At 56.2% G+C, this 185,111-nt stretch carries 183 protein-coding genes, 2 tRNA genes, 1 other RNA gene, 1 pseudogene and 1 other annotated feature; of the genes and pseudogenes, 89 read left to right on the top strand and 98 right to left on the bottom strand.

The genetic code is table 11. The features are described 5' to 3' along the window. The 4 genes and pseudogenes from FHC52_RS09920 to chbG form a co-directional block, all read left to right on the top strand. On the top strand, positions 1 to 100 hold a 100-nt coding region (locus FHC52_RS09920), incomplete at its 5' end, for an IS1 family transposase (RefSeq protein WP_000641146.1). A 14-nt stretch (positions 101 to 114) separates the two neighbouring features. Next, a pseudogene (locus FHC52_RS09915) lies at positions 115 to 288 on the top strand (helix-turn-helix domain-containing protein); the annotation flags it as partial. Positions 289 to 397: 109 nt separating this feature from the next. Then, complete coding sequence (locus FHC52_RS09910) at positions 398 to 1,753, top strand: 6-phospho-beta-glucosidase (RefSeq protein WP_032674588.1); 1,356 nt, start codon at positions 398 to 400, stop codon at positions 1,751 to 1,753. An 11-nt stretch (positions 1,754 to 1,764) separates the two neighbouring features. Further along, on the top strand, positions 1,765 to 2,514 hold the full coding sequence (chbG, locus tag FHC52_RS09905) for a chitin disaccharide deacetylase (protein WP_032651539.1): 750 nt from the start codon (positions 1,765 to 1,767) through the stop codon (positions 2,512 to 2,514). A gap of 93 nt (positions 2,515 to 2,607) precedes the next feature. Here the strand turns inward: chbG and katE are convergent, their stop codons facing one another. Next, positions 2,608 to 4,857, bottom strand: coding sequence for a catalase HPII (gene katE, locus FHC52_RS09900; protein WP_220420056.1), 2,250 nt, complete (start codon positions 4,855 to 4,857; stop codon positions 2,608 to 2,610). A gap of 167 nt (positions 4,858 to 5,024) precedes the next feature. Here katE and cedA point away from each other — a divergent pair, with 167 nt between their 5' ends. Then, the gene (gene cedA / locus FHC52_RS09895) at positions 5,025 to 5,300 is read left to right on the top strand and encodes a cell division activator CedA (RefSeq protein WP_259280423.1); all 276 of its coding nucleotides are present in this window, start codon (positions 5,025 to 5,027) and stop codon (positions 5,298 to 5,300) included. A gap of 48 nt (positions 5,301 to 5,348) precedes the next feature. Here the strand turns inward: cedA and tcyP are convergent, their stop codons facing one another. The 3 genes from tcyP to hxpB all read right to left on the bottom strand — a co-directional run bounded on the left by tcyP (position 5,349) and on the right by hxpB (position 8,231). Next, complete coding sequence (gene tcyP, locus FHC52_RS09890) at positions 5,349 to 6,740, bottom strand: cystine/sulfocysteine:cation symporter (RefSeq protein ID WP_008500667.1); 1,392 nt, start codon at positions 6,738 to 6,740, stop codon at positions 5,349 to 5,351. Between the two features lie 127 nt (positions 6,741 to 6,867). Further along, positions 6,868 to 7,458: a metal-dependent hydrolase gene (locus FHC52_RS09885; RefSeq protein WP_032644865.1), complete on the bottom strand. Its 591-nt coding sequence runs from the start codon at positions 7,456 to 7,458 to the stop codon at positions 6,868 to 6,870. A gap of 101 nt (positions 7,459 to 7,559) precedes the next feature. Further along, positions 7,560 to 8,231, bottom strand: coding sequence for a hexitol phosphatase HxpB (gene hxpB, locus FHC52_RS09880; protein WP_126288021.1), 672 nt, complete (start codon positions 8,229 to 8,231; stop codon positions 7,560 to 7,562). A gap of 148 nt (positions 8,232 to 8,379) precedes the next feature. On the opposite strand from hxpB, the gene FHC52_RS09875 reads away from it, so the two are divergent. Then, positions 8,380 to 8,916, top strand: coding sequence for a YniB family protein (locus tag FHC52_RS09875; protein ID WP_008500663.1), 537 nt, complete (start codon positions 8,380 to 8,382; stop codon positions 8,914 to 8,916). A 36-nt stretch (positions 8,917 to 8,952) separates the two neighbouring features. On the opposite strand, the gene FHC52_RS09870 is transcribed toward FHC52_RS09875, so the two are convergent. The 3 genes from FHC52_RS09870 to pfkB form a co-directional block, all read right to left on the bottom strand. Beyond that, complete coding sequence (locus FHC52_RS09870) at positions 8,953 to 9,813, bottom strand: fructosamine kinase family protein (RefSeq protein WP_008500662.1); 861 nt, start codon at positions 9,811 to 9,813, stop codon at positions 8,953 to 8,955. 105 nt (positions 9,814 to 9,918) lie between these two features. Beyond that, positions 9,919 to 10,209, bottom strand: coding sequence for a type V toxin-antitoxin system endoribonuclease antitoxin GhoS (gene ghoS, locus FHC52_RS09865; RefSeq protein ID WP_021241079.1), 291 nt, complete (start codon positions 10,207 to 10,209; stop codon positions 9,919 to 9,921). 106 nt (positions 10,210 to 10,315) lie between these two features. After that, positions 10,316 to 11,248 (bottom strand): 6-phosphofructokinase II, encoded by a 933-nt coding sequence (gene pfkB, locus FHC52_RS09860; RefSeq protein WP_008500660.1) that lies wholly within the window; start codon positions 11,246 to 11,248, stop codon positions 10,316 to 10,318. Positions 11,249 to 11,543: 295 nt separating this feature from the next. On the opposite strand from pfkB, the gene FHC52_RS09855 reads away from it, so the two are divergent. Continuing rightward, a complete protein-coding gene (locus FHC52_RS09855) occupies positions 11,544 to 12,302 on the top strand; it encodes a YdiY family protein (RefSeq protein WP_021241081.1) in 759 nt (252 codons plus the stop codon). A gap of 80 nt (positions 12,303 to 12,382) precedes the next feature. On the opposite strand, the gene yniD is transcribed toward FHC52_RS09855, so the two are convergent. After that, positions 12,383 to 12,490 carry a small membrane protein YniD gene (gene yniD, locus FHC52_RS09850; protein WP_008500658.1) on the bottom strand — a complete coding sequence of 36 codons (108 nt, stop codon included), beginning with the start codon at positions 12,488 to 12,490 and terminating at the stop codon, positions 12,383 to 12,385. 98 nt (positions 12,491 to 12,588) lie between these two features. Beyond that, the gene (gene yncL / locus FHC52_RS09845; RefSeq protein WP_021241082.1) at positions 12,589 to 12,681 is read right to left on the bottom strand and encodes a stress response membrane protein YncL; all 93 of its coding nucleotides are present in this window, start codon (positions 12,679 to 12,681) and stop codon (positions 12,589 to 12,591) included. A gap of 324 nt (positions 12,682 to 13,005) precedes the next feature. Between yncL and thrS the strand changes: the two genes are divergently transcribed. From thrS to selO, 14 genes are all read left to right on the top strand, one after another. Continuing rightward, entirely contained in the window at positions 13,006 to 14,934 is a 1,929-nt protein-coding gene (gene thrS / locus FHC52_RS09840; RefSeq protein WP_008500657.1) for a threonine--tRNA ligase, read from the top strand. Between the two features lie 3 nt (positions 14,935 to 14,937). After that, a complete protein-coding gene (gene infC / locus FHC52_RS09835; protein WP_023616141.1) occupies positions 14,938 to 15,480 on the top strand; it encodes a translation initiation factor IF-3 in 543 nt (180 codons plus the stop codon). Positions 15,481 to 15,577: 97 nt separating this feature from the next. After that, positions 15,578 to 15,775, top strand: a complete 198-nt coding sequence (gene rpmI, locus FHC52_RS09830; RefSeq protein ID WP_001124225.1) for a 50S ribosomal protein L35 — start codon at positions 15,578 to 15,580, stop codon at positions 15,773 to 15,775. A 49-nt stretch (positions 15,776 to 15,824) separates the two neighbouring features. Beyond that, on the top strand, positions 15,825 to 16,181 hold the full coding sequence (rplT, locus tag FHC52_RS09825; protein ID WP_000124850.1) for a 50S ribosomal protein L20: 357 nt from the start codon (positions 15,825 to 15,827) through the stop codon (positions 16,179 to 16,181). A gap of 117 nt (positions 16,182 to 16,298) precedes the next feature. Beyond that, positions 16,299 to 16,423: a sequence feature (Phe leader region), on the top strand. After that, positions 16,304 to 16,348: a pheST operon leader peptide PheM gene (gene pheM, locus FHC52_RS09820; protein WP_001386830.1), complete on the top strand. Its 45-nt coding sequence runs from the start codon at positions 16,304 to 16,306 to the stop codon at positions 16,346 to 16,348. Its footprint overlaps the feature before it by 45 nt. Positions 16,424 to 16,485: 62 nt before the next feature. Further along, positions 16,486 to 17,469 carry a phenylalanine--tRNA ligase subunit alpha gene (gene pheS, locus FHC52_RS09815; RefSeq protein ID WP_021241084.1) on the top strand — a complete coding sequence of 328 codons (984 nt, stop codon included), beginning with the start codon at positions 16,486 to 16,488 and terminating at the stop codon, positions 17,467 to 17,469. Between the two features lie 15 nt (positions 17,470 to 17,484). Next, positions 17,485 to 19,872, top strand: coding sequence for a phenylalanine--tRNA ligase subunit beta (gene pheT / locus FHC52_RS09810; protein WP_008500654.1), 2,388 nt, complete (start codon positions 17,485 to 17,487; stop codon positions 19,870 to 19,872). A gap of 4 nt (positions 19,873 to 19,876) precedes the next feature. Next, on the top strand, positions 19,877 to 20,176 hold the full coding sequence (ihfA, locus tag FHC52_RS09805; RefSeq protein ID WP_003857805.1) for an integration host factor subunit alpha: 300 nt from the start codon (positions 19,877 to 19,879) through the stop codon (positions 20,174 to 20,176). Between the two features lie 103 nt (positions 20,177 to 20,279). Continuing rightward, positions 20,280 to 21,260, top strand: a complete 981-nt coding sequence (gene btuC / locus FHC52_RS09800) for a vitamin B12 ABC transporter permease BtuC (RefSeq protein ID WP_023327171.1) — start codon at positions 20,280 to 20,282, stop codon at positions 21,258 to 21,260. 22 nt (positions 21,261 to 21,282) lie between these two features. After that, positions 21,283 to 21,834: a glutathione peroxidase gene (locus tag FHC52_RS09795; protein WP_021241087.1), complete on the top strand. Its 552-nt coding sequence runs from the start codon at positions 21,283 to 21,285 to the stop codon at positions 21,832 to 21,834. After that, on the top strand, positions 21,834 to 22,589 hold the full coding sequence (btuD, locus tag FHC52_RS09790; RefSeq protein ID WP_008500651.1) for a vitamin B12 ABC transporter ATP-binding protein BtuD: 756 nt from the start codon (positions 21,834 to 21,836) through the stop codon (positions 22,587 to 22,589). Before FHC52_RS09795 ends, btuD begins: the two co-directional genes overlap by 1 nt. Positions 22,590 to 22,663: 74 nt before the next feature. Further along, positions 22,664 to 23,128: an NlpC/P60 family protein gene (locus FHC52_RS09785; RefSeq protein ID WP_008500650.1), complete on the top strand. Its 465-nt coding sequence runs from the start codon at positions 22,664 to 22,666 to the stop codon at positions 23,126 to 23,128. 293 nt (positions 23,129 to 23,421) lie between these two features. After that, a complete protein-coding gene (locus tag FHC52_RS09780; RefSeq protein WP_008500649.1) occupies positions 23,422 to 24,138 on the top strand; it encodes an EAL domain-containing protein in 717 nt (238 codons plus the stop codon). A 61-nt stretch (positions 24,139 to 24,199) separates the two neighbouring features. After that, complete coding sequence (selO, locus tag FHC52_RS09775; RefSeq protein WP_032674594.1) at positions 24,200 to 25,642, top strand: protein adenylyltransferase SelO; 1,443 nt, start codon at positions 24,200 to 24,202, stop codon at positions 25,640 to 25,642. A gap of 38 nt (positions 25,643 to 25,680) precedes the next feature. Here the strand turns inward: selO and FHC52_RS09770 are convergent, their stop codons facing one another. The 8 genes from FHC52_RS09770 to ppsR all read right to left on the bottom strand — a co-directional run bounded on the left by FHC52_RS09770 (position 25,681) and on the right by ppsR (position 33,793). After that, positions 25,681 to 26,460 (bottom strand): heme ABC transporter ATP-binding protein, encoded by a 780-nt coding sequence (locus FHC52_RS09770; RefSeq protein WP_126288023.1) that lies wholly within the window; start codon positions 26,458 to 26,460, stop codon positions 25,681 to 25,683. Then, positions 26,453 to 27,445: an iron ABC transporter permease gene (locus FHC52_RS09765; protein ID WP_126288026.1), complete on the bottom strand. Its 993-nt coding sequence runs from the start codon at positions 27,443 to 27,445 to the stop codon at positions 26,453 to 26,455. The genes FHC52_RS09770 and FHC52_RS09765 overlap by 8 nt, the downstream gene beginning before the upstream one ends. Then, positions 27,445 to 28,266, bottom strand: coding sequence for a hemin ABC transporter substrate-binding protein (locus tag FHC52_RS09760; protein ID WP_126288028.1), 822 nt, complete (start codon positions 28,264 to 28,266; stop codon positions 27,445 to 27,447). The genes FHC52_RS09765 and FHC52_RS09760 overlap by 1 nt, the downstream gene beginning before the upstream one ends. Next, positions 28,263 to 29,291: a hematinate-forming heme oxygenase ChuS gene (gene chuS, locus FHC52_RS09755; RefSeq protein WP_126288030.1), complete on the bottom strand. Its 1,029-nt coding sequence runs from the start codon at positions 29,289 to 29,291 to the stop codon at positions 28,263 to 28,265. Before chuS ends, FHC52_RS09760 begins: the two co-directional genes overlap by 4 nt. Before the next feature lie 35 nt (positions 29,292 to 29,326). Continuing rightward, positions 29,327 to 31,309 carry a TonB-dependent hemoglobin/transferrin/lactoferrin family receptor gene (locus FHC52_RS09750; RefSeq protein ID WP_126288032.1) on the bottom strand — a complete coding sequence of 661 codons (1,983 nt, stop codon included), beginning with the start codon at positions 31,307 to 31,309 and terminating at the stop codon, positions 29,327 to 29,329. A 72-nt stretch (positions 31,310 to 31,381) separates the two neighbouring features. Beyond that, the gene (gene hemP / locus FHC52_RS09745; protein ID WP_021241095.1) at positions 31,382 to 31,564 is read right to left on the bottom strand and encodes a hemin uptake protein HemP; all 183 of its coding nucleotides are present in this window, start codon (positions 31,562 to 31,564) and stop codon (positions 31,382 to 31,384) included. Positions 31,565 to 31,760: 196 nt separating this feature from the next. Then, entirely contained in the window at positions 31,761 to 32,807 is a 1,047-nt protein-coding gene (gene aroH / locus FHC52_RS09740) for a 3-deoxy-7-phosphoheptulonate synthase AroH (protein WP_095442468.1), read from the bottom strand. Between the two features lie 152 nt (positions 32,808 to 32,959). After that, positions 32,960 to 33,793: a posphoenolpyruvate synthetase regulatory kinase/phosphorylase PpsR gene (gene ppsR, locus FHC52_RS09735; protein ID WP_008500644.1), complete on the bottom strand. Its 834-nt coding sequence runs from the start codon at positions 33,791 to 33,793 to the stop codon at positions 32,960 to 32,962. Between the two features lie 335 nt (positions 33,794 to 34,128). Here ppsR and ppsA point away from each other — a divergent pair, with 335 nt between their 5' ends. The 3 genes from ppsA to FHC52_RS09720 all read left to right on the top strand — a co-directional run bounded on the left by ppsA (position 34,129) and on the right by FHC52_RS09720 (position 40,520). Continuing rightward, positions 34,129 to 36,507, top strand: a complete 2,379-nt coding sequence (gene ppsA, locus FHC52_RS09730; RefSeq protein WP_023292664.1) for a phosphoenolpyruvate synthase — start codon at positions 34,129 to 34,131, stop codon at positions 36,505 to 36,507. Positions 36,508 to 36,740: 233 nt separating this feature from the next. After that, entirely contained in the window at positions 36,741 to 38,141 is a 1,401-nt protein-coding gene (locus FHC52_RS09725) for an MFS transporter (RefSeq protein WP_023292663.1), read from the top strand. A 3-nt stretch (positions 38,142 to 38,144) separates the two neighbouring features. Next, on the top strand, positions 38,145 to 40,520 hold the full coding sequence (locus FHC52_RS09720) for a glycoside hydrolase family 3 N-terminal domain-containing protein (protein ID WP_126288036.1): 2,376 nt from the start codon (positions 38,145 to 38,147) through the stop codon (positions 40,518 to 40,520). 5 nt (positions 40,521 to 40,525) lie between these two features. Here FHC52_RS09720 and rprA read toward each other — a convergent pair. Both rprA and ydiK read right to left on the bottom strand, forming a co-directional pair. After that, positions 40,526 to 40,633, bottom strand: an RNA gene (rprA, locus tag FHC52_RS09715) — antisense sRNA RprA. Positions 40,634 to 40,840: 207 nt separating this feature from the next. Beyond that, positions 40,841 to 41,956, bottom strand: a complete 1,116-nt coding sequence (ydiK, locus tag FHC52_RS09710) for an AI-2E family transporter YdiK (RefSeq protein WP_021241100.1) — start codon at positions 41,954 to 41,956, stop codon at positions 40,841 to 40,843. 200 nt (positions 41,957 to 42,156) lie between these two features. Between ydiK and FHC52_RS09705 the strand changes: the two genes are divergently transcribed. From FHC52_RS09705 to FHC52_RS09695, 3 genes are all read left to right on the top strand, one after another. Next, the gene (locus tag FHC52_RS09705) at positions 42,157 to 45,213 is read left to right on the top strand and encodes an FAD-binding and (Fe-S)-binding domain-containing protein (protein WP_220420054.1); all 3,057 of its coding nucleotides are present in this window, start codon (positions 42,157 to 42,159) and stop codon (positions 45,211 to 45,213) included. Next, on the top strand, positions 45,210 to 45,620 hold the full coding sequence (menI, locus tag FHC52_RS09700) for a 1,4-dihydroxy-2-naphthoyl-CoA hydrolase (protein ID WP_021241102.1): 411 nt from the start codon (positions 45,210 to 45,212) through the stop codon (positions 45,618 to 45,620). Before FHC52_RS09705 ends, menI begins: the two co-directional genes overlap by 4 nt. Positions 45,621 to 45,705: 85 nt before the next feature. Continuing rightward, positions 45,706 to 45,900, top strand: coding sequence for a YdiH family protein (locus FHC52_RS09695; RefSeq protein ID WP_003857766.1), 195 nt, complete (start codon positions 45,706 to 45,708; stop codon positions 45,898 to 45,900). Positions 45,901 to 45,950: 50 nt separating this feature from the next. Here the strand turns inward: FHC52_RS09695 and FHC52_RS09690 are convergent, their stop codons facing one another. Both FHC52_RS09690 and FHC52_RS09685 read right to left on the bottom strand, forming a co-directional pair. After that, a complete protein-coding gene (locus tag FHC52_RS09690; protein ID WP_065102177.1) occupies positions 45,951 to 46,592 on the bottom strand; it encodes a winged helix-turn-helix transcriptional regulator in 642 nt (213 codons plus the stop codon). A gap of 84 nt (positions 46,593 to 46,676) precedes the next feature. Further along, positions 46,677 to 47,336, bottom strand: a complete 660-nt coding sequence (locus FHC52_RS09685; RefSeq protein WP_032651561.1) for a winged helix-turn-helix transcriptional regulator — start codon at positions 47,334 to 47,336, stop codon at positions 46,677 to 46,679. A 504-nt stretch (positions 47,337 to 47,840) separates the two neighbouring features. Here FHC52_RS09685 and FHC52_RS09680 point away from each other — a divergent pair. From FHC52_RS09680 to FHC52_RS09645, 8 genes are all read left to right on the top strand, one after another. Beyond that, positions 47,841 to 48,359 carry a fimbrial protein gene (locus FHC52_RS09680; protein WP_220420053.1) on the top strand — a complete coding sequence of 173 codons (519 nt, stop codon included), beginning with the start codon at positions 47,841 to 47,843 and terminating at the stop codon, positions 48,357 to 48,359. Between the two features lie 61 nt (positions 48,360 to 48,420). Next, on the top strand, positions 48,421 to 49,098 hold the full coding sequence (locus tag FHC52_RS09675; protein ID WP_126288041.1) for a molecular chaperone: 678 nt from the start codon (positions 48,421 to 48,423) through the stop codon (positions 49,096 to 49,098). A 40-nt stretch (positions 49,099 to 49,138) separates the two neighbouring features. Continuing rightward, positions 49,139 to 51,679, top strand: coding sequence for a fimbria/pilus outer membrane usher protein (locus FHC52_RS09670; protein WP_259280421.1), 2,541 nt, complete (start codon positions 49,139 to 49,141; stop codon positions 51,677 to 51,679). An 8-nt stretch (positions 51,680 to 51,687) separates the two neighbouring features. After that, positions 51,688 to 52,611, top strand: coding sequence for a fimbrial protein (locus FHC52_RS09665; protein WP_032674606.1), 924 nt, complete (start codon positions 51,688 to 51,690; stop codon positions 52,609 to 52,611). 10 nt (positions 52,612 to 52,621) lie between these two features. Next, positions 52,622 to 53,131 (top strand): fimbrial protein, encoded by a 510-nt coding sequence (locus FHC52_RS09660; RefSeq protein WP_032674607.1) that lies wholly within the window; start codon positions 52,622 to 52,624, stop codon positions 53,129 to 53,131. Between the two features lie 12 nt (positions 53,132 to 53,143). Continuing rightward, positions 53,144 to 53,653 carry a fimbrial protein gene (locus FHC52_RS09655; RefSeq protein ID WP_032674608.1) on the top strand — a complete coding sequence of 170 codons (510 nt, stop codon included), beginning with the start codon at positions 53,144 to 53,146 and terminating at the stop codon, positions 53,651 to 53,653. A gap of 42 nt (positions 53,654 to 53,695) precedes the next feature. Then, positions 53,696 to 54,382 (top strand): EAL domain-containing protein, encoded by a 687-nt coding sequence (locus FHC52_RS09650; protein WP_071993444.1) that lies wholly within the window; start codon positions 53,696 to 53,698, stop codon positions 54,380 to 54,382. A gap of 3 nt (positions 54,383 to 54,385) precedes the next feature. Beyond that, the gene (locus FHC52_RS09645; protein WP_032651576.1) at positions 54,386 to 55,027 is read left to right on the top strand and encodes a LuxR C-terminal-related transcriptional regulator; all 642 of its coding nucleotides are present in this window, start codon (positions 54,386 to 54,388) and stop codon (positions 55,025 to 55,027) included. Between the two features lie 67 nt (positions 55,028 to 55,094). Here the strand turns inward: FHC52_RS09645 and fdhF are convergent, their stop codons facing one another. The 4 genes from fdhF to ycgZ all read right to left on the bottom strand — a co-directional run bounded on the left by fdhF (position 55,095) and on the right by ycgZ (position 58,308). After that, the gene (gene fdhF / locus FHC52_RS09640) at positions 55,095 to 57,245 is read right to left on the bottom strand and encodes a formate dehydrogenase subunit alpha (RefSeq protein ID WP_008500636.1); all 2,151 of its coding nucleotides are present in this window, start codon (positions 57,243 to 57,245) and stop codon (positions 55,095 to 55,097) included. A gap of 190 nt (positions 57,246 to 57,435) precedes the next feature. Continuing rightward, positions 57,436 to 57,714, bottom strand: coding sequence for a biofilm/acid-resistance regulator YmgB/AriR (locus tag FHC52_RS09635; RefSeq protein WP_008500635.1), 279 nt, complete (start codon positions 57,712 to 57,714; stop codon positions 57,436 to 57,438). A 29-nt stretch (positions 57,715 to 57,743) separates the two neighbouring features. After that, positions 57,744 to 58,064 (bottom strand): hypothetical protein, encoded by a 321-nt coding sequence (locus tag FHC52_RS09630; protein ID WP_045372917.1) that lies wholly within the window; start codon positions 58,062 to 58,064, stop codon positions 57,744 to 57,746. A 4-nt stretch (positions 58,065 to 58,068) separates the two neighbouring features. Further along, positions 58,069 to 58,308, bottom strand: a complete 240-nt coding sequence (ycgZ, locus tag FHC52_RS09625) for a regulatory protein YcgZ (protein WP_008500634.1) — start codon at positions 58,306 to 58,308, stop codon at positions 58,069 to 58,071. Between the two features lie 340 nt (positions 58,309 to 58,648). On the opposite strand from ycgZ, the gene FHC52_RS09620 reads away from it, so the two are divergent. From FHC52_RS09620 to FHC52_RS09580, 9 genes are all read left to right on the top strand, one after another. Continuing rightward, on the top strand, positions 58,649 to 59,869 hold the full coding sequence (locus FHC52_RS09620) for a diguanylate phosphodiesterase (RefSeq protein WP_025911631.1): 1,221 nt from the start codon (positions 58,649 to 58,651) through the stop codon (positions 59,867 to 59,869). A gap of 188 nt (positions 59,870 to 60,057) precedes the next feature. Continuing rightward, a complete protein-coding gene (locus FHC52_RS09615) occupies positions 60,058 to 60,786 on the top strand; it encodes a MerR family transcriptional regulator (RefSeq protein ID WP_008500632.1) in 729 nt (242 codons plus the stop codon). Between the two features lie 313 nt (positions 60,787 to 61,099). Further along, entirely contained in the window at positions 61,100 to 61,468 is a 369-nt protein-coding gene (gene sufA, locus FHC52_RS09610) for a Fe-S cluster assembly scaffold SufA (protein ID WP_047742110.1), read from the top strand. An 8-nt stretch (positions 61,469 to 61,476) separates the two neighbouring features. After that, the gene (sufB, locus tag FHC52_RS09605; RefSeq protein ID WP_126288043.1) at positions 61,477 to 62,967 is read left to right on the top strand and encodes a Fe-S cluster assembly protein SufB; all 1,491 of its coding nucleotides are present in this window, start codon (positions 61,477 to 61,479) and stop codon (positions 62,965 to 62,967) included. A 9-nt stretch (positions 62,968 to 62,976) separates the two neighbouring features. Next, positions 62,977 to 63,723 carry a Fe-S cluster assembly ATPase SufC gene (gene sufC / locus FHC52_RS09600; RefSeq protein WP_008500629.1) on the top strand — a complete coding sequence of 249 codons (747 nt, stop codon included), beginning with the start codon at positions 62,977 to 62,979 and terminating at the stop codon, positions 63,721 to 63,723. Beyond that, entirely contained in the window at positions 63,698 to 64,969 is a 1,272-nt protein-coding gene (gene sufD, locus FHC52_RS09595; RefSeq protein ID WP_126288045.1) for a Fe-S cluster assembly protein SufD, read from the top strand. Before sufC ends, sufD begins: the two co-directional genes overlap by 26 nt. Then, a complete protein-coding gene (sufS, locus tag FHC52_RS09590) occupies positions 64,966 to 66,186 on the top strand; it encodes a cysteine desulfurase SufS (RefSeq protein WP_046091737.1) in 1,221 nt (406 codons plus the stop codon). Before sufD ends, sufS begins: the two co-directional genes overlap by 4 nt. 14 nt (positions 66,187 to 66,200) lie before the next feature. Beyond that, positions 66,201 to 66,617, top strand: coding sequence for a cysteine desulfuration protein SufE (gene sufE / locus FHC52_RS09585; protein ID WP_032651586.1), 417 nt, complete (start codon positions 66,201 to 66,203; stop codon positions 66,615 to 66,617). A gap of 97 nt (positions 66,618 to 66,714) precedes the next feature. After that, a complete protein-coding gene (locus tag FHC52_RS09580) occupies positions 66,715 to 67,728 on the top strand; it encodes a L,D-transpeptidase family protein (RefSeq protein ID WP_220420052.1) in 1,014 nt (337 codons plus the stop codon). 60 nt (positions 67,729 to 67,788) lie between these two features. On the opposite strand, the gene lpp is transcribed toward FHC52_RS09580, so the two are convergent. The 4 genes from lpp to FHC52_RS09560 form a co-directional block, all read right to left on the bottom strand. Further along, entirely contained in the window at positions 67,789 to 68,025 is a 237-nt protein-coding gene (gene lpp / locus FHC52_RS09575; protein WP_001082307.1) for a murein lipoprotein Lpp, read from the bottom strand. A 309-nt stretch (positions 68,026 to 68,334) separates the two neighbouring features. Continuing rightward, a complete protein-coding gene (pykF, locus tag FHC52_RS09570; RefSeq protein WP_008500621.1) occupies positions 68,335 to 69,747 on the bottom strand; it encodes a pyruvate kinase PykF in 1,413 nt (470 codons plus the stop codon). A 377-nt stretch (positions 69,748 to 70,124) separates the two neighbouring features. Then, complete coding sequence (locus FHC52_RS09565; protein WP_032674616.1) at positions 70,125 to 71,270, bottom strand: PLP-dependent aspartate aminotransferase family protein; 1,146 nt, start codon at positions 71,268 to 71,270, stop codon at positions 70,125 to 70,127. 11 nt (positions 71,271 to 71,281) lie between these two features. Next, positions 71,282 to 72,652: a cystathionine beta-synthase gene (locus FHC52_RS09560; RefSeq protein WP_087450767.1), complete on the bottom strand. Its 1,371-nt coding sequence runs from the start codon at positions 72,650 to 72,652 to the stop codon at positions 71,282 to 71,284. A 400-nt stretch (positions 72,653 to 73,052) separates the two neighbouring features. On the opposite strand from FHC52_RS09560, the gene FHC52_RS09555 reads away from it, so the two are divergent. From FHC52_RS09555 to fumD, 4 genes are all read left to right on the top strand, one after another. Then, positions 73,053 to 74,075: a methionine ABC transporter ATP-binding protein gene (locus FHC52_RS09555; protein ID WP_049121389.1), complete on the top strand. Its 1,023-nt coding sequence runs from the start codon at positions 73,053 to 73,055 to the stop codon at positions 74,073 to 74,075. Then, a complete protein-coding gene (locus FHC52_RS09550; RefSeq protein WP_008500617.1) occupies positions 74,068 to 74,736 on the top strand; it encodes a methionine ABC transporter permease in 669 nt (222 codons plus the stop codon). Before FHC52_RS09555 ends, FHC52_RS09550 begins: the two co-directional genes overlap by 8 nt. Positions 74,737 to 74,759: 23 nt before the next feature. Then, on the top strand, positions 74,760 to 75,572 hold the full coding sequence (locus FHC52_RS09545) for a MetQ/NlpA family ABC transporter substrate-binding protein (protein ID WP_008500616.1): 813 nt from the start codon (positions 74,760 to 74,762) through the stop codon (positions 75,570 to 75,572). A gap of 110 nt (positions 75,573 to 75,682) precedes the next feature. Continuing rightward, positions 75,683 to 75,892 carry a fumarate hydratase FumD gene (fumD, locus tag FHC52_RS09540; protein WP_023343959.1) on the top strand — a complete coding sequence of 70 codons (210 nt, stop codon included), beginning with the start codon at positions 75,683 to 75,685 and terminating at the stop codon, positions 75,890 to 75,892. Here fumD and FHC52_RS09535 read toward each other — a convergent pair. The 4 genes from FHC52_RS09535 to FHC52_RS09520 are packed head-to-tail and all read right to left on the bottom strand — an operon-like array spanning position 75,873 to position 78,966. Then, positions 75,873 to 76,559: an amino acid ABC transporter permease gene (locus FHC52_RS09535; RefSeq protein ID WP_039266187.1), complete on the bottom strand. Its 687-nt coding sequence runs from the start codon at positions 76,557 to 76,559 to the stop codon at positions 75,873 to 75,875. The two genes, fumD and FHC52_RS09535, sit on opposite strands and share 20 nt — an antisense overlap. Further along, positions 76,543 to 77,319 carry an amino acid ABC transporter permease gene (locus FHC52_RS09530; protein ID WP_023292644.1) on the bottom strand — a complete coding sequence of 259 codons (777 nt, stop codon included), beginning with the start codon at positions 77,317 to 77,319 and terminating at the stop codon, positions 76,543 to 76,545. Before FHC52_RS09530 ends, FHC52_RS09535 begins: the two co-directional genes overlap by 17 nt. After that, entirely contained in the window at positions 77,319 to 78,134 is an 816-nt protein-coding gene (locus FHC52_RS09525; RefSeq protein ID WP_045353762.1) for an amino acid ABC transporter ATP-binding protein, read from the bottom strand. Before FHC52_RS09525 ends, FHC52_RS09530 begins: the two co-directional genes overlap by 1 nt. 1 nt (position 78,135) lies before the next feature. Next, a complete protein-coding gene (locus tag FHC52_RS09520; protein WP_021241119.1) occupies positions 78,136 to 78,966 on the bottom strand; it encodes an ABC transporter substrate-binding protein in 831 nt (276 codons plus the stop codon). Positions 78,967 to 79,211: 245 nt separating this feature from the next. On the opposite strand from FHC52_RS09520, the gene FHC52_RS09515 reads away from it, so the two are divergent. Together FHC52_RS09515 and FHC52_RS09510 are read left to right on the top strand one after the other, a co-directional pair. Then, a complete protein-coding gene (locus FHC52_RS09515) occupies positions 79,212 to 79,379 on the top strand; it encodes a hypothetical protein (RefSeq protein ID WP_008500610.1) in 168 nt (55 codons plus the stop codon). Positions 79,380 to 79,523: 144 nt separating this feature from the next. Further along, the gene (locus FHC52_RS09510; RefSeq protein ID WP_021241120.1) at positions 79,524 to 80,930 is read left to right on the top strand and encodes a DUF1996 domain-containing protein; all 1,407 of its coding nucleotides are present in this window, start codon (positions 79,524 to 79,526) and stop codon (positions 80,928 to 80,930) included. Between the two features lie 45 nt (positions 80,931 to 80,975). On the opposite strand, the gene FHC52_RS09505 is transcribed toward FHC52_RS09510, so the two are convergent. After that, positions 80,976 to 81,116 (bottom strand): hypothetical protein, encoded by a 141-nt coding sequence (locus FHC52_RS09505; RefSeq protein ID WP_008500607.1) that lies wholly within the window; start codon positions 81,114 to 81,116, stop codon positions 80,976 to 80,978. A 126-nt stretch (positions 81,117 to 81,242) separates the two neighbouring features. On the opposite strand from FHC52_RS09505, the gene FHC52_RS09500 reads away from it, so the two are divergent. After that, positions 81,243 to 82,025, top strand: a complete 783-nt coding sequence (locus FHC52_RS09500; RefSeq protein WP_126288051.1) for an MBL fold metallo-hydrolase — start codon at positions 81,243 to 81,245, stop codon at positions 82,023 to 82,025. Positions 82,026 to 82,097: 72 nt separating this feature from the next. Beyond that, positions 82,098 to 82,733, top strand: a complete 636-nt coding sequence (locus FHC52_RS09495; protein ID WP_023292639.1) for a carbonic anhydrase — start codon at positions 82,098 to 82,100, stop codon at positions 82,731 to 82,733. A gap of 28 nt (positions 82,734 to 82,761) precedes the next feature. On the opposite strand, the gene FHC52_RS09490 is transcribed toward FHC52_RS09495, so the two are convergent. The 4 genes from FHC52_RS09490 to mdtK form a co-directional block, all read right to left on the bottom strand. Next, positions 82,762 to 84,357 (bottom strand): FAD-NAD(P)-binding protein, encoded by a 1,596-nt coding sequence (locus tag FHC52_RS09490; RefSeq protein WP_126288053.1) that lies wholly within the window; start codon positions 84,355 to 84,357, stop codon positions 82,762 to 82,764. A gap of 119 nt (positions 84,358 to 84,476) precedes the next feature. Next, positions 84,477 to 84,553, bottom strand: a tRNA-Val gene (locus tag FHC52_RS09485). A 4-nt stretch (positions 84,554 to 84,557) separates the two neighbouring features. Continuing rightward, a tRNA-Val gene (locus tag FHC52_RS09480) sits at positions 84,558 to 84,634 on the bottom strand. Positions 84,635 to 84,787: 153 nt separating this feature from the next. Beyond that, complete coding sequence (gene mdtK / locus FHC52_RS09475; protein ID WP_021241123.1) at positions 84,788 to 86,161, bottom strand: MdtK family multidrug efflux MATE transporter; 1,374 nt, start codon at positions 86,159 to 86,161, stop codon at positions 84,788 to 84,790. 225 nt (positions 86,162 to 86,386) lie between these two features. Here mdtK and FHC52_RS09470 point away from each other — a divergent pair, with 225 nt between their 5' ends. Next, a complete protein-coding gene (locus FHC52_RS09470) occupies positions 86,387 to 87,028 on the top strand; it encodes a riboflavin synthase (RefSeq protein WP_008500602.1) in 642 nt (213 codons plus the stop codon). 31 nt (positions 87,029 to 87,059) lie between these two features. Here the strand turns inward: FHC52_RS09470 and cfa are convergent, their stop codons facing one another. Then, a complete protein-coding gene (gene cfa / locus FHC52_RS09465) occupies positions 87,060 to 88,208 on the bottom strand; it encodes a cyclopropane fatty acyl phospholipid synthase (protein WP_126288056.1) in 1,149 nt (382 codons plus the stop codon). A 298-nt stretch (positions 88,209 to 88,506) separates the two neighbouring features. Next, complete coding sequence (punC, locus tag FHC52_RS09460) at positions 88,507 to 89,706, bottom strand: purine nucleoside transporter PunC (RefSeq protein ID WP_220420051.1); 1,200 nt, start codon at positions 89,704 to 89,706, stop codon at positions 88,507 to 88,509. Positions 89,707 to 89,820: 114 nt separating this feature from the next. Here punC and punR point away from each other — a divergent pair, with 114 nt between their 5' ends. Continuing rightward, positions 89,821 to 90,732, top strand: coding sequence for a DNA-binding transcriptional activator PunR (gene punR / locus FHC52_RS09455; protein WP_008500598.1), 912 nt, complete (start codon positions 89,821 to 89,823; stop codon positions 90,730 to 90,732). A gap of 17 nt (positions 90,733 to 90,749) precedes the next feature. Here the strand turns inward: punR and purR are convergent, their stop codons facing one another. Further along, positions 90,750 to 91,775 (bottom strand): HTH-type transcriptional repressor PurR, encoded by a 1,026-nt coding sequence (gene purR / locus FHC52_RS09450; RefSeq protein ID WP_014883552.1) that lies wholly within the window; start codon positions 91,773 to 91,775, stop codon positions 90,750 to 90,752. 297 nt (positions 91,776 to 92,072) lie between these two features. On the opposite strand from purR, the gene FHC52_RS09445 reads away from it, so the two are divergent. Then, positions 92,073 to 92,162: a YnhF family membrane protein gene (locus FHC52_RS09445; RefSeq protein WP_008500596.1), complete on the top strand. Its 90-nt coding sequence runs from the start codon at positions 92,073 to 92,075 to the stop codon at positions 92,160 to 92,162. 163 nt (positions 92,163 to 92,325) lie between these two features. Continuing rightward, positions 92,326 to 93,492, top strand: a complete 1,167-nt coding sequence (locus FHC52_RS09440; protein ID WP_063618002.1) for an MFS transporter — start codon at positions 92,326 to 92,328, stop codon at positions 93,490 to 93,492. A 38-nt stretch (positions 93,493 to 93,530) separates the two neighbouring features. On the opposite strand, the gene sodB is transcribed toward FHC52_RS09440, so the two are convergent. Together sodB and FHC52_RS09430 are read right to left on the bottom strand one after the other, a co-directional pair. Further along, positions 93,531 to 94,112 carry a superoxide dismutase [Fe] gene (gene sodB / locus FHC52_RS09435; RefSeq protein ID WP_063436416.1) on the bottom strand — a complete coding sequence of 194 codons (582 nt, stop codon included), beginning with the start codon at positions 94,110 to 94,112 and terminating at the stop codon, positions 93,531 to 93,533. A 122-nt stretch (positions 94,113 to 94,234) separates the two neighbouring features. Next, on the bottom strand, positions 94,235 to 95,008 hold the full coding sequence (locus FHC52_RS09430; protein ID WP_023343969.1) for a C40 family peptidase: 774 nt from the start codon (positions 95,006 to 95,008) through the stop codon (positions 94,235 to 94,237). A gap of 338 nt (positions 95,009 to 95,346) precedes the next feature. On the opposite strand from FHC52_RS09430, the gene grxD reads away from it, so the two are divergent. Further along, on the top strand, positions 95,347 to 95,694 hold the full coding sequence (grxD, locus tag FHC52_RS09425) for a monothiol glutaredoxin 4 (RefSeq protein WP_003832760.1): 348 nt from the start codon (positions 95,347 to 95,349) through the stop codon (positions 95,692 to 95,694). A gap of 75 nt (positions 95,695 to 95,769) precedes the next feature. On the opposite strand, the gene rnt is transcribed toward grxD, so the two are convergent. The 5 genes from rnt to eptA form a co-directional block, all read right to left on the bottom strand. Continuing rightward, complete coding sequence (gene rnt / locus FHC52_RS09420; RefSeq protein WP_126288058.1) at positions 95,770 to 96,429, bottom strand: ribonuclease T; 660 nt, start codon at positions 96,427 to 96,429, stop codon at positions 95,770 to 95,772. 95 nt (positions 96,430 to 96,524) lie between these two features. Beyond that, positions 96,525 to 96,932 (bottom strand): lactoylglutathione lyase, encoded by a 408-nt coding sequence (gloA, locus tag FHC52_RS09415; protein WP_008500591.1) that lies wholly within the window; start codon positions 96,930 to 96,932, stop codon positions 96,525 to 96,527. A gap of 100 nt (positions 96,933 to 97,032) precedes the next feature. Further along, entirely contained in the window at positions 97,033 to 98,130 is a 1,098-nt protein-coding gene (locus tag FHC52_RS09410; protein WP_008500590.1) for an alkene reductase, read from the bottom strand. Positions 98,131 to 98,184: 54 nt separating this feature from the next. Next, positions 98,185 to 98,784: a TetR/AcrR family transcriptional regulator gene (locus tag FHC52_RS09405; RefSeq protein WP_021241130.1), complete on the bottom strand. Its 600-nt coding sequence runs from the start codon at positions 98,782 to 98,784 to the stop codon at positions 98,185 to 98,187. Positions 98,785 to 98,825: 41 nt separating this feature from the next. Further along, the gene (gene eptA, locus FHC52_RS09400) at positions 98,826 to 100,451 is read right to left on the bottom strand and encodes a phosphoethanolamine transferase EptA (protein WP_039266197.1); all 1,626 of its coding nucleotides are present in this window, start codon (positions 100,449 to 100,451) and stop codon (positions 98,826 to 98,828) included. A gap of 149 nt (positions 100,452 to 100,600) precedes the next feature. On the opposite strand from eptA, the gene FHC52_RS09395 reads away from it, so the two are divergent. From FHC52_RS09395 to sodC, 3 genes are all read left to right on the top strand, one after another. Continuing rightward, positions 100,601 to 100,840 (top strand): DUF1289 domain-containing protein, encoded by a 240-nt coding sequence (locus FHC52_RS09395; protein WP_008500587.1) that lies wholly within the window; start codon positions 100,601 to 100,603, stop codon positions 100,838 to 100,840. A gap of 48 nt (positions 100,841 to 100,888) precedes the next feature. After that, the gene (locus FHC52_RS09390; protein WP_039266198.1) at positions 100,889 to 101,785 is read left to right on the top strand and encodes an aldo/keto reductase family oxidoreductase; all 897 of its coding nucleotides are present in this window, start codon (positions 100,889 to 100,891) and stop codon (positions 101,783 to 101,785) included. A gap of 80 nt (positions 101,786 to 101,865) precedes the next feature. Continuing rightward, positions 101,866 to 102,384 carry a superoxide dismutase [Cu-Zn] SodC gene (gene sodC, locus FHC52_RS09385; protein ID WP_008500584.1) on the top strand — a complete coding sequence of 173 codons (519 nt, stop codon included), beginning with the start codon at positions 101,866 to 101,868 and terminating at the stop codon, positions 102,382 to 102,384. Here the strand turns inward: sodC and FHC52_RS09380 are convergent. From FHC52_RS09380 to FHC52_RS09370, 3 genes are read right to left on the bottom strand one after another with little or no spacing between them, the layout of a single operon-like run. Beyond that, positions 102,363 to 104,396 carry an FUSC family protein gene (locus FHC52_RS09380; RefSeq protein WP_023343973.1) on the bottom strand — a complete coding sequence of 678 codons (2,034 nt, stop codon included), beginning with the start codon at positions 104,394 to 104,396 and terminating at the stop codon, positions 102,363 to 102,365. The genes sodC and FHC52_RS09380 overlap by 22 nt on opposite strands. After that, entirely contained in the window at positions 104,396 to 105,256 is an 861-nt protein-coding gene (locus FHC52_RS09375) for an HlyD family secretion protein (RefSeq protein WP_046091750.1), read from the bottom strand. The genes FHC52_RS09380 and FHC52_RS09375 overlap by 1 nt, the downstream gene beginning before the upstream one ends. Positions 105,257 to 105,258: 2 nt before the next feature. Beyond that, a complete protein-coding gene (locus FHC52_RS09370) occupies positions 105,259 to 105,495 on the bottom strand; it encodes a DUF1656 domain-containing protein (RefSeq protein ID WP_046091751.1) in 237 nt (78 codons plus the stop codon). Between the two features lie 186 nt (positions 105,496 to 105,681). Between FHC52_RS09370 and slyA the strand changes: the two genes are divergently transcribed. Further along, entirely contained in the window at positions 105,682 to 106,122 is a 441-nt protein-coding gene (gene slyA / locus FHC52_RS09365; protein ID WP_021241135.1) for a transcriptional regulator SlyA, read from the top strand. Between the two features lie 36 nt (positions 106,123 to 106,158). On the opposite strand, the gene FHC52_RS09360 is transcribed toward slyA, so the two are convergent. Together FHC52_RS09360 and slyB are read right to left on the bottom strand one after the other, a co-directional pair. Continuing rightward, a complete protein-coding gene (locus tag FHC52_RS09360) occupies positions 106,159 to 107,520 on the bottom strand; it encodes a GGDEF domain-containing protein (RefSeq protein ID WP_220420050.1) in 1,362 nt (453 codons plus the stop codon). 199 nt (positions 107,521 to 107,719) lie between these two features. After that, complete coding sequence (slyB, locus tag FHC52_RS09355) at positions 107,720 to 108,187, bottom strand: outer membrane lipoprotein SlyB (RefSeq protein WP_008500578.1); 468 nt, start codon at positions 108,185 to 108,187, stop codon at positions 107,720 to 107,722. Between the two features lie 255 nt (positions 108,188 to 108,442). Here slyB and anmK point away from each other — a divergent pair, with 255 nt between their 5' ends. The 5 genes from anmK to pdxY all read left to right on the top strand — a co-directional run bounded on the left by anmK (position 108,443) and on the right by pdxY (position 113,025). Beyond that, entirely contained in the window at positions 108,443 to 109,567 is a 1,125-nt protein-coding gene (anmK, locus tag FHC52_RS09350; RefSeq protein ID WP_126288060.1) for an anhydro-N-acetylmuramic acid kinase, read from the top strand. A gap of 87 nt (positions 109,568 to 109,654) precedes the next feature. Continuing rightward, positions 109,655 to 109,984 carry a C-type lysozyme inhibitor gene (mliC, locus tag FHC52_RS09345; RefSeq protein WP_220420049.1) on the top strand — a complete coding sequence of 110 codons (330 nt, stop codon included), beginning with the start codon at positions 109,655 to 109,657 and terminating at the stop codon, positions 109,982 to 109,984. A 57-nt stretch (positions 109,985 to 110,041) separates the two neighbouring features. Then, positions 110,042 to 110,698 carry a pyridoxamine 5'-phosphate oxidase gene (pdxH, locus tag FHC52_RS09340; protein ID WP_008500575.1) on the top strand — a complete coding sequence of 219 codons (657 nt, stop codon included), beginning with the start codon at positions 110,042 to 110,044 and terminating at the stop codon, positions 110,696 to 110,698. A gap of 125 nt (positions 110,699 to 110,823) precedes the next feature. Further along, positions 110,824 to 112,098, top strand: coding sequence for a tyrosine--tRNA ligase (gene tyrS, locus FHC52_RS09335; RefSeq protein WP_008500574.1), 1,275 nt, complete (start codon positions 110,824 to 110,826; stop codon positions 112,096 to 112,098). A gap of 66 nt (positions 112,099 to 112,164) precedes the next feature. After that, positions 112,165 to 113,025, top strand: a complete 861-nt coding sequence (gene pdxY, locus FHC52_RS09330; RefSeq protein WP_045406233.1) for a pyridoxal kinase PdxY — start codon at positions 112,165 to 112,167, stop codon at positions 113,023 to 113,025. Between the two features lie 90 nt (positions 113,026 to 113,115). On the opposite strand, the gene gstA is transcribed toward pdxY, so the two are convergent. From gstA to blr, 12 genes are all read right to left on the bottom strand, one after another. Beyond that, entirely contained in the window at positions 113,116 to 113,721 is a 606-nt protein-coding gene (gene gstA / locus FHC52_RS09325) for a glutathione transferase GstA (RefSeq protein ID WP_008500572.1), read from the bottom strand. A gap of 105 nt (positions 113,722 to 113,826) precedes the next feature. Beyond that, entirely contained in the window at positions 113,827 to 115,335 is a 1,509-nt protein-coding gene (gene dtpA / locus FHC52_RS09320; RefSeq protein ID WP_008500571.1) for a dipeptide/tripeptide permease DtpA, read from the bottom strand. Positions 115,336 to 115,927: 592 nt separating this feature from the next. Beyond that, positions 115,928 to 116,563, bottom strand: a complete 636-nt coding sequence (gene nth / locus FHC52_RS09315) for an endonuclease III (protein ID WP_008500570.1) — start codon at positions 116,561 to 116,563, stop codon at positions 115,928 to 115,930. Beyond that, a complete protein-coding gene (locus tag FHC52_RS09310; RefSeq protein WP_008500569.1) occupies positions 116,560 to 117,246 on the bottom strand; it encodes an electron transport complex subunit E in 687 nt (228 codons plus the stop codon). The genes nth and FHC52_RS09310 overlap by 4 nt, the downstream gene beginning before the upstream one ends. Positions 117,247 to 117,248: 2 nt before the next feature. Beyond that, entirely contained in the window at positions 117,249 to 117,869 is a 621-nt protein-coding gene (gene rsxG, locus FHC52_RS09305; RefSeq protein WP_008500568.1) for an electron transport complex subunit RsxG, read from the bottom strand. A gap of 10 nt (positions 117,870 to 117,879) precedes the next feature. Further along, complete coding sequence (rsxD, locus tag FHC52_RS09300) at positions 117,880 to 118,932, bottom strand: electron transport complex subunit RsxD (protein WP_008500567.1); 1,053 nt, start codon at positions 118,930 to 118,932, stop codon at positions 117,880 to 117,882. Beyond that, the gene (gene rsxC / locus FHC52_RS09295; RefSeq protein WP_220420048.1) at positions 118,933 to 120,954 is read right to left on the bottom strand and encodes an electron transport complex subunit RsxC; all 2,022 of its coding nucleotides are present in this window, start codon (positions 120,952 to 120,954) and stop codon (positions 118,933 to 118,935) included. It abuts the gene before it with no gap. After that, complete coding sequence (gene rsxB / locus FHC52_RS09290; RefSeq protein ID WP_008500565.1) at positions 120,947 to 121,525, bottom strand: electron transport complex subunit RsxB; 579 nt, start codon at positions 121,523 to 121,525, stop codon at positions 120,947 to 120,949. The genes rsxC and rsxB overlap by 8 nt, the downstream gene beginning before the upstream one ends. Further along, positions 121,525 to 122,106, bottom strand: coding sequence for an electron transport complex subunit RsxA (gene rsxA / locus FHC52_RS09285; protein ID WP_008500564.1), 582 nt, complete (start codon positions 122,104 to 122,106; stop codon positions 121,525 to 121,527). Before rsxA ends, rsxB begins: the two co-directional genes overlap by 1 nt. Before the next feature lie 76 nt (positions 122,107 to 122,182). After that, complete coding sequence (locus FHC52_RS09280) at positions 122,183 to 122,623, bottom strand: DUF2569 domain-containing protein (protein WP_126288064.1); 441 nt, start codon at positions 122,621 to 122,623, stop codon at positions 122,183 to 122,185. Between the two features lie 86 nt (positions 122,624 to 122,709). Then, a complete protein-coding gene (ydgT, locus tag FHC52_RS09275; RefSeq protein WP_006174966.1) occupies positions 122,710 to 122,925 on the bottom strand; it encodes a transcription modulator YdgT in 216 nt (71 codons plus the stop codon). 231 nt (positions 122,926 to 123,156) lie between these two features. After that, complete coding sequence (blr, locus tag FHC52_RS09270) at positions 123,157 to 123,282, bottom strand: division septum protein Blr (protein WP_168112406.1); 126 nt, start codon at positions 123,280 to 123,282, stop codon at positions 123,157 to 123,159. 243 nt (positions 123,283 to 123,525) lie between these two features. On the opposite strand from blr, the gene FHC52_RS09265 reads away from it, so the two are divergent. Further along, a complete protein-coding gene (locus tag FHC52_RS09265) occupies positions 123,526 to 124,566 on the top strand; it encodes an oxidoreductase (protein WP_220420047.1) in 1,041 nt (346 codons plus the stop codon). A 55-nt stretch (positions 124,567 to 124,621) separates the two neighbouring features. Here the strand turns inward: FHC52_RS09265 and add are convergent, their stop codons facing one another. From add to malX, 3 genes are all read right to left on the bottom strand, one after another. After that, the gene (add, locus tag FHC52_RS09260) at positions 124,622 to 125,623 is read right to left on the bottom strand and encodes an adenosine deaminase (RefSeq protein WP_220420046.1); all 1,002 of its coding nucleotides are present in this window, start codon (positions 125,621 to 125,623) and stop codon (positions 124,622 to 124,624) included. A gap of 96 nt (positions 125,624 to 125,719) precedes the next feature. Beyond that, positions 125,720 to 126,892: a MalY/PatB family protein gene (locus FHC52_RS09255; RefSeq protein WP_126288066.1), complete on the bottom strand. Its 1,173-nt coding sequence runs from the start codon at positions 126,890 to 126,892 to the stop codon at positions 125,720 to 125,722. 48 nt (positions 126,893 to 126,940) lie between these two features. Then, complete coding sequence (gene malX / locus FHC52_RS09250; RefSeq protein WP_126288068.1) at positions 126,941 to 128,533, bottom strand: maltose/glucose-specific PTS transporter subunit IIBC; 1,593 nt, start codon at positions 128,531 to 128,533, stop codon at positions 126,941 to 126,943. Between the two features lie 179 nt (positions 128,534 to 128,712). Here malX and FHC52_RS09245 point away from each other — a divergent pair, with 179 nt between their 5' ends. Further along, the gene (locus tag FHC52_RS09245; protein ID WP_220420045.1) at positions 128,713 to 129,741 is read left to right on the top strand and encodes a Mal regulon transcriptional regulator MalI; all 1,029 of its coding nucleotides are present in this window, start codon (positions 128,713 to 128,715) and stop codon (positions 129,739 to 129,741) included. 114 nt (positions 129,742 to 129,855) lie between these two features. Here the strand turns inward: FHC52_RS09245 and FHC52_RS09240 are convergent, their stop codons facing one another. Both FHC52_RS09240 and manA read right to left on the bottom strand, forming a co-directional pair. After that, complete coding sequence (locus FHC52_RS09240) at positions 129,856 to 131,388, bottom strand: YdgA family protein (RefSeq protein ID WP_023327289.1); 1,533 nt, start codon at positions 131,386 to 131,388, stop codon at positions 129,856 to 129,858. Between the two features lie 99 nt (positions 131,389 to 131,487). Then, entirely contained in the window at positions 131,488 to 132,663 is a 1,176-nt protein-coding gene (gene manA, locus FHC52_RS09235) for a mannose-6-phosphate isomerase (RefSeq protein ID WP_045353801.1), read from the bottom strand. 199 nt (positions 132,664 to 132,862) lie between these two features. Between manA and fumA the strand changes: the two genes are divergently transcribed. Beyond that, entirely contained in the window at positions 132,863 to 134,509 is a 1,647-nt protein-coding gene (gene fumA, locus FHC52_RS09230) for a class I fumarate hydratase FumA (protein ID WP_044596731.1), read from the top strand. Between the two features lie 183 nt (positions 134,510 to 134,692). Beyond that, positions 134,693 to 136,087, top strand: coding sequence for a class II fumarate hydratase (fumC, locus tag FHC52_RS09225; protein ID WP_220420044.1), 1,395 nt, complete (start codon positions 134,693 to 134,695; stop codon positions 136,085 to 136,087). Here the strand turns inward: fumC and tus are convergent, their stop codons facing one another. The 4 genes from tus to rstA form a co-directional block, all read right to left on the bottom strand. Next, the gene (gene tus, locus FHC52_RS09220; protein WP_126288075.1) at positions 136,088 to 137,017 is read right to left on the bottom strand and encodes a DNA replication terminus site-binding protein; all 930 of its coding nucleotides are present in this window, start codon (positions 137,015 to 137,017) and stop codon (positions 136,088 to 136,090) included. Positions 137,018 to 137,090: 73 nt separating this feature from the next. Further along, positions 137,091 to 138,389 (bottom strand): two-component system sensor histidine kinase RstB, encoded by a 1,299-nt coding sequence (rstB, locus tag FHC52_RS09215; RefSeq protein WP_047748289.1) that lies wholly within the window; start codon positions 138,387 to 138,389, stop codon positions 137,091 to 137,093. 75 nt (positions 138,390 to 138,464) lie between these two features. Further along, positions 138,465 to 138,725, bottom strand: a complete 261-nt coding sequence (locus FHC52_RS09210) for a hypothetical protein (RefSeq protein ID WP_008500551.1) — start codon at positions 138,723 to 138,725, stop codon at positions 138,465 to 138,467. Between the two features lie 244 nt (positions 138,726 to 138,969). Further along, positions 138,970 to 139,686 carry a two-component system response regulator RstA gene (rstA, locus tag FHC52_RS09205; protein ID WP_021241154.1) on the bottom strand — a complete coding sequence of 239 codons (717 nt, stop codon included), beginning with the start codon at positions 139,684 to 139,686 and terminating at the stop codon, positions 138,970 to 138,972. A 128-nt stretch (positions 139,687 to 139,814) separates the two neighbouring features. Here rstA and FHC52_RS09200 point away from each other — a divergent pair, with 128 nt between their 5' ends. Then, positions 139,815 to 140,150, top strand: coding sequence for a GlpM family protein (locus FHC52_RS09200; RefSeq protein WP_021241155.1), 336 nt, complete (start codon positions 139,815 to 139,817; stop codon positions 140,148 to 140,150). On the opposite strand, the gene folM is transcribed toward FHC52_RS09200, so the two are convergent. The 3 genes from folM to ydgH all read right to left on the bottom strand — a co-directional run bounded on the left by folM (position 140,147) and on the right by ydgH (position 143,420). Then, positions 140,147 to 140,869, bottom strand: a complete 723-nt coding sequence (gene folM, locus FHC52_RS09195; protein ID WP_008500548.1) for a dihydromonapterin reductase — start codon at positions 140,867 to 140,869, stop codon at positions 140,147 to 140,149. The two genes, FHC52_RS09200 and folM, sit on opposite strands and share 4 nt — an antisense overlap. 39 nt (positions 140,870 to 140,908) lie before the next feature. After that, positions 140,909 to 142,291 carry an amino acid permease gene (locus tag FHC52_RS09190; protein WP_023292612.1) on the bottom strand — a complete coding sequence of 461 codons (1,383 nt, stop codon included), beginning with the start codon at positions 142,289 to 142,291 and terminating at the stop codon, positions 140,909 to 140,911. A 184-nt stretch (positions 142,292 to 142,475) separates the two neighbouring features. Continuing rightward, entirely contained in the window at positions 142,476 to 143,420 is a 945-nt protein-coding gene (ydgH, locus tag FHC52_RS09185) for a DUF1471 family protein YdgH (RefSeq protein ID WP_008500545.1), read from the bottom strand. A 535-nt stretch (positions 143,421 to 143,955) separates the two neighbouring features. On the opposite strand from ydgH, the gene pntA reads away from it, so the two are divergent. Together pntA and pntB are read left to right on the top strand one after the other, a co-directional pair. Beyond that, positions 143,956 to 145,485 carry a Re/Si-specific NAD(P)(+) transhydrogenase subunit alpha gene (gene pntA / locus FHC52_RS09180; protein WP_008500544.1) on the top strand — a complete coding sequence of 510 codons (1,530 nt, stop codon included), beginning with the start codon at positions 143,956 to 143,958 and terminating at the stop codon, positions 145,483 to 145,485. A 10-nt stretch (positions 145,486 to 145,495) separates the two neighbouring features. Continuing rightward, complete coding sequence (pntB, locus tag FHC52_RS09175; RefSeq protein ID WP_021241158.1) at positions 145,496 to 146,884, top strand: Re/Si-specific NAD(P)(+) transhydrogenase subunit beta; 1,389 nt, start codon at positions 145,496 to 145,498, stop codon at positions 146,882 to 146,884. Positions 146,885 to 147,007: 123 nt separating this feature from the next. Here the strand turns inward: pntB and uspE are convergent, their stop codons facing one another. From uspE to FHC52_RS09140, 7 genes are all read right to left on the bottom strand, one after another. Then, entirely contained in the window at positions 147,008 to 147,958 is a 951-nt protein-coding gene (uspE, locus tag FHC52_RS09170; RefSeq protein WP_008500542.1) for a universal stress protein UspE, read from the bottom strand. A gap of 109 nt (positions 147,959 to 148,067) precedes the next feature. Then, on the bottom strand, positions 148,068 to 148,250 hold the full coding sequence (locus tag FHC52_RS09165) for a hypothetical protein (RefSeq protein WP_014883604.1): 183 nt from the start codon (positions 148,248 to 148,250) through the stop codon (positions 148,068 to 148,070). A gap of 147 nt (positions 148,251 to 148,397) precedes the next feature. After that, positions 148,398 to 149,150 carry a fumarate/nitrate reduction transcriptional regulator Fnr gene (fnr, locus tag FHC52_RS09160; protein ID WP_006174991.1) on the bottom strand — a complete coding sequence of 251 codons (753 nt, stop codon included), beginning with the start codon at positions 149,148 to 149,150 and terminating at the stop codon, positions 148,398 to 148,400. Between the two features lie 183 nt (positions 149,151 to 149,333). Beyond that, complete coding sequence (ogt, locus tag FHC52_RS09155) at positions 149,334 to 149,849, bottom strand: methylated-DNA--[protein]-cysteine S-methyltransferase (protein WP_021241159.1); 516 nt, start codon at positions 149,847 to 149,849, stop codon at positions 149,334 to 149,336. A 10-nt stretch (positions 149,850 to 149,859) separates the two neighbouring features. Continuing rightward, on the bottom strand, positions 149,860 to 151,386 hold the full coding sequence (gene abgT, locus FHC52_RS09150; RefSeq protein ID WP_126288077.1) for a p-aminobenzoyl-glutamate transporter: 1,527 nt from the start codon (positions 151,384 to 151,386) through the stop codon (positions 149,860 to 149,862). Between the two features lie 41 nt (positions 151,387 to 151,427). After that, positions 151,428 to 152,873, bottom strand: a complete 1,446-nt coding sequence (locus tag FHC52_RS09145; protein ID WP_128299287.1) for a M20 family metallopeptidase — start codon at positions 152,871 to 152,873, stop codon at positions 151,428 to 151,430. Then, a complete protein-coding gene (locus FHC52_RS09140) occupies positions 152,873 to 154,183 on the bottom strand; it encodes a M20 family metallo-hydrolase (protein WP_032651635.1) in 1,311 nt (436 codons plus the stop codon). The genes FHC52_RS09145 and FHC52_RS09140 overlap by 1 nt, the downstream gene beginning before the upstream one ends. 175 nt (positions 154,184 to 154,358) lie before the next feature. On the opposite strand from FHC52_RS09140, the gene FHC52_RS09135 reads away from it, so the two are divergent. Beyond that, positions 154,359 to 155,270 carry a LysR family transcriptional regulator gene (locus FHC52_RS09135; RefSeq protein ID WP_023292606.1) on the top strand — a complete coding sequence of 304 codons (912 nt, stop codon included), beginning with the start codon at positions 154,359 to 154,361 and terminating at the stop codon, positions 155,268 to 155,270. Positions 155,271 to 155,627: 357 nt separating this feature from the next. Next, positions 155,628 to 156,191, top strand: a complete 564-nt coding sequence (gene smrA / locus FHC52_RS09130) for a DNA endonuclease SmrA (protein ID WP_126288082.1) — start codon at positions 155,628 to 155,630, stop codon at positions 156,189 to 156,191. A 27-nt stretch (positions 156,192 to 156,218) separates the two neighbouring features. On the opposite strand, the gene FHC52_RS09125 is transcribed toward smrA, so the two are convergent. Further along, positions 156,219 to 157,880, bottom strand: a complete 1,662-nt coding sequence (locus FHC52_RS09125; protein ID WP_025911512.1) for a methyl-accepting chemotaxis citrate transducer — start codon at positions 157,878 to 157,880, stop codon at positions 156,219 to 156,221. A gap of 143 nt (positions 157,881 to 158,023) precedes the next feature. Between FHC52_RS09125 and FHC52_RS09120 the strand changes: the two genes are divergently transcribed. From FHC52_RS09120 to umuC, 3 genes are all read left to right on the top strand, one after another. Next, positions 158,024 to 158,890, top strand: a complete 867-nt coding sequence (locus tag FHC52_RS09120) for an aldo/keto reductase family oxidoreductase (RefSeq protein WP_126288084.1) — start codon at positions 158,024 to 158,026, stop codon at positions 158,888 to 158,890. Between the two features lie 159 nt (positions 158,891 to 159,049). Then, positions 159,050 to 159,484: a translesion error-prone DNA polymerase V autoproteolytic subunit gene (gene umuD, locus FHC52_RS09115; RefSeq protein WP_063621480.1), complete on the top strand. Its 435-nt coding sequence runs from the start codon at positions 159,050 to 159,052 to the stop codon at positions 159,482 to 159,484. Further along, positions 159,468 to 160,730, top strand: coding sequence for a translesion error-prone DNA polymerase V subunit UmuC (umuC, locus tag FHC52_RS09110; protein WP_008500531.1), 1,263 nt, complete (start codon positions 159,468 to 159,470; stop codon positions 160,728 to 160,730). The genes umuD and umuC overlap by 17 nt, the downstream gene beginning before the upstream one ends. Positions 160,731 to 160,737: 7 nt before the next feature. On the opposite strand, the gene FHC52_RS09105 is transcribed toward umuC, so the two are convergent. Next, a complete protein-coding gene (locus tag FHC52_RS09105; protein ID WP_023327299.1) occupies positions 160,738 to 161,634 on the bottom strand; it encodes a LysR family transcriptional regulator in 897 nt (298 codons plus the stop codon). A 97-nt stretch (positions 161,635 to 161,731) separates the two neighbouring features. On the opposite strand from FHC52_RS09105, the gene FHC52_RS09100 reads away from it, so the two are divergent. Together FHC52_RS09100 and FHC52_RS09095 are read left to right on the top strand one after the other, a co-directional pair. After that, on the top strand, positions 161,732 to 162,787 hold the full coding sequence (locus FHC52_RS09100; RefSeq protein ID WP_213802799.1) for an SDR family oxidoreductase: 1,056 nt from the start codon (positions 161,732 to 161,734) through the stop codon (positions 162,785 to 162,787). A 75-nt stretch (positions 162,788 to 162,862) separates the two neighbouring features. Continuing rightward, a complete protein-coding gene (locus FHC52_RS09095) occupies positions 162,863 to 163,309 on the top strand; it encodes a hypothetical protein (RefSeq protein WP_220420043.1) in 447 nt (148 codons plus the stop codon). A 66-nt stretch (positions 163,310 to 163,375) separates the two neighbouring features. On the opposite strand, the gene FHC52_RS09090 is transcribed toward FHC52_RS09095, so the two are convergent. After that, entirely contained in the window at positions 163,376 to 164,356 is a 981-nt protein-coding gene (locus FHC52_RS09090; RefSeq protein ID WP_069598190.1) for a nitronate monooxygenase family protein, read from the bottom strand. 134 nt (positions 164,357 to 164,490) lie between these two features. Between FHC52_RS09090 and FHC52_RS09085 the strand changes: the two genes are divergently transcribed. Next, positions 164,491 to 165,375 (top strand): LysR family transcriptional regulator, encoded by an 885-nt coding sequence (locus FHC52_RS09085; RefSeq protein WP_008500526.1) that lies wholly within the window; start codon positions 164,491 to 164,493, stop codon positions 165,373 to 165,375. Here the strand turns inward: FHC52_RS09085 and FHC52_RS09080 are convergent. Beyond that, positions 165,347 to 166,792 carry a PLP-dependent aminotransferase family protein gene (locus tag FHC52_RS09080; protein WP_032651648.1) on the bottom strand — a complete coding sequence of 482 codons (1,446 nt, stop codon included), beginning with the start codon at positions 166,790 to 166,792 and terminating at the stop codon, positions 165,347 to 165,349. The genes FHC52_RS09085 and FHC52_RS09080 overlap by 29 nt on opposite strands. Positions 166,793 to 166,888: 96 nt before the next feature. Here FHC52_RS09080 and FHC52_RS09075 point away from each other — a divergent pair, with 96 nt between their 5' ends. Then, positions 166,889 to 167,656 carry an arylamine N-acetyltransferase gene (locus FHC52_RS09075; RefSeq protein ID WP_220420042.1) on the top strand — a complete coding sequence of 256 codons (768 nt, stop codon included), beginning with the start codon at positions 166,889 to 166,891 and terminating at the stop codon, positions 167,654 to 167,656. A gap of 18 nt (positions 167,657 to 167,674) precedes the next feature. Here FHC52_RS09075 and FHC52_RS09070 read toward each other — a convergent pair whose 3' ends face one another. The 4 genes from FHC52_RS09070 to FHC52_RS09055 all read right to left on the bottom strand — a co-directional run bounded on the left by FHC52_RS09070 (position 167,675) and on the right by FHC52_RS09055 (position 173,864). Further along, positions 167,675 to 170,752 carry an efflux RND transporter permease subunit gene (locus tag FHC52_RS09070; RefSeq protein WP_128301934.1) on the bottom strand — a complete coding sequence of 1,026 codons (3,078 nt, stop codon included), beginning with the start codon at positions 170,750 to 170,752 and terminating at the stop codon, positions 167,675 to 167,677. Then, the gene (locus tag FHC52_RS09065; protein ID WP_220420041.1) at positions 170,749 to 171,897 is read right to left on the bottom strand and encodes an efflux RND transporter periplasmic adaptor subunit; all 1,149 of its coding nucleotides are present in this window, start codon (positions 171,895 to 171,897) and stop codon (positions 170,749 to 170,751) included. Before FHC52_RS09065 ends, FHC52_RS09070 begins: the two co-directional genes overlap by 4 nt. A 78-nt stretch (positions 171,898 to 171,975) precedes the next feature. After that, entirely contained in the window at positions 171,976 to 173,172 is a 1,197-nt protein-coding gene (locus tag FHC52_RS09060) for a cell wall metabolism sensor histidine kinase WalK (protein WP_220420040.1), read from the bottom strand. Next, positions 173,169 to 173,864: a response regulator gene (locus tag FHC52_RS09055; RefSeq protein ID WP_220420039.1), complete on the bottom strand. Its 696-nt coding sequence runs from the start codon at positions 173,862 to 173,864 to the stop codon at positions 173,169 to 173,171. Before FHC52_RS09055 ends, FHC52_RS09060 begins: the two co-directional genes overlap by 4 nt. Before the next feature lie 124 nt (positions 173,865 to 173,988). On the opposite strand from FHC52_RS09055, the gene FHC52_RS09050 reads away from it, so the two are divergent. Continuing rightward, positions 173,989 to 174,774: a MipA/OmpV family protein gene (locus FHC52_RS09050; protein WP_220420038.1), complete on the top strand. Its 786-nt coding sequence runs from the start codon at positions 173,989 to 173,991 to the stop codon at positions 174,772 to 174,774. A gap of 37 nt (positions 174,775 to 174,811) precedes the next feature. On the opposite strand, the gene yajD is transcribed toward FHC52_RS09050, so the two are convergent. Continuing rightward, positions 174,812 to 175,159 carry an HNH nuclease YajD gene (gene yajD / locus FHC52_RS09045; protein WP_003857471.1) on the bottom strand — a complete coding sequence of 116 codons (348 nt, stop codon included), beginning with the start codon at positions 175,157 to 175,159 and terminating at the stop codon, positions 174,812 to 174,814. A gap of 178 nt (positions 175,160 to 175,337) precedes the next feature. Here yajD and FHC52_RS09040 point away from each other — a divergent pair, with 178 nt between their 5' ends. Together FHC52_RS09040 and FHC52_RS09035 are read left to right on the top strand one after the other, a co-directional pair. Next, complete coding sequence (locus FHC52_RS09040) at positions 175,338 to 176,363, top strand: LLM class flavin-dependent oxidoreductase (RefSeq protein ID WP_025911482.1); 1,026 nt, start codon at positions 175,338 to 175,340, stop codon at positions 176,361 to 176,363. A gap of 25 nt (positions 176,364 to 176,388) precedes the next feature. Beyond that, positions 176,389 to 177,336: a zinc-dependent alcohol dehydrogenase family protein gene (locus FHC52_RS09035; RefSeq protein WP_126288106.1), complete on the top strand. Its 948-nt coding sequence runs from the start codon at positions 176,389 to 176,391 to the stop codon at positions 177,334 to 177,336. Positions 177,337 to 177,339: 3 nt separating this feature from the next. Here the strand turns inward: FHC52_RS09035 and FHC52_RS09030 are convergent, their stop codons facing one another. Then, complete coding sequence (locus FHC52_RS09030) at positions 177,340 to 178,374, bottom strand: AI-2E family transporter (RefSeq protein ID WP_032674659.1); 1,035 nt, start codon at positions 178,372 to 178,374, stop codon at positions 177,340 to 177,342. Between the two features lie 421 nt (positions 178,375 to 178,795). On the opposite strand from FHC52_RS09030, the gene mdtJ reads away from it, so the two are divergent. The 3 genes from mdtJ to FHC52_RS09015 all read left to right on the top strand — a co-directional run bounded on the left by mdtJ (position 178,796) and on the right by FHC52_RS09015 (position 180,581). Further along, positions 178,796 to 179,158: a multidrug/spermidine efflux SMR transporter subunit MdtJ gene (gene mdtJ / locus FHC52_RS09025; RefSeq protein ID WP_008502463.1), complete on the top strand. Its 363-nt coding sequence runs from the start codon at positions 178,796 to 178,798 to the stop codon at positions 179,156 to 179,158. Next, positions 179,145 to 179,474: a multidrug/spermidine efflux SMR transporter subunit MdtI gene (mdtI, locus tag FHC52_RS09020; RefSeq protein WP_008502462.1), complete on the top strand. Its 330-nt coding sequence runs from the start codon at positions 179,145 to 179,147 to the stop codon at positions 179,472 to 179,474. Before mdtJ ends, mdtI begins: the two co-directional genes overlap by 14 nt. 84 nt (positions 179,475 to 179,558) lie before the next feature. Then, positions 179,559 to 180,581 (top strand): EAL domain-containing protein, encoded by a 1,023-nt coding sequence (locus FHC52_RS09015; RefSeq protein WP_126288108.1) that lies wholly within the window; start codon positions 179,559 to 179,561, stop codon positions 180,579 to 180,581. 1 nt (position 180,582) lies between these two features. Here the strand turns inward: FHC52_RS09015 and FHC52_RS09010 are convergent, their stop codons facing one another. The 4 genes from FHC52_RS09010 to FHC52_RS08995 form a co-directional block, all read right to left on the bottom strand. After that, positions 180,583 to 181,404, bottom strand: coding sequence for a serine protease (locus FHC52_RS09010; protein ID WP_008502460.1), 822 nt, complete (start codon positions 181,402 to 181,404; stop codon positions 180,583 to 180,585). A 279-nt stretch (positions 181,405 to 181,683) separates the two neighbouring features. Then, on the bottom strand, positions 181,684 to 182,058 hold the full coding sequence (asr, locus tag FHC52_RS09005) for an acid resistance repetitive basic protein Asr (protein WP_021241183.1): 375 nt from the start codon (positions 182,056 to 182,058) through the stop codon (positions 181,684 to 181,686). A gap of 174 nt (positions 182,059 to 182,232) precedes the next feature. Beyond that, positions 182,233 to 182,772 carry a thioredoxin fold domain-containing protein gene (locus tag FHC52_RS09000; RefSeq protein WP_008502459.1) on the bottom strand — a complete coding sequence of 180 codons (540 nt, stop codon included), beginning with the start codon at positions 182,770 to 182,772 and terminating at the stop codon, positions 182,233 to 182,235. A gap of 156 nt (positions 182,773 to 182,928) precedes the next feature. After that, a complete protein-coding gene (locus FHC52_RS08995) occupies positions 182,929 to 184,416 on the bottom strand; it encodes a carboxypeptidase M32 (protein ID WP_032674660.1) in 1,488 nt (495 codons plus the stop codon). A gap of 42 nt (positions 184,417 to 184,458) precedes the next feature. On the opposite strand from FHC52_RS08995, the gene FHC52_RS08990 reads away from it, so the two are divergent. Next, positions 184,459 to 185,109 carry a hypothetical protein gene (locus tag FHC52_RS08990; RefSeq protein ID WP_220420037.1) on the top strand — a complete coding sequence of 217 codons (651 nt, stop codon included), beginning with the start codon at positions 184,459 to 184,461 and terminating at the stop codon, positions 185,107 to 185,109. Positions 185,110 to 185,111 lie beyond the last annotated feature (2 nt).

The following is a 185,111-nucleotide window of genomic DNA, read 5'->3' as shown; positions in this document are numbered from 1 at the left end:
TCTGGCAAGGCTGGGCAGGAAGTCACTGTCGTTCTCAAAATCGGTGGAGCTGCATGACAAAGTCATCGGGCATTATCTGAACATAAAACACTATCAGTAAGTTGGAGTCATTACCATGAAATCCGCATTAATTTTGCTAAAAAACAGCTGGAAATTACTAACTATTCTGTCACCGATATTGCATACGAGTCAGGATACAGCAGCCCCAGCCTGTTTATTAAAACCTTTAAGAAATTGACGTCATTCACACCGAACAGTTACCGGAAAAATTTGACGGTAATTAATTAACTGTCGGCGGATTACCCGCCACGAATATTGCTTTAATGGCTTGCCCAAATAGCGGGAAGAGCACGCTATACCTTGCAGGCGATTAACCTGATACGCTAAGGGAGATATTATGCAAAAGAAATTAAAAGTCGTAACCATTGGTGGCGGCAGCAGCTATACCCCGGAATTACTCGAAGGTTTCCTGAAACGTTATCATGAATTACCGGTCAGCGAATTATGGCTGGTGGACGTTGAGGAAGGTCAGGAGAAGCTGAATATTATTTTCGACCTGTGCAAGCGCATGGTGGAAAAAGCGGGCGTGCCTCTGACCGTGCATAAAACCCTCGATCGTCGTCTGGCGCTGAAAGATGCGGATTTTGTCACCACCCAGCTGCGCGTCGGCCAGCTGAAGGCGCGTGAGCTGGACGAGCGTATTCCCCTGAGCCACGGGTATCTGGGGCAGGAGACCAACGGCGCGGGCGGCCTGTTTAAAGGCCTGCGCACCATCCCGGTCATTTTCGACATCGTCAACGACGTGCAGGAGATCTGCCCGAACGCGTGGGTCATTAACTTCACCAACCCGGCCGGTATGGTGACCGAGGCGGTCTATCGTCATACGAACTTCAAACGCTTTATCGGCGTCTGTAATATTCCGATCGGCATGAAGATGTTCATCCGCGACGTGCTGGCGCTGACCGACAACGACGATCTCTCTATCGATCTGTTCGGCCTGAACCACATGGTGTTTATTAAAGATGTCATCGTGAACGGGGAATCGCGCTTTGCCGAGCTCCTCGACGGCGTAGCCTCCGGTCGTCTGACGGCGGCATCGGTGAAAAACATCTTTGACCTGCCGTTCAGCGAAGGGCTGATCCGCTCGCTGAATCTGCTGCCTTGCTCGTACCTGCTTTACTACTTCAAGCAGAAAGAGATGCTGGCCATCGAAATGGGCGAGTATTATAAGGGCGGCGCGCGCGCGCAGATCGTTCAGAAGGTCGAAAAGCAGCTGTTCGATTTGTATAAAGACCCGAACCTGAACGTCAAACCGAAAGAGCTGGAGCAGCGCGGCGGGGCCTACTACTCCGATGCGGCGTGCGAAGTGATCAACGCCATCTACAACGACAAGCAGGCTGAGCACTATGTTAACGTCCCGCATCACGGCCATGTCGACAATATTCCGGCTGACTGGGCCGTCGAAATGACCTGCATCCTGGGGCGCGAGGGGGCTAAACCGCATCCCCGTATCACCCACTTCGATGACAAGATCATGGGGCTGATTCATACCATCAAAGGCTTTGAAGTGGCAGCAAGCAACGCGGCGCTGAGCGGTGAGCTCAATGACGTGCTGCTGGCCCTGAACCTCAGCCCGCTGGTGCATTCTGACCGTGACGCGGAGCAGCTGGCCAGCGAGATGATTCTGGCGCATGAAAAATGGCTGCCGAACTTTGCCGCCACGATCGAGAAGCTGAAGTTCAAACAGCAATAAGAGGGCGCACAATGGAAAACCTGCTGATCGTTAATGCTGATGATTTTGGTCTCTCGAAAGGTCAGAACTACGGCATTATTGAAGCCTGCCGCCGGGGGGTTGTGACCTCTACAACGGCCCTGGTTAACGCTGAGGCGGTTGAACACGCGGCGCAGCTGAGCCGCGAGGTGCCAGAGCTGGGCGTCGGCATGCATTTTGTGCTGACGCTCGGGATGCCGCTTTCGCCAATGCCGGGCCTGACGCGCGACGGCCAGCTGGGTAAATGGATTTGGGAACGGGCGGAGCAGGGTGCTCTGCCGCTCGAAGAGATTGCCCGCGAGCTGGAGTGCCAGTTCAACCGCTTCGTTGATGTGTTTGGTCAGGCGCCGACGCACATCGACAGCCATCACCACGTGCATATGATCCCGGCGATTTTCCCGCTTGTCGCCGGGTTTGCACAGCGCAAAGGCGTGGCGATGCGCGTGGATCGCGAGGTGCACGGATTGCCGGACTGCACTGTTACATCCACTGAGGGGTTCAGCAGCGCGTTTTACGGAGAAGAGATCAGCGAAGCGCTGTTCCTGAAGGTGCTGGATGATTCCGCTGCCCGTGGAGAAACCTCGGTGGAAGTGATGGCGCATCCTGCCTTTGTCGATAACACCGTGCGTAAAAGTGCCTACTGCTGGCCGCGGCTGGCGGAGCTGGACGTGCTGACGTCGGCCTCGCTGAAATATGCGATTGCCGAGCGCGGGTATCGGTTGGGGACGTTCAGGGAGCTGTAAGAGTTGCCGGGTGGCGGCTTCGCCTTACCCGGCCTACGAACGACCTGCTAACTCTTGTAGGCCCGGTAAGGCGAAGCCGCCACCGGGCTTTTTTTACGCCGGAATCTGATCGACCTTGCTGCTTCGCGACCAGACGCGGTGCGCGGCGAGCAAATCAAACAGCTTCGTCATGAAGGCATCGTCAATGTTATCTCCCTCGACAATCCCGTCCTCACCCTGATCGGCCACCTTCAGCTGCGCTTTGAACTGTCGCGCGTCGCCGGACAGCGCGATCGGCTTCAGGTGCTTATAGGCTTCCAGCAGATAATAGACGGCGTCGCCGTTGGTCAGCAGGCTGGCAATATCCCCGCACGGCACAATCACCGCATCGACGGTCAGCGATGGCGCACCGGCAAAGGTCGCCGCGACCGGCAGCACAGAACCATCGTCGGCCGTCACTTCACCCATGCGGGAATAGAGCAGTTTGGCATGTACGCCCTGGGTTTTCAGCGCCTGCATAATCCCCAGCACGTCGCTCGCGCGGGTTTTGTCGTTCAGCAGAATGGCGACCACGCGGCCTTTAATCGCGCCGCCCGGCACCGCATACAGGCTCAGCGACGGATCTTTCTTCACGCCGTTAACCTCTTTCGGCGGAGCAAGGTTACGTTGCTCATCGGTCAGCGTAATGCCCAGGTTATCCGCGACGCTCTGGGCAAGCTGAATATCAATATGCGCCAGCTGATCGACCACGCGCTCGCGGATGTAGGTGCGCACCACTTTACTCAGCTCGAAGCTGAAACCGCCGATGATGTGCTGTTGCTCAATCGGCGTCTGGCTGTTCCAGAACAGGCGAGGGTGGGCGTAATACTCACCGAACGAGGGGCTGCGCTCGCGAATTTTATTGCCATCGATACGCTCCTGATGCGATTCGAATCCACCGCGTTTCGGTCCGGGAGGCGTTTCACGCGGCCAGTTATCGTTGATGGAGTTCGGCTCATAGTTTGCCGGGTTGGTATCAATATCCTGACGGTGCATCCCGTCGCGCTGGAAGTTGTGATACGGGCAGGTTGGGCGGTTAATCGGAATTTCGTGGAAGTTCGGCCCGCCGAGTCGGCTAATCTGCGTATCGGTATAGGAGAAAAGGCGTCCCTGCAGGAGCGGATCGTTGGTGAAGTCCAGCCCCGGCACGATATGCCCCGGGTGGAACGCGGCCTGCTCGTTTTCGGCAAAGAAGTTATCCGGGTTGCGGTTGAGCACCATTTTACCCACCAGCTGCACCGGTACCAGCTCTTCCGGGATCAGCTTCGTCGGGTCCAGAAGGTCGAAATCGAACTTAAATTCGTCCTCTTCCGGGATGAGCTGCAGGCCCAGCTCGTATTCCGGGAAGTCGCCCGCTTCAATGGATTCCCAGAGCTCGCGGCGATGGAAGTCCGGATCGCGCCCGGTCAGCTTCTGCGCCTCGTCCCACACCAGCGAGGCTTTACCCGCCACCGGCTTCCAGTGGAAACGGACAAACGTGGCTTTCCCCTCGGCGTTGATCATTCGGAAGGTATGGATGCCGAACCCCTCCATGGTGCGGTAGCTGCGGGGGATCCCGCGGTCTGACATCGCCCACATCACGTTGTGTAAGGTTTCAGGCTGCAGGGAGACATAGTCCCAGAAGGTGTCGTGCGCACTTTGTCCCTGCGGTATGGCCCAGTGGGGCTCCGGTTTTACCGCATGGACAAAGTCAGGAAATTTATGCGCGTCCTGAATGAAAAACACCGGCGTGTTATTGCCGACCAGATCGAAAATACCCTCTTCGGTATAAAACTTGGTGGCAAAGCCGCGGATATCCCGGACGGTGTCTGCCGAACCTGCGCCGCCCTGCACGGTGGAGAAACGCACAAAGACCGGCGTGATTTTATCCGGGTCGGAGAGGAAGTCCGCTTTGGTGATCGCCTTCAGGCTCTTGTAGGGCTGAAAGTAGCCGTGCGCAGCGGAACCGCGTGCGTGGACGATGCGTTCCGGTATCCGCTCGTGGTCAAAATGGGTGATTTTTTCCCGCAGAATGAAGTCTTCCAGCAGGGTTGGCCCGCGCGCGCCTGCGCGAAGTGAGTTCTGATCGTCAGCAATGCGCACGCCCTGATTGGTGGTGAGCGCAAAACCTTCGCCGCCTTTACGGTGTGGCTCAAGCGATTTCAGCTTATCGTTTCCCGTATCCGGGGATTTCATGCTTCCCGGTGCGGTAGGCTGTTCGCCTGGTGCGGAAGGGCCCGGGGAGGGGCGGTGAGAGCCGTCAGAAGGGGCGAGAGAGTCCATGCCCGGTTGAGATTCTTCAGTGCCATGAATCGGTGATTGATGTGTTTTATCTTTGTTCGACATTGCACGCTTCTCCTTTATCCATTGCTAAAAACCCTATTAAGGATAGAACAATGTCGTGAAATGGCTCGCGAACTAAGAGTTTTCACATGCCATCATTAACGAAAGGAGCCATCTCACCCACTCGGAGCGCGACGGAAGGCAGCAGGATCGGCTATCATAGAATTTTCCTGCTTCAAGAATTTGCTTTAGTGAATCCGTTGCTTATGAAACCTCTTCGTCAACAAAACCGCCAGGTTATTAGCTATGTGCCCCGCGTTGAGCCCGCGCCGCCAGACCATGCCCTGAAAGTGGAGGGTTTTCGCGATGTGTGGCAGTTACGGGGGAAATACGTGGCCTTTGTGCTGATCGGCGAACATTTCCGTCGCTCTCTCACCTTTACGGTGCCGGAGTCCGCACAGCGGTGGGCGATGCAGATCCGCCAGGATGAAGAGGTTGAAGAATAACAGCCATAAAAAAACCGCCTGTTGGCGGTTTTTTTATATCTACAGCGATTAACGATGCGCCAGTTCGGCGTCGTCTTCACTTTCCAGAATCGCTTTGTCGGTCTGCTTCAGCCACTGGCTGGTCAGCGTACCGGCGGTCATGGAGCCGCTGACGTTCAGCGCGGTACGGCCCATGTCGATCAACGGCTCAACGGAGATCAGCAGGGCAACCAGCGTCACGGGCAGGCCCAGCGCAGGCAGCACAATCAGCGCGGCGAAGGTAGCACCGCCGCCAACGCCCGCAACGCCTGCGGAGCTTACGGTGACAATCCCGACCAGCGTGGCGATCCAGACCGGATCCAGCGGGTTGATGCCGACTGTAGGAGCAACCATTACCGCCAGCATCGCCGGGTACAGACCCGCACAGCCGTTCTGACCAATGGTGGCACCAAAGGAGGCAGAGAAGCTGGCGATGGATTCAGGCACGCCCAGACGACGAGTCTGTGCTTCAACGTTCAGCGGAATAGACGCGGCGCTGGAACGGCTGGTGAAGGCAAAGGTCAGTACCGGCCAGACCTTACGGAAGTATTTCAGCGGGCTGACGCCGTTCACGCCCAGCAGGATGCCGTGCACCACGAACATAATGCCAAGGCCCAGGTAAGAGGCGACAACGAAGCTGCCCAGCTTAATTATGTCCTGCAGGTTAGAGCCGGCAACCACTTTGGTCATCAGCGCCAGCACGCCGTAAGGGGTGAGCTGCATGACCAGACGAACCAGCTTCATCACCCAGCTTTGCAGGGTATCAATCGCGGTCAGCACGCGTTCGCCTTTTGGCGCATCGTCTTTCAGCAGCTTCAGCGCCGCCACGCCCAGGAACGCGGCGAAAATAACCACGCTGATGATGGAGGTTGGGCTCGCACCGGTCAGGTCAGCAAACGGGTTCTTCGGAATGAAGGAGAGCACCATCTGCGGCACGGTCAGGTCAGCCACTTTACCGACGTAGTTGGTCTGAATCGCAGTCAGACGCGCCGTTTCAGCGGTCCCCTGAACCAGACCTTCTGCGGTCAGGCCAAACAGGTTAGTGACCAGCACACCCACCAGCGCGGCAATCAGCGTGGTGAACAGTAGCGTACCAATGGTCAGGAAACTGATTTTTCCCAACTGGGTCGCGTTATGCAGACGGGCAACGGCGCTCAGAATAGAGGCGAACACCAGCGGCATAACGATCATCTGCAGCAGCTGAACATAGCCGTTACCGACAATGTTGAACCACTGAATGGAATCTTTCAGTACTGGATTATCGGAGCCATAAATAGCCTGTAATGCCAGACCAAATACGACACCCATGGCCAGACCAACCAGCACCTTTTTCGCCAGGCTCCACTGTTTATGGCGCGCCTGCGCGAGAAGCAATAGCAATACAACGAACACAACGACGTTCGCGATGAGTGGAAAATTCATCCCCGTTCTCCTGATTTATTATCGGGTCGGTTTTTACCGATCCTGTTGGCGGAAGGTTAGCAGAAGTGTGATGTCGCGCTTATATCCAAATGGAATGGGTTATGACAAATGGGATAGTTTTGTTGGTTTACTGTTCAATCTGGTGATGAATAAAGCGATTGAACTGAAATTGTAGCGAATTAATCATCTGGGAAGACCAGCGGACTGCACTGTTTTCGGGCAACGTTTGCGGCATCCAGACGGCGTAAGCAAACAGCGCCATGCACAAGACGCGCTCCAGCTGGTTCCCTTTCTGCGGTGCGAGGATGGGAAAACGGAAGCGCCAGCGGCAGGGCCACAGCAGCGGTACGCCCGCGGGCGTCAGCATATCGGCCAGAATATGGCTCAGATAGCCCAGCACCATCCCCTGGATGGCATCACCGGGGACGATCCAGCTTTCGGGCACTTTTAAATAGAAAAGCGTCAGCAGGCCAAACACGGCCAGCAGGCTGTGCGTAAACCCCCGGTGGCCGAACGCGCGGGCGATGGGTTTTGACACCCACTTCAGGCGCTGACCGAGGAAGGACTTGGGATGGTCAATATCGGGCAGCAGACAGGTCAAAACGGCGGAAGGGACGATATGCCACCAGTCCCCCTGTGCCAGCACGGGGGTGAGTTCAGCGTTTTTGGCAAATACTGCGCACGCGATAGAAAAAAGCAGGTGGCCTTCCGCCGTCATGATAAAACCCATAAAACTGTCAATTCATACAGTATAGGGTTTTTATACAGTAGGCGGAAGAGGTGACGGTGTAACTGTTTGTCACAAACTGCAGGAGGGTCTTAACCGCCCCGGAGGTGATGCGCCGTGAGTTCTGCCAGTGACATCAGCTTCACATCGGCAAGGGCAAACCGGGGATCGTGGCGGCCTTCTTCCGCAGGCACCACAATGGAGCGCATCCGCGCGGCTTTAGACGCTATCATGCCGTTAACGGAATCTTCCAGCGCAACGCAGTTGAGGGGATCCACGCCGAGCTTAGCGGCACAGTCGAGATAGACCTGCGGGTGCGGCTTGCTGTAAGGCAATTTCTCAGCGGACGCCAGCGCGTCGAAACTGTCGCGCAGTTCAAACATGATGAGCACTTTTTCCAGCATATGCAGCGGTGACGCCGAGGCCAGGCCGACCTTGAGCCCCTGGGCTTTACACAGCGCGACGGCCTCACGTACGCCGGGCAGCAGCGGCTTGCTCTCTTCTACCAGCGAAATGGCGCGGCTGATAATGCGCGCGGTCACTTCATCACGACCCGGTCCAGCCCACGGCTGTTGGGCAAACCACAGGTCAACCACCATATCGATGCGCAGGCCCAGCGTATCGGGAAGTTCATTACGGCGGCTGATGTCCACGCCCAGGCTGGCCATGACCTCCAGTTCGGCGCGATCCCACAACGGTTCGGAATCGATCAGTAATCCATCCATGTCAAAAATTGCGGCAAGAATTTGGCGCGGTGTCGACATCACAACGTCTCCTTATCCAGGGTGTTCGACAGACGATAAGTGCTAAGCACACTCTGCAATTTAGCATATTGCTTTTAAAGAGCGGGCGAAATTGATGACCAGCAGGTAGACTTAGGCACAAATAACGCGTCTTTATGAAGAGGAACTGATGACGTATCAACAAGCTGGACGCATTGCGGTCTTAAAACGTATTGCTGGCTGGGTGATTTTTATTCCTGCCGTCATTTCTACGCTGATTTCTGTACTCAAATTTATGTACGATCACAGCGAAAAACAGCCGGGTATCAATGCGGTTATGCTTGATTTTGCGCATGTGATGATTGAGATGATGCGTTTTAATACGCCATTCTTGAATGTCTTCTGGTTTAACTCACCGACCCCGGATTTTCAGCATCAGCTGAATATCGGCTTTTGGGTGATCTACGCCCTGATCTTTGTTGCGCTGGCGCTGCAGGCCTCTGGTGCGCGAATGAGCCGTCAGACGCGCTTCTTACGCGAGGGCGTCGAGGACCAGCTCATTCTGGAGCAGGCCAAAGGCCCGGAAGGCATGAGCCGGGAGCAGATTGAATCCCGCATTGTTGTGCCGCGCCACACCATTTTCCTGCAAATCTTCCCGCTCTATATCCTTCCCGTGATTATCATTGTGGCAGGATACTTCTTCTTCTCACTGCTCGGTTTTCTGTAACCGATACGGGTGGCGGCAAAGCCACCCGTTCGCGTCTCAGGCGGCAAGCATGCGCTCAAGCGCCCGCTGGGCGTTAACCAGGTGTTCCCCACCAAAAAGTATGGCGCGGTTCATCAGCGTATAAAGCTGATACACCGGTTGACGATCGAGGAAGCCGGGCGGCAGGGGGGAAACCGACTGATACCCGTCGTATATCTGCGGCGGTTGTTCTGGGTGCAGCGGCAGCATGGCAAGATCGCACTCACGGTCGCCCCAGTAGCAGGCCGGGTCGAAGATATAGGGGCCGTTGGGCCCCAGCGCGCAGTTATCGGACCACAAATCACCGTGGAGCAGAGACGCCTGAGGCTGGTGGGAGGCCAGACGCTGCTGCACGTGTTCGACGATGGCATCAATATTGCCAAACTCCAGCCCTTTCTCGGCGGCAAGCTCTAACTGCCAGCCAATGCGCTGCTCGGCAAAAAACGTCGACCAGCGACGCTGCCAGGCATTGGGCTGCGGCGTGGTGGAGAGATCGTTGTCAAAATCAAGGCCAAACTGCGGCTGGTCGCTCCACTGATGGAGGCGCGCTAGCTGCTGGCCAAGAATGAAAGCGTTATGGGCATCCAGCGGACGGGCGGGGAGATATTCCATGACCAGAAAACTGTAATCGCGGTCGCTACCGACGGCCAGAACCTGCGGGACCGTCACCGTTTTACTGCGCGACAACAGCTCCAGCTGATCGGCTTCGGCGGTAAATATCGGAAGCAACTCGCGTTCATCGCATTTTACGAAGAGATCGCGCCCTGCGTAGCGTAAATGCCACGCGGCGTGGATCTCTCCGCCTGGCAGTTCGTTACGCAGTTCAATTTCACCTTCACCCAGCTGCTCACTTAAAAGATGACTGATAGCCTGCCACATGTTGACTCTCCCATGTTGTCTGCCAGATCATAAAGTTAGCGCATTATTGCGGTAAAAAAATACGAACTAACGCACACCTGAGCGGTTTAATTTCATACAGGGCACTTATTGTTCTTTTTTCTGCCAGCTTTCCCAGGTGTCGACGTCAATTTCGGCTGGCTTGTCGGTCACACTTTCCACCAGGCTGGCGGCCAGCGCATGGACCTCTTCTTTATTAAGCGCGCCGATCAGGCCAAATGTCAGAGTGCCTAAATCATGAATATTGCCTTCGTCATCCGTCAGGGTGAGGAGAAAATTAGCCCGGGTGAAGGCATTGTTGAGTTCATTTAGCTCGGTAAGCGATGCCTCATGAAGGTTGACGGTTACGACATAACGAGTGATGTCACCACTGCTCATAATTCACCTCATTGTTATCATGGAAGTTTTCTTAGCATAGTCGATAGTTTGCGTTTGGCGACTCGGGGATGACGTTCCCCTTCATGCAGATGAAGGGGAACAGACGTTAATTTCGGGACAGGTAATCGACGATTTTTTGCGTATCGGCCAGCGAACAGAGGCGCGTGCCCTGGTTGATGGTGGCGGCGCTACCCGCCGCCACGCCGTAGCGCGTCATCTCCAGCAGTGACGCACCCTGCGCAAGCTTAAGCGTCATCGCACCCACCATGCTGTCACCCGCGCCAACCGTGCTCTGGCTCTTCATCGGCGGTGGAACAACCTGAACGGACGACGTTTCATCGACGGCCAGTGCCCCCTGCGGACCGAGGGAAACCACCACGCGTCGCGCTTTGCCGCTGCGTACCAGCTCCTGCGCGGCGGTGCGCACATCGTCAGGCTGCGTCAAGTCTCGGTTGACCAGCGCGCTTAACTCTTTCTGGTTGGGTTTGACCAGTTCAAGATTGCCCGGCACTAAGGCCGCCTGCAGGGCCTCGCCGCTGCTGTCGACGATGCAGCGGATACCGCGTTGCTGCGCCGCCTGAATCAGCGCGGTTAATTTTTCCGTGCTGACGCCGGGCGGCAGGCTGCCGCTGACCACCAGCAGCGCGCCGCTTTCTATCGTCAGCACTTTCTCTTCAAGCTGACGAAACTCGTCATCGGTGAGTTTCGCGCCCGGCATGACAAATCGGTACTGCTCGCCGCTGGATTCCACGTGAACATGCAGGTTTTGCCGCGTCCAGTCTTTCGCCTCGACGGTCTCTACGGCCACCTGTTCATCTGCCAGCAGGGAGACCAGGTGTTCACCGGTAGCACCGCCTGCGGGGAAAATGGCCGTGGCTTTGCCGCCGAGGTGGGTAATGGCGCGCGCCACGTTGATACCGCCACCGCCGGGCTCAAAGACCGGGGCGCTACAGCGCAATTTACCTTCCGGATAAATCTGCGGCGTCAGGGTGGCGGAATCAAGGGAAGGGGAGAGCGTCAGGGTGTAGATAGGAACCATCATTACCTCCTTTTAGCATGGGTTCCTTTTAGTCTGGCACCATTTGTCAGGAAGGCAATGTAAATAACAGTATGATTTTAAATATGAATAGTGAATAAAAGTGAGGCCGGAGGCATATAAAATAAAACGCTTTTTGGGATCGTTCTTATTCAAAAAATGAAATAAGAAAACATTGCTATGTTATTTGCGGCTTTTTATAATTTGTTACCTTTCTCTGGACGCCTTGTCATTGATCCTCAAGAAAGATTCCGGGACCGTGTGGTCTCTTTTTTTGTTGTACGGACTCCTTAATAAAATGAAGCTTTTAAAGACAGTGCCCGCTGCACTGATGCTGGCGGGTGGCGTGTTTGCGGCTATGAACGCGACCGCCGATGATTCCGTTTTTACTGTCATGGACGATCCCTCCACCGCGAAAAAACCGTTTGAAGGTAACCTGAACGCGGGGTACCTGGCACAATCCGGTAACACCAAAAGCTCTTCTCTGACGGCGGACAGTACGCTCACCTGGTACGGTAATACCACCGCCTGGTCTCTGTGGGGTAATGCCAGCAATACGTCCGCTAATGACGAACGCTCTTCCGAGAAATATGCGGTAGGCGGACGTAGCCGTTACAACATGACCGACTATGACTACCTGTTTGGTCAGGCAAGCTGGTTAACCGACCGTTACAACGGTTATCGCCAGCGTGACGTGTTCACCGCGGGTTATGGTCGTCAGTTCCTGAACGGTCCGGTACACAGCCTCCGTTTTGAATTCGGTCCAGGTGTGCGTTATGACGAGTACACCAATGGCGATACCAAAACCCAACCGCTCGGTTACGCTTCTGGTACTTATGCCTGGCAGATGACTGATAACACCAAATTTACACAGGGTGTTTCTGTATTTGGTGCCGACGACACGACGCTGAACTCTGAGACGGCGCTCAACGTGGCCATCAACGAACACTTTGGTCTGAAAGTCGCCTACAACGTGACCTGGAACTCTTCACCACCAGAGTCTGCACCGGATCATACCGACCGCAGAACCACGGTTTCACTGGGTTATAGAATGTAATGAAGACGGGCCGATGATAATGTCGGCCCGTTTATTCTCTCTGATCTTGTGACGTCCCTTCTGATGAGCTGTACTCGCCCCTAACCCCAAATCATCGCCGCCCAACGGAGTAACAGCATTGCGCCGCAGATGGCAATCAGCACCAGCACCATTTTCCAGTGTTTTACGGCAAATCGTTTTGTTGGCATAACCTAATCCTTGTTCGTTGATATCCACAGTCTACCAAACAGGGCCTGAATATGCCCCTTCGCAGGAACGATTGGGTTATGCCAGCGTAGGGGGCGGTTCAGAACCAGTGGAATCGTTCGGCGAGAATCAACAATAAACCTGTGGCGGAAAGGATGTTCAATATCACAACCGTTCTACTGGATACGTTCATGGTATGCACCTTTGGGTTTAAAGACCTGTTCAAGAGTAGCCCTGCATTTCTAAATTGCGAGCGCCGGGAATATGCAACCTGCAAATTCATGCGAAAGTGCCAGCACATCAATCTGCCAGCAGAGGGTGCAATCTCCCTTTTGTTAGTGTTAACATTGCAAGGCTTGCCGTATATCCGGCGTTGTCTGATTTTCCGGCAGGTGAATGATGACGAACCAATTTGACGATTGTTGGTCAGATGGTGTCGTAATCTATTGTCAAATCACGATTATTTTCTTTGTATATGCTCTTATGTGTGGGGCATCACTGCAAATAAGGATATAAAATGCCTGTAATTACTCTTCCTGATGGCAGCCAACGCCATTTCGACCGCGCTGTTAGCCCAATGGATGTTGCCCTGGACATCGGTCCTGGTCTCGCGAAAGCGACCATCGCCGGCCGTGTCAACGGTGAGCTGGTGGATGCCTCCGATCTGATCGAAAACGATGCGACACTGGCCATCATCACCGCAAAAGATGAAGAAGGTCTGGAGATCATTCGTCACTCCTGCGCGCACCTGTTGGGCCATGCCATCAAACAGCTGTGGCCAAACACCAAAATGGCGATCGGTCCGGTTATCGATAATGGTTTCTACTACGACGTTGACCTTGACCATACCCTGACTCAGGAAGATATCGACGCGCTCGAAAAACGTATGCACGAGCTCGCCGAAACGAACTATGACGTCATCAAGAAGAAAGTCAGCTGGCACGAAGCGCGTGAAACCTTCGTGAAGCGCGGCGAGAGCTATAAGGTCTCGATTCTTGACGAAAACATTTCGCATGATGACAAGCCTGGCTTGTACCATCACGAAGAATACGTCGACATGTGCCGTGGACCGCACGTGCCGAACATGCGCTTCTGTCATCACTTTAAGCTGATGAAGATCGCAGGCGCCTACTGGCGCGGCGACAGCAACAACAAGATGTTGCAGCGTATCTATGGTACCGCATGGGCCGATAAAAAAGCCCTGAACGCGTACCTGCTGCGCCTGGAAGAGGCCGCGAAGCGTGACCACCGTAAAATCGGCAAGCAGCTTGACCTGTACCACATGCAGGAAGAAGCGCCGGGTATGGTGTTCTGGCATAACGACGGCTGGACCATCTTCCGTGAACTGGAAACCTTCGTACGCTCCAAGCTGAAAGAGTACCAGTATCAGGAAGTGAAAGGCCCGTTCATGATGGACCGTGTGCTGTGGGAAAAAACCGGCCACTGGGACAACTACAAGGATGCGATGTTCACCACCTCCTCTGAGAACCGTGAATACTGCATCAAGCCAATGAACTGCCCGGGCCACGTTCAGATCTTCAATCAGGGTCTGAAATCCTACCGCGACCTGCCGCTGCGTATGGCGGAGTTCGGTAGCTGCCACCGTAACGAGCCATCAGGTGCGCTGCACGGTCTGATGCGCGTGCGTGGCTTTACGCAGGATGATGCGCATATCTTCTGTACCGAAGATCAGGTCCGTGATGAAGTTAACGCCTGTATTCGTATGGTCTACGATATGTACAGCACCTTTGGCTTCGAGAAGATCGTGGTCAAACTCTCAACGCGTCCGGAAAAACGTATCGGTAGCGATGAGACCTGGGATCGCGCAGAAGCGGATCTCGCCGTGGCGCTGGAAGAGAACGGCATTCCGTTCGAATACCAGCTGGGCGAGGGCGCATTCTACGGTCCGAAAATTGAATTTACCCTGTATGACTGCCTCGATCGCGCATGGCAGTGCGGTACTGTACAGCTGGACTTCTCCCTGCCGCAGCGTTTAAGCGCCTCTTATGTTGGCGAAGACAACGAGCGTCAGGTGCCGGTAATGATTCACCGCGCCATTCTCGGTTCTCTGGAGCGCTTCATCGGCATCCTGACCGAAGAGTTCGCCGGCTTCTTCCCAACCTGGCTTGCGCCGGTGCAGGTGGTGGTGATGAACATTACCGATTCTCAGGCAGATTACGTTAAAGAATTGACGCAGAAACTACAAAATGCGGGCATTCGCGTAAAAGCAGACTTGAGAAATGAGAAGATTGGCTTTAAAATCCGCGAGCACACTTTACGTCGTGTCCCGTATATGTTGGTCTGTGGTGATAAAGAGGTGGAAGCAGGCAAAGTTGCCGTTCGCACCCGCCGTGGTAAAGACCTGGGCAGCCTGGACGTAAGTGAAGTGATTGAGAAGCTGCAACAAGAGATTCGCAGCCGCAGTCTTCAACAACTGGAGGAATAAGGTATTAAAGGCGGAAAACGAGTTCAAACGGCACGTCCGAATCGTATCAATGGCGAGATTCGCGCCCAGGAAGTTCGCTTAACAGGTCTGGAAGGCGAGCAGCTGGGGATTGTGAGTCTGAGAGAAGCAATCGAAAAGGCTGAAGAAGCTGGAGTAGATTTAGTTGAAATCAGCCCTAACGCCGAACCGCCAGTTTGTCGTATCATGGACTACGGCAAGTTCCTTTATGAAAAGAGTAAGTCTTCTAAGGAACAGAAGAAGAAGCAAAAAGTTATCCAGGTTAAGGAAATCAAATTCCGTCCTGGTACCGACGATGGCGATTATCAGGTAAAACTCCGCAGCCTGATTCGCTTTCTGGAAGATGGCGATAAGGCCAAGATCACACTGCGTTTCCGCGGTCGTGAGATGGCCCACCAACAGATCGGTATGGAAGTGCTTAACCGCGTCCGTGACGATCTGAGTGAACTGGCAGTAGTCGAATCCTTCCCTACGAAGATCGAAGGCCGCCAGATGATCATGGTGCTCGCTCCTAAGAAGAAACAGTAAGGCCTTCAAGCAGCAAAATCTGTGAAGCCTTCGGGTTTCATAGGTTTTGTTCGCCTATGTTTCGTTTATTTAACAATGCGAAGTGGAAGTTATTAAAATGCCAAAAATTAAGACCGTACGCGGTGCTGCTAAGCGCTTCAAAAAAACCGGTAAAGGTGGTTTTAAGCACAAGCACGCTAACCTGCGTCACATTCTGACTAAGAAAGCTACCAAGCGTAAACGTCACCTGCGTCCAAAAGCCATGGTTTCTAAAGGCGATCTGGGCCTGGTCATCGCGTGCCTGCCGTACGCATAAGTCGTTTCGTTTAACTTTTTTAACTTAGAATAGATACAGGAGAGCACACATGGCTCGCGTAAAACGTGGTGTAATTGCACGTGCACGTCACAAGAAAATTTTGAAACAAGCTAAAGGCTACTACGGTGCGCGTTCACGCGTATACCGCGTTGCCTTCCAGGCTGTTATCAAAGCAGGTCAGTACGCTTACCGTGACCGTCGTCAGCGTAAGCGTCAGTTCCGTCAACTGTGGATTGCGCGTATCAACGCAGCAGCACGTCAGAACGGTATTTCTTACAGCAAATTCATCAACGGCCTGAAAAAAGCCTCTGTTGAAATCGACCGTAAGATCCTGGCTGACATCGCAGTATTCGACAAAGTAGCGTTCACCGCTCTGGTCGAAAAAGCGAAAGCAGCACTGGCATAAGCCAGTTGAGAGAGGGGGCCTGGCTCCCTCTTTTCATATAACCCTGTAAGAAGATTGACATTTACCCGTGCAGGCTTTTCAATAAGGTCTCAACGGTTTTTACCCAACAAGGTAACGCAAGCATGAATGCTGCTATTTTCCGCTTCTTCTTTTACTTTAGCACCTGACTTCAGGAGGCTAGCGCGTGAAAGATGAAACGAAAAACAGCGCCAGATAAGCCTCCCGATGGAGGCTTTTTTTGTGCCTGAATTTGAGAGAATAACTCCACCAAATCGGTGTCTGCACCGACATAATGAGGAAAATCATGTCACATCTCGCAGAGCTGGTTGCCAGTGCAACAGCCGCCATTAATCAGGCCTCAGATGTTGCCGCGTTAGACAATGTCCGCGTCGAATATCTTGGGAAGAAAGGGCACCTGACCCTTCAAATGACAACCCTGCGTGAGCTGCCGCCAGAAGAGCGCCCGGCAGCGGGGGCGGTGATTAACGAAGCCAAAGAGCAGGTACAGCAGGCGCTGAACGCACGCAAAGCCGAGCTGGAAAGCGCGGTGCTGAATGCGCGTCTGGCCGCAGAGACGATCGACGTTTCTCTGCCGGGTCGCCGCATCGAGAACGGCGGTCTGCACCCGGTTACACGCACCATCGATCGCATTGAAAGTTTCTTCGGTGAGCTCGGCTTTACCGTGGCGACTGGCCCGGAAATTGAAGATGATTACCACAACTTCGATGCTCTGAACATTCCTGGCCATCATCCGGCACGCGCTGACCACGACACTTTCTGGTTCGACGCGACGCGTCTGCTGCGTACCCAGACCTCCGGCGTTCAGATCCGTACCATGAAGGATCAGGCGCCGCCAATCCGTATTATCGCGCCGGGCCGCGTCTATCGTAACGACTACGATCAGACCCACACCCCAATGTTCCACCAGATGGAAGGTCTGATTGTTGATAAAAACATCAGCTTCACCAACCTGAAAGGCACGCTGCACGATTTCCTGAACAACTTCTTTGAGGAAGATCTGCAGGTTCGTTTCCGTCCGTCCTACTTCCCGTTCACCGAACCGTCTGCGGAAGTTGACGTGATGGGCAAAAACGGCAAATGGCTGGAAGTGCTGGGCTGCGGCATGGTGCATCCAAACGTCCTGCGCAACGTGGGTATCGATCCGGAAGTTTACTCCGGCTTCGCCTTCGGTATGGGCATGGAGCGTCTGACCATGCTGCGCTATGGCGTCACCGACTTACGTGCATTCTTCGAAAACGATCTGCGTTTCCTCAAACAGTTTAAATAAGGGCAGGACAGAACAATGAAATTCAGTGAACTGTGGTTACGCGAGTGGGTGAACACCACGCTGGACAGCGACGCGCTTTCTAACCAGATCACCATGGCAGGTCTGGAAGTGGACGGCGTTGAGCCGGTTTCAGGGGCATTCAACGGCGTGGTCGTCGGCGAAGTGGTAGAGTGCGGCCAGCACCCTAACGCGGACAAACTGCGCGTAACAAAAGTAAACGTAGGCGGCGACCGTCTGCTGGATATCGTCTGCGGTGCGCCAAACTGCCGCCAGGGGCTGAAAGTGGCCGTGGCGACCGTCGGTGCGGTACTGCCGGGCGATTTCAAAATCAAAGCGGCTAAGCTGCGCGGCGAGCCGTCTGAAGGCATGCTGTGTTCCTTCTCCGAGCTGGGTATTTCCGACGATCACAACGGCATCATTGAGCTGCCGCTGGATGCGCCAATCGGCACTGACATCCGCGAATACCTGAAGCTTGATGACAACACCATAGAAATCAGCGTCACGCCAAACCGCGCTGACTGCTTAGGGATCATCGGCGTGGCGCGCGACGTTGCCGTGCTGAACCAGACCGAGCTGAACGCGCCGGAGATCGCCCCGGTTGAAGCGACCATCAGTGACGTGCTGCCTATCCAGGTTGACGCTGCGGATGCCTGCCCGCGCTACCTCGGTCGCGTGGTGAAAGGCATCAATGTGAAAGCGCCAACCCCGCTGTGGATGAAAGAGAAGCTGCGCCGCTGCGGTATCCGCTCTATCGATGCCGTGGTTGACGTGACTAACTACGTTCTGCTGGAACTGGGCCAGCCAATGCACGCCTTCGATAAAGATCGTATCGAAGGCGGTATTGTGGTGCGCATGGCGAAAGAGGGCGAAACCCTGGTTCTTCTGGACGGCACCGAAGCGAAACTGAACGCCGACACCCTGGTGATTGCTGACCACAGCAAAGCGCTGGCAATGGGCGGTATCTTCGGAGGCGAGCATTCAGGCGTCAACGACGAAACGCAAAACGTCCTGCTGGAGTGCGCGTTCTTCAGCCCGCTTTCCATCACTGGTCGCGCACGCCGTCACGGACTGCACACCGATGCGTCCCACCGCTACGAGCGCGGCGTGGATCCTGCGCTGCAATACAAAGCGATGGAGCGTGCGACTCGCCTGCTGATCGACATCTGCGGCGGCGAAGCGGGCCCGGTTATCGACGTCACCAACGAAGCCACGCTGCCGAAGCGTGCGACCATCACCCTGCGTCGCAGTAAGCTGGATCGCCTGATTGGGCACCACGTTGCCGACGCGCAGGTGACCGATATTCTGAAGCGTCTGGGTTGCGACGTAACCGAAGGTCAGGACGAGTGGAAAGCCGTTGCGCCGTCATGGCGTTTCGACATGGAAATTGAAGAAGATCTGGTGGAAGAAGTGGCCCGTGTTTATGGCTACAACAACATCCCTGACGAGCCTGTGCAGGCAGGTCTGGTGATGGGCACCCACCGTGAAGCCGACCTGTCCCTGAAGCGTGTAAAAACCATGCTGAACGACAAAGGCTATCAGGAAGTGATCACCTACAGCTTTGTTGATCCAAAGCTGCAGCAGCTGATCCACCCGGGTCAGGAAGCGCTGATCCTGCCAAGCCCAATTTCCAGCGAAATGTCCGCGATGCGTCTGTCCCTGTGGACGGGCCTGCTGGGCACTATCGTTTACAACCAGAACCGCCAGCAAAACCGCGTGCGAATTTTCGAAAGCGGTTTGCGCTTTGTACCGGATAATCAGGCAAATTTAGGCATCCGTCAGGATCTCATGCTGGCTGGCGCCATCAGCGGTAACCGTTATGAAGAGCACTGGGACCTGGCAAAAGGCACGGTTGATTTCTACGATATGAAGGGCGATCTGGAAGCGATTCTGGATCTGACCGGTAAATTATCTGAAATTGAATTCCGCGCAGAAGCCATTCCGGCCCTGCATCCAGGCCAGAGCGCCGCCCTCTATTTAGACGGCAAACGCATTGGTTTTATTGGGGTTGTTCACCCTGAGCTGGAGCGCAAGCTGGACCTGAATGGCCGTACCATCGTGTTTGAGCTGGAATGGAACCTGGTGGCAGACCGCGTGATTCCTCAGGCTCAGGACGTCTCCCGCTTCCCGGCAAACCGCCGTGATATCGCGGTTGTGGTCGCGGAAAATGTGCCCGCAGCAGATATTTTGGCCGAATGTAAGAAAGTTGGCGTAAATCAGGTAGTTGGCGTAAACTTATTTGACGTGTACCGCGGCAAGGGCGTAGCAGAGGGCTTTAAGAGCCTGGCTATCAGCCTGATCCTTCAGGATACCAGCCGTACACTCGAAGAAGAGGAGATTGCCGCTACCGTCGCCAAATGTGTAGAGGCATTAAAAGAGCGATTCCAGGCATCATTGAGGGATTGAACCTATGGCGCTTACAAAAGCTGAAATGTCAGAATATCTGTTTGATAAGCTTGGGCTTAGCAAACGGGATGCCAAAGAGCTGGTAGAGCTGTTTTTCGAAGAGATCCGTCGTGCTCTGGAAAATGGTGAGCAGGTAAAACTCTCCGGCTTTGGCAATTTTGATTTGCGAGACAAAAACCAACGTCCGGGCCGCAACCCGAAGACGGGGGAAGATATTCCCATTACAGCCCGCCGCGTGGTGACCTTCAGACCCGGCCAGAAGTTAAAAAGCCGTGTCGAAAACGCAACGCCCAAAGCAGAGTAATATGAACTAACTAAAAAGGCCGCCCACGCGGCCTTTTTTCTTTGCGCTCTCAGGCAAACCCGCCGTAAAATCAATTACATCTCTCGCTACGAAAACCGTAAACATGCTTGATTATGTCCATCTCCAGCACCGTTCCGATCGGCGTCACCTGCTTATTCTGGTGCTGCTGCTCATTGTCGCCGCAGGCGTTAGCCTCTGCGCCGGTGACCGGTGGATAGGGCCCGAAAGCTGGTGGGGACCTGACGGACAGCTCTTCGTCTGGCAAATTCGTCTGCCGCGTACCGTCGCGGTGATGCTGGTGGGGGCCGCGCTGGCGCTGTGCGGCACCATTATGCAGGCGTTGTTTGAGAATCCTCTGGCGGAGCCCGGGCTGCTCGGCGTGTCTAACGGTGCGGGCGTGGGGCTGATTGCAGCGGTGATGCTGGGCGGAGGAGAACTCTCCGGCTGGAGCATTAGCCTAAGCGCGATCCTCGGCGCATTACTGATAACGCTCATCCTTCTTCGTTTTGCCAGACGGCACTTATCGACCAGCCGTCTGCTGCTTGCCGGCGTGGCGCTGGGGATCATCTGTAGCGCGCTGATGACCTGGGCGGTCTACTTCTCGACCTCTTTTGACCTTCGGCAGCTCATGTACTGGATGATGGGCGGCTTTGGCGGCGTCGACTGGCAGCAGGGCTGGCTGATGGCGCTGCTGGTGCCGGTCATCGTGTGGGCTGCCCTGCAGGCGCAGCCGTTGAATATGCTCGCGCTGGGTGAAACCTCAGCCCGCCAGCTGGGCATGCCGATTGGGTTCTGGCGTAATGTGCTGGTCATCGCCATTGGCTGGCTGGTCGGCGTCAGCGTGGCTCTGGCGGGCGCGATTGGCTTTATCGGTCTGGTGATTCCGCATATGCTCCGACTGTGCGGAATCACGGACCATCGAACCTTGCTTCCGGCCTCGGCGGTTGCCGGGGCCGTCACGCTGCTGGTGGCCGACATCATCGCCAGGCTTGCCCTGACGGCCGCAGAGCTGCCCATTGGCGTGGTGACCGCCACGCTGGGCGCGCCGGTCTTTATCTGGCTACTATTAAAAGCTGGACGTTAAATCGACAACCTGAGGAAATGCTATGCAGTCAGATATCCTGAATACTGAAGTGACCACCATTGATGGCGATAAAACCACGCTGGAAGGCTACAAAGGCAATGTGTTGCTGATCGTCAACGTGGCATCCAAATGCGGCCTGACGCCGCAGTACGAGCAGCTGGAAAACATTCAGAAGGCCTGGGAGAAAGACGGTTTTACCGTGCTGGGCTTCCCCTGCAACCAGTTCCTGGGGCAGGAGCCGGGCAGCGAAGAGGAGATTAAAACCTTCTGCAGCACTACCTACGGCGTAACGTTCCCGTTGTTCAGCAAAATCGATGTCAACGGTGAAGACCGCCACCCGCTGTATGCGAAGCTGATCGCTGCCGCACCGAAAGCCGTCGCGCCGGAAGGCAGCGGTTTTTATGAACGCATGGCCAGCAAAGGCCGCGCGCCGCTTTATCCGGACGATATTCTGTGGAACTTTGAAAAATTCCTGATAGGTCGCGACGGTCAGGTCGTACAGCGTTTTTCACCGGATATGACCCCTGAAGATCCGATCGTCATGGAATCGATCAAGCTGGCGCTGGCGAAATAATGTCGCTGCTGATGCAGCTCACGGACGTTGCCGAGAAGGGACGTCTGGAGCCGATAACCGGCGCCGTCAATGCGGGAGAAATCCTGCATCTTGTCGGGCCAAACGGCGCAGGAAAGAGCACGCTGCTGGCACGGATGGCAGGCATGACTGCCGGAGAAGGGCAGATAATGTTGCTGGAGCATACGCTGGCCGAGTGGTCGCCGGTCTCGCTGGCGCATCGGCGCAGCTATCTCGTGCAGCAGCAGGTGCCCCCCTTTGCGATGCCGGTCTGGCACTATCTGATGCTGCATTTGCACGACAAACATTCTACGGCACTGCTGACGGACGTGGCCGCGGCGCTGGGGCTGGAGGATAAACTCTCCCGGCATGTCAGCCAGCTATCCGGCGGCGAATGGCAGCGGGTGCGTCTGGCGGCTGTCATTGTTCAGATCCACCCGGCCGGTAATCCTCATGGGCGGATGCTGCTTCTCGATGAACCGATGAGCGGTCTGGATGTGGCGCAGCAGGCGGCCCTGGATACCCTGCTAAGTGCGCTCAGTAGAAAAGGCATCGCCGTGGTGATGAGCAGTCATGACCTCAACCACACCTTGCGTCATGCCCACCGGGTGTGGCTGCTGTCGCAGGGGAAGATGATCGCCAGCGGTACGCGGGATCAGGTTCTTACGCCGCCCAATCTTGCCCGCGCGTACAACATGTCGTTCCGCAGGCTGGATATTGAGGGCCATAAGATGCTGATTTCGACCGGGCAGGAGTAAGCGTTTCTTGCCTGTGAGCACAATTGCACGCTAAATTACGAAAAGAACAAAAAAAGCAGAGGATTCGTCTGAAAATGCGATTCTGGTTTCTCCTGATGGCCGCACTTTTTCTTGCGGGATGCAGTAGCCATCGTGCACCGCCGCCTAACCCACGGCTTTCAGATTCGATCACCGTCATTGCCAGCCTCAACGATCAGCTGAGCAACTGGCGCGGCACGCCTTATCGCTACGGCGGTATGAGCCGTGGCGGTGTAGATTGCTCCGGCTTCGTTCTGATGACGTTTCGCGACAAGTTTGATTTACAGCTGCCGCGTGAAACGCGTAAACAGGCAGAAATCGGCACGGAAATTGATAAAGACGACCTCCTGCCCGGGGACTTGGTTTTCTTCAAAACCGGATCGGGGGAAAGCGGACTTCATGTGGGCATTTATGATACTGACAACCAGTTCATTCACGCCTCGACGAGCCGCGGCGTGATGCGCTCTTCTCTTGATAATGTTTACTGGCGTAAAAATTTCTGGCAGGCACGACGTATATAATCTTCGTCGTATACCTCTCTTATGACGGCATGGCAGCGAATAAACATGCCGTTTTTTCTCAAATAAGATGATTAAAGTTAAATTTACCTAAAATTAGCGAATCCCTCATGTATCTGTTTTATCTAAAACTGGCTATTATTTTGCAACCAGGATAAGATTATTTTAGATTCAGGGAAAAATCTGAAAATTAATACGGAACTAATGAAATTAATCTTATTAAAATCAAGGCAGTGGAATTGTGTCGGCAATTGCTCCAGGATGTCCTCTCTCATCTTTAATGCGGGGCGAGTGCAATGATAATTACGCTAGATAATGCTTACCAGTCTGAACTGCTGCTTTTGCCTGCCCGTAATAGCGCAGGGGAGCTTAAAGGTTTAGAAATTCTGGTTAACTTTACTGGCGTCGACAGCGATGTGCGGATCCCCACTGAGCTTGTTATCCCACGACTTTCAGCGGCTGAAGAGTTAGCGCTGTTTAACGAAAAACTGCAATTGCTTGATACCTGCAAACTGTTTTTTATTCAGCATCAGTTAATTGCATGGATCAATATTACACCTGCAATAGTTGAATTTTTATTAAGTAATGGAAACGCTGTTTCAATTCTTGAGCGTTATCCGTTTCTTGAGTTTACTGTTAATGAGAATTATCCAGGTTTAAATAACGGAAAGGACGATCTTCAGCTGGCGAGAATGGCAATCCATTTCCCATTGGTGCTGGCAAACTTTGGTGCAGGCGCTGCATCGCTCAAGGCGGTCTACGATGGATTATTTAAACGGGTTATTCTCGATAAAGGCTTCATTCAGCAGCGTGCTTCAGAGCTCTCTTTTGAGCCATTTATGCGCGCCATCCTCTGGCAAATCACGCCGCACTGCCAGTCTGTGATTGTCTCGGGCATTGACGACCACGGTCTGTTGCAGCGCGTGTTGTCCTTTAATTTTGGCGCCATGCAGGGAACGCTCTGGCCTGCCGTCTCGGCGGAACACGTCACTACGCTGGTTCAGCAGCGATAACCCTTGCTTTCGCCCGTGTTTAAGTCCGGGTAAACCCTCTACACTGAAAGCAGGAGGACTTATGACCCTGTCTTTTACTGCTCACTGGCATGACGAGTTGCCGGGATTTTATACCGCACTCAAACCCACACCGTTACAAAATTCACGCCTTATCTGGCATAACGATCGGCTGGCAGAAGAGCTGGCCATTCCGCCTGAGCTGTTTCAGCGTTCAGGGAGCGCTGGCGTCTGGGGAGGCGAAACGCTGCTCGCCGGTATGCAACCCCTTGCTCAGGTCTATAGCGGGCATCAGTTTGGCGTCTGGGCTGGGCAACTGGGCGACGGCAGGGGGATCCTGCTCGGAGAACAACAGCTTCCCAACGGGGAGACGGTTGACTGGCACCTGAAAGGTGCGGGCCTGACGCCCTATTCGCGGATGGGCGACGGGCGTGCGGTTCTGCGTTCAACGATTCGCGAATGCCTGGGCTCCGAAGCGATGCATGCCCTCGGTATCCCCACCACCCGTGCGCTGTCGATCGTGACCAGCGACACGCCGGTTGCGCGCGAAACCGTGGAAAAGGGCGCAATGCTGATGCGCATTGCGCAAAGCCATCTGCGCTTCGGTCATTTTGAGCACTTTTACTATCGCCGCGAGCCGGACAAGGTGCGCCAGCTGGCTGACTTTGCCATTCGTCACCACTGGGCGCATTTGCAGGACGACGCGGATCAATACGTTCTCTGGTTCAGGGACGTGGTGGCCCGTACCGCAGCCCTGATTGCCCGCTGGCAAACGGTAGGTTTTGCCCATGGCGTCATGAATACGGACAACATGTCGCTTCTTGGGTTGACCTTTGACTACGGCCCGTTTGGTTTCCTGGATGATTATCAGCCAGGGTACATCTGTAACCACTCCGACTATCAGGGGCGCTACAGTTTTGACAATCAGCCCGCGGTGGGCCTGTGGAACCTGCAGCGACTTGCGCAAACCCTGTCGCCGTTCATCGACGTTGATGCCCTCAATGATGCGCTCGACAGCTATCAGGCGATCTTACTGCGAGAGTATGGCTCGCTGATGCGCAACAAGCTGGGGCTAGTCACGCAGGAGAAGGGCGATAACGACATCCTCAATGGCCTGTTTGCCCTGATGGCGCGCGAGGGCAGCGATTACACGCGCACCTTCCGGATGCTGGGCCAGACGGAGCAGCACAGTGCCGCCTCGCCGCTGCGCGATGAGTTTATTGACAGACAGGCGTTTGACGACTGGTTTGCATCGTACCGCGCGCGGCTGCAGCAGGAGCAGGTGGATGATGCGACCCGCCAGGCGCAGATGAACGCTACGAACCCTGCGATGGTGTTGCGCAACTGGCTGGCGCAGCGGGCGATTGAGCAGGCCGAGCAGGGCGAGTACGACGAGTTACACCGTCTGCACGTGGCGTTGCGCACGCCGTTTGCCGACCGGGATGATGATTACGTCAGCCGCCCGCCTGAGTGGGGCAAGCGGCTGGAGGTCAGTTGCTCAAGCTAGTGTCTGGCCGGAGTCGGCGTCGTCAGAATCCGGACCGGTCAGGGGGCGAGAAACACCTGCGGCACGGGGTGAGCCGGATGCCTGCCGACGTGAACCTGTGCGCCGTACCAGCGCGCCAGCGCATCGGGCTGCAACACGGTTTCCGGCTCTCCCTGGGACACGATCCTGCCGCTGTGCAGGAGCAGGATGCGATCCGCCCACAGCGCTGCCAGGTTGAGGTCGTGCAGCACCGCGCACACGTGCAGATGTCCCCGGCTGGTCAGGGATTTCAGCAGGCGCAGCAGATGCTGCTGGTGATAGAGATCCAGCGCGGACGTCGGTTCATCAAGAAACAGCCAGCCGCGCGGCGCACCGTCGCACCAGAGCTGAGCCAGCGCGCGGGCGAGCTGAACGCGCTGCTGCTCGCCGCCTGAGAGCGCGGCAAACTGCCTGCCCGCCAGCGGTAAACAGCTGGTGATGGCCATCACCTCCTCGATCACCGACGCTTCTGGCGTGCGGGTCCAGGGCGCACGCCCCATACCGACCACCGCCTCAACCGGCCAGTCAAATCCGAGCTGCGTGCTCTGGCGCATCACCGCCCGGTAGCGGGAGAGCCTTTCCGGCTGCCAGGCCGCAAGCGGTGTGCCCGCCAGGCTGCACCGTCCCCCAGCAGGTTTAAGATAGCCGGTAAGCAGTCGCAACAGCGTCGATTTCCCGGCGCCGTTGGGGCCAATCAACGCCACCAGCTCGCCCTGAGATAAGGTCAGCGACACGTCGTTAATCAGCGTGCGTTGCCCGGCGCGAAAAACAAGGTTTTCTGCACAATAGCGTTCAGCCATGCGCACCTCCACGACGAAAGATCAGCCACAGGAACCACGGCGCGCCGAGAAGGCTGGTCAATAAGCCAACCGACATTTCCGCCGGAGCGACCACGCTGCGCGCCAGCGTGTCGGCCACCAGCAGGAGCAGCGCACCGGCCAGCACCGAGCCGGGGAGCGTGGCCCGGTGGTCGGCTCCCAGCCACATGCGCACCAGGTGCGGCACCACCAGGCCAACAAAACCGATCACGCCGCTGATCGCAACGGCGGCAGCCACCAGCAGGGCGCTGCACAGCAGCAGGATCCGCTGCACGGCGGCCACCTCCACGCCGAGATAGTGCGCCTCTTCGTCGCCCAGCTGCAGCAGGTTGAGGGGCCCTGCCAGACGCCAGATAACCAGCACGGTGGGGATCATCAGCGACGCGACGGCCAGCAGCGTCGACCACTGCGCCTGGCCGAGGCTGCCCATTCCCCAGAGCGAAAGCTGGCGAAGCTGGGCATCATTGCTGAGCCATGACAGCACGCCGACGGCCGCACCGCACAGGGCGTTGATGGCAATGCCCACCAGCAGCAGGCGCGACAGGGAAGCGTCACGCTGACGGCTGAGCAGGAAAATCACGAAGGTGGCGGCCAGCGCGCCGAGAAACGCCGCCAGCATCGGGGCATACAGCATCACCAGTGCAGGCAGCGAGAGCGGAAGCACCACCCACAGCGCGACGGCAAGTGCCGCGCCGCTGCTGATGCCGAGCAGGCCCGGGTCCGCCAGCGGGTTGCGGAACAGCCCCTGCATCACGCAGCCCGCGAGCGCCAGCGAACCGCCGATCGCCAGCGCCAGCAGCACGCGTGGCAGGCGGATCGTCAGCCAGATCTGACGCAGGGCCTCGTCGGTGCCATTCCACAGCAGGTTGATCGGCAGGCGCAGCGCGCCAATACCGCTGGCCGTCAGCGTCGTGACGACCAGCAGCGCGGCCAGCATCCACAATGACAGGGCGACTCGCCGGGACATCAGGGCAGTTGCTCCGCTTTGGCCCGCAGCTGCCGGATGGCTTCCGGCGTTCGCACGCTAAAGCCCAGCAGCGCCATATCATCCATCGCCAGCACCTGCTTATTACGTCCTGCCGGGGTTTGCGCCAGCCCGGGCAGCGTCCACAGATTCGCTTCCCCGCCCAGGGCGTTGATGCCGTCCTGCGAAATCACCACCAGATCGGGCCGGCTGGCAATCACCCCTTCCTGAGACAGCGGCTGATAGCGGGTGAACCCCTGCATCGCATTCTGCAGCCCCGCCGCGCGAATGGCCGCGTCCGCGCCGGTCTGTTGTCCGGCAGCCATCGCGGTCATCCCGCCGTGGTTGAGAATAAACAGCACCCGCTTGTTGAGCTGCGATGTGGGCAGGGTTGACAGCGCCTGACGCAGCTTGCCGCGCAGGGCTTCCCCCTCGGCCTCGCGATGCGTCGCTTCCGCCACGATCCGCACTTTTTCGTCGATGACGCTCAAATCGTTAGCGGCTGGAACCGCGATAACCCGGACGTGGCTTTGCTCAACCTGCTTTAGCGCCAGAGAGGGCTGCGCCTGGGCGCTGGCCAGCACCAGCGTGGGGCGCATGGACAAGATCCCTTCGGCGTTGAGCTGACGCAGATAGCCCACGTCCGGCAGCACGTTCGCCGCCTGCGGCCACTGGCTGGTGCTGTCGCGGGCCACCAGGGAAGACGCCGCGCCGAGGGCGTAGACAATCTCGGTGACGTCGCCGCCGAGCGTGACGATTTTCTCCTGCGGCGCAGCAAACGCCAGCAGGGGCAGGGCGCTGAACAGGACAAGCCACCGTTTCATGCGGCCAGCCCTTTCGCCGTCAGGGCGTCTATCTGGCTGCGCCACTGGCTTTGCTCCGGCTCGCCTTCGGTGCGCTGGCCGTACAGCTGGGCGATTTGCGTCCCGTCGGCGGCAAACAGCTCCAGGCTGGTGACGTGCCCGTCAGCGGTTGGTTTGCGCGTGACCCACGTCTCCGCAATGGCGTCTTCAAGCAGGTGCAGGGTAAAGGTTGAGTTGAAGATGTTCAGCCAGCCTTTCATCGGCGCCAGCTTTTCCACCACGCCGGTGAAAATCTGTACGCAGCCGCGGTTGCCGACGAAGACCATGATTTCATTGCCGTCCCGGCGCGCCGTCTCCAGCAGCTGCGCCAGCGCGCTGTTCTCTACCCGACAGGCCAGATCGTCCCCCACCAGGCGAAACGCCTGCTGGCGGCTGAGGTTATGGCGTTTGAGGAGGCTGAAGAACTGGTGCACGTCGGTCATGGCGCGCCACTCTTTGTCCACGAGGTCGGCTTGCGCATTTTCCGCGTGAGCAGGCGCGTCGGGCGCCTTCAACGCCAGCGGTGGATTATCGGCAAAGATAAAACGAGTCAGCACGTCGCCCCAGGCGGAAACGTCGGTGTTATCCGTGGCGTAGACCTTCAGCAGGGCATCGCCCTGGTGGTCGAAGTACTGAATGCTCTGCCGCTCGCCGCGGGCGGTGGCTTCACTGATGTGAAACGCGCTTGCCCACTGGTTGAGGAACAGGCGCAGATCCAGCGCGCGCGGGTTCAGCACCAGCCCGGCATGGCCGTTCAGGTGCTGGTTGGTGAAGCTTCCGACCTGCTCGTGAACGGCGTAGTCGTTGCGGCAGATGCACCTGGTTTCGCCCACCGCCTCCAGCGCGCCCAGGATCTCGCGGATCTCACCGCGCAGTCGCCAGGCGTCGTGACCCACGCGGGCAAAGGTCAGCTCTGCTTCGCTGATATTCATTAACCCTGCGATGTCGCGCGCGTACTTACCCGGATTGTCTTCTTTCAGCTCAAGCCAGCGCGTGTAGTGATTCATTTTCTTATCCTTCTGAAGAGTTGCCCCGACGGGAATTACCACTGATAGCTTACGAAAATCTTGCCGTTACGGCCGTCCTGCGGAATGCCCTGAGGTGACCAGTATTCTTTGTCAAAGGCGTTGCCGAGCACCAGCGTCGTGGTCACGCCTTTGAGCTGCTCCTGACCCTTATAGCTGACGTAGAAGTCATTGACCGCGTAGCCCGGCTGCTTGCTGTAGCTGCTGCTGATATGCGTTGAGCGATCGACAAAGGTGCCAATCCAGCCGACGGAAAAACCGCTCTGCGCCACCGGAATGTCCAGCTTGCTGGTGACGGTATCCGGGTTGATGCTGGAGATGTACTCGCCCGTATCGGTGTCTTTCCCGCGCGTGCGGTTATAGGCCAGGTCGAGGTTGAAGAGGTCGGCAGAATATTTTGCCATCATGTCCCAGCCCCAGATTTTGGCGTTCGGGACGTTATAAGACATGGTGGTCGCGGCGGCAAAATTGACGGTGGTGGAGATATAGTCTTTAGCTTTGGTATCGAAATAGCTGGCTTTAAACTCCAGCGCATCGTTGGCAAGCAGCAGATCGTCAAAGCGCAGACCGAACCCAAACTCCTGCGTTTCGTTGGTTTCCGGGCGCAGGTTCGGGTTTGGCACCCAGTAGTTGGTATAGAAGCGGCCAATAGAGAAGTGTTTGGCGTCGTTGTACATCTCGCCCATAGTGGGCGCGCGGAACGCCTGCGCGTATGAGCCAAACAGCATCAGCCAGTCGGTCGGGCTGACGGTCAACCCGGCGCGGGAGGACCATTTATCGGCATCCACGTCGTCGTAGCCATTGCTGCTGCCGCGGTAGTTGTCATAGCGCGTACCGCCCAGCAGGGTGACCGGCAGATCGCGCAGGGTGATTTCGTCCTGCAGCCAGCCGGAGCTGAAGTCGATTTTCGCCTCCGGGAAGCCGGTGGTCGCGCCGCCCGGATGCTGCTCCTGACGGTAGTATTCCCCACCGTAGGTCAGCAGATGTGCTGCTAAAGTGTCGCTGAACAGGCGGGTGCGGTTTTCCACCTTGCCGCCTTTGGTGGTCTGCTTGCGGAACTCACCGCTGTTGTCGATATTCTGGGCATTAATGCGCGCTTCGGACCAGTAGACCTTCGCGTCGGCGTTCAGCCAGTCGTTACCTTCCGGGGCGATGCGGTAGCCCACCTGCGCGTCACGCTGGATGGTGGAGCGATCGGTCATCGGGTTACTGCTGTCCGCCCCGGTGGTTTGCGGGTTTTTTGGTTCCTGAGCATCGTTGTTGTAGTAGCGCAGGGCGCCGCTCAGGGTCTGGGCCGGGTCGATTTTCCAGCTGCCTTTCGCCAGCATGTTATTGATAGACTCGTCGTTAGGGGCGGTTGCTCCGTCGCTCTGGCGGATATCACCGCGATCCCGGCTGGACCAGGCTACCAGACCGTCCAGCGTGTCGGTGCGGCCATAGGCGCTGGCCCCCATCCCAAGACTGTGATCGCCTGTCGCCCCCGTACCAAACACACGATAACCGCTGTTTTTACCCGTTTCCAGCAGGTCTTTTGCATCGACGGTGTCATAGGAAATCACGCCGCCCAGCGCGCCGCTGCCGTACAGCAGGGCCGACGGGCCGCGAACCACTTCGATACGTTTAATCAGCGCCGGATCGAGGAACGTGCTGTTCAGGTGGCCGGTGTCGGTGCCCTGACGCACGCCGTCAACCAGCACCAGCACGCCGCGACGATCGTAGCCGCGCAGGTTCACGTCCTGCCCGTTGGTGCGCCCGGTGCCGTCCAGCATCAGGCCGGGAACGTTACGCAGCAGGTCGGCCGCCGAGCTGGCGGTTTGTTTCTCCGGCGCGCTGGCGTCAATCACGCTCACCATCATGGGGGCTTCAAAGGCGCTGCGGGCGTTGCCCGTGGCGGTGACGGTCATTTCATCTGCGGCAGCAAACGCGACGCCCGGCAGGGGGCTGACAATCGCCAGCGCCAGAAGTGACGGGCGTAAAGACGCGGAAGGCAGGTGTGGCATAGCAACTCTCCATAAAGAATCGAAAGCGCTGGCTGCCTGGGGATTACCTGGGTGGCTGGCGAAGTTTTTGGTTTATTTTGTGAGGATCAGTTTTCCGGCATGGGTCTGGCGCAGCAGATAGCGCTGGCCGTCATGCTCGATAATGACCCGCCCCGCATCGCCGAGCAGGGTTTTGCTGTCAATCCGACGCTCGGTAGGGGCTGGTGCTGTGTCTGTTTTTGCTGGCGTTGCCGCGCTGTTATCCGTACGTGACATAATGTTTATAAATAACAATCAATGTAACAATGATAATCATTATCAATAAACTGCAAATTTACGGCAAGCGTTTTTGTGAAAAAAGGGTGAGAGGATCAATATTGTGCAATCAAAAGCCCGGTGGCGGCTTCGCATTACCGGGCCTACAACGGCAAGAATCGTAGGCCGGGTAAGCGCAGCGCCACCCGGCAGGATGTTAAAAGCGCGTGTCCACGGCTGCAGCCAGCTTCTCCAGCAGCAGCTCGCTGTCTTCCCAGCTCAGGCACGGGTCGGTGATCGACTGGCCGTACACCATCTGCTGGCCAGCAACGATTTTCTGCGCGCCTTCTTTGATAAAGCTCTCCGCCATAATCCCTGCAACGGCGGTTGAACCACTGCGGATCTGCTGGCAGATCTCATCGCAGACGTCCAGCTGGCGGCGATGCTGCTTCTGGCAGTTGCCGTGGCTGAAGTCCACCACCAGATGTTCCGGCAGGTCGAATTCCGCCAGCGTTTCACAGGCCGCCGCAATATCTTGTGCATGATAATTGGGCTTCTTCCCGCCGCGCATAATGATATGCCCGTACGGGTTACCGCTGGTCTGGTAGATGGTCATGTGACCGCTCTTGTCCGGCGACAGGAACATGTGGCTGGCACGGGCCGCGCGGATGGCATCAACCGCAATACGCGTATTGCCATCGGTCCCGTTTTTAAAGCCGACCGGACAGGAGAGGGCGGAGGCCATCTCGCGGTGGATTTGGCTCTCGGTGGTGCGTGCGCCAATCGCGCCCCAGCTGATCAGATCGGCGATAAACTGCCCGGTCACCATATCAAGGAACTCGGTGGCGGTCGGCACGCCCAGCTCGTTGACCTGCAAAAGCAGCTTCCGCGCCAGCTCGATGCCGTGGTTCACGCGATAGCTGCCGTTGAGGTCAGGGTCGGAAATCAGTCCTTTCCAGCCCACCACGGTACGCGGTTTTTCAAAGTAGGTTCGCATCACAATCTCAAGGCGATGCTGGTACTTATCCCGCAGGCCCTGAAGCCGTTTTGCATAATCCATCGCGGCATCCAGATCGTGGATGGAGCAGGGACCAATCACCACCAGAAGACGCTTGTCTTCACCATTGAGGATTTTTTCAATGCGGCGGCGGGAGGCCGTCACGTGTTCCGCAACGGCCGCGGAAACAGGATGCCGCTGGGCCAGTTCAGCCGGCGTGACCAGGCTGTCAATGCGCGCAGTGCGGAGTTCATCGGTTTTATTCATGGAATGTCTCAGAAAATTTTTGCTTCATCGGCAGACTACCGGGAAGTGATGGGCATCACCTTAAACCAATCCCTGCTGATTTCAAGTTCGGGGCGACGTAGCCCCGTGGTTGCCGATGATGATACCTGATTCTGAGCTAATGTACTAGCATATTAGTACATGCGGCGATTAAGCCCCATGATGTCGAGAATTTTGGTGGCAATTTCTTCCACAGAGTAGTTGGTGCTGTTCAGCCACGGGATCTGATTTTTGCGGTACAGGGCTTCCACTTCGGAGACCTCCATCCGGCACTGGCGCATGGAGGCGTAGCGGCTGTTCTCGCGGCGCTCTTCGCGGATGGCGGCAAGGCGCTCCGGATTAATGGTCAGCCCGAACAGCTTGTGCTGCAGCGGCTTCAGGGCGGCGGGCAGCACCAGGTTATCCATATCGTCAGCGATGAACGGGTAGTTGGCGGCGCGAATGCCGAACTGCATCGCCAGGTAAAGGCTGGTCGGCGTTTTGCCGCAGCGCGACACGCCAAGCAGGATCACCTGCGCCTGGTCGAGATTACGCAGCGAGATGCCGTCGTCGTGCGCGAGGGTATAGTCAATGGCGGCGATACGGGCATCGTACTTGGTCAGGTTGCCGGGGTTCAGCCCGTGGGTACGGTGGGCGATAGGCGTTGGGTCGAGCTTCAGCTCGCTTTGCAGCGGAGCCACCAGCGCCTGCACGATATCCTGGCAGAAGCCTTCACTCTGCAGAATGATGGCGCGGATCTCGGGGATCACGATGGAGTAGAACACCAGCGGGCGGACGCCGGTCTGCTGGTAAATGGCGTCGATCTGGTCCTTCACCGCTTTGGCGCGGCTCTCATTTTCGACAAACGGCAGCGTAATGCTGTTGATCGATACGGGAAACTGCGACATCACCGCGTGGCCCAGCACCTCGGCGGTGATCGCCGTACCATCAGAAATATAAAAAACGTGACGATCGACAGCACTATCCATTTTACCCACCCTGAATATCAGACGTAATTGTCTGAAAGCATAAATTAAAAAAGTAATTTACACAGCAAAGAACTTATCCTAATTATGAATGAAACGCTGTTTTTGATTTTCCTGAAAAGTGGATTTCATTTTTCAAATAGCGACTTTATTTTTGGGGTTTCTGGCTGAATATAGAGGAATCATCGGGTTAATCGTTGATGGGAAAGTATCCGAAAAGTTGAAAATTTAAATTGCTTACACGATTCACCGTTTTTTTAGCGGAAATAATTATGCCAGTATAAATACGTAGTCAGGTGTTTCTTACTCCGATCAAATATCACAAAAGGATTGTTTCGATGTCCAACAATGGCTCGTCACCGCTGGTGCTTTGGTATAACCAACTCGGCATGAATGATGTAGACAGAGTTGGGGGCAAAAATGCCTCCCTGGGTGAAATGATTACAAACCTGTCGGGTATGGGTGTCTCCGTACCGAACGGGTTTGCCACCACCGCCGATGCCTTTAACCTGTTTTTAGACCAGAGCGGTGTTAACCAGCGCATTTACGACCTGCTGGATAAAACGGATATTGATGACGTGACCGAGCTTGCCAAAGCCGGGGCGCAGATCCGCCAGTGGATCATCGACACACCTTTCCAGCCGGAACTGGAAAAAGCCATTCACGACGCGTACAACCAGCTTTCCGCTGACGACGCGCAGGCCTCCTTTGCCGTGCGCTCTTCAGCCACCGCAGAAGACATGCCGGACGCCTCGTTTGCCGGGCAGCAGGAAACCTTCCTGAACGTCCAGGGTTACGATGCGGTGCTGGTGGCGGTGAAGCACGTGTTTGCTTCCCTGTTCAACGACCGCGCCATCTCCTATCGCGTGCACCAGGGCTACGACCATCGCGGCGTGGCGCTCTCCGCTGGCGTGCAGCGCATGGTGCGCTCGGACGTGGGCTCATCCGGCGTGATGTTCTCCATTGATACCGAATCCGGCTTCGACCAGGTGGTGTTCATCACCTCCGCGTGGGGTCTGGGTGAGATGGTTGTGCAGGGTGCGGTAAACCCTGACGAATTCTACGTCCACAAGCCTACGCTGGCCGCTGGCCGTCCGGCGGTGGTGCGCCGCACCATGGGCTCGAAAAAAATCCGCATGATCTATGCCCCGACCCAGGAGCATGGCAAGCAGGTTAAAATTGAAGACGTACCGCAGGAGCAGCGCGACCGCTTCTCCCTGACCGACGCCGAAGTGCAGGAGCTGGCGAAGCAGGCGGTGCAGATTGAAAAACACTACGGCCGTCCGATGGATATCGAATGGGCGAAAGACGGGAACACCGGCAAGCTGTTTATCGTGCAGGCGCGTCCGGAAACCGTTCGCTCACGCGGTCAGGTGATGGAGCGTTACACGCTGCACGCCCAGGGCAAAATCGTGGCGGAAGGCCGTGCTATCGGTCACCGCATCGGTGCCGGTCCGGTGAAGGTGATCCACGACATCAGCGAGATGAACCGCATTGAGCCGGGCGACGTGCTGGTGACCGACATGACCGACCCGGACTGGGAACCGATCATGAAGAAAGCGGCGGCTATCGTTACCAACCGCGGCGGCCGTACCTGTCACGCGGCGATCATCGCCCGCGAGCTGGGGATTCCGGCGGTTGTCGGCTGCGGTGATGCTACCGAGCGCATGAAGGACGGACAGAACGTGACCGTCTCCTGTGCCGAAGGCGATACCGGCTACGTGTATGCCGATATTCTCGACTTCAGCGTGAAGAGCTCCAGCGTGGATACCATGCCGGACCTGCCGCTGAAGATCATGATGAACGTCGGGAACCCGGACCGAGCGTTCGACTTCGCCTGCCTGCCGAACGAAGGCGTAGGCCTGGCGCGTCTGGAATTTATCATCAACCGTATGATCGGCGTTCACCCGCGTGCGCTGCTGGAGTTTGACGACCAGGAGCCGAAGCTGCAGAACGAAATCCGCGAGATGATGAAAGGCTACGACTCGCCGAAAGAGTTCTACGTCGGCCGTCTGACCGAAGGGATCGCCACGCTGGGCGCAGCGTTCTACCCGAAACGCGTGATCGTGCGTCTGTCTGACTTCAAGTCAAACGAATACGCCAACCTGGTGGGCGGCGAGCGCTACGAGCCGGAAGAAGAGAACCCAATGCTGGGCTTCCGCGGGGCCGGACGCTACGTGTCCGACAGCTTCCGCGACTGCTTCGCGCTGGAATGTGATGCGGTGAAGCGCGTGCGCAACGACATGGGGCTGACCAACGTCGAAATCATGATCCCGTTTGTGCGTACCGTGGATCAGGCGAAAGCGGTTGTTGACGAACTGGCGCGTCAGGGTCTGAAGCGCGGCGAGAACGGGCTGAAGATCATCATGATGTGCGAAATCCCGTCCAACGCCCTGCTGGCCGAGCAGTTCCTGGAGCACTTCGACGGCTTCTCTATCGGCTCGAATGACATGACGCAGCTGACGCTGGGTCTGGACCGCGACTCCGGCGTGGTCTCCGAGCTGTTCGACGAGCGCAACGAGGCGGTCAAAGCATTGCTCTCCCTGTCCATCCGCGCGGCGAAGAAGCAGGGCAAATACGTCGGGATTTGTGGTCAGGGGCCATCCGACCATGAAGACTTTGCCGCCTGGCTCATGGAGGAGGGGATCGATAGCCTGTCCCTGAACCCGGACACCGTGGTGCAAACCTGGCTGAGCCTGGCGGAACTGAACAAGTAACGCCACGCTGACCCGAAAAGGCGAGGATATTATTCCTCGCCTTTTTTATTTCCGCCCGAATATGCTCCCCATCACAAATAAAGTAAAAAACTAAATATCATAATTTGCCTGTCAATTTAGACAATTGTTAGCGCGCAAACCGTTGCTAATACTTGAGCCTTACTGCGCATTTCCCTTCAGATGATGCGCAACTGGTTGAAATACGTTTTAACCTGATAAAAAGGCAAATAACAATGACACTCTCCTCTGTATTGCGTACCAAAGATAAAATAGGTTATGGCTTAGGTGATATGGCCAGCGCGCTGGTCTGGCAAACGGCAACGTTATTTCTCGCCTATTTCTATACGGACGTTTTTGGACTGCCCGCCGCAATCATGGGCACCATGTTTTTAGTGGTGCGCGTGGTCGATGCGTTTGTCGACCCGTGCATTGGCGCGCTGGTGGATCGCACTCAAACGCGCCACGGCCGTTTCCGTCCCTGGCTGCTGTGGTTCGCCATTCCGTTTGGCGTAAGCTGCCTCATCACCTTCTATGTACCGGACGTGGGGCCGACGGCGAAAATCGTTTATGCCTGCCTGACCTACGCGATCTTAAGCCTGATTTACTCCGCCATTAACGTGCCTTATTGCGCCATGCCCGGCGCGCTGACGCTGGATCCGCGCGAGCGTCACTCCCTGCAGTCGTGGCGCTTTGGCCTGTCGTTTATCGGCGGGTTGATTGTGACGGTGATTGCCCTGCCGCTGGTCTCACTGTTAGGCCAGGGCAACGTGCAGAAAGGCTATTTCTACGCCATGAGCCTGATGGGGCTGCTGGGCATTGTGCTGTTTTTCTGCTGTTTCCTGATGACCCGCGAGCGTTATTCTCCGCGCAGTGATACTTCCGGCTCGATGCTCACCGATTTAAAACTGCTGGCCGGAAACAGCCAGTGGCGCATTGTGTTCCTGTTTAATATTTTGCTGTTAACGGCGGTGGTAACGCGCGGTTCCGCCACCATGTATTACGTGAACTACGTGCTGTTGCGTCCGGAGCTGGTTTTTGCCTTTATTGTTTCCGGAATGGTCGCCTCCTTAAGCGGCGCACTATTATCTGAACGGCTGCTGGGGAAATTTGACCGCGTCCGCGCCTATCAGTGGACCATTATTTCCTTCGTCATTTTCGGGGCGCTGATTTTCTTCCTGCCGCCTTCGCAGGTGTGGCTGATTTTTGGCCTCAACATTGTCTTTAGCTTTGTGCAAAACCTCACCACGCCGCTGCAGTGGACCATGTTCTCCGATGTGGTCGACTACGAAGAGCATCGCAGCGGCCGCCGCCTGGACGGGCTGGTTTTCTCTACCGCGCTGTTTGCCATCAAATTTGGGCTGGCGCTGGGTGGGGCTGTCGTCGGCTGGGTGCTTGGCATGGTGGATTACGCCCCGGGACAGGCAGCCCAGGCGCCGCACGTGCTCTCTACGATCAACGCCCTGTTCACCCTTATCCCTTGCGCGCTGTTCCTCTGCATGGTCGCGCTGCTTTCAATCTACAAGCTTAACAGCCGGCTGGTGGATTCCATCGCCCGGGAGCTGGCCAGCAAGCGTGAGGTGAGACCCGAAGCAGGGCCGCTCAGCCCGGCAACCCCTTCCGCACTACAGGAGTAAAACATGACAGCTATCTATAAGGACGCGGGACGTCCCGTGCACGAGCGCGTCGCCGATTTACTGGCGCGTATGACCCCGGAAGAGAAGTTCGCCCAGATGCATGCGTACTGGCTGATCCTCGATGAAAACGGCAACCACCGCGAGCGCAGCGATCTGAGCGACGAATTCGCTGGCGTGAGCGAGCAGGCTGCACTGAGCGAACGGCTGAAGCTGGGCGTCGGGCAGATCACCCGTCCGCTGGGTACCCATATCGTTGACGCGAAAACCGGCGTGCGCGCCGCTAACCGCCTGCAGCGCATGATGATGGAGGAGACGCGACTCGGCATTCCGGCACTGTTCCATGAAGAGTGCCTGGTGGGGCTGCTGTGCAAAGACGCCACGCTGTTCCCGTCGTCGCTGAACTACGGTTCGACCTGGGATCCGGAGCTGGTGCAGCGCGCGGCACAGCAGATTGGCAAAGAGGCGCGATCCGTCGGCTGCCAGCAGGGGCTGGCGCCGGTGCTGGACGTTTCCCGCGACGTGCGCTGGGGGCGAACCGAAGAGACCTTCGGGGAAGATCCCTGGCTGGTGGGCGTGATGGCGACCGCCTACGTGAAAGGCTTACAGGGCGATAAGCGCGATCTGCTGGCGACGCTCAAGCATTACGTGGGCCACTCGTTCAGCGAAGGGGCGCGCAACCACGCCCCGGTGCATCTGGGCTTTAGCGAGCTGAACGACACCTTCCTGCTGCCGTTTGAAATGGCGGTTAAGCTGGCAAACGCCGGTTCGGTCATGCCCGCCTACCACGACATCGATAACCAGCCGGGGCACAGCGACAGCTTCCTGCTGACCACCGTCCTGCGCGAACAGTGGGGCTTCGACGGCATTATTGTGGCGGACTACGGCGGCGTCAGCCTGCTGCACCAGCATCACGGCATTTCCCACGATGCGGCCGAATCCGCCGCGCTGGCCTTCAACGCCGGGCTGGACGTTGAGCTGCCGAAAGATGACTGCGCGCGGCATCTGTCAGACGCCGTTGAGCGCGGACTGATCTCTATGGCGAAAGTGGATGAGATTGTGGGCCGTGTGCTGACCGAAAAATTCCGTCTCGGCCTGTTTGAGAACCCGTATGCCGATGAAAACGGCATCGATCTGCAAAATGAGACGACCCGCCAGGTGGCGCGGGAGGTGGCGACCAAATCGGTCACGCTGCTGGAAAACAACGGCATTCTGCCGCTGAATGGTAAACCCCGCGTGGCGCTTGTGGGACCGACGGCAGACGATCCGCTGGCGTTGCTCAGCGGCTACAGCTTTCCGGTGCATCTGATCATCAGCGATATGGTGGAGGAGACCTCGCAGGTGACGACCCCGCGCGCGGCGCTGGAACACTACCTCGGCGCGTCTCAGGTCCGTTACGCCAAAGGGTGTCACATCATTGAAAAACGGATGGCGGGTGCGCCGGTCTTCCCGGGCGACAGCGGCGGTAAGCCGATGCAGCAGTCGCCGGTCTCGCAAAGCACCGCTCTTATCCCCGAGGCGGTCAACGCCGCGCAGGAGAGTGACGTGGTGGTGGCCTGCGTGGGCGATCTCGCCGGGCTGTTCCAGAGCGGTACCGTGGGGGAAGGTTCCGACACCGATTCCCTGAATCTGCCAGGTGTTCAGCAGCAGCTGCTGGAGGCGCTGGTGGCGACGGGCAAACCGGTGATTGTCGTGATGACCGGCGGGCGTCCTTACACTCTTCAGGGCCTGGAGGACAAGGTGGCCGCGCTGATCGTGGCGTGGGCACCGGGGCAGGAAGGGGGCTGGGCGATCGCGGACGTGCTAACGGGACGGGCAGAGCCGCAGGGGCGTCTGGTGGTGAGCGTGCCGAAAAGCGCCGGGGCCATGCCGTATTACTACAATCACAAGCTCAAAAGCGGGGGCACGCCGTTTGCGTTCCACTTCGGTTCACGTTATCCGTTTGGCTTCGGCCTCGGCTGGACGACGTTTCGCTGGAATGCTGCCCGCGTCGCTGCAAGCAGCGTGCCGGTCGACGGCGAGGTGACGCTGAGCGTGGATATCACCAATACCGGGGAACGCAGCGGCAGCGAGGTGGTGCAGGTTTACGTCAGGGATAAGGTCGCCACCCAGGTTCGGCCGCTTCAGGAGCTGAAGGCCTTCCAGCGCGTCACGCTCTCGCCAGGCGAAACCGCCACGCTCAGCTTTACGCTGCCGGTGGAGATGTTCAACTTCACCCGTCGCGACGGGAAACGCATCGTTGAGCCGGGCGAGTTTGAACTGCAGGTTGGCGCATCGTCGGCGGATATCCGCCAGGTGGTGACGGTCAATGTGACCGGGGAAACGCGGGTGCTGCCTGCCGAGTGGCGGATGCTCAGTACCTGTGAGGTTACGCGCGCGTAGTCAGGATAAAAAAAAGCCCATCGTGGGAGATGGGCAAAGACTACACACAGCAATTCGTTGTTTCACTCAGGGGATTTCCATGCTTATAAATCAAGGTGTTGATTTATAACCGTGTGCTAATAGTAGGCATGTCCGCTTTTAGCGTCGATCGGATTCGTCTCAATAGTTAAAGAGATATAAAGATTTCTTGAGGTTATGAGCAGATTGAGTGCAGAAATTGCGGGTCTGACCAGTGTGCAACGAATAAATACTTTAGCAGCGTTAAAGTATTGGGTGGGGGGATGTAGGCCGGGTAAGCTTTAGCGCCACCCGGCAAAAACTTAATGCGTGTTCTTCTCTTCCAGCTCTTCCAGTTCGCTCAAAATCACGTCCGGGTCGGTTCCCGGCGGCGGAATTTCATGCACCCAGGCGGAGAACAGACGCCAGGTAACGGCGAGCAGCACCGGGCCGATAAACAGGCCAATCATGCCGAAGGCAATCAAGCCGCCAATCACCCCGGAGAGGATCAGGATCAGCGGCAGGTCTGCGCCCATGCGGATGAGAATCGGGCGAATGACGTTATCCATGGTGCCGACCACGCAGCTCCAGACCAGCAGCACCGTTCCCCATGTGGTATCTCCCGTCCAGTAGAGCCAGATAATGCAGGGCACCAGCACCAGCAGCGGCCCCAGTTGTGCAAGACAGGTCATCAGCATGACAACGGTGAATATCGTGGCATACGGTACGCCGGAAATCGCCAGACCAATACCGCCCAGCACCGCCTGCACCAGCGCGGTGACCACCACGCCCAGCGCCACCGCGCGTACGGCCTGCGCCGCCAGCAGTACCGCAGCGTCACCGCGTTTGCCCGCCAGGCGGGTGGCAAAGTGACGAACGCCCAAAGCCACCTGCTCACCGCGCCAGTAAAGCAGGGCGCTGAAGAGCAGCATCAGGGTACAGTGCATCATAAAGCGGCCAATATGCGCCGCCTGACCCACAAACCAGGTGGTGGTGGTGCCAATATACGGGCGCACTTTTGCCATCAGCGCGCTGCCGCCCATCTCCAGCAGGCTGTGCCAGCCGCTGTAGAGCTTGGCGCCCACGACCGGAATGCTGTTCAGCCAGGCGAGATCCGGCAGCGTGAGATCGCCGCTGGTCACGGCGCGGATCACCGGGCCGCTGGAGTCGACGAGACTGTTTACCAGCAGCGCAATGGGAATAATAAACAGCAGGAACAGCAGCAGCGTCATGACCAGCACCGCTAACCCGCGGCGGCCGAACAGCAGCTTCTGCAAGCGCAGCAGCAGAGGCCACGTGGCAACGACAACGGTCGCGGCCCAGGCGAAGCCAAGAATAAAGGGTTGAACAATCCACAGACACGCAATGATCATGAGGGCCAGGAACAGCACCGACAGCAAAATTTGCGCAACATCCCTGGGCTGGCGAAGATTGACCATAAATGAAACTTTCCTTAAAAGAACGCCAGCGCGGCTGGCGGGAACGGAAAACCGCATCTCTTTAATCATTAATGATCTCAGCGGTTTTTGACAGGCGGATTTTGCCCGTAATTCTACGAAGCACATAAGAAAAAAATGTGATAAAACTTTCCGGACACAACGCAAACGATTTCACATTACTCTAATTAGGGTCGACAGTCATGATCCCACAGATTTCTCAGGCACCCGGCGTCGTTCAGCTGGTGCTTAATTTTTTGCAGGCACTGGAGCAACAGGGTTTTACAGGTGATACCGCCACGAACTATGCCGACAGGCTGACGATGGCAACCGATAACAGTATTTACCAGCTTCTTCCCGATGCCGTCGTTTTCCCTCGTTCTACGGCCGACGTGGCGCTGATTGCCCGACTCGCCACGCAGGAACGCTTTGCCTCGCTGGTCTTTACGCCGCGCGGCGGCGGCACCGGGACCAACGGTCAGGCGCTGAACCAGGGCATTATTGTTGATATGTCGCGCTATATGAACCGCATCATTGAGATCAACCCGGAAGAGGGGTGGGTGCGGGTCGAAGCGGGCGTTATCAAAGATCAGCTTAACCAGTACCTCAAGCCTTACGGCTACTTTTTTGCCCCGGAGCTTTCCACCAGTAACCGCGCGACCCTCGGCGGGATGATCAACACGGATGCTTCCGGTCAGGGCTCGCTGGTCTACGGCAAAACCTCCGATCACGTGCTGGGCGTGCGTGCCGTTCTGCTGGGCGGCGATATTCTCGATACGCAGCCGATGCCGGTCGAACTGGCGGAAACGCTGGGCAAAGATAACACGGCCAGCGGACGCATCTATCGTACCGTGCTGGAGCGCTGCCGCGACAACCGCCAGCTTATTCTCGATAAGTTCCCCAAACTGAACCGCTTCCTGACCGGGTACGACCTGCGTCACGTCTTTAACGACGACCTGACCCAGTTTGATTTAACCCGCGTGCTCACCGGCTCCGAAGGGACGCTGGCGTTTATCACCGAGGCGCGGCTGGATATCACCCGCTTGCCGAAGGTGCGTCGGCTGGTGAACGTCAAATATGACTCCTTCGATTCCGCGCTGCGCAATGCGCCGTTTATGGTGGAAGCGAAAGCGCTGTCGGTGGAAACGGTTGACTCCAAAGTGCTTAACCTGGCCCGGGAAGATATTGTCTGGCACTCCGTCAGCGATCTCATTACCGACGTGCCGGATAAAGAGATGCTCGGCCTCAATATCGTGGAGTTCGCCGGCGACGATGCGGCGCTGATTGAGAGCCAGGTCACCACGCTGTGCCAGCGGCTGGATGAGCTGATTGCGCAGGGCGAAGGCGGCGTGATCGGCTGGCAACTCTGTAACGATCTGGCCGGGATTGAGCGTATCTATGCGATGCGTAAAAAAGCCGTGGGCCTGCTCGGCAATGCGAAAGGGGCGGCGAAGCCGATTCCCTTTGCCGAAGATACCTGCGTGCCGCCTGAGCATCTGGCGGATTATATCGTCGAGTTTCGCGCCCTGCTGGACAGCCACGGCCTGAGCTACGGCATGTTCGGCCACGTCGATGCCGGGGTACTGCACGTGCGTCCGGCGCTGGATATGTGCGACCCGCAGCAGGAGATTCTGATGAAGCAGATCTCCGACGATGTGGTGGCCTTAACCGCCAAATATGGCGGTCTGCTCTGGGGAGAGCACGGGAAAGGATTCCGCGCGGAATACAGCCCCGCATTCTTCGGCGAACAGCTCTATGCGGAGCTGCGCAAGGTGAAGGCGGCTTTCGACCCGCATAACCGCCTCAACCCGGGCAAAATCTGCCCGCCTGAAGGCGTGGACGCGCCAATGATGCAGGTGGATGCCGTCAAGCGCGGCACATACGACAGACAGATCCCGATTGCGGTGCGCTCCTCCTGGCGCGGCGCGATGGAGTGTAACGGCAACGGCCTGTGCTTTAACTTTGATGTGAAAAGCCCGATGTGTCCGTCAATGAAAATCACCAGCAACCGTATCCACTCGCCAAAGGGGCGGGCGACGCTGGTGCGTGAATGGCTGCGTCTGCTGGCCGATCGCGGGGTTGACCCGCTCAGGCTGGAGCAGCAGCTTCCGGAAAAACGGGCCAGCCTGCGCTCGCTGATTGAACGCACCCGCAACAGCTGGCATGCCAACAAGGGCGAGTATGATTTCTCCCATGAGGTGAAAGAGGCGATGTCCGGCTGTCTGGCCTGTAAAGCCTGCTCAACCCAATGCCCGATTAAAATCGATGTGCCGGAATTCCGCTCGCGCTTCCTGCAGCTGTATCACACCCGCTACCTCCGCCCGGTTCGCGACCATCTGGTGGCGACGGTGGAAAGCTACGCGCCGCTGATGGCGCGCGCGCCGAAGACCTTCAACTTCTTTATCAACCAGCCGCTGGTGCGCAAGCTCTCCGAAAAACATATCGGCATGGTCGATCTGCCGCTGCTGTCGGTGCCGTCTCTGCAGCGCCAGCTCGTCGGGCATCGTTCGGCGAACATGACCCTGGAGCAGCTTGAGGCGCTCACGCCTGAGCAAAAAGCGAAGGTGGTGCTGGTGGTGCAGGATCCGTTTACCAGCTACTACGATGCCCAGGTGGTTGCGGACTTTATCCGCCTGTCGGAAAAGCTGGGCTACCAGCCGGTTGTGCTGCCGTTCTCGCCCAACGGCAAGGCGCAGCACATTAAAGGCTTCCTGACGCGCTTTGCCAAGACCGCGCAGAAAACATCTGACTTCTTAAACCGCGTGGCGCAACTCGGGATACCGATGGTCGGCGTCGACCCGGCGCTGGTGCTGTGCTACCGCGATGAATACAGGCAGACGCTGGGCGATAAGCGCGGTGATTTCCACGTCATGCTGGTGCACGAGTGGCTGCCGACGGCCCTGGAAGACAAAGCGGTTCAGGACGTCAGCGGTGAGCCGTGGTATCTGTTCGGACACTGCACGGAAGTCACCGCGCTGCCTGGCGCCCCCGCGCAGTGGGCGTCCGTCTTTGCCCGCTTCGGCGCGAAGCTGGAGAGCGTTAGCGTGGGCTGCTGCGGTATGGCCGGCACGTACGGACACGAAGTGAAAAACCACGCCAACTCGCTCGGCATTTATGAGCTGTCCTGGCATCAGGCGATGCAGCGCTTGCCGCGAAACCGCTGTCTGGCGACGGGATACTCCTGCCGCAGCCAGGTGAAACGGGTAGAGGGTAACGGCGTACGCCACCCATTGCAGGCTTTACTGGAGATAATTGGATGATCTGGAAACGTGCCGTGACGCTGCAGGCGCTGAACGCCATGGGCGAGGGGAATATGGTGGGGCTGCTGGATATCCAGTTCACCCGTATTGGCGACGATGACATTGAGGCCACCATGCCTGTCGATCGTCGCACCCACCAGCCGTTTGGTTTATTGCACGGCGGGGCGTCCGTCGTGCTGGCCGAAACCCTGGGCTCGGTGGCGGGGTATCTCTGTACCGAAGGGGAGCAGAAGGTGGTCGGACTCGAGGTGAATGCTAATCATATCCGCTCGGTACGCAGCGGGCGCGTGCGCGGCGTGTGCCGCGCGCTGCACGCCGGTAGTCGCCACCAGGTGTGGCAGATTGACATTCTCGACGAGCAGGATCGCCTGTGCTGCTCTTCAAGGTTGACGACAGCGGTCGTGTAAAGTTTTCGGATGTTTTGCCTTTGGTCAAAAACTAGCCAGCGGGTTGTGATATACTGGTCAGGTTTTGTACATAAGCGAGGACATCATGGATACTGAAATAACCCCAACACAGCTGGCAATTGAATATTTACGTCGCGATAAGAGCAATCTGTCCCCGGCGCAGTACCTGAAAAAGCTGAAACAGCTTGAGCTGGAATTTACAGATTTGCTGGCGCTCTCTTCGAATGAGCTGAAAGAAGAGATCTACTTTGCCTGGCGGTTGGGCGTTCACGTCCATTGAGAGAGTAATGTTGAAAAGGCCGCAACTGCGGCCTTTTTTGTGCCTGAGATTCAGTATTTAGCGGGGAGCTTGTTGATTTTGATAAGCCTGCCTTCTTCCATTTCGATAAATCCGCCGGTTTTCAAATCCGCCAGAATGCGCATCACGCCGCTGCGGGAGAGGTGGGTTTTATCGCGGATATAGCGTTCAGCGGTTATCGATTTGCGAAAAGTGTCTTCTTCGCGCATCAAATCGATTAACTGTCCACGAATAATCTCATAGGCAGAGGGCGCAATTCGATGAAGCATGTTTTTATAGAGGCGATTGGTAACATGCATAATATGTTGAGATAGAATGTTCCAGAGATTGTGGGTCTCCACAACTTCCCGCGCTTTTTCTACCGAGATAACACCCGTCAGCCCTGGTGTAATGACTTTACAATACTCATCAAAAAAGACGTCCGTCACATTGCCTATTCCAAACAAAGCGGGGGCCTGCACGGTGAACAACAGGGTCTCATCATCCCGGCGGTAGGAGGCCACGCTTCCCTCCAGTATGAGGTAGCACATGGCCTTACCATGAATTGTATGCTCTAAACGTTCTCCGACGACTGTCGTATGAAAGACAGCAAAGGGACGCAGATGTGCAATTAGTTCACTCGCGAAAGGTGATGAGCGATAACGATCATCTGCGATGTCCTCAAAATCTGGCATAGATAACGACCTTACTGTTTCATTGTATTATCGAAACATTATAGCGCCGACAGGGCCTTCAGGCTCTAACTCAGCAAGGTGTTATCAATACTTTAACGGTAAATGATTTATCTCCTGTAGAACCCCACGCTGCATCGTAATGTATCCGCCTGTTCTGAGTTCGGAGAGGATCCGCATGATGCCGCTACGTGAAAGCCATGTACGGCTCTTAATGTAATTTGCCGCAGTAGTATGTTCCCGAATGGACTCGGGTTCCTGCATAAGCTCCACGAGCTGAGTGCAGATAATATCGTACGCGGACAGCTGCGATATCATCGCGCAATGCTCGTACACCCGGGAAGCCGAATACATTAGCAGCCTGGCGAAGTGTTCCCACAAATTGTCATTCGCAATGATCTGATTGAAGCTGGCGAGCGCCAGCATACCAATCTCAGATGTTTCTAACGCCCTGACGTACATATGGCCGTTGGTATGCTGGTTACTGACGCCCAGAACAAAGGGAGCCGACTCAGAGTTAAGAATGATGCCATCCCCTCGACGGTGCAGGGCAACGCTGCCGCTTAACAATAAAAAGCAATAGCGTGCTTCGTCGCGATAATAGTGCATAACCTCACCTTTCTCGATTACCATCCGCTCTGAGAATGGCACCATGTGATTAATGAGTAATTCAATTGCGGAGAAAGGTTTTGTCGCTAAGGCGGAGATCCGCGCCTGAGGGGATAACGTCTCTAGCCTGGTATTCATAGTTAACCTCTGTTTTAACCGGTGCAGTTGAGCATGCGCACATAGCCGCATTATCTAAAACGTTAAGCACCAGGGAAATATACCCGACCGGTCTAAATGTAGACCGTTAAAGTAATAGTTATTATAAGTGCTTGATTTATTTATTAGCGAGTGGCTGGTCTATGTTTGGACTGGTTTTTTATTTGAATGTAAGAATTTTCTTGGGCTTTGATTCTTTATGTGAAGTTATTAAAAGGTTAATGTTTTCTTTATAGAGTTAAGGTCTACAGTTGGACTGAAAATTAAATTGTCTTTTATCGGACATTTTAATAAATTTCGTTTCAGCCAGTGAACAGCATTGAAGCTCCTGTCTTGTTTGCAGACGTTGTCTGTTATTTAAAGGGAGAGGGTTCAACGTTATGCTTACGGCACTTTTAAAACCGGCACATATAAATGGTCGAATAAACCATAGGGATGATGTTGCCGAAATGATAGTTATAAATAAAGTTACTAAGGATATAAATCATGAAAAAGACGATTATTGCTGCTGCTTTCGCTGCGACTGCTGCTCTGACCATGTCTAATGCATTCGCTTCTGCTGGTACCGTTAATTTTACCGGCGAAATCATCGATGCAGCGTGCACCGTTGATGCGGGTTCTGTAAACCAGACCGTTGGTCTGGGCCGTTACAGCAAATCTGAATTTACCGCTGCTGGCGATAAAACCGCTGCGACTAAATTCTCAATCGTTCTGACCAACTGCCCGGCAACCGTAACTGGCGCAACCATCAAGTTTGACGGTTCTGCCGATCCAGCAAACTCTAACCTGCTGGCTGTAACCGGTGGCGCAACGGGTGTTGCTATTAACCTGATGACGGCTGATAGCCAGGATCTGCCGCTGGCGGGCGTTAACAGCCACGTATACAGCCTGGCTGAAACTGTACCAAACACACTGGACTTCTTTGCTCAGTACGAAGCAACGTCTGCAACTGTTGGCGTAGGTCCAGCAAACGGTGTAGCTAACTTCTCCGTTAGCTACCAGTAATCTTCCTGACCGGAAAAATATATGAGGGCCGGTATACGGCCCTTTTTTATCGAGGTGTAAAATGAATTTTCTTAGCAAAACTTTAATTGCCTGCGCAGTGATTTCAGCAAGCGTGTCCGTCGCCAATGCGGGTGTTATTATTGGCGGAACGCGTGTCGTCTATGATGGCAATAAAAAAGAAGCTTCCATTGATGTTAACAACCCGGATAAGACGCCGTACCTTATTCAGTCATGGGTTGAGACATTAAATGGTGGCGCTGAGAAAGCTCCTTTTATTATTACCCCTCCGTTGTATCGACTCGATGGCGGTCAGCAAAACATTGAGCGTGTCGTGGTGATCGGCAATTTGCCACAGGATAAGGAAAGTCTCTACTGGCTGAATATTAAAGCGATACCGTCAGCGCCCAAAAAAGATAATACGCTGCAAATTGCAATTAAAACGCGCATTAAGCTGATATACCGTCCGGCAGGCTTAAAGTCTCAGCAGCCGCAGGAGTTGAGTCATCAGTTAACCTGGCGTCGGAATGGAAATCAACTTCAGGTTACCAACCCAACCAGCTATGTCATTAACTTTAATGAAATCAGTCTGGGCGGTAAAAAAATTGAAAATGTTTCGTATGTACTTCCTGGGGAATCAATGAATTTCACGCTGCCTGCTGGCGCTAACTCAACCTCTGTTAATTATAAAGTCATTAATGATTATGGAGCGGTGAGTGACGTGCAAAGCGCAAGCTTGTGAAAATAATTGGTTTTGGAATGTCGTTTCCAAGGTGACGTGAATGATGATAGTAAGGGAATATAATAATTTTAAACCTGCGCGATTGGCTTTACTGATTGCATTTGCCCTTGCTGGCTCAGTGCAGAATGCCATGGCGCGTGATTACTTCAACCCGGACCTGGTTGAACTCGATAATCCGCAAAATGGAGGTAAAGCCGATCTCGCTGCGTTTGAAGCGGGCTCGCAGGCGCCGGGAACCTATCACGTCGATGTGATGCTGGATAACGAACTTGTTGATACGCGTGATATCGAATTCAAAACCTCTGGTGCTCCCAATGATGAGGGGAAATTAGAACCTTGTCTGACCGTGGAGCAGCTTAAAGAGTGGGGCGTAAAAACCGAGCTATTCCCGGCGCTGGCGGTGGACAACGAGCGTTGTGCGAACCTGCACGCGATACCATCCGGATCCACTGAATTCCAGTTTGGCGCACAGCGTCTGCTCATCAGCATCCCGCAGGCGGCCATTTCTCGTCAGGCGCGTGGATACGTTCCACCAGAACAGTGGGATGACGGTATCACGGCTGCGCTGCTCAACTACAGCCTGAGTGGCGCCAACAACCGCTCGCGCAACGGGAGCAGTGATACCAGCAACACGCAGTACGCTAATTTGCGTCCGGGAATCAACATCGGGCCATGGCGTCTGCGCAACTACACGACCTGGTCACGGGATGAAGATGGCAAGGACAAATGGGACAGCGTTTACACCTACGCCCAGCGCGCGATCGTTCCGCTAAAAGCGCAGATGACCCTTGGCGATAGCACTGCGCCCGCTGATGTCTTCGACAGCATGCCGTTCCGCGGTGCGCAGCTGGCCTCCGATGATGATATGCAACCCGACTCCCTCAAAGGGTATGCACCCGTTGTCCGCGGTATCGCGCGTACCAATGCGCAGGTCATTGTCCGTCAGAATGGGTATGAGATTTACCAGACCTACGTTGCGCCTGGTGCCTTCGAGATTACGGATATGTATCCGACAGGGGGAGCAGGCGATCTGCAGGTCACGATAAAAGAGGCTGACGGTAGCATTCAACAATTCACCGTTCCCTTTGCGTCATTGCCTGTACTGCAGCGAGAAGGGCGATTTAAGTACGCCGTCACGGGTGGGCAATATCGTTCCTACAACAGTAGTGTAGATAAGACGCCGTTTGCGCAAATTACGGGCATCTATGGCTTACCGTATGGCTTAACGGCATACGGCGGTGGTCAAACGTCCAGCCGCTACCAGTCGGTCGCTGCCGGTATGGGTAAGAACATGGGAGATCTCGGCGCAGTTTCTGTCGACGTCATTCAGGCATGGTCCACCCCACAAAATCTGCCGAGCGATAGCGGCCAGTCCTGGCGAGCACGCTACAGTAAGAACTTTGTCAACACCGGCACTAACTTTGCTATTGCAGGCTACCGCTATTCGACCAAAGGCTTTTACGGTATGCAGGAAGTGCTTGATTCTTATGGCGATAACGGTGTGATGCAAAACAGACGTCGTAACCGTATGGAGCTGACGATGAACCAGTCTCTGGGCGGTTCATTAGGCTCGATCATGGTGAGCGCTGCCCGTGAAGATTACTGGAATTCCGGGCGCGCGATGGAGTCCTGGAGTCTGGGGTATAACAATTTCTGGAACGGCATCAGCTACGGTTTGACGTATACCTCAACGCGTAACGGGACGCCTGGTACCTACGGTAACCCGACGAGCTATGACAAAGACCGGATGGTGGCGTTTAACATCAGCGTGCCGCTGGATAAATTCCTGCCGCAGACGTGGGCAAACTACAGCGTCAATAACAGTAAAAATAGCGGAACGACCCATACGGTTGGCATCAACGGCACCGCGCTGGAAAACAATGCCCTGAACTGGAACGTTCAGCAGGGATATGGCAGCAATAATGTCGGATACAGCGGCAACGTGAACGGTGATTACAAGGGGACCTATGCTGAGGTGACGGCCGGATACAGCTACGACCAGAACAATGAGCGTCTGAACTACGGTATCCAGGGCGGGGTCATTGCGCATGCTGACGGCGTGACGTTATCGCAACCGCTGGGCGAAACGAACGTTCTGGTAAAAGTGCCGGGAGCGAAAGGTCTGACGGTGCGAAACCAAACGGGCGCGAAAACGGACTATCGGGGATATACCACGGTAAATAACGTCAACGTCTACCGTAAAAACGATATCGTAATCGACCCAGAAAGTATGTCCGATGATGTAGAACTGGATCTCACGACCCGAACCGTTGTGCCGACTCGCGGAGCTATTGTTCGCGCTGAATATACAGCCAACGTTGGTCAGCGTGCATTGTTTACGTTATTGCGCGGTAACGGGCAGCCCATTCCCTTTGGGGCGATTGTCAGCGTGGGTGGTATTAAAAACAGCGGCTTTATTGTCGGCGATAATGGACAGGTTTATCTCACAGGCCTAGGCGAGAATGTCGACCTTATCGCGCAATGGGGTGAGGGTAGTGATAAGCAGTGTAAAGCCTCATACGTTTTAAAACCTACCGATGTTAAAAATAACATTGCGGTTGTCAGTACTGTCTGTCGATAGGAAAGAAAATGAATGCATTTAAATATTTTTTGCTGTTGCTTTTGACGTTAATATCCGTAGAAAGCTTTGCAGGCTGTACGAACAATATCGCTACGCAAAACTTTAATTTAAATTTTAATACAATTACTGCGCAGCGGGACGTGGCGCCAGGAACGGTTGTCGCTGCACAGTCGGGTATTTACAATGTGAATTTCTCATGTACTGATTCCTCGAATACCTATCAGGAAGCGATGAACGGTACCTCTCTGGGAAATAACCTTTATGATATAGGCGTAAGTGGGTACGGCATACGTGTGTCAGAAAATGATTCAGGCGGCGGGTTCCACCACTACTTTCCTATGGCATTTGCTCTTGGTACTTATAGCGCGTCATATATGTATAAAGTTGAGTTGGTCAGGACATCTGATCCTGCTGCATCCGGATCGCTACGCAGCGGTCAAATTGCTAACGTATCTATTTCAAACCAATTTTTCATTGCGACATGGAACATCACTGGCGGAAGCATTACGACACTTGCCTGTAGTCTTTCTTCTGGATCGCTGAGTTTTCCGATAGGTAATATCCCTGCGACAAGCTTTGGCTCAACAGTGGGTACAACGCCAGTTAATACTCAGGTTTCGCAGACTCTCGGCTTAACCTGCAATCCTGGCGCAAATATCAACATTTCTTTGAGTGGACAGCAAAACCCTGATGTGGCCAATACCAGCGTTTTAGCGTTATCGGGTCAGGGTGGCCCGGGGGTAGCGCAGGGAGTAGGTGTACAAATATTATATGGTGGTACACCTCTTAATCTTAATAATACCGTTTTCCTGCAGCAATCTGGCGGTGGGTTGGCGTCATTCCCAATCGTGGCCCGTTATTATCAGACTAAATCTGTTGTTTTACCTGGGACAGCGAACACAACAGCAACGTTGAACATTACCTATCAATAAGGGGGAAGATATGAATATTAAATGTTTAGTCCTGAGCTTGTCAGCAATGATACCGTTTTTGTCTTATTCAGCAGATACGGTAAATATTAACGTGACAGGTAATATCGTGGCATCACCCTGTATTGTCAACGGAGGAGCAAGCAGCCTTAATGTTGATTTAGGTAATATTCAGGCAACAGCACTGGCAGCTCCTGACTCATCATCTACTGCGGTACCGTTTACACTGACAGTCACAAATTGCCCAACAGGCACCAGTACTGTCCGAGCTGATATAGGGGGTTCTGCATCACATGATGCGCCTAATCTTTATGAGAATTCAGGTACGGCAGGGAATGTTTATGTTGTTTTGTATAATGGCGTGACGGGTGATTCTTTAGGTCCTGGTTCTACAGTATTTTTACCAGTGCAGAGCGACCGTACAGCATCGATGGCACTTAAAGCTGGCGCATATTCTCTTTATGGCAATACGACACCTGGTACGATTAATTCGGTTATAATTGTTACAATGAGTTATCAGTGAAAGTAAAATTATATGAATACTAAACTCTTTTTATCTGCCTTCCTCTTGAGTTCAGCCCCGTTAATTACCTGCGCTGATACCAATATCAACGTTACAGGCCAGGTTATTGCCAGCCCGTGTGTCGTTGACACGGGCACCGTTTCGAAAGTGGTCAATCTGGGGGAAGATACAAAGCAGAATCTCATTAATGCCGGTGATGGGGGCGTCTGGTCTGATTTTGATCTGCTGGTGCAAAGTTGCCCAGCTGGCACCAGCAGCGTAACGGCCAAATTTACCGGTAATGCCGATACGCAAGATCCCACGGCGTGGAAAAACAGCGGGACCAGCAACAATGTGGCATTACGTATTGCCAGCAGGGATCATGCGACAACATATAGCGTGAACAGCACAATGCAGGTGAATGTCGACAGCAGCACGCGCAGTTCGACATTCCCGCTGTCAGCGAGAATGTTTACGCCGCAGGGAAATTCCACTGCCGGAACGTTCCAGTCAGTAATGAACGTTGATTTTACCTATCAATAACGGCTGAAATATCTTTTTCAAAATAATAAGTTTGAGACCTCCATGTTGATTAATTCCTTGCTTGGGCATGCTATATGTGGTGTTCGGTTCCAGCCTATCTATTCTTCACAGGAAAACAAGATAAAGGCATGGGAGATGCTAAGTACCTTACGTCAGGGAATTGACTGCGAAACGTTTTTTGAAAAGATGTCTTTAAATGCAAGCTCTCGTTTGCTGCGCTGGCAGTTGCGTATAATTTCTCTGTGTGAAGAGGCCGGTGACTATTTTATTAACGTCCCCGCAAGGTTATTATGCCAATCCGAATTGGTCAGTGAAATATTGCCCAGCCTGCGTTCTGGTATCGTTATTGAGGTGCAAGATCCATGCAATTTCATTTTGCTAACAAATGAAGAGCGAGACAGTTTTAATACATTGCATCAGAAGATAAAAAAAACAGGTGCAAAGATATGGTTAGATGATGTTAAAAGCGAGCATTTAGCGCTGCTGGGTGAACGTATTAGCGTATTTGATGGCGTTAAAGTAGATAAAAAAAGCTTATGGGAAAATAGATGTACCCCCTGGGTCTTACAATCAATGATAGCTTACTGCTCAGTAATGGTAGAGCAAGTACTTATTGAAGGCATCGAAGATAACGAGCTCTTTGCTTTGGCTCAGGGTTCAGGGTGCAATTTAATGCAGGGATTTCTTTGGCCTGAAAAAAGGTTGAATATTGATTATGTCTCGGTCTAATAAATGATAAATGTTTTAATTAAAGAAGATGACTTTTTATATCACCATAGCCTCAGGTCATTTGTTGAAGATTTTTTTAACAATGAATATGCAAAAAACGTCAATTTTCTCAAAGGCTATGAGGTGGAGAATATTGCTCGGGCGGAAATAATCGTTTATGCGTTCAGCAAAGGTGAGCATTATACCTGTTTCCCAGAATTAAAGTGTGCGCCTAAATGCGCCATCATTGGTATTATAGAAGCGGAAGAACCGTCATCATCGTTTTTACCGTTCTGCATTCAGCAGACTTTCTTTGTGTCACGCTCAGCGCCACTCTATCTGTTGAAAAGGGTATTCCGTCAGGCATGGGGTGCATACAGTGCTTCCGCTCTCCCTTTCTTTTCAAAAGCCTGCGAAAGCTGTAAGCATAAAACGTTATCACAGCGCGAATTAAATATAATGGCCGGGATTTACAAGGGGGAATCCGTCAAAAACATAGCCAGGGAGATGATGCTCACGCCAAAGACGGTCTATGCCCATAAGTATGCTGTTATGCATAAGTACAACCTGAGCAATGAGCACGAGTTGCTTGAACTCCTGAACAGCTTACTGGAAAAACGCTGTAACCCGAATTTGTTTCGCGAAGCATTAGATCAATTTCGTTAGGGAATTACCCGGCCAAAAAGATGATCATCCCAGTGCCGGGTAAAACTTTTGCTAATTCCTGTTTTCCTCAGACGTTCGCCGCACTTATCAGCCGCGACTTCATGGACTGATACGCCGATGCGGCATAGTCCTCTGCCCAGCGCTGGTCCTCAATGGCCTCCAGCTGCACCGCGCAGTACTTCGTTTCCGGGGTTTTGGAGATGGGATCGAGGTTATCCTGGGTTAGCTCGTTGCAGGCGCCAATCCACCACTGATAGGTCATATAAACGGCCCCGGCGTTGATGCGCTCGCTGATGCTTGCGCGGGAAATTACTTTCCCCCGGCGGGAGCGCACCCAGACCAGCTGTCCGTCGGTAATGCCCAGCTTGTCCGCATCGGCAGGGTTCATTTGCACCCGACCCGGCTCGTCGGCCAGGCTTTGCAGCGCGGCACAGTTCCCGGTCATGGAGCGGCAGGAGTAGTGGCCCACCTCGCGGACCGTACAGAGCACCAGCGGGAAATCCGCATCCGGAGTTTCCGCCGGCGCGCGCCACGGTGCGGCAAAGAGCTGCCCTTTACCGCTCGGGGTATCGAACTGATTATCTTTGTACAGGTACGGCGTACCGGGATGATCCAGCGTCGGGCACGGCCATTGAACGTGACCCATCTCGCCCATTTTTTCATACGTCACGCCGTAGAAGAGCGGGCACAGCTCGCGCATCTCGTCCCAGATCTGCTGGTTGGAGTCATAATGCATCGGGTAGCCCATCTCGGTGGCGAGCAGGCTGATGATCTCCCAGTCGCGCTTCACGTTGCCGCTGGCTTCAATGGCTTTGCCAAAACGCTGGAAGCCGCGATCGGCACAGGTAAAGACGCCGCCATGTTCACCCCATGAGGTAGCCGGAAGCAGAACGTCCGCCACCTCTGCCGTTTTGGTCATAAAGATGTCCTGAACCACGACAAAATCGAGCGCTTCAAAACCGCTGCGCACCAGGCCGAGATCGGCTTCCGTCTGGAGCGGATCTTCTCCCATGATGTAATAGGCTTTGACCTTGCCTTCCAGCGCAAGATGCGGCACTTCGGTAATGCGCGTCCCGACGCGATCGTCCATTTTATTGACATCAATTCCCCAGGCATCGGCGAACTTCTGCCGGACCGCCGGGTCGGTCACATCCTGATAGCCGGGGAACATATTCGGCAGGACGCCCATATCGCAGGCACCCTGGACGTTGTTCTGACCGCGCACCGGCCCGACGCCGACGGCGGGGCGACCGAGATTCCCGGTCAGCAGCGCCAGGCTGGAAAGCCCTTTGACCACATCAACGGCCTGACCAAACTGGGTCACACCCATTCCCCACATCACGGTAGCGGAAGGAGCCGCCGCAAAGGTGCGCATCGCCTGGCGAACATCACGGGCGGGGATGCCGGTAAGATGTTCGACCTTCTCAGGCGCATAGTCTTTTACCGTTTGCCGGTAGGCCTCAAGCCCCTCCGTAAAACGCGCCACGTAGCTTTTGTCGTACAGCTCCTCTTCCAGCAGCACATAGCCAAAGGCGTTCACCAGCGCCATGTTGCTGCCGTTTTTCAGCTGAAGATGTTGGTCGGCAATACGCGCCGTTTCAATACGGCGCGGATCGCAGACAATAATTTTTGCGCCGTTTTCACGCGCTTTCAGCACGCGGCGGGCAACGATAGGGTGGGAGTCCGCGCAGTTATAGCCAAACACCAGCAGGCATTTTGAGTTTTCAATATCGTTAATGGAGTTGCTCATCGCGCCGTTGCCGAGCGTTTCCTGTAAACCCGCCACGGACGGACCATGACAGACGCGCGCGCAGCAGTCCACGTTGTTGGTGTTCAGCACCGCGCGGGCAAACTTTTGCATCACGTAGTTGGTTTCATTGCCGGTGCCGCGAGAGGAGCCGGTGGTCATGATCGACCGCGGCCCGTGCTGCGCTTTAATGCTGCTGAGCCTGTGGGCGGTGTAGCGGATCGCCTCTTCCCAGGTAACGGGGGTGAAGGCTTCGCCTTTGCGGTAGCGGATCATGGGCTGGGTAAGGCGGGGGGTGAGAAGACGGGTGTCGTTGAGGAAGTCCCAGCCGTAAAACCCTTTCAGACATAAGGTGCCCTGGTTTGTGACCCCCTCTGCCGCTTCGGCACGGATGATACGGTTATTTTCAACGACAAGGTTCAATTTACAGCCTGCACCGCAGTACGGGCAGACGCTGGCGATCTTTTTCATCAATAACAGACCTGTTAAGAAATGAAGCAAAGTTGACTGGAAAAACCAGTCCCGTATGCGGAGATAAGCAGAAAGCGTGCCAGGTTGGCTTTGCGTGAATTACAGGGTGTTATGGGGGAGGGCGCGTGTCATCGTCAGGCCGATCGTCAGTTTTGACGATGACACGTTAGGGGGCGCGGCGAGCAGGAATTCAGAGATCGTCCATGGTGTAACCCACCACGATTTCCAGCGTCTTACGAATCACATCCGCCTGAACCACGTCGTTGGTGGATTCCAGCGTCTGAATGAGCCAGAGGATGATCGCTTTATTGGAAAGATGACCTTCGGAGGCCAGAACACAGCGTACTGCAGTAGAAAAAATAGCGGACTCTTCAGCAAAACGATCGCCTGCATGGCGGAAATACTCCGCCAGCGCACTGTCTAAAAAAGCAGAGTGATATTCGGGTTGAAGCTGAATATTTTGTCTCATTTGTTCTCACCGTAGCTGTTAAATTGCAGTCAATGTATTTTTTTGGGATCGGACGGTTTTCCACTTCCAAATAACGGCACTACATTGTCTCGGTTATCGTTGAGAGATCCCTCTCTTTTTGATCGTCCTTGCGCGGTTCTGCGACGTGTAAAGGCGATGCTGTTTGAGCCGATCTCGGCAATCACCATCGCAAGTGTCTCCCGCCGCTGGGGATCCTTTTCATGTTCTTTCATGACCCGCAGACGCTGTAGCAAGCCTTCTGTTGTCACCGGCCCCCGCTCTTTCAGAAGAGAGAGAACGGCTTCACCGATAAGCTGGTCTATCAGTCGGTCTGCGTTACTGCGATTCATATCCTTACCGTTCGAAGAGCAGACCAAGCAGCATGTGGTAATGCTCTTCCTCTTCCGGGCCGTCGGCCTTTTCGAGGCGACTCAGCAATTTTGTACAAAGCGATTTGCGATTAAGGTTTCGCCCGTCGCTGAGAATTTCAACAACCACCTGGCCCAGCGTTTCCTGTTGGGTCGGAAGCGCGGCTTTTTCGAAGTACTGTGCGATTGCTGCTGCGGAATCTGCGACGTAACCTTTCTGCTGCATGTTTCGCTCCTGTAAAATTTTGTAATCAGTAACGTTACATTTAAGGTATACACAATTTCCAAATCTGTACATCTAAAATGTACAGATTTTTAGATTTTTTTCGATATATCTTATAAATCATTTATTTTTCATTGCGTTGGGTTGGCGTTGTGATGGGGGTAGAGTGCAGGATATTTTGTACAAAAAGCGCATGTGCTGGTAAGTTGTACAGCCGAGTCAAACGGTCTCATTAACTGCCGTAAATGGTTGAGATGTAAATTATTTGTCAGGCAATTAATGTGCTATAAATAAACATTCCCCACGTCTTTTGTGGCCAAAACCCTAACCCCCTAGGAATAGCATGCTCACAACCATCATTTACCGCAGTCATATCTGCGAGGACGTTCCAGTGAAAGCGCTGGAAGCAATGGTCGCTGCTGCAAATCGTAAAAATCGGCAATCCAATGTCACGGGGATCCTGCTGTTTAACGGCACACATTTTTTTCAACTGCTTGAAGGGCCGGTGGAGCACGTTTCGGCTATCTATGAGCAGATCTGCAACGACCCGCGCCACCATAACGTGGTCGAGTTAATGCGCGATCACGGCCCTGTCCGGCGTTTTGGCAACGTGGGTATGGAGCTTTTTGATTTGCGCCACTTCGACCGGGACGAGGTGCTGCAGCAGATACTTAATAAGGGGACGACACGCTACCAGCTGGCCTATAACGATCGCCCTCTGCAGTTTTTCCGCACCTTTGTCGAGGCCACGGAAAAAGCGAACTATTTTGAACTGCCGCCTGCGGATACATGGGATTTCGTACGCGAAGAGACGCGTTTGTCCGCACAGCCTGAGGTGGTCGCGAAAGGGGCGGATTGCAGCTTCGCGTTCCAGCCGATAGTCGATCCGTTTATGCAGCAGGTTGTCTCCTGGGAGGCGCTTCTCCGCACCCCGTCCGGCGACTCGCCGGGGGCCTATTTCGCCAGCCTTCCGCAGGAGGAAGTGTACACCTCTGATTTGCAGAGCAAGCAGGTGGCTCTGTCTATGGCCAGCGCGCTGGGGTTACAGGACCAGACGTTATCCCTGAACCTGCTGCCTATGACGCTGGTTAACATTCCCAACGCCGTGGATTTTCTGCTCACCGCGATTGAAGCAAACGGGTTTGTACCTGAGCAAATCGTGGTGGAGTTCACCGAGAGCGAAGCCATTTCCCGTTTTGATGAATTCACGGATTCGGTCAGGCAATTAAAAAGCGCGGGTATCAGCGTGACGATCGATCACTTTGGTGCCGGTTTTGCCGGGCTGCAGCTGCTGGCCCACTTCCAGCCTGACAGAATTAAGATTAATCGCGATCTGGTCGCGAACGTGCATAAAAGTGGCCCCCGACAGGCCATCATTCAGGCGATCATCAAATGCTGTTCCTCGCTTGAAATCCAGTTCTGCGCGGTGGGGGTAGAGAAGGCAGAAGAGTGGATGTGGCTGGAATCTGCGGGAATTTCCCAGTTCCAGGGGCATCTTTTTGCCAGCCCCCGGCACGGCGGTATTCCAGCCATTGCCTGGCCGGAGAAAAAGTTCGAATTGTGATAAAGCTGTACACAATCTGGCAGTCGTTACTGTACGAACGGTAAATTTTATACAACAATGTATTAACAGGTGGATGGGGTGGTAAGCCATTCACCCGTTCAAAATGCGGTCTTAGTTATACAAATGGTTTGTACAATCTGATAAGGTTGGTGCAGTTAGGTATGGAAGTTCTGAGCGTGAGGGAGTTAATGGCCTATTACAGTATCGGCGAAGTGGCCGAACGATGCGGTATCAACCCCGTTACGCTGCGTGCCTGGCAGCGCCGTTATGGATTGTTGAAGCCGCAGCGCAGCGAAGGGGGCCATCGTCAGTTTGACGATGAAGATATCCTGCGTATAGAAGAGATCAAACGCCTGATGAAGAGCGGCGTTTCGGTCGGGAAAGTAAAAGCCTTGCTGGAAAACAAGGAAGTGTTGACTCAGGGCAACTGGGTCTCGTTCCAGGAAGAGATGATGACCGTTCTGCGCTACGCCAGCCCGGCAAAGCTGCGCGCCAAAATTGGCGAGTTCCGCCGCGATCACCCGATAGATTCCCTGATTGACAATATCATTTCTCCCGTCCGTCAGCGGATGAACCAGGACCAAAATACCGTGCGTCACATGGCGAGCCTGTTAGACGGTGTCCTGATTGAATTCGCGATTGCAAGCCTGGCGGAGTCCCGTAAGAAAGCCGGTAAAGACGCTCTCCTGATCGGCTGGGAGTGCGATGACCGCACCCATCTGTGGCTCGAAGCCGCGCGCTTAGCGCAGAAGGGCTGGCACATCGACGTCCTGGCAGAACCGATTGATTCGCCGCGTCCTGAACTGTTCCCGGGACAAAAAATCTTCGTCTGGACGGGGAAATCGCCAACGCCTCGACAGCAGGAACAGCTCGACCACTGGCGTGAACAGGGGTTTGCTGTCTCATTTCATCATTAAGTGTAAGAGGCCTTGAGGGCCTTTTTTTATTTTTGTCACTTTCCATGCAAAAGCTATCTCAAAAATAGGCATTTCCAATGCATATTTTACGTTTCTCCTCTCCTACCCATATGCCACGACAAAATGCATTATTAATCAATGTATTGAACAATTAAATCCATCCTGCCTGCATCTTGTCACAGGGTCTATGCTTAATAAAAGTAGGCAAAAAGGGCGGTTTAGCCGAATGCCCCTGCTGACAGAGGGTTGAAGTGATAATCGTTATCACTAACATGGTGTTATGCCCTGATGGCTTATCAGATGAGGTGGACCTATGGAACTGCATTCAGAAACCTTTAATCCTGCCGATTTTGCCTGGCGCGGGTTAACGCTCACGCCAGCGGCGGCGGCACATATTCACGAGCTGGTGGCGAAAAAGCCCGAGATCCTCGGCGTGCGTTTAGGTGTCAAACAGACCGGCTGCGCAGGTTTCGGTTACGTGCTTGATACCGTCACCGAACCCGAGAAAGATGACCTGGTGTTCGAGACCGACGGCGCAAAACTGTACGTCGCGCTGCAGGCCATGCCCTTTATCGACGGCACCGAAGTGGACTACATCCGCGAAGGCTTAAACCAGTTATTCAAATTTCATAACCCAAAAGCCCAGAACGAATGCGGCTGCGGCGAAAGCTTTGGGGTATAGGCGGAACTATGTCTCGTAATACTGAAGCAACGAGTGAAGTAAATACCTGGAGCGGCGGGCACCTCAACTATAAAGAGGGGTTCTTCACCCAGCTGCAGACCGATGAGCTGGCAAAAGGCATCAACGAGGATGTCGTGCGGGCGATCTCGGCGAAACGTAACGAGCCCGAGTGGATGCTGGAGTTTCGCCTGAGCGCCTACCGCGCCTGGCTGGAGATGGAAGAGCCGCACTGGCTGAAAGCCCACTACGATAAGCTTAATTATCAGGATTACAGCTACTACTCCGCGCCCTCCTGCGGCAGCTGCGATGACACCTGCGCCTCGCAGCCCGGCGCGGTGCAGCAAACCGGCGCGGAGAACAGTTTCCTCAGCAAAGAGGTAGAAGAGGCGTTTAACCAGCTGGGCGTACCGGTGCGCGAAGGGAAAGAGGTGGCGGTGGACGCTATCTTTGACTCGGTCTCGGTGGCCACCACCTACCGCGAGAAGCTGGCAGAGAAGGGGATCATTTTCTGCTCCTTCGGCGAAGCGATTCACGATCATCCTGAACTGGTGAAAAAGTACATCGGAACCGTGGTGCCCTCTAACGACAACTTCTTTGCGGCGCTTAACGCGGCGGTGGCCTCGGACGGCACCTTTATTTACGTGCCGAAAGGCGTGCGCTGTCCGATGGAGCTTTCCACCTATTTCCGCATTAATGCCGAAAAAACCGGCCAGTTCGAACGTACCATTCTGGTCGCGGATGAAGGCAGCTACGTCAGCTACATCGAAGGGTGTTCCGCACCTGTGCGCGATAGCTATCAGCTGCACGCGGCGGTGGTGGAGGTCATCATCCATAAAGACGCCGAGGTGAAATACTCGACGGTGCAAAACTGGTTCCCGGGCGACGGCAATACCGGCGGCATCCTGAACTTCGTGACCAAGCGTGCGCTGTGCGAAGGGGAAAACAGCAAAATGTCGTGGACCCAGTCCGAAACCGGCTCGGCCATCACCTGGAAATACCCGAGCTGCATCCTGCGCGGGGATAACTCCATCGGCGAGTTTTACTCGGTGGCGCTTACCAGCGGCCATCAGCAGGCGGACACCGGCACCAAGATGATCCACATTGGTAAAAACACCAGATCGACCATCATCTCGAAAGGGATTTCCGCCGGACACAGTCAGAACAGCTATCGCGGGCTGGTGAAAATCATGCCGACGGCGACCAATGCGCGAAACTTCACCCAGTGTGACTCGATGCTGATTGGCGCTGACTGCGGGGCGCATACCTTCCCATACGTCGAATGCCGTAATAACACGGCCCAGCTGGAGCACGAGGCGACCACGTCACGGATTGGGGAAGATCAGCTCTTCTACTGCCTGCAGCGCGGGATCAGCGAAGAGGATGCCATCTCGATGATCGTCAACGGCTTCTGTAAGGACGTGTTCTCTGAACTGCCGCTGGAATTTGCCGTTGAAGCCCAGAAACTCCTCGCCATCAGTCTTGAACACAGCGTCGGTTAAGGAAAGCACATGTTAAGCATTAAAGATTTACAGGTCAGCGTAGAAGATAAAGCCATCCTGCGTGGCCTCAATTTTGACGTCAAGCCGGGCGAAGTCCACGCCATCATGGGGCCGAACGGTTCCGGGAAAAGTACGCTTTCTGCGACGCTGGCGGGACGCGAAGATTATGAGGTGACTCACGGCTCGGTCGAATTTAACGGCAAAGATCTGCTGGAGATGTCGCCGGAAGACCGCGCGGGCGAGGGCATCTTTATGGCCTTCCAGTATCCGGTAGAAATCCCCGGCGTCAGCAACCAGTTCTTCCTGCAAACCGCGCTCAACGCGGTGCGGAAATACCGGGGGCTGGAGGCGCTCGACCGCTTCGACTTCCAGGATTTAATGGAAGAGAAAATCAAGCTGCTGAAAATGCCGGAAGATTTGCTCACCCGCTCGGTGAACGTCGGTTTTTCCGGCGGTGAGAAAAAGCGTAACGACATTCTGCAGATGGCGGTGCTGGAGCCCGAGCTGTGCATTCTGGATGAGACCGATTCCGGTCTGGATATCGATGCCCTGAAGATTGTCGCCGACGGGGTGAACGCCCTGCGCGACGGCAAGCGCTCGTTTATTATCGTCACCCACTACCAGCGCATTCTGGACTACATCAAGCCGGATTACGTCCACGTGCTTTACCAGGGACGCATTGTGAAATCCGGTGATTTCACGCTGGTTAAACAACTGGAGGAGCAGGGTTATGGCTGGCTTACCGAACAGCAGTAATGCGCTCCAGCAGTGGCACCGGCTGTTTGAAGCCCAGGGCGGCACGCGCTCTGAGCAGGCGCAACAGCATCTGCAGCAGATGCTGCGTCTTGGCCTGCCGACGCGCAAGCATGAGAACTGGAAATATACCCCGCTCGATGGCCTGCTGAACGCCGAGTTTGTGACCCGTCTGGCGGATCTCAACCCAGCGCAGCGCGACGCGTTGGCCTTGCGTGTCGATGCCGTGCGCCTGGTGTTTGTCGACGGACAGTTCCGCCCTGAGCTGAGCGACACGCTCCAGGAGAGCGGCTTTGAGATTGAGATAAACGACGATCGCCAGCGCCTGAGCGCCCCGGTTCAGCCTGAGGTCTTTCTGCACCTGACCGAAAGCCTGGCCCGCAGCGTGACGCATATCGGCGTGAAGCGTAACCAGCGTCCGGCCAAACCGCTGCTGCTGATGCACATCACTCAGGGTCTGGACGGCGCCGAAATCAATACCGCGCACTATCGCCACCATCTTGAGCTGGCGGAGGGGGCGGAGGCCACGGTCATCGAACACTACGTCAGCCTCAATGAGACACGTCACTTTACCGGGTCGCGACTGACGATGAACGTGGCGGCGAATGCCCAGCTACACCACATCAAGCTGGCGTTTGAGAATGCGCAGAGCCACCACTTTGCCCATAACGACATTGTCCTGGGACAGGATGCCGCCGCGTACAGCCACAGCTTCCTGCTTGGCGGGGCGGTGCTGCGCCACAACACCAGCACGCAGCTTAACGGTGAAAACACCACGCTGCGCATCAACAGCCTGGCGATGCCGGTTAAATCAGAAGTGTGTGACACGCGCACGTGGCTGGAGCACAACAAAGGCTACTGCAACAGCCGCCAGCTGCACAAAACCATCGTGAGTGATAAAGGGCGCGCGGTGTTTAACGGCCTGATTAACGTGGCGCAGCACGCCATTAAAACCGACGGGCAGATGACCAACAACAATCTGCTGTTAGGTCGCCTTGCAGAGGTGGACACCAAGCCGCAGCTGGAGATCTACGCCGACGACGTGAAATGCAGCCACGGTGCGACGGTCGGGCGAATCGACGACGAGCAGATGTTCTACCTGCGCTCTCGCGGCATCGACCAGCAGGCGGCGCAGAAAATGATTATCTACGCGTTTGCCGCCGAACTGACGGAAGCGCTGCACGATGGTCAGTTAAAACTGCAGGTGCTGGATCGGATCGGTCAGCGCCTGCCTGGAGGCGAAGCATGAGTTTTCCCGTCGAAAAAGTACGGGCAGATTTCCCGGTTCTGACCCGTGAAGTAAACGGTCTGCCGCTGGCCTACCTGGACAGCGCGGCCAGCGCGCAGAAGCCGAATCAGGTGGTGGATGCCGAAGCTGAGTTCTATCGCCACGGCTATGCTGCCGTGCATCGCGGTATTCACACCCTGAGCGCCGAGGCGACCCAGCGGATGGAAAACGTGCGCACGCAGCTTGCTGCCTTCCTTAACGCCCGCTCGCCGGAAGAACTGGTCTTTGTTCGCGGGACCACCGAAGGGATCAACCTTGTTGCTAACAGCTGGGGCAACGCGCAGGTCCACGCGGGGGATAACATCATCATCACCCAGATGGAGCACCACGCCAATATCGTGCCGTGGCAGATGCTCTGCGAGCGCGTAGGGGCGCAGCTGCGGGTGATCCCGCTAAACGCTGACGGGACGCTTCAGCTTGAGCAGCTTGACCTCTTGCTGGACGACCGCACGCGGCTGGTGGCGGTTACCCAGGTCTCCAACGTGCTGGGGACAGAAAACCCGGTGGCAGAGATCGTCGACAAGGCCCATCAGGCGGGCGCAAAGGTCCTGATTGACGGCGCGCAGGCGGTGATGCACCACGCGGTTGACGTCCAGGCGCTGGAGTGTGATTTCTACGTCTTTTCAGGCCACAAGCTCTATGGGCCGACCGGGATTGGCGTGCTGTATGTGAAAGAAGAGATCCTGCAGGCGATGCCGCCGTGGGAAGGGGGCGGGTCGATGATCGCCACCGTTAGCCTGACGGAAGGCACAACCTACGCGCGCGCCCCGTGGCGTTTTGAGGCGGGCACGCCCAACACCGGGGGCATTATCGGGCTGGGGGCGGCGGTCTCTTACGTCTCTGCCATCGGTCTTGATGCCATTCAGGAGTATGAACAGCTGCTGATGCACTACGCGCTTGCAGAGCTTGCCAGCGTGCCGGATTTGACCCTCTACGGGCCTGCCAACCGGCAAGGGGTAATCGCGTTTAATCTTGGGAAACACCACGCCTATGACGTGGGCAGTTTCCTCGATAACTACGGCGTGGCGGTCCGCACCGGGCACCACTGCGCCATGCCGCTGATGGCGTTTTACCAGGTACCGGCAATGTGCCGCGCATCGCTGGTGATGTACAACACGACGGAAGAGGTCGACAGGCTGGTGGCGGGGCTGAAGCGCATTCATCAGCTGCTGGGCTAACGGAGAGGCGAAAGATGGCAGAGCTGCCGGACAAAGATAAATTACTGCGCAACTTCTCGCGTTGCGCAAACTGGGAAGAGAAGTATCTCTATATCATCGAGCTGGGACAGCGTTTGCCGCCGCTCGGTGAAGAGGCGCACAGCCCGGAGAACAGTATTCAGGGCTGCCAGAGCCAGGTGTGGATTGTGATGGCGCAGTCGGATGACGGCACGATCGAATTGCGCGGCGACAGCGATGCCGCCATTGTAAAAGGGCTTATTGCGGTCGTCTTTAGCCTTTACCAGCAGATGTCGGCGCAGGATATCCTCGCGTTCGATGTCCGTCCGTGGTTTGAAAAAATGGCCTTAACCCAACACCTCACCCCGTCCCGTTCACAGGGACTGGAAGCGATGATTCGCGCCATTCGCGCCAAAGCTGCAATCCTTAGCTAGACTTACAGAACAGCATTCATTCTGTTTCGCGAGGTGGTTCCCGCCTCGCTGGTTTTTCAGCTTTCTGGCGTTCTGTCAGTGAATAAGGAATCTCAGCATGAAGCGCGCGTCTCTCATTACTCTATTACTCCTCAGTTCGCTCGGAGCCCTTCATTCGGCCCGCGCGATGGACTATCCGTTGCCGCCCGCAGGCAGTCGTCTGATTGGGCAAAATCAAACCTACACGATACAGGAAGGGGATAATAAGCTGCAGACCATCGCCCGCCGGTTTAATACGGCGGCGCAGGTGCTCCTGGAAACCAACAATACCATTGCGCCGGTAAACCCGGCGCCGGGAACCGTGATAACCATTCCGTCGCAAATGCTGCTGCCGGAAACGCCCCGCGAGGGGATTGTGGTGAATCTTGCTGAGCTTCGGCTCTACTACTTCCCGCCGGGGCAAAATATTGTTCAGGTTTATCCTCTGGGTATTGGGCAACTGGGGCTGGAAACGCCGGTGACGACCACGCGGGTGAGCCAGAAGATCCCGAATCCCACCTGGACACCCACGCCGGGCATACGAGCACGTTCTCTGGAGCAGGGCATTAAACTGCCTCCGGTGGTCCCTGCCGGGCCAAATAACCCGCTAGGACGCTTCGCACTGCGTTTAGGCGTGGGGAATGGGGAATATCTCATTCATGGCACCAGCGCGCCGGACAGCGTTGGCCTGCGTGTCAGCTCTGGCTGTATGCGGATGAACGCCCCGGACATTAAGGCGCTGTTCGAACAGGTGCGGGTGGGCACGCGGGTGCAGATTATCAATGAACCCGTGAAGTACTCCGTGGAGCCGGATGGTAAACGCTATATTGAGGTCCACCGTCCGCTGGCGCAGGTAGAAGGGGAAAATCCGCAGGTCTCGCCCATTACCCATTCCGCCGACTTTGCGGCTTTTGTTTCTCAGGCAGGAAGCGATAAGGCGCTGATTGATAAAGCGCTGTCACGTCGTGCCGGGATCCCGGTTATCGTGTCGTCCGGTAGCGGCCCGTCAGCCAGCAATAGCGTGTTGTCGGTGCAGAACAGCCGGGTGTCTGCTGCGGTGGCGGAAGATGAAGGGGAGAGGGTGACGCAGTAGGCGTTTGACGCAGGCAAAAAAAATGGCGCACAATGTGCGCCATTTTATTAACAGGTACTATTACTTACGGTATTTAGTAGCCTGGTTGTCCAGACGCTGGTTAGCGCGAGCTGCGTCGTCTTTAGCAGCCTGAACGTCGGAACGCATTGCGTTCACGTCGTTGCTCAGCTGGTCAACTTTAGCGTTCAGAGTCTGAACGTCAGAAGACAGCTGATCGATTTTAGCGTTGCTGGAGCAACCAGCCAGCAGAGTAGAACCCAGGATTACCGCGCCCAGTACCAGTTTAGTACGATTCATTATTAATACCCTCTAGATTGAGTTAATCTCCATGTAGCGTTACAAGTATTACACAAAGTTTTTTGGGTTGAGAATATTTTTTTGATGGGAATACACCTATTTTTGATCGTTCGCTCAAAGAAGCACCGAATCAGCCCTTTTCGGGCAAAAATCTAAGGAAAAAAAGGCATTTATCATCGGATTCATCTTAGATAATTCGCAATTAAATAGAAAAACCCGATTTGCATTTTGAATGCGTTTGGCTAATGCCGGGAATAAAAAAAGCGCCCAATGGGCGCTTTTTATCCAAATTAATTCGTTCGGGAATTATTACAGCACGTGAACAGATGCGGTATTGGTGGTGCCGCTTGGTACCAGGGCGCCAGAAACCATTACCACAACGTCGCCTTTCTGTGCCAGACCGCTTTCCAGAGCCAGTGCTTTACCCTGAATGTAGAAATCGTCAGTAGAGGCGATCTCTTTAACCAGGTGCGCAACGACGCCTTTGCTCAGCACCAGCTGACGAGCAGTGGTTTCGTTGGTGGTCAGGGCCAGGATGGTCGCATCCGGGAAGTATTTACGCACGGCGCGCGCAGATTTACCGCCCTGAGTAGCAACCACAATCAGTGGTGCTTCCAGTTTCTCAGCAGTTTCTACCGCACCGCGGCATACTGCTTCGGTGATACGCAGCTTGCGGCTGTCGTTGTTGAAGTCCAGACGGCTGGTCATCACGCGGTCAGTACGTTCACAGATGGTCGCCATGATGCCGACCGCTTCCAGTGGATATTTACCTTTCGCGGATTCACCGGACAGCATTACTGCGTCAGTACCGTCGAGAATGGCGTTTGCCACGTCGCCTGCTTCAGCGCGGGTTGGGCGTGGGTTTTTGATCATGGAGTCCAGCATCTGCGTGGCGGTGATAACCACTTTACGCGCGCGCACACACTTCTCGATCATCATCTTCTGCGCGAAGATCACTTCTTCAACCGGGATTTCAACGCCCAGGTCACCACGTGCAACCATGATGCCGTCAGACGCTTCGAGGATTTCGTCGAAGTTGTTCAGGCCTTCCTGGTTTTCGATTTTGGAGATGATCTGGATCTTCTCGCCGCCGTGTGCTTTCAGGTGCTCACGGATTTCAACCACGTCGGAACGCTTACGGATGAAGGAGGCCGCGACGAAGTCAACGCCTTGCTCGCAGCCGAAGATCAGGTCCTGTTTGTCTTTTTCAGCCAGGGCTGGCAGCGCGATGGAGACGCCCGGCAGGTTAACGCCTTTGTTTTCGCCCAGGTCGCCGTTGTTCAGCACTTTACAGATAACTTTGTTGCCTTCGATAGCGGTGACTTCCATACCGATCAGACCATCGTCGACCAGCACGGTGTTACCAACGGACAGATCGCTGGTGAAGCCTTCGTAGGTCACTGCAACGATTTCGCTGTTGCCGATAACGGATTTGTCGGTGGTGAAGGTGAAGGTCTGGCCCGCTTTCAGAGAGACGTCGTTACCGCCTTCCAGCTTGATGGTACGGATTTCTGGACCTTTGGTATCCAGCAGGATGGCCGCTTTTTTACCGGTCTTGCTCATCACGTTGCGCAAGTTCTGGATGCGCTGGCCGTGTTCTGCGTAGTCGCCGTGGGAGAAGTTCAGACGCATCACGTTCATGCCGGCATCCAGCATTTTGCTTAGCATCTCTTCAGATTCGGTTTTCGGGCCGATAGTACAAACAATTTTCGTCTTTTTCATGACAGTCTTAGTCTTTAAGTTGGGAAGGATATGGAAATCTCGCTCCGGGGGCGCACCGCCGCGGAGTCAAACCTGTGTTGCAAAAGAGTATATGACACGCACTAAGGATAGGAGACATCAAATGAGCGTGCAGAAGAAAGTGTGCCTGAGTGACAGCCCAACGAAGGAGAGGAGAAGTTGTACGTTGTTTTTTGTATTCCAAGCGCTGAAACCATTCACCAGGGGTTAGGCGCGCATTATACGCTGATTTTAAGATAAAAGGAAAATGGAAACGGTGTTTCAGAAATAATCTGTGCTGTTTCACATAATATTGTTATCAAGGCGTTAAGCCATGATGACAACTTATCGCGGCAGGTGAGGGACCTGCCGCACTTTGCTTATTTTTGCAGCGCCTGGCTGAGGTCGGCAATCAGGTCTTTAGGATCTTCAATCCCCACCGACAGGCGGATCAGCTGCGGCACAATGCCGTTTGCGAGGCGTTGCTCCAGCGGAATCGAGGCGTGGGTCATGCTGTAAGGCTGGCTCACCAGACTTTCCACGCCGCCCAGGCTTTCCGCAAGGGTGAACAACTTCAGGTTGCGAATCACCTCGGTGGCGCGTTGCGCATCGCCTTTTACCACGACGGAAATCATGCCACCGGGCAGCGCCATCTGCATGCGGGCAAGCTGGTACTGCGGATGCGATTCCAGTCCTGGATAGTACACGTTTTCGACCAGCGGATGCTGCTCCAGCCATTGCGCAATCGCCAGCGCGTTGGTGCTGTGCTTTTCGACCCTCAGCGCGAGCGTGCGAATACCGCGCAGCGTCAGGAAGCTGCTGAACGGATCCAGAACGCCGCCCACCGCGTTTTGCAGATAGCCCAGCTTATCCGCCAGTTCCTTGTTGTCCCCGACAATCGCCAGCCCGGCCACCACGTCAGAGTGGCCGTTAAGGTATTTGGTGGCAGAGTGCACCACGATATCGAAACCGGACTCCAGCGGACGGTGGATCACCGGCGACGCGAAGGTGTTATCCGCCACGCTGATGACGTTATGGCGACGGGCTATCGCCGCAATCGCCGCCAGATCCGCCAGCTTCAGCAGCGGGTTGGTTGGCGTTTCGACCCAGACCATACGCGTTTCCGGGCGAATGGCGGCCTCGAGCCCGGCCAGGTCGTCCGGTTTGACCCAGCTGACCTGCAGCCCGGTGCTGCGCTTGCGCACGTTTTCAATCAGGCGGTACGTCCCGCCGTAAACGTCATCAATGGCGACAATATGGCTGTCTTTATCCAGCAGTTCGAGCACCGTGGAGATGGCCGCCAGACCGGAAGCGAAGGCGTAGCCGCGCGTGCCGCCTTCCAGTTCGGCGATGGCGGTTTCCAGCGCATGGCGGGTGGGGTTGCCGCTGCGGGAGTACTCATAGCCGGTATGCTCCCCGGGCGCGGGTTGCGCAAACGTCGAGGTGGCGTAAATTGGCGGCATAACGGCGCCGTGCTGGTCGTTAAATTCGCCGCTGTGAACGCTGAGGGTGGCCAGATTTTTCATCATTGATTCCTTTATTGCTGTAGACGGTTGCGCCAGGCGGTCAGAACGTCGCTGCGCGTAATCAGACCGAGAAAACGGTCGTTGTCATTAATGACGGCCACCAGGCCGCGGTCGAAGATGGCGTGCAGGGCGCTTTCCGGCGCGTGCTTGTCAAGGAACTCGACCTGACGCGTCATGGCTGCCGTCACCGGCAGCGCGAAGCGATCGCCGTCGCCGCCGATATGCCGCAGGAGATCCCACTCGTCGATAATGCCCACCACCTTGCCGTTCTCCAGCACCGGCAGCTGGGAGATGTCATACAGACGCATGCGCGCCAGGACGGTGGAAAGCGTGTCGTCCGGGGCCGCGGTGACGGTGGCACCTTCGTCGTGGCGCAGGGCGATGTAGTCGGAGAGATCGCCGGCCTGAGGACGCGTGATGAGCCCCTGCTGTCGCATCCAGTCGTCGTTAAACATCTTCGAGAGATATTTATTGCCGCTGTCGCAGGCGAAGGTCACCACCCGCTTCGGCGTGGTCTGCGCCTGGCAATACTTCAGCGCGGCCGCCAGCAGCGTGCCGCTGGAGGAGCCCGCCAGAATGCCCTCCGTTTTCAGCAGCTCGCGCGCGGTGGTGAACGCTTCGCGGTCGGTGATGCGCCAGGCGCGATTCACCCCTTCAATGTGGGCCAGCGGAGGAATAAAGTCTTCGCCAATTCCCTCAACCAGCCAGGAGCCCGCGTCGTGGTAGCGTCCGGTTTCCACCTGGTCGGCGAGAACGGATCCGGCCGGGTCAGCCAGGACAAATTCCGTGTGCGGAGAGTGCTCGGCGAACCACGCCTGCAGGCCGCCCAGCGTGCCGCCTGAGCCGACACCCACGACGATGGCGTCGATCCTGCCGTCAAGCTGTTCATACAGCTCAGGCGCCGTGGTGGTGCGGTGCGCCAGCGGGTTGGCTTCGTTGTTGAACTGATCGATGTAAAACGCGCCCGGCAGTTCGTTCGCCAGACGCTGGGCGTAATCCTGGTAATAGGCAGGATGGCCTTTGTTGACGTCGGAGCGGGTCAGCACCACCTGGGCACCCAGCGCGCGCAGGTGGAAAATCTTCTCGCGGCTCATTTTGTCCGGCACCACCAGGATCAGCGAGTAGCCTTTCTGGGCGGCGATCAGGGCCAGGCCGAGACCGGTATTGCCCGCCGTGGCCTCAATAATCGTGCCGCCAGGCTGCAGCTTACCGGTACGTTCCGCTTCGTTAATCATCGACAGCGCAACGCGATCCTTAATCGACCCGCCTGGATTTTGGTTTTCCAGCTTCAGAAAGAGCGAGCAGGGACCGGTATCAAGCTTATGCAGCTGGATCAGCGGGGTACGACCAATCAGTTCGGTGACGGAGTGATAAATCGTCATGATGTTTTCCTTTCTGGATGTCATGACGGGATGATAGGGCGGTGAAATTTTCTCAATAAAGAACCATTCACTGCTTTTTAGAACAGAAAGGAATATAAATGATGTTTTTGGATGTCAGGACAGCAAGACGTAAAGTTGTCTGGATGTGAGGATGGCTATATCCGCATAAAATGCTGCAAAAATGAGCGTTTTTGCAGGGTGTCAGCCAGCAGATATACATCAGGCAGATAATCATTGCTGAAATTCATCTAAATGCTGCCCACCCGGTAAATCCGCTATTTATTCCCCAAAGTTATAACACATTCTTTTTTGTTCATTTAAAAGCTGATAACGCCTGTTTACTATCGTTTGGACATCCATACTGCTAAACCGCCGCGGGCGGCACGGATAACGAATAAGAATGATAGTTCTCAGCAATATTTCGAAGGTTTTTGACAACGGAAAGGTGGCGCTCACGGCCGTTGATAATGTCAATTTGACGATAGCACAGGGACAGATATACGGGATCATCGGTTACAGCGGCGCAGGTAAAAGTACGCTTATTCGCTTGCTGAATGGTCTGGAAAAACCGAGCAGCGGCAGCGTAACCATCAACGGGCAGAACATTTCTGCCGCAAAAGGTGAAGCCCTGCGCCAGGCGCGTCTGAAGATCAGCATGGTGTTTCAGCACTTCAACCTGCTGTGGTCGCGCACGGTCAGCGAGAATATTGCGTTCTCGATGCAAATTGCCGGCGTACCGAAAGCCGACATTAAGGCCCGCGTGGCCGAGCTTATTGAACTCGTTGGCCTGAAAGGTCGCGAGCATGCCTATCCGTCACAGCTGAGCGGTGGGCAAAAGCAGCGCGTGGGCATTGCGCGTGCGCTGGCTAATCGCCCGGATGTGCTGCTCTGCGATGAAGCCACCTCCGCGCTTGACCCGCAGACCACCGATCAGATCCTCGATCTGCTGCTGGATATTAACCGCCGCTTCAGGCTGACCATCGTGCTGATCACGCACGAGATGCACGTGGTGCGCAAAATCTGCGACCGCGTGGCGGTGATGGAGAACGGTAAAGTGGTGGAAGAGGGAGACGTGCTGAGCGTCTTTACCCATCCGCAGCAGCCGATTACGCAGCAGTTTGTCCGTCAGGTGAGCCAGTACGCTGAAGAAGAAACCTTCAATACCGAACTGGCAAACGAACTGGAAGGGACGGTCATCAGGCTGACCTTTACCGGGCACAGCACGCATAAACCGATTGTGGGTGAGCTCACGCTGCGCTACGGCCTGCCGTTTAACATCCTGCACGGAAAAATGACCCAAACCGCTCACGGCGTGTTTGGTCAGCTCTGGGTGCACGTCGTGGCATCTGATGAACAACTGAACAATATCCTCGCCGACCTGCAGCACAGCGATATTGAAGGCGAGGTGATTAAACATGGCTGAGAATCTCTTTCCGCATCTCAAGTGGGATCAGCTCTGGGCGGCGACGCTGGAGACGCTGTACATGACCGCGCTGTCCGGCGTGGCAACTTTCGTCCTGGGCATCGTGCTGGGCCTGGCGCTGTTTTTAACCGCGCGCGGCGGACTGTTCCACAACCGCACGGTATATAGCGTCATTTCGATTGTGGTGAACGTGTTCCGCTCGATTCCGTTCATCATTTTGATTGTGCTGCTGATCCCGTTCACCAAGACCGTTGTCGGCACCATTCTTGGCGCCAACGCGGCGCTGCCGGCGCTGATTGTGGGTGCCGCACCGTTCTACGCACGCCTGGTGGAGATCGCCCTGCGTGAAGTGGATAAAGGCGTCATCGAAGCCACACGCTCGATGGGCGCACGACTGAGCACGCTCGTGTTTCGGGTTTTACTGCCGGAATCATCACCCGCACTGGTCTCGGGTATTACGGTGACGCTGATTGCGCTGGTGAGCTACAGCGCCATGGCGGGGGTGATTGGCGCCGGTGGTTTGGGAAATCTGGCTTATCTGGAAGGATTCCAGCGCAACCATGGTGACGTCACGCTGGTGGCAACGGTGACCATTCTGATCATCGTTTTCATTATCCAGTTCTGCGGCGATGTCATTACTTCACTGTTAGATAAACGCTAATAAATACACACAGGAACCACATCATGAAAAAGACACTGACACTGATCGCCGCTGCAACCCTGAGCGCCCTGAGCTTCGCCTCCTGGGCCGACACCCTGACCGTGGGCGCGTCCAACACGCCGCATGCGGAAATTCTGGAGCAGGCAAAGCCGATTCTGGCGAAGCAGGGTATCGACCTGGAGATTAAACCGTTCCAGGACTACATTCTGCCGAACACCGCGCTGGCGGGTCATGACATCGACGCGAACTATTTCCAGCACATTCCTTACCTGAACAGCGTGCTGAAAGATCATGCGGGCGATAAAGACTACGATTTTGTCAGTGCGGGCGCGATCCACATTGAGCCAATCGGCATCTACTCCAAAAAATACAAGTCGCTGAAAGACCTGCCGGAAGGTGGCAAGATCATCATGCGTGACGCGGTTTCGGAAGAGGGCCGTATTCTTTCCATCTTCGAGAAAGAGGGCGTGATCAAGCTGAAGCCGGGCATCGATAAAGTCACCGCGCGCATCAGCGACATCGTCGAGAACCCGAAAAAACTGAAGTTTACGCCTAACGTGGAAGCGTCTCTGCTGCCGCAGATGTACAACAATAACGAAGGCGACGCGGTGGTGATTAACGCCAACTACGCGATTGACGCGGGTCTGGATCCGGTTCACGACCCGATTGCGGTTGAGAGCGGTGAAAACAACCCGTATGCCAACATAATCACCGTGCATCGCGGTGACGAGAAGAAGAAGGACATCGTCGCGCTGGTGAACGTGCTGCACTCGAAAGAGATTCAGGACTGGATCCGCACCAAGTACAAAGGCGCGGTCATTCCAGTAAACAACTAATTGACTGATTTTACAGATGAAGCCCGGCGAGTCTCTCGCCGGGCTTCTTTTTTGTATCCGGCAGGAGAATCATTTAAGCTCAACGTTTAACAGGCAATGGAGTGATGACGATGGGTAACGTGACCAAAGATGAAGCGCTGTACCAGGAGATGTGCCGGGTGGTCGGAAAGGTGGTGCTTGAGATGCGTGATTTAGGGCAGGAGCCAAAGCATATTGTCATTGCCGGTGTTCTGCGTACCGCGCTGGCGAACCAGCGCGTGAAACGCAGTGCATTGACAACCGAAGCGATGGAAACGGTGGTTAAAGCGCTGGCCGGGTAAGGCGCCAGCGCTTCGCAATCTGCTCAAGCGAGCAGCAGAGCAGGTAATAGACCACGCCCGTAAAGATAAAAATGGCCGCCGGGTAGATTTGCACCCGGTTGTTGACCTGTCCCGCCACCGTGGTCAGCTCCGGGACGTTCACGATAAACGCCAGCGACGTATCCTTCAGCAGGCTGATAAAAATCCCCACCAGCGACGGCAAAATATTCCCCAGCGCCTGCGGCAGCAGCACGCGCCACAGGGTTTGCTGCGTGCTGAATCCCTGTGACAGCGCGGCTTCGTACTGCCCGGTCGGCAGCGCGCTCAGCCCGGCCAGCACCGAGTGCATCACGGTGGCCGCCGTAAACCAGGCCAGCGCCAGCGTGACGGTCAGCGCTCCCGGCAGATCGCCCCCGGTGATGAGCGGCAGGAGATACCACATCCAGAAAATCACGAAGATGAGCGGGATCCCGCGAATCAGCTCTGCCCATAAAAAGAGGGCTTTGCGCACGAGCCCGGTAAAGCGCCAGGCCAGGCACGCGAGCGCAATCCCCGCGGGCAGGGCGATAACGGCTGCTCCAGTCGCCATCATCAGCGAGAGCAACACGCCTCCCGGTTCACCGGCTGCCGCGCGTCCCCACAGCAGATAATCGAGGTTATCGGTGATGACATTAAGTCCGGCAATCATGTTTTTCACTCCCTGCGGTGACGACGATCGGACGTTTACGTTTCGCCTGCGGCCCAAGGCGAACCAGCACCATTCCCATGACCAGACCGGTCAGGAGATAGAGTGCAGTACCGAGGGTAAATGCCTCCAGCGCGTGCGCGTTATAGCTTTCGATCTGCCTGACCTGGTAGGTGAGCTCGGCGAAGCCAATCCCGCTGGCGAGCGAGGAGAGCTTCATCAGGTTGAGATACTGGCCCACAACGGGCTGCCAGGCGTTAGCCAGCCCCTGCGGCAGCAGGATGTAGCGAAACACGCGCCACGTGGAGAAACCCTGGGCGAGCGCCGCCTCCCGTTGCCCGGCTGGCACAGACCGCAAGCCTGATTCCACTTCTTCGATTAAAAACGCCGAGGTAAATACGCCCAGCCCCCAGGCAGAACATAAAAATTCGGGCGTAAACCACCAGACGTCGCCGGGCAGAATGGACCAGCTGTGATCGGCGTTGACCGCGTCGCGAAACGCCTGCGGCAGGCCGTTCCAGGCGGCAAAATACCAGAACAGCAGCTGCACCAGCAGCGGGGTATTGCGAAACAGCGATACCCAGCCGCTGACGATCGCTTTCCCGACGCGTCCACCGGACAGGCGCAGGAGCATAAAGAGCAGTGCGAGCAGGCTGGCCAGCGCGATCCCCGCCAGCGTCACCCACAGGGTGGTGAGAAATCCGGAAAGTATCCACTGCAGAGGCTGTCCGGTCAGTACTCCCTGCCAGTCGAGCGCGGGCATTACAGATGCTCCTGATGCAGCGGGTCCAGCACCTTTTGCAGGAACCGCTGCGCGCGCGGATGCGCTGGCTGGCTGAAAAACTGCGCTGGCGGCGCGGTTTCCAGAATGTGCCCGCCGTCGATAAAGACAATCCGGTCGGCGATTTCCCGGGCAAACTGCATCTCGTGGGTCACCACGATCATCGTGATCCCGCTGTGGGCGAGGGCTTTCATCACAAACAGCACCTCACCAATCATCTCGGGATCGAGTGCCGACGTCGGCTCGTCAAAGAGAATGATTTGCGGTGACGAGGCCAGGGCGCGGGCAATCGCCACCCGCTGCTGCTGTCCACCGGAAAGCTCAGCCGGGTAATGGTGGGCTTTTTCCAGCATCCCGACTTTCTCCAGCAGGGCTAGCGCGCGCGCCTGAGCGGGGAGCGGCTTCCAGCCGTGGACGTGCTCAAGCGCCAGGGTGATGTTCTGGCTGGCGGTGAGGTGGGCATAAAGATTGAACTGCTGAAACACAAACCCCACGCGGCTTCGCAGCTGGCGCAGCCCGCTACCGGAGAGCTTTCCGGTAGGCTTGTTGTCGACCAGGATCTCCCCGCCGCTCAGGGGTTCAAGCTGGTTGATAAGACGAATCAGGGTGGATTTACCGGAACCCGACGGGCCAAGGATGGCCACCACTTCACCGGGCGTAATAGTGAGGTTAATGTCGTTTAAAACCTGATGGTCACCGTAGCGTTTGTCCACGTGGCGAAACTCGACGCTGGCCTGTTCCAGATGTGAAAAATCCGCGGCACCGGCCGCGGAGTGGGAAAATAAACCTGAGAGCATATTACTTAGCTTCTATTTTAAAGGCGCGAGGCTGTGGGGCTGGGGTGCCTGGACCAAACCAGACGTCGTAGATTTTAGCCGCCTGGCCGTTCTTCTCGAGATTGACCAGCTCATCGTTGACGGCTTTCAGCAGCGCCGTTTCACCTTTTTTCACCCCGACGCCAATCTCTTCTTTGCTCAGCAGGTCGGGCAGGATTTTGAAGTTCGCTTTATCCGGCGCCTGCGCCAGCAGACCGGCCAGAATGGTGCTGTCCTGAGTGATGGCCTGCACGTTGCCGTTGCGCAGTGCGGTCAGCGCCAGGGGAATGTCGTCATAAGAGAGGACGCGGGACTGCGGGAAGCGCTGGTGCAGCGCCTGCTCGCCCGTCGTGCCTTTGACTGCGCCAATGCGCGCCCGGCTGTAGTCATCGAGCTTGTCCGGGGATTTCGCCGGAACGAGGAACTGCTGGCCGGTAACGAAGTAAGGCGTCGAGAAATCAATCACCTGCGCGCGTTCTGGGGTGATGGTGATATCCGCCACGATCAGGTCCGCCTTCCCGGACTGCAGCAGCGGAATGCGGTTGGCCGGATTGGTGGCAACCAGTTCAAGCTTCACGCCGAGCGAGGTTGCCAGCGCTTTGGCGAAGTCCACGTCGTAACCCACGATCTCATGCGTTTTGGCATCAATCGAGCCAAACGGCGGGTTGGCATCAAACGTGGCGACTTTCACCACCCCTGCTGCCTTGATATCCGCCAGCTGATCGGCCTGCGCCTGCGCTGAAAACAGGCCCCAGGCTGCCACTACGCCCAGAACCAGCGTCCGTTTTTTAAACCCTTTCATTTTTGCTGCCATAGTCATACGCCATCCCGTTGTTTTTGTTTTACCCCGTTACGCTCCCATAAGGGAAAGCTATCGCCAAATAAGAAATCGTTCTTTGCTATGAGCAAAAAAGCATTAGTGAACAAGGTGTTAATGAAGCGTGAAAAGGACGGGGCGCTATTTGCAGATCCTGCACATCGACAGTGGATTTTGGTATTTCCCCTGCACGGGAGTGGGGTGCTTAACTGAAGGCAGATACGGCGAGAGAGGGTAAGACGATGAAAAAATGGATCAGCACGTTACGGCGGTTTTTTGCGACCCGACCAGCGAATGCGGAGAACAGCGCGCAACGTGTTCTTGAGTCGATACTGCCTGTCGCCAGCCTGTATGGCGTAGACGTTGCCAACATTGACCCGGAGTGGTTCCATGATAAAACGCCACGCTGAACTGCGCCGCACGCGCGAAACGTACTGGAATGAGGTGTGCGTGACGTCTGTAAAGCCTCAAAAGACGGAAAAGTACGCTCTGAATCATTCGGTTAATTAGCCCGCTTTTGTTACCAATGTGTCCTTTCAGTCATGGAGAAAATGATGAAACGGACCACGTTAACACGCGCGCTTTCTGTCCCTGCGCTACTTTTCACAATTCATGCGGCACACGCCGCACCGCAGGCGCATGTTGTTTGCGGCTATTCCCATACCCTTGGCGATGACGCCATTATGATGTACGGCATGCCCAACGAGGCCATGCTGCACGACTTCTTCGGCAACGTGCAAACGGATGCTGACTCCAGCCGTGAATCCCTGCGCCGGGATGAAAAGACCACCTGCGATAACAAAGCCGACAGCTCTGCCTACTGGGCACCTTCGCTTCGCCTGCCTGACGGCACGGTCGTCAAACCGGCGTATCAAAAAACCTATTATCAGGCATCGAACGTGGACGCCTGGCCGCTACACCCTTTCCCGGCGGGGCTGTCGCTGCTGGCGGGCGACCATCACGGTAGTGCGCCGAATCCACATATCACCTTTTTATGTGCCAACGGCAAGGGTTACACCACCAAAACCGGTGAGGTCTGCGGCTTGCGCAAGGCGAACGATGCCGTGCAGTTTAATATCGGCATTCAGTTTCCTAACTGCTGGGATGGAGTGAACCTGAAGCCTGCCCATGGTCTGATTAACGCCACCTACGACGTCAAGGGGCAGTGCCCGTCCACCTTCCCGGTGAAAATTCCCACCGTGAACATGAACATTGCTTACGTACTCCCGACGATTAGCTCGCTTGATACCAGCAAAGTGCAGCTCTCCATGGACCCCATCATGCACGGCGATGAGCGAGAAGAGCGGTGGGGTAGCCTGTATACGGCGCATGCAGATTTTATGAACGGCTGGACGGAAGACGCCGCGCGCTTTATGACTGACCTGTGCATGAACCGCGGGTTAGATTGTGGCACCACCGTCCCGTATGGTTATTCCAGAGCGAAGGCCAACGTCTGGCTCAGCAGCCTGGAGCCAGACCTCTCCCAGCCCGAACCGCAGGTTTTACTGGTGCAGGATAACTGGCAGAACGGGGGACGCACGAAAAACAGCGAAACGCTGTCGCTGGTGAAGTTCCACATTCCCCCTCTGCCTGCCGGGCAGGATCCTTCGCAGTTTACATACCGCGTGCGGATTTATGGCGGCAAAGTGGAAACTAACGGTGCCGATCAGATCTTCTTCTATCCGGCCAGCAATGACTGGGATCCTGCTACCGTAAGATGGGCCTCGCGTCCGGCCTGTAACTATCGCTCCGACGCAGTGCTCTATCTGAACCATTCTCGTGAATACCGGATGGTGAACGTGGACAAAGCCGTGCGCAAGGCGCTGGCGGAAGGAAAAACCGAAATCTCGTGGTATATCGGCGGTGACCGCCAGGGGAATCATTACCAGTTCGAACCGGCGTCTTCATCAGAAAGCCTGGTTCTGATGCTAACGGGGTTTAAAAAGACGCCTGAGCTGTAATCTTCCCCGCATTGAAAAAAGCACCGGTTTTCCGGTGCTTTTTTATCAGATCTTGCAGGCGTCGCCGCAGTCGTCGTCGGCAATAATCGCCTGCGCTTTTTTATCCGCATCGTCCAGACGTTCTGCGTTACGCTCTTCCGCTTCATCCAGACCGTTAAAAACTAAGTTATCGAGATCAATTTCCATCTTGCACCTGCTCTATTCGGTTTTTTGATACTGGCACAGTATAGGGTAAAAAACGCCAGCAATGTACCTCGCAGCACATAAGGATAATCCCTGCCATACTCAGTGCTTTATCACTGAGGAGCGCTCATGATTACACTCTGTAGAACCTGCGGTACTTCTTATGAGGGAACGCCGGAGAGATGTGCTATTTGCGAGGATGAACGTCAGTATGTTCCGGCCAGCGGCCAGGCGTGGATCGATTACGCGACGGTAACGGCGACACACGCCAACAAATGGCAGCAGCTGGAGCCGCAGTTATTCAGTATCAAGACGGTACCCGCTTTTGCCATTAACCAGCGGGCACTCCTCCTGCGTACCCCCTACGGTAACATTCTCTGGGACTGCATCGCCAACCTTGATCCTGCAACCCAAACGCTCATCGCCGCACTCGGCGGCCTTCGCGCGATTGCGATTTCGCATCCGCACTATTACACCACGATGCAGGAGTGGGCCGCGGCTTTCGACGCGCCGGTCTATCTGCACGTAAGCGATAGCGAGTGGGTGATGCGCGACAGCCCTGCGATTCATTTCTGGGAGGGCGATGCGCTGGAGATAGTACCGTCGGTTACGCTGCTGCGTCTCGGCGGGCATTTTGCGGGCGGAACGGTACTGCACTGGCAGGAGGGCGAGGGCGTTTTACTGGCGGGAGACATTTTGCAGGTGACCCCAGGGAAAGAGGCCGTGTCGTTCATGTGGAGCTACCCGAATATGCTTCCGCTGCCTGCCCGTACGGTTGAGGACGTTACCCGGCGCCTGTCGGGAAAATCGTTCGCCCGTCTTTACGGCGCGTTCGAAGGGCAGAACATTCCGGCAAACGCCGATGACATCGTGCAGCGGTCGGGCCAGAAATATATTGCTTGTCTCAAGTGAAGCACGGTGGGTAAACTTTGCGAGTGTGATCTCGATCATGCCTAAACGAAAACAGATAAAAGAGAAATTGCTATGCAACATATCATTGAAGGTTTTCTCAGCTTTCAAAAAGAGATTTTCCCGCAACGTAAAGAGCTCTTTCGCAGTTTAGCGTCCAGCCAGAATCCCAAAGCGCTGTTTATCTCCTGCTCCGACAGCCGTCTGGTCCCTGAACTGGTCACCCAGCAAGAGCCGGGACAACTCTTTGTTATTCGTAATGCTGGCAACATTGTTCCACCGTTCGGGCCGGAGCCAGGCGGCGTCTCTGCCACTATCGAGTACGCGGTAGTGGCGCTGGGCGTGACCGACATCGTGATCTGCGGTCACTCCAACTGCGGCGCGATGAAGGCGATTGCCGATAACGCGAACCTGGAGCCGATGCCTGCTGTATCGCACTGGCTGCGCTATTCCGACGCGGCAAAAGCCGTGGTAGAGAAGAAAAGCTGGGATAAGCCGATCGATAAAGTGAATGCGATGGTGCAGGAAAACGTCTTTGCGCAGCTCAGCAACATCAAGACCCACCCGTCCGTCGCGGTGGGCCTGCGTAATAACTCGCTTCGCCTGCACGGCTGGGTATACGACATTGAAAGCGGCAAAATTCTCGCCCTGGATAAAGCGACGAAAACCTTCGTCTCGCTGTCTGAAAACCCGGAAGTGTTCTTCGAATAATCTCGCGTTGCAGGGCATGGAAGCCCTGTCAGTTCTCCACGTACGGCAACCGACGCCGTATACCTGAGGCCGGTTTTTCAGCCGCCTTCGCCATCGCTTCTGCAATCTCCGCACACTCTGCCAGCCCCTGAACGAAGGGACGATCGTGCATCAGCCACGGTATTGCGCCGAAGGCGATGCGCCCACGAACCGTTTCTGGCGCTTGTAACGTGTAATCCTCGCCGATGTCGGGGATCTCATCGCCCGTCTCCTCAAGCTGTCCGCGCAGCGATGGGAAAGGCAGATCGTTTGTTTTAAGCGGCTTTTGCCCGCGCGCATCAATAAAGACGTCGAAACGATAAACGGTCTCTTGTGTGGTGATGACTGTCCGATTGCTGCCGGCATCAAGCGTGTAATCATCGCCGAGCGCCGCCACGCTAATGATGCCGGCCTCGCGAAGCGCAAGCAGCCTGCGGATAGACTGCGGCGGGATGGCGGCATAGTTGTCGATAAACACGCGGGCGAGGCCCTGCTTAAAGCGCTCTCTGTCCTCTTCGTTGAGGTGGGGCACAATCTCCTGAACCACCTCATGCAGTCGAAGGACGGTATAGCGCCAGGCCACGGTGCGCCGTTCGCGTTTATTGCGTTCAACCTCGTTGAGATTCTCTTCCGCCCAGGTAAAGGGCCCGTGGCGCTTACGATCCTCAAACCAGGCCTCACGAATGGTGTCCGCATTCAGCGTATGCAGAGACATTTTCTCGCACCACGCCGGGTCGGCGAGTTCAAGCTCTTTCACCATCAGGGCAAAGACTCGGTCAAGCAGGCCATCCGGTCCTTTGGCTATCTCGCTTTCCACTACGAATTCGGTCAATACCGACAGCGGTTCATAAGGGATGGGGCAGTAAAAATCGGCTTCCGGGAGAATGCCCGTCCGTGACATCAGCGTAATGTTTAACCCTTCGCTGCCGCTGTCGAGGATGAATTTACCGTCACGAAACTCGCCGTGCTGCATCACCACCGCCATAGCCGCGTCCAGACCGCTCAATGAGGTGCCCATAATGCCCACGCGGCAAGGGGGAATGCGGGCGTCCATCAGGCCGGACCACGGGCTTGGGAAGAACGTGCGCGTGGCTTCATCCTCCTCTGGCCAGACGTGGCCGGTGGCAATAACCGCCAGGTCGAATTTATCCGCTAATGTGCGGTCATTGAGCGAAATCGTCACGCCGGTTGTCGAAGGGTTGATGTCGGTGACCTTCGCAGATTCATGGACCTCAACCTGGAACCCCAGCTTTTTCGCCTCTTTTACGATTGAACGAAAGCTGTCGCGAAAATACTCTCCCAACAGGAGCCTGGGCAGGAACTGCCGATCGTGCAGGCTGGCTTTATCAACTTTAAAGCGCGCCAGATGGTCGTCGCTTTGCTCCTTAAGCCAGTCGAGGTAGGTCATAAAAATGGGCGGGATTTCAATGCTCGCAATGTTCGCCAGCATCAGCCGGGAATTATCATCATCGTTATAGGGCATGCCCACGCCAGCTTCATCGGCCTGTTCAAAGACGGAAACGGAGAGTGGGGTATTGTTATTAAGCAGATGATAAAAGGTGTAAATTCCCGTGGGGCCGGAGCCGATAATCGCGATCTTCTTCATCAACACGTTTCCTGTGTTTCTTTCCATAGGAAAAGCGTAGCAGGAGAATAATGATGAAAATAAGGGATTAAGAAAATTCAGGGTAACTGAGGAGAATTTGCACCATTTCAGGACTGAAATGGTGCGTCCGAGTGGACTCGAACCACCGACCCCCACCATGTCAAGGTGGTGCTCTAACCAACTGAGCTACGGACGCAGAATGGTGCGTTCAATTGGACTCGAACCAACGACCCCCACCATGTCAAGGTGGTGCTCTAACCAACTGAGCTATGAACGCAACGTGTTGTCGGTGACAACGGGGACGAATATTAGCGGCACAGCACCGAGGTGGCAAGAGGGAAAATGCAATTTTCTCTCTGATTTCACGCGATTGCTGTATTACCGCGCAAAGTGAAGAGAAAGTAGCCGCCGGGCGGCGGCTACTGCGTATTTAACGTGCAGCGCGTTGCAAAATGATCGTTGATGGCTGGCGCTGCAGGAAGCGCATGCGCAACATCATCATAATTGCCGCCGACGTCAGGCCGATGATAAAGCCCATCCAGAACCCCGCCGGTCCCATGCGGTCAACCACCAGGTCGGTCAGGGCCAGAATATACCCACACGGCAGACCCAGCACCCAGTAGGCGATGAAGGTGATAAAGAAAATGGAACGCGTGTCTTTATAGCCGCGCAGCACCCCGCTGCCAATCACCTGGATGGAGTCCGAAATCTGGTAAATCGCGGCTAGGAGCATCAGGTGCGAGGCCAGCGCGACGACTTCCGGATTGTCGTTGTAGAGCAGGGCAATCTGCTCGCGCAGCGCCACGGTAAAAAGCGCCGTGCAAATGGCCATGCAGACGCCGACGCCCAGTCCGGTGCGCGCGGCGGTTTGCGCATCGAGCGTCGAGCCTTGCCCCAGGCGGAAGCCCACGCGAATCGTCACTGCTGCGGCCAGCGACATCGGCAGGACAAACATCAGGGAGCTGAAGTTGAGCGCAATCTGATGCCCGGCGACGTTCACAATGCCCAGCGGGGAGACCAGCAGGGCGACCACGGCAAACAGGGTCACCTCAAAGAACAGCGCAAGGGCAATCGGCAACCCTAACTGCACCAGGCGCGTCATGATGTTCCAGTCCGGCGTGCTGAATCTGTTCTCGTTACGAATATCACGCATGGAGCGGGCGCGCTTCACGAAGGTAAGCATTGAGAAGAACATGACCCAGTAAACGGCGGCCGTCGCCACGCCGCAGCCGACACCGCCCAGCTCCGGCATCCCGAAATGACCGTAAATAAAAACATAGTTAACGGGAATGTTGACCAGCAACCCGATAAAGCCCATCACCATGCCGGGCTTGGTTTTCGCCAGACCTTCACACTGGTTACGCGCCACCTGGAAGAAGAGATATCCAGGCGCCCCCCAGAGCAGGGCGCGCAGATAGCCCACGGCTTTGTCCGCCAGGGCCGGGTCAATGTTATGCATAGCGCGAATGATATGGCCCGCGTTCCAGAGCACGACCATGATCAGCACAGAGACAAACCCGGCCAGCCAGAAACCCTGGCGGACCTGATGGGCAATGCGCTCGCGGCGCCCCGAGCCATTGAGCTGAGCGATAACAGGCGTGAGCGCGAGCAGCAGACCGTGGCCGAACAGGATGGCCGGAAGCCAGATTGACGTGCCGATAGCAACGGCCGCCATGTCGGTGGCGCTGTAGCCACCTGCCATTACCGTATCCACAAATCCCATTGCGGTCTGGGCCACCTGCGCGACGATCACGGGTATAGCCAGTGCCAATAGCTGGCGCGCTTCATTCATGTACTTCTGCACGTGAACACCTTTATTTTGTAGTTATATGAGAGACTAAAAAAGCCGCCGAAACGGGCAGCAAGAAGAAAATGCAGGGGGGTGCCAGCTATTGTAGCGGGCTTTAGCTATTTATCTAGTGAAAAAATCGCCAGAAAATGCGCTCCGCTGGCAACCTGTTTTTCCAACTGTTATTGTGGAGGGATTAAACGGTGTCATCACCGTTCGGAAAAAACAGGAGTTGTAAGCATGTTTACTGGTATTGTGCAGGGCACTGCCAAAGTGGTGTCCATTGATGAAAAACCTAATTTCCGTACTCATGTTGTTGAGCTGCCGGAATATATGCTTGAGGGCATCGAAACCGGCGCCTCGATTGCCCATAACGGCTGCTGCCTGACCGTGACCGAAATTAACGGCAACCAGATTAGCTTTGATTTAATGAAAGAGACGCTGCGGATCACTAACCTGGGCGAGCTGGTGGTAGGCGATACCGTCAACGTTGAGCGCGCGGCGAAGTTCAGCGATGAGATTGGCGGCCATTTGATGTCCGGGCACATCATGACCACTGCCGAAGTGGCGAAAATCGTGACCTCGGAAAATAACCGTCAAATCTGGTTTAAAATGCAGGACCCGTCATTAATGAAATACATCCTCTATAAAGGATTTATTGGCATTGACGGGATTAGCCTGACGGTGGGAGAAGTGACGCCAACGCGTTTTTGCGTGCATTTAATTCCTGAAACGCTGCAGCGCACCACGCTGGGCGCGAAAAAATTGGGGCATCGCGTGAATATCGAAATCGATCCGCAAACCCAGGCTGTGGTTGATACGGTGGAGCGCGTGCTGGCAGCAAAAGAAGCCGCAATAATAAAGACCGCAGAAGAAGAATAAAAAATAACCCCGGCTATCCGGGGTTATTTTTTTAGCGTGCGACACGCAGTCCGTGTTCAATCCCCCGGCTGAATACCACCTGCCAGAGCTGAATATCCCGTGCGCGAAACGCCCCCGCGCAGGCATTCAGATAATAGCTAAACATCCGTTTAAATCGTTCTGAATAGTTGTCCGCAATCTCGGGCCAGGCTTTCTGGAAACGTTCATGCCATGCCATTAAGGTGGTGTCGTAGTCCGCGCCAAAGTTATGCCAGTCTTCCATCACGAAATGGGATTCACTGGCGTTGGCAATCTGGCGAACGGACGGTAAACAACCATTCGGAAAGATGTATTTATTGATCCACGGGTCAACGTTGTTGTCGGTCCGCTTAGAGCCGATGGTGTGCAGCAGGAAGAGGCCGTCCGGTTTCAAATTACGATCCACCACCTCAAAGTAGGTGTCGTAGTTTTTTGGCCCCACGTGCTCGAACATGCCGACGGAAACGATCCGGTCGAACTGCTCGTTCAGGTCACGGTAGTCCTGCAGCCGGATATCCACGTCAAGCCCCTGACAGCGCTCCCGCGCCATTTTTTGCTGTTCCGCTGAGATCGTCACGCCGACCACGCTGACGCCGTAGTGCTTCGCCATAAAATACGCCAGCCCGCCCCAGCCGCAGCCGATATCCAGCACGCGCATGCCGGGCTGTAGCTGCAGCTTCTCGCTGATCAGGCGCAGCTTGGACTGCTGTGCTTCTTCAAGCGTCGACGCGTCTTTCCAGTAGGCGCAGGAATATTGCATGAAAGGGTCCAGCATGCGGCTGAACAGGTCGTTGCCGAGATCGTAATGTTCTTTGCCGACGATCCAGGCGCGTTTTTTACTTTGCAAGTTAAACAGTCGGGCAGAGGCGACACGCAGGGTGTCTTTCAGATTGCGGGGGAGTTGATTTTCCAGACCGGCGCGCAACACGCTGGCAAAAAAGATATCCAGACGTTCGCACTCCCACCAGCCGTCCATATAACTTTCTCCCAGGCCTAACGATCCTTCCCGCAACACGCGTTTAAAAAAGTCGGGATGTTTTACCTGGGGATCGGATGGCGAAGATCCGTTGATAGTGATGCCTGCTCGACCTAACAGTTCACTGACGATCCGGGACCAGTTGTCGTCCGGAACGCTGACTTCTTCTATACACGATGAACTCATAGCTTCTCCATCACCCTGATGTGATCAGAACCTTCAAACAGCGTAGACGCTTTTTTTGGTTTGTGAGAAATCTCACGGTAAATACCGCGAGGCTAGTATCCGACGTAGAACAGAGGAAGGGAGATAACCCTTGCCGAAATGCCTTCCATGGTAAAACGGGAGCACTCCGGCTCCCGTTAACACTTAATATTTATCGTATTTAATCGAACCAAATTTAGTATAGGCCTCAAAATTTGGTGATTCAATAGAAAATTGTTAGCAACCTAATCACTGAAATGTAACATGATTTCTGGCGCAATCAGGCATGCGAAGTTTCCACCTGCGCGCCGTTATCCTGCTCGCGCTGCGCGGACGCCTGCATGCGGTAACCCAATACCGCCAGCGCTACGGTGAACAGCATCACGCTGGTGGTGGTCAACAGCGGCGTGGCAATCAGTGCTGAGACCACCAGACTTGCGAGGAAGCACAGACCCAGCTGCAGGGTATTTTGCAGCGCGGCGGCGCGGCCTGTCGCCTGCGGGAATGGACGTAATGCCTGTGCCACCACGATCGGGTAGATCGCTCCGTTTGCCACGGCCATCACGCAGAAGGGGACCAAAATTTCAGCCAGACCCGCGCCCGGAATAAACCCGACGGCCCAGGTACCGATGACGCTCAGCGCATAGAGCACCAGCAGCCATGGCAGCATCTGCTGACCTTCCCATTTTTGCAGCGCCGCGCGGCAGCCGTACCCGCCCACCAGGAACGCGATGGTCTGCGGAACATAGCTCAGACCGATGGCCGCCGGGCTGTAGCCCATATCGTGCAGAATAAACGGCGAGCCGGTGAGCCACGCGAAGAAGCTGGCCGAACAGGCGGCATAAATCAGGACATTCCCGCGATACGCTTTGGCGCTCAGCAGGGAGGTGAAGGTAATCGGCGTCGCGTCGGCATGCGCCTCTTTTTTATGCGCGGGCTTAAGGACAAACGCCGGCAGCATCAGCACCAGCGTGATGGCAAACAGCGTGGCAAAAATGGCCTGCCAGTCAAAGTGCGCGAGGATCCAGCTGCCCAGCAGCGGAGCCAGGGCAGGGGAGAGGCCCACCAGCGGCATAATGGTGGCGAAAATACGGTTTGTGCGGTTAGCCGGGAAGTAGTCGGTCACCAGCGCCTGCCAGGTCACCGCCGCGGCACAGACGCCCACGGCCTGAACGAAGCGCAGCACCAGCAGCCAGGTGGCATCGCGCACCCACAGCATCCCCAGGCAGCCCACGGCAAAAATGGCCAGACCCAGCAGCAGTACCGGTTTACGGCCGAAGCGATCCGAGAGCGGTCCCCAGAGCAGCTGGGCGAAAGCAAAACCGGCAAGGAACAGGCTCAGGCTGGCGCTGATGGCCGCGGCAGGGGTTTGCAGGTCTTCCTGCATCGCGGCAAACGCGGGCAGGTACATGTCGGTGGCCAAAAAGCCCAGCACGCTTAAGCCGCCGAGCCAGACTAAAAATCCTTTCCTGGGTTGCATTCTTTTATTCTCCTGAGGAGGCAGGTGTACGTTGGCGCAGAGTGTAGGGAGTGCAAAGCGGCTTGTGAAACGCTAATATTTGGCGGGTGCATTCAAATTTTTTGCAGGCAGAAAATGTGGTCAGATTATTCTCTTGAAGTGGTCGATGCTGTTGCGCGTAACGGCAGCTTTAGCGGTGCAGCGCAGGAGCTGCACCGCGTCCCTTCGGCCATCAGCTACACGGTGCGTCAGCTTGAGGAGTGGCTGGCGGTTCCGCTGTTTGAACGGCGGCATCGCGACGTGGAATTAACGCCCGCCGGAGCATGGTTTTTGAAAGAAGGGCGTTCTGTTATCAAAAAAATGCAGATCACCCGCGAACAGTGTCAGCAGATCGCCAACGGCTGGCGGGGGCATCTCGCCATCGCGGTAGATAACATCGTGAAGCCGGAACGCACGCGACAAATGATCGTGGATTTCTATCGTCATTTCTCTGACGTCGAGCTACGGGTCTCGCAGGAGGTGTTCAACGGCGTCTGGGATGCGCTGGCGGACGGCAGGGCGGAGATGGCGATTGGCGCGACGCAGGCGATCCCGGTCGGGGGACGTTACGCCTTTCGCGACATGGGTATGCTGAGCTGGAAATGCGTGGTGGCCAGCGATCATCCTCTGGCAGCGATGGAAGGTCCGCTGAGCGACGATACGCTGCGCAACTGGCCGTCGCTGGTGCTGGAGGATACGTCCCGTTCATTGCCCAAGCGTATCACCTGGCTTCTGGACAACCAGCGGCGGGTGGTGGCTCCTGACTGGGAATCATCGGCGACGTGCCTCAGCGCCGGGCTGTGCGTCGCGATGGTGCCCGCTCATTTTGCGCGTCCGCGCATCGATACCGGAGAATGGGTTGAACTGACGCTGGAGAATCCGTTCCCGGACGCGGCCTGCTGCCTGACCTGGCAACAAAATGATGTCTCGCCCGCCATGGCCTGGCTGCTGGATTATCTGGGGGACAGCGAAACCCTAAACCGGGAATGGTTACGGGAGCCAGCGTAGCTGGCCCCGTCAAGGGATTAACGACGGTAGTCGCGGAACGGACCGTCCGCAACGGAACGGCGTTCAATCAGGCGCGGGTGAACTTCAATGGACTGCGACTCTTCGCGCTTGTTGACGATCCTGTCCAGCAGCATATTGAAGGCCGTTTCGCCCAGCGAATCTTTTGGCTGGTGAATGGTTGTCAGCGCCGGGGTAAAGAAGCGCGCGTTACGCACGTTGTCATACCCGATCACGGAAATATCCTGCGGTACGCGCAGACCCAGCTCATCGGCGGCGCAGAGTGCGCCCATGGCCATGATGTCACCGCCACAGAAAACGGCGGTCGGGCGGTGCTGCTGGGAAACGATCTGCTGCATCGCGCGGTAGCCTGATTCCGGCTCAAAGTCGCCCTGCACGATCCAGTTTTCCGGCACGGTGATGAGCGCTTCTTCCATCGCTTTCATAAAACCGGCCAGACGGCCCGCGCCGGTGTTACGCTCCAGCGGACCGGGGATCACGCCAATCTCGCGGTGACCGCGTTCGATCAGGTAACGACCCGCCATGTAACCGCCTTCGAAGGCGTTGTCGATAACGGAGTCGGTGAAGTCCGCGCGCGCTTCACCCCAGTCCATGACCACCATGGGGATATGGCGATACTCTTCCAGCATCGACAGCACGGATTCCGGGTACTCGGAACACATGACCAGCAGGCCATCGACGCGCTTTTGCGCCATCATCGACAGGTAGGCGCGCTGTTTTTCTATGCTGTTCCACGCGTTGCCCAGAATCAGGGTATAGCCTTTCTGGAAGCAGTTCTTCTCTACCGCTTCAATGATCTCGGCAAAATAGGCCGCTTCACTGCTGGTCGCCAGCAATCCAATGGATTTGGTGTGATTAACCTTGAGGCTGCGCGCAACCGCACTTGGCGAATAGTGCAGCTCTTTGATCGCTGCCCAGACGGCGTTGCGCGTCTCTTCCGCCACAAAGCGGGTTTTGTTAATTACATGTGATACGGTTGTAGTGGAAACGTTTGCGCGTTTTGCTACGTCTTTAATTGTTGCCATTAAATGTCACTCCAGACCATATCCTAAACTCCTGAAAAACTTGAAGGTAAACGTTTGCCTTCTCTCACCCTTATCACGCAATCTTGAATTGCGGCACGCCGGGAAAACGACACGGGACGTCAGGAGGGGGTCAATGGCCGGTACGCTAATAAATTTAGCGTGGAATTTTGTCCTATCTTGATGAAAAGGGGAAGAGGTAAAGTGTTTATCAGCCTAAATCCAGGAAGATTTTTGACGTAAATTATGCAAAAATGAGCAGGCTCACTTTTCGTGGGGGGATTAAAAGGAGAAAAATTGATGAGTTCCGATCTGAAGTTTTCGCTGTTCACCACCGTGGTTGTGCTGGCTCTGATTGTCGCTGCGGGTCTGACGGCCGCGCTGCACTGATTTACGCGGAGGGAGAGCCTTCTCCCTCCCGCTCACCTCGATTGTTACTCCTAAGGCAAAAATCTTTTGCCATTTTGTTAACTTCTCATTTTTTGTGATTGATGTCATGCTTTCCGCTTCTTTGTTCTGTGTCACCACATGACACGGCATCCGGAGTTGACGCATGAAAATAAATTTTCCCCTGCTGGCCCTGGCGATTGGCGCTTTTGGGATTGGCACCACTGAATTTTCCCCGATGGGGTTACTGCCCGTTATCGCCCGCGGCGTGGACGTCTCGATCCCTGCGGCCGGCATGTTAATCAGCGCCTACGCCATTGGCGTGATGGTGGGGGCGCCGCTGATGACGCTTCTCCTTTCACACCGCGCGCGCCGCAATGCGCTGATTTTCCTGATGGCGATTTTCACCCTCGGCAACGTGCTTTCGGCCATTTCGCCGGACTACACCACGTTGATGCTTTCGCGTATTCTGACCAGCCTTAACCACGGCGCGTTCTTTGGGCTGGGGTCGGTTGTGGCGGCAAGCGTGGTGCCGAAACACAAGCAGGCCAGCGCCGTAGCCACCATGTTTATGGGCCTGACCATCGCTAACATCGGCGGCGTTCCTGCGGCAACCTGGCTGGGCGAGGTCATTGGCTGGCGGATGTCCTTCCTGGCGACGGCTGGACTGGGCGTGGTCGCGATGGTGGCCTTGTTCTTCTCCCTGCCAAAGGGCAGCGCCGGAGAACGTCCGGAAGTGCGTAAGGAGCTGGCGGTGCTGATGCGCCCGCAGGTGCTCTCCGCGCTGCTGACCACCGTGCTGGGGGCAGGGGCGATGTTTACCCTCTATACCTATATTTCACCGGTGCTGCATGACATCACCCACGCAACGCCACTCTTCGTTACCGCGATGCTGGTGCTGATTGGCGTGGGCTTCTCGATTGGCAACTATCTCGGCGGGAAATTTGCCGACCGTTCCGTGAGCGGAACGCTGAAGGGCTTCTTAACCCTGCTGATTGTTATCATGATCGCCATTCCGTGGCTGGCGCGCAACGAGTTTGGTGCCGCGATCGCAATGGTCGTCTGGGGGGCTGCAACGTTCGCGGTGGTGCCACCGCTGCAGATGCGCGTGATGCGCGTCGCGCATGAAGCGCCGGGCCTCTCATCCTCGGTCAATATTGGTGCTTTCAACCTGGGCAATGCGCTCGGTGCGGCGGCCGGTGGGGCCGTGATTTCCGGTGGGCTGGGGTACAGTTTTGTGCCGGTGATGGGGGCGATTGTTGCCGCGCTCGGTCTGCTGCTGGTGATGATGTCGGGTCGTAAACAGCCAGAAGCAGCCTGCGCTGCGGAATAAACCAAAAACGCAGAAGGGCGAACCCTTCTGCGTGTCTCTTACGCGGTGAAGTTCTTCGCCACAAAGTCCCAGTTAACCAGTGCCCAGAAGTGCTCCAGGTAGTTAGGGCGCGCGTTACGGTAATCGATGTAGTAAGCGTGTTCCCATACGTCCACGGTCATCAGCGGCTTCGCGCTGGTGGTCAGCGGGGTGCCTGCGTTAGAGGTAGACACGATAGCCAGTTTGCCATCCGCCTCTTTGACCAGCCACGTCCAGCCTGAACCGAAGTTCTTGATGGCGGCATCGGTGAATTTCGCTTTGAATTCCGCGAAGCTGCCAAAGGCGGCGTTGATGGCGGTAGCCAGTTCACCGACAGGTTCGCCACCGGCGTTTGGCGCCAGGCAGTGCCAGTAGAAGGTGTGGTTCCACACCTGAGCGGCGTTGTTGAATACGCCACCCTCAGAACTGCGGACGATCTCTTCCAGCGTTTTGCCTTCAAAATCGGTGCCCTTGATCAGGTTATTGAGGTTGGTGACGTACGTCTGGTGATGCTTGCCGTAGTGATATTCCAGGGTTTCCGCAGAAATGTGCGGGGCCAGGGCGTCTTTTGCATACGGTAGTGCAGGTAATTCGAACGACATTGCTTCTCTCCTTATTGTATTTTGCGTTGCCAATAACCACACAGACAACAAGGACAGGATAGCAAATTGAAAGGGTATGCAAAAGAGGAACTTACCCTGCCACGGGTGTGGCAGGGTAGGGGTTAGCGAATGGTTTTCGGCGTCATCACGCGACGCGCGCCGACGTAATGGCGTACCCAGTAGTCTTCACTGAGCGAGGTGATCTGAATATCCTGGCCGCTACGCGGTGACTGGATGAATTTTCCGTTGCCGACATAGACGCCAACGTGGTCAGCCGTCCCGCGGCCCTGCGTGCGGAAGAAGACCAGATCGCCGTTCTCCAACTCTCCACGGTTGACCGGGGACGCGTCGCGCAGGTGGTACATCTCGTTGGCGGTGCGCGGAATGCGGAACTTGACCAGATCTTTATAGGCGTAATAGACGAGGCCGCTGCAGTCAAAACCGGTACGTGGCGAAGTCCCGCCCCAGTGATAAGGTTTGCCAATCTGCCCCATCAGCTTGTTCATTGCAGTTTTTTGCGCTTTCTGGACGCGCACTTTATGCACTTCCGCTATTTTGGTGACCTTGGTGCATTTCGCCTTATGGCCTTTACGCGCGATGCATTTTTCAGTCACGAGGTTAGCGGCGGTTTGCGAAGCTTTACTTTTGGCGGTGTGGGCTGTGCGGGAAGAGGTGGTTTTCGTCTTGCTGGAAGCGGTTTTTTTAGTCTGTGTGGTTGTCTTTTTCTTGTCGTTCTTAGCGGTGGTTTTTTTCTTACGTTCTGTGGCTTTCACCAGATGGTTTTTTTGTACAGCAGAATGCCGCGCCTGCTGAGAGGCGTTTGCCACTGGCGTGAAGGTGAGTGAAGTAAACAGTAAAGCACAGAGCGTGATCGAGATTTTAGTTATCCGCGCCACTGGGCAGTCCCCTGATAAATGCAGGTCATCAATAATACCCGCGTGTGATTTACAAAGCCCGTCGATTCTAATCCATAAAAAGCCAGAAAGTTAATAGCATTTTTCAATCTACGATCCTGTTTCGTTAGCAAGTGCAAAAAAATTCATCGTTCTGTCGTACATTTGCCCATTCCCTAAGCAAAACCCTGACTGACGCAGGGGTAAACACCATTTGCAATGCAACTTTTCATCACTCGGAGTAGAATGTCTATACGTGACAAAAATGTTATTTTCCGATGCCAGTCTGAACCGCTACAATGTCAGACGAATGCCGTAACAGAAGTTAAAGGAAGCAAGACATGAGCACCACTATTGAAAAAATCCAGCGCCAGATCGCTGAAAACCCGATTCTGCTGTATATGAAAGGTTCTCCAAAGCTGCCAAGCTGCGGCTTCTCCGCGCAAGCGGTTCAGGCGCTGTCTGCCTGTGGTGAGCGTTTTGCTTACGTTGATATCCTGCAGAACCCGGACATCCGCGCTGAGCTGCCTAAGTACGCGAACTGGCCGACCTTCCCACAGCTGTGGGTAGACGGTGAACTGGTTGGCGGCTGCGATATCCTGATTGAAATGTATCAGCGCGGCGAACTGCAGCAGCTGATCAAAGAAACCGCGGCGAAGTACAAAACGGAAGAGCCGGACGCAGAGTAACTTTCTGCGGAAATAAAAAAGCGACCTGCTATGTGGTCGCTTTTTTTTTGTCGGGTGGCGCTGCGCTTACCCGACCTACGATTGGCGCTCGGCCTCATCATCCATCGGCAGCGGCCAGCCGCCCAGACGCTTCCAGCGGTTGACGATCTCACAGAACAGCTCTGCGGTACGCTCCGTGTCATACAGCGCGGAGTGCGCCTGCGTGCCATCGAACGGAATGCCAGCCGTAATACAGGCCTTTGATAACACCGTTTGTCCCAGCGCCAGGCCGCTCAGCGCGGCGGTATCGAAGGTCACAAACGGGTGGAAGGGGTTGCGCTTGAGCGTGGCCCGCTCGGCGGCGGCCATGGTAAAGCTGTGATCGAAGGTGGCGTTATGAGCCACCATAATGGCGCGGCTGCAGTTGCTCTCCTTCATGCCTTTGCGCACCATTTTAAAAATGGCGTGCAGCGCATCATATTCACTGACGGCACCGCGCAACGGGTTATGCGGATCGATACCGTTAAACGCCAGCGCTTCCGGCTGTAAGTTTGCCCCTTCGAAAGGTTCAACGTGGAAATGCAGCGTGGTGTCCGGTGTAAGCCAGCCCTGTTCATCCATCTTCAGCGTGATGGCGGCAATTTCGAGCAGCGCATCGGTTTTAGCGTTAAATCCGGCTGTTTCTACATCAATGACAACGGGATAAAAACCACGAAAACGGTCGCACAGACCGCTAAATTGAGCGTTATCGGACATCAGGGTCTCTTACATGGGGAAAAAGCAGAGCGCATTATGGCAAATTTTGCGGGGTGATGCAGTAAAACTACGGGCGCACGTTGCGCCCTGAGGGATCAATTGCCCAGACCGCGACCGGCGTCTTTGGCTTCAATCAACTCGATTTTGTAACCGTCCGGATCTTCCACAAACGCAATCACGGTGGTGCCGCCTTTTACCGGGCCCGCTTCGCGCGTAACGTTACCGCCATTTTTGCGAATGCGTTCGCACGCGTCGGCTGCGTTGTCCACTTCCAGCGCGATATGGCCGTAGGCCGTGCCCAGCTCATAGCTGTCAACGCCCCAGTTGTAGGTCAGCTCGATCACCGCTTCATCCGTTTCCGGGCCGTAACCCACGAATGCCAGCGAGTATTTGTATTCCGGGTTTTCGCTGGTGCGCAGCAGCTTCATGCCCAGGACGTTAGTGTAGAAATCGATTGAACGTTGCAGGTCGCCAACGCGCAGCATGGTGTGAAGTAGGCGCATAATTTCCTCATTAACCAATGGAATAAAAAAGCTTTTTGAACAGAAACGATGTTTTAGTATAGCGGCGAAGTGTCGCCGCTATCAATGAACAATGGCGAGATTACAGAGAAGGGTAGTCGGTGTAGCCTTCCGCGCCGCCGCCGTAAAAGCTTTCCGGACGCTGCGGGTTCAGCGCCGCTTTTTTCTGCAGACGGGCAACCAGATCCGGGTTGGCGATGTAGTCGCGGCCAAACGCGACGGCATCAATCAGCCCTTTGCCGATCAGGTCTTCGGCTTTCTCTGGGGTATAGGCGCCTGCACCGATGATCACGCCGTGGAAGCGCTCGCGCACTTTCTGGCGGAAGGCTTCAGTGTAAGGCTTACCGCCAGCCCAGTCAGGCTCGGACATGTGCAGATAGGCAATACCGCGTTTGGCCAGCTCTTCAATCAGATAGAGCGCGTCCGCTTCCTCGTTCGGGCCGTTGTCTACGTTCTGGAAAGACCCGATTGGGGAGACGCGGATCCCGATACGGTCCGGGCTCCACTCCTTGCATACCGCATCCACCACTTCCAGCACCAGACGGGCGCGGTTTTCGACGCTGCCGCCGTACTGATCGGTGCGATGGTTTGACGACGGTGACAGGAACTGGTGCAGCAGATAGCCATGCGCGGAGTGCAGCTCAATCAGGTCAAAACCGGCTTCACGGGCGTTGGCCACGGCCTGACGGAAGTCGTTAACAATCCCCGGAATTTCGTCCAGCTCCAGCGCGCGCGGCATAGAGGTATCCACGCGGATCGCATTGCCGTTTTCATCGCGCAGGGACGTACGGGTATTGGCGCTCAGGGCCGACGCGGAGACCGGTGCCTGACCGCCAGGCTGGATGCTGCTGTGTGAGATACGACCGGTGTGCCACAGCTGAACTGCAATACGACCCTCTTCAGCGTGAACGCCCGCGGTGATTTTCTGCCATGCCGCGATCTGTTCCGGGCTGTGAAGGCCCGGCGCACCGGCGTAACCCTTCGCCTGAGCAGAGATCTGCGTGGCTTCCGTGATGATGAGGCCAGAGCTTGCGCGTTGACGGTAGTATTCGCCCATCAGCGGGGTTGGGATGTCACCCGGCTCAATGCTGCGCAGACGGGTCAGCGGAGCCATGAACACGCGGTTTGGCGCCGTGACGGCACCCACTTTCAATGGGGTAAACAGTTTTTCAGCTGACATAAAGACTCCTGAGTAGACCAGTCGACTAGTAATAAGATAAATAAAAAGCGCCCGTTATACGCCAGGCGCAGTAATGCTGTTTTTCACATGTGCCAGCGCGCTTTCCAGCGGCAAGGCACTGCGCGAAATTTTTGCCTGCAGGTTGGCCCCTAACCACAGGGAATAGAGCACCTGAGACTGCATTAAGGGGTCGCCGGTAAAGGCCAGCGTTTTTTCGTCGCGGCCTTTTTCCAGCGCCTGGGCCAGCAGGGCGATCACGCCGCGGGCACCCTTATCCATCGCCGAGCGCATATCTTCGGAAAGATCGCACACCTCGGCAGACAGCTTGACCGTCAGGCATCCGCTGATAATGCCCTGCTGACAGAACTGGTTCAGCGTTTCCTGATAGTAGTTCAGAACACGATCCCGATAGTTTCCTTCACCCGACGCAAAGTGGGTCGCCAGACGCTGGTGGTAGCCCGCGTAATGACGCTCCAGCATTGCCACGCCAAAGGCTTCTTTGGACCGGAAGTAGTGATAAAACGACCCCTTCGGTACCTCAGCGGTTTTTAATAACTCGCTCAACCCCATACCGGTAAACCCGCGATGCATGCAAAGACGCTCGCCGGTTGCCAGGAGATGTTCGCGGGTATCGTGTTCAGTATTTCTGCTCATGGCCGCACTCTAATAGACCGTTCGGTCTAATGCAAGCGAGTTTATTGCCGACATGCGTTCAGAATATCCAGCTGCTGTTGATAAACCGTTGATTTCACGTCCATCATACCCAGTACGGTCGAGAACAAATTGTCCTGGGAAACCGCATTTTTTGCAGCGTGGTCGCGTAAACACTGTTCATTGATGCCAAAGTTTTTCGCGTAGTCCGGTGACAGCCAGAACATAAACGGAATGTGCGTTTGCTGCTCCGGTGCCAGCATGTACGGCGTACCGTGCAGATAAATGCCGCTTTCACCCAGTGACTCACCGTGATCCGAGAGATAAATCAGGGCGGTGTTCATGCTTGCCTGGCGCGCTTTCAGCGCATCAATGGTTTTGCTGACCATGCTGTCGGTATACAGGATGGTGTTGTCATAGGTATTCATCAGCGCCTGATGGTCGCAATCCTGAATTTCATTGGTGTCACAGGTTGGGGTGAATTTCCGGAAATTGTCCGGGTAACGGCGATAGTATGCCGGACCGTGGCTCCCCATCAGGTGGATAACCAGCACCGTGTCCTGCTTCAGACCATCCAGCACGTTGTCCAGACGGTAGAAATTCACATCATCAATACAGGATTTGTCTTTGCAGAACTGATCCAGATTCCACTGCGTCATATCGGTATGCGGTACGCGATCGCAGGCGCCTTTACAGCCGCCGTCGTTGTCGCGCCACAGCAGGTTGATCCCCGCATGCTTCAGCACATCGAGCAGACCTTCCTGATGGTGAGCCAGGTCGGCATCGTATTTGCTGCGCGTCATGCCCGAGAACATGCACGGAACGGAAACGGCGGTTTCGGTGCCGCAAGAGGAGGCCTGCGGGAAGTTAATCACATCCTGCTTTTTCAGCTCCGGGTTCGTTTCACGATCGTAACCATTCAGGGAGTAGTTCGCCGCGCGAGAGGCTTCCCCAACGACCAGCACCAGAACGGTTTTCTTTTGCTGGCCGGTAATCAACGGTCCTTTATGGGCATCTTCGCCAATCCGCACCAGCGTTTGATCGCCGGCAAACCAGCGCATTTTGCTGTACTTCACCACGGCGCTGACATAGTTGGCCGGGGTCACCATTTTGACGATGCTTTTGTTGTTGCGAAACAGCGACGCGTAATCTTTATAAAACAGCGCCGCAATCAGGATAATCACCAGCAGGGCACCGAGCATCGCGGCGACGCGCGTCAGCAGGGCATACCACCATTTCCCGGTACGAATGCGGGTCAACGCCAGCACCACGGAGGGAACGAGGCCTGCGATAACAATCCACAGAATCATCTGCGGGGTCACCAGGGCTGTCGCTTCCTGAGAGTTGGTTTCGAACACGTTCACAATCATATTCTGATCGATCACCGCGCCGTAGGTGTACATAAAGTAGGTGGCCGCGGCGCATCCGACCGTTAAGACGATCAGCAGCGGCTTACGGATATAGGGGATATTCAGCAGGCTAAAGACAATCACCCAGCCGCAAAACAGCACCAGCGGTACGGACGCGGCAAAGAGGATGTCGTGCAGGTGCGCAGGGGCAATAATGGCCCAGCTGCGCTGGATAAACAGCCCATTAATCAACGTAAAAAAGAGTGCACAGCCCAGAGTAAATTTAATGTCGTTACATTGTAACTTTTTGATTAACCACATCGATCGGTAAACCTGTCATTGTCATGATGGGCCGAGTATAAAGAAGGAAGATTAGTGAAACCTTAATGCCACAAATCTGTGGTATGGGCCTTGCACGTGGCGCGTTTAGCGTCTTCACTGTAGGTGAGAGTGGTTATCCGGAGGTGAGTGTGGCAGAGCAGCTGGAGTTTTTCCCCATCCAGAGCCCGTGCCGGGGGATTTGTCAGGTAGATGAACGCGGATATTGCCGCGGGTGCATGCGTACCCGCGACGAGCGTTTTAACTGGCAAAACTTTAGCGACACGCAAAAGCAGGAGGTGTTACGCCTCTGCCGTCAGCGTCTTCTGCGCAAAATACGCGCAAACAAAGCCGGTGAGACCGAAGAACCCCAGCAACCTTCACTTTTTTAACACGGTAATTGCGTATACTCATGACATCACGTCCTTGAGGAAAATGTTATGGTTCAGCGAATTACCCTTGCCCCCCAGGGGCCAGAATTCTCCCGTTTTGTGATGGGCTACTGGCGCCTGATGGACTGGAATATGTCCCCCCTCCAGCTGGCGAGCTTTATTGAAGAGCATATCGATCTGGGCGTTACCACGGTCGACCATGCGGATATTTACGGTGGCTATCAGTGTGAAGCCGCATTCGGCGAGGCGCTCAAGCTGGTTCCGGCACTCCGCGACCGCATGGAGATCGTCACGAAGTGCGGGATTGCCACCACGGCAAAACCGGAACACGCCCTTGGGCATTACATCACCGACAGCGCGCATATCATCAAGAGCGCTGAGCAGTCGCTGGTCAATCTGGCGACCGACCGTATCGACCTGCTGTTAATCCATCGTCCGGACCCGCTCATGGATGCCGATGAGGTGGCAGAAGCCTTCCTGAACCTGCATCAGAGCGGCAAAGTGCGTCACTTTGGCGTTTCCAACTTTACCCCGGCGCAGTTTGCGCTGCTTCAGTCTCGTCTGCCGTTTACCCTGGCCACCAACCAGGTGGAGATCTCCCCGGTACACCAGCCGCTGCTGCTGGACGGTACGCTTGACCAGCTGCAGCAGCTGCGCATTCGCCCGATGGCCTGGTCATGCCTGGGAGGCGGACGCCTGCTCAATGATGATGAATTCCAGCCGCTGCGTAACGAGCTGGACACCATCGCCCGCGAGCTGAACGCGGAGAGCATCGAACAGGTGGTTTACGCCTGGATCCTGCGTCTGCCGTCAAAACCGCTGCCGATTATTGGTTCTGGCAAAATTGAACGCGTGCGTTCTGCACTGGCCGCTGAAGAGCTGCAGATGACCCGCCAGCAGTGGTTCCGCATCCGCAAGGCTGCGCTGGGTTACGACGTGCCATAAACCGCCAGAAGATGACTTTCCGGTGAAATCTTTGCCCCTGGTATACACTTAAGGGGCAAAAAATAACCAGCGGAGGTCATATGAAGCGTTTTGCTCTGGCAATGGTCGCGCTGGTTGTTTGCGCAGGGGCGCAGGCAGCCAGCGACGAAGTGGAAATGAATCTCGTCACCTCTCAGGGTGTGGGTCAGTCCATCGGTACGGTGAAAATCACGGAAACCGATAAAGGACTGGAGTTCGCCCCGAATCTTAAAGCACTCCCTCCCGGTGAGCATGGTTTTCATGTTCACGCCAAAGGAAGCTGTCAGCCCGCGTTAAAAGAGGGGAAACCGTCGGCTGCGGAAGCGGCAGGCGGTCACCTTGACCCGCAGCACTCCGGCAAGCATGAGGGCCCCGAAGGCATGGGACATCTGGGCGATCTGCCCGTGCTGGTGGTCAATAACGACGGTAAAGCCACCGATCCCGTTGTCGCGCCGCGTCTGAAAAAGCTGGATGAGGTGAAAGGCAAAGCGCTGATGATCCACGTCGGCGGCGACAATATGTCCGATCAGCCTAAACCGCTTGGCGGCGGCGGGGCGCGTTATGCCTGCGGCGTGATCTGATCCCCAATCGTACCCGGCGGTGGTGCCTGTTCCAGCTGCGACAGCGAGCAGTGCAGCCGCCAGATTATCGAGGCCAAATCGCGGGCGGCGGGGAGATGATGTCGTGCAAGCGTATCGCAGATCCGCTGCAGTTCATTCAGCGTGGCTTCCAGCGGCCGCTGCTGGACCCCGCGTTCGCTCATGACATCGCGCAGCAGGGAGATGCAAACGTCACGCACTTGCGACAGCGGGTCGGAACGCGTTTCCCACCCGCGAAGCTGCCAGACCACGTGCGAGCAGTTCAGCAGCACCACGCCCCAGCGCAGCAGCCAGCGCCGGGAAAGCGCGTCCTGGCTGTTATTGAGCTGGCTGACGTGATGATAAACCAGCGATTCATATTCACTCTCACGAAGATGCGGTTTGCGGCTGAGCTGATCGACAAACCCCCGGCGTAACTCCCGGATATGCCTGCGGCTTTTGCGGGCATCGGAGCCGGGACGCAGCACCGCGAAGGCCAGCCACGCCAGCCCCACGCCAAGGATCTTTGCGAGGTTGTCATTGAGAAAATCGGCGTAATCGTACACCGGTGGATTCGTCACGGAGATAAACGAGCCCATAAAGACAATCAGCTGTCCCCAAAGGCCCGCCAGCTTCGGCATCTGCAGCTTGAGTAGCTGCATGGTGGTCAACAGCGGAAAGAGGAACAGCAGGAACTGCCAGAGATCGCTTATCTGCACCATCAGGCCAAACTTCACCACGAAACTGAACAGCGACAGCAGCACCAGGGTGCGCAGCAGGAGCGTCAGCGAGTTAAACGGCGAGGCCGCGACGGAGTAAAGCACGCAGCTGATGGCGGCGAGCGTCAGGGCCGCCGTACCGGACTCCCACTGCGTGGTGATACTCCACGCGCCTACCAGCATCAGCGCGCAAAAGGTGCGAAAACCGCTCCACAGCGCCTCCAGGTAGTCAGTATGGCGGGCGAGAGCCGGGCTCCCGGGAACGTTGAACTCCGTAACCGGGGTGGCGTTCTCTACCGCGTTAATCCAGCGGCTGCTGCGCAGGTAGAGGCGGCAAAAGTAATTCAACCGCTGCCAGAAGGCGCGATGGCGATAATCATATTCATCCACCGGGGCGAGCGGGGCGATTATTCGCGCGACCGTGTAGATGTCTGCATCCGGGCGCGCAAGGGTCGCGAGCAGCGTTTCAATCACCGCGCGCGTGTTTTCCGGCGGCGTCGGCCAGTTGAGCAGCATCCGGCGCAGGCTGGAAATGGCGCTGGTCATGCGCAGCTGCTGGTGCAGTAAATAATTAAGCAGGGTGTTCTGACGGCGAAAGCGGTAGTGGCTCCAGAACGCCTGAATACGCAGCAGATTCATTGTCAGGATCTGTCCTATCACCTTTTCATGGGCGAGACGGATCTCATCGCTGGTATCCGGTTGCCACAGCAGGCTCGCGTGTTCAAGCAACCGGGTGTGCATGGTTTTAAGGGCGGTGATGAGTGCGCTGCCGTCGGAAGTGCTGGGGAGGATCATCATCATAAATCCGCCGCAGAGGATCCCGACAATCACTTCGCAGACGCGCGCCTGTGCAATATCCCACAGCTCGGTGGTATCGAGCACATTCACCACCGGGAAGGCAATAATGGCGGCGGTATAGCCCGCCAGCTGGAAAGCGTAGGCGACGTTGTTGGTGAAATGGGCGCAGGCCCAGGTACAGCATCCCAGCCATGCCGCCATGCTCAGCAGGAACAGCCATGGGTCGTTCAGAGTGTGGCCGGCGATAATTAACGCCGCCGTGGCACCCAGCAGGCTGCCGGCGATACGTCCAAGGCTTTTACTGATCACCCCACCAACGGTGGGAAAACTCACCACTGCGGCAGAGGTCATCGCCCAGTACGGCTCATCCAGGTTCAGGTAATAGGCGACGGTCAGCGCCAGACACATGGCAATGCCGTTACGCAGCGCGTAGCGCCACTGAGGACGCGTCGCTTTCATCCACGGCGAGTTTTGCCAGGAGAGCGCCTGCAGCTTCATTAAGGGGTTCCGATGGAGACAGTGCAGGTGGTGCCGGATACCAGCGTGATGCCCTGCGGTAAATGGTCAAACTCCACGCGAACAGGCACGCGTTGAGCGAGGCGCACCCAGGGGACGTTCGGCTTGATATCCGGCACCAGGCCGGAATCTGTTTCAACGCTTTGATCGTAAATGGCGCGACCAATGCTGGAGACATGACCCTGTAACCTTTGCGAGCCGCTGTACAGCGTAATCGCTGCTGGCGATCCCTCGCGAATATGTCGAAGCTTGGTCTCTTCGAAGTAGCCCACTACGTAGAAGGAGTGGCTGTCGACCAGGGCGAAAACGGGCTGTCCCGTGGTGGCATAGTTACCCACGCGGGCGGAAAGGTTGGTCACCCATCCATCGACAGGGGCGGTAATCACGGTTTGGGTCAGCTCCCACTGCGCCTGCTTCAGCGTCGCCTCAGCCACGTTGACGCTCGCCTGCATCGCCTTAACGTTGAGGTTGGCGGTGTCTAAATCTTCCGCGGAGATGTAGTTTTGCGACAGGTGACGGCGGCGGTTGGCCTCGTTGTTGGCCTTTGCCAGATCAGACTGGGCTTTTGCCAGCTGCGCCTGGGCATTCAGAAGCGCGATATGGTACGGCGTGTCGTCGATTCGGAATAAAACCTCTCCCTTTTTAACGTACTGGTTATCCTTAACCAGCAGCGACGTAATGCTTCCCGATACCTGCGGGGTAATGCTGACCTGCTCAGCGCGAATCTTACCGTCACGCGTCCAGGGAGACTGCATGTAATAATTCCAGAGCCACCATCCGGCGACCAGCGCAAGGACCAGAACAAACAGGGTGGAAAAGTACTTCAGCGTTTTCAGGGGCATAGTCACCACACGATCAGAACAGCAAGGCCCAGGCATACACAGAGGGCAAACAGGGAAAGATCCATCAGCATGGGATGCCAGATTTCGCCGGAATACATCCAGTCGCGAAGCAGGCGATGCGCGATGAGCCAGAGAATAAAGCCCACCAGCACGGCCTTAAACAGAGGGGGAAAGTAGACTGACGCACCGAAGATCAGGTCCTGGAGGGGTAAATCCTCTGAGCGATGAAAAAAGGTCACGAGCAGAGATCCTTTGCAGTGAACAGAATGCCGTGTTGGCTTGTCTGAGTATGAAGAAGCATCACAATTCAGTGTAAGTCATACTTTTGAGTTAGATGAATGCAGTATTGCATTTGTTTTGCCATTACAAATGCTGCACACTATTCTAAAATCAGTATAATAACTTAGCAAGCTAATTATAAGGAGATGAAATTGGAATCGCCATTAGGTTCTGATCTGGCAAGGTTGGTACGCGTCTGGCGTGCTCTGATTGACCATCGCCTGAAACCTCTGGAATTGACGCAGACGCATTGGGTCACGCTGCACAACATTCATCAGCTGCCGCCCGACCAGTCGCAAATTCAACTGGCAAAAGCGATAGGCATTGAGCAACCGTCACTGGTGCGCACGCTTGACCAGCTGGAAGAGAAGGGGCTGATCTCCCGACAAACCTGCGCCAGCGATCGTCGCGCCAAGCGGATAAAACTCACTGAGAAAGCGGCGCCTATCATTACTGAAATGGAAGCTGTGATTACCAAAACGCGCGGTGAAATCCTTTCAGGCGTTTCACCGGCGGAGCTGGAAATGCTCATTAGCCTCATTGCTCGCCTTGAGCAAAACATCCATGAGCTACAGTCTCGCGACTGATAAAACACTAAGGCCTTGCAGCAGCAAGGCCTTTTTTTACTTAAAGACCACCACTCGATTACGGCCTGTCTCCTTCGCTTCATACATCGCCTTGTCGGCACTCTCCACGCACGCTTCTGCGGTCACGGACGATGACGTCGCCGTAAATACTCCCATGCTGATGGTAATCGGCTCAGGTAGCTGCCCTCCGCTGCTGGTTTTATCAAAGCTGCTTAGCTTCAACCGAATACGTTCCGCCACCTGGTGGGCTGCATCTGAAGAGGTGTTGGCCAGCATCAGCACAAACTCCTCACCGCCGATTCGAGCCGCGATGTCCTGCGGGCGTACGGAATCCATCAGCAGATTGGCGACAAACTGTAAGACTTTGTCTCCCTGAAGGTGGCCATAGTTATCATTGATACGCTTGAAGCGGTCGAGATCGCTGACGATAACCGAAACTGGGCGGCTGGGTTTCGCCATGTCCAGCGCCTGGTTTAACGATTCATAAAAATAGCTACGGTTATACAGGCGCGTAAGCGGATCGCGAATCGAATTTTGATATGACTGCTGATATTTTAAATGGGAATCACGGTACAGCATGAAGACGTCGTAGAGCAGTACAAAAATAATCATCAGCGTAGCGACGGTTTCAAATAGCCGGGCGCGATACCACGATATATCTTCAGCATGTCCGCCTACTAACAGCATGGCGAGCGTGACGATATAGCAAACGCACAGGAAATTTCCGCCTACCCAGAATAAATTGCGCACGCGCGTGACAAACATCAGCGTTACTAATGAAACCACCCAGAAGACAATTAAAGAAATATTTATGCATTGGCTCCAGAGCACCATAAACTGACGGGTTTCGTTATCAACCAGGTCAATGGATAACAAGGGCGAGTGACTGGAATATATCCAGGCCAGTTCCACAACGCAGGCGGTAAAGAGAAACGCCCCGCTCACAATTGAGAGATGCGCCAACCGTGAAAAGGGGTAATCGCGCGTAGGATAGAGTACTGCCGCAACGATGAACAACACCGCCATTAAAAAGTGGCGGAACATAAAGTAGATCATCGCATCGTTGTAGTTCACGACGTTGAACTGATAGAGGTTCAGCCACGCTGGAAAGCTGGACAGCGTTCCGACCATCAACAGTGCCGAACCGGCAAAGGCAAAGGCGATCGCAATCAGATAGAGCCGCCGCTTATCACACCAGTATTTCATTGCCATAAAGCAGGCAATAAACAGGTGAAACACGAGTAAAAAAATGGTGAGCGTAGGGAACAAAAGAGGCGAGAAGGAGGGAACCCATTCAACCATTTTTGAAAAGAGAGCTTGTAATATTCCGATGACGACAAGGCAACCGAAACAGAACGAGATATAACGACCTTTTAGACAACGACTATTCGCAAGCATATAAGTTTTTACAAAATGAGAAATACATCATGAAGAGGTAATTGCGAAGAGTCTAAACAAGTAATGCAATAAATACTTTGCGCGGAGACAATATACGATGAGATTAAATATTTGTGTGGTGAATATATTTTGTAAAAATATTCGTATAAGTGATGTATATTGTAAATGGATGTGGCCCAATGGCCACATCCATTTTTAATTAACGTGGAGAAACGGTCACCTGGCTTCCGTTGCTTGCCAGCACAACGCGCTGACCTGCGGAGAAGCGGGTGCTGCCTTGTTTCTGAACAACCATAATGGTGCTGCCGTCGTCTTTACGAATTTCCAGCTCGACGCCCTGGGTTTTATTCATCGCACCCTGAACACCCTGGCCTGCTACACCACCGGCCACTGCGCCTGCGGCTGTTGCCAGAGAACGGCCCGTACCGCCGCCGACGGTATTACCCAGGAAACCACCCAGAACGGCACCGCCGATGGCGCCCATCACGTTGTTTTCATCACCACCCTGAATCTGTACAGGGCGTGCGTTAACAACGGTACCGTAAGTCACGTTCTGAACCTGTTTCGCTTCAGAAGCGCTATAAACGTCGCCAGAAAGTGAACTGTCATTCACACAGCCAGCCAGAGTTAAACCAATCAGCGAAACGCCCAGTACACGTAAAATCATTTGAATCTCCTGTTCACCAAAAACGCCCGATGGGGGGCATCCGTTATGGCTAAATTATATGGCATAAGGGGCCATCGTTCATATCTTTGCACTAACAATAGGAAAATTGTACTTGAATTTGACTTAACGAGACATAAACAGGATCCGCCCACGCTACCCGTCTGACATTGTTAAAAAATATTATTGCCGGATGGCAAAGCGACGCCGTTTATGGTTGAGTGGATATCCTTAGCCCACGCAACGTAAGGAAAGCGCATGAAATCGGGTCGCTACATTGGTGTGATGTCAGGCACCAGTCTGGATGGGGTAGATGTCGTTCTGGCTGCCATTGATGAGAACATGGTGGCGCAGCAGGCGAGCCTGACCTGGCCAATCCCCCTTTCACTGAAAGAGGATATTCTCAGTATCTGTCAGGGGCAGCAGCTGACCCTTTCGCAGCTTGGACAGCTGGATGTCCGCCTGGGGGCGCTGTTTGCGGATGCGGTGCAGGCTTTGATGCAAAAAGAACATCTTCGTCCGCAGGATGTGGTGGCCATCGGGTGTCACGGACAAACGGTCTGGCATGAACCCATCGGCGATGCCCCGCACACCCTGCAAATCGGCGATAACAACCAGATTGTGGTGAAAACGGGCGTCACGGTGGTCGGCGATTTCCGTCGTCGCGATATTGCCCTTGGCGGACAGGGCGCACCGCTGGTGCCCGCGTTTCATCAGGCGCTGCTGGCACACCCTTCAGAACGGCGCATGGTGCTCAACATTGGTGGGATCGCCAATCTGTCGATGCTTATTCCGGGGCAGCCGGTCCGGGGCTACGATACCGGCCCGGGCAATATGTTAATGGATGCCTGGATCTGGCGTCATTGCGGTCAACCGTATGATAAAAACGCGGAGTGGGCGAGTGAGGGTAAGGTGATTCTCCCGCTGCTGCAGTCCATGCTGAGCGATCCTTATTTTGCCTTACCGGCACCGAAAAGCACGGGGCGTGAATACTTCAACTTTGGCTGGCTTGAGCGCCAGCTGGCGTCATTGCCGGCGCTCGCGCCGCAGGATGTTCAGGCGACGCTTGCCGAGCTTACGGCCGTGTCGATTTCTGAACAGGTGCTGCTTAGCGGCGGATGTGAACGCCTGCTGGTGTGCGGCGGGGGAAGCCGTAACCCGCTGGTGATGGCGCGTCTTGCCGGGCTGCTGCCGGGTACCGAAGTGTCGACGACCGATGAGGCCGGCATCAGCGGTGATGATATGGAGGCGCTGGCCTTCGCCTGGCTTGCCTGGCGCACCGTTGCCGGGCTGCCGGGCAATTTACCGTCGGTAACCGGCGCGCGCGAGGCGAGCGTGCTAGGGGCGATTTTCCCGGCAAATCCGCGTCATAATCAGAGTTAACTGAAATTCAGCGCGGCGCGTCGTCGTTAGAATGGAACGAAACAGGGGGGCAGCCATGCCCTCCAGGACCAGGATAGTCTTCGGAATATGCCCATGAAAAAACTTCTTCTTATTGCCGCCCCTTTGCTGCTGTCAGGATGCAGCGTCTACAACCAGCTCGTTGAGCGCATGCAGACCGATACCCTGGAGTATCGCTGCGACGAAAAACCGCTGACCGTGAAGCTGAACAATCCGCGCCGGGAAGCCAGTTTTGTTTACGACAATAAATTGCTGACGCTGAAGCAGGGCATTTCGGCCTCGGGCGCACGCTACACCGACGGTATCTATGTCTTCTGGTCGAAAGGCGACAGCGCCACGGTCTACAAACGCGACCGTATTGTGCTGAACAATTGCCAGCTCGAAAATCCGAAGCGTTGAGATTTTTACAGGGGCGGCGCACAATAGCGCCACCCACTCTCAATGTCAGCTAACGCCATGTCAGATAACGACGAACTGCAGCAAATTGCGCATCTGCGCCGTGAATACACCAAAGGCGGCCTGCGTCGCCAGGATCTTCCCGCTGAACCCCTCGTGCTTTTTGAACGCTGGCTGAAACAGGCCTGCGAAGCGAAACTTGCCGACCCAACGGCGATGGTTGTCGCAACGGTAGATGAAAACGGTCAACCGTATCAGCGTATCGTATTGCTCAAGCATTATGACGAGAAAGGGCTGGTGTTCTATACCAACCTTGGCAGCCGCAAAGCGCATCATCTGGAAAACAATCCGCGTATCAGCCTGCTGTTCCCGTGGCACATGCTGGAACGTCAGGTCATGGTGACCGGCAAAGCGGAACGTCTCTCGACGCTGGAAGTGGTGAAGTATTTCCACAGTCGTCCGCGTGACAGCCAGATTGGCGCCTGGGTATCAAAACAGTCCAGCCGCATTTCCGCCCGCGGCGTGCTGGAAAGTAAATTTCTCGAGCTGAAGCAGAAGTTCCAGCAGGGTGAAATCCCGCTGCCGAGCTTCTGGGGTGGTTTCCGCATCCCGATTGAGCAAATCGAATTCTGGCAGGGGGGCGAACATCGCCTGCACGACCGCTTTTTATACCAGCGCGAGAATGGCGGCTGGAAAATCGACAGACTGGCGCCGTAATCCCCGAAATTTGTTGATTTAAGCGCTAGCGCACACCGCGCTTGCGCTTTATTCTATGGTCCTTTCGCATCAGGCGAAAAGTCGTGTACCGGCAAAGGTGCAGTCGTTTATACATGGAGAATTTGATGGCAAGCAGTAACTTGATTAAACAATTGCAAGAGCGGGGCCTCGTGGCCCAGGTGACGGACGAGGAAGCGTTAGCAGAGCGACTGGCGCAAGGCCCGATCGCGCTCTATTGCGGCTTCGATCCCACCGCTGACAGCTTGCATTTGGGGCATCTTGTTCCATTGTTATGCCTGAAACGCTTCCAGATGGCGGGCCATAAGCCTGTTGCCCTGGTGGGCGGCGCGACCGGTCTGATTGGTGACCCAAGCTTCAAAGCCGCTGAGCGTAAACTGAACACCGAAGATACCGTGCAGGAGTGGGTCGATAAGATCCGCAAACAGGTTGCACCGTTCCTCGACTTCAACTGTGGCGATAACGCCGCGATTGCCGCGAACAACTACGACTGGTTTGGCAGCATGAACGTGCTGACCTTCCTGCGCGACATCGGCAAGCACTTCTCTGTTAACCAGATGATTAACAAAGAGGCCGTGAAGCAGCGTCTGAACCGTGACGACCAGGGTATCTCCTTTACCGAGTTCTCCTACAACCTGCTGCAGGGGTATGACTTTGCCTGCCTGAACAAACTGCACGGTGTTTCCCTGCAGATTGGCGGTTCTGACCAGTGGGGTAATATCACCTCCGGTATCGACCTGACCCGTCGCCTGCACCAGAATCAGGTCTTTGGTCTGACCGTTCCGCTGATTACCAAAGCTGACGGTACCAAATTTGGTAAAACCGAAGGCGGCGCGGTATGGCTCGATCCGAAGAAAACCAGCCCGTACAAATTCTACCAGTTCTGGATCAACACGGCGGATGCCGATGTTTATCGCTTCCTGAAGTTCTTCACCTTTATGGATATTGAAGACATCAACGCGCTGGAAGAAGAAGACAAGAACAGCGGTAAAGCGCCACGCGCGCAGTACGTGCTGGCAGATGAAGTGACCAAACTGGTTCACGGTGAAGAAGGTCTGGCCGCGGCAAAACGCATTACTGCAAGCCTGTTCAACGGTACCCTGAGCGATCTGAGCGAAGCGGACTTCGAACAGCTGGCGCAGGACGGCGTGCCAATGGTTGAGATGGAGAAAGGGGCTGACCTGATGCAGGCGCTGGTGGATTCTGAGCTGCAGCCTTCCCGCGGTCAGGCGCGTAAAACCATCGCCTCAAACGCGATCACCATCAACGGTGAAAAGCAGGCTGACCCGGAATACACCTTTGTTGATGGCGACCGTCTGTATGGCCGCTACACCCTGCTGCGTCGCGGTAAGAAAAACTACTGCCTTGTCTGCTGGAAATAATTAACAGTCTCGAGGGGCGTGGGAAACCACGCCCCTTTTGTTTTTTCAGGGTTTGGTAAGCATAAAATGAAGAACATCCTCGCCATTCAGTCCCACGTTGTTTTTGGACATGCTGGCAACAGCGCTGCGGAATTCCCGATGCGCCGCCTCGGCGTCAACGTCTGGCCCCTCAATACCGTTCAGTTCTCTAACCACACGCAGTATGGAAAATGGACCGGCTGCGTGATGCCGCCTTCGCACCTCACCGAGGTTGTGCAGGGCATTGCCGATATCGACCAGCTCAAGCGCTGTGACGCCGTATTGAGCGGTTATCTTGGTTCAGCGGAGCAGGGGGAACATATCCTCGGCATCGTGCGTCAGGTAAAGGCTGCCAACCCGTCGGCAAAATACTTCTGCGACCCCGTTATGGGCCATCCGGAAAAAGGCTGTATCGTGGCGCCAGGCGTGGCAGAATTCCACGTCCGGCACGCGCTGCCCGCCAGCGATATCATTGCGCCAAACCTGGTCGAACTGGAAATTCTCTGCGAGCATCCGGTTAACAGCGTAGAAGAGGCCGTAAGCGCGTCACGCGAGCTGATCGCGCAGGGGCCTGAGGTTGTGCTGGTAAAACACCTCGCGCGCGCAGGGCTAAGCCAGGATCGCTTTGAGATGCTGCTGGTGACGAAAGAGGATGCCTGGCATATCAGCCGCCCGCTGGTGGATTTTGGCACGCGTCAGCCGGTGGGCGTGGGCGATGTGACCAGCGGACTGCTGCTGGTGAAACTGCTTCAGGGTGCAACGGTGAGGGACGCGCTGGAGCACGTTACGGCAGCGGTGTACGAAATTATGATTGCGACGAAAGAGATGCAGGAATATGAACTGCAGGTGGTCGCGGCACAGGATCGTATCGCGAAGCCGGAGCACTATTTCAGCGCAACCCAGCTTTAAACGATGCCAGGTGGCGCTGCGTTGGCACGGGTCTACGGAATTCGTAGGCCGGGTAAGCGTCAGCGCCACCCGGCAACACAGTCTGCTCGGTTAATTCAACCCTTCCGCTTTCAGCGCCGCAGCCACCGCAGGACGTTCAGCCACGCGTTTCATATACGATGCAATGTGGTCTAACCCTTCCAGATTCAGCTTAACCGCACGTGCCCAGCGCAGCACGGTGAACAGGTACGCATCAGCGATCGTGAAGCGTGAGCCGCCAATCCACTGTTCGTCTTTCAGCGATTCGTTAACGTACTGCAGCTTTTTCTCCAGCAGGGCGCGCAGGGTCGGCTTAAACTCTTCCGGCGTATCCGGGCGGAACAGCGGCGTAAAGCCTTTGTGCAGCTCGGTGGCAATGTAGTTCAGCCATTCCAGCGTTTTATAGCGAGAAATCGTACTGACCGGGGCCAGCAGCTGGCGATCGGGCACGCTATCGGCCAGGAACTGCATAATCGCCACGCCTTCGGTCAGCAGGGTACCGTCATCCAGCAGGAGCGCCGGAACCTGTCCTTTCGGGTTAATGGCAAGAAAGTCATCGCCGTTTTCCAGACGTTTTTTCATCAGATCAACGCCATCCAGCGTGAAATCTTTGCCGCTCTCGCGCAGGGTGATATGGGAAGCAAGAGAGCACGCGCCCGGTTTGTAGAACAGTTTCATCGGTAACTCCTTTTCGCTGAGGTTTCAGCTATGTTAGTGCGCAAACGGATAAAAAAAAAGCCGCTAATCAATTAGCGGCTTCTGGTCAGTCGTTTCTCACGGATTTCACGCAGTAGCGGTTTTGGTCGCCTTAGCGGTCTTGTCGTCGTCCTGAGTCATGCGATTCAGTTTCGGTGCGGTCAGCAGCATCAGAGCGGCAATAACGGCAGTCGCGATACCAATCTGCATGAACACGGTACCGTAGACGTTCAGGGAAACCAGTGGGTCAGTGACGTTTTCCGGCACGGCCATCAGGTTCGCAATCTTACCGGCGATAATTGCTGCACCGGCAGTGGTCAGGAACCAGCTACCCATAATGAAGCCCATCAGACGCTGCGGAACCAGCTGTGCAACCATTGCCAGACCCAGACCAGAGATCATCAGTTCGCCGATAGACTGCAGCGCGTAGCTCAGGATCAGCCAGTTAACGGATACGATACCGGCGTCGGTAGCAAATTTGGTACCCAGCGGCAGCACCAGGAACGCGCCGGAGCACAGCACCATACCGATAGCAAACTTGTGCGGCATTGGCAGACGGTCGCCCATCTTGTTATAGATCGCGGCCAGAATCGGGCTACCAATCATGATCCAGAACGGGTTCAGTGCCTGATACTGCTCCGGTTCGAACGCGATGCCCAGAATAGAGTGCTCAACGTTACGAATGGCGAAGAAGTTCAGAGAGGTTGGCATCTGGCTGTACAGCACGAAGAAGATAATCGCTTCCAGCATCAGAATGAAGGCCACGATCATCTTACGACGGGCAGCACCCTGCATAGCGAATGCTTCTTTCGCGAAGATAACCACGATACCCAGCGCCACAACGCCCAGAACGGCACGTGCGATACCCTGGTTGTGCAGCAGCCAGGTAGCGATGGCCGCCAGGACCACAACGCCTACGATGGTCGCCAGCAGTTTGCCCATATGCACAGGCTCGAAGTCTGGTTTTGAACCGTAGTTTTTAACCCAGCTGCGGCAGAACAGGAAGTTCACCACGGTGATCAGCATACCGACGAAGCTCAGTGCAAACGCCACGCTCCAGCCGAATTTCGCTGCGAGCCATGGGGTTGCCAGCATCGAGAAGAACGAACCGATGTTGATGGACATGTAGTACATGGTAAATGCACCGTCCAGACGCGGGTCATCTTTGCTGTAGCAGGTAGAGAGCAGGGAAGACGGGTTCGCTTTGAACAGACCGTTACCCACGGCGATCGTGGCCATGCCCATATACACGACAGCGGCATCATGCCCTGACCATGCTACCAGTCCATAGCCAATCGCCAGAACAATGGCGCCCAGCATAATGACGCGCTTAGTACCCAGAACTTTATCACCCAGCCAGCCGCCGATAGCAACCAGACCGTACACCAGGGCACTGAAGGAGGAGAACAGCGTGATGGAATCGGCTTCGGACATACCCAGCTGTTTCACCAGGTAAACCGCCATGATCCCTTGCAGGCCGTAGTAACCAAAACGCTCCCATAACTCGATAGAGAAGATGAGATAGAACGCTTTAGGTTGTTTAAAAGCGTTCAGACTCACGCTTTCATCTGTTGGTTTATTGTTTGCAGTCGACACATATACCTCTTTTTTTACATCCCATATTAACGGGGGTGTTCATAGCGTGATGGCCGTAGTCCATACGCCTTATAGTTATATTGGGAGGAGAAACGGCGGGTAATGTTCACTATCCTGCCCCATCTGGCAATACGTTTGTAATAATCTGTTACATATATCCTGAGTGGTATAATCGTCGGTTCATGCAAATGTTATTCAGCGTTAAATTTCATACGCTGAGTAAAGGTAGTTTTTTCGACTGGTAATAACCGGTCAGTACGGACTGTTGGCGATATGTTCTGCTATTTGCCGCTTGTGGTAGTGATATAGCCCATATTCTGAAAAATAGCTGGTCTTATCGTCGGCAAAAAAAGAGGAGTGTCTTGTCAGATAAAAGGTTTAGGTCGATTTTGACAACAAAAATACAACATGAAGTTATCAGGGTGATCGCGATCACAGATGTATAGAAATTTTCGGCTATGAAAAAACTATTAACCTGTTTCAGCGTTAAAGAGCCGAATAAGTGACAGGTGAGGCGAAACGAAAGGCGAACAAATAACGGTCAAAAGAAGAGCGTTTGAAAGCCCTTCTTTAATCAGGGGATTGAGATGCCTCAGGGATATACTTTTTCTTTGTATTCGCAGAGATCTTCAATAATGCAGGAGCCGCAGCGAGGCTTACGGGCAATACACGTGTAACGACCGTGCAGAATCAGCCAGTGATGGCAGTCAACCTTAAATTCCGCCGGAACCACTTTCAGCAGCTTCTCTTCGACCTGCTCGACATTTTTCCCCGGCGCGAAGTTGGTCCGGTTAGACACGCGAAAGATATGCGTATCGACGGCGATAGTGGGCCAGCCAAACGCGGTATTGAGCACCACGTTCGCCGTTTTACGCCCCACGCCCGGTAAGGCTTCCAGCGCGGCACGGTCTTCCGGCACTTCGCCTCCGTGCTGCTCCAGCAGGATCCGGCAGGTCTTGATGACGTTCTCGGCTTTGCTGTTAAACAGGCCGATGGTTTTGATATAGGACTTCACGCCTTCCACGCCCAGCTCCAGCATGGCCTTCGGCGTATTGGCGACCGGATAGAGCAGGGCGGTGGCTTTATTGACGCTCACGTCGGTAGCCTGCGCAGAGAGCAACACGGCGATCAGCAGCTCAAACGGGGAGGTAAAATTCAGCTCCGTCGTCGGGTGCGGGTTCTCGTCCCGCAGACGGGTCAGGATCGCAATGCGCTTTTCTTTATTCATGAGGCCTTCTCGGGTGTCCCTTCCAGAACGCTGCGCTCAGCCGCGCGGCGCTTACGTTTCTCGTCAATCAGGTATTTTATCGCCAGCATCATGCCAAGACCAATAAACGCGCCAGGCGGCAGCATCGCCAGCAGGAATGGCGTATCGGTGTGGAACACTTCAATGCGCAGCGCTTTGGCCCAGCCGCCCAGCAGCGCATCTGCGCCGTCAAACAGCGTACCGTTGCCGAGGATTTCACGCAGGGATCCCAGCACGAACATGGCGCACGTGGCGCCCATGCCAATGGAAAAACCATCCAGCGCCGACATGGCCGGACTGTTTTTCACCGCAAAGGCTTCCGCACGCCCGACCACGATACAGTTGGTGACGATAAGGGGAATGAAGATCCCGAGCGACTGGTACAGACCAAACGCGTAGGCGTTAATCAGCATCTGAACAATACTGACCACCGACGCAATGATCATGACGTAAATAGGAATACGAATTTCCGACGGCGTCCAGCGGCGCAGGGCAGAGATGGAGAGGTTGGTCAGGGTCAATACGAGCGTGGTTGCCAGACCCAGACCGAGCGCGTTGGTGGCGGTGGATGTCACCGCCAGCAGTGGGCACATCCCCAGAAGCTGTACCAGCGCGGAGTTGTTTTTCCACAACCCCTGGACAATAACCTCTTTAACCTGGCTCATGATTACTCCTCACAGGCCGGAAGATTGTTGATTTGCGCGGGCAGCGTTTCAGCGTACAGCCCGGCTCGTTTTACGGCATTCACCACCGCACGTGGGGTGATGGTCGCCCCGGTGAACTGGTCGAACTCGCCGCCATCTTTCTTCACCGCAAACGCGGTGTCATCTTCACCATGGATCACTTTACCGGCAAAGTGCAAAATCCAGTCGCTCAGACGGGTTTCAATTTTATCGCCAAGACCCGGCGTTTCATGGTGTTCCGTCACGCGGGTGCCCAGTATGGTGCCGGAGAAATCACTGCCCACGAGGAGCTGAATGGCACCGGAATAGCCGTCAGGCGCCGTCGCTTCCATCACCGCGCCAACCGGTTTATCCCCTTTGCGGGCAATAAAGAGGCGGTGCGGGCCTTTCCCAAGCTGCGGCGCGTCTACCACAAAGCAGCTTTTTTGCAGGTCGTTATCGTAGAATTCCGCCGGGATCACCTGATCGAACAGCGCCTTTTGCTGCTTCGAGGCCTGCTCTTCGATGGTCGTTTTGGTCAGCGCATTTACCAGCGCCGTCAGCCCTGTCAGGACCGCGGCGAAGACAGCCAGCGTGACGCCGTGTTTTTGCATCGTTTTGAACATGGCGAGACCCTTAGCGATGGCCGTACACGCGCGGACGCGTGTAATAGTCGATGAGCGGAACGGTAATGTTGGCAAGCAGGACGGCAAAAGCCACGCCGTCCGGGTACCCGCCAAAGCTGCGGATGAGCCAGACCAGCAGGCCTGCCAGCGCGCCGAAGATCAGGCGCCCGCGGTTAGTCGTTGAGGCCGTCACCGGATCCGTCAGGATAAAGAAGGCACCCAGCATGGTCGCCCCGGAGAGCAGGTGCAGCTGCGGGCTGGCCAGTGATTCAGGAGAGAATACCCAGCCCAGCGTGGCGCAGACCGCCAGCGTCACGAGGAAGCTGACCGGAATATGCCAGCGGATGGCTTTCTGCTGCAGCAGGAACAGGCCGCCCAGCAGATACGCCAGGTTGACCCACTGCCAGCCGGCACCCGCCAGCACGCCGCTGTAGATGGCGGATTTCATGATCTGCTCAACGCTGTGCCCGGCATGCAGGGACGTTTTAAAGGTATCAAGCGGCGTCGCCTGGCTGATCCCGTCCACGCCCATGCGCAGCGCGTTCATATCGGCACCGAGTGCCGTATGGCCGGTAAAGATCACGTGCAGAGCATCCATGAAGCCCGGAACTGTGGCCGCAATCTCGTGCGGTGGCAGCCAGCTGGTCATCTGTACCGGGAAGGAGATCAGCAGCACCACGTAGCCAATCATCGCCGGGTTAAACGGGTTATGGCCCAGTCCACCATACAGCTGTTTGGCAATGATCACCGCAAACACGGTGCCGAGGACCACCATCCACCATGGAGCAAACGGCGGGATACTGATCGCCAGCAGCAGCCCGGTCAGCAGCGCGGAGTTATCGGCCAGAATGCGGGAGACCGCCGCCTTGCGCAGCTTAAGGACAAGGGCTTCCGCCGCTAAGGCGCTGGCACAGCCCAGGATTATCTGGAACAGGGTTCCCCAGCCGAAAAACCAGCACTGAACGGCAATGCCCGGCAGCGCCGCCAGGCAGACCAGCATCATAATGCGCGATGTCTGGCGCTGATTGTGGGTGTAAGGGGAGCTTGCGATTCTGAAAACCATTTAATCCTCGTTAACTGCTTGCTGTGCGGCTTTCTTTGCCTGAACGCGCGCAATGGCGGCGGCGACGGCGGCTTTGCGCGGGTCATCGTTGGCGGCCTGCGGTTGCTCATCCTGCTGCGCCGCTTTGCGTGCTTTAGCGCGGGCAATCGCCGCTTCGACGGCGGCTTTACGCGGATCGACCGGCGCGTCGGGTTCTGCGGTTGGCGTCTGCTGCGCCGCTTTGCGGGCTTTGGCACGGGCAATCGCTGCCTCAACGGCCGCTTTGCGAGGGTCGACCGCTTCCTGCTCAACCACCACGTTCTGCTCGCCGGCTTTGCGCGCTTTGGCACGGGCTATTGCCGCTTCAACGGCCGCTTTACGCGGGTCGATCTCCGTCTCTGCCTGGACCGTTTGCGCTTTTTCAGCCTGACGGGCGCGAGCCTGAGCTTTACGCGCTTCACGCGCCGCAATGGCTTCGCTGTTGTCCGGCTTCTCGCCAGCCGGGATCACCACAGGCTGCGCCGCGGTCGCTTTTTTCTCGCGAACGCGGGCCAGTGCGGCATTAATCGCATCCTGATCTTTCTCCCCGGGCTGAACGGCGGCCTGCTTATGGCGCTCCTGACGGGCGATTTTTTCACGCTCCAGTCGCGCCTGGCGCGCTTCAAAGCGTGCCTTGGCTTCCGCCGCGCGTTTTTCTTCCATGGAGATGGCATAAATTTCCGCCTTCTCCTGGCGGAAATACTGCACCAGAGGAATGTTGCTAGGGCAGACCCAGGCGCAGGCGCCGCATTCGATGCAGTCGGCCAGGTTATGGGCTGTCGCCTTGTCGTGCAGCTGGCCTTTGCTGTACCAGTACAGCTGCTGCGGAAGTAGATCCGCCGGGCAGGCGTCGGCACAGGCGCTGCAGCGAATACAGCCTTTTTCTTCCTGCTCTTCACCCATCTCGGTCGGGGAAGGGGCGAGCAGGCAGTTGGTGATTTTCACTACCGGCACATCGAGCCACGGCAGGGTAAAGCCCATCAGCGGGCCGCCCATGATCACCATCTGGTCGCTGGCCGGGCAAAACTCAGCCTGCTCCAGCAGGTGACGCACCGGCGTACCCAGACGCGCCCAGACGTTGCCCGGACGAGAGACCGCTTCCCCGGTCAGCGTTACCACGCGTTCGGTCAGCGGCTCGCCGTCGATCACCGCGCGCTTCACGGCGTACGCGGTCCCGACGTTCTGCATCAGCACGCCGATATCTGAAGAGCGTCCGCCGTGCGGAACCTGCTTGCCGGTGAGAATTTGCGTCAGCTGTTTAGCACCGCCAGAGGGGTATTTGGTCGGGATAACGCGCAGGCTAATATCGTGACTGCCCGCCAGCACGGCGCGCAGCATTGAGATAGCCTGCGGTTTATTGTCTTCGATACCGATCAGCACTTCTCGCGGCTGCAGAATGTGCGCGAGGATGCGGATGCCTTCCACCACCTGGGCGGCGCAGTCCTGCATCAGACGATCGTCGGCGGTGATGTACGGTTCGCATTCGGCGGCGTTGATAATCAGCGTCTGAATGTTATCGCCACCGCCGCGCAGCTTGACGCCGGTCGGGAAGCCTGCGCCGCCGAGGCCAGCAACGCCGAACTGATGAATGCGCTCGATAAGCGCCTCGCGGCTGCGGGAGCGGTAGTCGCTCCAGCCATCGCGGTCGATCCAGCGGTCTTCGCCGTCGGCTTCAATAATCACGCTCAGCTCTGCGAGCGCTGACGGATGCGGCACCGTATGAGGCGCGATGGCGACCACCTTACCGGAGGTGGGGGCGTGCACCGGCAGCATACGTCCGCGACCAAAGGTCAGCGGCTGGCCGCGAAGAACCGTATCGCCTTCTTTCACGCACAGCTCACCCTCAGCGCCAATGTGCTGCTTGAGCGGCATGACGAAACGGGTCGCCAGCGGTATTTGACGCAGCGGCGTGCCGTTAGACTGGGTTTTCATCTCCGGTGGGTGAATACCGCCGTCAAAGTCCCAAATCTTCTCTTTTCTGAAAGCAGAAAATAACTTAAGCATGTTGTTCCACAGGAATATTGCGAACCGGAATGGTTTGAAGATCCCATTTCCAGCTTTCGGTAGTCGTTTCAACCGGGCGCAGCTCGATACATTGCGTCGGGCAGGGGGCTACGCAGAGGTTACAGCCGGTGCACAGGTCCGCCACCACGGTGTGCATGGCGCGCGTGGCGCCAACAATGGCGTCGACCGGGCAGGCCTGAATACATTTGGTACAGCCGATGCAGTTCGCTTCGTCGATCACGGCCAGCGCGCGGACCGGCTCCTGCACGTCCGCGTCGCCATCAACCGGCTGCGGATCAACGTTAAGCAGGGCGGCAATTTTCAGCATGACTGCTTCGCCGCCGGGGGCGCAGCGGTTAATTTTTTCGCCCTGGATGCCTACCGCTTCAGCGTAAGGGCGGCAGCCCGGGTAGCCACACTGCCCGCACTGGCTTTGCGGCAGAAGCTCATCAATTTTCTCAACAACGGGATCGTCCTCTACCGCGAAACGGCGGGAGGCGTAACCCAGGATAAGGCCAAACACCAACCCCAGGACGCTGATAGAGGCGATGGCAATCCAGATAGCATTCATTACAACTTCACCAGACCACTAAAGCCCATAAAGGCCAGAGACATTAAACCGGCGGTGACCAGCGCAATCGCGTTACCGCGGAAGGGCGCAGGAATATCCGCTGCTGCCAGGCGCTCGCGAATAGAGGCAAAAAGCACCATGACCAAAGAGAAACCGACGGCCGCAGAAAAACCATACAGCGCCGATTGCATAAAGTTATGACCCAGGTTGATGTTCAGCAGCGCCACGCCGAGAACGGCGCAGTTAGTGGTGATCAGCGGCAGGAAGATGCCCAGCAGGCGATAGAGCGCCGGGCTGGTTTTGCGCACCACCATTTCGGTAAACTGCACCACCACCGCGATAACCAGAATAAAGGCCAGCGTACGGAGATAGGTTAACCCCAGCGGGATGAGGATCCAGGTATCAATCCACCACGCGCAGATGGACGCCAGCGTCATGACGAAGGTCGTCGCCAGCCCCATACCCATTGCCGTTTCCAGCTTTTTGGAAACGCCCATAAACGGGCACAGGCCAAGGAACTTCACCAGAACGAAGTTGTTAACCAGCACGGTGCCGACAAAGAGCAGTAAGTAATCGGTCATTATTTAGCCTGAAATAAAAAAGCCGCCTATTATCGGACAAACCCAGGCAGGCGACAACAGGTTATCTGTAGGGTTATTACGGGTTCACGAAGGTGTTTTTCACCCGCGTCGAACGCTTGAAGTAGGGCACCAGCAGCGCCGCGGCCAGCAACGGGAAAAGCAGCTGACGAACGGCCAGCGCGTCCGAAACGGGCGAAAAAGCAAACGCCTTCACCGCCAGCAGGACCGAAACCAGCAGCCAGATAATGTAGTGCTTAGGCACATTCTTACGGCGCTTAAAGAAGGCGATGGTCAGCCACAGCGTGTAGTACCACATCCCGATCGCGAAAACGAACGACACAAACCACAAAGCAATATTAAGCACGCTTTGCGACAACAGGGTCTCAATGGCGTGAGGGGTAATCAGTGCGGTGGTATAAAGCAGCAGCGCAAGTGATGCGCTTAATAAGGCAACCAGCAGCCATGCCAGTGGGGCGATTAACCAGCCTCCAATGCGTTCTCCAGGCGTTGCGGTCATGAACTCTCCCATAATCTGCGCGAAATGTTGTACAGCCAGTTGGCAGGGCGGAGAGTATATAACATTTCGCGCGGATGGCTACTTTCTTATAAAACGTAACGCCACACGGACTTTGGCACTTCACCGACGTTGAACAAACGGCCACCGGAGACCAGCTCCGCACGGCGATGGTCAGCGGCGCGATACATATTAATGATTTCCTGATTATCCGACAGGGTGTAGTTCAGATGGTCAAACAGTTTTTCCAGGCTCTCAAGCGAATTGATCTTGCGAAATTTTAATAAATAGTCCTGAACTGTCATATTAATAAGTTTCCATATAAAAGTGAGTAATACCAGTTAAGGTAATTCGTTCGAATAATAAACGGATTAATAAAGACGTAAACAGCCCACTCAGGTAACGCGACGAAATTAGGAGTTTTCTTTGCTGAAATTCAGGCATCAGACGATGCCTGTAAGAGAAGGTTAACCGTGTTCACCAGGGCTGGCAATAAGTAACTGACATATTATGTCACTCTTTATTGCAGTAACCGGTTACTTAGGTTGAGCGACGGTGACAGGCTCCGGCGGCTGGTAGTTATCGATATGGCTGGCAACGCCCAGCAAAATGACCGACACCCCAAGGACAATCCATCCCGCTAATTCAATGATTCGATTAATAATTGACGTCATGATGTGTAATTGTACTTTATCCATAAAGACAGGGCGCAAATGTTACAGCGACGTTTCCCTAACGGCAAGGGCTTTGGGAACGGTTCCCTTAAACAAAATCAGTAGGTTAATACTATGTAACAAAAACAATCCGTATAACCTGCTATTTTACGTCATACGGCACATTATTAATCCGTGCTAATGCCAGACTAGCCAGTGTGAAATAAGAACGACTTAAAAGAGGATGACACTATGAGTGATAATATCCGCGTTGGGCTTATTGGTTACGGGTACGCGAGCAAAACGTTTCATGCGCCTCTGATAGCCGGGACGCCGGGGATGGCGCTGGCGGCGGTATCCAGCAGCGACGCTGCTAAAGTCCATGCAGACTGGCCTTCTGTGCCGGTTGTCTCCGAGCCAAAACATCTTTTCAACGATCCAAACATTGATTTAATCGTCATTCCCACGCCGAACGATACCCACTTTCCGCTGGCAAAGGCCGCGCTGGAAGCCGGAAAGCATGTGGTTATCGATAAGCCCTTTACCGTGACACTGTCACAGGCCCGCGAGCTGGATGCGCTGGCAAAGAGTCTGGGCAGGCTGCTGTCGGTGTTCCATAACCGCCGCTGGGACAGTGATTTTCTGACGGTAAAACGGCTTCTCAGTGAAGGTACGTTAGGGGAGATCCTCTTTTTTGAGTCGCACTTTGACCGCTTTCGCCCGCAGGTACGAAACCGCTGGCGCGAGCAGGCCGGTCCTGGCAGCGGTATCTGGTACGATTTAGCCCCGCATCTGCTGGACCAGGCCGTTAATCTGTTTGGTCTGCCGGTGAGCATGACGGTCGATCTGGCCCAGCTCAGGCCCGGGGCACAGACGACCGATTACTTCCACGCGGTGCTCAGTTACCCGCAGCGGCGAATTGTGCTGCACGGGACGATGGTCGCGGCGGCAGAATCTGCCCGTTACATTATTCACGGCACGCGCGGCAGCTACGTGAAGTTTGGTCTCGATCCGCAGGAAGACAGGCTGAAAAACGGTGAGCGTCTGCCGCAGGAAGATTGGGGCTATGATATGCGCAACGGCGTCGTCACGCGGGTGGAAGGCGAGGAGCTGGTCGAGGAGACCTTGCTGACGATACCGGGTAACTATCCGGCGTATTATGCCGCTATCCGCGATGCGCTGAACGGCACGGGAGAGAATCCGGTTCCGGCAAGCCAGGCGATACAGATTATGGAGCTGATTGAGCTGGGGATCGAATCTGCCAAACATCGCGCGACGCTCTGTCTGGCATAAGTTTTTGACGTTGTTGTAGGCCGGGTAAGGCGTAGCCGCCACCCGGCAAAGGGGGTTAAGCGGTTGCCACCTTATCCCGCAGCGCCTGCTTCTCTGCAGGCGTCAGGAAGGCGATCTCCAGCCCGTTGATCTGCGCCTGACGGATCTGCTCGCGGCTCAGACCCGCCTGCGGTGCGGCGATGTTGTACTCGTGAATGATATCCACGCCCTGAACCGCCGGATCGTCCGTATTCAGCGAGGCCAGCACGCCGTGTTCAAGGAACGTTTTCAGCGGGTGCTGCGACAGCGATGCTACGGTGCTGGTCTGAATGTTAGACGTCAGGCACGACTCAATCCCGATACGCTGCTCCGCCAGGAAATCCATCAGGGCGCGGTCTTCTACCGCCTTCACGCCGTGACCAATACGTTCGGCGCCCAGCTCGCGGATGGCCTGCCAGATGCTTTCCGGGCCAGCCGCTTCACCCGCGTGCACGGTAATGTGCCAGCCGGCATCGCGCGCGCGGTTGAAGTGGGAGAGGAACAGGCTGCCCGGGAAGCCCAGCTCGTCACCGGCGAGATCGACGGCGGTGATGGCATCGCGATGGGCCAGCAGCGCTTCCAGCTCCTGCAGGCAGGCGGCTTCACCGAAGGTACGGCTCATGATGCCGATCAGGCGAGCCTGAACGTCGAAGGTTTTACACCCTTCGCGGACGCCTTCAATGACGGCTTCCACGACGCCTGCAACGGGCAGGTTGTGGGTCATCGCCATGTAGCCCGGCGAGAAGCGCAGCTCGACGTAGTGCAGGCCGTTGCGTGCGGCATCTTCGATGTTCTCAAACGCCACGCGGCGGCAGGAATCCAGCGACGCCAGCATCTTCACGCCCCAGTCGAGTTTGCTCAGGAAGCTGACCAGGTCCGGTTCATTAGAGGTCACCTGCACGTGAGGGATCAGGGACTCAAGGGTCTGAGCAGGAAGCGTTAAATTGAACTGGCGGCCAAGATCGAGGATGGTTTGGGCACGAATGTTACCGTCAAGGTGACGATGAATATCAGTTAAAGGCAGGCGTGTATCAATCATGGTCGCACTCTTTTCTGGTTAAAGTGCGCCATATTATAAAAACAAAACGGGGTAAAAAGCTATTTGCGCAAGGGAATATTCCGTTGCGCAAATTGATTACAGAAGCGTATTAATGCCAGCAATCAGGCGTTGAACCCCTTGCTCCAGCTTGCTGCGCGGGCAGCCCGCATTCAGGCGTACGAAGCCATTTCCCTCTTTTCCATAGGTATATCCCGGCATGATGGCGACCTTTTGCTGCTCAATCAGCACTTTTTGCAGCGCCCGATCGTCAATATTCAGCGGACGCAGATCGATCCAGGCGAGATAGGTCGCTTCCGGCGGCTGCCAGTTGAGTTTCGGAAAAGCGCGGTTTACTTCCTGAGCGATATACAACAGATTGTCTTCCAGATAACCCCGCAGGGCATCCAGCCACGGCCCCCCTTGCTGATAGGCGGCGATATGCGCCGTTAGCGCCAGCACGGAAGGGGAAGAGAGCCCGTCCCGACCTTTTAACGCGCTGAGATAGCCGTTACGGCTCTCTTCATCGCCGATCAGGCCATAAGCCCCCGTCAGCGCCGGAATGTTAAAGCTTTTCGAGCCGGAGGTCAGAAGCGCCCATTTGCTCCGCGCCACTGCGGTCCACGGCGTGTGACGATGTTCTCCCCACACCATGTCCATATGGATTTCATCGCTGATAACCGCCACGTCATAGCGCTCGCAGAGTTCCGCCATCTGCGTCAATTCATCCCGCGTCCAGACCTTGCCGGTCGGATTCTGCGGGCTGCACAGCAGCATAATTTTGTTTTCCGGTTTCGCCAGCGCCGCTTCCAGGGCTGCCATATTGCCCTGCCAGCCAGCGGCCTGTTTTTCCATTTCAACCGCCACAACACGACGCCCGTTACCCTCTATGGCTTTGTAAAAAGCATCGTATGCCGGGGTGTGAACCACCACGCCGTCGTCGGGTTTTGACCAGAGGCGAATCAGTTCAGAAACCATGTAGATGACGGAGGGGCCATAAACCACGCTTTCGGTATCAATTCGGATGTTAAAGCGCTGCTGGAACCAGTGTGCGACGGCGGCGAGAAACGCGTCGTTTTTCCAGCGGCTATAGCCAAACACGCCGTGATGAATGCGCTGTTGCAGCGCGTCGGTTATGCAGGGGGCGGTGGCGAAATCCATATCCGAGATGGTGAAGGGCAGCAGATCCGCCGCGCCAAAGCGGTCGGCGACATAGTCCCACTGCGTACACCAGGTGCCGTGTCGATCCACGACGGTTGAGAAATCAAACATGCTTTAATCCTTAACGTAAAACCCCCTCATGGTGAGGGGGCTGAGGCATCAGGCTTCTACTGTTCGCATCAGGGTCGCCAGCTCATCTTTCACTGACTGTACCTGCGGGCCGATAACCACCTGCAAATTGTGCTGGTTTAACTGTACCACGCCGATGGCCCGGTTGGCCTTGAGGGCGTTGGTATCCACTTTCGACATATCCGCCACCGACAAACGCAGGCGGGTAATGCAGTTATCCAGCGAGGTGATGTTATCCGCACCGCCCAGCGCCGCCAGAATGGCAGGGGTGTTATAGCCGGATTTGCCCACGGTACCGGCAACCGCCTGTTCAACGCTGGTGGCCGTATCAATATCGCGTCCTGGCGTTTTCAGGTTAAAGCGGGTGATGGCGAAGCGGAAGATCCCGTAGTACACCGCAAACCAGATTGCCGCCACGACCGGGACCTGATACCACTTAGTCGACAGGCCGTGCAGGATCCCGAACACCACGAAGTCGATCACGTTACCGTCAGTGTTGCCGATGGTGACGCCCAGCACCGCCATCACGGTGAAGCCCAGACCGGTCAGCACCGCGTGAATCAGATACAGCACCGGCGCGACGAACAGGAACAGGAACTCGATAGGCTCGGTGGTACCGCCCACGACGCAGGCGATCACGCCGGAAATCAGCAGGCCTTTAATTTTATGACGGTTTTCCGGGCGCGCGCAGTGGTACATTGCCAGCGCAGCACCCGGCAGGCCGCCGAGGAAGGCAGGCATTTTACCCTGAGACAGGAAGCGGGTTGCGCTTTCGGAGAAGCCGTGTGTCGTCGGGCAGCTCAGCTGCGCCTGGAAGATAGTCAGCGCGCCGCTCACGTCGTGACCGCACACCTCCATGGTGCCGCCCGCTTCGGTGAAGCGAATCAGGGCCACCAGGATATGCTGCAGGCCAAACGGCAGCAGAAGACGCTCGCCGGTGCCGAAGATCATCGGACCAAAATCTCCTGCGCCGTTAATGATGCGGCCAATGCCGTTGATGCCCATAGCGAAAACTGGCCAAATCAGCGGAATAATCAGACCAAACAGTCCCATTACCACCAGGGTCACAATTGGGACAAAGCGGGTGCCGCCGAAGAAGGCCAGGGCATCCGGCAGGCGGATATTGTGGAAGCGCTCGTGCAGCATCCAGATAATTACCCCGGCGATCACCGCCCCGAGGATCCCGGTATCAATAGACTGGATGCCAATCACGCTCTGAATGTTGTTGGCCTTCAGCACGGCAGCGTCGGTGGTCGGCAGTATGCCTTTTGCGGTCAGCCAGAAGTTAACCGCCAGGTTCATCACCGCGTAGCCCACAAAACCGGCAAACGCCGCGACGCCTTTGTTCTCGCGGGCCAGGCCCAGCGGGATTGCAATACAGAACATCACGGGCAGGAAACTGAAGGCAAAGGAGCCGACTTTACTCATCCAGATAAAGATCGCCTGCAGCACGGGCGCGCCGAGGAAGGGGATCAGCGTGATGACGTCTTTACTGCTGAGCGAACTGCCGATCCCGAGCATGATCCCGCAGAACGAGAGAAGCGCCACGGGCAGCATAAAGGTTTTACCCAGTTGCTGGAAAAATTCCCACAGCGATATTTTTTGTGCTGCTTTCGCCGTCATAAAACGACTCCTTTATTGTTAAAATCAGTTTGTCTGCTTCAATGCTGCGAGAAGATAAAACGTTTTATCAAAGTTTAGTGCGCGCTAAATCACATTCTCAGGCTTTGACTGGTAGTATAAAGATAACGTATTGATAAAACGTTTTACCGATCTCATTTTTCAGGGAGTCACGCCAACACATGGCTGTAGCGAAAAAAGTCACCATCAACGACGTCGCGCTGGCGGCGGGGGTTTCCGTCAGCACCGTTTCTCTGGTACTGAGCGGAAAAGGGCGCATCTCTCCCGCGACCGGTCAGCGGGTGAACGAGGCGGTAGAGCAGTTGGGCTTTGTGCGAAACCGCCAGGCGTCGGCGCTGCGCGGCGGGCAAAGCGGGGTGATTGGCCTGATTGTCCGTGACCTGACGTCACCTTTTTATGCGGAGCTGACCGCCGGCTTAACCGAAGCGCTTGAAGCGCAGGGGCGGATGGTCTTTCTGCTTCACGGCGGTCGCGAGGCCGATCAGCTGCTTTCCCGGCTCGATATGCTGCTGAATCAGGGTGTGGACGGGGTGATCGTCGCCGGGGCGTCGGGCGTGGGCAGCGAGCTGTGCGAGCGTGCCGCTGAAAAAGCCGTGCCGCTGGTGTTTGCTTCACGCGCCAGCTACCTCGATGAAGCCGATACGCTGCGCCCGGATAACATGCAGGCTGCGCAAATGCTGACCGAGCATCTTATTCGTCGCGGCCATCAGCGCATTGCCTGGCTGGGCGGCAAAAGCTCGTCCCTGACCCGCGCCGAACGGGTCGGCGGCTACTGCGCGACGCTGATTAAATACGGCCTGCCGTTCCACAGCGAGTGGGTTGTTGAGTGTGAGTCCAGCCAGAAGATGGCGGCGGAAGCGATAGGCGCGCTGCTGCGCAGCAGTCCGACCATCAGCGCCGTCATTTGCTATAACGATGTGATCGCCATGGGCGCCTGGTTTGGCCTGATCCGCGCCGGGCGTCAGAGCTGCGAGGGCGGGGTGGAAACCTTCTTCGGCCACCAGGTGGCGCTGGGGGCGTTCGCCGACGTCGGTGAAAACGCGCTCGACGATCTGCCGATCGTCTGGGCCACGACCCCAGCGCGGGAGATGGGCTACACCCTGGCGGACAGGATCATGCAGCGCATCGACAATACGGACGTTCAGGCCGGGCACCAGATTGTGGCGGCGCGCCTGGTGCCGGTGAAATAATATCGCCCGGCGGCGCTGCGCTTGCGCGGGCCTGCAGCGGCCCGGAATCGTAGGCCGGGTAAGCGTCAGCGCCACCCGGCAATAAAAAACCCCTCATGCGAGGGGTTTTGACGTTTACTGCTGCGGTGCCGCCGGTTCGGCTGGCGCTGCCGGTTCAGCCGGTTCCGGCATCCCCAGAGCAGGCATGCCAAACATGCCGACAAAATCCTCCAGCGGCATTTTGTCGCCGTTGAGCGTGACCTGGCCGTTGGCGTACTGCAGGCTGGTGGAAATCGTGTTGTTGTCCACCTTCGTGATGCGGAACATCTGGCCCATGGCCGCCAGGCCTTTCACCTGCTGGTTCGCCAGCTTGCCGGCATCTTCATCGCCGTAGCCTTCCAGCTTCGCAATCTGGGTCATAAACTCGGTCGCCATATCCATCGGGATGGTCAGCTTGCTGTCGAGCGACTTCACGCTGCGATCCACTTCCTGCGCCAGCGTCTGCGGTTCACCCGTGGCGGTGGCCGGATCTTTCAGGAACAGCGACAGGTTAAAGCTGGTTTCGCCTTTGCTGTTTTTCCAGCTCAGCGGCGCAACGGTGACCACCGGCTCGCCTTTCAGCAGGATCGGCAGGTTGTTGAACAGCACTGCCATCGCCTGCTGCTGGTAGACTTCCGGGTTCTGCTGCAGCGCGGCATCGGTCAGCAGCGCCTGGCTCTCTTTGCTGTATTTCTGGCTAAATTCGTGCCACGCCTGGCCGTCGATATTGCCGATCTTCAGCGACAGTTTGCCGGTGCCCAGATCCTGATTCTGCACTTTCAGGCTCTTCAGCGTGTAATCCAGCTGGGTATTGATGCTCTTACCGTCTTTGGACACGTCGGATTTGCCGTTGACGTCCATGCCTTCCAGCACGGCCATCTCTTTGCCTTCAACCGCAATGGCGACTTTATCGAGAGACAGTTTCTGATCGCCGATACGCTCTTTAAAATCGGTCATGCGGCTGTTGCCGTCGGCCTTCAGGTTGTTGAAGGTGAGCTGAACTTTTTGATTGTATTCGTTCACGGCGTTGACCAGGCCACTTTCCGCTTCACCCGTCAGGGAGAACACGTTCCCGTCGCGGTCCGCGTCAAGTTTGAAGTGACCACCGCTAAAGGCGACTTTCTCATTCTCTTTCTCGTAGTTCAGCGCTTTCAGCGCGATATCGGAACTGGTGTCCCCGGCATAGCTGATGCGGGTGTCGATTTCGAAAGGTGAGGTATTTTTTGCCAGGTCGAACAGCGGTTTGGTGACGTCGTTATTCACCAGGACCGTGTGAACGGACGCCATTGACGGGATCAGGTTAAACGACTTTAGCTGCGCCAGCGGGAATGGACCGTGGCTGACCACTTCATCCAGCACCACGCTCTGCCCCGGTTTCAGCCAGCCGTTTTCCGTACCGGCAACCGGCTTCACCACTACCTGCATACGGCTGGTAAACACGCCGCGCTCATAATTCTGGTAGCTCAGCTCAAGGCCCGCTTCCGGCGCGCTGCGCTTAATCTCTCCGTTAGCCTGCGCCACCATTTCAGCCAGGCGTCCTTCCAGCTGTTTCCCGGTAAACCAGGAGGCACCCGTCCAGACCACGCCTAACGCTACAATCACTCCTACCGCTACGACCGATTTTTTCATTGCGACTATCCCTAAAATGAAACCAGGCGGTAAAAACCGCCTGGAGATATTAAGCCTGCAACTAGCTTAGCAAGAGTTGTTAAAAAATTCAGTAAGTGCTTAAAGCTTATTGAAAACGCGCGCCAGTCGACCGGTGCCGCTTACGCTAACCGGAGACTCATTGGCTGCAACGAATGCTGATTCACCGGGCTTAAGCACCAGATGCTGTTCGCCTTTGTGCAGCGTCGCTTCGCCTTCCACGCAGAACAGGATCGCCGCACTTTCCTGTGCGATGGTCGTTTCTGTCTGGCTCAGGTCGTGCAGGGAGAAAGCAAAATCCTCAACCGGAATCGGGAAGTCCAGCTCTGCGCCGTTTTTCACCGGCTGAGTCAGCAGCTCCGCGGCAGGTTTCGCCACGAACTTGACGTTGGCAACCAGCTCGGGGATGTCGATGTATTTCGGCGTCAGGCCCGCGCGCAGCACGTTGTCAGAGTTGGCCATCACCTCCAGCGCCACGCCCTGCAGATAGGCATGCGGGGTTTCCGCGAACAGGAACATTGCTTCACCCGGATTCAGCTTCACCACGTTCAGCAGCAGAGGGGAGAACAGGCCGCTGTCGTCCGGATAGAACTGCGCAATAAGACGGATGGTCTCCCACGGTTCACCTTGCTGGCTGTCCAGGGCGGCTTTCAGTACCGCCAGGGCGTGGGATTTCTCTTCACCCTGCATGTTCAGCAGGCTGGCAAACAGCTGGCTTAGCGCCTCGGCATTCGGGTTTTCAAGGAAATGCGCGATAGCGTTATTGGCACCCGCGACCGGCTGCAGCAGGGAGATAATCTCTGAAAATTCGCGGAACGCGTTCATCGCCAGGAACGGCGTCAGCGCGAACACCAGCTCCGGCTTGTGGTTAGGATCTTTGTAGTTACGCTCGGCGGCGTCTAACGGAATACCCGCCGCATTCTCTTTCGCAAAGCCGATTTCAGACGCTTGCTTGTTCGGGTGAACCTGGATGGAGAGCGGCTGGTCTGCGCACAGCACTTTAAACAGGAACGGCAGTTCGCCAAAGCGCTGAGCCACCTTGTCGCCCAGCAGCGCGGCTTTATCGGCGTCAATTACGTCACGCAGGCTGCGTGCCTGGCCGCTGGCGTCTTCAATTTTTGAGCTGCTCTTCGGGTGCGCCCCCATCCACAGTTCTGCCATCGGCAGGTTGTTTGGGTTCGCGATACCGTAGAGATCCGTTAACGCAGTTTTACTTCCCCAGGCGTAGTTTTGCACTGAGTTGATGAGTTTTTGCATTATCAAGCCCTGATTCAAATGTGGAATAAACTCCGGGTATTAAAGCAATAAACCACATGGAAGTAACCTGTGGATGTAAAAAGTCGTACTAGTCTCAGTTTTTGTTAAAAAATTGTGTAGGATAAGCTGACTCGCTTTTAAGCCGGGCAGCGGAACATCTGCCCTGAATAAACAGACCGAAGCAGTAAGTGAGAGACCAATGTCGAATAAACCCTTCCATTATCAGGATCCTTTCCCCCTCAGTAAGGATCAGACCGAGTATTACCTGTTAACCCGCGATCACGTCTCCGTCTCTGAGTTTGAAGGACAAGAGATCCTCAAGGTGGATCCGCAGGCGCTGACGCTGCTGGCGCAGCATGCTTTCCACGACGCCTCGTTTATGCTCCGTCCTGCGCACCAGCAGCAGGTGGCCGATATCCTGAGCGACCCGGAAGCCAGCGAAAACGACAAGTACGTTGCCCTGCAGTTCCTGCGTAACTCCGATATCGCGGCGAAAGGCATTCTGCCTACCTGCCAGGATACCGGCACGGCGATCATCGTCGGTAAAAAAGGCCAGCGCGTCTGGACCGGCGGCGGCGATGAAGCGGCGCTGGCGCACGGCGTCTACAACACCTACACCGAAGACAACCTGCGCTATTCGCAAAACGCGGCGCTGGACATGTACAAAGAGGTCAACACCGGCACTAACCTGCCTGCACAGATTGACCTCTACAGCGTCGACGGGGATGAGTACAAATTCCTCTGCATCGCCAAAGGCGGCGGTTCGGCCAACAAAACCTATCTCTATCAGGAGACCAAAGCGCTGCTCACCCCGGGCAAGCTGAAGAACTACCTGGTTGAGAAGATGCGCACCCTCGGCACCGCGGCGTGCCCGCCGTACCATATCGCGTTTGTGATTGGCGGTACCTCGGCGGAAAGCACGCTGAAGACCGTGAAGCTGGCCTCAACCAAATACTACGACGGCCTGCCAACCGAAGGTAACGAGCACGGCCAGGCGTTCCGCGACGTGCAGCTTGAGCAGGAGCTGCTGGAAGAAGCGCGCAATCTGGGCCTCGGCGCGCAGTTTGGCGGTAAATACTTCGCCCACGACGTGCGCGTGATCCGTCTGCCGCGTCACGGTGCATCCTGTCCGGTCGGGATGGGCGTCTCCTGCTCTGCGGATCGCAACATCAAGGCGAAGATCAACCGCGACGGCATCTGGATCGAGAAGCTGGAGAACAACCCGGGCAAATACATCCCGGAAGAACTGCGTAAAGCGGGCGAGGGGGAAGCGGTTCGCGTGGATCTGAACCGTCCGATGAAAGAGATCCTGGCGCAGCTGTCTCAGTATCCGGTTTCGACCCGTCTCTCCCTCAACGGCACGATTATCGTGGGCCGCGATATCGCGCACGCGAAGCTGAAAGAGCGTCTGGACAACGGCGAAGGGCTGCCGCAGTACATTAAAGATCACCCGATCTACTACGCGGGCCCGGCGAAAACGCCTGAAGGCTATGCCTCTGGCTCATTAGGCCCAACCACGGCGGGCCGTATGGACTCGTATGTCGACCAGCTGCAGGCTAACGGCGGCAGCATGATCATGCTGGCGAAAGGCAACCGCAGCCAGCAGGTAACGGACGCCTGCCACAAGCACGGCGGCTTCTACCTCGGCAGCATCGGCGGCCCGGCTGCGGTGCTGGCGCAGGGCAGCATCAAGAGCCTGGAGTGCGTGGAATACCCGGAACTGGGCATGGAAGCGATCTGGAAAATTGAGGTGGAAGATTTCCCGGCGTTTATCCTGGTGGATGACAAAGGTAACGACTTCTTCAAGCAGATCCAGTCTTCTCAGTGTTCGGCGTGTGTGAAGTAGTCTGAAGAAAATGCCGGGTGGCGCTGACGCTTACCCGGCCTACATTCTTGTAGGTCGGGTAAGGCGAAGCCGCCACCCGACACCAAAAAGAGCGCACAAAGCGCCATACCGTTTCTCAGAAGTCATCAATACTTACCCCTTAAGCATGTGAGCAATCCCGACAGTGTTATCAAGGAGAAAGTAATGACCACGGTACGCCATGAGAAAGACTCGATGGGCGCCATCGACGTCCCGGCCGACAAGCTATGGGGCGCGCAAACCCAGCGTTCGCTGGAGCATTTCCGTATCTCGACTGAAAAAATGCCCGTTTCGCTGATTCAGGCGCTGGCGCTCACCAAACGCGCAGCCGCGAAGGTAAACCAGGATTTAGGCCTGCTGGCGGCAGACAAGGCCACCGCCATCATAAATGCCGCCGACGAAGTGCTGGCGGGCAAGCATCCCGACGAATTTCCGCTCGCCATCTGGCAGACCGGTTCCGGCACCCAGAGCAACATGAACATGAACGAAGTGCTGGCGAACCGGGCCAGCGAACTGCTGGGCGGCGTGCGCGGCATGGAGCGCAAGGTTCACCCGAACGATGACGTCAACAAGAGCCAGAGTTCTAACGACGTCTTCCCCACGGCTATGCACGTGGCGGCGGTGATTGCTATCCGCGAGCAGCTTATCCCCCAGCTCAACGTCCTCAAATCCACGCTCAACGAGAAAGCGCAGGCCTTCCGCGACATCGTCAAAATTGGCCGTACGCACCTGCAGGACGCCACGCCGCTGACGCTCGGCCAGGAGATTTCCGGCTGGGTGGCGATGCTGGAACACAACCTGAAGCATATTGAAAACAGCCTGCCGCACCTGGCGGAGCTGGCGCTCGGCGGCACGGCGGTCGGCACCGGGTTAAACACCCATCCGGAGTATGCGGTGCGCGTGGCGGAGGAGCTTGCGGCCATAACCGGACAGCCGTTCATCACGGCGCCCAACAAATTCGAAGCGCTGGCGACCTGCGATGCGCTGGTCCACACCCACGGCGCGCTGAAAGGGCTGGCGGCGTCGCTAATGAAAATCGCCAACGACGTGCGCTGGCTGGCCTCGGGCCCGCGCTGCGGCATCGGTGAAATCAGCATTCCGGAAAACGAGCCGGGCAGCTCCATCATGCCGGGTAAAGTCAACCCGACCCAGTGCGAAGCCATGACCATGCTCTGCTGTCAGGTACTGGGCAACGACGTGGCCGTCAACCTGGGCGGTGCATCCGGCAACTTCGAGCTGAACGTCTATCGCCCGATGGTGATCCACAACGTTCTGCAATCAATTCGTCTGCTGGCGGATGGGATGGAGAGCTTTAACGAGCACTGCGCGGTGGGGATCGAGCCAAACCGCGAGCGCATCAGCCAGCTGCTGAACGAGTCGCTGATGCTGGTCACCGCGCTCAATACCCATATCGGCTACGACAAAGCCGCCGAAACCGCCAAAAAAGCGCATAAGGAGGGGCTGACGCTGAAAGCCTCCGCCCTGGCGCTGGGCTATCTGACGGAGGCGGAGTTTGATGCCTGGGTGCGCCCTGAGGCGATGGTTGGCAGTCTGAAATAATCAACCCGCCACGTACAGGTGCAGTCGCGGAATAATGAGCTGAAGCGGCTGCGCCTGAGGTCGGTAACGGTGCTGGACATTTTCAGCATCGTAATTCAGTAACTCACCAATATCCGGCACGATAGCCCCCTGATCGGCATCATAAAGCGCAATCAGCGGCGTCGGGCAGGCGTACTGCACCTGTTTTTGCTGACCGGAGTACCAGACGCGAGCGATAGGCTGCACCTTCACCGGGCGCTTAATTTTGAGGCGGGTATCCGCAGGCAGCGAGGCGATGCTGTGGTACTCCTGTTCCAGGCGCTCGATCCACTGCTCACGCGACCACGGCGCGACGGTGCGCGGCGTCTTCAGGCTCTTTTCCAGCTGCGCCAGAATTTCATCCCGGGTGAAGTTTTTAATGATGTGCTTATTCGCCCAGCCGAAGCGCAGCGTGGCGGGATGGCGCAGAACCGTCAGCGTGCGATAGGCATTCAGGGTAATTAACCCCGGAAGCTGACGGTGCACCCACTCAAACCGGGCGGCGGGGGCCAGGCCCGACTCTTCGGTAACGATTTTCTCAAATGCCGCTTTCAGACTGTTGATATGGGCAATCTGGCTTTCCAGCGCCTCGCGCGCTACTGCATCGGTTTGCAGACAGATCACGCCCGGCAGCCGTACTGCCGCCTTGCTGCTGCGCTGTTCAGACTGCTGCTGGATAAAAAGATGGCGATAGTGTTTCATCGCCAGCTCCAGTGCGGCCTTGCCGATGTGCTGCTTCACGTCGATGGTGTCCAGCGGGTCGTGCTCGGCCCCTTTGGCCACCTCGGGCAGGGTAAAGACGCGCGCAGCCAGCAGGCGGCAGGTCTGCAAACGTTCTGTCAGGGTCAGCAGCTCGTGTTCTATTTCCCGAAACGTGCTGTTCAGCCGTTCGATAAGATCGTAGGTCGCCATAAGCACTCTCATTAGTTACAACATACTTATCATATAGCACAGCACGCCGGGTCAGGCCAGCGTGCGGTTGAAGTCAGGCAGGGACGGGAAGGGCGATGTTATGGTACACCGGCCAGCTAAAGCAGAAGCGCGCGCCGCCGAGCTCGCTCTCTTCGCAATGCACCGTGCCGCCCATCGCCTGCGCGATTGAGTAGACAATCGCCAGCCCCAGACCGCATCCGCCTGTGGCGCGATCGCGGCTGGGATCGAGGCGGACAAACGGTTCAAACACGGTTTCGCGTGCTTCCGGCGCAATCCCCGGTCCGTCATCCTCTACCGTCAGGCGGGCCTGATTGCCCTGCAGATCAAGCCCAATCTGCAGCGTACTTTCGCTGTAGCGCATGGCGTTGTTCATCAGGTTGTCCAGCACGCGCTCCATCAGGCGCATATCGAGCGCGCCGTAGTCACCCGGCGTGACGCGCGTCAACAGCGTGCGCTGCGGGTTCACGCTCTGAACGTCGTCAATGTGGGTTTGCAGCCAGGCGGGCAGATCCGGCGTGCTGAGGTTCAGCTCGTTTTGCGGGCGATCGAGGCGCGCGTAGGTCAGCAGCTCCTCAATCAGCGCCTCAAGCTGGCCAATGTCGCGGTTAAGCGCCTGAGACTCTGCTTCCGTGAGATTCTCGCTCATCTCCAGACGATAGCGCAGGCGTACCAGCGGCGTGCGCAGCTCGTGCGCAATTCCGTCGATCAGCTGTTTCTTGCTGGCGATAAGGGCATTGATGTTATCGGCCATCTGGTTAAAGGCCACCCCCAGACGTTCAAAGCTGGAACCGCTGTCGAAGTGAATACGCTCTGTAAAATGCCCCTCGCCAAAACGCTGCGCGGCGGATTCGAGTTTCAGCATGTCCTGCCAGTGCGGGCGCATCCAGATAAAAACCGGAAACGCGAGTGAAATGGCGATAAAGGCCATCAGCGCCATGTCCAGCAGGCGCATCTGATGCAGATAATAGAGATAGGGCACCGGCCCGACGGCCAGCACGTAATGGCTGCGCGGAATTCGCTGGATAAAGGTGTATTTCTCATCCAGCGCGACGATATCCCCGTCGCGCAGACGCTGCATGGCGGGCGGGTCCAGATCGAAATCTTTCAACGGCTCGATGCGTAAATCGAATGACAGATTGAGATCCAGCTCTTTCAGGGTTTTCGCCCAGTCGTGTGGCGGGATCTCTCTCAGCTCGCTGCGCATCAGATAGAGCGAGCTTTTCATCAGGTCGTCCAGAGACTGCCTGCCCGCGCGTTCGGCGGTAAATTTATAGACCAGGCCGACCAGCATGGTCATCACCAGGAAGCAGACAAACAGCAAAAGATAAAACTGCACAAACAGCTTTTTCATTGGATCTCACCGCAAAAACGCTATGTGCAGAATATACATGAAAACCCTTCGAGTTTTTCACGTCTGTCGAGCGTGTTAGACGGCTTTCGCGCTGTTTTTTACCTTGGCGATGAATTTTTCCGTCACGGCCAGGCCTTCTGCAATGTGCGTATCAATCACATCCGTTCCGTATTCGCTGATGAGATCCAGCAGTATTTCGTAAGACTGGATGAGTTCCAGCAGGTCAAAGAGCGCTTTTTGATCGGTGCGTGAGGGGGAGGCGTGGTTCAGGGTTGCCTGATTAACAATCCACTCAAGATTGGTTTTTATCGCTTCTACCTGACCGTAGCTATACATAATTCATGAGCTTAAATCCTCATTTCAAGATTTATTGGAGAGATGTCGTGAAAGCTTCACGGCGAAAATGAGTAAAACAATCGCAAGAGCGGGGCGAGCTGAAGAAAGGAGAGTCGAGAAGGTAATTATGGAATAGTTTGCGTGCTTAGCAAGTTAATTGTTGCGCAAACGTAAAAATAAACGCGCGAAAGAAGGGCATTCTCGCGTAATGCCTTTATTTCGCGCAGGTTATCCTGTCCGGCGATCAGGTTTCCCACGCATGTGGGGCAAACAGATAGCCCTTGTTACGCACGGTTTTAATGCGGTAGGGCTCGGTGGCGTTATCCTGCAGTTTTTTGCGCAGACGCGAAATCGCCACGTCCACGCTGCGGTCCATTCCGTCATAGCTTACGCCACGCAGGTTTTTCAGCAGCGCGTCACGATCCATGATCTGCCCGGCATGCGTTGCCAGCTCCCACAGCAGGTCAAAATCTGCGGTGGAAAGGGCGATAAGCTCGCCAGAGAGCAGCACCTGACGGTTAATCGGATCAATAGACAGCGTACCGAAGCGCATCGCTTTGTGCGGCGTCAGAGACGGCGCCGGTGCTTCGCGTTCGATGCTGGCGTGCTGGCGTAAATGGAGGCGCAGGCGAGCGAGCAGGACGGCAGGCGGTGTGGTTTTCAGAATGTAATCATTGGCACCCATCTCCAGCGACAAAATATGGTTCATATCGCTGTCCAGTGAGGTGAGCAGGACGATAGGGCCCTCCCACCGGGCGCGCAGGTCGCGGCAGAGCGTCATGCCGTCTTTGCCCGGCAACATGATATCCAGCAGCACCAGATCCGGGTTTTCACGGACGACCACCTCTTCGGCACGATCGCCACGAGGTTCAACAATGACGTCCATATCATGTTTACCCAGATAGGCGGCGATCAGCTGCCCGACTTCGGGTTCGTCTTCAACATAAACAATCTTATTCATACAGCGTCTGTTTTCGTGAAAAAAGCCAACATACACCGCGAAACCTTAACCTTCCATTAATCTTTCAAAATTAACGCCGGTTCCGTTATTCTGGCCCATAGAGTGAGTTGATTATTATAAGGGAAACGATGGCTCTGGTGATCAAAGCCGCGCTGGGTGCGCTGGTGGTGTTGCTGATTGGCATTCTGGCAAAAACGAAAAACTACTATATTGCCGGGCTGATCCCTCTCTTCCCGACCTTTGCACTCATTGCCCACTATATTGTGGCGTCTGAACGCGGCACGGAAGCGTTACGCACGACCATCGTGTTTGGCATGTGGTCAATCATCCCATATTTTCTCTACCTGCTTTCGCTGTGGTATTTCACCGGTTTTCTGCGTCTTCCCCTGGCGCTGGGCGGGGCGGTGGTCTGCTGGGGGCTCAGCGCTTGGGTGTTAATTTTCTTCTGGAGCCGCTTTCACTAGCGCAGCGGTCGGCCGCCGTCCACGGCAAAGGTTCTGCCGGTGACGTAGCAACTGGTGAGCAGGTAATCCACGAGGTCGATGACCTCTTTCTCGCCTGGGGCAATTTTCATCAGCGATTTATTCAGCGCCTGCTGGCGATACTCCGCATCATCGTTTTCGTTGAATAAGATCATTGCCGGGGCGATGGCGTTCACCTTCACCTCGGGGGCGAGCTTGCGGGCAAATGAGCGGGTCATGTTATCCAGCGCGGCTTTACTGGCCGCATAGGCAATGTGCTTGTCGCTGCCGCGCTCCACCACATAATCCGTGAAGTGAATGATGTCGCCCGCAGCATGCCCGTGGCCGCGGAGCAGATCCTGCAGAGCGTGGTTAAGCAGATAAGGGGCATTGACGTGGATCTGCAGCATGGCGGAGAGCGTTTCGCTGAGTGACGTACCCGGCTTTTCGGCCTGCCATGCGCTGGCGTTATGGAGCACGGCGCGCAGACCCGTTGTGGTGGATTTCACCTTTTCCGCAAAGGCCAGAATGCCTTCATCGGTTGAAAAATCAGCCTGAATGCAAACCGCCCCGGCTTTGCGCAGCCCTTCAATCGACGGGTATTCCGTGCGGTAGCTGACAATGACCGGATGGCGAAGGTTGAGAAAATGATGGGCGAGGGCGAGGCCGATACGGCGGCCTCCGCCGGTGATCAGTATGGGGCGAAGCGGTGCATTTCCCATCGTATTCTCCTTTACAGTTCAACAATGGGAAAGGCGATGCTATCCCACTAACATCCAGGTTGCCGGCACGGCAGCAACCAGTAACAGTCCAATTAAGGCCATCTCACGGCGTTTCAGCGCGTTCTCCAGCTGATGCGTGCGGCGGGCGTAGATGAACACCAGCAGACCCGGTGCGTACAGCACCACCGACAGCAGCAGATGCATAGGTCCGGAAGCATACAACAACCACAGGCCGTAAATACAGGCTCCGACACCCACGACATAATGCGCCGGGCGTGTGGCAATTTTTAACAGATACGCACCCACTAAGAAATAGGGTACCAGAATCATCTCCGAGGCGATGGTCAGCAGCGTGTTATAGTCTGAACCTGTGAGCCAGATCAGCACCAGACAGATCTGAACGCTGATGTTGGTCAGCCAGAGTGAGGCAGACGGCGCGCTGTTTTGGTTTTGACGCGCAAACAGGCGTGGAAACGCCTTGTGCGTCGCGGCCAGGAAAGGCACTTCAGCCGCCATGATGGTCCAGCTCAGGTAGGCTCCGCAGACGGAGATGATAAGACCCGCCGCAATCACCACATCGCCCCAGGGGCCGAGCATTTTCACCATCAGGCCCGCCATTGACGGGTTACGCATTTCAGCCAGCTCAGGACGCGCCACCACGCCCAGCGACAGCAGCGTCACCAGCAGATAGACCCCGAGCGCAGCCAGTACCGCCAGCAGCGTGGCGCGGCCCACATCGCGTTTATTTCGGGCCCGGGCGGAAACCACAACCGCGCCTTCAACACCGATGAACACCCACAGGGTAATCAGCATCGTGTTTTTCACCTGCTCCCAGACGGGGACGCCCAGCGCAACGCCGCTGAAATCGAGCGTGAACACGTCCATACGGAACGCAATGAAGGCCAGAACGATAAACAGGCCGAGCGGAACCAGTTTCGCGAGCGTCGCCACCAGGTTAATGCTGGCGGCCGTTTGTACGCCACGCAGCACCAGCCAGTGGACGAACCACAGTAACACCGAGGCGCCCACAATAGACTGCCAGGTATTCCCGTCGCCAAACAGGCGCAGCTCAGGCGTATCGGTAAAGAAACTGAGGGCCGAGAAAACGATCACCAGATAGGAGACGTTGGCGATCACCGCACACAGCCAGTATCCCCAGGCCGAACAGAAGCCAATCAGCTCGCCGAAACCTTCCCGGGCATAGGTGAAAATGCCGCCGTCCAGATCCGGGCGAATGCGCGTCAGCAGCAGCATGGCGAAGGCCAGCAGCAATATTCCGACACCCGTAATGCCCCAGCCAATGATGAGGGCAGACGGGCTGGCGACGGCCGCCATATTTTGCGGCAAACTGAATACGCCTGCACCCAGCATTGAGCTTAAAACGAGTGCAGTCAGAGCACTCAGGCCAAGTTTCTTTTCCATTGGCTTCCTGTTATGAAAGGTCAAAATCCAGAATAATTATTTCGCTCAGGCGCATAAAAATGGTGGATCACACTAAGGCGCGGGATTTTACGGAGTGTAACGAAAGCATGCAATGACGTGTGGCAGAAATTCAAAAAAAGTAACAAAAAAGGCGGCATTGCGCCGCCTTTCTTAAACGATTTTGTTACTTGTACAGATCGGCGCTGATGGTCACGTTGTTACCACGTTCCTGCCACTGGCGGGTGATGTGGTAGAACTTCGCCCCTTTCTTCGCCGCACGCTTCGCGACCTGGTAAGAGACTTCCGTCATGTTGCCGTAGTTGCCGGTAAATTTGATGCTGTCGAACGGCACCATCTGCGCGGCAGTGGCGTTGTTCAGCTCTTCAACTTTGGTACCGTCTGGCAGCGTAACCGAATAACGGCCACCTTTCGTGGACTGCGTTTCAAAGAAACGGCCCACTTCAGCGCTTGGCGTAGCCGTCGTTGCGACGCCTGGGATTTCCACTTTCTTCGCTTCTTCGCCGCCTTTCGCTATCGCCGCGCGACCGGCTTCTGAGTTTGCCGGAATCGCATCCGGGCTCTGCAGAACACGTTTCTTCGCATCTTCTTTATAGATGAACGCGGTAATACGCTGGTTGCCGCCCTGGTTAGCATCGACCTGACGCACGATGTAGAAAGAGTAGGCCCCTTTCTCTTTCGCGGCTTTGGTGATGGCATCGTTCACTTCAGGCTGGCTGCGGTAAAAGCCCTGAACGGTGACGGTGTCGTACGGTTCCAGCGCAATTGCCTGATCTTTCGGCAGTTCAACAACACCGTTAATCACGCGGTTTTTCGGTGCGTCAGCTTTTGGCGCGTTGTCCTTATACAGCGCAATGGTCACGCGCTGGTTACCGCTGTTGCCGTTATCAGACTGGTCAACAACATAAAACGAGGCTGCCCCGTTTTTATCAGCGGCCTTTGATGCAGCGGCGACGGCGTCGCCAATAGAATTATAACGACCCACAATGACCTTATGGTCAAAAGGTTTTAACGCTGCCGCTTGCTCCGGCGTTAACTCTGTTGCGGCATTCGCAGACAGGGCGGTCGCGGAGAGAAGTGCGGACGCCAGGAGTGTGTTCTTAAGCTTCATAAAAATGATCCTTCGCCTTGCGCAAACCATGTACTGGTATTGTTGTTAATTTGAGACGGTCCCGATTATGGCATTTAAAACCCGTCGCTGTCTGCGCCATTTTTCACTGCCTGTGCTCACTGAATCACCTTATTCGATAACATTTAGTGATATGTTGAAAAAACACGCGTTTGACAAGTAAAACTGATAAAGCTTATGACTTTTACAAGTTAATTTAATGTTAATAAGTTGTTCTCTTATGGCGCTATATCATGTTTTTACCGCTTCGCTTGCGCGAATTATCGGTTCTGGCGATGAATTTAAGGTAAATATCACTGTCAGTGACGCCGATCGCTTATTTTTCACAGATAAAGTAAGAAATAGTGTTTTCTGGCGGTAGATCACGGCCGCTATTTTCAGTAGGTTATAGACAGTTTGTTACTGTTTTATTTTCCGGGGTGAATTGTGTCTTATTGCTTGCGTTATGGCGAAAAATGATACAAACCGCGGGCACTTATCGTTAAACCATCATCAAAAACCGATGGAAGGGAAAACTATGCGTATTGGGGTACCAAAAGAACGGTTAGCCAATGAAACCCGCGTAGCGGCAACACCGAAAACGGTGGAGCAACTGCTTAAGCTGGGTTTTACCGTCGCAGTTGAAAGCGGCGCGGGCAAACTGGCGAGTTTCGATGACGAGGCCTTTATTCAGGCTGGCGCGGAAGTGGTGGACGGTGCCGACGTGTGGCAGTCGCCGGTTATTCTGAAGGTCAACGCACCGGAAGAGAGTGAGATTGCGCTGCTGAATCCGGGCACCACGCTGGTGAGCTTTATCTGGCCTGCGCAAAATCCTGAGCTGATGGAAAAACTGGCCGCGCGCGGCGTCACCGTGATGGCGATGGACTCCGTGCCGCGTATTTCGCGCGCCCAGTCGCTGGACGCCTTAAGTTCGATGGCAAACATTGCGGGCTACCGCGCCATCGTTGAAGCGGCCCACGAATTTGGTCGCTTCTTTACCGGTCAGATCACCGCGGCGGGTAAAGTCCCTCCGGCGAAGGTGATGGTGATTGGCGCGGGCGTGGCGGGACTTGCTGCCATCGGTGCGGCAAACAGCCTGGGCGCTATCGTTCGCGCGTTTGATACCCGTCCTGAGGTGAAAGAACAGGTCCAGAGTATGGGGGCCGAATTCCTTGAACTGGACTTCAAGGAAGAAGCGGGCAGCGGTGATGGTTATGCGAAGGTGATGTCCGAAGCCTTTATCAAAGCCGAAATGGAACTCTTCGCCGCGCAGGCGAAAGATGTCGACATCATTGTGACCACCGCGCTTATCCCGGGTAAACCGGCGCCGAAGCTGATTACCCGTGAGATGGTGGACTCCATGAAGCCGGGCAGCGTGATTGTCGACCTGGCCGCGCAAAACGGCGGCAACTGCGAATATACCGTAGCGAATCAGGTGACCACGACCGCAAACGGCGTGAAGGTGATCGGCTATACCGATCTGCCGGGTCGCCTGCCGACGCAATCGTCTCAGCTGTACGGCACCAACCTCGTCAACCTGCTGAAGCTGCTTTGCAAAGAGAAAGACGGCAACATCACCGTCGATTTTGACGACGTGGTGGTGCGCGGTGTGACCGTGGTGCGTGAAGGTGAAATTACCTGGCCTGCGCCACCGATTCAGGTTTCGGCCCAGCCTCAGGCAGCGCCTAAAGCGGCGCCTGAACCAAAAGAACCTGCCAAACCGGCTTCCCCGTGGCGCAAATACGCGATCATGGCGCTGGTGATTATTCTGTTCGGCTGGCTGGCTGACGTCGCGCCGAAAGAGTTCCTCGGCCACTTTACCGTCTTCGCGCTCTCCTGCGTCGTGGGCTACTACGTGGTGTGGAACGTCTCCCATGCGCTGCATACGCCGCTGATGTCGGTAACCAACGCCATCTCCGGGATCATCGTGGTGGGGGCGTTACTGCAGATTGGCCACGGCGGCTGGATCAGCTTCCTGAGCTTTATCGCGGTGCTGATCGCCAGTATCAATATTTTCGGTGGTTTCACCGTGACTCAGCGCATGCTGAAAATGTTTCGTAAAGGCTAAGGGGTAGCATATGTCTGGAGGATTAGTGACAGCCGCATACATTGTTGCTGCAATCCTGTTTATTTTCAGTCTGGCGGGGCTTTCCAAACACGAAACGTCTCAGCAGGGGAATAACTTTGGTATCGCCGGGATGGCGATTGCGCTGATTGCCACCATCTTCGGGCCGGACACCGGCAACGTGGCGTGGATCCTGGTGGCGATGATCATCGGCGGTGCGATTGGTATTCGCCTGGCGAAACGCGTTGAAATGACCGAGATGCCGGAGCTGGTGGCGATTCTGCACAGCTTTGTGGGTCTGGCCGCGGTGCTGGTGGGCTTCAACAGCTACCTGTACCACACGCCAGGTCTGGAACCGATTCTGGTGAATATTCACCTGACGGAAGTGTTCCTCGGTATCTTCATCGGTGCGGTCACCTTCACCGGCTCCATTGTCGCGTTCGGTAAGCTGCGCGGGAAGATCTCCTCTAAGCCGCTGATGCTGCCAAACCGTCATAAGCTGAACCTGGCGGCGCTGGTGGTGTCGTTTGTGCTGCTGGTGGTCTTCGTGCGTACCGAAAGCGTCGGTCTGCAGGTGCTGGCGTTGCTGGTGATGACCATTATCGCGCTGGCCTTCGGCTGGCATCTGGTGGCGTCCATCGGTGGCGCGGATATGCCGGTGGTGGTCTCCATGCTGAACTCCTACTCCGGTTGGGCGGCGGCGGCGGCGGGCTTTATGCTGAGCAACGACCTGCTGATCGTCACCGGTGCGCTGGTGGGTTCTTCCGGTGCGATCCTGTCTTACATCATGTGTAAGGCGATGAACCGCTCGTTCATCAGCGTCATCGCCGGTGGCTTTGGTTCTGACGGCTCGTCTACCGGTTCCGATGAGGAAGTGGGTGAGCACCGTGAGATCAGCGCGGAAGATACCGCCGAGATGCTGAAAAACTCGCACTCGGTCATTATCACCCCGGGCTACGGCATGGCGGTGGCACAGGCGCAGTATCCGGTCGCGGAAATCACCGAGAAGCTGCGCGCGCGCGGCATCAAGGTGCGTTTTGGTATTCACCCGGTGGCGGGGCGTCTGCCAGGCCACATGAACGTGCTGCTGGCGGAAGCGAAAGTGCCTTACGACATTGTGCTGGAGATGGACGAGATCAACGATGATTTCGCCGACACCGATACGGTGCTGGTCATTGGGGCTAACGACACCGTTAACCCGGCGGCGCAGGACGATCCGCGTAGCCCAATCGCCGGGATGCCGGTTCTGGAAGTGTGGAAGGCGCAGAACGTGATCGTGTTTAAGCGCTCAATGAATACCGGCTATGCCGGGGTGCAGAACCCGCTGTTCTTCAAAGAGAACACCCACATGCTGTTTGGCGATGCCAAAGCCAGCGTGGATGCGATTCTGAAAGCGCTCTGACAGGGTAAAGCCCGGTGGCGCAAGCTTACCGGGCCTACCAAACCCGTAGGCCGGGTAAGGCGTAGCCGCCACCCGGCAAAAAAAAACCGCCGGTTCGCCGACGGTTTTTTTTCATCTTGCGGGTCAATCGTCTTCCGGATCGTCAAGCTCAACCGGCGTCTGGTACTCATCCGGCTTGATAACCAGCAGGTCGCAGCGCAGATGATCAATCACCTGCTCGGCGGTGTTGCCGAGGAAGGCGGCAGAAATACCGGTACGGCCAATGGTACCCAGCACGACAATCCCCGCCTGCAGGTGTTCAGCCAGGTCCGGGATCACCTCTTCAGGCAGCCCTTTTTCCACGTGGGTCATTTTCTCATCGATGCTGAATTTCTGGCGCAGCGCTTTCATGGCCAGCAGGTGCTGACCGCGGATGGCGTCGTTATACACGCTCGGGTCAAATTCCGGCAGCTCAATGGCGATGTTAATCGGGGTAACCGGATAGGCACCTACCAGATGCACTTCGGTGTGGTTGACCTGGTCGGCAAGCTGGAGGGTCTCCTTCACCAGCTTCTCGTTCAGCGAGTTATGGTAATCCTCTTCGCTGGCGAGGTTTACCGCCACAACGGCTTTCCCGCCTTCAGGCCACGGCTGGTCTTTCACCATCCAGACCGGGCAAGGGCATTTACGCAGCAAGTGCCAGTCGGTCGGGGTGAAGATCACGGATTCCAGCTTGTCGTGCTGGTGCGCCATCTTCAGCAGCAGATCGTGCCCACCGGCAACGACTTCCTGAATGATGGCTTCGAAAGGTCGGTTGTGCCAGACCACTTTGATATCAATGGGCACGCCCGCTTCCAGGTAATACTTCGCCTGTTCGCGGATCCACGCGGTACGCTGGCTGATGACGCCCTGACGCATAGCGGTGCGCTCGTCAGGCGACAGAAGGGTGGTCATCTCATACGAGAAGTCATAGATCGGCAAAAACGCTTTGATTTTGCCACCAATCCGTTGATGTAAATACACAGCACGTCGTAATGCCGGCTGATCGTCCTGATTCGGATCGATTGCTACCAGCATGTTTTGATACTTGGCCATACAGGTCTCCTTACTACTGTCACCACAGTCTGTAATTAAAAGAGTAACCTATATATCCTGAATGAAACAGAGGAGAGCTTTTGCCAGATCAATAATTCATGAAAATTTATCAGAGGAAAAGCACCGTGGTCGTTACCGCGATAAACGCAATAAACAGCAGCACCATCACCGCTATCGCAAAGGTCGTGGAGTCCTGAACGTAGGTTTTTTCCTCCCCCTTCATTGGGCCGACAAGCATGATCCAAATGAAGATAAAGGTCACTGAGGCAATCACGACTGAAACGAAAAACAAACTTTCTCTCAATTCATAACCTCAACGAGACCCTTTTGGGTGCTGTGTGGGGACGTGCTACGGTGAAAAGGGCAGATAAAAGACGGGGTGACAGGCCAGACCCATAAATCAGGAAAATTTATCGGTCTGGCAGTATACGTATGGCGTTTACGCCACGTTGCGGGCGTGCCCGGCAAGAACGGCCAGCGCTTCACCGTTTTCGATAGTGATGTATTTACCCTTAACGGCCAGCATCCCGCTTTTCTGGAAACGACCCAGCAGACGACTGATGGTTTCCACGGTCAGACCCAGGTAGTTACCGATATCGCCACGCGTCATCGTCAGACGGAATTCACGCGGCGAGAAGCCACGCTCGGCGAAGCGGCGGGAGAGGTTGTAGATAAACGCGGCCAGGCGCTCTTCTGCGTTCTTTTTAGAAAGCAGCAGAATCATGTCCTGATCGCCTTTGATCTCACCGCTCATCAGACGCATCATCTGCTGACGCAGGTTAGGCATCTTGCCGGACAGATCGTCCAGGGTTTCAAACGGAATTTCGCAAACCATCGAGGTTTCGAGTGCCTGAGCAAAGCTCGGGTGGTGGCCCGTACCGATGGCATCAAAGCCTACCAGGTCACCCGCCAGATGGAAGCCGGTGATCTGCTCATCGCCCTGTTCGGTGATGGTGTAGCTCTTGATGGTGCCAGAACGGATAGCATAGAGCGATTTCAGTTCGTCTCCCGCTTTAAACAGCGTCTGCCCTTTCTGAATAGGCTTTTTACGCTCGATAATATTATCAAGCTGATCGAGTTCATGCTCATTCAGGGTAAACGGGATACAGAGCTGGCTGATGCTGCAATCCTGGCAATGGATAGCACAACCGCCAGACTGAATGCGTCGTATAATTCGCTTTTCTGGGATCATAGGTTTGCTCAAGCCTTAATTGATATTGGTCAATTTTAACATCTTTTTGGTAAGTACGTAAGCCTGACAAACCCTCAATAAGGACAAGAGACGGCAATGTGTCGCCATCTTCTTGAAATTCCACAGCTTGATTATGGATTTTTAGCCTAACCGGAAGAAAATTAAGCACAAAAAGCCTGGGAACTAGAGTAAGAGATACCCTTCGTGACGCAGCAACCACTCTTTTCGCTGCACGCCACCGGCATAGCCGGTCAGGGTGCCGTTGCGGCCAATAACGCGATGGCAGGGCACCACGATGCTGACCGGGTTAGAGCCGTTCGCGGCACCTACGGCGCGTGCGGCCCCAGCGCGACCTAACTGCTCCGCGAGCTGGCCGTAATGCATCACCTGTCCGCAGGGAATGGCCCGCAACGCCTGCCACACTTCGCGCTGAAAAGGGGTGCCCGCCGTGGCGGTGGGCAGCGTGTCGATGATGCTGAGATCGCCTTCGAAGTACGCCGCAAGCTTGTCGCTCAGTCCACCCGGATTGGTGGCGCGGATACGTTCATACCCCTGGGCGCGGTAGTGAATCGCAAGCAGTTCTTCCATGCGGTCGCTGTGCTCTTCCCACTCAACGGCGCGCAGGCAAAACTGCTCGTCCGCGATCACCCACAGCGGCCCCAGCGGCGTCGCAATCTTATCTTCGAGTAATCTCAGCATCCTCATTCCTTTAGTTCAGCCTCGGGTAGATCCCTGGCCCAATCGGCAGGCCGACAAGATACCACGCCACCAGCATCACCAGCCATACCCCTAAAAAGATAAGCGGGTAGGGTAAAACCAGAGAATAGTAGGTACCCAGTTTGGCCTCGGGTTTATAGCGCTGCAGGAAGCCTAAAAACAGCGGAACAAACGGCGAAACCGGCGCCAGCGGGATAACCGAAGAGTCCGCGATGCGGAACAGGATCTGCGCGAAAGCCGGGTGGAACCCCAGCATCATAAACATCGGCACGAAGATCGGGGCCAGAATCGACCAGATGGCGGAGCCGCTCGCGATAAACATGCACAGCAGGGATGACAGCAGCGCCAGACCGACAAACGCCGGTACGCCGCTTAGCCCGGCAGCCTCCAGCGCGTCGGTGAGGCCCACGGCCATAAACTTGCCCATGTTGCTCCAGTTAAACATCGCCACAAACTGCGCCAGCGGGAACACCATCACGATAAAGCCCGCCATCTCTTTCATCGGCTCGATCATCAGCTGCGGTAGGTCACCCTGGCGGCGGATTTTGCCGGTGGCGATACCGTAGGCGAGCGAAACAATAAAGAAGAAGAGGATAATCAGCGGCACGATGCCCTGAATAAACGGCGAGGGCAGGACCGTATGTTTAACCGGATCGCGCAATATGCCGTTTTCCGGCACCACCATCAGCGCCACCGCGGCGATAAACGCCAGCGAGACAATCCCCGCCACGCGCAGGCCGAAGCGCTGCGCTTCGCTCAGCGTCTCCAGCTTTTCATCGCTACGGCCTTCCCATTTGCCCAGGCGCGGCTCGACGATCTTATCGGTAATCAGCCCGCCGACAATCGTCAGGAGAATGACCGAGCTTGCCATAAAGTACCAGTTGTCGATCACGCTGACGTGCATGGCCGCATCAATGGTTTTCGCCGCCTCCGTACTGATGCCCGAGAGCAGCACGTCGGTGGTCACGATCAGCAGGTTAGCGGTAAAACCGCAGCCCACCCCCGCAATCGCGGACAGCAGGCCCGCCACGGGGTGGCGCCCGACGGCGAGGAAGATCAGCGCCCCCATCGGCGGCATGATCACCAGCGCGGCGTCGGAGGAGATATGGCTGAAGAAGGCGATAAACAGCACCATGTAGCTCGCGTAGCGCGCGCTGACGTGAGAAGCCATCTTCACCATCAATGCGGGCAACAGGCCGACGCGCTCAGCCAGCCCGGCGCCCAGCACCAGCGCCAGAATGGCGCCGAGCGGGGCGAATCCGCTGAAGTTTTTAATCACGTTGGGTAAAAACCAGTGCAGCCCTTCAATGCTCAGCAGGTTTTTCACCGCCACCAGGCTGCCGTCGGCCGGGCTGCGCACGCTGACATCAAAGGCGGAGAGCACGGCGGTGGCGACCATCAAAATCACAATCAGATAGATAAAAAGCAGGAAAGGGTGCGGCACTTTATTGCCGATCCTTTCAACCCAGCCATAGAGCTTACCGGATGGGGAATGCGAAGGTATGGATGACATACTCATGGGCGTTCCTCGGGAGTGTTGTGTTGTTGTGTTGTGTTTTTTTATTTTAAAGGAGACGGTGTCACGCCCGGTGGGATCGGACACGCGTACGGTTTTTCTTGTATTTGTTGTTCGAACTCTTCACGGCATTTTTTCAGCAGCGCCGCGTCCTGCAGCAGATTGAGCGCGGTCGCGCCCATCACTTTCCCGGCCAGCAGCATGCCCTTGTGGGCAATAGAGGTTCGCCCCTGAGATACCAGTTGCCAGGTATGCAGCGGCGTGCCGATGGTAAAGCAGGGGCTGAAGCACTGGGCGACCGGCATTTTCCAGCTGACGTCACCCACGTCGGTTGAACCTGCCAGCACGTTGTCGGTGACGGCATAAGGCGCGACTTCATCCACCAGTAGCGTCGCCTGATGACGGCGGGCAAAGGCTTTACCCGCTTCACCACCCGTGGCGGCAATATTTTTCAGGCTGTTTTGCAGATCGTTGGGCGTCAGCGTGGCGCGGATCTCGCGGGCAAACTCTCGCTCTTCGTCGGTCCACTCCGGCGTGCCGTAGTGCTGCAGGGCGCGATACATCGCCGCCTCAAGCGTGCGGTTCGGCAGGTAGCTGGAGCAGGCTTTATCAAAGCGACACTCGACGGTGGTCTCGGTCATCATCGCCGCGCCCTGGGCGATTTTCTCAATGCGCTCGTAGATCTGCTGCGCATCCGCCATCTCCGGGGCGCGGATCAGGTACAGCACCTCGGCCTGCGCCTGCACCACGTTGGGCGAAATCCCGCCGGTGTCGGTAATGGCGTAATGGACGCGCGCTTTCTCGATGATGTGTTCGTTAAGGAAGTTGGTGCCGGTGGTCATCAGCGTCACGGCGTCCAGGGCGCTGCGTCCCAGATGGGGAGAGTTGGCCGCGTGCGCCGCCACACCGTGAAAACGCCAGGCGGCCTGAATATTCGCCAGCGTGCTGACGTTAAACATCCCGGCAAAGGCTTCCGGGTGCCAGGTGACGGCGGCATCGACGTCATCAAACAGCCCTTCGCGCACCATAAAGGTTTTCCCGGAGCCGCCTTCTTCACCGGGACAGCCGTAAAAACGCACCGTTCCGCTGCCGCCGTGCTGCTCCAGCCAGCTTTTCACCGCCACCGCGCCCGCAAGCGCTGCGGTGCCTAAGAGATTATGTCCGCAGCCGTGGCCGTTAGCCCCCGGCGTGGCGGTTTGCGCCGTCGCGCAGTGTGCCTGCTGGCTTAACCCGGCCAGCGCGTCGTACTCGCCCAGCAGGGCGATAACCGGTTTTCCGCTGCCGAAGCTGGCGATAAAGGCATTGGGAATACCGCCTGCCTCGCGGGTCAGCGTGAAGCCTTCTGCTTCCAGCTCGCTGGCCAGCCGTTCGGCGGACCAGAACTCTTCAAAGCGGGTTTCGGGACGATCCCAGATCGCGTCGGCAATATCGGTTAACGTCCGACATCGCGTGTCGATCGCATCGGCAATAAAAGCGTAGTTCTCCTGCATCACACACCTCGCGTCCACGGGAAATTGAGCGCTGTTCGCGCCAGCGTTTCGATGGCGATAGTCATGACCTGCTCATCGAAGTCGAATTTTTCGTTGTGATGTCCGGCGCTCAAATCCGTGCCAAACACCATATAGGACGCCATGCCGCCGTTCTGCTGCACGCGGGCCATCATCAGCGTGGCGTCTTCGGAACCCGCTGGCGCTTTCACCTTATCGATGGCATGAACAACCCCGGAAACCTGGCTCGCCTGTTCGCGCAGATAATCCACCCACGCCGGTGTCGGCGCGCTGGAGGTGGCAGCCCCCATCAGGCGCATCTCCGCGCTCACGCCATAGAGCGCCGCCGCGCCGGTAATGACGGCCTGCGCGCGTTCAAAGACATACTGATTAATCGCTTCGCTTTCGCCGCGGGTTTCAACTTTGATCAGGGCATTGGCGGGCACCACGTTGCGCCCGCTGCCCGCCTGCATCACGCCGACGTTCACCCGGGATGCGCCGTCGCTGTGCGGAGCGATGCTGTGCAGGGCGAGGGCGGCCTGCGCGGCGGCGAGCAGGGCGTTACGCCCGTCCTCCGGCTTACCGCCCGCGTGTGCGGCCACGCCGGTGAAGCTCACGTCGAACTTGGTGGTGGCCATAAAGTTTTCGCTGCCGCAGATCACCGTACCGGCAGGAACGCCGGTACCAATATGAATGGCCGTGAAATAGTCCACGTCATCCAGCGCCCCGGCGGCAACCATGGCGCGCGCGCCGCGCGTGCCTTCTTCAGCAGGCTGGAAGATCAGCTTAATGGTGCCGTTGAGCCGGGCTGCATTCTGCTTAAGCACCTGTGCCAGTCCCAGACCAATGGTGGTGTGGCCGTCGTGCGCGCAGGCGTGCATCATACCCGGATTGCAGGAGGCAAACCCGTCGCGGAACGGGCGATGGCTGTCGTCGAGCGCTTCGCTTAAATCAAGGGCGTCCATGTCCACGCGAAACGCCAGGGTTGGGCCAGGGCGGCCGGTATTCAGGGTGGCGACAATGCCGGTAAAGCCGCCTTCAAACGGCGCCAGCCATTTTTCAGGCGCGCCTTGCGCCCGCGCGCGGGCAAACTCTCGCGCCAGGGTTGCCTCATCGGGCAGCCCCATCCGGCTTTCGGCATCGACCACGTCACGCCCCATCGCCAGTTCGTAACCCAGCGAGTCCAGGGTCTCCGCAACTTTCGCGGCGGTACGAAACTCTACCCAGCCGGATTCCGCAAAATGGTGAAAATCGCGACGCCACGCGCTCAGCTGCGGGGTTAACGTCTGGATGTACTGCGCCAGTGTGTCCATATCTGTTCCTGTCATCATGAAAATATGTGAACTGCTTCACGCTGTGATAGTTTTTACTTATCACTAACCGATTTTTCACAGTTTTAACCGTTCAGGAATTACCCTCGCACATCCCTTTCCAGTAAAGTAGATGACAGTTTCTTTACTCTGATAAACAACGGTTATCGGTCGGGCTATGTCATTTCAGGTTAAATTCCATCATCTCCGGGCGTTTGTTGAAGTCGCACGTCAGGGCAGCATTCGCGGTGCCAGCAGGACGCTGAATCTTTCGCAGCCGGCGCTGACCAAATCCATCAAAGAGCTGGAGGAGGGCATGGCGGCGCAGCTTTTCGTGCGCAGGAGTAAGGGCGTGGCGTTGACCGAATGCGGTGAGGGCTTTTACCAGCGCGCCCGGTTAATTCTGGAAGAGCTGCGCGCGGCGCAGGATGACATTCGTCAGCGGCAGGGGGAACAGGCCGGGCAGATCAACATCGGGATGGGGGCCAGCGTTTCGCGCAGCCTGATGCCCGCCGTTATTACCCGCTTTCATGCCCAACATCCGCAGGTCAAAGTGCGGATAATGGAAGGGCAGCTGGTGTCGATGATCAACGAATTACGGCAGGGAGAGCTGGATTTCACCATCAATACTTATTATCAGGGACCTTACGACCAGGAATTTACGTTTGAAAAACTCTTTGAGAAGCCATTTGCGGTATTTTGTCGCGAAGGGCATCCGGCAACGGGGGCAACGTCGATTAACGAACTCCTGCATTATAACTGGACAATGCCGACGCCGCGGGGAAGTTATTATAAGCAGTTAGAAGAGGTATTTAGCCATCGCTCGCAAATACCGCGAATTGGTGTGGTCTGTGAAACCTTTTCCTCCTGTATTAGCCTGGTCGCGCAAAGTGATTTTCTAAGCATATTGCCGCAGGAGCTAGGGTGTGACCCGCTGCTGGCGCACCGCCTGGTCATGCTGCCGGTTGTCGAATCGCTTCCGAAAGCAGCATATTATTTAATTCAGCGCCGCGATTCACGTCAGACGCCCCTGGCTGAATCATTAATTACGCAGTTCAGGCGGGAAGCGAGGAAAATAATCGTGGCGTGAAAGTGAGATAATAAAAAAAACAGGATCTGCCCGACATCAGACAGATCCTCCAGTACACACAGCAGTGCGTCCTTTCGCCAATCCTGAGTATTATATCCATGAAGCAGGTATATTTAGGTATAACACCTTTCCCGCAAAATGAAAGGATATTGAGTGTTTGATTTTACGAAAATTTAACACAAATCACTTATTTCATCTTTGCTGAAATTTTAGTTAAGTCATATTTAACTTTATTTTATAAATACTATATATATTCATCAGGTTAATATTTGTTGCGCACGACGGCCTGTAACGGTGATTGAGGCCTGTCTCGGGCGCAGGTATAGTACCGTCCTCAGTTGTAGCCGGAGGATATCCATGAACCCTGACGACAAATCCTTTTTTCTTGACGCCATGGAAGATGTCCAGCCGCTGAAGCGTGGCCCGGATATTCACTGGCAGCCCAGCCGCAATACGCGGACGCGCCAGGAGGTGGATAGTGAACAGCTGGATAACTTCCTGACGCTGGATTTTCTTGACCTTCTTCCTCTGGAAGAACCGCTGGCGTTCCAGCGCGAAGGGGTGCAGCAGGGCGTTATCGAGAAGCTGCGCTCGGGTAAATATGCCCGCCAGGCCAGCTTAAACCTCCTGCGTCAGCCCGCCGAACGCTGCCGTCAGATGCTCTATTCTTTTATTCGCCAGGCCGGACGTGACGGGTTACGCAATCTGATTATCATTCACGGAAAAGGGCGCGAGCAGAACTCGCATCCTAATGTGGTGCGCAGCTATCTGGCGCGCTGGTTAACCGAGTTCGAGGAAGTGCAGGCCTTCTGCGTGGCGCTGCCGCATCACGGCGGCAGCGGGGCATGCTACGTTTCACTGCGTAAATCCGATGAAGCAAAACAGGAGAACTGGGAGCGGCACGCCAAGCGCAGCCGCTAGCGGGCGATCTCCTCGCCCGCCGGTGATTCAGAAGGTTTCCCAGTTGCTGTCGGTGGCGGCGTTTGCGGTTGCCGGGCGCAACAGCTGAGGCGTTTTCACGCTGGCCGGACGTGGAGCTACCGCTTTTTCTTTGCCGTTCAGACGAAACGCGGCCACCGCCTGGCGCAGCTGTTCGGACTGATCTTCCAGCGCCGCTGCCGCCGTGGCGGACTCCTGCACCAGCGCGGCGTTTTGCTGCGTCACGCTGTCCATCTGCGAAACGGCCAGGCTCACCTGTTCAATGCCGCGGCTCTGCTCGTCAGAGGCAGAGGAAATCTCGCCCATGATATCGGTCACGCGGGTCACGGCGGCGACGATTTCCTTCATGGTGGTGCCTGCCTCGCTAACCTGCTCAGAACCGGTATTCACCCGGCTGACGGAGTTCTCGATAAGCCCTTTGATCTCTTTCGCCGCCTGCGCGCTGCGGCTCGCCAGGGTCCGGACCTCGCCTGCGACAACCGCAAAACCACGTCCCTGTTCCCCGGCGCGTGCCGCTTCCACCGCGGCGTTAAGCGCCAGAATGTTCGTCTGGAACGCGATGCTGTCAATCACGCTGGTAATATGCGCAATTTGTTGCGAACTGTCGGCGATCTCGTTCATGGTGCGAACCACGTTATCCACGACGTGGCCGCCGCGCGCGGCCGTTTCAGAGGCGTTTTTCGCCAGCAGCGTGGCCTGACGGGCGTTATCGGAGTTCTGTTTAACCGTCGCGGTCAGCTCTTCCATGCTGGCGGCGGTCTCTTCGAGCGAGGCGGCCTGCTGCTCGGTGCGGGCGGAAAGATCGTTGCTTCCTGCGGCAATTTCGCCTGCGCCGGTGTAGATGGAATCGGTACTTCCGCGTACGGCGCTGACGGTGGTCACCAGCGACTGCTGCATCTCATGCAGGCCGGCGGCCAGCTGACCCATCTCATTGCGGCCCGAGATAGCGATCTCCTGCGTCAGGTCGCCCCCTGCAATGGCGCGAATATGGTCCATAATGGAGTGGAGTGGTTTTAACAGCAGGTGCTGTAAACCCTGCCAGATGACCACCAGAACCGCGATAACGGCCAGCAGAATTGCCGCCAGCGTCCACTGCATCTGCGTGAAGCTGCTCTGATTCTCTTCGGTTGCGGCCTTCAGCAGGGTGTTGTTTTCGGCGCGCCAGCGGTTATAGACCGCTTCCATATCGTCCTGCGCCTGCTGCGCATCCAGATCGCCATAGGCCTGATAGTTGTCGGCGCGCAGATACTCAATCGATAAACGCATGACTTCGTGCATCTGGTTCCAGGATTTCTGCATCTCGTCGGTCAATGCCGCCTCCTGGCCCTTAACCTGCGGCAGTTTCTGCCACTCTTTGTTATAGGCCTCGGCTTTTGCCAGCGAGTCGCCTGCGGTGCCCAGCAGTTTATTGATCGCCGCCAGGGAAGCCGGGTCACGCTGGTTTTTCAGGTAGCGGATCGCCACGCGGGTGACGGTGACGCGCGTTTTCACCAGCGTGTTCACGCTGTCGCTCAGGCTTTCCTGCTGGGCATTGAGCACGCCGGAGTTCTGGAAGTTATGGCGATCGTTACTGACGGCAGAGTAGAACAACCCTCCCGTGACAACTTGCAGCAGGCAGAATATGGTGAGGGCAAAGATAATACCGGTAATCACGTGCAGATTTTTCAGCATAGCGGTCGTCCGTTAGAGAAGATGCAGGGTTACTTCATTACTATCGTCGTAGAGAATGTAAACTTTAATTAACTCGCGCTTAACTAAAGGCTCCCAGAGGGAACCTGTTGTAAATCCGGATCATTTTTATGAGGAAGGCCAACATGAGCAGCATTGATAAAAGCGGGACGTACGCGCTTGGGACGCGGACGGTGAAACGACTGGGCTACGGCGCGATGCAGCTCGCCGGACCGGGCGTCTTTGGGCCGCCGAAGGATAAGCAGGCCGCGCTGGAGGTGTTACGCGAGGCCGTGGCGGCGGGGGTGAACCACATTGATACCAGTGATTTTTATGGCCCTCATGTCACCAACCAGCTGATCCGCGAGGCGCTTCATCCTTATCGGGACGATCTGACGATCGTCACCAAGATTGGTGCCCGTCGCAACGACAAAGGCGCCTGGCTGCCGGCCTTTTCCGCGCAGGAGCTGACGCAGGCGGTGCATGACAACCTGCGTAATCTGCAGCTGGACGTGCTGGACGTGGTGAACCTGCGGATCATGTTTAGCGCGCACGGGCCAGCGGAAGGGTCGATTGCTGAACCGCTCTCCACCCTGGCAGAATTACAGCAGCAGGGGCTGGTGCGGCATATTGGCCTGAGCAACGTCACGGCCACCCAGGTCGCGGAAGCGCAGAAGATGGTGCCGGTGGTGTGCGTGCAGAACATGTACAACATTGTGAACCGGAGTGATGATGCGCTGGTGGATCTGCTCGCGCAGCAGGGGATCGCGTATGTGCCGTTCTTCCCACTGGGCGGCTTTACGCCGCTGCAATCGTCCGGGCTGAAGGCTGTCGCGGATTCACTGGGCGTCACGGCAATGCAGGTTGCGCTGGCATGGCTGCTGCAGCGTTCCCCGAATATCCTGCTGATCCCGGGCACCTCTTCCGTGGCACATCTGCGGCAAAACCTCGCGGCGGGGGAACTGCAACTGCCGCCTGACGCGCTGGAAACATTGAATACGCTGATGGACTGATCGTCACAGGCGCAAAGCCCGACATGCGCTTCCGGGCTTTGCGCGTTTTAAATCTTCTGACACTTCAACGCGTTTGGGTTCGCTTCCGGAAATGACCTTGATCCCTGGCCATAATCCGTAATACTGTATTTATATACAGTATCTGGCGAGAAAGACATTATGGACACTCTCTTTTCTTATCAACCAAAACAAATCATTGAACTACCTTTGTTTTTAGAACGTGTTGCCTGTGGGTTTCCCAGCCCGGCGCAGGATTATGTGGAGGATCGTCTCGATCTTAACCGGCTGGCAGTAAGACATCCCAGTGCGACCTATTTTATCAAGGTGAGTGGAGACTCCATGATTGGCGCGGGGATCGGCGACGGCGATCTGCTGGTGGTCGATCGTTCGTTAAATGCCGAACATGGGGATATCGTTGTGGCGTCGGTCGCCGGTGAGTTTACGGTGAAAGAGCTACAGACGCGCCCGGCTCTGAGACTTCTGCCGCATAATGCCCGCTATCAGCCGATTACCTTTCATTCCGAAGAGGAACTGCAGATCTTCGGCGTCGTCACCCACACGCTTAAAACGCATAAACATGTTCGCGCTGGTTGATGTGAACAGCTTCTATGCCTCCTGCGAGAAGGTATTCCGCCCCGATCTGGAGGGGAAGCCCATCGTGGTGGTGTCCAACAACGACGGCTGCATAATTTCACTCTCGCGGGAGGCAAAGCAGTTCGGCATAAAAATGGGTGAGCCCTATTTTAAATTCAAAGAGAAGCTTTTTCCGGCGAGGGTTTACGTCTTCAGTTCGAACTATGCGCTGTATGCCGACCTCAGCAGTCGGGTGATGCAGACGCTGACGGATCTGGCTCCGGCCATAGAAATTTACTCGATTGACGAGGCGTTCGTGAACGTTTCAGGGATCGGTAACTGCATGTCGCTGGACGCGTTCGGACACCAGATGCGCACGCAGGTCTTTAAAAACACGGGTTTAACCGTTGGCGTCGGCATTGCCCCGACAAAAACGCTGGCAAAGCTGGCCAACTATGCGGCGAAACGCTGGGCCAGTACCGGCGGCGTGGTCGATCTGTCGGGCCGGGAGCGGCAGCGTAAACTGCTGGCAAAGGTTCCGGTAGAGGAGGTATGGGGCGTAGGGCGGCGCATCACGAAAAAACTGAACGCGATGGGGATTACCACGGCGCTGGAGCTGGCGGAGGCCTCCTCGTGGGTCATTCGCAAACATTTTAACGTGGTGCTGGAGCGTACGGCGCGCGAGCTTCGCGGCGAGCCCTGTCTTGACCTGGAAGAGTACACCCCCACGAAGCAGCAAATCATCTGTAGCCGTTCGTTTGGTCATCGCATTACGCAATATGAAGAGATGCACCAGGCGATTTGCGCCTACGCGGAACGCGCCGCAGAGAAACTGCGCGGCGAGCATCAATACTGTCGCTTTATCAGCGTGTTTGTGCGCACCAGCCCGCATGCGGACAACGAAATTTATTACGGTAATCAGGCTTCGGTCACCCTGATGACGCCCACCAATGACTCGCGGGATATCATCCGTGCCGCCACGGAGGCGCTGGGGCGGATATGGCTCGACGGGTATCGCTATATGAAGGCCGGGGTCATGCTGGCGGACTTTTTCAGCAGCGGCGTCGCTCAGCTTAATCTGTTTGACGACAATCGCCTGCGCGCCAACAGCGCGGCGCTGATGGAGATGATCGACAGCGTCAATCACTCCGGCAAAGGGAAGATATGGTTCGCCGGGCAGGGGATTGAGAAACCGTGGGCGATGAAGCGGGAAATGTTGTCACCGGCCTATACGACGCGGTACGCGGATTTACCGGTGGCGAGGTAAAAGGCGGTTATTTTGTGGCGTTGTGGGTCGCGATCTCAGGCAGTAATTGCTCAATCACGCTGACGACCTTTCTGACGCGCTGCGGAATAAAGCGGGCATCAGGATAAACGGCATAGAGGAAGCGATCGGGTAACCGCCAGTCGGGCAGCACCGGTACCAGCGTGCCCGCCTGCAGAGCCCTGGCCACGAGCGGTCGCTGCATGCCGCCGATACCCATGCCGGATTCCAGCGCCTGCAGCAGCGCCTCACTGGTGTTGGCACGGAAAACGGTATTCACGTTGACCTCGACCGTCTCCGCGTCAGACATCAGGCGCAGGGGAGCATCCAGCGGAATGCCGCTGAACCGCACGTGTGGCAGCGTCACCAGCTCGCTGACGGCGCGTACCGCCTGAAAGCCGGGGGCGGCAAACAGTGCAGCTTCAATACGCCCCAGTACGCGCGCCGCATGCGCCTGCGGGGGCTCACTGCTCAGCCGTATCGCGACATCCACGCCCTCCGTCACCAGATCGGCAAGGCGATCATCAAGGGAAAGCATCAGATGCAGTTCGGGATGCAGGCGCTGTAGCGCCAGCAGGTGCGGTAAAAAGATCTGCCCCAGGCCGCTCGGCAACTGGACATGGACGCGTCCCTGAACGCTATGATCGACAGGATGTAAACGCCTCTCCGCTTCCCCCATGGCGTCCAGCACGAGCTGCATATCATGCCGGTAGCGCTCCCCTTGTTCGGTCAGCTTCATCGTACGCGTCGTACGGTGCAGCAGTACCACGCCAAGCTCTTCCTCAAGCGCCGCGATCTGTTGACTGACGGCGGACTGCTTAATACCGGTCTGACGGGCAGCCGCTGAAAACGAGCCCGCTTCAGCGACGCGCAGAAAGGTAGAAATGGCATTGAGCTTATTATTCATTTAATGATTTTGCTTATAAGTGCCATCGGTTTCATGGGATATCTCCAGAAAAAATAATATATCACACTGCGTCTGTCACCCTTTCCGGAGAAATACCATGAATAATAGGCAGCAACACAACGTCGCCCTGGTCGCGGGCGCCAGCGGCATTGTCGGCAGACAGATGGTCAACACGCTCCTGCACCATCAGTGGCAGGTGATCGGCCTTAGCCGCCATGCCGGGTCGCATCCTGACGGCATTCCGATGGTCAAGATCGATTTACTGGATGAAAAGGACAGCGCCCGGGCGCTGCGCTCCCTGGACGGTGCCACCCATCTCTTTTACAGCGCCTGGGCGAACGCGGCGAACTGGGAAGACATGGTTGAGCCGAACGTCACCATGCTGCGTAATCTGGTCAGCATCCTCGAAAAAACGGCACCTTTGCAGACGGTAAGCCTGATGCAGGGGTACAAGGTCTACGGCGCGCATCTGGGGCCGTTTAAAACCCCGGCGCGCGAAAGCGATCCCGTCGTACCGGGTGCCGAATTTAACGCCGCGCAGCTTGCGTGGCTCAGCCAGTTTCAGCGGGGAAAGCGCTGGCACTGGAATGCCATCAGGCCGGGCGTGGTAGGGAGTGCGGTACCGGGCAATGCCATGAACCTTGCGCTGAGCATTGCCCTGTACGCCTCCCTGTGCAAGGCGCTGGGTTTACCGTTGCGTTTTCCCGGTTCGGAACAGACCTGGCACAGTATCGTTGACCATACCGACGCCGGGCTGCTGGCCGAGGCAACGCTGTGGGCCGCCGCGTCACCTGCGGCACAGAATCAGGCGTTCAACGTGAATAATGGCGATATCTGGCGCTGGAGCGAGCTCTGGCCGCGCATCGCACGCTGGTTTGACCTGGACTCTGCACCGCCGGTGAGGCTGTCATTTCAACAGCTGTTTACGGACTATCGCGGCGTATGGCGCGAGCTTGCCGGAGAGCGGCTGGTGGAAGCGGATATTCTGCAGCTGAGCGACGGGCGGTTTGCCGATTTTGTCTTTAGCTGGGACTACGACATGTTTGGTGACGGGAGCAAGCTGCGCAGGGCGGGCTTTACGCAAATGCAGGCGACGGATGAGATGTTTTTCCACCTGTTCGCGCAGTTGAGAGCCGCGCGGATTATTCCCTGACCGTAAGGGTTGTTGTCATCAACGATCGGCGCGTTATACTCACGCGTTAAAATAAATGTATTGTGGGGCAGGGATATGCACGAAAGTCTAAAAATGATATCAGTCGCTCTGCCCCTCATTGCGCTTCTCATTCTGTTAAGCTTTTTGGTCAGACGCATTCGCCAGGCAAAACGCATCATTTCAGACCGTAACGGGATGAAAAAGATCTCTGCCAGTCCCTCAATATTTGGCGGGAATGGAGGTAAAACCTGGTTTTATGATGACCAGTTTTTATATGAAGTTAAAAACAACGCCACCCGTAAAATTGCGCTGGCTAATATCATTAAAATCGGGCCGGGGAATACCGAGATAAACAGCAGACGGGTCTGGATTGTTATTTACCGTGATGGTGCAAATGAAAAGCAGGTGCAGTTTTATAACAATCTTACCCTTTGGAATCATAACTTCACGGCTTTTCTGGCAGCGGTAAAACGTGCCAATCCTGACGCTGTGGTTAAAGAACGCGCAATCCTCAATGTGTGAAAAAGAACCGCAGACGGTTTGCGGACGCCGCTCCTGTGCAGCGTCCATAGCATCAGGGTTAAGGGCTTACTCAACCGTTAACGCATCGACAACCTCGGCCACGCTTCTCACGCTGCGGATATTCCCAATCCCCGTGCCGAGCGCGATATACCCTTCATCGGTGTTATTTTCCAGCATGCCCAGGCGCAGGCCCCGTAATCCGCCCATCGCCTTGCCCAGCGCTTCGTTGCTTGCGCCCGCTTTATCCATCGCCGCCAGTTTTTCCGCCAGCTTGCCGGGGAGAGAACGATAGTAGTGGGGGACTGTGCGGAAAAGCAGCAGGTCCAGACCGTTGGCGGCAACAATTTTCTCTTTGACCCCCTGCGGCACGCGGCTTTCTTCGGTACTGATAAAGACCGAACCGGCAAACACGCCTTCCGCCCCCAATGCATGCGCCGCTCTGGCGGTGCGATTATCGGTAATACCGCCCGCGGCCATCACCGGGACGTGCTTCACGGCATCGGCAATCAGCGGCACGATGGAAAAGGTCCCCAGCGCCGTCGCGGGTAACGTCCCACCCTCGTCAAAACCGGTGGCGACGATGATGTCTGCCCCCATCTCTTCAGCAAGAAGGGTGTTTTCCGGCGTGGGATTGATGTCGCGGTAGATAATGGCGATACCCGCCTCTTTTAACTCACTAAACAGCGCGGGAATAATGCTGCCTTCCCCATAGCCCGTGTACACCACGGCCCTGACGCCTTCCTCTTTTACCACCTTAAGAATTGGCCCGGTCCAGACGTCATTAACGGCGGTGGGGATCAGGTTGACGCCGAAGGGTTTTTCGGTCAGCCGTTTGGTTTTACGAATTTCTTCCCGCATTTTTTCGGCGGTTGCTTCCGGCGTGGAGACCGCAGTATCGGCGGTTAACCCTGCGTTGGGACCCAGCACACCGAGTCCTCCGGCATTGCTGACCGCGGCCACTAAACGGGCATCAGTAAGCCAGGATAACGGCCCCTGAATAACGGGCTTTTCGATACCCAGGATCTGACAGATACGGTTATTTTTCATAGCAGACTCTCCCTTACGTTTGAATGAGGGAGAGTGTAGAGAGGAAGATTGTTAGGAAAAATAGCCAAAAACATTCATCACTGTTATAAAATTAATAACAATCATTTTCTCCCGCTCGCGGCGAGACATCCCTTATGCAAATAAACCTCTTTGAATCTATTCGGATTTTTATTGAAATTGTCGACTCGGGGAGCCTTACCCAGGCGGCGGAAAATCTGCAGGTCCATCGCCCGGCAGTGACCAAAGCGCTGCAGCTTCTGGAACAACACAGCGGCACTCGGCTCCTGCAGCGCACCACGCGTCGGATTAGCCTGACGCCGGATGGGGAAGCCTTTTATCGCCGCAGTAAACCCCTGCTGGCGCAGGCGGACGAATTACTGGAGTCGTTTGGTGCCGATCGACCGATACACGGCCAGCTGCGTGTGGATATGCCCATCTCTTTTGCGGCGCTGCGGGTGATACCCAACCTGCCTGATTTTTATCGTCAGCATCCTGATATCGACATCATCCTGAGCAGCTCTGACCGCCGTCGGGATATGCTGCGGGACGGTCTGGACTGCGTGCTGCGGGTGGGCGAGCTGGACGACGGCGACTATATCGCGCGTAAAATCGGGAACATTAAAATCACGACCTGCGCCAGCCCGGCCTGGCTGGCTGAACACGGTACGCCAGAAACGCTGGAGGATTTACGCAAGCATCAGGCGATTAACTGGATTAACAACAGCAGCAGGCACGTTCAGCCGTGGACGTTTACCACGCCAGAGGGCGTTGCGGAGATCGCGCTACCCGGTAAGCTCGTGGTGGATAACTCCGAGGCCTACATCGCGGCAGGCCTGGCCGGGCTGGGGATAATGCAGGGAATGAATCTCTTTCTCCAGCCTTACATTGACCGCGGCCTGCTGGTTGAGGTCCTGCCTGAATATCGCTCGCCGGACCGCAAACTGTCACTGCTCTACCCACACCGTCATCTCTCCCGCAAGGTGCGGGTATTTACCGAGTGGCTGGAGAGTCTGGTGTGAAAGCGGCCAGCTCATGGCATAGCGCACCAATCTGCTCCACGGCATTGAGCAGGCGGGGCGTCGGTTCGTTTGCACAGTTTAGCCGCAGAAAGTGCGTGAGTTCTGCGCCAGGGGAAAACAGGGGGCCGGGGCTGACGCCAATACCCCGCGCCAGCGCGCGGCGATGCACCTCCAGCGCGTTGACCTGCGGAGGAAGTTCGACCCACAGCAGAAAGCCAGCTGCGGGGACGTTTACGCGGGTACCGGGGGGAAAACTGGCCTTGACCCGCGCCACGACGGCGGCGATTCCCTCTGCGATCCGCCGCTTTAGCCGCCGCAGGTGACGGTCGTAGTCGCCGTTTGCCAGCATCTCGCTCGTCGCGGCTTCCAGCAGCGGCGCGCCGGCCCAGTCTCCGGCCATGCGGGCCTGCAAGACCTGCGGGTAATAGCGTCCGGCGGCAATCCAGCCGATTCGCCACCCCGGCGCAAGCGTTTTAGACAGGGAGCTGCAGTAAATCACATTCCCGTTCTGGTCGAAGGCTTTGCAGGCCGGAGGACGTTGTCCGTCACCGACCAGGTCACCGTAAACGTCGTCCTCAATCAGAGGAATACCGGCTTCTTCAAGCAGAGCAACCAGTTCCTGCTTGCGCGCGACGGGCATGCTGGCACCCAATGGGTTTTGCACGGTGGGCGAGGCCAGGACGGCCGCGGGACGGTGGCAGCGGATGGCGTCAGCCAGCGGTTCCAGTAACAGACCTTCAGCAGGATCGGTGGGAATTTCTAACGCCTTCAGGCCTAAATCCTCCAGCAGCAGGAGCGTGCCAAAGTAGGCGGGCTGCTCCACCGCCACCACATCACCTGGCTGACACACGGCCCGCAGGGCCAGGCGCAGCGCCTGCGTCGCGCCTGCGGTAATAATCAGATCGTCCGCGCCGAAGCGGGCTCCCCACTGCGCAGCACGCGCCGCAATCTTGCTTCGTAAATCACGCCTTCCCGGCGGCAGGCTGTAGCTCTGCCCATGCGCGTCCAGACGACGGCCCACGGAGTGTAACGCCCGCTGTAGCGCCTCCCCGGGCAGCCACGCGGGATCGGGCAGGGCGGCGCCCAGCGGGATCAGCCGGGCTTCTGCACTGCTGAACAGCGACCGGGCCACGGCGGACATAGTCACGGGCACCGGGCCCGGCGTGGAACGCGCGGGCTCCGCGCGCGGAGGGAGGCTGATCTGGCGGATGTAATAACCTGAACGCGGTCGCGCAACGATCAGCCCTTCAGCCTCAAGGCAGCGAAGGGCCTCCAGCGCCGTCGGAAGGCTCACGTGCTCGCGTTCGGCCAGTTTACGTGCGGAGATCATCCGGTCACCGACTCGCAATGCGCCTGAAGAGAGCGTGAGGCGCAGACGCTCAGCAATCCGGCGATAGTGTGGGGAGGGGGCAGACATGGGTATCTGTTCAGGCTAATTTTCGATAAAACTGACTATACAGCCAATGATGTGCGCCATCTATAGTGTCCGGCATGTTCAGGACAAGGAGGCATTATGCACAGCGATAATTTCGACATTTCCTCGTATTTCAAACGCATAAACTACACCGGACCGGCGGCGGCCGATACGTCCACCCTGCATGCGCTGATGCGTCATCAGCTCTTTTCCGTTCCCTTTGAAAATCTGGACGTGCAGGCGGGGAAAATTGTCTCGCTGGCACCAGAAGACATTGCCGAGAAGGTGTTAAAGAAAGGGCGCGGTGGCTACTGCTATGAGGTGAACGGGCTTTTTGCCATGGCGCTGGAAGCGTTAGGGATACCTTACCGTTTTGTGGCGGCGCGCCCGATGTTCTACCCCGCGCGGCGTCCGAAAACCCATATGGCGCTCATCGCCGAGGTGGAGAGCCGCCAGTGGCTTTGCGATCTCGGGTTCGGCAGCTACGGCATCCGCGCGCCAATGGCGCTGGACACGCTTGACGTGGAAATCACCCAGGATTTCGACACGTTTCGCCTGAGCCGCAGCGCGGAGGGCGAGTATCTGCTCGAGGCGAAGGTGGAAGGCGAATGGGCCCGGCAGTACGGCTTCGATCTCACGCCCCAGGAGTGGATTGATTTCGTTCCGGCAAACTACCTGAACTCGACGCATCCTGATGCTATTTTTGTGCAGAAGCGGGTGGTGGTGCAGCACAGCCCGGAAGGACGCCAGATTTTACTGGGCGATATGCTGAAAACCATCACGGCGAACGGCACTGAAACGCGGCAGCTGGCGGAGGAGGACATCCGCCATGTCCTGACAGACCGTTTTGCGCTCACCGCCGCGTAATCGGAGAAAGATGGGGACTCAGCCCGGCCCGTCGGCTGCGGCTTTGCGCTGAGCCCTCCACTGTAACAGCAGGCTAAACGACGCGGGTAACACGGTCAGCGTCACCAGCGTCGCAGCCAGCAGCCCGCCGATAATGGCATAGGCCATTGGACCCCAGAAAACCTGGTGAGAGATGGGGATCATCCCAAGAATGGCGGCACAGGCGGTCAGGCAGATGGGTCTGGCCCGGTGCTCCGCCGCTGCCATAATCGCGGCATCGTTTGCCATCCCCTGAGCAAGATTGCTGTCAACCTCGCTAATCAATATCACCGCGTTACGCACGATCATCCCCGCCAGGGCGATGACGCCCAGCAGCGCGACAAACCCCATCGGCGTGCCGCCAGGCAGCATAGCCAGCACGATCCCCGGTAAACCAAACGGGGCCATCAGGAGCGCCAGCAGCATCCGGGAATATCGCCGCAGCTGAAGCATCAGCAGCATCAGCATGATGACCAGCGTCACCGGAAGAACGGTAAAGACGGAGCTGTTCCCCTTATCCGATTCGGCAACCGCGCCGCCTTCTTCAATGCTGTAACCTGCGGGCAGGCTCGCGCGCAGTTTATCGACCGCCGGACGCAGCGCGGCGGATACCGCTTCAGCCCTCAGCCCCGGGGCGAGGTCGGTTTGCACCGTGATAAAGGGCACGCGCTGGCGGCGCCAGATGACCGGATCGTCCACGCCCCAGACCGGCGTTGCGACGGCGCTGAGCGGAATTTTTTTACCGTCATTCCCCTGAATCGTGAGTGAGGAGAAAGTGGCGGTGCTCTGGCGCGCGCTGTCCTCGGCCCTGAGCACCACGTCGACAAGGCGGTCATTATCTCTGATGGACGTGACAACGCTGCCGGACCAGACGGTATTGAGCGTACGGGCAAGGCTTTCTGACGATATTCCCGCCGCTCTGGCCGCCGTCTGATTCACCTTAAGGGTGATGACCCTCTCCGGCTCTCCGGCTGTCTGGTTAACGTCGCGTGAGAACGGGGAGCGGCCAATCGCGTCCGTGAGACGGTTCGCAAGCGCCCGGACCTGCAGATAATCCGGCCCGCTCACCCGGTATTTGATGGGCCAGCCGACGGGAGGCCCCAGCTCAAGGGGCGACACGCGGGTGACGATGTCGCTAAATTGCGTCGCCAGGATCGTGTTGAGCTGTGCGTGCAGACGATCCCGCGCCGCAAGATCCTTCGCGACCACAACCATCTGGGCGATATTTTCATTTTCCAGCAGCACGTCCATCGGCAGGTAAAAACGGATGGCACCTGAGCCAACGTACGTCGAAAAGCGATCGATATTGCTGTTGTCGGCCAGCGCTTTTTCCAGCTTTTCCACCTCTCTGAGCGTTTCCGGCTGCGACGCGTTGGCCGGAAGCGTCAGGCTGACCAGCAACTCGGGCCGGTCGGAGGCGGGGAAAAACTCGCCCTGCATAAACGTCGTGCCGTACGCTGACAGCCCCAGCGCGGCAAGCGCAATCAGTACGGTAGCGAGCCGGTGGCGGAGCGCCAGGCGTAAAAGCCGTCCATACCCGCGCGCGATCCCTCCCGGTCCTGCCGCGTGATGTCTGACTTTTTCCGGCAGCAGCCACGTGCCCGTTAGCGGCGAAAACAGGATCGCGACGGCCCAGGAGCAGAGCAGGGCGATGAGCACCACCGCAAACAGGGAGAAGCAGTATTCACCGGCGCTGGAGGCCGCAAAACCAACGGGTATAAAACCGGCAATCATGACCAGAGTACCGGTGAGCATCGGGAAGGCCGTCGTTTTGAATGCATAGGTGGCCGCGTGTCGGCGGGAATCCCCCGCTTCCAGTCGGGAGACCATCGTTTCGACGGCGATCATGGCGTCATCCACCAGCAGGCCCAGGGCAATGATCAGCGCCCCGAGCGAGATACGCTGAAGGCCAATACCGGCGAGCATCATGCCGACAAACGTCATGGCAAGCACCAGCGGAATGGCCGTCGCCACCACCAGTCCGGCCCGCAAACCCAGCGAGACAAATGAAACCGCCAGCACGATAACAACGGCTTCGATAAGTACCCGGATAAACCCGCTTACCGCTTCACTCACCACCGCTGACTGATCGGCGACTTTCACCATCTCGATACCTTGCGGCAGCCCGGCGCTGAGGGCCGCCATTTTTGCGTTCAGCGCAGCACCGAAACGCAGCATGTTGCCTGTCGGCGCCATCGACACCGCCAGCCCGATAGCCGGTTTGCCGTTCACCCGGTAGGCCGGGGCCGGTGGCTCGGCGATTTCCCGGGTGACGGTGGCAATGTCGGTCAGCGGAATATAGCGATTGTTAACGTGCAGCGTGACGGCGCACAAACTCTCTTCGGTAGTGAGCGCCCCGCTGACCTTTATCGCCATGTTCTCCTGCCCGGTACGCATCGTTCCTGCCGGGACAACGGCGTTTTGCGCCCGGAGGGCGTCGGCAACGTCCTGAATATCCAGCCCCATACCGGCCAGGCGCGCCGGAGAAAAGGCGAGAACCCACTGCTCCTGCTGTTCGCCCAGCAGGGTGGTTTTGCCCATATCCGGCAGGGACATGAGCTCGCGCCGTATTGTCTCTGCGCGATCCCGCACCTCCCGCAACGTGAAGCCTTCGGGAATAAAGGCGTAAATTGTGCCGAACGTGTCGTCAAACTCGTCATCCACGGCAGGACCCTGCACCCCTTCGGGCAGGGACGGCGCGATGTCCTGCATTTTTTTGCGAACCTGATACCAGATATCGGGCACGCGTTGCGGGGGCGTATCGTCACGGAGGTTAACGTGGATAACGGTGCGTCCGGCACGGGTTTCACTTTCGAGATAGTCCAGCCAGGGCGTTTCCTGCAGCTTTTTTTCAAGCGTATCGGTCAGCAGGCGGGTGGTATCCGTCACGGAGGCTCCCGGCCACTGTGCGGAGACGACGGCCGTTTTAATGGTGAATGCCGGATCTTCGTTACGCGGCAGCTTTTCATAGCAGAACACGCCCATCGCAATCACCAGCAGCATGAAAAAGCTGACCATCTGCTGGTTCTTCAGCGCCCAGGCGGAGAGGTTAAATTGGGCTTCCGATCCTGTGTTCATGGCTGAACCTCTCCGGCCATCACCGGCTCGCCGGGTCGTAATGTGCTCACGCCCGCCGTAATCACCCTGTCGCCGGGCTCAAGGCCGGAGGCAATCATGACGGAGGTGGCTGTATAGCCGACGGGCACCACCACGCGCAGCTGTGCCCGCGACTGCGGGGTAATCACAAAAACCGCCGGTTTGTCGCTGGCTCGGGTCAGCGCCGACGCGGGAAGCGCGTACCCGTGCGGGGCGGCGGAGGGCAACGTCACGGTGACGCTGGCGCCGAGCGCCATGGCCTCCGGCGGGTTTTGCAGGGTGGCTCTGACGCGCCACGTGCGGGTCTGAGGATCGGCCTGCGGGGTGATATCCCGCAGCAGGGCAGACGCCTGCACCGACGGGGCGCCGAGCAGGGAAACCTGCAAAACCGCCTTATCCAGAGGCGAGATCGCATCGGGCGCGGCAATATCAAACGCCACGTCGCGGGCTTCCCCGGTCGCCAGCGTCAGCACGGACTGGCCGTCGCTGACAACCTGTCCCGCAGAGGCGCTCACGGCCGTGATGACGCCCGCTTGCGGCGCGATCAGGCGCGTCCAGCCGAGACTTTCGCGGGCATTTCGCCATGCGGCCTCGCTGCTTTTTAAGCGCGCGCGGGCGACAAGCCAGTCAGCCCGGGCGCTGTCGAGCTGCGTGCGGGCTATCGCGCCCGTTGGCATAAGCTTTTGCATGCGACTGACGTTAAGCGCGGCGACCTGGGCAGAGGCTTTGGCGCCTTCATAGTCGGCCGCGGCGCTGTCGAGCTGGTTTTGCCCGGTCGTATTATCAAGCGTGGCCAGCAGCTGTCCGGCAGTGACCCGGTCGCCAATATCAACGCTACGCGTCAGTATCCGGCCTCCGGTGCGAAAGCTCAGGGTCGTTTCATCGTGGGCATGGATCTCACCGGTTCTTTCCAGCGCGGGAAGGGATTGGGCGGAGCCAACGACGACGTAGCGTACCTTACGCACTGGGTCAGGTTTGTTTTCGTGTTTATCACCGCAGCCGGCCAGCGGAAAAATCGCCAGCGCGAGCAGGGCCAGGGGAAGAAAATGCAGCCAGGAAAGGGTGCGCGCCACGCCGTACAAATGATGCAGGCAGTGGCGGAGGGAGAGAAAAAATTCGTCTGACATAACGCCGCTCCATAAAGGGAATGGCGTTATTAAATACGCGCTACGTCGAGAAAGATTCGATGTTCTGTCAAGGCTTTATCAAGAGGGGAGATTTTCATTATCGGACGGCTGCCAGGGCAACAAAATGCGCACCGCAAGGCCGCCGGTTTCCGGTAATGACGCGCTAATCTCACCCCCATGCGCCTCGCAAATCGCCCGGGCGATGGACAAACCGAGGCCGCTGCCGCCGGAATGCCGCGCGCGGGACTGCTCCTCGCGGCTAAAGCGTTTAAACATTTCCGGTAAGAACTGGGGCGACACGCCCGGCCCGTCATCGGTGAATTCGAGGATGTAATGCCCGCTGGCGTAATGCAGCGCCACCTCAAGGTGGCCGCCTTCGCGTCCGTAACGTAGCGCATTTTCCATGAGGATGGTAACGACCTGCCCCATACGGAACGCATCGCCCCAGAAGGGGCTGGTGTGCGGGTTACGCAGCGTTATCCTGAAATGATGCGCATCCGCCTGGGGCATGATCCAGGCAGCCCGCTCCTGAATCAGCTCATCCAGACAGAACGGCTGGTCCTCCAGCACAAGGTTACCCGCGTCTGCCAAAGAGAGAAGGTGGAGCTCGTCGGTGAGGCGGTTGAGGTGCTGGAGCTGTTTCATCACCATGCCCAGCTGCGCCGGGCTGGCATCAAACACGCCATCTAGCATACCCTGCAGACGCCCGATGGCGGCCGTCAGGGGCGAGCGCAGCTCGTGCGCCATCGCGACGTGCGAGGCGCGGAGCTCTTTCTCATAGCGGGCCAGTTGCCCCGTCATAGAGTTAAAGTCGGTCGCAAAGCTGACCATTTCTGCCGGTGCATCTTTGATCAGCTCAGCCTGACGGCCAAACTGACCTTCGGCGACATCCTTTGCCGCATCGCGAAGTCGGCTGAACTGCAGTGCCAGCGGGCGGGCGTGTTTGAGCCCCATCACCACAATAAACGGGATCATCACCAGCACCAGCAGGGCCACCGTGACCCAGTCCGCTGAGGCGATGGACGGCGTGGAATAGCTCAGGCCCCACCAGGTGTCCACAATCGAGTGGAAGCGGGCCGGGTTGGCCTGCGGGTTCTGGCTGAGCGTCAGAAACTCCTGCCGGACCGCTGGCGGCATCCTGCCCATGATCCAGTAGTTCTGGACCGCATAGCGCAGCCACATGCAGGTGGCAATGACGATCACGCTGCCGATGGCCAGCGCTAAGATGCGCGCGCAAATCCAGCGCCACAGAGAGGCGTGCCGATTTTTTATCATGGCTGTCTGAACCTGTAACCCACGCCGCGCACGTTGATCAGCACGCCGGAAATACCCACCGCTTCGAGTTTTTTACGCAGGTTATAAATATGGGTGTCCACCACGCGCTCCAGCGCCTCGCTTTCCGGCAAACAGTGTTCCAGTAAATACTGGCGGGAGAACGGGTGCGCAGGCGAGCGCAGCAGCGTTGCCAGAAGCGAGAATTCCGTTGGCGTAAGATCGAGCATCACAGGCACGTCGTCGCCGTTGTCCACGCACGCCACAATGGCGGCGACATCCACCGCCAGCGTTTGCCAGCGAAGGATCTTTTCCTCTGTCTCTTTTTTACTGCTGCGCCGCAGCACCGCCTGCACCCGCGCCACCACTTCGCCCGGATGATAAGGCTTCACCACGTAATCATCGGCACCGTAGCGCAGGGCGCCAATACGATCGGGAGTATCCCCCATGGCCGTGACCATGATTACCGGCACATCGCTTTTACGACGCAGGCCCGCCAGCACCTCGGTGCCGTTAAGTCCCGGCAGCATCACGTCCAGCAGGATGAGGTCGGGCTTCCACCGCTGCGCCATATCCAGCCCGGAAAGACCGTCTCCGGTAATGGTCACGTCGTAATTTTCACGCCGTAAATAGGCTTCGAGCACGCCAGCCGCGTCGGCGTCATCTTCAATAATCAGCACTCTTCTGGATAACATCCGTTCACCTTGACCATTTCTTAACACTATCCCGACGATTCATTGATTCAGCCAAATCATACTGCGCCAACATTGTGTGGCTATTCCTGTCTCAGGAGACGCCAGCGTCTGTAAGGAGAGCAGTATGATAGCGATAAAAAAAGTCCTGTATATGTCCGTCCCGCTTCTGATGGTCGTGGCATCCGCCGCGCAGGCGGATGATGACACCGCGTCTGATTCCTTAACCGTCGGGCTGGGAGGGCAATATGCCCCGCGTTACTCAGGCTCAGACAAGCAGGTGTGGCAGGTGGTTCCTGTGCTGCAGGGACGCAAAGGTGCTTTCTTTGTTGATGCACAAAAAGGGGTGGGATATGACCTGCAAAACGACAGCGGCTGGTATTTCGAACACACGCTGGGCGACGACCCCGGAAGGGCTGATAAAAATTCTGGCTGGCGCGAGGGGGCAAACAACCTGAAAGGGATGGGGGATATTGATGCCACCCTGAATACCAGCCTTGCCGTGGGCTGGCAGGCTGCGCCATGGCTGAGCATGGAAGGCAAAGCGACACTGCCGTTAACCGACAGTCAGGGGGCAAGCTATCAGGCCTCCGTTACGCTGATCCCGGTACAAAATAACCAGGACACGATAGCCTTTCAGTCTGCGGCCCTGTTTGGCGACAGCCGTTACCTGAATACCTGGTATGGGGTCAGTGAGCAGCAGAGCCGCCGCACCGGCTATCGCCGCTATGCTGCGCCGGGTGGATTTTACGGCGTCGACACCAGCCTGACCTGGAGCCATCAGTTCGATGCTCACTGGGGAACTGTCCTCAGCGCGGACTATACCTGGCTTGGCGACCATGCCAATGATAGCCCGATTGTGATGCGGCGCAATGAGGGGTCTGCAACCGCCGCTATCACCTGGACATTCTAAATTCGCGGATCATGATGTGAGCGAGGGGGCGAGAGGATTACTTCTTCTTATCCATCATCGCCTTTAAATCGGCAAACGGGTTAAACGTGGCGACGCCCACGTCTTTTTGCGCGTCTTCCCCGGCCACCACGGTGGTGCCGTACTGATCCGCTTCGGTGTATTTCGAATGCTCATGATCGTGGCAAAACAGGCACAACAGCTCCCAGTTGCTGCCATCTTCCGGGTTGTTGGTATGGTCGTGATCGATATGGTGAACCGTGAGTTCACGCAGATTGGAATAGACAAACTCGCGCGAGCAGCGTCCACACACCCAGGGATAAATTTTTAATGCTTTTTCGCGATAGCCGCTTTCCAGCCGCGCGTAGTTTTTGGGGATCAAAGCCATTGCCGGTTTTACCTGCCATGAAAAGAGTGGGGAAGAGTATATCCCATAACGTTGCGTCGTGACGAACCCGTCAGTTATGTCAATTTATTTGAACCATTCCGTTAAATAAACGGCATTTATTCTTACCGGGTAATGCGTAAAGTGGACAGAACGCAACGTATTATCAGGACACAGGGTTATGAAAAAGATCGGATTTTTATCCTTTGGTCACTGGACGCCTTCACCGCAGTCCGGCACGCGCTCGGCGGCCGATACGCTGCTGCAGTCCATCGATTTAGCCGTGGCGGCTGAAGAGCTGGGGGCAGACGGCGCGTATTTCCGCGTGCACCACTTCGCCCGACAGCTTAGCTCGCCGTTCCCTCTGCTGGCCGCTATAGGGGCAAAAACAAAAACCATCGAAATTGGTACCGGCGTAATCGACATGCGCTATGAAAATCCGATGTACATGGCCGAAGATGCGGGCGCGGCGGATCTGATTTCCGGCGGTCGCCTGCAGCTGGGCATCAGCCGGGGCTCACCGGAGCAGGTTATTGATGGCTGGCGGCATTTCGGCTATGTCCCGCAGGAAGGGGAAAACGAGTCGGATATGGCGCGTCGTCATACCGAGGTGCTGCTTGATGTGCTGCGCGGGGAAGGGTTTGCCAAACCGAACCCACAGCCAATGTTCCCGAATCCTCCGGGGCTGCTGCGCCTGGAGCCGTATTCTGAAGGGCTGCGCGAGCGTATCTGGTGGGGCGCCGGTTCAAATGCGACGGCCGTATGGGCCGCAAAGCTGGGAATGAACCTGCAAAGCTCAACCCTGAAGGACGATGAAACCGGTGAGCCGTTCCATATTCAGCAGGCAAAACAGATCCGCGCGTACCGTCAGGCCTGGAAAGAGGCAGGGCACACGCGCGAGCCGCGGGTGTCGGTCAGCCGCAGTATTTTTGCGCTGATGGACGACCGCGACCGGATGTATTTCGGTGCCAGCCGCAACGACAGCGATAGCGTGGGTTATCTTGATGAGAAAACGCGCGCCATCTTCGGGCGCAGCTATGCCGCGGAGCCGGACAAGCTGGTTGAACAGCTGAAAAAGGACGAGGCGATTGCCGAGGCGGATACGCTCTTACTGACCGTACCGAACCAGCTGGGGGTGGATTATAATGCGCACGTGATTGAGTCTATTCTCAAACATGTCGCACCGGCAATGGGCTGGCGCGAGTAGTTCCGCTATCAGCCTTGAGATCGTAATGGAAAACCTGGCCCTCTGGTATCGCCGGTTTGGCGAGCCAGACTCTGTTCTGCAACCTGAAAACGCGCCGCTGGGCGCGCTTGCGCCCGGACAGCTCCGCGTGCGGATGCTGTTTTCTCCGGTCAACGCGTCCGATCTTATCCCCATCACCGGCGCCTATCGCCACAGAACACCCTTACCGGCGGTCGCGGGGTATGAAGGTGTCGGGGTTGTCACCGGGGCGCCCGCCTCGTTTAAGCATCTGGTGGGTAAGCGCGTCCTGCCGCTGCGCGGTCAGGGCACCTGGCAGCGCTATGTGGACTGCCCGGCAGAGTATGCGATACCCGTTCCGGACGCTGTCGACTCGCGCCTGGCCGCGCGGGCCTACATCAACCCGCTGGCGGCGCAGATGATGCTGACCCGCTACCCGCCGCGCGGAAAGCGGGTCTTGCTCACGGCTGCAGGATCCGATTGCGCCATCCTGCTGGGGCAGTGGGCGCGTCAGGCGGGGGCGGAAGCGGTGTTCGGCATTCACCGTTCCGCCGTGCATGCTGAACGGCTGGAGGCGATGGGGATCACGCCTGTCGCGCAGCATGACGCGCACAGAATCGGCGCCGTCGCCGCACGCAGCGATATCGTCTACGATGCCACCGGCGGGCCGCTTGCGGAAGCGATCCTCAGCGTCATGCCCGAGCCGGGCATGTTTGTTTGCTACGGGCTGCTGTCCGGGCAAGCCTTCACACAGCGGCGGCCTGCGCCGCGCGTGGCGTGGTTCCATATCCGAAACGGTCTGGATGCGCTCAGCGTTGAGGCGTGGCGCGCAGAGTTCGAGCGCATCTGGCTGAGGTTGCCCGGCAGTGAGTACAGCGACGTTACGGTGTACCCGCTGGCGGAGTGGCGAAGGGCGCTAAGCGCTTATCGTGAAGGTGGAAGGACCCGCAAGCCCCTCCTGTCGATGGCGGAATGACGGCTATTTATGACTCATATCGCTCAGCAGCACGGCGATACTTTGCCCGCCCGCCGTCTGCTCCAGACCAATCTTGACGATGATGGTGAGTGGAACGGAGAGCAGCATCCCGACGGGCCCGAGCAGCCAGCCCCAGAATATCAGGGACAAAAAGACCACCAGCGTGGACAGCCCCAGGCCCCGGCCCATCATGCGCGGTTCCAGTATGTTACCGAACACCAGATTGATGACCAGGTATCCGGCCAGCAGGATCAGCGCGTCATAAAGCCCGCTGAAAACCAGCACCTGAAGGATAGGGGGGATCGCCGCCAGCACGGAGCCGATGTTGGGAATGTAGTTAAGCGCAAACGCCAGTAACCCCCAGACGAACGCAAAGCGGACGTCCAGCGCCAGAAGCATCACCCAGACGATAACGCCCGTCACCAGGCTAATGGCCGTTTTCAGCACCAGATAGCGGGAGACGCTGTCCAGCGCGCGTTGGATCGCCCCCATTCCTTCAACCGGACGGACCATGATCTGCTGCAGCTTTGCCGGCAGCTGGGGCACCTCCAGCAGCATAAATACCACCGTTAAGAACAGCAGGAAAATAGAGGTCATGGCGTTGGAAAGCTGCGTCAGCAGGCTGGTGACGATCGTCATCGCCGCATTGGGGTCGATATATTTCAGGAGTTCCTCAACCGAGATTTCGATCCCCGCGCGCTGCAGCCAGGGCTCCAGCTGCAGCAGGGGGATCGCCAGCGAAGAGCGATATTTCGGCAGCGTTCGCGCCAGTTCATTGAGCGAGGTGCCCAGATAAGCGACCAGCAGCACCATCGCCACAATAATGATGCTGATAAGCAGCGTGATGGCCAGCACGCGCGGGACGCGCAGCCGCGTCATGCGCTGCACCAGCGGGTTGAGGATCACCGCAATAAACAGGGCCAGAATAAAGGGCACAATAATGTCGGCGGCAAAGCGCACGCCTGTCAATATGATCACCAGCATGCCCAGCATGATGACAATCTTTAACCCGTTCAGGGTAATGATGGGTTTAGCCATGGTGACTCCGCAATTTTCGTTATTTTTATAATAAAGGCGAAAGGCGTTGCAATAAACTAACCAAAATCAAACGGGGTGGGTAAAGAATTGCAAAGACTTTGAGTAAAATCCTGGCTTATGGTACAAATTCGGTGTGTTTAACTACCGAGGACAATTTTCATCCGCAAAGACGAGAAGCAACAACGCGGATAATTGTAATTTTATGGACAATATGTTCAGGACGTACTCTTCAAACAATACTGCTGTATACTCCACCTCTTTCTGCCTGCTTTCTGGTGAGCAACACTGGCGCACCGCACTCTAGTCATTTCTTCTGCCTGAGCTGGCGCTAAGCGCTTAGCTGACTGATTTCAATTCGTATTTTTGGGTTTGCTGCACGCAGCGGGCCACGATGGATTATATTCTCAAGCAGGAGAAAAACATGTTTTACTGGATTTTATTAGCACTGGCTATTATTGCTGAAATTACCGGCACGCTGTCGATGAAGTGGGCAAGCGTCAGCGATGGCAATACTGGTTTTATTTTGATGCTGGTGATGATTTCGCTTTCTTATATTTTCCTCTCATTTGCGGTGAAAAAAATTGCGCTGGGCGTCGCGTATGCCCTGTGGGAAGGGATCGGTATTTTGTTGATTACGCTGTTCAGCGTTCTGATATTTGACGAAACATTAACAACAATGAAGGTCGCCGGATTAACGACGCTGGTCGCGGGTATTGTGCTGATTAAATCAGGTACCCGTAAGCCGTCTAAAGTGCAGAAGGAGCAGAACCATGCAACAGTTTGAGTGGGTTCATGCGGCCTGGCTGGGGTTCGCCATCGTGCTGGAAATTCTGGCGAACGTTCTGCTGAAATTCTCCGATGGTTTTCGCCGTAAGCTCTACGGCCTGATGTCGATTGCCGCGGTTCTGGGCGCGTTCAGCGCGCTGTCCCAGGCGGTAAAAGGGATTGACCTGTCGGTGGCCTATGCGCTGTGGGGCGGTTTTGGTATCGCCGCCACGCTGGCCGCAGGCTGGGTGCTCTTCGGTCAGCGTTTAAATAACAAGGGCTGGATGGGACTCATCTTGCTGCTTGCCGGTATGATTATGATAAAACTCGCCTGACGCTCATAAAGCCATCCTTTACAGGCAGCGAAATTCGCTGCCTGTATTACGCTTAGAAAAGCAAAACCCTGAAGAGGATGGCGGATGTATCGCACATTAAGCTGGCGCAATATTCCCACCGCGAGAACGTTGTTTGCCATGGTCTTTATGGCGGGCATCGGCTTAATCATCTCCGTCGTCGCACTCCTCTATCTTTCCCTGCATCTTATCAGCACCAAAACCAATGAAATTGATGAACACCGCGCGGCGCTTTCCGTACAGGGGGCCATTCAGACATCGGTCAACCGCGTCTCCTCGCTGGTGCTGGATAACGCCGTCTGGGACGATGCGGTGCGGGAGGCCTACCGTCCCACGCTCGATACCGACTGGTTGTATAACACCTGGGGCGCCGGCTTTAAAATCAACAACCTCTATGATGGCACCTTCGTGCTTGATGAGCATTTCAACGTCATCTGGGGATCGTTTCAAAGTCAGCCATTTCAGGAGACGAATCTCGATTTTTTCGGTAAGGGGCTGAAGGCGCTTATTGCTCAGCACGCGCGCGCCCTGTCAGGGGATAAAAATATCTATGCCGGGATCAGCAAAACGCGAAGCGGCGTCGCCTTTGTGGGCATTGGGCTGATTCGCCCGATGGTCGGAAGATTACAGGTTACCGACGGAACGCGCCGCTATCTGGTAATCACCCGTCATCTGAACGCCAGAATTTTATCCGACCTGGGGTCGACCTTTCAGATCGATAACCTGCACTTTACGCCGGATAAAATTAACGAGCTGAGTATGCCGCTGCGCAGCTCGGCAGGGGAGCTGCTGGGCTATCTTAACTGGCAGGCACGGCTTCCGGGAGCGCAGGCCGCCCGGGCGGCATCCTCTGATATCACCCAGATTGTCGTGCTGGCATCGGCCCTGATCCTGCTCTTTATTCTGGTGAGCGGCACGGTGCGGATCGCCAACGCGCTGGGGATGGCGGTGGTCGCCGAAGGGGTCGAAACCGAAAGACAAATGAAACTGCTGCGGCTGGCTGGCTGCGATCAACTGCAGGGTTTCTGGTTCAGCCAGCCGATGCCGATTGAGTCAATCAGGGCATTACATCAGGTCAGACGATGCTGATTTACTGCTGCGCCAGCGCTTCCAGCTTGTCGCGAAAACCGGTCACGGACAAGGCCCGGTTATCGGCCCGCCAGCGATCTTTCGCCGCCGGTGCAGAGCTCTGCACGCCAATCAACTGCCAGCCGTTATCTGTTTTCAGCATCAGCGGTGAACCACTGTCGCCCGGCAACGTATCACACTGGTGCGAGAGTACGCTGGTTTGCGCCCAGCCCGTCACAATACAGTCGGTGTGGGTGTAAAGGGTATCCAGATGGTCGACAGGATAGCCGGACTGCGTCACCTTCCGGTCGGCGGCTTTCAGCGCGGCGGTGAGTGCGTCTTTATCGCCGTCAAATAACGGCAGCGGCGTAATGCCGGAAGGGGGGTAGCGTAAAACGATCAGGCCAAAGTCCCATGAGGCGGCCGCCGGTGGCACGATCCAGCCGTCACCATCCGGTTTCAGGCGTTTGCCGAGAGACGGATCGACCCGGCCTTCAATGCCGTGGATTTCATAGCGCCAGGTCCCTTTTTGCGACACAAACCGCAAGGCCACCGCTTTATCCGGCTTGCCGTTTGGCGGCGTTAACAGACAGTGACCTGCCGTCAGGGCAAGCTGAGGGGTGATCAACGTCGCAGTACATAAGTTACCGCTGGCGGTTTCCAGTTGACCTATAGCATCCCAGGGCGCCTGGGTGGGATCGGCGACGCGCGTACGGTCGTCATGATTGAAAAAAAGCGTCTTTAGCTCTTTCGCGCTAATGGTGTCATCACCGCCATCATCCGCATGTGAGAATCCAGAAAAAAGACCAAACGTTCCCAGTAACAACACAACAGATTTACGCATATCTCACTCTGGTGGGGGTAATTATGATTATTAAAAGTGAACCCTATGAAAATACTATAGACGGGACAGCGCTAAAGTGGGAGTAAAATCAGCGTGCTACATTCAGGAAAGATAAAAATGGCTGGCGATGAGCGCGCATAAAATAAGCAGGATCAGAATCAGCTCAAACCGATAGCGCCGCAGCATACGCCCTCCGGATAAAAAAAACGGCGCGGAACCTGTTCCGGTTCAGCGCCGGTTTACCAACGTGCCCCGAAGGGCACGGTTTAGCTTGTACTCTTACGCAGCTGGCTGTGCAGCTGGTTTAGCAGCTTCGTGTTTTACTGCTTTTTTGTGATGCTTTTTAGCAGCCTGGGCTTTCTGCTCTACAGCCGGTTTGGTCGCTTTTTTGTGGTGCTTTTTAGCAGCCTGGGCTTTCTGCTCTGCAGCTGGTTTGGTCGCTTTTTTGTGGTGCTTTTTAGCGGCCTGGGCTTTTTGCTCTGCAGCCGGTTTAGCGGCTTTATGATGTTTCTTGTGATGGACAGTTTTTGCTGGCGCCGCGGTGGTCGTTGCAGCAGGTGCCGCAGCAGCCGGTGCAGCAGTCGTTTCAGCAGCGAACGCAGCAGAAGACAGACCCATAGCAGCGGCAACAACCAGAGCTAATACTTTTTTCATGTTCATACCCTCGAATTTGGTTTTTCATTTAACCCCACTGCGGGGCTGTTGAAATAACTATATCCCTGTAAATTCGGGGTTTCCGTGAGTGATTGGTATCGGCGTGTAACGGAATGTACAGAGGGGAGAAAAGTGTACGAACAGACCAAACGCCGCTGCTCGTACAGGTCTCTGTTATCTTTTCAGTGTGGCCAGAATAGCCGCCGGAGACTGACTGCCTATAATCGACCGTGATTCAGGCTCAATAACCACCATTACCGGGGTGACGCTAATGCCCAAACGTTCTGCCAGTGCAGATTGCCGCGCGATCAGATCGGAGCACGCTGTCGTGGTGTCGTTATTCGGTAAAAATCCCGCCATCGCTTGTTGCAGGCTTTTGACCTTATCGGCTGAACACCAGACGCGCCCCATATCTTCAATTACCGAGTCGCGAATGGCGCTGGGCGCAACGGTCAGAAACGACATCGTCAAACCGGCATCCGTATATTGCTTAACGTTTTTCACTACATTGCTGCAGTAAATGCACTGATTATCAATAAACACCAGCAGCTTATATTTTTCAGCGGGAGCCTGAAACGTGATGGGCTGGAGGTCTGCAAGAGAGCGGGTAATATCGTTGAACGCGTCTTGCGGGGTATTATCCGTGGCTGCGAAAGTACTTAAACTGGTCGCACACAGAATCGCTAACACCGTTTTCATTATGCCTTTCATCATTGATCCCTTTATTTTTTTAATCCTGGCCTGATAGCAGTCTAATTGTGTCGGAAGGACACGCATTCATACACCCGGCGCAATCATGGCAATATGTGCTAAATCATATTCTTATTGAAAAGGGTGAGAAGAGTGCCGGAGCAGGCTCCGGCAGAGGGATTAAAGATAACGGGAGGTCAGATGCTCGCGGAAGTAACGGATATTCAGATCTTCACCCGTCGCCTGGGTGATTAACTGCGACGTGCTGAAGCGACTGCCGTGCTGCCAGATGTTCTGACGCAGCCACTCAAAGAGTGCGGAAAAATCGCCCTCAGCGATGGAGGCCTGCAGACCCGGAAGCGCCGTTTTGGCCGCATGGAACAGCTGCGCGGCATACATGGCCCCCAGCGTATAGGATGGGAAGTAGCCAAAACCGCCGTCGGTCCAGTGGATATCCTGCATGCAGCCGTTGCGGTAGTTATCTTTGGTGGATAACCCGAGCCAGGCCTGCATTTTCTCGTCCCACAGGGCAGGGATATCGTCCACTTCGATCTCGCCGTTGATCAGCGCGCGCTCAATCTCATAGCGCAGCACCACGTGCGCCGGGTAGCTCACTTCGTCCGCATCGACGCGGATATAGCCCGGCTTCACGCGCTGGTTCCAGGCAATAAAATTCTCTTCGCTGAACGCCGCCTGGCTGCCAAAGCGGGCGTGCACCGCAGGGAGAAGATGCTTGAGGAAGGCTTCACTGCGTCCCAGCTGCATCTCAAAGAACAGGCTCTGGGATTCGTGGATCGCGGTTGAGCGGGCGAGGGCAATCGGCTGTCCTGCCCATGCGCGCGGCAGGTTTTGTTCGTAGCGCGCGTGTCCGGTTTCGTGGATCACGCCAAACAGCGCGCTGAGCAGTTCATCCTCGTCGTAGCGCGTGGTGATGCGCACGTCTTCCGGTACGCCGCCGCAGAACGGGTGCGCACTCACGTCGAGGCGACCGCCGTTAAAATCGAAGCCGAGCATTTTCATGGCTTCCAGGCCCAGTTCGCGCTGTGTTGCGGTCGGGAACGGGCCCTGAGGAGGAACAAACGAACGTTGCGCCTGCTTTTCCACGACGTTTGCCAGCAGGTCCGGCAGCCAGGATTTCATATCGCCGAACAGAACGTCCAGACGGGCGCTGGTCATGTCGGGCTCAAAAATATCCAGCAGCGCGTCGTACGGCGTACAGCCTTTGGCTTCCGCCCGCAGGCGCGCCTCTTCACGGCTGAGTTTGACCACCTCTTTCAGGTTGGCGGAAAAACCCTGCCAGTCGTTAGCGGGGCGCTGCGTGCGCCAGGCGTGCTCGCACCTGCTGCCCGCCAGGGATTTGGCTTCCACCAGCGATTCCGGCAGCAGGGTTGCCTGCTGGTAGTGGCGCGTCATTTCGCGCAGGTTGGCCTGTTCGACGTCATTCAGATCTTCACCTGCCGCCGCCGCTAACAGGTCGCCGACTTTTTTATCGGTCAGGATCTGGTGCTGCAGGACGCTCATCTCCGCCAGCGCCTCTCCGCGCGCGGCGCTGCCGCCGGGCGGCATCATGGTGAACATGTCCCAGCTAGCGATGGAGGTAAGGTGCGAGAAGCGGGAGAGACGCTGGAATGTCGAAGCAAGCTTCTGATACGCAAGTGATTTTTCCATTTCTTAATTCTCGTTCTAGTTGGGAGTGTTAAGGAGCATTAAGTGAGTAGTATCAAAATTCCTAGACAAATCCAATACGTTTCCTATACCGAAAAGAATGGTTATGCGTGGGAGAAGAGGATAGCTGGAAAGCTGTTGTGGGTGAGCTTGAAGACCAAAGATGTGAACGTTGCTCAGAGGAGGTCTGTAGCCTTGAGTGTACGTTACATCCAGTTGAAGCCGTTCAACCTCACTCTGGAAGCACTGAGAGAAACACTGAGAGCGTACAGGGATGGTTTAGCTGATCAAGCAATGTTAGATGTTTTAGGCGTACAGAATTGTACGGTTAGCCAATCTCAAAATATTGAACTTGATATTAAAGAGGAAACTACAGCTCCTAATCATCTTATCTCTGACGTTCTGGAAGAGTGGTTAGCTGACATGAGAACAGAATGGAAGCCACGTACTGAGAAGCTTAACAGTAAGGGTGTAGAGCTGTTTATGGAATGGGCTGTTAAGCAGCATGTACGCTACGTAGAGGACGTTAATAAGCAAGTGGTATCAGATTATAAGGAATGGCTGTTAACCCGCTATGAGGCTCCTAGGGAAGGTGCGAATAAGCGGGGAAATTCTTCTCGGCTGACTCAGTCATTTCATTTCTTCATGTTTGAGCCGATTTTTTCTCCCGTAAATGCCTTGAATCAGCCTATTTAGAC

The organism is Enterobacter sp. EC_64, from assembly GCF_019584165.1.
Taxonomy (GTDB): Bacteria; Pseudomonadota; Gammaproteobacteria; order Enterobacterales; family Enterobacteriaceae; genus Enterobacter; species Enterobacter roggenkampii.
Note: the sequence above shows the minus strand (reverse complement) of the source record. Positions and strands in the feature narration are given on the sequence as shown.

What these genes read in the sequence shown, in the direction of transcription:
- FHC52_RS09910 (WP_032674588.1), top strand. Translation starts at nt 398, where the DNA reads ATGCAAAAGAAATTAAAAGTCGTAACCATTGGTGGCGGCAGCAGCTAT.
- chbG (WP_032651539.1), top strand. Translation starts at nt 1,765, where the DNA reads ATGGAAAACCTGCTGATCGTTAATGCTGATGATTTTGGTCTCTCGAAA.
- katE (WP_220420056.1), bottom strand. Translation starts at nt 4,857, where the DNA reads ATGTCGAACAAAGATAAAACACATCAATCACCGATTCATGGCACTGAA.
- tcyP (WP_008500667.1), bottom strand. Translation starts at nt 6,740, where the DNA reads ATGAATTTTCCACTCATCGCGAACGTCGTTGTGTTCGTTGTATTGCTA.
- FHC52_RS09885 (WP_032644865.1), bottom strand. Translation starts at nt 7,458, where the DNA reads ATGACGGCGGAAGGCCACCTGCTTTTTTCTATCGCGTGCGCAGTATTT.
- hxpB (WP_126288021.1), bottom strand. Translation starts at nt 8,231, where the DNA reads ATGTCGACACCGCGCCAAATTCTTGCCGCAATTTTTGACATGGATGGA.
- FHC52_RS09875 (WP_008500663.1), top strand. Translation starts at nt 8,380, where the DNA reads ATGACGTATCAACAAGCTGGACGCATTGCGGTCTTAAAACGTATTGCT.
- FHC52_RS09870 (WP_008500662.1), bottom strand. Translation starts at nt 9,813, where the DNA reads ATGTGGCAGGCTATCAGTCATCTTTTAAGTGAGCAGCTGGGTGAAGGT.
- ghoS (WP_021241079.1), bottom strand. Translation starts at nt 10,209, where the DNA reads ATGAGCAGTGGTGACATCACTCGTTATGTCGTAACCGTCAACCTTCAT.
- pfkB (WP_008500660.1), bottom strand. Translation starts at nt 11,248, where the DNA reads ATGGTTCCTATCTACACCCTGACGCTCTCCCCTTCCCTTGATTCCGCC.
- FHC52_RS09855 (WP_021241081.1), top strand. Translation starts at nt 11,544, where the DNA reads ATGAAGCTTTTAAAGACAGTGCCCGCTGCACTGATGCTGGCGGGTGGC.
- yniD (WP_008500658.1), bottom strand. Translation starts at nt 12,490, where the DNA reads ATGCCAACAAAACGATTTGCCGTAAAACACTGGAAAATGGTGCTGGTG.
- yncL (WP_021241082.1), bottom strand. Translation starts at nt 12,681, where the DNA reads ATGAACGTATCCAGTAGAACGGTTGTGATATTGAACATCCTTTCCGCC.
- thrS (WP_008500657.1), top strand. Translation starts at nt 13,006, where the DNA reads ATGCCTGTAATTACTCTTCCTGATGGCAGCCAACGCCATTTCGACCGC.
- rpmI (WP_001124225.1), top strand. Translation starts at nt 15,578, where the DNA reads ATGCCAAAAATTAAGACCGTACGCGGTGCTGCTAAGCGCTTCAAAAAA.
- rplT (WP_000124850.1), top strand. Translation starts at nt 15,825, where the DNA reads ATGGCTCGCGTAAAACGTGGTGTAATTGCACGTGCACGTCACAAGAAA.
- pheS (WP_021241084.1), top strand. Translation starts at nt 16,486, where the DNA reads ATGTCACATCTCGCAGAGCTGGTTGCCAGTGCAACAGCCGCCATTAAT.
- pheT (WP_008500654.1), top strand. Translation starts at nt 17,485, where the DNA reads ATGAAATTCAGTGAACTGTGGTTACGCGAGTGGGTGAACACCACGCTG.
- ihfA (WP_003857805.1), top strand. Translation starts at nt 19,877, where the DNA reads ATGGCGCTTACAAAAGCTGAAATGTCAGAATATCTGTTTGATAAGCTT.
- btuC (WP_023327171.1), top strand. Translation starts at nt 20,280, where the DNA reads ATGCTTGATTATGTCCATCTCCAGCACCGTTCCGATCGGCGTCACCTG.
- FHC52_RS09795 (WP_021241087.1), top strand. Translation starts at nt 21,283, where the DNA reads ATGCAGTCAGATATCCTGAATACTGAAGTGACCACCATTGATGGCGAT.
- btuD (WP_008500651.1), top strand. Translation starts at nt 21,834, where the DNA reads ATGTCGCTGCTGATGCAGCTCACGGACGTTGCCGAGAAGGGACGTCTG.
- FHC52_RS09785 (WP_008500650.1), top strand. Translation starts at nt 22,664, where the DNA reads ATGCGATTCTGGTTTCTCCTGATGGCCGCACTTTTTCTTGCGGGATGC.
- FHC52_RS09780 (WP_008500649.1), top strand. Translation starts at nt 23,422, where the DNA reads ATGATAATTACGCTAGATAATGCTTACCAGTCTGAACTGCTGCTTTTG.
- selO (WP_032674594.1), top strand. Translation starts at nt 24,200, where the DNA reads ATGACCCTGTCTTTTACTGCTCACTGGCATGACGAGTTGCCGGGATTT.
- FHC52_RS09770 (WP_126288023.1), bottom strand. Translation starts at nt 26,460, where the DNA reads ATGGCTGAACGCTATTGTGCAGAAAACCTTGTTTTTCGCGCCGGGCAA.
- FHC52_RS09765 (WP_126288026.1), bottom strand. Translation starts at nt 27,445, where the DNA reads ATGTCCCGGCGAGTCGCCCTGTCATTGTGGATGCTGGCCGCGCTGCTG.
- FHC52_RS09760 (WP_126288028.1), bottom strand. Translation starts at nt 28,266, where the DNA reads ATGAAACGGTGGCTTGTCCTGTTCAGCGCCCTGCCCCTGCTGGCGTTT.
- chuS (WP_126288030.1), bottom strand. Translation starts at nt 29,291, where the DNA reads ATGAATCACTACACGCGCTGGCTTGAGCTGAAAGAAGACAATCCGGGT.
- FHC52_RS09750 (WP_126288032.1), bottom strand. Translation starts at nt 31,309, where the DNA reads ATGCCACACCTGCCTTCCGCGTCTTTACGCCCGTCACTTCTGGCGCTG.
- hemP (WP_021241095.1), bottom strand. Translation starts at nt 31,564, where the DNA reads ATGTCACGTACGGATAACAGCGCGGCAACGCCAGCAAAAACAGACACA.
- aroH (WP_095442468.1), bottom strand. Translation starts at nt 32,807, where the DNA reads ATGAATAAAACCGATGAACTCCGCACTGCGCGCATTGACAGCCTGGTC.
- ppsR (WP_008500644.1), bottom strand. Translation starts at nt 33,793, where the DNA reads ATGGATAGTGCTGTCGATCGTCACGTTTTTTATATTTCTGATGGTACG.
- ppsA (WP_023292664.1), top strand. Translation starts at nt 34,129, where the DNA reads ATGTCCAACAATGGCTCGTCACCGCTGGTGCTTTGGTATAACCAACTC.
- FHC52_RS09725 (WP_023292663.1), top strand. Translation starts at nt 36,741, where the DNA reads ATGACACTCTCCTCTGTATTGCGTACCAAAGATAAAATAGGTTATGGC.
- FHC52_RS09720 (WP_126288036.1), top strand. Translation starts at nt 38,145, where the DNA reads ATGACAGCTATCTATAAGGACGCGGGACGTCCCGTGCACGAGCGCGTC.
- ydiK (WP_021241100.1), bottom strand. Translation starts at nt 41,956, where the DNA reads ATGGTCAATCTTCGCCAGCCCAGGGATGTTGCGCAAATTTTGCTGTCG.
- FHC52_RS09705 (WP_220420054.1), top strand. Translation starts at nt 42,157, where the DNA reads ATGATCCCACAGATTTCTCAGGCACCCGGCGTCGTTCAGCTGGTGCTT.
- menI (WP_021241102.1), top strand. Translation starts at nt 45,210, where the DNA reads ATGATCTGGAAACGTGCCGTGACGCTGCAGGCGCTGAACGCCATGGGC.
- FHC52_RS09695 (WP_003857766.1), top strand. Translation starts at nt 45,706, where the DNA reads ATGGATACTGAAATAACCCCAACACAGCTGGCAATTGAATATTTACGT.
- FHC52_RS09690 (WP_065102177.1), bottom strand. Translation starts at nt 46,592, where the DNA reads ATGCCAGATTTTGAGGACATCGCAGATGATCGTTATCGCTCATCACCT.
- FHC52_RS09685 (WP_032651561.1), bottom strand. Translation starts at nt 47,336, where the DNA reads ATGAATACCAGGCTAGAGACGTTATCCCCTCAGGCGCGGATCTCCGCC.
- FHC52_RS09680 (WP_220420053.1), top strand. Translation starts at nt 47,841, where the DNA reads ATGAAAAAGACGATTATTGCTGCTGCTTTCGCTGCGACTGCTGCTCTG.
- FHC52_RS09675 (WP_126288041.1), top strand. Translation starts at nt 48,421, where the DNA reads ATGAATTTTCTTAGCAAAACTTTAATTGCCTGCGCAGTGATTTCAGCA.
- FHC52_RS09670 (WP_259280421.1), top strand. Translation starts at nt 49,139, where the DNA reads ATGATGATAGTAAGGGAATATAATAATTTTAAACCTGCGCGATTGGCT.
- FHC52_RS09665 (WP_032674606.1), top strand. Translation starts at nt 51,688, where the DNA reads ATGAATGCATTTAAATATTTTTTGCTGTTGCTTTTGACGTTAATATCC.
- FHC52_RS09660 (WP_032674607.1), top strand. Translation starts at nt 52,622, where the DNA reads ATGAATATTAAATGTTTAGTCCTGAGCTTGTCAGCAATGATACCGTTT.
- FHC52_RS09655 (WP_032674608.1), top strand. Translation starts at nt 53,144, where the DNA reads ATGAATACTAAACTCTTTTTATCTGCCTTCCTCTTGAGTTCAGCCCCG.
- FHC52_RS09650 (WP_071993444.1), top strand. Translation starts at nt 53,696, where the DNA reads ATGTTGATTAATTCCTTGCTTGGGCATGCTATATGTGGTGTTCGGTTC.
- FHC52_RS09645 (WP_032651576.1), top strand. Translation starts at nt 54,386, where the DNA reads ATGATAAATGTTTTAATTAAAGAAGATGACTTTTTATATCACCATAGC.
- fdhF (WP_008500636.1), bottom strand. Translation starts at nt 57,245, where the DNA reads ATGAAAAAGATCGCCAGCGTCTGCCCGTACTGCGGTGCAGGCTGTAAA.
- FHC52_RS09635 (WP_008500635.1), bottom strand. Translation starts at nt 57,714, where the DNA reads ATGAGACAAAATATTCAGCTTCAACCCGAATATCACTCTGCTTTTTTA.
- FHC52_RS09630 (WP_045372917.1), bottom strand. Translation starts at nt 58,064, where the DNA reads ATGAATCGCAGTAACGCAGACCGACTGATAGACCAGCTTATCGGTGAA.
- ycgZ (WP_008500634.1), bottom strand. Translation starts at nt 58,308, where the DNA reads ATGCAGCAGAAAGGTTACGTCGCAGATTCCGCAGCAGCAATCGCACAG.
- FHC52_RS09620 (WP_025911631.1), top strand. Translation starts at nt 58,649, where the DNA reads ATGCTCACAACCATCATTTACCGCAGTCATATCTGCGAGGACGTTCCA.
- FHC52_RS09615 (WP_008500632.1), top strand. Translation starts at nt 60,058, where the DNA reads ATGGCCTATTACAGTATCGGCGAAGTGGCCGAACGATGCGGTATCAAC.
- sufA (WP_047742110.1), top strand. Translation starts at nt 61,100, where the DNA reads ATGGAACTGCATTCAGAAACCTTTAATCCTGCCGATTTTGCCTGGCGC.
- sufB (WP_126288043.1), top strand. Translation starts at nt 61,477, where the DNA reads ATGTCTCGTAATACTGAAGCAACGAGTGAAGTAAATACCTGGAGCGGC.
- sufC (WP_008500629.1), top strand. Translation starts at nt 62,977, where the DNA reads ATGTTAAGCATTAAAGATTTACAGGTCAGCGTAGAAGATAAAGCCATC.
- sufD (WP_126288045.1), top strand. Translation starts at nt 63,698, where the DNA reads ATGGCTGGCTTACCGAACAGCAGTAATGCGCTCCAGCAGTGGCACCGG.
- sufS (WP_046091737.1), top strand. Translation starts at nt 64,966, where the DNA reads ATGAGTTTTCCCGTCGAAAAAGTACGGGCAGATTTCCCGGTTCTGACC.
- sufE (WP_032651586.1), top strand. Translation starts at nt 66,201, where the DNA reads ATGGCAGAGCTGCCGGACAAAGATAAATTACTGCGCAACTTCTCGCGT.
- FHC52_RS09580 (WP_220420052.1), top strand. Translation starts at nt 66,715, where the DNA reads ATGAAGCGCGCGTCTCTCATTACTCTATTACTCCTCAGTTCGCTCGGA.
- lpp (WP_001082307.1), bottom strand. Translation starts at nt 68,025, where the DNA reads ATGAATCGTACTAAACTGGTACTGGGCGCGGTAATCCTGGGTTCTACT.
- pykF (WP_008500621.1), bottom strand. Translation starts at nt 69,747, where the DNA reads ATGAAAAAGACGAAAATTGTTTGTACTATCGGCCCGAAAACCGAATCT.
- FHC52_RS09565 (WP_032674616.1), bottom strand. Translation starts at nt 71,270, where the DNA reads ATGAAAAATCTGGCCACCCTCAGCGTTCACAGCGGCGAATTTAACGAC.
- FHC52_RS09560 (WP_087450767.1), bottom strand. Translation starts at nt 72,652, where the DNA reads ATGACGATTTATCACTCCGTCACCGAACTGATTGGTCGTACCCCGCTG.
- FHC52_RS09555 (WP_049121389.1), top strand. Translation starts at nt 73,053, where the DNA reads ATGATAGTTCTCAGCAATATTTCGAAGGTTTTTGACAACGGAAAGGTG.
- FHC52_RS09550 (WP_008500617.1), top strand. Translation starts at nt 74,068, where the DNA reads ATGGCTGAGAATCTCTTTCCGCATCTCAAGTGGGATCAGCTCTGGGCG.
- FHC52_RS09545 (WP_008500616.1), top strand. Translation starts at nt 74,760, where the DNA reads ATGAAAAAGACACTGACACTGATCGCCGCTGCAACCCTGAGCGCCCTG.
- fumD (WP_023343959.1), top strand. Translation starts at nt 75,683, where the DNA reads ATGGGTAACGTGACCAAAGATGAAGCGCTGTACCAGGAGATGTGCCGG.
- FHC52_RS09535 (WP_039266187.1), bottom strand. Translation starts at nt 76,559, where the DNA reads ATGATTGCCGGACTTAATGTCATCACCGATAACCTCGATTATCTGCTG.
- FHC52_RS09530 (WP_023292644.1), bottom strand. Translation starts at nt 77,319, where the DNA reads ATGCCCGCGCTCGACTGGCAGGGAGTACTGACCGGACAGCCTCTGCAG.
- FHC52_RS09525 (WP_045353762.1), bottom strand. Translation starts at nt 78,134, where the DNA reads ATGCTCTCAGGTTTATTTTCCCACTCCGCGGCCGGTGCCGCGGATTTT.
- FHC52_RS09520 (WP_021241119.1), bottom strand. Translation starts at nt 78,966, where the DNA reads ATGGCAGCAAAAATGAAAGGGTTTAAAAAACGGACGCTGGTTCTGGGC.
- FHC52_RS09515 (WP_008500610.1), top strand. Translation starts at nt 79,212, where the DNA reads ATGAAAAAATGGATCAGCACGTTACGGCGGTTTTTTGCGACCCGACCA.
- FHC52_RS09510 (WP_021241120.1), top strand. Translation starts at nt 79,524, where the DNA reads ATGAAACGGACCACGTTAACACGCGCGCTTTCTGTCCCTGCGCTACTT.
- FHC52_RS09505 (WP_008500607.1), bottom strand. Translation starts at nt 81,116, where the DNA reads ATGGAAATTGATCTCGATAACTTAGTTTTTAACGGTCTGGATGAAGCG.
- FHC52_RS09500 (WP_126288051.1), top strand. Translation starts at nt 81,243, where the DNA reads ATGATTACACTCTGTAGAACCTGCGGTACTTCTTATGAGGGAACGCCG.
- FHC52_RS09495 (WP_023292639.1), top strand. Translation starts at nt 82,098, where the DNA reads ATGCAACATATCATTGAAGGTTTTCTCAGCTTTCAAAAAGAGATTTTC.
- FHC52_RS09490 (WP_126288053.1), bottom strand. Translation starts at nt 84,357, where the DNA reads ATGAAGAAGATCGCGATTATCGGCTCCGGCCCCACGGGAATTTACACC.
- FHC52_RS09470 (WP_008500602.1), top strand. Translation starts at nt 86,387, where the DNA reads ATGTTTACTGGTATTGTGCAGGGCACTGCCAAAGTGGTGTCCATTGAT.
- cfa (WP_126288056.1), bottom strand. Translation starts at nt 88,208, where the DNA reads ATGAGTTCATCGTGTATAGAAGAAGTCAGCGTTCCGGACGACAACTGG.
- punC (WP_220420051.1), bottom strand. Translation starts at nt 89,706, where the DNA reads ATGCAACCCAGGAAAGGATTTTTAGTCTGGCTCGGCGGCTTAAGCGTG.
- punR (WP_008500598.1), top strand. Translation starts at nt 89,821, where the DNA reads ATGTGGTCAGATTATTCTCTTGAAGTGGTCGATGCTGTTGCGCGTAAC.
- purR (WP_014883552.1), bottom strand. Translation starts at nt 91,775, where the DNA reads ATGGCAACAATTAAAGACGTAGCAAAACGCGCAAACGTTTCCACTACA.
- FHC52_RS09445 (WP_008500596.1), top strand. Translation starts at nt 92,073, where the DNA reads ATGAGTTCCGATCTGAAGTTTTCGCTGTTCACCACCGTGGTTGTGCTG.
- FHC52_RS09440 (WP_063618002.1), top strand. Translation starts at nt 92,326, where the DNA reads ATGAAAATAAATTTTCCCCTGCTGGCCCTGGCGATTGGCGCTTTTGGG.
- sodB (WP_063436416.1), bottom strand. Translation starts at nt 94,112, where the DNA reads ATGTCGTTCGAATTACCTGCACTACCGTATGCAAAAGACGCCCTGGCC.
- grxD (WP_003832760.1), top strand. Translation starts at nt 95,347, where the DNA reads ATGAGCACCACTATTGAAAAAATCCAGCGCCAGATCGCTGAAAACCCG.
- rnt (WP_126288058.1), bottom strand. Translation starts at nt 96,429, where the DNA reads ATGTCCGATAACGCTCAATTTAGCGGTCTGTGCGACCGTTTTCGTGGT.
- gloA (WP_008500591.1), bottom strand. Translation starts at nt 96,932, where the DNA reads ATGCGCCTACTTCACACCATGCTGCGCGTTGGCGACCTGCAACGTTCA.
- FHC52_RS09410 (WP_008500590.1), bottom strand. Translation starts at nt 98,130, where the DNA reads ATGTCAGCTGAAAAACTGTTTACCCCATTGAAAGTGGGTGCCGTCACG.
- FHC52_RS09405 (WP_021241130.1), bottom strand. Translation starts at nt 98,784, where the DNA reads ATGAGCAGAAATACTGAACACGATACCCGCGAACATCTCCTGGCAACC.
- eptA (WP_039266197.1), bottom strand. Translation starts at nt 100,451, where the DNA reads ATGTGGTTAATCAAAAAGTTACAATGTAACGACATTAAATTTACTCTG.
- FHC52_RS09390 (WP_039266198.1), top strand. Translation starts at nt 100,889, where the DNA reads ATGGTTCAGCGAATTACCCTTGCCCCCCAGGGGCCAGAATTCTCCCGT.
- sodC (WP_008500584.1), top strand. Translation starts at nt 101,866, where the DNA reads ATGAAGCGTTTTGCTCTGGCAATGGTCGCGCTGGTTGTTTGCGCAGGG.
- FHC52_RS09380 (WP_023343973.1), bottom strand. Translation starts at nt 104,396, where the DNA reads ATGAAGCTGCAGGCGCTCTCCTGGCAAAACTCGCCGTGGATGAAAGCG.
- FHC52_RS09375 (WP_046091750.1), bottom strand. Translation starts at nt 105,256, where the DNA reads ATGCCCCTGAAAACGCTGAAGTACTTTTCCACCCTGTTTGTTCTGGTC.
- slyA (WP_021241135.1), top strand. Translation starts at nt 105,682, where the DNA reads ATGAAATTGGAATCGCCATTAGGTTCTGATCTGGCAAGGTTGGTACGC.
- FHC52_RS09360 (WP_220420050.1), bottom strand. Translation starts at nt 107,520, where the DNA reads ATGCTTGCGAATAGTCGTTGTCTAAAAGGTCGTTATATCTCGTTCTGT.
- slyB (WP_008500578.1), bottom strand. Translation starts at nt 108,187, where the DNA reads ATGATTTTACGTGTACTGGGCGTTTCGCTGATTGGTTTAACTCTGGCT.
- anmK (WP_126288060.1), top strand. Translation starts at nt 108,443, where the DNA reads ATGAAATCGGGTCGCTACATTGGTGTGATGTCAGGCACCAGTCTGGAT.
- mliC (WP_220420049.1), top strand. Translation starts at nt 109,655, where the DNA reads ATGCCCATGAAAAAACTTCTTCTTATTGCCGCCCCTTTGCTGCTGTCA.
- pdxH (WP_008500575.1), top strand. Translation starts at nt 110,042, where the DNA reads ATGTCAGATAACGACGAACTGCAGCAAATTGCGCATCTGCGCCGTGAA.
- tyrS (WP_008500574.1), top strand. Translation starts at nt 110,824, where the DNA reads ATGGCAAGCAGTAACTTGATTAAACAATTGCAAGAGCGGGGCCTCGTG.
- pdxY (WP_045406233.1), top strand. Translation starts at nt 112,165, where the DNA reads ATGAAGAACATCCTCGCCATTCAGTCCCACGTTGTTTTTGGACATGCT.
- gstA (WP_008500572.1), bottom strand. Translation starts at nt 113,721, where the DNA reads ATGAAACTGTTCTACAAACCGGGCGCGTGCTCTCTTGCTTCCCATATC.
- nth (WP_008500570.1), bottom strand. Translation starts at nt 116,563, where the DNA reads ATGAATAAAGAAAAGCGCATTGCGATCCTGACCCGTCTGCGGGACGAG.
- FHC52_RS09310 (WP_008500569.1), bottom strand. Translation starts at nt 117,246, where the DNA reads ATGAGCCAGGTTAAAGAGGTTATTGTCCAGGGGTTGTGGAAAAACAAC.
- rsxG (WP_008500568.1), bottom strand. Translation starts at nt 117,869, where the DNA reads ATGTTCAAAACGATGCAAAAACACGGCGTCACGCTGGCTGTCTTCGCC.
- rsxD (WP_008500567.1), bottom strand. Translation starts at nt 118,932, where the DNA reads ATGGTTTTCAGAATCGCAAGCTCCCCTTACACCCACAATCAGCGCCAG.
- rsxC (WP_220420048.1), bottom strand. Translation starts at nt 120,954, where the DNA reads ATGCTTAAGTTATTTTCTGCTTTCAGAAAAGAGAAGATTTGGGACTTT.
- rsxB (WP_008500565.1), bottom strand. Translation starts at nt 121,525, where the DNA reads ATGAATGCTATCTGGATTGCCATCGCCTCTATCAGCGTCCTGGGGTTG.
- rsxA (WP_008500564.1), bottom strand. Translation starts at nt 122,106, where the DNA reads ATGACCGATTACTTACTGCTCTTTGTCGGCACCGTGCTGGTTAACAAC.
- FHC52_RS09280 (WP_126288064.1), bottom strand. Translation starts at nt 122,623, where the DNA reads ATGACCGCAACGCCTGGAGAACGCATTGGAGGCTGGTTAATCGCCCCA.
- ydgT (WP_006174966.1), bottom strand. Translation starts at nt 122,925, where the DNA reads ATGACAGTTCAGGACTATTTATTAAAATTTCGCAAGATCAATTCGCTT.
- FHC52_RS09265 (WP_220420047.1), top strand. Translation starts at nt 123,526, where the DNA reads ATGAGTGATAATATCCGCGTTGGGCTTATTGGTTACGGGTACGCGAGC.
- add (WP_220420046.1), bottom strand. Translation starts at nt 125,623, where the DNA reads ATGATTGATACACGCCTGCCTTTAACTGATATTCATCGTCACCTTGAC.
- FHC52_RS09255 (WP_126288066.1), bottom strand. Translation starts at nt 126,892, where the DNA reads ATGTTTGATTTCTCAACCGTCGTGGATCGACACGGCACCTGGTGTACG.
- malX (WP_126288068.1), bottom strand. Translation starts at nt 128,533, where the DNA reads ATGACGGCGAAAGCAGCACAAAAAATATCGCTGTGGGAATTTTTCCAG.
- FHC52_RS09245 (WP_220420045.1), top strand. Translation starts at nt 128,713, where the DNA reads ATGGCTGTAGCGAAAAAAGTCACCATCAACGACGTCGCGCTGGCGGCG.
- FHC52_RS09240 (WP_023327289.1), bottom strand. Translation starts at nt 131,388, where the DNA reads ATGAAAAAATCGGTCGTAGCGGTAGGAGTGATTGTAGCGTTAGGCGTG.
- manA (WP_045353801.1), bottom strand. Translation starts at nt 132,663, where the DNA reads ATGCAAAAACTCATCAACTCAGTGCAAAACTACGCCTGGGGAAGTAAA.
- fumA (WP_044596731.1), top strand. Translation starts at nt 132,863, where the DNA reads ATGTCGAATAAACCCTTCCATTATCAGGATCCTTTCCCCCTCAGTAAG.
- fumC (WP_220420044.1), top strand. Translation starts at nt 134,693, where the DNA reads ATGACCACGGTACGCCATGAGAAAGACTCGATGGGCGCCATCGACGTC.
- tus (WP_126288075.1), bottom strand. Translation starts at nt 137,017, where the DNA reads ATGGCGACCTACGATCTTATCGAACGGCTGAACAGCACGTTTCGGGAA.
- rstB (WP_047748289.1), bottom strand. Translation starts at nt 138,389, where the DNA reads ATGAAAAAGCTGTTTGTGCAGTTTTATCTTTTGCTGTTTGTCTGCTTC.
- FHC52_RS09210 (WP_008500551.1), bottom strand. Translation starts at nt 138,725, where the DNA reads ATGTATAGCTACGGTCAGGTAGAAGCGATAAAAACCAATCTTGAGTGG.
- rstA (WP_021241154.1), bottom strand. Translation starts at nt 139,686, where the DNA reads ATGAATAAGATTGTTTATGTTGAAGACGAACCCGAAGTCGGGCAGCTG.
- FHC52_RS09200 (WP_021241155.1), top strand. Translation starts at nt 139,815, where the DNA reads ATGGCTCTGGTGATCAAAGCCGCGCTGGGTGCGCTGGTGGTGTTGCTG.
- folM (WP_008500548.1), bottom strand. Translation starts at nt 140,869, where the DNA reads ATGGGAAATGCACCGCTTCGCCCCATACTGATCACCGGCGGAGGCCGC.
- FHC52_RS09190 (WP_023292612.1), bottom strand. Translation starts at nt 142,291, where the DNA reads ATGGAAAAGAAACTTGGCCTGAGTGCTCTGACTGCACTCGTTTTAAGC.
- ydgH (WP_008500545.1), bottom strand. Translation starts at nt 143,420, where the DNA reads ATGAAGCTTAAGAACACACTCCTGGCGTCCGCACTTCTCTCCGCGACC.
- pntA (WP_008500544.1), top strand. Translation starts at nt 143,956, where the DNA reads ATGCGTATTGGGGTACCAAAAGAACGGTTAGCCAATGAAACCCGCGTA.
- pntB (WP_021241158.1), top strand. Translation starts at nt 145,496, where the DNA reads ATGTCTGGAGGATTAGTGACAGCCGCATACATTGTTGCTGCAATCCTG.
- uspE (WP_008500542.1), bottom strand. Translation starts at nt 147,958, where the DNA reads ATGGCCAAGTATCAAAACATGCTGGTAGCAATCGATCCGAATCAGGAC.
- fnr (WP_006174991.1), bottom strand. Translation starts at nt 149,150, where the DNA reads ATGATCCCAGAAAAGCGAATTATACGACGCATTCAGTCTGGCGGTTGT.
- ogt (WP_021241159.1), bottom strand. Translation starts at nt 149,849, where the DNA reads ATGCTGAGATTACTCGAAGATAAGATTGCGACGCCGCTGGGGCCGCTG.
- abgT (WP_126288077.1), bottom strand. Translation starts at nt 151,386, where the DNA reads ATGAGTATGTCATCCATACCTTCGCATTCCCCATCCGGTAAGCTCTAT.
- FHC52_RS09145 (WP_128299287.1), bottom strand. Translation starts at nt 152,873, where the DNA reads ATGCAGGAGAACTACGCTTTTATTGCCGATGCGATCGACACGCGATGT.
- FHC52_RS09140 (WP_032651635.1), bottom strand. Translation starts at nt 154,183, where the DNA reads ATGGACACACTGGCGCAGTACATCCAGACGTTAACCCCGCAGCTGAGC.
- FHC52_RS09135 (WP_023292606.1), top strand. Translation starts at nt 154,359, where the DNA reads ATGTCATTTCAGGTTAAATTCCATCATCTCCGGGCGTTTGTTGAAGTC.
- smrA (WP_126288082.1), top strand. Translation starts at nt 155,628, where the DNA reads ATGAACCCTGACGACAAATCCTTTTTTCTTGACGCCATGGAAGATGTC.
- FHC52_RS09125 (WP_025911512.1), bottom strand. Translation starts at nt 157,880, where the DNA reads ATGCTGAAAAATCTGCACGTGATTACCGGTATTATCTTTGCCCTCACC.
- FHC52_RS09120 (WP_126288084.1), top strand. Translation starts at nt 158,024, where the DNA reads ATGAGCAGCATTGATAAAAGCGGGACGTACGCGCTTGGGACGCGGACG.
- umuD (WP_063621480.1), top strand. Translation starts at nt 159,050, where the DNA reads ATGGACACTCTCTTTTCTTATCAACCAAAACAAATCATTGAACTACCT.
- umuC (WP_008500531.1), top strand. Translation starts at nt 159,468, where the DNA reads ATGTTCGCGCTGGTTGATGTGAACAGCTTCTATGCCTCCTGCGAGAAG.
- FHC52_RS09105 (WP_023327299.1), bottom strand. Translation starts at nt 161,634, where the DNA reads ATGAATAATAAGCTCAATGCCATTTCTACCTTTCTGCGCGTCGCTGAA.
- FHC52_RS09100 (WP_213802799.1), top strand. Translation starts at nt 161,732, where the DNA reads ATGAATAATAGGCAGCAACACAACGTCGCCCTGGTCGCGGGCGCCAGC.
- FHC52_RS09095 (WP_220420043.1), top strand. Translation starts at nt 162,863, where the DNA reads ATGCACGAAAGTCTAAAAATGATATCAGTCGCTCTGCCCCTCATTGCG.
- FHC52_RS09090 (WP_069598190.1), bottom strand. Translation starts at nt 164,356, where the DNA reads ATGAAAAATAACCGTATCTGTCAGATCCTGGGTATCGAAAAGCCCGTT.
- FHC52_RS09085 (WP_008500526.1), top strand. Translation starts at nt 164,491, where the DNA reads ATGCAAATAAACCTCTTTGAATCTATTCGGATTTTTATTGAAATTGTC.
- FHC52_RS09080 (WP_032651648.1), bottom strand. Translation starts at nt 166,792, where the DNA reads ATGTCTGCCCCCTCCCCACACTATCGCCGGATTGCTGAGCGTCTGCGC.
- FHC52_RS09075 (WP_220420042.1), top strand. Translation starts at nt 166,889, where the DNA reads ATGCACAGCGATAATTTCGACATTTCCTCGTATTTCAAACGCATAAAC.
- FHC52_RS09070 (WP_128301934.1), bottom strand. Translation starts at nt 170,752, where the DNA reads ATGAACACAGGATCGGAAGCCCAATTTAACCTCTCCGCCTGGGCGCTG.
- FHC52_RS09065 (WP_220420041.1), bottom strand. Translation starts at nt 171,897, where the DNA reads ATGTCAGACGAATTTTTTCTCTCCCTCCGCCACTGCCTGCATCATTTG.
- FHC52_RS09060 (WP_220420040.1), bottom strand. Translation starts at nt 173,172, where the DNA reads ATGATAAAAAATCGGCACGCCTCTCTGTGGCGCTGGATTTGCGCGCGC.
- FHC52_RS09055 (WP_220420039.1), bottom strand. Translation starts at nt 173,864, where the DNA reads ATGTTATCCAGAAGAGTGCTGATTATTGAAGATGACGCCGACGCGGCT.
- FHC52_RS09050 (WP_220420038.1), top strand. Translation starts at nt 173,989, where the DNA reads ATGATAGCGATAAAAAAAGTCCTGTATATGTCCGTCCCGCTTCTGATG.
- yajD (WP_003857471.1), bottom strand. Translation starts at nt 175,159, where the DNA reads ATGGCTTTGATCCCCAAAAACTACGCGCGGCTGGAAAGCGGCTATCGC.
- FHC52_RS09040 (WP_025911482.1), top strand. Translation starts at nt 175,338, where the DNA reads ATGAAAAAGATCGGATTTTTATCCTTTGGTCACTGGACGCCTTCACCG.
- FHC52_RS09035 (WP_126288106.1), top strand. Translation starts at nt 176,389, where the DNA reads ATGGAAAACCTGGCCCTCTGGTATCGCCGGTTTGGCGAGCCAGACTCT.
- FHC52_RS09030 (WP_032674659.1), bottom strand. Translation starts at nt 178,374, where the DNA reads ATGGCTAAACCCATCATTACCCTGAACGGGTTAAAGATTGTCATCATG.
- mdtJ (WP_008502463.1), top strand. Translation starts at nt 178,796, where the DNA reads ATGTTTTACTGGATTTTATTAGCACTGGCTATTATTGCTGAAATTACC.
- mdtI (WP_008502462.1), top strand. Translation starts at nt 179,145, where the DNA reads ATGCAACAGTTTGAGTGGGTTCATGCGGCCTGGCTGGGGTTCGCCATC.
- FHC52_RS09015 (WP_126288108.1), top strand. Translation starts at nt 179,559, where the DNA reads ATGTATCGCACATTAAGCTGGCGCAATATTCCCACCGCGAGAACGTTG.
- FHC52_RS09010 (WP_008502460.1), bottom strand. Translation starts at nt 181,404, where the DNA reads ATGCGTAAATCTGTTGTGTTGTTACTGGGAACGTTTGGTCTTTTTTCT.
- asr (WP_021241183.1), bottom strand. Translation starts at nt 182,058, where the DNA reads ATGAAAAAAGTATTAGCTCTGGTTGTTGCCGCTGCTATGGGTCTGTCT.
- FHC52_RS09000 (WP_008502459.1), bottom strand. Translation starts at nt 182,772, where the DNA reads ATGATGAAAGGCATAATGAAAACGGTGTTAGCGATTCTGTGTGCGACC.
- FHC52_RS08995 (WP_032674660.1), bottom strand. Translation starts at nt 184,416, where the DNA reads ATGGAAAAATCACTTGCGTATCAGAAGCTTGCTTCGACATTCCAGCGT.